At 67.0% G+C, this 186,645-nt stretch carries 162 protein-coding genes, 4 tRNA genes and 2 pseudogenes (1 of these 168 cut by a window edge); 80 read left to right on the forward strand and 88 right to left on the reverse strand.

Translation table 11 applies throughout. From position 1 onward, the window contains the following. From AC5P8Y_RS05345 to AC5P8Y_RS05360, 4 genes are all read left to right on the forward strand, one after another. A protein-coding gene (locus tag AC5P8Y_RS05345) for a 2-hydroxyacid dehydrogenase (RefSeq protein WP_033833399.1) crosses the window boundary here: on the forward strand, positions 1-587 show its 3' portion. Its footprint begins 418 nt before the window's first position; only the last 587 of its 1,005 coding nucleotides appear in the window; the start codon falls outside the window, past its left edge; it ends in the stop codon at positions 585-587. Positions 588-637: 50 nt separating this feature from the next. Next, positions 638-713 (forward strand) — tRNA-Thr (locus AC5P8Y_RS05350). A gap of 280 nt (positions 714-993) precedes the next feature. Next, entirely contained in the window at positions 994-1,944 is a 951-nt protein-coding gene (locus tag AC5P8Y_RS05355; protein WP_395760179.1) for an RHS repeat-associated core domain-containing protein, read from the forward strand. After that, positions 1,945-2,304, forward strand: coding sequence for a TonB family protein (locus AC5P8Y_RS05360; protein WP_033833369.1), 360 nt, complete (start codon positions 1,945-1,947; stop codon positions 2,302-2,304). 75 nt (positions 2,305-2,379) lie between these two features. On the opposite strand, the gene AC5P8Y_RS05365 is transcribed toward AC5P8Y_RS05360, so the two are convergent. From AC5P8Y_RS05365 to AC5P8Y_RS05375, 3 genes are all read right to left on the reverse strand, one after another. Beyond that, a complete protein-coding gene (locus AC5P8Y_RS05365; RefSeq protein ID WP_005408578.1) occupies positions 2,380-2,706 on the reverse strand; it encodes a hypothetical protein in 327 nt (108 codons plus the stop codon). A 73-nt stretch (positions 2,707-2,779) separates the two neighbouring features. Next, positions 2,780-3,073, reverse strand: a complete 294-nt coding sequence (locus tag AC5P8Y_RS05370) for a hypothetical protein (protein ID WP_049430964.1) — start codon at positions 3,071-3,073, stop codon at positions 2,780-2,782. Positions 3,074-3,112: 39 nt separating this feature from the next. Next, positions 3,113-3,724, reverse strand: coding sequence for a GyrI-like domain-containing protein (locus AC5P8Y_RS05375; RefSeq protein ID WP_033833370.1), 612 nt, complete (start codon positions 3,722-3,724; stop codon positions 3,113-3,115). Between the two features lie 353 nt (positions 3,725-4,077). Between AC5P8Y_RS05375 and cyoA the strand changes: the two genes are divergently transcribed. Genes cyoA through cyoD form a run of 4 tightly spaced genes read left to right on the forward strand, consistent with a single transcriptional unit; the run spans position 4,078 to position 8,094 of the window. Beyond that, positions 4,078-5,118 carry a ubiquinol oxidase subunit II gene (gene cyoA, locus AC5P8Y_RS05380; RefSeq protein ID WP_005408581.1) on the forward strand — a complete coding sequence of 347 codons (1,041 nt, stop codon included), beginning with the start codon at positions 4,078-4,080 and terminating at the stop codon, positions 5,116-5,118. A 2-nt stretch (positions 5,119-5,120) separates the two neighbouring features. Beyond that, positions 5,121-7,118, forward strand: a complete 1,998-nt coding sequence (cyoB, locus tag AC5P8Y_RS05385; RefSeq protein ID WP_005408582.1) for a cytochrome o ubiquinol oxidase subunit I — start codon at positions 5,121-5,123, stop codon at positions 7,116-7,118. Then, a complete protein-coding gene (cyoC, locus tag AC5P8Y_RS05390) occupies positions 7,115-7,753 on the forward strand; it encodes a cytochrome o ubiquinol oxidase subunit III (RefSeq protein ID WP_005408583.1) in 639 nt (212 codons plus the stop codon). The genes cyoB and cyoC overlap by 4 nt, the downstream gene beginning before the upstream one ends. Beyond that, positions 7,753-8,094 (forward strand): cytochrome o ubiquinol oxidase subunit IV, encoded by a 342-nt coding sequence (gene cyoD / locus AC5P8Y_RS05395; RefSeq protein WP_005408584.1) that lies wholly within the window; start codon positions 7,753-7,755, stop codon positions 8,092-8,094. Before cyoC ends, cyoD begins: the two co-directional genes overlap by 1 nt. 494 nt (positions 8,095-8,588) lie before the next feature. On the opposite strand, the gene AC5P8Y_RS05400 is transcribed toward cyoD, so the two are convergent. Then, positions 8,589-10,646, reverse strand: coding sequence for a putative bifunctional diguanylate cyclase/phosphodiesterase (locus tag AC5P8Y_RS05400; protein WP_049404734.1), 2,058 nt, complete (start codon positions 10,644-10,646; stop codon positions 8,589-8,591). 150 nt (positions 10,647-10,796) lie between these two features. On the opposite strand from AC5P8Y_RS05400, the gene radA reads away from it, so the two are divergent. The 4 genes from radA (at position 10,797) to AC5P8Y_RS05420 (ending at position 17,063) form a co-directional block, all read left to right on the forward strand. Continuing rightward, positions 10,797-12,173: a DNA repair protein RadA gene (gene radA, locus AC5P8Y_RS05405; RefSeq protein ID WP_049404736.1), complete on the forward strand. Its 1,377-nt coding sequence runs from the start codon at positions 10,797-10,799 to the stop codon at positions 12,171-12,173. 121 nt (positions 12,174-12,294) lie between these two features. After that, positions 12,295-14,151 carry an ATP-binding protein gene (locus AC5P8Y_RS05410; protein WP_033833372.1) on the forward strand — a complete coding sequence of 619 codons (1,857 nt, stop codon included), beginning with the start codon at positions 12,295-12,297 and terminating at the stop codon, positions 14,149-14,151. Positions 14,152-14,199: 48 nt separating this feature from the next. Further along, positions 14,200-16,506, forward strand: coding sequence for a tetratricopeptide repeat protein (locus tag AC5P8Y_RS05415; RefSeq protein ID WP_049404738.1), 2,307 nt, complete (start codon positions 14,200-14,202; stop codon positions 16,504-16,506). 92 nt (positions 16,507-16,598) lie between these two features. Beyond that, positions 16,599-17,063 (forward strand): YqhG/Tai3 family protein, encoded by a 465-nt coding sequence (locus AC5P8Y_RS05420; protein WP_049404740.1) that lies wholly within the window; start codon positions 16,599-16,601, stop codon positions 17,061-17,063. Between the two features lie 99 nt (positions 17,064-17,162). Here AC5P8Y_RS05420 and AC5P8Y_RS05425 read toward each other — a convergent pair whose 3' ends face one another. After that, on the reverse strand, positions 17,163-17,957 hold the full coding sequence (locus AC5P8Y_RS05425) for a cytochrome C assembly family protein (RefSeq protein WP_033833375.1): 795 nt from the start codon (positions 17,955-17,957) through the stop codon (positions 17,163-17,165). A gap of 122 nt (positions 17,958-18,079) precedes the next feature. Here AC5P8Y_RS05425 and ffh point away from each other — a divergent pair, with 122 nt between their 5' ends. From ffh to AC5P8Y_RS05475, 10 genes are all read left to right on the forward strand, one after another. Then, the gene (gene ffh / locus AC5P8Y_RS05430) at positions 18,080-19,456 is read left to right on the forward strand and encodes a signal recognition particle protein (RefSeq protein ID WP_005408591.1); all 1,377 of its coding nucleotides are present in this window, start codon (positions 18,080-18,082) and stop codon (positions 19,454-19,456) included. A 91-nt stretch (positions 19,457-19,547) separates the two neighbouring features. Next, on the forward strand, positions 19,548-20,624 hold the full coding sequence (locus AC5P8Y_RS05435; protein WP_033833376.1) for an NAD(P)H-dependent flavin oxidoreductase: 1,077 nt from the start codon (positions 19,548-19,550) through the stop codon (positions 20,622-20,624). Then, the gene (locus AC5P8Y_RS05440; RefSeq protein WP_049404745.1) at positions 20,621-21,433 is read left to right on the forward strand and encodes an aminotransferase class IV family protein; all 813 of its coding nucleotides are present in this window, start codon (positions 20,621-20,623) and stop codon (positions 21,431-21,433) included. Before AC5P8Y_RS05435 ends, AC5P8Y_RS05440 begins: the two co-directional genes overlap by 4 nt. A 97-nt stretch (positions 21,434-21,530) precedes the next feature. After that, positions 21,531-21,791: a 30S ribosomal protein S16 gene (rpsP, locus tag AC5P8Y_RS05445; protein ID WP_005408594.1), complete on the forward strand. Its 261-nt coding sequence runs from the start codon at positions 21,531-21,533 to the stop codon at positions 21,789-21,791. A gap of 44 nt (positions 21,792-21,835) precedes the next feature. Then, positions 21,836-22,348 carry a ribosome maturation factor RimM gene (gene rimM / locus AC5P8Y_RS05450; protein WP_005408595.1) on the forward strand — a complete coding sequence of 171 codons (513 nt, stop codon included), beginning with the start codon at positions 21,836-21,838 and terminating at the stop codon, positions 22,346-22,348. Positions 22,349-22,356: 8 nt separating this feature from the next. Then, positions 22,357-23,115: a tRNA (guanosine(37)-N1)-methyltransferase TrmD gene (gene trmD, locus AC5P8Y_RS05455; protein WP_049404746.1), complete on the forward strand. Its 759-nt coding sequence runs from the start codon at positions 22,357-22,359 to the stop codon at positions 23,113-23,115. Positions 23,116-23,269: 154 nt separating this feature from the next. Further along, on the forward strand, positions 23,270-23,671 hold the full coding sequence (gene rplS, locus AC5P8Y_RS05460; RefSeq protein ID WP_005408597.1) for a 50S ribosomal protein L19: 402 nt from the start codon (positions 23,270-23,272) through the stop codon (positions 23,669-23,671). Positions 23,672-23,753: 82 nt separating this feature from the next. Beyond that, positions 23,754-24,134 (forward strand): DUF6404 family protein, encoded by a 381-nt coding sequence (locus AC5P8Y_RS05465; protein ID WP_012479532.1) that lies wholly within the window; start codon positions 23,754-23,756, stop codon positions 24,132-24,134. A gap of 80 nt (positions 24,135-24,214) precedes the next feature. Then, the gene (locus AC5P8Y_RS05470) at positions 24,215-24,649 is read left to right on the forward strand and encodes a DUF1801 domain-containing protein (protein WP_049404748.1); all 435 of its coding nucleotides are present in this window, start codon (positions 24,215-24,217) and stop codon (positions 24,647-24,649) included. Between the two features lie 38 nt (positions 24,650-24,687). Then, positions 24,688-25,095 (forward strand): DUF1801 domain-containing protein, encoded by a 408-nt coding sequence (locus tag AC5P8Y_RS05475; RefSeq protein WP_033833379.1) that lies wholly within the window; start codon positions 24,688-24,690, stop codon positions 25,093-25,095. 69 nt (positions 25,096-25,164) lie between these two features. On the opposite strand, the gene AC5P8Y_RS05480 is transcribed toward AC5P8Y_RS05475, so the two are convergent. Then, a complete protein-coding gene (locus tag AC5P8Y_RS05480) occupies positions 25,165-26,625 on the reverse strand; it encodes an MATE family efflux transporter (protein WP_033833380.1) in 1,461 nt (486 codons plus the stop codon). Positions 26,626-26,687: 62 nt separating this feature from the next. Here AC5P8Y_RS05480 and AC5P8Y_RS05485 point away from each other — a divergent pair, with 62 nt between their 5' ends. After that, positions 26,688-26,927 (forward strand): hypothetical protein, encoded by a 240-nt coding sequence (locus tag AC5P8Y_RS05485; RefSeq protein ID WP_005408602.1) that lies wholly within the window; start codon positions 26,688-26,690, stop codon positions 26,925-26,927. A gap of 9 nt (positions 26,928-26,936) precedes the next feature. Further along, positions 26,937-27,344 (forward strand): RNA-binding S4 domain-containing protein, encoded by a 408-nt coding sequence (locus AC5P8Y_RS05490; protein WP_005408603.1) that lies wholly within the window; start codon positions 26,937-26,939, stop codon positions 27,342-27,344. A 38-nt stretch (positions 27,345-27,382) separates the two neighbouring features. On the opposite strand, the gene AC5P8Y_RS05495 is transcribed toward AC5P8Y_RS05490, so the two are convergent. The 4 genes from AC5P8Y_RS05495 to mutS all read right to left on the reverse strand — a co-directional run bounded on the left by AC5P8Y_RS05495 (position 27,383) and on the right by mutS (position 34,544). Next, positions 27,383-27,985, reverse strand: a complete 603-nt coding sequence (locus AC5P8Y_RS05495; RefSeq protein ID WP_005408604.1) for a DUF937 domain-containing protein — start codon at positions 27,983-27,985, stop codon at positions 27,383-27,385. A 108-nt stretch (positions 27,986-28,093) separates the two neighbouring features. Then, a complete protein-coding gene (locus tag AC5P8Y_RS05500; RefSeq protein ID WP_005408605.1) occupies positions 28,094-29,737 on the reverse strand; it encodes a catalase in 1,644 nt (547 codons plus the stop codon). Positions 29,738-29,917: 180 nt separating this feature from the next. Next, complete coding sequence (locus AC5P8Y_RS05505; protein WP_049404752.1) at positions 29,918-31,675, reverse strand: hypothetical protein; 1,758 nt, start codon at positions 31,673-31,675, stop codon at positions 29,918-29,920. Between the two features lie 199 nt (positions 31,676-31,874). Continuing rightward, positions 31,875-34,544, reverse strand: a complete 2,670-nt coding sequence (gene mutS, locus AC5P8Y_RS05510) for a DNA mismatch repair protein MutS (protein WP_395760186.1) — start codon at positions 34,542-34,544, stop codon at positions 31,875-31,877. Positions 34,545-34,770: 226 nt separating this feature from the next. Here mutS and AC5P8Y_RS05515 point away from each other — a divergent pair, with 226 nt between their 5' ends. After that, positions 34,771-36,048, forward strand: a complete 1,278-nt coding sequence (locus tag AC5P8Y_RS05515; protein WP_033834494.1) for an O-antigen ligase family protein — start codon at positions 34,771-34,773, stop codon at positions 36,046-36,048. Further along, the gene (locus tag AC5P8Y_RS05520) at positions 36,048-37,040 is read left to right on the forward strand and encodes a glycosyltransferase (RefSeq protein ID WP_049404756.1); all 993 of its coding nucleotides are present in this window, start codon (positions 36,048-36,050) and stop codon (positions 37,038-37,040) included. Before AC5P8Y_RS05515 ends, AC5P8Y_RS05520 begins: the two co-directional genes overlap by 1 nt. A 29-nt stretch (positions 37,041-37,069) precedes the next feature. Here AC5P8Y_RS05520 and AC5P8Y_RS05525 read toward each other — a convergent pair whose 3' ends face one another. Beyond that, complete coding sequence (locus AC5P8Y_RS05525; protein ID WP_033834496.1) at positions 37,070-37,429, reverse strand: barstar family protein; 360 nt, start codon at positions 37,427-37,429, stop codon at positions 37,070-37,072. Positions 37,430-37,709: 280 nt separating this feature from the next. Between AC5P8Y_RS05525 and AC5P8Y_RS05530 the strand changes: the two genes are divergently transcribed. Then, positions 37,710-39,932: a methyl-accepting chemotaxis protein gene (locus AC5P8Y_RS05530; protein WP_049404799.1), complete on the forward strand. Its 2,223-nt coding sequence runs from the start codon at positions 37,710-37,712 to the stop codon at positions 39,930-39,932. Between the two features lie 165 nt (positions 39,933-40,097). After that, positions 40,098-40,466, forward strand: coding sequence for a glycine zipper 2TM domain-containing protein (locus AC5P8Y_RS05535; RefSeq protein ID WP_032965667.1), 369 nt, complete (start codon positions 40,098-40,100; stop codon positions 40,464-40,466). Positions 40,467-40,594: 128 nt separating this feature from the next. Here the strand turns inward: AC5P8Y_RS05535 and AC5P8Y_RS05540 are convergent, their stop codons facing one another. From AC5P8Y_RS05540 to AC5P8Y_RS05560, 5 genes are all read right to left on the reverse strand, one after another. Beyond that, positions 40,595-41,722 carry an ABC transporter permease gene (locus tag AC5P8Y_RS05540; protein WP_049404758.1) on the reverse strand — a complete coding sequence of 376 codons (1,128 nt, stop codon included), beginning with the start codon at positions 41,720-41,722 and terminating at the stop codon, positions 40,595-40,597. Further along, entirely contained in the window at positions 41,719-42,906 is a 1,188-nt protein-coding gene (locus AC5P8Y_RS05545) for an ABC transporter permease (protein ID WP_033834498.1), read from the reverse strand. Before AC5P8Y_RS05545 ends, AC5P8Y_RS05540 begins: the two co-directional genes overlap by 4 nt. Then, complete coding sequence (locus AC5P8Y_RS05550; protein WP_049404760.1) at positions 42,891-43,904, reverse strand: HlyD family secretion protein; 1,014 nt, start codon at positions 43,902-43,904, stop codon at positions 42,891-42,893. Before AC5P8Y_RS05550 ends, AC5P8Y_RS05545 begins: the two co-directional genes overlap by 16 nt. Then, positions 43,897-45,297 carry a TolC family protein gene (locus tag AC5P8Y_RS05555; RefSeq protein ID WP_049404762.1) on the reverse strand — a complete coding sequence of 467 codons (1,401 nt, stop codon included), beginning with the start codon at positions 45,295-45,297 and terminating at the stop codon, positions 43,897-43,899. Before AC5P8Y_RS05555 ends, AC5P8Y_RS05550 begins: the two co-directional genes overlap by 8 nt. A gap of 78 nt (positions 45,298-45,375) precedes the next feature. Then, on the reverse strand, positions 45,376-46,272 hold the full coding sequence (locus AC5P8Y_RS05560) for a LysR family transcriptional regulator ArgP (protein ID WP_012479551.1): 897 nt from the start codon (positions 46,270-46,272) through the stop codon (positions 45,376-45,378). A gap of 106 nt (positions 46,273-46,378) precedes the next feature. Between AC5P8Y_RS05560 and AC5P8Y_RS05565 the strand changes: the two genes are divergently transcribed. Then, on the forward strand, positions 46,379-46,993 hold the full coding sequence (locus tag AC5P8Y_RS05565; RefSeq protein WP_049404764.1) for a LysE/ArgO family amino acid transporter: 615 nt from the start codon (positions 46,379-46,381) through the stop codon (positions 46,991-46,993). Here AC5P8Y_RS05565 and map (AC5P8Y_RS05570) read toward each other — a convergent pair. The 15 genes from map (AC5P8Y_RS05570) to AC5P8Y_RS05640 all read right to left on the reverse strand — a co-directional run bounded on the left by map (AC5P8Y_RS05570) (position 46,990) and on the right by AC5P8Y_RS05640 (position 59,662). Beyond that, a complete protein-coding gene (map, locus tag AC5P8Y_RS05570) occupies positions 46,990-47,772 on the reverse strand; it encodes a type I methionyl aminopeptidase (protein ID WP_174842178.1) in 783 nt (260 codons plus the stop codon). The two genes, AC5P8Y_RS05565 and map (AC5P8Y_RS05570), sit on opposite strands and share 4 nt — an antisense overlap. A 10-nt stretch (positions 47,773-47,782) precedes the next feature. Beyond that, positions 47,783-47,995: a ParD-like family protein gene (locus tag AC5P8Y_RS05575; RefSeq protein ID WP_005412680.1), complete on the reverse strand. Its 213-nt coding sequence runs from the start codon at positions 47,993-47,995 to the stop codon at positions 47,783-47,785. A gap of 67 nt (positions 47,996-48,062) precedes the next feature. Further along, positions 48,063-48,422: a bleomycin resistance protein gene (locus AC5P8Y_RS05580; protein WP_024958234.1), complete on the reverse strand. Its 360-nt coding sequence runs from the start codon at positions 48,420-48,422 to the stop codon at positions 48,063-48,065. A gap of 176 nt (positions 48,423-48,598) precedes the next feature. Then, entirely contained in the window at positions 48,599-49,483 is an 885-nt protein-coding gene (locus AC5P8Y_RS05585) for an arginase family protein (RefSeq protein WP_445950133.1), read from the reverse strand. Between the two features lie 3 nt (positions 49,484-49,486). Further along, a complete protein-coding gene (locus tag AC5P8Y_RS05590) occupies positions 49,487-50,551 on the reverse strand; it encodes a GNAT family N-acetyltransferase (RefSeq protein WP_164208163.1) in 1,065 nt (354 codons plus the stop codon). 29 nt (positions 50,552-50,580) lie between these two features. Then, positions 50,581-51,981 carry an aspartate aminotransferase family protein gene (locus tag AC5P8Y_RS05595; protein WP_005408663.1) on the reverse strand — a complete coding sequence of 467 codons (1,401 nt, stop codon included), beginning with the start codon at positions 51,979-51,981 and terminating at the stop codon, positions 50,581-50,583. A gap of 63 nt (positions 51,982-52,044) precedes the next feature. Beyond that, complete coding sequence (locus AC5P8Y_RS05600; protein ID WP_005408664.1) at positions 52,045-52,761, reverse strand: MtnX-like HAD-IB family phosphatase; 717 nt, start codon at positions 52,759-52,761, stop codon at positions 52,045-52,047. 174 nt (positions 52,762-52,935) lie between these two features. After that, a complete protein-coding gene (locus tag AC5P8Y_RS05605; protein ID WP_049404773.1) occupies positions 52,936-54,138 on the reverse strand; it encodes a DegT/DnrJ/EryC1/StrS family aminotransferase in 1,203 nt (400 codons plus the stop codon). Positions 54,139-54,148: 10 nt separating this feature from the next. Further along, positions 54,149-54,547 (reverse strand): DMT family transporter, encoded by a 399-nt coding sequence (locus AC5P8Y_RS05610; RefSeq protein ID WP_005408666.1) that lies wholly within the window; start codon positions 54,545-54,547, stop codon positions 54,149-54,151. Continuing rightward, complete coding sequence (locus AC5P8Y_RS05615) at positions 54,544-54,903, reverse strand: EamA family transporter (RefSeq protein ID WP_049404774.1); 360 nt, start codon at positions 54,901-54,903, stop codon at positions 54,544-54,546. Before AC5P8Y_RS05615 ends, AC5P8Y_RS05610 begins: the two co-directional genes overlap by 4 nt. Position 54,904: 1 nt before the next feature. Continuing rightward, complete coding sequence (locus AC5P8Y_RS05620) at positions 54,905-55,741, reverse strand: alpha/beta hydrolase (RefSeq protein ID WP_049404776.1); 837 nt, start codon at positions 55,739-55,741, stop codon at positions 54,905-54,907. 79 nt (positions 55,742-55,820) lie between these two features. Next, a complete protein-coding gene (locus AC5P8Y_RS05625) occupies positions 55,821-57,200 on the reverse strand; it encodes a sensor histidine kinase (RefSeq protein WP_049404778.1) in 1,380 nt (459 codons plus the stop codon). Further along, entirely contained in the window at positions 57,197-57,880 is a 684-nt protein-coding gene (locus AC5P8Y_RS05630; protein ID WP_049404780.1) for a response regulator, read from the reverse strand. The genes AC5P8Y_RS05625 and AC5P8Y_RS05630 overlap by 4 nt, the downstream gene beginning before the upstream one ends. A gap of 131 nt (positions 57,881-58,011) precedes the next feature. After that, positions 58,012-59,139: a metallophosphoesterase gene (locus AC5P8Y_RS05635; protein ID WP_049404782.1), complete on the reverse strand. Its 1,128-nt coding sequence runs from the start codon at positions 59,137-59,139 to the stop codon at positions 58,012-58,014. A 73-nt stretch (positions 59,140-59,212) separates the two neighbouring features. After that, entirely contained in the window at positions 59,213-59,662 is a 450-nt protein-coding gene (locus tag AC5P8Y_RS05640; RefSeq protein ID WP_049404785.1) for a winged helix-turn-helix transcriptional regulator, read from the reverse strand. Positions 59,663-59,737: 75 nt separating this feature from the next. On the opposite strand from AC5P8Y_RS05640, the gene AC5P8Y_RS05645 reads away from it, so the two are divergent. Continuing rightward, entirely contained in the window at positions 59,738-60,955 is a 1,218-nt protein-coding gene (locus AC5P8Y_RS05645; protein ID WP_414486767.1) for an MFS transporter, read from the forward strand. A gap of 82 nt (positions 60,956-61,037) precedes the next feature. Here AC5P8Y_RS05645 and AC5P8Y_RS05650 read toward each other — a convergent pair whose 3' ends face one another. Continuing rightward, complete coding sequence (locus AC5P8Y_RS05650; protein WP_495201856.1) at positions 61,038-62,483, reverse strand: GGDEF domain-containing protein; 1,446 nt, start codon at positions 62,481-62,483, stop codon at positions 61,038-61,040. A gap of 257 nt (positions 62,484-62,740) precedes the next feature. Here AC5P8Y_RS05650 and AC5P8Y_RS05655 point away from each other — a divergent pair, with 257 nt between their 5' ends. After that, positions 62,741-64,990: a TonB-dependent siderophore receptor gene (locus tag AC5P8Y_RS05655; RefSeq protein ID WP_033834520.1), complete on the forward strand. Its 2,250-nt coding sequence runs from the start codon at positions 62,741-62,743 to the stop codon at positions 64,988-64,990. Between the two features lie 45 nt (positions 64,991-65,035). Here AC5P8Y_RS05655 and AC5P8Y_RS05660 read toward each other — a convergent pair whose 3' ends face one another. Continuing rightward, positions 65,036-65,962: a hypothetical protein gene (locus tag AC5P8Y_RS05660; RefSeq protein WP_005408676.1), complete on the reverse strand. Its 927-nt coding sequence runs from the start codon at positions 65,960-65,962 to the stop codon at positions 65,036-65,038. Between the two features lie 221 nt (positions 65,963-66,183). On the opposite strand from AC5P8Y_RS05660, the gene AC5P8Y_RS05665 reads away from it, so the two are divergent. Continuing rightward, entirely contained in the window at positions 66,184-67,164 is a 981-nt protein-coding gene (locus AC5P8Y_RS05665; protein ID WP_049404787.1) for a cation diffusion facilitator family transporter, read from the forward strand. 38 nt (positions 67,165-67,202) lie between these two features. On the opposite strand, the gene nfi is transcribed toward AC5P8Y_RS05665, so the two are convergent. Further along, positions 67,203-67,877, reverse strand: coding sequence for a deoxyribonuclease V (gene nfi, locus AC5P8Y_RS05670; RefSeq protein ID WP_033834512.1), 675 nt, complete (start codon positions 67,875-67,877; stop codon positions 67,203-67,205). Positions 67,878-67,971: 94 nt separating this feature from the next. On the opposite strand from nfi, the gene gpmA reads away from it, so the two are divergent. Next, positions 67,972-68,721 carry a 2,3-diphosphoglycerate-dependent phosphoglycerate mutase gene (gene gpmA, locus AC5P8Y_RS05675; protein ID WP_033834513.1) on the forward strand — a complete coding sequence of 250 codons (750 nt, stop codon included), beginning with the start codon at positions 67,972-67,974 and terminating at the stop codon, positions 68,719-68,721. Between the two features lie 161 nt (positions 68,722-68,882). Continuing rightward, complete coding sequence (locus AC5P8Y_RS05680) at positions 68,883-70,976, forward strand: M13 family metallopeptidase (protein WP_033834514.1); 2,094 nt, start codon at positions 68,883-68,885, stop codon at positions 70,974-70,976. Positions 70,977-71,175: 199 nt separating this feature from the next. Here the strand turns inward: AC5P8Y_RS05680 and AC5P8Y_RS05685 are convergent, their stop codons facing one another. The 4 genes from AC5P8Y_RS05685 to AC5P8Y_RS05700 all read right to left on the reverse strand — a co-directional run bounded on the left by AC5P8Y_RS05685 (position 71,176) and on the right by AC5P8Y_RS05700 (position 76,950). Beyond that, positions 71,176-71,793: an HD-GYP domain-containing protein gene (locus AC5P8Y_RS05685; protein ID WP_033835529.1), complete on the reverse strand. Its 618-nt coding sequence runs from the start codon at positions 71,791-71,793 to the stop codon at positions 71,176-71,178. A 44-nt stretch (positions 71,794-71,837) separates the two neighbouring features. Then, positions 71,838-75,302, reverse strand: coding sequence for a transcription-repair coupling factor (gene mfd / locus AC5P8Y_RS05690; RefSeq protein ID WP_033835530.1), 3,465 nt, complete (start codon positions 75,300-75,302; stop codon positions 71,838-71,840). 149 nt (positions 75,303-75,451) lie between these two features. Next, positions 75,452-75,997: a GNAT family N-acetyltransferase gene (locus tag AC5P8Y_RS05695; protein ID WP_004150340.1), complete on the reverse strand. Its 546-nt coding sequence runs from the start codon at positions 75,995-75,997 to the stop codon at positions 75,452-75,454. 95 nt (positions 75,998-76,092) lie between these two features. After that, positions 76,093-76,950, reverse strand: a complete 858-nt coding sequence (locus AC5P8Y_RS05700; RefSeq protein ID WP_495201857.1) for a 23S rRNA (adenine(2030)-N(6))-methyltransferase RlmJ — start codon at positions 76,948-76,950, stop codon at positions 76,093-76,095. A 35-nt stretch (positions 76,951-76,985) separates the two neighbouring features. Between AC5P8Y_RS05700 and creB the strand changes: the two genes are divergently transcribed. The 7 genes from creB to AC5P8Y_RS05735 all read left to right on the forward strand — a co-directional run bounded on the left by creB (position 76,986) and on the right by AC5P8Y_RS05735 (position 84,827). Then, positions 76,986-77,711 (forward strand): two-component system response regulator CreB, encoded by a 726-nt coding sequence (gene creB, locus AC5P8Y_RS05705; RefSeq protein ID WP_080356484.1) that lies wholly within the window; start codon positions 76,986-76,988, stop codon positions 77,709-77,711. A 3-nt stretch (positions 77,712-77,714) separates the two neighbouring features. Further along, a complete protein-coding gene (creC, locus tag AC5P8Y_RS05710) occupies positions 77,715-79,175 on the forward strand; it encodes a two-component system sensor histidine kinase CreC (RefSeq protein WP_049404790.1) in 1,461 nt (486 codons plus the stop codon). Positions 79,176-79,256: 81 nt separating this feature from the next. After that, on the forward strand, positions 79,257-80,576 hold the full coding sequence (gene creD, locus AC5P8Y_RS05715) for a cell envelope integrity protein CreD (RefSeq protein WP_049404793.1): 1,320 nt from the start codon (positions 79,257-79,259) through the stop codon (positions 80,574-80,576). Between the two features lie 10 nt (positions 80,577-80,586). Then, a complete protein-coding gene (locus AC5P8Y_RS05720) occupies positions 80,587-80,997 on the forward strand; it encodes a hypothetical protein (RefSeq protein WP_012479575.1) in 411 nt (136 codons plus the stop codon). 169 nt (positions 80,998-81,166) lie between these two features. Then, entirely contained in the window at positions 81,167-82,744 is a 1,578-nt protein-coding gene (locus AC5P8Y_RS05725) for a M20/M25/M40 family metallo-hydrolase (RefSeq protein WP_049397508.1), read from the forward strand. Between the two features lie 153 nt (positions 82,745-82,897). Next, positions 82,898-84,301 carry a glutamate--tRNA ligase gene (gene gltX, locus AC5P8Y_RS05730; protein ID WP_049403562.1) on the forward strand — a complete coding sequence of 468 codons (1,404 nt, stop codon included), beginning with the start codon at positions 82,898-82,900 and terminating at the stop codon, positions 84,299-84,301. Between the two features lie 34 nt (positions 84,302-84,335). After that, positions 84,336-84,827, forward strand: coding sequence for a Fur family transcriptional regulator (locus AC5P8Y_RS05735; protein WP_049403563.1), 492 nt, complete (start codon positions 84,336-84,338; stop codon positions 84,825-84,827). 60 nt (positions 84,828-84,887) lie between these two features. On the opposite strand, the gene AC5P8Y_RS05740 is transcribed toward AC5P8Y_RS05735, so the two are convergent. From AC5P8Y_RS05740 to AC5P8Y_RS05755, 4 genes are all read right to left on the reverse strand, one after another. After that, the gene (locus AC5P8Y_RS05740; RefSeq protein ID WP_049403564.1) at positions 84,888-86,042 is read right to left on the reverse strand and encodes an HlyD family secretion protein; all 1,155 of its coding nucleotides are present in this window, start codon (positions 86,040-86,042) and stop codon (positions 84,888-84,890) included. Between the two features lie 10 nt (positions 86,043-86,052). After that, positions 86,053-87,726, reverse strand: a complete 1,674-nt coding sequence (locus tag AC5P8Y_RS05745; protein WP_495201858.1) for an MFS transporter — start codon at positions 87,724-87,726, stop codon at positions 86,053-86,055. Further along, positions 87,726-88,292, reverse strand: a complete 567-nt coding sequence (locus AC5P8Y_RS05750) for a TetR/AcrR family transcriptional regulator (RefSeq protein WP_019659167.1) — start codon at positions 88,290-88,292, stop codon at positions 87,726-87,728. Before AC5P8Y_RS05750 ends, AC5P8Y_RS05745 begins: the two co-directional genes overlap by 1 nt. 200 nt (positions 88,293-88,492) lie before the next feature. Continuing rightward, the gene (locus AC5P8Y_RS05755; RefSeq protein WP_049403566.1) at positions 88,493-90,700 is read right to left on the reverse strand and encodes a TonB-dependent receptor; all 2,208 of its coding nucleotides are present in this window, start codon (positions 90,698-90,700) and stop codon (positions 88,493-88,495) included. Between the two features lie 135 nt (positions 90,701-90,835). Between AC5P8Y_RS05755 and AC5P8Y_RS05760 the strand changes: the two genes are divergently transcribed. Continuing rightward, the gene (locus tag AC5P8Y_RS05760) at positions 90,836-91,249 is read left to right on the forward strand and encodes a MerC domain-containing protein (RefSeq protein WP_008264835.1); all 414 of its coding nucleotides are present in this window, start codon (positions 90,836-90,838) and stop codon (positions 91,247-91,249) included. A 110-nt stretch (positions 91,250-91,359) separates the two neighbouring features. Continuing rightward, positions 91,360-91,539, forward strand: coding sequence for a 30S ribosomal protein THX (locus tag AC5P8Y_RS05765; protein ID WP_004150462.1), 180 nt, complete (start codon positions 91,360-91,362; stop codon positions 91,537-91,539). Between the two features lie 100 nt (positions 91,540-91,639). On the opposite strand, the gene AC5P8Y_RS05770 is transcribed toward AC5P8Y_RS05765, so the two are convergent. The 3 genes from AC5P8Y_RS05770 to AC5P8Y_RS05780 all read right to left on the reverse strand — a co-directional run bounded on the left by AC5P8Y_RS05770 (position 91,640) and on the right by AC5P8Y_RS05780 (position 95,278). Next, positions 91,640-92,890, reverse strand: coding sequence for an alkaline phosphatase family protein (locus AC5P8Y_RS05770; RefSeq protein WP_033835538.1), 1,251 nt, complete (start codon positions 92,888-92,890; stop codon positions 91,640-91,642). Positions 92,891-93,311: 421 nt separating this feature from the next. Beyond that, positions 93,312-93,803, reverse strand: a complete 492-nt coding sequence (locus AC5P8Y_RS05775; protein WP_049402542.1) for a methylated-DNA--[protein]-cysteine S-methyltransferase — start codon at positions 93,801-93,803, stop codon at positions 93,312-93,314. Further along, on the reverse strand, positions 93,800-95,278 hold the full coding sequence (locus AC5P8Y_RS05780) for a DNA-3-methyladenine glycosylase 2 (protein ID WP_049402541.1): 1,479 nt from the start codon (positions 95,276-95,278) through the stop codon (positions 93,800-93,802). The genes AC5P8Y_RS05775 and AC5P8Y_RS05780 overlap by 4 nt, the downstream gene beginning before the upstream one ends. A 582-nt stretch (positions 95,279-95,860) precedes the next feature. On the opposite strand from AC5P8Y_RS05780, the gene AC5P8Y_RS05785 reads away from it, so the two are divergent. The 4 genes from AC5P8Y_RS05785 (at position 95,861) to ubiM (ending at position 99,287) form a co-directional block, all read left to right on the forward strand. Continuing rightward, positions 95,861-97,024, forward strand: coding sequence for a COG3904 family protein (locus AC5P8Y_RS05785; RefSeq protein WP_049402233.1), 1,164 nt, complete (start codon positions 95,861-95,863; stop codon positions 97,022-97,024). A gap of 58 nt (positions 97,025-97,082) precedes the next feature. After that, positions 97,083-97,628, forward strand: a complete 546-nt coding sequence (locus AC5P8Y_RS05790) for a DUF4019 domain-containing protein (protein ID WP_005408699.1) — start codon at positions 97,083-97,085, stop codon at positions 97,626-97,628. Between the two features lie 11 nt (positions 97,629-97,639). After that, positions 97,640-98,029 (forward strand): MAPEG family protein, encoded by a 390-nt coding sequence (locus AC5P8Y_RS05795; RefSeq protein WP_049402234.1) that lies wholly within the window; start codon positions 97,640-97,642, stop codon positions 98,027-98,029. Positions 98,030-98,108: 79 nt separating this feature from the next. Then, entirely contained in the window at positions 98,109-99,287 is a 1,179-nt protein-coding gene (gene ubiM / locus AC5P8Y_RS05800; RefSeq protein WP_033835110.1) for a 5-demethoxyubiquinol-8 5-hydroxylase UbiM, read from the forward strand. A gap of 11 nt (positions 99,288-99,298) precedes the next feature. Here the strand turns inward: ubiM and AC5P8Y_RS05805 are convergent, their stop codons facing one another. Beyond that, positions 99,299-99,520 carry an RNA-binding S4 domain-containing protein gene (locus AC5P8Y_RS05805; RefSeq protein ID WP_005408703.1) on the reverse strand — a complete coding sequence of 74 codons (222 nt, stop codon included), beginning with the start codon at positions 99,518-99,520 and terminating at the stop codon, positions 99,299-99,301. A 267-nt stretch (positions 99,521-99,787) separates the two neighbouring features. Here AC5P8Y_RS05805 and AC5P8Y_RS05810 point away from each other — a divergent pair, with 267 nt between their 5' ends. The 6 genes and pseudogenes from AC5P8Y_RS05810 (at position 99,788) to AC5P8Y_RS05835 (ending at position 109,448) form a co-directional block, all read left to right on the forward strand. Continuing rightward, on the forward strand, positions 99,788-101,734 hold the full coding sequence (locus AC5P8Y_RS05810) for a DEAD/DEAH box helicase (protein WP_033835111.1): 1,947 nt from the start codon (positions 99,788-99,790) through the stop codon (positions 101,732-101,734). A 218-nt stretch (positions 101,735-101,952) separates the two neighbouring features. Further along, a pseudogene (locus tag AC5P8Y_RS05815) lies at positions 101,953-104,378 on the forward strand (putative bifunctional diguanylate cyclase/phosphodiesterase). A gap of 109 nt (positions 104,379-104,487) precedes the next feature. Next, positions 104,488-106,152 carry a sensor domain-containing diguanylate cyclase gene (locus AC5P8Y_RS05820; protein ID WP_033835113.1) on the forward strand — a complete coding sequence of 555 codons (1,665 nt, stop codon included), beginning with the start codon at positions 104,488-104,490 and terminating at the stop codon, positions 106,150-106,152. Between the two features lie 34 nt (positions 106,153-106,186). Beyond that, a complete protein-coding gene (locus AC5P8Y_RS05825; protein ID WP_005408708.1) occupies positions 106,187-106,909 on the forward strand; it encodes a pseudouridine synthase in 723 nt (240 codons plus the stop codon). Positions 106,910-107,053: 144 nt separating this feature from the next. Further along, positions 107,054-108,124 (forward strand): sensor domain-containing diguanylate cyclase, encoded by a 1,071-nt coding sequence (locus AC5P8Y_RS05830; RefSeq protein ID WP_005412715.1) that lies wholly within the window; start codon positions 107,054-107,056, stop codon positions 108,122-108,124. 163 nt (positions 108,125-108,287) lie between these two features. After that, positions 108,288-109,448 (forward strand): AAA family ATPase, encoded by a 1,161-nt coding sequence (locus tag AC5P8Y_RS05835; RefSeq protein WP_049402231.1) that lies wholly within the window; start codon positions 108,288-108,290, stop codon positions 109,446-109,448. Positions 109,449-109,493: 45 nt separating this feature from the next. Here the strand turns inward: AC5P8Y_RS05835 and AC5P8Y_RS05840 are convergent, their stop codons facing one another. Genes AC5P8Y_RS05840 through AC5P8Y_RS05850 form a run of 3 tightly spaced genes read right to left on the reverse strand, consistent with a single transcriptional unit; the run spans position 109,494 to position 111,734 of the window. Then, entirely contained in the window at positions 109,494-110,441 is a 948-nt protein-coding gene (locus tag AC5P8Y_RS05840; RefSeq protein WP_005408711.1) for a DMT family transporter, read from the reverse strand. 34 nt (positions 110,442-110,475) lie between these two features. Then, a complete protein-coding gene (locus tag AC5P8Y_RS05845) occupies positions 110,476-111,294 on the reverse strand; it encodes a DUF72 domain-containing protein (RefSeq protein ID WP_049454693.1) in 819 nt (272 codons plus the stop codon). Continuing rightward, entirely contained in the window at positions 111,291-111,734 is a 444-nt protein-coding gene (locus AC5P8Y_RS05850) for a VOC family protein (protein WP_005408713.1), read from the reverse strand. Before AC5P8Y_RS05850 ends, AC5P8Y_RS05845 begins: the two co-directional genes overlap by 4 nt. 110 nt (positions 111,735-111,844) lie before the next feature. On the opposite strand from AC5P8Y_RS05850, the gene AC5P8Y_RS05855 reads away from it, so the two are divergent. The 3 genes from AC5P8Y_RS05855 to agp all read left to right on the forward strand — a co-directional run bounded on the left by AC5P8Y_RS05855 (position 111,845) and on the right by agp (position 116,727). Then, complete coding sequence (locus tag AC5P8Y_RS05855) at positions 111,845-113,404, forward strand: serine hydrolase (protein WP_049402229.1); 1,560 nt, start codon at positions 111,845-111,847, stop codon at positions 113,402-113,404. Between the two features lie 199 nt (positions 113,405-113,603). Then, positions 113,604-115,436: a multidrug efflux ABC transporter SmrA gene (gene smrA, locus AC5P8Y_RS05860; protein ID WP_049402228.1), complete on the forward strand. Its 1,833-nt coding sequence runs from the start codon at positions 113,604-113,606 to the stop codon at positions 115,434-115,436. Between the two features lie 67 nt (positions 115,437-115,503). Further along, positions 115,504-116,727, forward strand: a complete 1,224-nt coding sequence (gene agp, locus AC5P8Y_RS05865) for a bifunctional glucose-1-phosphatase/inositol phosphatase (RefSeq protein ID WP_049402227.1) — start codon at positions 115,504-115,506, stop codon at positions 116,725-116,727. Between the two features lie 9 nt (positions 116,728-116,736). Here agp and AC5P8Y_RS05870 read toward each other — a convergent pair whose 3' ends face one another. Continuing rightward, positions 116,737-117,732: a polysaccharide lyase gene (locus AC5P8Y_RS05870; protein WP_049402226.1), complete on the reverse strand. Its 996-nt coding sequence runs from the start codon at positions 117,730-117,732 to the stop codon at positions 116,737-116,739. Positions 117,733-117,877: 145 nt separating this feature from the next. Further along, a complete protein-coding gene (locus tag AC5P8Y_RS05875) occupies positions 117,878-119,686 on the reverse strand; it encodes a DUF885 domain-containing protein (protein ID WP_005408718.1) in 1,809 nt (602 codons plus the stop codon). A gap of 112 nt (positions 119,687-119,798) precedes the next feature. On the opposite strand from AC5P8Y_RS05875, the gene AC5P8Y_RS05880 reads away from it, so the two are divergent. Together AC5P8Y_RS05880 and AC5P8Y_RS05885 are read left to right on the forward strand one after the other, a co-directional pair. Next, the gene (locus tag AC5P8Y_RS05880) at positions 119,799-120,155 is read left to right on the forward strand and encodes a GFA family protein (protein ID WP_005412725.1); all 357 of its coding nucleotides are present in this window, start codon (positions 119,799-119,801) and stop codon (positions 120,153-120,155) included. A gap of 23 nt (positions 120,156-120,178) precedes the next feature. Continuing rightward, positions 120,179-120,967, forward strand: coding sequence for a DUF4349 domain-containing protein (locus AC5P8Y_RS05885; RefSeq protein WP_049402225.1), 789 nt, complete (start codon positions 120,179-120,181; stop codon positions 120,965-120,967). Positions 120,968-120,998: 31 nt separating this feature from the next. Here AC5P8Y_RS05885 and AC5P8Y_RS05890 read toward each other — a convergent pair whose 3' ends face one another. Together AC5P8Y_RS05890 and AC5P8Y_RS05895 are read right to left on the reverse strand one after the other, a co-directional pair. Next, a complete protein-coding gene (locus AC5P8Y_RS05890) occupies positions 120,999-121,292 on the reverse strand; it encodes a hypothetical protein (protein ID WP_005408721.1) in 294 nt (97 codons plus the stop codon). A 68-nt stretch (positions 121,293-121,360) separates the two neighbouring features. Next, positions 121,361-122,305: a LysR substrate-binding domain-containing protein gene (locus tag AC5P8Y_RS05895; protein ID WP_005408722.1), complete on the reverse strand. Its 945-nt coding sequence runs from the start codon at positions 122,303-122,305 to the stop codon at positions 121,361-121,363. Between the two features lie 115 nt (positions 122,306-122,420). Between AC5P8Y_RS05895 and AC5P8Y_RS05900 the strand changes: the two genes are divergently transcribed. Continuing rightward, positions 122,421-123,293: a DMT family transporter gene (locus AC5P8Y_RS05900; protein ID WP_049402224.1), complete on the forward strand. Its 873-nt coding sequence runs from the start codon at positions 122,421-122,423 to the stop codon at positions 123,291-123,293. Positions 123,294-123,880: 587 nt separating this feature from the next. On the opposite strand, the gene AC5P8Y_RS05905 is transcribed toward AC5P8Y_RS05900, so the two are convergent. After that, positions 123,881-124,783 carry a peptidylprolyl isomerase gene (locus tag AC5P8Y_RS05905; protein WP_111172906.1) on the reverse strand — a complete coding sequence of 301 codons (903 nt, stop codon included), beginning with the start codon at positions 124,781-124,783 and terminating at the stop codon, positions 123,881-123,883. 136 nt (positions 124,784-124,919) lie between these two features. Between AC5P8Y_RS05905 and AC5P8Y_RS05910 the strand changes: the two genes are divergently transcribed. After that, entirely contained in the window at positions 124,920-125,285 is a 366-nt protein-coding gene (locus AC5P8Y_RS05910) for a PadR family transcriptional regulator (RefSeq protein ID WP_111172905.1), read from the forward strand. After that, a complete protein-coding gene (locus tag AC5P8Y_RS05915) occupies positions 125,282-126,271 on the forward strand; it encodes a sensor domain-containing protein (protein WP_164133505.1) in 990 nt (329 codons plus the stop codon). The genes AC5P8Y_RS05910 and AC5P8Y_RS05915 overlap by 4 nt, the downstream gene beginning before the upstream one ends. 111 nt (positions 126,272-126,382) lie before the next feature. Here the strand turns inward: AC5P8Y_RS05915 and AC5P8Y_RS05920 are convergent, their stop codons facing one another. Both AC5P8Y_RS05920 and AC5P8Y_RS05925 read right to left on the reverse strand, forming a co-directional pair. Further along, positions 126,383-127,690 carry a polyhydroxyalkanoate depolymerase gene (locus AC5P8Y_RS05920; protein ID WP_111172903.1) on the reverse strand — a complete coding sequence of 436 codons (1,308 nt, stop codon included), beginning with the start codon at positions 127,688-127,690 and terminating at the stop codon, positions 126,383-126,385. 93 nt (positions 127,691-127,783) lie between these two features. Next, positions 127,784-128,374, reverse strand: a complete 591-nt coding sequence (locus AC5P8Y_RS05925) for a class I SAM-dependent DNA methyltransferase (RefSeq protein ID WP_111187936.1) — start codon at positions 128,372-128,374, stop codon at positions 127,784-127,786. Between the two features lie 149 nt (positions 128,375-128,523). Between AC5P8Y_RS05925 and AC5P8Y_RS05930 the strand changes: the two genes are divergently transcribed. Next, positions 128,524-128,979, forward strand: coding sequence for a CopD family protein (locus AC5P8Y_RS05930; RefSeq protein ID WP_005408730.1), 456 nt, complete (start codon positions 128,524-128,526; stop codon positions 128,977-128,979). 173 nt (positions 128,980-129,152) lie between these two features. Here the strand turns inward: AC5P8Y_RS05930 and AC5P8Y_RS05935 are convergent, their stop codons facing one another. The 24 genes from AC5P8Y_RS05935 to AC5P8Y_RS06050 all read right to left on the reverse strand — a co-directional run bounded on the left by AC5P8Y_RS05935 (position 129,153) and on the right by AC5P8Y_RS06050 (position 157,406). Continuing rightward, positions 129,153-130,112, reverse strand: a complete 960-nt coding sequence (locus tag AC5P8Y_RS05935; RefSeq protein WP_005408731.1) for an acetyl-CoA carboxylase carboxyltransferase subunit alpha — start codon at positions 130,110-130,112, stop codon at positions 129,153-129,155. A 113-nt stretch (positions 130,113-130,225) separates the two neighbouring features. Continuing rightward, positions 130,226-131,095 carry a hypothetical protein gene (locus tag AC5P8Y_RS05940; RefSeq protein WP_033834081.1) on the reverse strand — a complete coding sequence of 290 codons (870 nt, stop codon included), beginning with the start codon at positions 131,093-131,095 and terminating at the stop codon, positions 130,226-130,228. Positions 131,096-131,157: 62 nt separating this feature from the next. Then, positions 131,158-134,748, reverse strand: coding sequence for a DNA polymerase III subunit alpha (dnaE, locus tag AC5P8Y_RS05945; protein ID WP_043034852.1), 3,591 nt, complete (start codon positions 134,746-134,748; stop codon positions 131,158-131,160). Between the two features lie 228 nt (positions 134,749-134,976). Then, on the reverse strand, positions 134,977-135,648 hold the full coding sequence (rnhB, locus tag AC5P8Y_RS05950) for a ribonuclease HII (protein ID WP_087803316.1): 672 nt from the start codon (positions 135,646-135,648) through the stop codon (positions 134,977-134,979). Next, positions 135,645-136,847: a lipid-A-disaccharide synthase gene (gene lpxB / locus AC5P8Y_RS05955; protein ID WP_049402564.1), complete on the reverse strand. Its 1,203-nt coding sequence runs from the start codon at positions 136,845-136,847 to the stop codon at positions 135,645-135,647. The genes rnhB and lpxB overlap by 4 nt, the downstream gene beginning before the upstream one ends. Before the next feature lie 53 nt (positions 136,848-136,900). After that, a complete protein-coding gene (gene lpxA / locus AC5P8Y_RS05960; RefSeq protein WP_005412736.1) occupies positions 136,901-137,692 on the reverse strand; it encodes an acyl-ACP--UDP-N-acetylglucosamine O-acyltransferase in 792 nt (263 codons plus the stop codon). Positions 137,693-137,708: 16 nt separating this feature from the next. Further along, positions 137,709-138,167: a 3-hydroxyacyl-ACP dehydratase FabZ gene (gene fabZ, locus AC5P8Y_RS05965; RefSeq protein ID WP_005408737.1), complete on the reverse strand. Its 459-nt coding sequence runs from the start codon at positions 138,165-138,167 to the stop codon at positions 137,709-137,711. Continuing rightward, positions 138,164-139,186: a UDP-3-O-(3-hydroxymyristoyl)glucosamine N-acyltransferase gene (gene lpxD / locus AC5P8Y_RS05970; protein ID WP_049402557.1), complete on the reverse strand. Its 1,023-nt coding sequence runs from the start codon at positions 139,184-139,186 to the stop codon at positions 138,164-138,166. The genes fabZ and lpxD overlap by 4 nt, the downstream gene beginning before the upstream one ends. Before the next feature lie 464 nt (positions 139,187-139,650). Further along, complete coding sequence (bamA, locus tag AC5P8Y_RS05975; RefSeq protein WP_043034854.1) at positions 139,651-142,014, reverse strand: outer membrane protein assembly factor BamA; 2,364 nt, start codon at positions 142,012-142,014, stop codon at positions 139,651-139,653. 74 nt (positions 142,015-142,088) lie between these two features. After that, the gene (gene rseP, locus AC5P8Y_RS05980) at positions 142,089-143,447 is read right to left on the reverse strand and encodes an RIP metalloprotease RseP (RefSeq protein ID WP_005408740.1); all 1,359 of its coding nucleotides are present in this window, start codon (positions 143,445-143,447) and stop codon (positions 142,089-142,091) included. A 55-nt stretch (positions 143,448-143,502) separates the two neighbouring features. After that, entirely contained in the window at positions 143,503-144,693 is a 1,191-nt protein-coding gene (locus AC5P8Y_RS05985; protein WP_049402558.1) for a 1-deoxy-D-xylulose-5-phosphate reductoisomerase, read from the reverse strand. 2 nt (positions 144,694-144,695) lie between these two features. After that, the gene (locus AC5P8Y_RS05990; RefSeq protein WP_005408742.1) at positions 144,696-145,532 is read right to left on the reverse strand and encodes a phosphatidate cytidylyltransferase; all 837 of its coding nucleotides are present in this window, start codon (positions 145,530-145,532) and stop codon (positions 144,696-144,698) included. Then, positions 145,529-146,296 carry a polyprenyl diphosphate synthase gene (gene uppS / locus AC5P8Y_RS05995; RefSeq protein WP_005408743.1) on the reverse strand — a complete coding sequence of 256 codons (768 nt, stop codon included), beginning with the start codon at positions 146,294-146,296 and terminating at the stop codon, positions 145,529-145,531. The genes AC5P8Y_RS05990 and uppS overlap by 4 nt, the downstream gene beginning before the upstream one ends. 5 nt (positions 146,297-146,301) lie before the next feature. After that, complete coding sequence (frr, locus tag AC5P8Y_RS06000; protein WP_005408744.1) at positions 146,302-146,856, reverse strand: ribosome recycling factor; 555 nt, start codon at positions 146,854-146,856, stop codon at positions 146,302-146,304. A gap of 96 nt (positions 146,857-146,952) precedes the next feature. Further along, complete coding sequence (gene pyrH / locus AC5P8Y_RS06005; RefSeq protein WP_005408745.1) at positions 146,953-147,681, reverse strand: UMP kinase; 729 nt, start codon at positions 147,679-147,681, stop codon at positions 146,953-146,955. 121 nt (positions 147,682-147,802) lie between these two features. Then, positions 147,803-149,341: a GGDEF domain-containing protein gene (locus AC5P8Y_RS06010; RefSeq protein ID WP_005412741.1), complete on the reverse strand. Its 1,539-nt coding sequence runs from the start codon at positions 149,339-149,341 to the stop codon at positions 147,803-147,805. A 225-nt stretch (positions 149,342-149,566) separates the two neighbouring features. Next, positions 149,567-150,442, reverse strand: a complete 876-nt coding sequence (gene tsf / locus AC5P8Y_RS06015; RefSeq protein ID WP_005408747.1) for a translation elongation factor Ts — start codon at positions 150,440-150,442, stop codon at positions 149,567-149,569. 125 nt (positions 150,443-150,567) lie between these two features. After that, positions 150,568-151,374: a 30S ribosomal protein S2 gene (gene rpsB / locus AC5P8Y_RS06020; RefSeq protein WP_005408748.1), complete on the reverse strand. Its 807-nt coding sequence runs from the start codon at positions 151,372-151,374 to the stop codon at positions 150,568-150,570. 220 nt (positions 151,375-151,594) lie between these two features. Beyond that, positions 151,595-152,293 (reverse strand): fimbrial biogenesis chaperone, encoded by a 699-nt coding sequence (locus AC5P8Y_RS06025; protein ID WP_164133221.1) that lies wholly within the window; start codon positions 152,291-152,293, stop codon positions 151,595-151,597. Continuing rightward, positions 152,293-152,538 (reverse strand): hypothetical protein, encoded by a 246-nt coding sequence (locus tag AC5P8Y_RS06030; protein WP_164133220.1) that lies wholly within the window; start codon positions 152,536-152,538, stop codon positions 152,293-152,295. The genes AC5P8Y_RS06025 and AC5P8Y_RS06030 overlap by 1 nt, the downstream gene beginning before the upstream one ends. A gap of 171 nt (positions 152,539-152,709) precedes the next feature. Next, complete coding sequence (locus AC5P8Y_RS06035) at positions 152,710-153,744, reverse strand: Csu type fimbrial protein (RefSeq protein ID WP_164133219.1); 1,035 nt, start codon at positions 153,742-153,744, stop codon at positions 152,710-152,712. Continuing rightward, on the reverse strand, positions 153,741-156,119 hold the full coding sequence (locus AC5P8Y_RS06040; protein WP_164133218.1) for a fimbria/pilus outer membrane usher protein: 2,379 nt from the start codon (positions 156,117-156,119) through the stop codon (positions 153,741-153,743). Before AC5P8Y_RS06040 ends, AC5P8Y_RS06035 begins: the two co-directional genes overlap by 4 nt. Before the next feature lie 7 nt (positions 156,120-156,126). Next, the gene (locus AC5P8Y_RS06045; RefSeq protein ID WP_049402561.1) at positions 156,127-156,876 is read right to left on the reverse strand and encodes a fimbrial biogenesis chaperone; all 750 of its coding nucleotides are present in this window, start codon (positions 156,874-156,876) and stop codon (positions 156,127-156,129) included. Continuing rightward, a complete protein-coding gene (locus AC5P8Y_RS06050; RefSeq protein ID WP_005412747.1) occupies positions 156,876-157,406 on the reverse strand; it encodes a Csu type fimbrial protein in 531 nt (176 codons plus the stop codon). Before AC5P8Y_RS06050 ends, AC5P8Y_RS06045 begins: the two co-directional genes overlap by 1 nt. A 173-nt stretch (positions 157,407-157,579) precedes the next feature. Here AC5P8Y_RS06050 and map (AC5P8Y_RS06055) point away from each other — a divergent pair, with 173 nt between their 5' ends. The 8 genes from map (AC5P8Y_RS06055) (at position 157,580) to AC5P8Y_RS06090 (ending at position 167,759) form a co-directional block, all read left to right on the forward strand. Further along, a complete protein-coding gene (map, locus tag AC5P8Y_RS06055) occupies positions 157,580-158,422 on the forward strand; it encodes a type I methionyl aminopeptidase (protein ID WP_005408754.1) in 843 nt (280 codons plus the stop codon). A 20-nt stretch (positions 158,423-158,442) separates the two neighbouring features. Next, positions 158,443-161,052, forward strand: coding sequence for a [protein-PII] uridylyltransferase (locus tag AC5P8Y_RS06060; protein WP_447608955.1), 2,610 nt, complete (start codon positions 158,443-158,445; stop codon positions 161,050-161,052). Continuing rightward, complete coding sequence (gene dapD, locus AC5P8Y_RS06065) at positions 161,052-162,113, forward strand: 2,3,4,5-tetrahydropyridine-2,6-dicarboxylate N-succinyltransferase (RefSeq protein WP_005408756.1); 1,062 nt, start codon at positions 161,052-161,054, stop codon at positions 162,111-162,113. The genes AC5P8Y_RS06060 and dapD overlap by 1 nt, the downstream gene beginning before the upstream one ends. Then, positions 162,055-162,516 carry a hypothetical protein gene (locus AC5P8Y_RS06070; protein ID WP_239502935.1) on the forward strand — a complete coding sequence of 154 codons (462 nt, stop codon included), beginning with the start codon at positions 162,055-162,057 and terminating at the stop codon, positions 162,514-162,516. Before dapD ends, AC5P8Y_RS06070 begins: the two co-directional genes overlap by 59 nt. Before the next feature lie 31 nt (positions 162,517-162,547). After that, entirely contained in the window at positions 162,548-162,919 is a 372-nt protein-coding gene (locus tag AC5P8Y_RS06075) for an arsenate reductase (RefSeq protein ID WP_172958409.1), read from the forward strand. Next, positions 162,916-164,043 (forward strand): succinyl-diaminopimelate desuccinylase, encoded by a 1,128-nt coding sequence (dapE, locus tag AC5P8Y_RS06080; protein ID WP_049402563.1) that lies wholly within the window; start codon positions 162,916-162,918, stop codon positions 164,041-164,043. The genes AC5P8Y_RS06075 and dapE overlap by 4 nt, the downstream gene beginning before the upstream one ends. Positions 164,044-164,579: 536 nt before the next feature. Next, complete coding sequence (asnB, locus tag AC5P8Y_RS06085) at positions 164,580-166,271, forward strand: asparagine synthase B (protein ID WP_005408760.1); 1,692 nt, start codon at positions 164,580-164,582, stop codon at positions 166,269-166,271. A gap of 99 nt (positions 166,272-166,370) precedes the next feature. Continuing rightward, positions 166,371-167,759 (forward strand): cation:proton antiporter domain-containing protein, encoded by a 1,389-nt coding sequence (locus AC5P8Y_RS06090; RefSeq protein WP_164133216.1) that lies wholly within the window; start codon positions 166,371-166,373, stop codon positions 167,757-167,759. Positions 167,760-167,841: 82 nt separating this feature from the next. Here the strand turns inward: AC5P8Y_RS06090 and AC5P8Y_RS06095 are convergent, their stop codons facing one another. Further along, positions 167,842-170,169: a penicillin acylase family protein gene (locus tag AC5P8Y_RS06095; RefSeq protein WP_049431170.1), complete on the reverse strand. Its 2,328-nt coding sequence runs from the start codon at positions 170,167-170,169 to the stop codon at positions 167,842-167,844. Between the two features lie 123 nt (positions 170,170-170,292). Here AC5P8Y_RS06095 and bfr point away from each other — a divergent pair, with 123 nt between their 5' ends. Beyond that, positions 170,293-170,781, forward strand: coding sequence for a bacterioferritin (bfr, locus tag AC5P8Y_RS06100; protein WP_005408763.1), 489 nt, complete (start codon positions 170,293-170,295; stop codon positions 170,779-170,781). A gap of 357 nt (positions 170,782-171,138) precedes the next feature. Here the strand turns inward: bfr and parC are convergent, their stop codons facing one another. Continuing rightward, positions 171,139-173,382: a DNA topoisomerase IV subunit A gene (parC, locus tag AC5P8Y_RS06105; RefSeq protein WP_005408764.1), complete on the reverse strand. Its 2,244-nt coding sequence runs from the start codon at positions 173,380-173,382 to the stop codon at positions 171,139-171,141. Between the two features lie 59 nt (positions 173,383-173,441). Next, positions 173,442-174,323 carry a helix-turn-helix domain-containing protein gene (locus tag AC5P8Y_RS06110; protein ID WP_005408765.1) on the reverse strand — a complete coding sequence of 294 codons (882 nt, stop codon included), beginning with the start codon at positions 174,321-174,323 and terminating at the stop codon, positions 173,442-173,444. A 172-nt stretch (positions 174,324-174,495) separates the two neighbouring features. On the opposite strand from AC5P8Y_RS06110, the gene emrR reads away from it, so the two are divergent. From emrR to emrB, 4 genes are read left to right on the forward strand one after another with little or no spacing between them, the layout of a single operon-like run. After that, positions 174,496-174,939, forward strand: coding sequence for a multidrug efflux system transcriptional regulator EmrR (gene emrR, locus AC5P8Y_RS06115; RefSeq protein WP_164133215.1), 444 nt, complete (start codon positions 174,496-174,498; stop codon positions 174,937-174,939). Continuing rightward, the gene (gene emrC / locus AC5P8Y_RS06120) at positions 174,936-176,429 is read left to right on the forward strand and encodes a multidrug efflux transporter outer membrane subunit EmrC (protein ID WP_033834101.1); all 1,494 of its coding nucleotides are present in this window, start codon (positions 174,936-174,938) and stop codon (positions 176,427-176,429) included. Before emrR ends, emrC begins: the two co-directional genes overlap by 4 nt. 11 nt (positions 176,430-176,440) lie before the next feature. Beyond that, positions 176,441-177,622: a multidrug efflux MFS transporter periplasmic adaptor subunit EmrA gene (gene emrA / locus AC5P8Y_RS06125; protein ID WP_005408768.1), complete on the forward strand. Its 1,182-nt coding sequence runs from the start codon at positions 176,441-176,443 to the stop codon at positions 177,620-177,622. A gap of 7 nt (positions 177,623-177,629) precedes the next feature. Next, positions 177,630-179,216 carry a multidrug efflux MFS transporter permease subunit EmrB gene (gene emrB / locus AC5P8Y_RS06130; RefSeq protein WP_005408769.1) on the forward strand — a complete coding sequence of 529 codons (1,587 nt, stop codon included), beginning with the start codon at positions 177,630-177,632 and terminating at the stop codon, positions 179,214-179,216. 111 nt (positions 179,217-179,327) lie between these two features. Here the strand turns inward: emrB and AC5P8Y_RS06135 are convergent, their stop codons facing one another. The 3 genes from AC5P8Y_RS06135 to AC5P8Y_RS06145 form a co-directional block, all read right to left on the reverse strand. Further along, the gene (locus AC5P8Y_RS06135) at positions 179,328-179,606 is read right to left on the reverse strand and encodes a hypothetical protein (RefSeq protein WP_049453161.1); all 279 of its coding nucleotides are present in this window, start codon (positions 179,604-179,606) and stop codon (positions 179,328-179,330) included. A 324-nt stretch (positions 179,607-179,930) separates the two neighbouring features. After that, positions 179,931-180,015: transfer RNA gene (locus tag AC5P8Y_RS06140), tRNA-Leu, on the reverse strand. Positions 180,016-180,065: 50 nt separating this feature from the next. Next, a complete protein-coding gene (locus AC5P8Y_RS06145) occupies positions 180,066-180,965 on the reverse strand; it encodes a LysR family transcriptional regulator (RefSeq protein ID WP_049452650.1) in 900 nt (299 codons plus the stop codon). A gap of 99 nt (positions 180,966-181,064) precedes the next feature. Between AC5P8Y_RS06145 and AC5P8Y_RS06150 the strand changes: the two genes are divergently transcribed. Next, positions 181,065-181,811, forward strand: coding sequence for a sulfite exporter TauE/SafE family protein (locus AC5P8Y_RS06150; protein ID WP_111187939.1), 747 nt, complete (start codon positions 181,065-181,067; stop codon positions 181,809-181,811). Positions 181,812-181,867: 56 nt separating this feature from the next. On the opposite strand, the gene AC5P8Y_RS06155 is transcribed toward AC5P8Y_RS06150, so the two are convergent. Beyond that, a tRNA-Leu gene (locus AC5P8Y_RS06155) sits at positions 181,868-181,952 on the reverse strand. A 205-nt stretch (positions 181,953-182,157) separates the two neighbouring features. Then, positions 182,158-182,242, reverse strand: a tRNA-Leu gene (locus AC5P8Y_RS06160). Positions 182,243-182,601: 359 nt separating this feature from the next. On the opposite strand from AC5P8Y_RS06160, the pseudogene rnr reads away from it, so the two are divergent. From rnr to AC5P8Y_RS06180, 4 genes and pseudogenes are all read left to right on the forward strand, one after another. Beyond that, a pseudogene (gene rnr / locus AC5P8Y_RS06165) lies at positions 182,602-184,830 on the forward strand (ribonuclease R); the annotation flags it as partial. A gap of 94 nt (positions 184,831-184,924) precedes the next feature. After that, positions 184,925-185,407, forward strand: a complete 483-nt coding sequence (locus AC5P8Y_RS06170) for a GFA family protein (RefSeq protein WP_049402696.1) — start codon at positions 184,925-184,927, stop codon at positions 185,405-185,407. A 151-nt stretch (positions 185,408-185,558) separates the two neighbouring features. After that, positions 185,559-186,302 (forward strand): 23S rRNA (guanosine(2251)-2'-O)-methyltransferase RlmB, encoded by a 744-nt coding sequence (rlmB, locus tag AC5P8Y_RS06175; RefSeq protein ID WP_005408775.1) that lies wholly within the window; start codon positions 185,559-185,561, stop codon positions 186,300-186,302. Between the two features lie 30 nt (positions 186,303-186,332). Then, a partial coding sequence (locus AC5P8Y_RS06180) for a hypothetical protein (protein WP_495201859.1) occupies positions 186,333-186,645 on the forward strand: 313 nt, incomplete at its 3' end.

Consider the following 186,645-nt stretch of genomic DNA (forward strand, 5'->3'; position numbering starts at 1 on the left):
GACTGCTTGGACGGACCCTGCATGGCCGCACGGTCGGCATCGTCGGTACCGGCAAGATCGGCCTGGCCACCGCGCGCATCTTCAAGGGCATGGGCTGCACGGTGCTGGGGCACGACCCGTATCCGTCGGCGGCCTTCGCAGATATCGGCGAGATGGTGGCGCTGGATGAACTGCTGGCGCGCGCTGACATCGTCTCGCTGCACTGCCCGCTGACGCCCGATACCCAGCACCTGATCAATGACGCCTCGCTGGCGCGGATGAAACCGGGCGCGATGCTGGTCAATACCTCGCGCGGCGGATTGGTGGATACCCATGCAGTGATCCGCGGGCTGAAGTCGCGCCGGCTCGGCCACCTGGCCATCGACGTGTACGAGCAGGAAAGCGCGCTGTTCTTCCAGGACCTGTCCGGCGAGATCATCGACGACGAGGCCTTCCAGCGCCTGATGACCTTCCCCAACGTGCTGGTGACCGGCCACCAGGGCTTCTTCACCGTGGAGGCGCTGCAGGAGATCTCGGCGATCACGCTGGGGAACCTGCAGGATTTCGCGGCTGGGCGGGTGTGTGCCAACCGGGTAGAGGCGGACTGAGCCGGGTGGATTGACCGCCGGGGCGCCCAGCCCGTAAAATCGCGGGCTCCGCCGGAATAGCTCAGTTGGTAGAGCGGCGCATTCGTAATGCGTAGGTCGCAGGTTCGACTCCTGTTTCCGGCACCAGTTGTAGAAAAGCCCCGGCCTTGGTCGGGGCTTTTTTTATGCTCTGGTAGTGCCGGCCGCTGGCCGGCAACCCCAGAAGTGCCAGCCCATGGCTGGCAGGTCGCGATTTCTGAGTCTCGCGATCTACCCGCCCCTCCGGCTTCCCAGGCGCTTGGCTCCTTGCACAGTTCCTGACCTGGCAACTGCAGCCGGTCATTCCTGTGCTATGAATACCCAGCCTTGCTTCAAGGCTCTTTCAGAGATTGGAAGGATGCGCAGGTTCGGGGGAACTGCAGGCGGCGTGTTTACCCGCTTCAGGAGATGTGGAGATCGAATTCGCAAGCTGGGGGCATCAGGCGCCTGGCTGTGTTGTGTGCTGCTGATCGGCCTTGGCCTGTCGCCAACCGCAGTCGCCCAGACCACTGTGACGTACATCCACACTGACGCCCTGGGCTCGGTCGTGGCTGAGAGCGATGCCAACGGCAATGTGATCAAGCGCTATGACTACGAGCCCTACGGGGCCGTGGTCGGTGGTCAGGTCACGGACGGGCCGGGGTATACCGGGCACGTGAGCGACTCGGCAACGGGCCTGATCTACATGCAGCAGCGCTACATGGATCCGCAGTTGGGGGTGTTCCTGTCGGTTGATCCGGTCACGGCGTATGAGCAGCCGGTGGGGCAGTTCAACCGGTATAGGTATGCGAACGGGAATCCTTACAGGTTCACCGATCCAGATGGGCGAATCGTCAAGTACGCATTTGAAGGCGGAGCGACGCTGCGTGATGGTGCTGCCGTGCTCAACCATTGGATGAAGTCAGAAACCATCAGCTCTGAACTGAAGCAGATTCTCCTATCCGATGAGACCTACACCATACAGTTCAATCGCAATGGTGATTTTGGATATGACGAGAACAAGAGAATCATCAGCATTGATGTCACCTCTGGACTTCGCGTCAAATCCTCCGGGGAGATCCAGTCTCCTGCTCTGGGGGGCGGTCACGAGGTGAGCCATGCTGCCCAGCATGATCGGGTTGGATTGTCCGCTTTCCAGGCTTCGCTTGTTGCGCCACAGTCCAACTCGGAGAGCAACGGCGTGATGCAGATCCGAGTCGGCGTATCTTCGGAGGAGGCGCGGGCTACGGGGGTGGAGACCCGGGCCGCGCGTGAGCTGGGGGAGCCTGCCCGGAAGAGCTACAGCGACACGAACGGCACGGTTAATGTCTGCTCCCCCACCAGCAATCGGGAGTGTTGAATGAACCGCGTTCTGATGCTTGCGTTGGCCTTGTCCAGTGCCTCATGTCACGCCGGTGAGGAGCTCCCTGGGCCTTGCCAGGCGGCAAGCAGTCCGGTGGAGTCCATTGCGCCGGTCGTTCCCGCCGCGACCGAGATGCAGGTGCGTGGCTCTGTCGTGGCGACCGTCGTCGTTGAAGAGGATGGGCGGGTGACAAATCCCGTCATCACGCGGTCACAGTTTGAAGCGCTGGACCGGGGGAGGGTCGATAATGCTGCTTATGAGCGCGCAGCCTTGGTTGCCGTGGCGAAGTGGCGTTTCCCTCCGGTCCCCTCCCGCTGCACCAGGAAGGTCACATTCGATTTCCAACGTCTGGATTGAATGAGCCCGGTCAGGCCATGGAAGGCGTTGGCAATCCCCGCCATGGGGCAGCGCGAGTTGGGGAGAAGATCTGCCTCAATAAGCAAGATCGAAATAGTAGATCTTCTTTGCTCCGAACACGCCGCAACCTTCGCTGGTGAGTGCGTGGAAGCCGATCGGTGTCCGCGATGACGCCGCCGACAGGATGGCCGCGTACTTTTCCCGTCCGGATTTGTCGCTGGCCAGATCGATTGTCCAGCGCCCGTCGGAAGCACACTCGTTGTTGGTGGGCTGGCCTTCCAGCCACACGGAAACGAACGTGGATTCGACAACCAGTTTGGTGATTTTTCCGGTCTGGTGTGTATCGGCCCATGCGCTGCCGGACAGCAGCAGTGCACCGAGTGTGATAGCGAGCTGTTTCATGTCTTCCCTGCAGGCCCGGAGGATCAAGCCCTATATATAGCGCAGCAGGTGCCGGATCTGATGAGCACGAGCATCACCAGTTGCCGCAGATAGCGCCGATCACCCCGGCCAGCACCCCGGCCGCGATCCGCATGGCCAGCCGGAACCATCGCCCGGTGCGTTCCCGCAGCCAGGGCAGTACCACCGTTACCTGTGCGGCCAGCAGCAACACCACCACATCCATCCCCAGTGCATCGATCAGCGACAGCAGCGGCAGCAGGTCGGGATTGCAGGCCAGTACAAGCAACAACACGCTGCACAGCAGCGCGAAGGCGCGGCGCCCGGTGGGCAGGGTGGTCCAGCGCAGTAAACGATCAATCAGGGGCATGAATCTTCTGCTCCTTGTCAGAGCGGTGCTCGCAGGCGGTCATTCCGCACGGACGGGCTGCCGCAGCACGGTCTTCAACCGCGCCGCGTCGGTCCTGCGCGGGTCGCTCAGGTAAATCTCATGATGGGGGCCGGCAAAGGTGTAACCCAGTGCGGGCATCAGTTCGTCGTGCAGATGGGCCAGGGCCGGACCCTCTTCATCGTAGGCGCCTACGTGAAGCGTCTGCAGGCAGAGGCCTTCTTCGAGAATTTCGTGGCGAAGGCTGGCCGGAACGTCGCCCAGTTTCTTCGCCGCCTTGGCAATGGCAGCCTCCAACTGCGCTGGACGGATCCCATCCGGCGTGCGGATCATCGCCGTCCACCTCCACTCATCCTTGCGGCGTGCCACAAAGCTCGACGGATCCTCGGCGGTCCAAAGCGCTTCCAGCGGTGGCACCACGTAGTCCTGGCCCCCGGCCTTCAGGGCGAACTTCAGTGCATAGCTCACCGAGTACAGCCATTGCACCGCCTGCAGGTAGGCCGGGGCAGTGTTCGGGTCGCCGCGACCATCGACCATCAGGTAGGGCAGGGGCGGTACATCGACCGGTACGAACTGGCCGGCGGGCGGGTGATAGAGTGCCCGGTCGCGGTTCTTGAAGTCGATCTTGTCCATCGGGGTCTTCCTCCTGTGCCGAGCATCCCATGCCAGGCACCCGTCAGCACGCCTGAACCGATTCAGGTGACTTTGCCGAACGAGGGCGAACGGCCCGCGAACGTCCAGGGCCGGAATGCCGCCCTGGGTCATGCGCCCCGTCATGCCCGCGCGGTGCGACAACGTGTCGCAGCCAGAATCGGGCCTTTCCTGCGCTCGATCAATGTCAATGCCTTTCTTAAATGGTGGGTGACGGCCTAAAATTGAAAGGCTGACTCGACCCACCTCCCTACCTGTCTTCCGGACCGGTGGGACCGGCTTTGGCCGGAACAGGCAGGACGGGGAACGGCATTCCCTCGCAATTGGATCGACCGATGATTCCGTTGAAAACCCTTGGGCGCTGGTTGCGCCCGGGCCTGCTGCTGTCGTTGCTGGTGATGCTCACCGGCTGCGATGCCGTGGCCATCCTCAGTCCGAAGGGCCAGATCGGCCAGGATGAGAAGACCCTGCTGATCACGGCCACCGTGCTCATGCTGCTGGTCGTCATCCCGGTCATCATCATGACCCTGACCTTCGCGTGGAAGTATCGCGCCTCCAACACCAAGGCCCGTTACGAGCCGAAGTGGTCCCACTCGACGGCGATCGAGGTGGTGGTGTGGTCCATTCCCTGCATGATCGTGCTGGTGCTGGCGGTCCTGACCTGGCGTTCGTCGCACGCGCTGGACCCGTATCGTCCGCTGGAATCGGACGTCAAGCCGGTCACCATCGAGGCGATCTCGCTGGACTGGAAGTGGCTGTTCATCTATCCGGAAGAGAAGGTGGCGGTCGTCAACGAAATCAAGTTCCCGGTCAACACGCCGCTGAACTTCAAGATCACGTCCGATTCGGTGATGAATGCCTTCTTCATCCCGCACCTGGGCAGCATGATCTACTCGATGGCTGCGATGGAGACCAAGCTCCACCTGATCGCCAACGAGACCGGTGAATTCCCGGGCATGTCCTCGCACTACAGTGGCGCAGGCTTCGCCAAGATGCACTTCACCGCCTACTCGGTCACCGATGCCGAATACCGTCAGTGGCTGGACCAGGTCCGTGCCGGTGAGCAGACCCTGGACAAGGCCTCGTTCAAGGCCCTGGGTGAAGCACGCAACGCCGAGTGGTATCCGGTCACCTACTTCGGCAAGACCGAAGAAGGCCTGTTCGACTGGGTCATCGCCAAGCACATGGGCGACAACAAGCATTACGGCATGAAGCACTCGCACGCCGGTGCCGCCGCTGCCGATGCCGCCAGCCATGAAGCGCACGAGGGGCATGCCCCCAGTGACGCGCATGATTCCAAGGAATCGGGTGAAAACCTGGATGCCACCGAACACGAACACGCTGGCCATGCTGGCCACGCGGGTTCGGGAGAATGAACATGTTGGGAAAACTCTCTCTTGAGTCGATCCCCCACGATCCGATCGTGCTGACCACCCTGGTCGGCGCGGTGCTGGGTGGCCTGGGCGTCATGGCCCTGATCACCAAGTTCAAGCTGTGGGGCTATCTGTGGAAGGAGTGGTTCACCTCGGTGGATCACAAGAAGATCGGCGTGATGTACCTCATCGTCGCCTTCGTCATGCTGCTGCGCGGCTTCTCCGACGCCATCATGATGCGTACCCAGCAGGCGCTCGCCGTCGGCGGGTCCGAGGGTTACCTGCCACCGCACCACTACGACCAGATCTTCACCGCCCACGGCGTGATCATGATCTTCTTCGTGGCGATGCCGCTGATCACCGGCCTGATGAACCTGGCCGTGCCGCTGCAGATCGGTGCGCGCGACGTCGCGTTCCCGTTCGTCAACTCGCTCAGCTTCTGGCTGTTCGTGTCGGGCGCTGTGCTGATCATGCTGTCGCTGTGGATCGGTGAGTTCGCTGCCACCGGCTGGCTGGCGTTCCCGCCGTTGTCGGGCATCGAATACAGTCCAAGCGTCGGCATGGACTACTACATCTGGGGTCTACAGGTCGCAGGCCTGGGTACCACGCTGAGCGGTATCAACTTCTTCATCACCATCCTGAAGATGCGTACCCCCAGCATGAAGCTGATGCAGATGCCGGTGTTCACCTGGACCGCCCTGGTGACCAACGTGCTGATCGTCGCTGCCTTCCCGGTGCTGACCATCACCCTGGTGCTGCTGACCCTGGACCGTTACCTTGGTACGCACTTCTTCACCAATGACGGTGGCGGCAACGCCATGCTGTACATCAACCTGATCTGGATCTGGGGTCACCCGGAGGTGTACATCCTGGTCCTGCCGGCGTTCGGTGTGTTCTCCGAAGTCATCGCGACCTTCTCGCGCAAGGCGCTGTTCGGCTACAAGGGCATGGTCTACGCCACCGCCTGCATCGGCGTGCTGTCGTTCATCGTGTGGCTGCACCACTTCTTCACCATGGGTTCGGGTGCCAACGTCAATGCCTTCTTCGGCATCACGACGATGATCATCTCGATCCCGACCGGCGTGAAGATCTTCAACTGGCTGTTCACCATGTTCCGCGGCCGCGTGCACTTCACCACCCCGGTGCTGTGGACCATCGGCTTCATGGTCACCTTCGTCATCGGCGGCATGACCGGCGTGATGCTGGCGATCCCGGCCATCGACTTCGTGCTGCACAACAGCCTGTTCCTGATCGCCCACTTCCACAACGTCATCATCGGCGGCGTGGTGTTCGGCATGTTCGCCGGCATCACCTACTGGTGGCCGAAGATGTTCGGCTTCCGCCTCAACGAGTTCTGGGGCAAGTGCGCGTTCTGGTGCTGGTTCATCGGCTTCTACGTGACCTTCATGCCGATGTACGTGCTGGGCTTCATGGGCATGACCCGTCGCCTGCAGAGCACCGTCAACCCGGCCTACGAGCCGCTGCTGCTGATCGCCGCCGCAGGTGCCTTCATCGTTGGCGCCGGCATCCTGTGCCAGATCATCCAGGTGGCCGTGTCGATCCGCGACCGCAAGAAGACCGTCGACCTGACTGGCGACCCGTGGGATGCCCGTACGCTGGAGTGGGAAACCTCTTCGCCGCCGGCCTTCTACAACTTCGGCACCCTGCCGGAAGTCACCGAACTGGACGATTTCTGGGAGCGCAAGCAGCGTGGTGAAGCCTGGCCGAAGCCGGCCAAGTACACCGACATCCACATGCCGCGCAACACCGGCACGGGCGTTGTCATCGGTGCCTTCAGCCTGGTGTTCGGCTTCGCGATGATCTGGCACATCTGGTGGCTGGCCATCGTCGGCTTCGTCGGCATGATCGCCACGTTCATCTACCGCACCTTCGACCAGGACGTGGACTACTGGGTCCCGGCCGCCGAGGTGGAACGCATCGAGAACGAACACCGCAAGCACCTGGAAGCCCAGGGCCTGGTGAAGTCGGAGCTGAAGGCATGAGCACCAATACCTCGACCCTGAGCCACGGGCACGCCGCGCATGCGGCGGCCCATGGCCATGACGACCACGAGCACCACGACACCGGCGGCAACACCGTCTTCGGTTTCTGGGTGTACCTGATGAGCGACTGCCTCATCTTCGCCTCGCTGTTCGCCACCTACGTGGTGCTGGCAGGCGGCACCGATGGTGGCCCCACCGCGAAGGACCTGTTCGAACTGCCGTTCGTGGCATGGGAAACCGCGCTGCTGCTGACCTCGTCGCTGACCTTCGGCCTGGGCATGATCGCCATGCACCGCAAGCAGATGGGCCAGATGTACCTGTGGCTGGGCATCACCTGGCTGCTGGGCTTCGGCTTCATGTGCATGGAAGTGTGGGAGTTCCAGCACCTGATCCACCAGGGCTACGGTCCGGACCGCAGTGCCTTCCTGTCGGCGTTCTTCGCCCTGGTCGGTACCCACGGCCTGCACGTCAGCGCCGGCCTGCTGTGGCTGCTGGTGATGTTCGTGCAGCTGAAGAAGTACGGCCTGACCCCGACCAACAAGACCCGCATGGCGTGCCTGAGCCTGTTCTGGCACTTCCTGGACCTGATCTGGATCGGCGTGTTCTCCGTCGTCTACCTCAATGGAGCGCTGTAATGGCACATGACAACCATGCACACGACCACGGCACCGGCGGCGAAAGCCATGGCACCGTGAAGTCGTACCTGATCGGCTTCGTGCTGGCGGTGGTGCTGACCGTCATCCCGTTCTGGATGGTGATGTCGGGTGATTTCTCGCGCACCGTCAACGGTGTGGTGATCGCGATCACCGCGGTGCTGCAGATGCTGGTCCACCTGGTGTTCTTCCTGCACCTGGACCGCTCTTCGGAAAGCCGCTGGAACGTCAACGCTGCGGCCTTCACCGTGGTGGTGATCGGCATCATCGTGGTCGGTACCCTGTGGGTCATGCACAACATGAACGTGCACATGATGCACTGACGTCCGCGCGACGTCGCCACGCAGAAAGGCCGCCCTCGGGCGGCCTTTTTGTTTGTCGCGCCCACCGGGAATGGCACGCGCGGTGGTAGTGCCGGCCGCTGGCCGGCAATTACGGGAAGCCGGCCAGCGGCCGGCTCTACCAGGATCCACGCCATGCGTGGATGGGGTCAGAGCCCTTGCCTGCGGCAAGGGATCCGACCCCAAAGCCATTGGCCTCATCCCACCCGGCATGGCCGGCACAGGGGGTAGTGCCGGCCGCTGGCCGGCAGTTGCGGGAAGGCGGCCAGCGGCCGGCCCTACCAGGAGATCCACGCTGTACGGGGATGGGGTCAGAGCCCTTGCCTGCGGCAAGGGATCCGACCCCAAAGCCATCGGCCTCATCCCACCCGGCATGGCCGGCACAGGGTGGTAGTGCCGGCCGCTGGCCGGCAATTACGGGAAGTCGGCCAGCGGCCGGCGCTACCAGGAGATCCATGCCATGCGTGGATGGGGTCTCACCCCACCCGGCGCAGGAACTCCTCGGCGTCCATTGGTCGGCCCAGGTGGTAACCCTGCAATTGATCACACCCCAGTTCGCTCAGGTACTCGCGCTGTGCCTGCGTCTCCACACCCTCTGCCACCACCTGCAGCTGCAGGGTGCGCCCCAGCGCGATGATCGACGAGACGATGGCGGCATCCTCTTCATTGCATTCCAGATCGTGCACGAACGCGCGGTCGATCTTCAGTTCGGTGGCGGGCATGCGCTTCAGGTAGAGCAGGCTGGAATAGCCCGTGCCGAAGTCGTCGATGGCAATGTGCACGCCCATCGCGGTCAGGTCGTTGAGAATCGCCAGGCTGGCGTCCACGTCCTTCATCGCCGTGGTCTCGGTGATCTCCAGGGTCAGGCACGCCGGTTCGATGCGGTGCCGTTGCAGCACCTCGCGCACACTGTCCAGCAGCGCCGGCGAGGCGAACTGCAACGGTGACAGGTTCACCGCCATCGACCATTCGGAATGTCCGGCATCGTGCCACGCGCGCAGCTGTGCACAGGCACGGTCCAGTACCCAGTCACCGATCGGCAGGATCAGACCGCTGCGTTCGGCGATGGGAATGAACACATCCGGCGCCAGCAGGCCCAGCTCGGGATGCTGCCAGCGCAGCAGCGCTTCGGCGCCGGTGGCCGGTGCGCCGGCGGCAGGGAACTTGGGCTGGTAGTGCAGCACCAGCTCGTCGCGGGCGATGGCCTTGCGCAGGTCCTGCAGCAGGCGCAGCTGGCGGTTGGCACTGAGCTGCATCGAGGGGGTGAAGAACGTATAGCCGTTCCGGCCGGTCTCCTTGGTGTGGTACATCGCCGCATCGGCGTGTGCCATCAGCTCGCGCTCGTTGCCGGCGTCAGCCGGATACAGGGCGATGCCCAGGCTGGCGCTGACCTGCAGCTCGGCTGCATCCAGCAGGAACGGTTCGCCCGCCGCCGCGATGATCCGCTCGGCGACCACCACTGCATCGTCGGGAACATCGATGGCCAGCACGATCACGAACTCGTCGCCGCCGAGGCGGGCGAAGGTGTCCTGTGGCCGCAGCAGGCCGCCGATACGCTGCGCCACTGCCACCAGCAGGCGATCTCCCAGCTGGTGTCCGTACGCATCATTGACCGCCTTGAAGCCGTCCAGGTCGCAGAACAGCACCGCCACCGCCTGGTTGCGCCGCCGCGCCTTCTCGATGGCCTGCTCGATGCGGTCCTGCAGCAGCATGCGGTTGGGCAGCTGGGTCAGCGGGTCGTGCAGGGCGGCCTGGATCAGCCTGTCGTTGGCGTGTGCCAGTGAATCGGCCAGCAGCCCGGTGCGCACGCGCATCTGCCGGTCGAACAGCGAGGCCACCAGGGCGATGCCCAGAGTCGCCACCGTGGTGACGATCACCAGCACCGCCAGCCAACGCGTGTCGATGCCGCCGCTGCCGACCGCGCCGCAGATGCTGCCCTCCGGGAAGCGCGCCGCGGCCATGCCGGTGTAGTGCATGCCGACGATGGCCAGGCCCATCACCAGTGAGGCGAGCAGGCGCAGGCGCGTGGTGTTGCGCTGCTCGGCACGCAGGCGGAAGGCAATCCACAGCGCCGCACCGGCGGCGCCGATGGCAACCGCGATGGAGGCAGCGAACCAGCCCGGGTGATAGTCGATGCCCGGCTGCATGCGCATCGCGGCCATGCCCAGGTAGTGCATGGTGGCAATGCCCAGGCCCATCAGCACGGCGCCGGCCAGCAGACGTCGCCAGGGCAGGCTGGACCGCGACACCAGCCACAGCGCATAGGCCGAGGCGCCGATCGACACGGCCAGCGAGTACAGGGTGATGCCGAGGTCGTAGCCGACCGGAATCGGCAGGTCGAAGGCCAGCATGCCGATGAAATGCATCGACCAGATACCCAGGCCCATCGCCGCCGCGCCGCCGGCCAGCCACCAGCGGGCCACGCGGCCCTCGGCGGTGGCCAGGCGGCCGGCCATGTCCAGCGCCGTGTACGAAGCAAGAATGGCCACCAGCAGGGAGATGGCGACCAGGCTCTGACTGTAACTGCCAGTCATGTTGAATCCAGAGGGGGAGGGAGGGGGCGCCCGCAAGGCGCACGCCCGCGACAGCTATCGGCGCGGGCAGGCGGGACTTGAGCGGTCGCAGCACCTGCGACCCGGCTCGGCTATCCTGCCACGCCTGTTCCCGTTGCTGGAAATCATCCGATGGCCAAAGCCCGCACCGCCTACGTCTGCAATGAATGCGGCGCCGAATTCAGCAAGTGGCAGGGCCAGTGCACCGAGTGCAACGCCTGGAACTCGCTGTCGGAAATCGTGCTGGAGAGCGCGGCGGCGGCCAAGGCGCCGGCGTCGCGCCGGGCGGGTTGGGCGGGCAAGATCGATCCGCCGAAGATCACCGCGCTGAAGGACGTGGAGCAGACCGAGCACCGCCGGGTCAGCACCGGCATCGGCGAGTTCGACCGTGTGCTCGGCGGTGGCCTGGTCGAGGGCGCGGTGGTGCTGGTCGGCGGTGACCCGGGCATCGGCAAGTCGACCCTGCTGCTGCAGGCAGTGGCGAAGATGGCGGCCGAACTGCCGGTGCTGTACGTCACCGGCGAGGAGTCGCTGGCGCAGGTGGCCGGCCGTGCGCACCGGCTGGAACTGCCACTGGATGGGGTCAACGCGCTGGCCGAGACCGGCGTCGAGTCGATCCTGCAGCATGCCTCCAGGGCGGGCCCGCGGCTGATCGTGGCCGATTCGGTGCAGACCCTGTGGACCGAGAGCCTGACCGCCGCGCCGGGTTCGATCAGCCAGGTGCGCGAGAGCGCGGCGCGGCTGGTGCGTTTCGCCAAGGAGACCGGCACCGCCGTGTTCCTGGTCGGCCACGTGACCAAGGAGGGCGGCATCGCCGGCCCGCGCGTGCTCGAACACATGGTCGATGCGGTGCTGTACTTCGAAGGCGAGAGCGGCAGCCGCTTCCGTTTGCTGCGCGCGTTCAAGAACCGCTTCGGTGCGGTCAACGAACTCGGCGTGTTCGCGATGGGGGACAAGGGCCTGAAGGAAGTCTCCAATCCATCGGCCATCTTCCTGTCCGGCGGCAGCACCCATCAGCCGGGCAGCTGCGTGATGGTCACCCGCGAGGGCACGAGGCCCCTGCTGGTGGAGGTGCAGGCACTGGTCGATGCATCGCCGCTGTCGAACCCGCGCCGTGTCGCGGTCGGCCTGGAGCAGAACCGCCTGGCCATGTTGCTGGCCGTGCTGCACCGTCACGGCGGCGTGCTGGTCGGCGACCAGGACGTGTTCGTCAATGTGGTCGGGGGTATCCGCGTACAGGAGACCGCGGCCGACCTGCCGGTGCTGCTGGCGGTGCTGTCCTCGCTGCAGGACCGGCCGCTGGCGGAAAAGACGATTGCCTTTGGCGAGGTTGGCCTGTCCGGCGAGATCCGCCCGGTGCCCAACGGCGAGGACCGCCTGCGCGAGGCGGCCACCCATGGTTTCAAGCGCGCCATCGTGCCCAAGGCCAACGCGCCCAAGGGCGGTTCGGTGAAGGGCATGGAAGTGATCGCGGTGGAGCGCCTGTCCGAGGCTATCGACGCGGCGTGATGCGCGCGGCCCTGCCTCTACAAACGTCGTATACGGCAACGGTCAGCCTGCCTGTGCTAGTTTTTCCCGCTCGACGAAGGCGCCCTCTGGCGTCTTTCCGTGCCCAGGAGTAAACGATTACATGCAGGACACCACGCCCACCGCCCCCAACGCCGAAATCCGTCGCGCAGGGGTCGATCTCAATGGATTGATGACGGTGCTGGGCAAGCACCTGTATTCCACCCCGGTGGTGGCGCTGCGTGAGCTGGTGCAGAACGCGCATGACTCGATCATCCGTCGCCGCATCGAGCAGCCTGGCATCGAAGTGCCGTCGCGCATCTCGGTGCAGGTCGATGCCGCTGCCGGCGTGCTGCGCATCACCGATACCGGTGCCGGCCTGACCCGCCAGGAAATCCATGACTACCTGGCTACCGTGGGCGTCGGCTACACCCGGGGCCTGCGCCAGGGCGGGGAGGACGATGAAGGCCTGATCGGCATGTTCGGCCTCGGGTTCCTGTCGGCCTTCGTGCTGGCGCGCAGGGTCAGCGTGCGTACCACCTCGTACCAGACGCCGGAACTGGGTCATCTGTACGTGTCCAGCAATGCCGAGCAGTACACCGTCAGCGAAATGCCGGCGCGCGCGGTTGGCACCGAGGTGGAACTGGAGCTGCATCCGGATTTCCTGCCGCTGGCCAACGAGGCGCGCCTGCACGAGGTGCTGGGCCGCTATTGCGCGCTGCTGTCCGAGCCGATCTTCATCGGTGCTGCGGCCGAGGCGCTCAACCCCGAGCCGCCGCCGTGGCGCAGCCAGGGTGACGTCGTCGTGCATCCGGTACAGGCGCGTCGCCAGGCGCTGCAGTTCGCTGCGCGCTTCGAGCACGATTTCGAGCCGATCGTCACCGTGCCACTGCGCGCGGATGGCGACAGCGATGCCACCGGCCTGTTGTGGGTCCAGGACGGCGCTACCTACGGCACCAGTGACAACCGCAATCTTTCGGTGTTCGTGCGCGGCATGCTGCTGGATGACGATGCGCGCGACCTGCTGCCGCCGTGGGCCGGTTTCATCGGCGGGGTGATCGAATCCTCGCGGCTGACGCCCACCGCCAGCCGCGAAGACCTGCAGCGCGATGACCAGTACCGGGCCGTGCAGCACGCGCTGCTGGAGGCGCTGATTGATGGCCTGGCCGACGTCGCACGGCAGCAGCCGGAAGCCTGGCGACGCGTTCTCACGCGCCATAATGAGGCCTTGCTGGGCGCGGCGCTGTGCGATGACCGCCTGTTCGACCTGCTGTTGGAGCACGTGCGCGTGCCGACTTCGCAGGGCGACCTGCCGGCCAGTGCGCTGCCGGCGCGTGGTGCCGTGCATGTGATTCTCGACAATGGCGGTGGCTTCGAGGAGATGCTGTTCCGCGCGATGGGGGTACCGGTCGCGCATGGCCACCGCTATGCAGTCGTGCCGTTCCTGCGTCGCTGGGCCCAGGCCAAGGGCCTGCGCCTGGTTGAACTGGGGACCGAGCAGGGTAACCGTGCACTGTTCCGAAGCGATGACAGCCTCGACGAGGCGCAGCTGGCATGGCTGCGCGAGCAGCTGGGCGACGGCGAACAGTTGCTGCCGGCACGCTTCAGCCCCGAGTCGCTGCCGGTGGTGGTGGTGCCCGACCGCGAAGCCGAGCTGAAGCAGCGCCTGGAAGACGACGAGAACGACAAGCGCGTGTCGATGGCCGCGCTGCGCCTGGCCCGGCAGTTCACCGCACGCATCGAGTCGCGCGCGCCGTCGCGGCTGTACCTCAATCTCGACAACCCGGCAGTGCAGGCGCTGCTGCGCGCCCAGCGCGAGGGGCATCCACAGGCCGAAGCCGCAGCCCGTCTGCTGCGCTCACTGAAGATCATCGTCGCCGCGCAGGGCCGCCCGCTGGCACGCGCGAACGCTACGCCCGGCCCGGATCTCAACGGCGCCTTTACCGATATCGCCGGTGCCCTGCAGCAGATGCTGCGCTGAGCACCGTACCTTCTCATCCAGCCTTCGCTAGACAGGAGCACTTACCCCATGGACATCTGGAACTGGGTCGAAAAACTGCAGGGTGACCTGCGCCAGGCCGGCCAGGCGCAGAACGCGCACCTGCTGAACCGTCTCGCCGACGAGGTGAGTGAACTGCAGATCGACCGCGTCGATGCATTGCTGCCCGAAGCGCGTGCGCTGGGCAAGGCGCTGGACAACCCGTGGGTCGACGTCTATGTCGGCCACTGGGCGCTGCGCAACCGCGTCGGCAACCGCGTCGAAGGCGAGAGCGCGCTGGGCGAAGCGGTGGCGCTGTTCGAACGTGCGCACCGTGATGACACGCTGGAATGCCCGCAGTCGATCTGCGTGACCCAGGATCTGGCTGCCTGCTATGGCAACATCGATGGCCCGGGCTGGGTGCCCGAGCGCATCGAGGTCTGCGATGAAACACTGGGTCGCATCGATCCGAGCTGGGCCTGTTTCCAGTGCCTGAGCTGCGAGAAGGCCGATGCGCTGCTCGATGATGGTCGTGGCCAGGCGGCGCTGGATTACCTGCAGGCGCAGGCCGATGCCGTGGAGGCCTGTGGCAAGGAAGTGTTCGACAGCTTCCCGGAGATGCAGATCAAGATCCTGCTGGGAATGGGCCGTGCCGATGAGGCACTGGCGCTGATCGAAAAGCGGGAGGCCGAAGTTGCTGCGTCCGGAGAATACGAGCCGGCCAACTGCACGGTGCCGCGCCGCCTGTCCAAGGCCTGGGCGCTGGCCCAGCTGGGTCGCGACGAAGAGGCGCTGCAGCAGCTGGTGCCGTGGAGCGAGCTGACTCCGAACTACTGGCGCCTGTGGGCCAACACCGCCGCCGCGCTCTGCCAGCGGGATCCTGCGCGCAATACCTGGGATCTGGGCACGCGCTTCAACACGATCATCGAGCACTTTGCCCGGGTCGGATCGCATCGCCTGATGATCGAAGTGGCAGCGCTGAGCCTGGAGCTGGCGCTGCAGCGTGGCGCGCGCTGGGTGGCACTGCGGCAGCTGGAACTGGCCCGCACCCATCTGGCGCAGCTGCGCCAGGATCGTGGTGCTGCGGCGCTGGTGGCCGGCCTGGCCGCGCGCATCGACGCGTTGCCGGATGTCGCACCGCTACCGGTGCCGGCGGGCGAGCTGCTGGCATGGCTGGACGCGCAGGGCGAACAGAACCAGTCGCGCGATCCCGAGCGCGAAGCGCAGTGGTTGCTGCAGGCGCATGCCGAGTTGCCCGATGACGAGGCGCTGGCCGAGATGGCGGCCAGCGCACTCAATGCCTGCGGCGCGCAGCCCGAGGCGCGCGCGCTGCTGTGGCGGTTCGTACGCGGCCATGCGCAGCACGATGGTCCCGCGGCCTACACGCTGATGCGCTGGCTGGCCGAGCAGGGCGACGACGATGGCCTGCGCCAGCTGGCCGATCTCTACCGTGGCAGCGTGCCGGTGTTCGCGCGCTGGTGCGAGGTGCAGCGTGCACGCCGCGTGTCCGACTGGCCGGCGCTGGAGCAGGCGGCCCGATGCCTGCTGGAGCTGTCGCCGGGCTCGCACGGCGCGCGCGGCACGCTGGCGCGGATGTACATGGAAACCGGCCGCTTCAGCGAAGCACAGGCCTGCTATGCGCAGCTGGTTGAATTGCTGGAAGAGCCGAATGCCGCGCATTGGGACCACATGAGTGCCGCCAGCGCGGCACGGGATTGGGACGCCGTGCGTCGCTCGGCCAAGGCGATCGGCATGGAGCTGTCCAGCCAGGAAGGCGTGGTCGAAGAGCCGTGGGGCTGGGTGATCATCCGCAGCGAAGAGAACGGTGAGCCGATGGAGTACTACGCCCGTCGCAGCGGACCGGTGACCGCGCGCATCGTCGAGAACGCGCCGTCCAACCGCGCCCAGCAGGTGGGCGACTGGGTGGTGTTCGATGCCGCGCTGGTGCATCCGGCACCCGAGGAGGAGGAAGCACGCGAGCATTTCATCCCGACCTATGCGCAGGTGCATGTGCTGGAACGCGGAGGCTTCGCCCGCAGCTGGATGATCGATGGCGCGCACCCGGGCGAAGAGGCCTGGAACGTCTTCGTCGAGGCGGCCGAAGCACAGGGTTGGAAGGTGTGGTCGCACAGCCGCCCGGACTACACCGTCACCGACCCCGATGTGGAAGACGGCACGCTGCCCGGCCTGCTGTTCACCGTGGCCCAGCCGCAGGACCATGCACCGCTGGCGCTGCACCGCTTCCTCCAGCAGCAGACCGCGACGTGGCCGCATCCGCATTGCTGGCTGCGCCTGGCCGAAGCCTGCAACCAGGATCGCCAGCCGCACCTGGACGTGATCGAGCGTTACGGGTTGTAAGCCGGGTATCGGGTAGTGCCGGCCGCTGGCCGGCAGCACCGGGATATCCTGTAGTGCCGGCCAGCGGCCGGCACTCCCTCAAGGAGAAATACATGCGAAAGACAGGGATGCTCGTGATCACCGGGCTGCTGCTGGCCCCCGCCGTGCAGGCTGCTCCCGCCTGCCGGGAGCCTGCGGCTGTGGCCCGCGCCTTCTACGAGGCGACGACTGGCAACGGTGATCTGCTGGATCCGCCGGCCGCGCTGGTCAGCGCGGCCTTCGGCAAGGCGCTGCGTGATGAGCGTGCCTGCCAGCAGCGCGAGGAGGGCATCTGCACGATCGATTCCGATCCGTGGCTGGATGCGCAGGATGGCGACATCGACAGCCCCGTGCGTTACAGCTGGAAAGAGGCCTCGGCGACCACCGGCCAGGTAGAAATGCGCTATTTGGTCTGGAAGAAGGCCTACGTGACCCGGTTGCCGATGGTGCGCCAGGGCCAGGGCTGCTGGCAGGTCGATGACATCCTCACCAACAGCGGCCGTTCGGTGCGGAAGATCCTGGCGCAGCCGGTGCCCTGACCGGCGGCAGCATCCACGCAGGGTGCGGTCCAGTTGCCGGCCAGCGGCCGGCACTACCAGGTGATGTTGGGTGGGTGCCGACCGTTGGGCGGCACGCTTCTATCGCGTATGCCCGAACACCAGTTCGATCACGAACTGGCTGCCGAAGAAGGCCAGCAGCAGCAACAGCATTGCCGCCAGCGTCCAGTGCACCGCCTTCATGCCGCGCCAGCCGTAGCGGCGGCGGCCGACCAGCAGCACGCCGAACACGACCCACGACAGCACGCTCAGCACAGTCTTGTGCACCAGCTTCTGTGCCAGCAGGTCATCGACGAACAGCACACCGGTGACCAGGGTCAGGGTCAGCAGCGCGAAGCCGACGGTGATCACCCGGAACAGCAGTGATTCCAGGTCGGCCAGCGGCGGCAGCGCCCGCAGCCACGGGCGGAACTCGCGGCGGCGCAGCGCACGTTCCTGCAGCCACAGCATGATCGCCAGCAGCGCGGCGATGCTCAGCGTGGCGTAGGCCAACAGGGCCAGCCAGGCGTGGCTGGCCAGGCGCCAGCCCAGCACCTTGCTCGGTTCGTGGCCGTAGCTGTGGTAGGCCAGCAGCGCTGCCGCGGCCAGCGGGAACACCACCACGCCCAGTGCCGACATGCGTCCGCGCGCGCCGACCAGCGAGGTCAGCCAGGCCATGCCCAGGCCGACCAGCGACAGCGCGGCGAAGAAGTGCATGTCCGGCCCGCCGTTGGTGCGCATCGCCACCATCACGTGGTAGCTGCCATGCAGCAGCATCGCCGGCAGGGCCGGCCACAGCCAGGTGGGCGAGCCGGTGGTTTCATCGCGGCCGAGCGCGCGCACCAGCAGGGCACTGGCAGCCAGGTAGAGCAGGACGGCGATGAGAACGATTGTCATCGTTGCAGTTTCGCACACCCCTGCGGTGGTGGCGACGGCCCCGTGGCCGCAGTCCGGGGAGACAGCCGGACCCGTTATACTGTCTGCCTTATTGTCCCCCGCTTTCAGACAGGTTGCGCCGCATGTTCGAGTCCCTGACCCAGCGCCTTTCCGGCACCATCGAGCGCCTGCGTGGCCGTGGCCGCCTGACCGAGGAGAACATCCGCGAGGCGACCCGCGAAGTGCGCATCGCGCTGCTCGAAGCCGACGTTGCGCTGCCGGTGGTGCAGGCCCTGATCGAGCGCATCAAGGTACGAGCGGTCGGCCAGGAAGTGCTGAAGTCGCTGACCCCGGGCCAGGCGCTGATCAAGGTCGTGCGCGACGAGCTGACCGCGGTGATGGGCGCCGAAGCCAGCGACCTGAACCTCAATGTGCCCGCGCCTGCCATCATCCTGATGGCGGGCCTGCAGGGCGCCGGCAAGACCACCACGGTGGGCAAGCTGGCCAAGCACCTGAAGGAAAAGCGCAAGAAGAAGGTGATGGTGGTCTCGGCCGACGTCTACCGTCCGGCCGCGATCGAGCAGCTGAAGACCCTGGCCGAGCAGGTCGGCGTGCTGTTCTTCCCGTCCAGTGCCGACCAGAAGCCGGAAGCCATCGTCCGTGCCGCCATCGACGACGCGCGCAAGTCGTTCGTCGACGTGCTGCTGGTCGATACCGCCGGCCGCCTGGCCATCGACGAAGCGATGATGGCCGAGATCAAGGCCCTGCACGCTGCGGTGAACCCGGCCGAAACCCTGTTCGTGGTCGACGCCATGACCGGCCAGGACGCGGCCAACACCGCCAAGGCCTTCGGCGATGCCCTGCCGCTGACCGGCGTGGTGCTGACCAAGACCGACGGTGACGCCCGTGGCGGTGCCGCACTGAGCGTGCGCTACATCACCGGCAAGCCGATCAAGTTCGTCGGCGTCAGCGAAAAGCCGGAAGGCCTGGACGTGTTCCACCCGGACCGTATCGCCAGCCGCATCCTCGACATGGGCGACGTGCTGTCGCTGGTCGAGCAGGTCGAGCAGCAGGTCGACAAGGACAAGGCGGCCAAGCTGGCCGAGAAGGTCGCCAAGGGCAAGAAGTTCGACCTGAACGACATGCGTGACCAGCTCGAGCAGATGCAGAACATGGGCGGCATCGGCGGCCTGATGGACAAGCTGCCGGGCCTGGGCAACATCCCCGACCATCTGAAGCAGCAGGTCAGCCAGGGCAAGGAAGTGCCGCGCATGATCGCCATCATCAGCTCGATGACCAAGAAGGAACGGCGCAACCCGAACCTGCTGAACGGCTCGCGCCGCGCGCGCATCGCCAAGGGCTCGGGCGTGACGCCGGCTGACGTCAACAAGCTGATGAAGCAGTACATGCAGATGGAAAAGATGATGAGCAAGATGGCCGGCGGCGGCATGAAGGGCATGCTGCGCAGCATGAAGGGCATGATGGGCGCCATGGGCGGCCGCGGCATGCCGTTCCGTTGATGCAGCGACGGGGCCGGCGCGCATTGCGACGCGGCCCCGGTCACAATGACTGGCGTATGCTGGATGGCGACTTCTCCAACAGGTATGTCGCGTGAATGCATCGCCGATTCTTGAACGCGCCGACACCTTCTGTCGGCGTTTTTCATTGCAGCTTCCGATCCTGCTGGCACCGATGGCCGGTGCCTGCCCGGTGCCGCTGTCGGCTGCGCTGGCCAATGCCGGCAGCATGGGCGCGATGGGCGCGGTGTTGTCCTCTTCGGCCGATATCGGTCGCTGGATGGACGATTTCCGCGCCGCTTCGACCGGCCCGGCGCAGGTGAACCTGTGGGTGCCGGATCCGGTGCCGACCCGTGACGTTGCCGCCGAGGCTGCCAGCCGCGCCTTCCTGGCGCAGTGGGGCCCGGACGTGCCGGCCAGCGCCGCCGATGCCACGCCCGCCGACTTCGAAGAACAGTTCGCCGCACTGCTGGCCGCACGCCCGGCGGTGGCCTCGACCATCATGGGTGTGTTGCTGCCGCGCCACGTGCAGCAGTTGAAGGATGCCGGCATTGCCTGGATCGCCTGCGCGACCACCTTGTCCGAAGCGCGTGCAGCACAGGACGCCGGTGCCGATGCGGTGGTGGCGCAGGGCATGGAAGCGGGCGGCCATCGCGGTGCGTTCGATCCGGCGATGGCCGAGCGCCAGCTGGTCGGCCTGTTCGCGCTGCTGCCGCGCCTGGCCGATCACCTGCAGATCCCGGTGATTGCCGCCGGCGGTATCGCCGATGGCCGCGGTATCGCCGCCGCGCTCACGTTGGGGGCCAGCGCGGTGCAGATCGGCACCGCGTTCCTGCGCACGCCCGAAGCAGCGATCGCCTCGGCATGGGCCGATGGGCTGGCCGCCAGCGAACCGGAAGACACCTGGCCGACCCGCGCCTTCAGCGGCCGCCTGGGCCGCGGCCTGGCGACCGCCTATGTGCGCGCCGCTGCCGCAGAAGGCGCCCCGCCGCCACGCCCGTACCCGGTGCAGCGCGGGCTGACCGCGCCGATGCGCAAGCAGGCCGCGCAGGAAAACCGCCTGGCGGCGATGCAGGCCTGGGCCGGGCAGTCGGCGTGGATGGCGCCGGCACAGCCGGCCGCCGACGTGCTGCGCGGCATGTGGGGCCAGGCGCAGGCGCTGCTGCGATGACGGTGACCTGCAACGGCCTGCCGGCACAGGTCGAGGATCTGCTGCCGGCGCTGGTCAACTACGGCCATTTCACCTCGCTGCAGGTGCGCGACCACGCGGTGCAGGGACTGGACCTGCATCTGGCGCGGCTGTCACAGGCCACGCGTGCACTGTTCGGCAGCGAGCTGGATACGGTGCAGGTACAGACCTGGATGGCACAGGCCCTGCAGCAGGCCGGCCTGGCCGATGCCTCGCTGCGGGTGACGGTGTACTCGCGCCGGTTCGATTTCCGCAACCCGCTGGCGGCGGTGCCGGTGGACGTGCTGGTGGCAGTATCAGCGCCGGTGGCCCTGATCGCGCCCAAGCGCGTGCGCAGCGTGGTCTGGCAGCGCGAAATGCCGCGGATCAAGCACGTGGGCACGTTTGGCCTGTTCGCCGAGCGCCGCGCGGCGATGGCCGAAGGATTCGACGATGTGCTGTTCGTGACCGCTGATGGCGACGTGAGTGAAGGCAGCACCTGGAACCTGGCCGTGCACGATGGTGAACGGCTGCTCTGGCCGCAGGCGCCGGCCCTGCGCGGTACGGCCGAAGCGCTGCTGAAGCGGCATTGGCCCGATACGCAGTTGGCGCGGCCGTTGGCGCTGGCTGAACTGGGCAGTGTGAAGGCCGCTTTTGCCTGCAACGCCAGCGGCCTGTGGGCGCTGGAGGCCATCGACGGGCATCTCCTGCCAAGCTCGCAGGCGCTGGCTGAACAGGGCAGGGCGGTGCTGGCGGCGGTGGCTTGGCAGGGGCTGGGGTCAGATCCCTTTTGCGGCGCAAAAGGGATCTGACCCCAAGCGAACGCCCGGGGTTGGCTCGGCCGGACTCTACCGCTATAATCGCCCGCTTACCTCGCCATCCTGGCGACTGGGCAATAGGAAAAACACCATGGTCAAGATTCGACTGACCCGCGGCGGCGCCAAGAAGCGTCCGTTCTACCACATCATCGTCACCGACGTGCGCAGTGCGCGCGACGGCCGCAACATCGAGCGCGTTGGTTTCTACAACCCGGTCGCCCAGGGCGGCGAGAAGCGCATCGAGCTGGACCTGGCCCGCGTTGACCATTGGGTCAAGAACGGCGCCCAGCCGACCGACAAGGTCCGCAACCTGATCAAGGAAGCGACCAAGTCCCAGGCCGCTGCGGCCTGATCCTGACGGGCCACGCTTCGGCGTGGCCCTCTTGGTTGAAGCAGATGAAAGATATCGAGCGCCGCATCCTGCTGGGCAGGGTTGTCGGCGCTTTTGGTGTGCGCGGCGAGATCAAGCTCGAGTCCTGGACCGAGCCACGTTCCGCCATTTTCCGTTACCAGCCGTGGATCGTGCGCAGCCCGTCCGGCGTGGAAACCACGATTGAAGGTGTGCGTGGCCGCGACAGTGGCAAGCACCTGGTCGCCCGGTTCCCCGGCGTCGAGGACCGCGATACCGTTGAAGCGATGCGCGGCACCGAGATCTATGTGGCCCGCAGTGCCCTGCCACCGCCGAAGCCCGATGAGTATTACTGGGTGGACCTGGAAGGCCTGGACGTGAAGACCACCGAGGGCGTTGCCCTGGGCCAGGTCTCGCACCTGTTCAGTACAGGCGCCAATGACGTGGTGGTGGTCCGGGGTGACCGCGAGCGGATGATCCCGTTCGTGCAGCCGGACTTCGTCAAGTCGGTCGATTTCGAGGCCAACCTGGTCGTGGTCGACTGGGATCCCGAGTTCTGAGTGTGAGCATGCGTTTCGACGTCATCACCCTGTTCCCCGAGTTCCTCGCCCAGTCCGCTGGACTGGGCGTGGTCGGGCGCGCGCAGGAGAAGGGATTGTTCAGCCTGCATGGCTGGAATCCCCGTGATTACGCCGAAGGCAACTACCGCCGGGTGGACGACCGTCCGTTCGGTGGCGGCCCGGGCATGGTGATGCTGATCGAACCGTTGCAGGCCTGCCTGCAGGCGATCCGCGATGCTGATCCGACCCCGGCGCGGGTGATCTACCTCAGCCCGCAGGGGGCGCCGTTGACCCAGGCCAAGGTACGGGAACTGGCGGCACTGCCGCGCATGGTCCTGCTCTGTGGCCGCTACGAGGGCATCGACGAGCGTTTCCTGGAAGCCAATGTCGACGAGGAAATCTCCCTCGGCGACTATGTGCTGTCGGGTGGCGAGCTGGGTGCGGCGGTCATCATCGACGCCGTGGCCCGCCTGCAGGACGGGGCCCTGAATGACGCTGAATCAGCGGCCCAGGACAGTTTCGAAGGTGATCTGGGCCTGCTCGACTGTCCGCACTACAGCCAGCCGGCCCAGCACCCTCTGGGCGACGTGCCGGACGTGCTGCGCTCAGGCAACCATGCGGCCATCGCCGCGTGGCGCCGCCAGCAGTCGCTGGTCCGTACCGCCCAGCGGCGCCCGGACCTGCTGGATGAACGGACGCTGGGCAAGGCCGACCGCACGCTGCTGGAACAGGGCCGTCAAGCCCAGAAACAGAAGGCCGCCCCCTAGCGCAGGGCCGGCTTTATCGGCTATCATGGCCAATTACCGCCAGCCTAGGCCGGCGCGCGCAGTACCCACAACAAACGTGCAGCACAGTCCGGTGACTGCATGAGCCCACGTTGTCTACATGACACGCCCACCCGAACAAGAATCGGTGTAACCCATGAGCAAGCTGAACAAGTCCATCGTCGCGGAATTCGAATCCGCCCAGATCACCCGTGAACTGCCGAAGTTCAGCCAGGGCGACACCGTTGTCGTCAACGTGAAGGTGAAGGAAGGCAGCCGCGAGCGCGTGCAGGCCTACGAAGGCGTCGTCATCGCCACCAAGAACGCCGGCCTGAACTCCTCGTTCACCGTGCGCAAGATCTCGCACGGCTACGGCGTCGAGCGCGTGTTCCAGACCCACAGCGCCATCATCGACTCGGTCGAAGTGAAGCGTCGTGGTAAGGTCCGCGCCGGCAAGCTGTACTACCTGCGTGGCCTGGAAGGCAAGGCTGCCCGCATCAAGGAAGACCTGGCTGCCGCTGCTGCCGCCAAGGCTGCCCGTCTGGCCGAAAAGGCCTGATAAACAACTTCGGTTGTTGCCGCGACGGCCACCTTCGGGTGGCCGTTTGCGTTTCCGGCATCGCATCGGCCATGCTCAGGTGATGAACGACATCAACCCGCGCTATCCCGCCGTGATCCAGTCGGCGTTGCGCTTCCTCGACGGCAAGGGACTGGCGCGTGTGCAGTCGGCGCCGTTGCTGCATCGCCTGCTGTGGCGCATGGGCATCGCACTGCCACCGCCGATCCTGGCCGGCTTCGGTACCAATGCGCTGGTGCAGGGCCTGTTGTTCGGGCTGTTCTGGACCGCGCTGATGTGGCTGATGCTGTGGCAGGGCAGCGAGCGTCCGCTGGCCTTGCTGCTGGCGGCCGGGCTGTTGGCTGGTGCGCTGTTCGGCGTGGTGATGGCCGGCTTGATGCGCTCGCTGCGCCGTCACCGCAAATTGCCGGAGTGGCGCCAGTTCCGCGCGGGGCAGGCGGACTGAGCCGATGGCGCACTGCGCCGTGACCGCCCGGCACAGGCCGCGGTAGGCTGCCGGCATCATCCCGATGGACGTGCCGTGCGATGCCTGCCAAGCGAACCGCACCTTCCGCTGCGCCCAAGCTGTTGTCAGGCGGTAATCCGCAGATCGCCAAGGGCGAGGGCGATGCCACGGTACAGGCCTATATCGCGGCGATGCCGGACTGGAAGCGGCCGATCGGCGCACGGCTGGATGCGCTGGTCGAACAGGCCGTACCCGGGGTGCACACGGCGGTGAAGTGGAACTCGCCGATGTATGCGGTGGCCGCGGGCGAAGGCTGGTTTCTCAGCTTCCATTGCTTCACCCGCTATATCAAGGTGGCGTTCTTCCGCGGCGCTGCGCTGAAACCGGTGCCGCCGGAGCCGTCCAGGAGTGCCGATACGCGCTACCTGCACATTGCACAGGATGGCGTACTGGATGAAGTCCGGTTTCTTGACTGGGTGCGCCAGGCCGCGGCATTGCCCGGCGAACACATGTAAGCCCACCGTTCTGATCTCCTTGCCGACGAGAGCCGCTGATGGCCACGCATGCACCCAACCCGGCCGATGCCGGAACCCCGGCCGCCGAACTGATCGATGCGCGCATCGCCGAACTGGGCGACTGGCGTGGCGAAGCGCTGGCACGCGTGCGTGCGTTGATCCATGAGGCGCTGCCCGACGTGCAGGAAACCTGGAAATGGCGGGGTACACCGGTGTGGGAGCACAACGGCATCCTGTGCACCGGCGAGACCTACAAGCAGGCGGTGAAGCTGACGTTTGCCAATGGCGCGGCGCTGGCCGACCCCAAAGGCCTGTTCAACGCCAGCCTGGAGGGCAACACGCGGCGCGCGATCAATATCCATGAAGGCGCGATGCCGGATGCCGCCGCGTTCAAGGCGCTGATGCGCGCGGCGGCCATGTTCAACGCGGCGAAGAAGAAGCGGTAGAGCCGGCTGCTGGCCGGCTGTGCCGCGATGCTGCTGGAGAGGCTTGAGGTTGCCGGCCAGCGGCCGGCACTACCGCATCGGTGCGGCATCCGGGTCGGCCACCGGCGACGGCGGGCAGGCCGGAATTTCCGACGGCGTGGCCAGTTCCTCGGCGTGCGAGGGCTTGCCCATCATCTTCGCCTTGCGCCAGCCGCCCCAGCGGTAGTACGCCAACGACAGCAGCATCGACGCCAGCGAGCTGACCGGGAAACTCCACCAGATCGCATCGGCGCCCCAATACGGCTGCAGCAGCTCGGCGAACGGCACGCGCACGCCCCACAGCGAACCGGCCAGGATCAGCAGCGGCGGGATCACCGCGCCGGTGGAGCGCACCACGCCGGAGATCACGAAGCTGACGCCGAAGAACAGGAACGAGCCGATCACCACGTGGTTGAGGTGACGGGCAATGTCCAGCGCCTGGCTGGCCGGCGGCAGGAACAGGGCCAGCAGCTGGCGATCGAACAGGACCAGCGGCAGGATCAGCGCGCCGGTCAGCAGGAAATTGAACAGCACGCCCTGGCGTGCGGTGCCGCGTACGCGGTCCCAGCGCTGTGCACCGACGTTCTGCGCCGCCATCGAAGAGCACGCCGCGCCGATCGCCATCGCCGGCATCTGCAGGTAGTTCCACAGCTGCAGGGAAGCGCCGTAACCGGCGGCGGTGTCGGTGCCGTACTGGTTGACCATGGTCATCAGCAGGATCACCGACAGCGAGATCAGCACCATCTGCAGGCCCATCGGCACGCCCTTGAGCACCAGCGCTTTCAGGATGGTCAGGTCGAGCTTGAACAGGCGCATGTCGGCGCGGCCCAGCCACAACGTGTGGCGCTTGTGCCGCATGTACAGCAGCAGGCCGGCCAGCGACAGCGTCTGCGCGACGAGCGTGGCCCAGGCCGAGCCGGCGATGCCCAGCGCGGGGAACGGCCCCATGCCGAAGATCAGAACCGGGTTCAGCACGATGTCCAGTGCCACCGACACCATCAGGAAACGGAACGGCGTGCGCGAGTCACCGGCACCGCGCAGCGCGGCGGTGAGGAAGGCGAACGCATACAGCGTCGGCATCGCCAGGAAGATGATCTGCAGGTAGGCCTCGGCCAATGGCAGCGAGGCGGCCGGCGTGCCCATCGCCGCCAGCAGCGGATGGGCCATGAACCAGCCGGCGATGGCGATGATCACCGACAGGCCGATGAAGAAGGTAGCGCTGGTGCCGACCACGCGCCGCGCCTGCGCGATGTCGCGCGCGCCGATCGCCTGGCCGATCAGGATGGTCGAGGCCATGCCGAAGCCGAACACCGAGCCGATCAGGAAGAACATGATGTTGTTGGCGTTCGCGGTGGCGGTCAGTGCCGCCTCGCCGAGGAAGCGCCCGACCCAGACCGCATTCACCGAACCGTTCAGCGACTGCGCGATGTTGCCGGCCAGGATCGGCAGGGAAAACAACAGGAGATTGCGGCCGATCGGGCCGGAGGTCAGGTCAAGCGGCGCTTTGGCCATGGAGTGGTGATCGAATCCCGGGAGGCGCACACTAGCACCAAGCCGGTTTGCGGGATGTGGCAATGCGTCAACGACTGCAGGTGAAGCGAAGGCTGGCGCTGGCCTTGATCGGCGCCGCGCTGGCCGCATGTTCGACAGGTGACCGGCTGGGCGATACCCAGGTGCGGCCAACCGACCGCCCCGAGTGCCTGGTCGGCAGCCAGCGCCAGGATCTTTCCGCCGGCGTTCCCACCTTGATCGGGGGCAGTGGCTGCCGCACCGACCCCGACAACCCGCGTCCCCTGAACAAGCGAACGGAGTAGTCCCTGCCGATGACCGAGCTTTCCCCGCTGTCGCCCAGTGTCCGCCTGGACATCTGGCTGTGGGCGGCCCGTTTCTTCAAGACCCGCAGCCTGGCCAAGCAGGCCATCGAGACCGGCAAGGTCAGCGTCGCCGGGCAGCGCCCGAAATCCTCACGCGCAGTGCGCGTCGGTGAGCAGCTGCAGGTCGACCGCGGCGAAGAGCATTTCGAGATCCAGGTGCTGGGCCTGAGCGACCAGCGCGGGCCGGCGCCGACGGCGCAGCAGTTGTATGCCGAGAGTGAGGCCTCGAAGGCGCGCCGTGCCGAACAGCGCGCGTTGCGCATCGCGGCGCGCGATGGTTTCCAGCCGCCGGAGCACAAGCCGGACAAGCGCGCACGGCGGTTGATCCGCGCGCTCGGCGATATCGACGCGTTGTAAGCAGCAGGGCGCCAGACCGGATCCGGCGCCCCCTTGGCTCAGCGCTTGCCGCCCAGCAGGCTGCCGCCGATCTTCAGCAGATCGCCCACGCCGAGCTGGCCGTCACCATCCTGGTCCAGCAGGCTGCCGAGCAGGCCGCCGGCAAGACCGCCCTGCTGCTGCACCTGCTGCTTTTCCTGACCGAGGGCCTGGCTGAGCGAGCCGGCGTCGGCCTGGCCGCCACCGAGGCGCTGGGCGAGGAAAGCCATCACGATCGGTGCGAGGATCTGCAGCAGCTGGCTGGTGCGGCCACTGTCGAGCTGGGTGGCCTGGGCCAGGCCGGTTTCCACCTTCTGCTGGTTGCCGCCGAAGATGTGGCCGAGGATGCCGGCGCCGTCGCTGGCGGCACCACCGCCACCGCCGCCCAGTACCGAACCGAGCACGCTGCCCAGGTCCAGCCCACTGTGGTTGTTCTGCAGCGCGCCGAGCAGCGCCTGCGCGCCCTGCGGCTGCGAGGCGTTGTTGCCCAGCGCGCCCATCAGCACCGGCAGCGCGGCACTGATCGCACCGGAAGCCTGGGTGTCGCTGATGCCGAGCTGCTGCGACACCTGCTGCAGCGGTGCGCCCTGCAGTTTGGCGAGAAGTTCGTCGGTGAGGCTCATCTGCGGAATCCTTGATTGGGGTGGGGCCTGCAGAAGGTACGACGCGGACCGTTAAAACGGCGACGCCGCCTCAAGGGGAGGCGGCGTGCTGTTCACGGGGCAGGGCGATCAGAGCTCGATGTCTTCGGCGCCCGGGGTCGCGGTGGGGAAGTCCGCTTCCGGCTGCGCCGGCTTGAACGGATCCGACGGCTGGCTGGCCAGCGCCTTCAGCGCTGCGGCAACGCCAGCGCCATAGGCCGGGTCGGCCTTGCTGCAGTTGTCGATGTGGCGCTGCTTGATGAAGTCCGGCGCATCGCCCAGGGCGCGGGCGGTGTTGGCGAACAGGCGGTCCTTCTGTGCCTGGTTGTAGCTGCGGAACAGCGCACCGGGCTGGCTGAAGTAGTCGGCGTCGTCCTCACGGAAATTCCAGAAGTCGGCGTCACCGCGGATCTTCATCGGCGGCTCGCGGTACTGCGGCTGTTCCTGCCACTGGCCGTAGCTGTTCGGCTCGTAGTGCGGCAGGCCGCCGTAGTTGCCGTCCACGCGCATCGCACCGTCGCGGTGGTTGCTGTGCACCGGGCAGCGTGCGGCGTTCACCGGAATCTGGTGGTGGTTCACGCCCAAGCGGTAGCGCTGCGCATCGGAATAGGCGAACAGGCGTGCCTGCAGCATCTTGTCCGGCGACGGGCCGATGCCGGGCACCAGGTTGCTCGGTGCGAACGCGGACTGCTCGACGTCCTGGTACCAGTTGACCGGGTTGCGGTTGAGTTCGAACTGGCCCACTTCGATCAGCGGGTAGTCGCTCTTCGGCCACACCTTGGTCAGGTCGAACGGATGGATGCGGTAGGTTTCCGCCTCCAGCTCGGGCATGACCTGGATGAACAGCTTCCACTTCGGGAAGTCGCCCTTCTCGATTGCGGCGAACAGGTCGCGGCCGTGGCTTTCGCGGTCATGGCCGACCAGGATCTGCGCCTGCGCGTCGGTCAGCGATTCGATGCCCTGCTGGCTGACGAAGTGGAATTTCACCCAGAAGCGCTCGCTGTCGGCGTTGGTGAAGCTGTAGGTGTGCGAGCCGAAGCCGTGCATGTGGCGGAAGCTGCGCGGGATGCCGCGGTCGCTCATCACCACGGTCACCTGCAGCAGGGCTTCGGGCAGCAACGTCCAGAAGTCCCAGTTGTTGCGCGCGCTGCGCAGGTTGGTATGCGGGTCGCGTTTCACGGCCTTGTTGAGGTCGGCGAACTTGCGCGGGTCGCGCAGGAAGAACACCGGCGTGTTGTTGCCGACCAGGTCCCAGTTGCCTTCTTCGGTGTAGAACTTCAGCGCGAAGCCGCGGATGTCACGCTCGGCGTCGGCGGCGCCACGCTCGCCGGCCACCGTGGTGAAGCGCGCGAACATCTCGGTCTGCTTGCCGACCTTCTCGAACAGCTTGGCGCGGGTGTACTTGCTGATGTCGTGGGTGACGGTGAAAGTACCGAACGCGCCCGAGCCCTTGGCGTGCATGCGGCGCTCGGGAATGATCTCGCGGTTGAGGTTGGCCAGCTTCTCCAGCAGCCAGACGTCTTCCATCAGCAGCGGGCCACGTGGGCCGGCGGTCTTGCTGTTCTGGTTGTCCACCACCGGTGCGCCGAAGGCCGTTGTCATCGGCGTGACCGGATCATCGCCGTGCTTCTGCTTGGGCGTGGTGCTCAGTTCACGCTGCTGCTGGGCGCCTTCCGCCGGCGACGGCGCGGTGTGATACGGGCACTTGGGGCTGTTGTTATCGGACTGGCTCATGGCTGGCTCCTGCAGGTGAAGACGGGGTGGAACATCTTCACTCGACTTTAGCTATGGCCAGATGAAATGAATAATCGAATGAATCATTCACTTCTATAGCTTCTGTCTATCGATTGTTGGGAATTCATTGCCGGGGCCTTGTTCCGGTCGCCCGGCGGCTCGCGTCCCGACACGCTCCGATCATGGGCCAGCAGTGCTCGATTCGACGATGCGCACCGGGCGTGCTAGGCCGTCGAATGCATCCACATAACGACGATGAAGCATCCCGTCCCGGCGCAGCTGGGTGTCCTGCATCGGCCGGATCTGGGTGGTCAGCGGATTCCCGCGTGGCGCCAGTTGCGTTCCATAGCGTGCGGGGTAGGGCCCCGATGCGCCTGCCTTCACATACCGGGTTTCCTGTACCACCAGGCCGGCACGGCGAAGGCGCTCGATCTGCAGGTCGCCGATGTTGGCGGTGTAGTCGTTGCCGAAGACATACTCGGCCTGCACGCCGTCGGGCCGGTTTTCCCAGGTTGTTGAAACGCAGTTGGAGGTGCAGCCACCGGTGAATGACCAGTGTGGTGAGTATGTGTACGTCCAGGAGGCGGGCTGGATGCCGGGCCCGGACAGGGTCTTGGATACCAGCGACTTGGCCATGTAGGCATTGGGAATGCCGAATGAGCCAAACCCGAAGTTGGAGGAACTAGTGCCGATGATGCCGCAGCTGCCAGGCGTATTGTCCGATCCGTGGATCAACTGGCGAAGCGAGAACACCCCTTGTGCACCGCTGGGATGGCGCATGGTGATCACATCGTTGAAGGCCGGGTCGCCGGCATCTTCCGAGCGGAATCCCGTTGCATTCTGCGCGCAGGAATTCATGTAGAAGCCTGGATTCAGGACGGGGGGCACCATCGTCCACGGCATGGCGCCCACATGGCGGTCGGTGGAGAAGGTCCAGCGCGACTGGTCGGGAAGTACGACTTCGTTGAGCGTGCGCCCCCAGTAGCTGTCGACGTAGTTGTAACGCCAGGTGCGATCCCCGGCCCGGACGGCGCCGATCTTGCCCTGCGCGTCATAGTCGATATCGATCCGGGCTCCGTCATTGGAAATGATCGCCAGCAGGCGGGTCGGGTTGGCACCGTCGTAGCTGTAACTGACCCAGTTGCCGTGGCGGTCCTCGACACGTGTCGCGTAGAGGAAGACATCGACGACCGGAACCAGCAGGTAGGGCTGCGATGTGCCATTGCCATTGCCATCACGATAGTACTCGTTGGCCAGCACGTCGTGCTGGTCGCGGACCGCCATCCAATCGAAGAAGTAACGGGTGCCATCGGTGGTCCGCACCACAAAACCTTCGCCGGTTCCATTCCTGATGGCTGGCAGGCAGCTGACGCGCCACTGGCTGGCCGAGGTACCAATGTAGGTTGCCCCATCCTGGGGCAGGCTTGCCCCTGCTTCCTTCAGCAACAGGGATTCATAACCGACCGCAGGGAGGTTGATGAAGATGCCGCTCCAATAGGTGTGCTTCGGGATGACCCGGGTGTTGAAGTCCGGTGACGGGCCCACCCACTCGGTCGGGGACAGGTTGCTGCCGCTGCAGCGGCCGCCGCCCGCCGCGTTCCAGCCCCGGCGTTGATCGTAGGAGCCCATCATGTAGGGGGCATCGATCTCCCAGGACGCCCCCAGCGGGGCGGCAGCGCGATCCAGTCCCTGTTTCTGCTTCGGCGTTGTGCGGGTGAATGCGACCCGCATTCCACTGCTGGTCGGCACCACGACATCGGTCTGCGAGAACTGCAGCGTGCCATCCTTCCTGTTTAGGGAATCACCAAACAGATCATCGCCAAGCGCCGAGACCCGCGCACCCCGCAGGCGTTCGTCGTAGGTACGCTCGCTGCTTACGAATTCCTGTGCATCGGCCACGCCACACACCAGCAACAACGCTAGAACCGTACGCCGCATGTTCGTTCCCTCGTGATCGAATCCCTTCGCTTCGATGCCGCGGCATGTTGCCCGGCCCCATTGCATGCCGCTGGGATCGCAGTTTCAGTGACTGTGCGGAACGGCGCCCCAGCTCCCCTGTGGCGGTCTGCGTGGCCGAGTATGCAGGATTCTCCGCGGTGGCTTCCAGGGGGGCATGGTGCCCCCTGGCCAGGCGCACTTACAGCAGTGCCTTCAGCCGATACAGCGCTTCCAGCGCCTGCTTCGGCGTCAGTTCGTCCGGATCGATCGCCGCCAGCGCTTCCTGCGCCTTGCTGGATGGCGCCGCGAACAGCCCGAACTGCTGCGGGGCATCCAGCGCCTGCGGCGCCAGCTCGGCGGCGTGGCTTTCAGCGCCGCGCTGTTCCAGCTCGGCCAGTCGACGCCGTGCCTGCGCCACGGTGGCGCGCGGCAGGCCGGCCAGTGCGGCCACCTGCAGGCCAAAGCTGCGGTTGGCCGGGCCGTCCTTCACTGCGTGCATGAACACCAGCGCTTCGCCGTGCTCGACCGCGTCCAGGTGCACGTTGGCGATGCCGCTGCGGCCGCCCTCGTGCTGTTCGTCGGCCAGCGCGGTCAGCTCGAAGTAGTGGGTGGCGAACAGCGTGTAGCAGCGGTTCTGGTAGGCCAGGTGGCGGGCCACCGCGTCGGCCAGCGCCAGGCCATCGTAGGTGGAGGTGCCACGGCCGATCTCGTCCATCAGCACCAGCGAATGGGCGGTGGCGTGGTGCAGGATGTAGCTGGTCTCGGCCATCTCGACCATGAAGGTCGACTGCCCGCGGGCGAGGTCGTCGCCGGCGCCGATGCGGGTCAGGATGCGGTCGATCGGGCCGATCACCGCCCGGCTGGCCGGCACGAAGCTGCCGATGTGGGCCAGCAGCACGATCAGCGCGTTCTGCCGCATGTAGGTCGATTTACCGCCCATGTTCGGGCCGGTGATGACCAGCATGCGACGGTCCGGATACAGGTCCAGGTCATTGGGTTCGAACGGCTGTTCGCGTACCGCTTCGACTACTGGATGGCGGCCGCGTTCGATCTTCAGGCACGGCTCGGCCTGCAGCTCCGGGCGCGCCCAGTCCAGCGCCTGCGCGCGTTCGGCGAAGGCGGCCAGCACGTCCAGTTCGCTCAGCGCAGCGGCACACTGCTTCAGCGGTTCCAACTGCCCGCCAAGGGTGTCCAGCAGCTGCTCGTACAGGTACTTCTCGCGCGACAGCGAACGGTCGCGCGCGGACAGCACCTTGTCCTCGAATGCCTTCAGTTCTTCGGTGATGTAGCGCTCGGCATTGGTCAGCGTCTGCCGGCGGGTGTAGTGCACCGGCGCACGATCGGACTGGCCCTTGCTGATTTCGATGTAGTAGCCGTGGACGCGGTTGTAGCCCACCTTCAGGGTGGGAATACCGCTGCTCTCGCGCTCGCGCAGTTCCAGGTCGACCAGGAACTGGTCGGCATGGGTGGACAGCCGGCGCAGCTCGTCCAGCTCTTCATCGAAGCCATCGGCCAGCACGCCGCCGTCGCTCAGCTTCAGCGGCGGCATCTCGGCGATGGCGCTGGCCAGCAGCTGCGCGCACGCGTCGTGTTCGCCCAGCGCCGCGTGCAGGGCCTGCAGGCGCGGCGAGTCCAGCGGGGCCAGCACTTCGCGCACCGCCGGCAGCAGGCCCAGGCCGTCACGCAGGGTTGAGAAATCGCGCGGGCGCGCCGAGCGCAGCGCGACGCGGGTGAGGATGCGTTCCAGATCGCCGAGGCGGCGGAACTGCTCGCGGATGTCGGCGTCCGCACCGCGATCGATCAGGGTTTCCACCGCGTGGTGGCGCTGCACCAGCACCTCGCGCAGGCGCAGCGGGCGGTGCAGCCAGCGGCGCAGCAGGCGCCCACCCATGGGTGTCACCGTGCTGTCGAGCACGCCCAGCAGGGTATTGCGGGTATCACCGTCGACACGCGTGTCCAATTCCAGGTGGCGGCGGGTGGCGGCGTTCATCGCGATCGCCTCGCCGGCGGTTTCCATCGCGATCGAAGTCAGGTGCGGCAGGCGCTGCTTCTGGGTTTCCTCGACATAGCCGAGCAGGGCGGCGGCGGCGGCGGTGGCACGGGGCTTGTCATCGATACCGAAGCCGCTCAGATCGTGCAGCTTGAAGAAGTTCAGCAGCTGGCGGCGGCCGCTGTCCGCGTCGAACAGCCAAGGCGCACGGCGGCGCACGCCGGTGCGCTGGCGCAGGAACTCCGGCCAGTTCTCCTCGTCGGGCACCAGCAGCTCGGCCGGCTCCAGCCGTGCCAGCTCGGCTTCCAGGGCGTCGTCGGTTTCCACCTCGTTGACCAGGAAGCGACCACCGGCCAGGTCGGCCCAGGCCAGGCCGTAGCCCTGCTTGCTGCGCGACAGCGCCATCAGCAGGGTGTCGCGGCGCTCGTCCAGCAGCGCTTCGTCGGTGACCGTGCCGGGGGTGACGATGCGCACCACCTTGCGTTCGACCAGGCCCTTGGCGAGTGCCGGGTCGCCGATCTGCTCGCAGATCGCCACCGACTCGCCCAGCGCCACCAGCCGTGCCAGGTAGCCTTCGTAGGCATGCACCGGCACGCCGGCCATCGGGATCGGCGCGCCGCCGGAGCTGCCACGCTGGGTCAGGGTGATGTCGAGCAGCCGCGCGGCCTTGCGCGCGTCGTCGTAGAACAGCTCGTAGAAGTCGCCCATGCGGAAGAACAGCAGCAGGTCCGGGTAGTCGGACTTGGCTGCGAAGAACTGCTTCATCAGCGGGGTGTGATCCTTGGACGCCTTGGCGTTGCTGGTGTTGTCTTTTGTATCAGTCACTTGGGGCGTTTCGCGTCTTGGGCAGGGCGTCGGGGCGTGACCACGCGCAGGCATGGCCGGAGAGGTCATTAGTGTAGCGACCTGGGGCGGTCGATGATCCGCGGCACCCGCGCTGGGCCTGGAGGCTGTCCGTGTGCCAACGCCTGCGCCCCTGCCCCGGCACTTTGGTTGATTTCCCCAGGGTCCCACGGTAGTGTCAGCCCCGGCGATCTCCGCCAAGCGGCCTCCATGGAAAACGGGGCGACTTGTCCCCGGGCGGGCGTTGATGGAAAGAACAAGCATGACTGCAGCCTGCATGGCCGCCGAACCTCGTTACACTTGGCGTACCGTCCTGCTGAGCATCCTGGTCGCCATCGTTCCGCTTGCCGGCTCCGCACCCTACACCTTGCTGAAGGCGGTGCTGCTGCTGGCCCTGCTGGTCACCGGCGTGGTTCTGATTCGCCGCCAGCCCGATGTCCGCCTGCGCTACCGCATCGCCCGGTTCATCGTGATCGTCTGCTTCCTGCGCCTGGCCTATGCCTTCTACAGCATCCTCTGGCACGGGCTGCGCTGGAACGAGCTGGATCTGCCGGCGCAGACACTGCTCTACCTGGGTACCGCTGCTGTGTTCGCCACTGCGCTGGACTGGCGCCTGATCTGGAAGATCTTCGCCGTTTCCACCCTGGTCTTCGGCGGGTCGTGCATCGTGCAGCACCACGTGATGGGTCTTGAACGCGCGCACGGTTTCAGTGGCGGCGAATGGACGGCCATCGAGTTCACCATGGTGACGCTGTGCATGGCGTTGTTCTCGGTCATCCGGTTGATCCAGCCCAATGTGCATCCGGCCGAACGCTGGCTGCACGGCGTGGCCATCGCCGTCGGCGTCTACGGTTCGATCCTGGCGCAGAGTCGCGGGCCGATCCTGGCGTTCATTCCCGCCATGCTGATGGTGATTGTGGTGCACGTCCGGCGAACCCGGCGCTGGCGGGGGGCACTGGTCTTCGTCGGTGCCTTGGCCATCGGCGTGGTCGGCGCCACCTCGGTGCTGAACCACGAGGTGATCCAGCGCTTCGGTGAGGTCAGTGGCGAGATCTCCGGCTTCAACCAGGAAAAGGAGGTCGGCTCGGTCCGCGAGCGCATCGCCATGTGGGGCGTGGCGGTCGACGCCTTCGCCGAGCATCCCGTGGCGGGGGTGGGCCTGAACCAGTTCGGTACCTATGCACGTGAGGGCATCGCCCGCGGCGAGGTGTCCGAGTCGATCTTCCGCTACAACCACCCGCATAACGAGTACCTGGAAGCGGCGGTGACCGGTGGCGTGCCGTTGCTGCTGATCATGCTGCTGGTCTTCATCCTGCCCGGCATTCATTTCGTGCGGCGCCTCGGCCACGCCGACGACATCACCGCGACGATCGCCATCGCCGGACTTGCCGTGGTCATCGTCTATGCGCTTTCGGCGTTCACGGACAACGTGTTCTACCGGGCGATGCCGCATTCGTTCTATTTCTACCTGGTGCTGGGCTTCATGATGGCGACCGCCTTGCCGGCGCGTAATCTGCATCGGCCAGGGAGTCCGTCCTGATGGCGCATATCCATCTACTGGCCGCCGACAACCAGCGTGGCCTGTCCCATGACATCCAGGTGATCGAGCGCTCATTGCAGCAGCTCGGGCACACGGTGACGGTCAGCCGTCTGGACGCGGTGCGCAATGGTGGTGCCTGGAAACTGCGCGGGATGCGCCTGCGCAGGCTGCTGGCCTCGTGGCTCAGCTTGGGGCGCACGCCGGCCCGGTTCGACATCAACATCTCGCTGGAGCATGTCCGGCCGGCAAGCTTTGGACTGGCCGAGGTCAATCTGTTGATTCCGAATCCGGAATGGGTGTCCGCACGCAGCCTGCGGATCCTGCCGCGGTTCGATGCGTTGTTGACCAAGACCGAAGAAGCCACGCGCATCTTCAACGCACTGGGCATGCGCGCGCTGGAAGTCGGTTTCTGCAGCCGTGACCGCTACGACCCAGCGGTGCCGCGCAGACCGCGCAGCTTCCTGCATGCGGCCGGTACCAGTCGCATGAAGGGGACGGCTGCACTCGTCAATGTCTGGAAGCGGCACCCTGAGTGGCCCTTGCTGACCATCCTGCGCGGCGGCCCTTCGGACGAAGATGAGGGCGGGGCCGCGAACCTGCGGATCGTCCGCGAGCGGCTGCCCGACCAGGAGGTGCAGCGCCTGCAGAACGAACATGCGTTTCACCTGTGCCTGTCGCAGACCGAAGGCTGGGGCCATTACCTGGTGGAAGCGATGAGCTGCGGCGCGGTGGTGATCACCTGCGACGGCGCGCCGATGAACCAGATGATCGACGACAGCCGCGGTATCCTGGTCGCCGCGCACGAGGGCGAGCCCTGCCATCTGTCCAGAACCTGGCATGTGGATGAGAAGGCGCTGGAACAGGCCGTCGAGCGTGCGCTGGCGATGGATGAGGCCGAGTGGACCCGGCTGGGCGCCAATGCACGCGCATGGCACTTGGCCAGCGAAGTGGCGTTCCCACGCCGTCTGGGCGAGGCCCTGGCCAAGCTTTGAGCTGATGGGGGCTGGTTGCTGCAGAGTGCTCAGCCTGGCACCAGGGTGATCTGCGGATGGCTGCCGAAGATCTCCATGACGATCTCGAAGTAGGCCTGTCCCTGGCCAATCGACAGTGCCGTCAACTGAGGCTGGATGACCGGACCGTTGAACCTGCCGTCCTGATCGAGTTTGGACCGCAGCCAGGCGCGCGTGGTCTCGCGGCCCAGTGCCTCGCGGCCGTGGGCGATGTCACGCCACACCATCGTGGTGGCGGCATGACCGGCGAGCGCGCCGTAGCTGCCGTGCAGCGGGTCATCAAGCGCGTCCAGGCTTGCGCCCAGCTGCCAGTCTTCGTTGGCCATGATGTCGTTGATGGACGCGCCTTCGATGTGTGGGATCCGTGTCATCTGCAGACTGTAGCCCGCCCGGGCGACGGTTGTGTCCGGCGCAGATAATCCGGGCCGCCTTGGATGGGGTAGGCGTGATTATGGTGTCAATTTGTGTAATTTTCATCGGGCGCTGGCGTGTCAGTGGCATTCGGTAATGATGTGGCGCCATTATTGGTCGCTGCATTTTCTGACTGCCTGCACAGTTCCATATATTTGGATCGGTCCATATATAAAGTCCCGTAAAGTTTCCCTCCGCTGCGCCGTCACCCTTCATACGGCCATGATCAAGGGAATTGAGATGCTCGCCTTACGCAACCTCCGAGTGGGATCCCGGCTGGGTGCCGGGTTCGGTTTGCTGCTGCTGTTCATCGTGGCCATCGTTGGCCTCGTGCTGTACGGAAACCACCTGAAGTCCGCCCAGTTCGAGAAAGTGGTGGACGTCAACATGGTGAAGATGCGGCTGTTGAACGACATGCTGGATACCAACAACGCGGTGCTGATGCATCGCCGGCTGATGGTGATCAAGCGCGGTGAGGATTTCGACAAGGATTATCAGAAGGCGCAGGAGCTGTCGCAGACCTACGACGGTATCTGGGCCAAGTACATCAAGATTCCACGCGACGCCACTGGTGATGCCCTGGTGGCGAAAATCGACGCGGCACGCAAGGCCACCGACGCCTCCACCCTGCATCTGCACGAGCGCATGAAGGCCGGGGATTTCGACGGTGCAGCCAAGGAGCTGCTCGCCGAGCACGGCTTGGCCACCGCATGGAATGGGGCGATCTCGACCCTGCTGCGGCATCAGGAGACACTGACCGAGCGCAGTCGCGAGGAATACCGTTCAACCGAATCCTGGACCGGCACGTTGTCGATCGTGTTCGGCGTGTTGAGCCTGGTACTGGGCTCGCTGGCCGCGTGGGCCATCACCCGCAGCCTGACCCGTCCGCTGGAAGGTGCGGTGAAGCTGGCCGACGGCATCGCCAACGGGCGGCTGGACAGCAGCATCGACGCGTCCGGCAACGATGAGGTGACGCAGCTGCTCAGGTCGATGCAGCGCATGCAGGCGCAGTTGCAGTCGGTGATGGCGGCGCAGGGTGAACTGGCCCGCCAGCACGACGCGGGCAGCCTCAGCTATCGCATGGACGAGAGTGCTTTTCCTGGCGACTACGGGCGCATGGTGCACGAGACCAATGCGCTGGTCGGTTCGCATGTGCAGGTGCAGAACCGGCTGATCGAAGTAATGAAGCATTACGCCCGCGGTGATCTGTCAGTGGACATGGATCCGTTGCCGGGCGAGAAGGCCGCAATCACCCAGGCCATGGACGAAACCAAGACCAGCCTGTCGGCGATCAACGGTGAGATCCGCCGGCTGGCGACGGCCGCAGCCGCCGGCGACTTCAGCCTGCGCGGCGATGAAGATCGCTTCGCCTATGATTTCCGCGACATGGTGGCCGGGCTCAATCGCCTGATGCAGACCACCGACGAGAACCTGGTGCAGGTGTCGACCCTGCTGCAGGCGATCTCGCGCGGTGACCTCACTGTACGCATTCAGGGCGACTTCCACGGCGTGTTCGCCCGCATGCGTGATGACTGCAACGCCACCGTCGATCAGCTCAAGCAGATTGTCGGCCGTATCCAGTCCAGCGCGTCCAGCATCAACCTGGCGGCAGGCGAGATCGCTTCGGGCAACACCGATCTGTCGCGGCGCACCGAGCAGCAGGCGGCGAACCTGGAAGAGACGGCTGCGTCGATGGAGGAACTGACCTCCACCGTGAAACAGAACGCCGAGCACGCACGCCAGGCTAACCAGCTTGCCATCGGTGCGCATGGCGTCGCCTCACAGGGCGGCGAGGTGGTCGGCCAGGTGGTCACCACCATGTCGGCCATCGAAGCCTCGTCGAAGAAGATCGCCGAGATCATCAGTGTCATCGACGGCATCGCGTTCCAGACCAACATCCTGGCCTTGAACGCGGCGGTGGAAGCTGCGCGTGCCGGCGAGCAGGGGAGGGGCTTTGCGGTGGTGGCCAGTGAGGTGCGCACGCTGGCGCAGCGCTCGGCCGGTGCGGCCAAGGAGATCAAGGGCCTGATCGAGGATTCGGTCGGTAAGGTCGCCGATGGATCGGCGCTGGTTCGTCAGGCCGGCACCACGATGGGCGAGATCGTGGCCTCGGTGCAGCGCGTGACCGACATCATGGCAGATATCTCTGCCGCCTCGCAGGAGCAGAGCTCTGGTATCGAACAGGTGAACCAGGCGGTGGTGCAGATGGACGAGACCACGCAGCAGAATGCGGCGCTGGTGGAAGAAGCCAGCGCGGCGGCACGCTCCATGGAGGAGCAGGCCAACCTGCTGGCCGAAGCAGTTTCGGTGTTCCGCACGGGGGCGGTGACCGCCGCCGCAGCGGTCCGCCCGGCGCTGGCAGCCGTGGCGGCATCGGTTGCACCGGTACGCCGGCCGGCGGTGCTGCCGCCGCGGATGGAACCGACGCTGGCCGCCAATGCGGGCGGTTGGGAAGAGTTCTAGCAGAGGGCAATGCCGGTAGGAAGACAGCGCCTATCACGCTGGCTGATCGTGATGAGCTCGGATTTCTTCCTGAACGCGCGATGGCCGATGAGGCGGCGGACACGCGCATTTCACTTCCGGTTGCCAACCGCAGGAGGACACTTGCGCCATACCGGAACTCAGGAGATGGCCATGAAGACCTCGACCCGATTGCTTGTGCTGGGCACGCTGCTGGCGGCTTCGTCGGTGGCCGGTGCGCAGACGTATGGGCCGCGCGATGAGGGACGCAAGTTCAACGACGGCAGTCGCGTGGTCTGCAAGAACGTGGAAGTGCAGCGCAACTCGCGCGATCCGAACCGCATCACGGGTACCGCTACCGGCGCAGTGATCGGCGGCCTGCTGGGCAACCAGGTGGGCGGCGGTAACGGCAAGAAGCTTGCGACGGTGGCCGGCGCTGTGGCCGGTGGTGCGGCCGGCCGCCAGATCCAAGGCAACCAGCAGCAGAAGAACGGTGACCGCGTGGTTGAACGTCGCTGCGAACGCGTCTACCGCTGATCGATCGCCGAAGGCCCCCGTTTCCCCTTCCACACCGCAGTACCCGAACGCCGGCCCCACGCCGGCGTTCTTCGTTGCAGAAAAAAGGGGACGGAGGGAATTAAGTCGCAATCCCCCAACCTTGCCGTTTACGACTTAATCCCCTCCGTCCCCTTTTTTGCGAGGAGGCGCCAGGTGGCGAGGCTGCCGTAGAGCAGCAGCAGGACGGTGAGGGTGATCAGTTCGTGGCTGACGTCGGCCAGGCTGGCGTCCATCTGGTTCAGCCGCACCATCAGGTTGATGCCGGAGGTGGTAGGCAGCAGCTGCGCCAGCCAGACCAGCGGTTGCGGCGTCATCACTGCCGGCCACGACAGGTTGGCCAGGAAGAACAGAGGGATCGAGGTGGCGATGATGTACTGGAAGGCGCGTTCGCGGGTGCGGAAGAAGCTGCCGACGAACAGACCGAAAACCACGGTAGCGGCGATGAACAGGGTGCCGCCCAGCAGCTGGCCCAGTGGGTTCCCGCCGCGCGGATAGTCCTGCACCCAGGCGGTGAACCCGGCGTACCAGAACAGGCCGAACAGGCCGATCAGGCCGAAGCCCATCGCCATGCCGGCCAGGGTCGGGAGGTCGAAGCGCAGGCGCCGGCCGAGTGCAAGACGACGACCACCGAGCAGCACGCCGATGCCCATCAGCAGGGTCTGGTGTACGATCAGCTCAGCCACACCGGGCACGATGGCGCTGCCATAGCCTTCCTGGGTGTTGTACAGCGGGCGCTGCACCAGGGTGACCGGCGGCGCCTGTGGCGCGCCCATGAAGGCGGCCTGGCCGACCACGGCGTCACGCCCGAACGCGCCCAGTGCATCGGCCACGCTGCCCAGCACCCAGCTGGCACGGCCCAGGTAGGCGCCGTTGCCGAGCAGCACCAGCTTGGCCGGGTGGCCGCGCAGGATGTCGCGCTCCAGGTTGGCCGGGATCAGCACGATGCCTTCGGCATGGCCGGCTTCCAGCTGCTGACGCGCACTGTCGATGTCCGCCGGTTGCCCGACCACGTGTGCGACGCGGAGCGCATCGAGCTTGCGCAGCAGTTCGCGGCTGGTCGCGCTATGGTCTTCGTCCACCACCAGCACCGGCAGGTTGCCGGCCACCTGGTGCCGGTAGGCGGCTGGATAGAAGAACGAATACAGGATCACCGCACCGACCATCACCACGATCGCGTAGCGGTCGCACAGCACCGCCGTCAGGGTCTGCCGCAGGCTGCGCCAGAGCACGCTCATGCGTCAGCTCCCGCAGGCTGCGCGGCTTTCGGCGTGCGCGCAAAGGCGATCAGGCGCAGGCCGCCAATGCCTCCTGCCACCACCGCCATCAGCAGCAATGTGGCCAACGGCCACACCGAAACCTGCAGCGGCGAACCGATGAACTGCTGCTGGGTCTGCAGCTTGATGTAGGCGCTGAGTGGCAGCAGCTGATGCCAGATGCGGGTGAACAGGGGGCCATCCAGCACTGGGAAGGTAGCGCTGGAGAACGCCAGTGCGGTGCCGATGCTGAGGCCGACCGCGGACAGCGCGGTACCCATGTCGCGGGTGACGCCGACGAAGAACAACGCGTAGGCGGCCGTGGCCAGGTAGAACAGTGGCTGTGCGAGCAGCAGCAGGAGCACGCTGCCGGCCACACCATCGCCGCGCAGCCAGGCGAGGTAACCGATGCCGAGCGCGCCATACAGCGAAAACAGCAGGATGTACGGCGCGACCTTGCCGGCAATCGCCGACCACGGCGTTCGACCCAGCCAGGCGGGCAGGGTGCCGTCGCGGATCTCGCGGCCGAGGCTGCCGGCCACCGCAAGTGCCAGTACCAGCGACAGCACGGCTGGGAAGATCAGCGGTAGCAGGAACAACTCGTAGCTGCGCGCAGGGTTGTACAGGATGTCCGACTGCACCGCGATCGGTGCCGCACGCAGCTTGCCGGGGCCGACCTGCAGGCCGATGCGTTCGCGCAGCAGGCGTGCGTTCCAGGCCGAGACTGCGTCGCCGATATCGCGCGACGCAGATTGGCCGGTGGTCATGTAGGTGGCGTTGTAATAGGCGAACACCGTGCCCTGGCGTCCACGCAGCGCCTGCCGGGTGACATCGCGCGGCACCAGTACGATGGCAAACACGTCCAGCCTGCGCAGCTGCGAACGCGCGTCCTCCAGGTCCGCCGGCTGGCTGGCGATGCGTACGCCGGGGCTGGCATCGAGCATGCGCAGCAGCAGGCGGCTGTCACTGCTGTGGTCGAGGTCGACCACGGCAATGGGGATGTCGCGCATCACCGACGGCGAGAACATCCACGCCATCACCGCCAGCATCAGCAGGGGCAGCACGGTGACCAGCAGCAGGTCGGCACGGTTGCCGCGCAGCGACTGCAGCTCGCGCCGCCACGAAGCAGCGAAGCCGTTGCGGTCCGGGCTCAGTGCTGGGGCCATGCAAACAGCACGCTCATGCCGGGGCGGAAGCCCTCGATGCGGCGTACCGGGCGCACCCGCACCTCGAAACTGCGGACGTCGTAGCCGGACGACTGGCGGGTGGTACGCCAGGTCGCATAGTCGCCGGCAGGGTTGATGAAGTAGACCTCGAACTCGCCGTCCAGGCCGAGTGCCGGCACGTTGCCCTGCAGCTTGCTGCCGATCTTCAGGCCCTGCATCTGTGATTCGCGCAGGTTCATCGCCACCCACATGCGACCGATGTCGACCAGGGTGAATACCGGGTAGCCGGCCGGCACCAGTTCGCCCGGGTCGGCCATGCGCTTGTTGATCTCGCCCGCCACAGGCGCGCGTCCTTCGACTTCGGCACGGGCGGCGTTGACTTCGGCCACCGCGCCCTGCGCCTGCTGCACCTGGCCCTGAGCGGCACGCTTGTCCTGCTCGCGTGCGCCGGCCAACGCCATGTCGTACTGCGCGCGCGCGGCACGGGCCAGTTCGCGCGAACTGGTGGCCTGGGCATGCGCTTCATCGCGCTTCTGCCGGGTCATCACCCCTTCGTTGAACAGGTTCTGCACGCGCTGGTAGGTGGCTTCGGCCAGCGTTGCACCGGCTTCGGCGCGCTTCCAGTTCGCTTCGGCGGCGCGGATGTCTTCGCTGCGCGCGCCTTCGTCGGCCTTGTCGGCCACCGCCTGTGCGGCGGCCAACGCGCCGTGGGCCTGCTGTTCCTTGGCGGCCACTTCGGGGCTGTCGAGCAGGAACAGCACCTGCCCGGGCTGCACGCGGTCGCCCTCGCGCACCTTCAACTCCGCCACGCGCGCGGTGATCTTGGCGGCCACGTTGATGGTGTCCGCGTCGGCCATGCCCTGGATCTGGTCGGCCGGGCTGCGCCAGGCCAGCCACAGGCCGAGCACCACCGCGACCAGCAGCACCACTACCAGGATCGGGCCCAGGCGGCGCTTGGCCGGGGGTGTTGTCGCATCGTCGTGCAGCACATCACTCATGGTCGATCACCTCGTCCGCACGGCGCCGGAATTCTTCAAAACGGTCCATCTGTCCACTGACCTCCAGCAACTGCGCCAGCGCAATATCGTATTGGTAGGCGGCCTGTGCGCGCTCTACACGGGCACCGCCCAGGCCGAGCCGCGCGTCGATCACATCCAGCGAGGTGGCCTGGCCCTCGCGGAACGCCAGCTCCTGCAGGCGCAGGTTTTCCTGTGCCTGGGTGATGCTGCTGTCGAGCAGCACGTACTGCTGGCGCGCGGTCTCCAGTTCGTTCCAGGCCTTGCGCACGCCCAGCGCGACCTGGTTCTCGGCCTCGCGCAGGCCCGCTTCGGCCTGGTCCAGCTGCGCGCGCGCGGCGCTGATCTGTGCCGGCCGCGAGTTCGGCGACAGGAAGGTGTACTTCAGGCCGATACCAAACGCCCAGTCCGGATCGGTCAGCATTTCGTCGCGGCGGCGGAAGTCGTACTGGCCGAAGGCAAAGATCTGCGGTTTCAGCTTGGCCTGCTGCACGCGCACGCCCTGTTCGGCCTGCGCCACCATGGCCCGCAGGCGTGCGATCTGCGGCTGGCGCGCCTGCGCAGTACGCTCGAAGCTGGCTACCGGTTCCAGCGGCACGCGCTGCACGAACAGCGGCGAAACCGGCTGCACCTCGCCCCCACTGCGCAGCAGCGTGGCCAGCGCGGCCTTCAGCGTGGCCAGGTCGTTCACTGTCTTCTGGTATTCGCGCTCGGCCTTGTCGCGGGCCACGGTGGCCTGAAGGCGCTGCGCGCGGGTGGCGAAACCCTCGCGTTCCAGCTTCTCTGCATCGGACAGGTGGCGGTTGAGGCCATCGCGCACGTCACGGCGCACGTCCACCGCCTGCTCGGCCAGGCGCTGCCCGAAGTAGGCCTGGGCCAGCTGCACGATCAGCGATTGACGTTGTGCTTCGCGCTCGGCGCTGGCCTGTTCGTGGGCGGCACTGGCCGCACGCTGCGCGGCCGGAATCACGCCGCCGGTGTACAGCGGCAGCACCGCGGTGACCACTGGACGGGTGCGCCAGTCGCGCTCGGTGAACGACAGCGGCGAATCGATGCCGAAGGCTTCAGCCACCGGCGCCAGTGAGCCCAGCGGCAGAGTGAGCGTCTTCTGGAACTGCAGGCGGCGCACTTCGCCGGTGATCTCCGGCAGGCGAAGCAGCCGGGTGGCGTCCTGCAGGTCCTGCTTGTTGCGAACGGCTGCATCGGCAGCGGCCAGCGCATCGGAGACCTGCTCCAGGCGTTGCCGCGCCTGTTCCCAGTCCAGTGCGGGTGCATCGGCACTGCTCTGCGCTGCCGCCGCAAGCGGCAGGCAGGCTGCCAGGGTCAACGCGACTTTCGCGCTGTGCATCCTTGTACGTCGGCCGATCACGCCCATGCCGTCCCAGTGGTAAAGAAGTGCGCAAACGGTAGTGCGCATGGTGTGAAGCCCGGGTCTGCGGTCATCGGTCTTTCCTCAACGAAGGGTGCCGCTGGCCGCAGTACGCAGCGCCTGGGTGATGTGCTGCAGCGTGCTTGAGCGCACGGCGGCATGCTGCCAGTACAACGGCACATCGAGCCAGCGGCGGGGTTCCAGTACCACCACGCGGCCGGCGCGCACAGCGGGCGCGGCCAGGGTTTCCGGGGCCAGGCCCCAGCCGAGTCCGCACGCGGCGGCTTCGACGAAACCGGTGGAGGAGGGCAGGTAGTGTAGCGGCGGCTGCAGCCGCGCGCGGGTCAGGCGACGCACGAAGCGCCACTGCAGTTCATCTTTGCGGTTGAACACCAGCATCGGCGCGCGTGCCAGTGCCGTGGCGTCCATGCCATCGCTGAAGTACTGGCGGGCGAAGCCGGGCGAAGCAATCGCTTGGTAGCGCATGGCGCCGAGCGGGTGCACGTTGCAGCCCTTCACCGGCTGGCTTTCGGCGGTGACCGCACCCAGCACGCTGCCGTCGCGCAGCAACCGCAGGGTGTGGTCCTGGTCGTCCATGCGCAGGTCGAACAGGTAACCATGGCGCTGGTGCAGGTCGGCGATGGCCGGCACGAACCACGTATCGAGCGAATCATCATTGACCGCCAGCGGGATCGGGGTGCGCGCAGCGTCGCTGCTGCCACGCTCGGGTAGCAGCTCGGCCAATGCCTCGGCCTCCAGCGCCTGCATCGGTCGCACCCGGCGCAGCAGCGCCTCACCGGCGGCGGTGGGGCGGCATGGCGCCTGGCGCACCACCAGCACCTGCCCGAGCCGGTCTTCCAGAGCCTTGATCCGCTGCGACAGTGCTGATGGGCTGATCGACAGGCGGCGTGCCGCAGCCTCGAAGCTGCCTTCCTCCAGCACCGCGGCAAACGCGGCCAGTTGCGGGTGTACCAGGTCCATGCCGGTGCCTCTTCAGTTTTCCTGCACAGGATAAAGAAAAATCAGTTTGTCTAAACAAGGCTGTTGGCCGCACCCTGCGCGTCCCCTCGCTGCCTGGCCTGTCCCGATGTGGATTGCCGCTACCGTCGCCGGCCTCTTCGCGGGCGCCGGCCTGATCATCGCCATCGGCGCACAGAATGCCTTCGTGCTGCGCCAGGGCCTGCAACAACGTCATGTGGGCAGGGTGGTGCTGGCCTGCGCCGGCGCGGATATCGCGTTGATCCTGGCCGGCGTGGGCGGCATGGGCGCGCTGGTGCTGCAGTGGCCGTTGCTGCTGCAGGTGCTGCGCATCGGTGGTGCGGTCTTCCTGCTCTGGTATGGCCTGCAGGCCGGGATGCGTGCGTGGCGCGGTGGCAGTGCACTGGCGGCGGGTGACGTGGACGGTGGCGATCGACGGCAGGTGCTGCTGACCTGTCTGGCCTTCACTCTGCTCAATCCGCACGTTTACCTGGATGCGGTGGTGCTGCTGGGCAGCCTGTCCACGCGCTACCCGGGCGATCTGCGCTGGGCGTTTGCAGCCGGCGCCTGCGCAGCCAGCGTGATCTGGTTCTGTGCACTGGGCTATGGCGCGCGGCTGCTGCAGCCGGTATTCCGCAGGCCGTCTGCGTGGCGGGTGCTGGATGCAGGCGTGGCGATGTTCATGCTCTGCCTTGCCATGCTGTTGCTGTTGCGCCCGCTCTAGGCGGCATCCACCGCGCACAACGGTGTTTCGCCCGGGCGCAGGGTCAGCACGCGCACGCCGCTGCCGGTGACCGCCACGGTGTGTTCGAACTGCGCCGACAGCTTGCCGTCGCGGGTGTAGACCGGCCATTCGTCCGGCTGCTGGCGGATGGCCGGCTTGCCCTGGTTGAGCATCGGCTCGATGGTGAACACCATGCCTTCTTCCAGCACCATGCCGGTGTTGGGGTGGCCGTAGTGCAGGATCTGCGGTTCCTCGTGCATTTCCTGGCCGATGCCGTGGCCGCAGTATTCCTTCACCACGCTGTAGCCGTGGCTGCGCGCGTGGCGGGCGATGGCGTGGCCGATGTCACCCAGGCGTGCGCCCGGGCGCACCGCGGCGATGCCTTTCCACATCGCCTGGTAGGCGGCCTGCACCAGCCTGCGCGCGGCGTAGTCGACCTCACCGACCAGGTAGGTGGTGCTGGAGTCGGCGATGTAGCCGTTCTTCTCCAGGGTGATGTCGAGGTTGACGATCTGGCCGTTGCGCAGCACGTCGGTGGTGCTGGGAACGCCGTGGCAGATCACGTTGTCGATCGAGGTATTGAGCACGTAGGGAAAGCCGTACTGGCCCTTGCTGGCCGGCCGCGCCCGCAGTTCATCGACGATCATGCGTTCGACGAAATCGTTGACCTCCATCGTGCTGCGGCCCTGCAGCGGCAGCTGGTCGAGTGCGGCGAACACCTGCGCCAGCAGGCGACCCGATTCGGCCATCAGCGCGATCTCGTCGGGGCGCTTGATGATGCCCATCGGCTCAGACCTGGCCCGGGGGCAGCAGCGGTGGCTGCACACCGGCCGCGCGCAGCTCGCTGGCGACGATGTCCTGGAAGCTCAGCGTGGGGTTCAGCTCGCAGAGCATGCCGACCCGGATCCAGAAGTTGGCCTGGGCATTGATCGAGCGGCTGGAGACGGTGCAGGCACGGCGCAGCTGGTCGTGCAGGGTGTCATCGATGTTGACGATGCCCATGGATGGCCTCGAAGTATGAATATACGAATCGTATATGTTTCGTATATCCATCTCAAGCCAACGTCATTCAGTCGGTGTGGGTGGCGAAGCGCAGCCGGTTGCCATCCGGGTCGCGCAGCAGCATTTCCCGGCTGCCCCATTCGGTGTCATGCGGGGGCTGCTCGATTGGGACGTTGGCGGCACCGAAGGCGCGGTGCAGGCTGTCGACGTCGTCAACGATGAAGTACACCGCGCCGCCGACCTCGCAGTCGCCGCTGTGTTCGGTAAGGAAGATCGTCTGGCCGTCGCGGGTGAGCTGGGCGAACAGCGGGAAGCCGGGTTCGAAGCGGTGTTCCCAGTCGACCACGAAGCCCAGCCCCTGCACGTAGAACGGCAGGGTGGTGTCGGCGTGGCGCATGCGCAGCTGCGGAATGACGGTCTGGGGCATGACGAGGGCTCCGGGACGGGAGTCCAGTGTAGTGCCGGCCGCTGGCCGGCATTGGTCCGGTAGATGCCAACCTTGGTTGGCATTGCCGGCCAGCGGCCGGCACTACCGAAGCCATGCCGGCCAACGGCTGGCACTACCGAAGCCATGCCGGCCAGCGGCTGGCACGACCGGCGCGATCAGCAGGCCGTTGGTACGGCGGCGATTGCCGCCAGCAGTTCGCGGTTCACCTGCTGGTGACGCGCCTGCCAGGCAGGAAGATCTTCGGCGCTGATGTCCGGTTGGCCATCCAGCGACGACAACCAGCGCTTGAAGCGACTCTGGTAGTGGGCCAGCGACACTTCCCCGGTGATGTCACTGCCGACCAGGCCGCCGGCACGCAGCGCCTCGATCACCACCAGTGCGTCTTCCAGCTGGAATCGGCCCTGGTCCCAGTTGCTGCGCGCGACGTCCTCGGCGAACACGTCCTTGTCGATCGACAGGTAGGCCGGCTGCGGCGACTTGGCCTGTTCGGCAGCGAACGCGGCCACCAGCGCTTCGGGGTGCTCGAAGCGGCGGAACGCGTGGCCCATGCCGAGGCGATGGCCCCAGCTGACATCCACGTCCATGCACCAGTACGTCAAGCGACCGCCCAGCAGCGGGCGCCAGTGGTTCTCCCAGGCATGGCCGAGGCCGATGTCGCTGGAGGTGATGCCGAGCACATGGGTGTGCGAGATCTGCGGCAGCTTGCTGGCGGCATTCACCCATGAGCCGCAATGCATGCCGAACGGAAAACGCATGTTGTCCGGATGGTTGTCCAGCACCACCAATTGGAACGGCGCCTGTGTGCGCATGCGGCGCAACAGCGGCAGGCTGAGATGATGGAAGTCGCCACTGCCCAGCATCACGGTGCCGAGCTGCGCGGGCAGCGGCGCCAGCACTTCGGCGGCGAAACGGTGCAGGGTGGCATTGCTGCAGGCGAAGCGCAGAGGGTCGTGCCACTGCGGCAGGGCCAGGGTCTGCGCCTGGGGCAGCGGCAGCACGCCACCGTCCAGGTCGAGGATCAACGGAGAACGCAACGGCATCGCTCAGCCGCCTCCATCAGGTTCGCCCTGCAGATGCGGCGCCAGCTTGCGCAGGGCAGCGCGCAGCAGCGGGGAACGGGCGTGGATCGCGTGCCGGGTGGAGGTGAAGCGGGCGCCCAGCTCGGCTTTGATCCGCGAGTCGGTCCAGCCGGCCACATAGTGGCTCAGGCCGTGCTGCAGCGCGTACTCAAGGTTGTGCATCCAGCTGACCGCGTACAGGTTGTGCTCGCGCGACTGCGGATAGGCCAGCCCGATGTACTTGTCCACCAGCTTTCCGGTGTGGATGTAGCACAGGTTCCAGCCGATCAGCTGCCCTTGGTGGCGATACAGGAACATCCGTCCCTGGCCCTGGTTGTCGGCCAGCAGATGCTGGAAGTAGGGCAGGTCGAGCTGGTCGAAATGCACCGCGCTCTGCGCATACACGCCCAGGTACAGCGCATACAGTTCGGCCTGCAGCTGCGGGTCGGCGAGGGCCGGATCACCGGTGGCGATGCAGTCGATCTGCAGGTCATCACGCGAACGGAGCTTGCGCCGGATGTTCTTGCGGCGCGAGGGCGACAGGCGGCCGAGGTAGCCATCGAGCGAATCGAAATCGATCGCCACCCAGGCAAGCGGCATGCCTTCCAGTTCAACGAAGCCGCGCGCCAGCAAGGCCTGCAGGAACGCCGCGCTGTGCGCATTGGCCGCGTCGTCCAGCAGCGGTGAATCGATGGCCAGGTCCTTGACCACCAGCAGCCGGGTATCGCCGATCGCGTGACGCGTCACGTCCTCGGCCAGCGCCTCCGGCGCCACGTGCGCCGGCAGCGGGGTGTACTCGGTGCTGGTGGCACCGACGAAGCGGGTCTTCCAGGTGATCCAAGGCCGCCACAGGCGCGACAGAGGCAGGCCGAGCAGCTTGCTGCGCAGCGCGTCGTCCATCGTGGTGGTCAGGTCCAGCGGCGCACGGAACGTCGGCAGGCCGCTGGGAAGGCGGCCTGCCTCGAATCCGAGCGGCGGGTGGGCCAGGAAGCCCTCCAGCAGCGCGGCCGGTTCCAGCGCGGTGCTGGATGCGCGTGACGTCATCTCCATCGGCACGGGAACCGGCAGCCCATCCAGTCTCAGCCCTTGGCCTTGGTCAGCGCCTGGTCGAGCAGGGTGATCGCCAGGTCGATCTCTTCGTAGCTGATGTCCAGCGACGGCGCGAAGGTGATCACGTTCTTGTACCAGCCACCTACGTCGAGCACGAGGCCCATGCGCTTGCCGTCGTGCAGGAGGTCACCGGCCAGGCCGATGTCGACCATGCGGTCCAGCAGTTCCTTGTTCGGGGTGTAGCCGTCGGCCTGGCAGATTTCGGCGCGCAGGGCCAGGCCCAAGCCGTCGACGTCGCCGATTTCCGGGTGACGCTTCTGCAGGCCACGCAGGCCGTCGAGGAAGTATGCGCCCTTTTCCGGCACGGTGCGCTCGTAGTCCATTTCCTTGCCCAGCTTCAACACTTCCAGGCCCAGGCGGGTGCCCAGCGGGTTGGAGTTGAAGGTGGAGTGGGTGGAACCCGGCGGGAACACGGTCGGGTTGATCAGCTCTTCGCGTGCCCACAGGCCGGACAGCGGGTTCAGGCCGTTGGTCAGCGCCTTGCCGAACACCAGCACGTCCGGGGTCACGCCGAAGTGCTCGATCGACCACAGCTTGCCGGTACGCCAGAAGCCCATCTGGATCTCATCGACCACCATCAGGATGCCGTACTTGTCCAGCACGCGCTTGAGGCCGGTGAAGAAGTTGCGCGGCGGGATGACATAGCCGCCGGTGCCCTGGATCGGCTCGACGTAGAACGCAGCGTACTCGGCCTGGCCGACCTTGGGATCCCACACGCCGTTGTATTCGCTTTCGAACAGGCGTTCGAACTGCCACACGCAGTGGTCGGAATACTCGTCCGGGGTCATGCCCTTCGGGCGACGGAAGGGGTACGGGAACGGGATGAACATCGCGCGCTCGCCGAAGTGGCCGTAGCGGCGGCGGTAGCGGTAGCTGGAGGTGATCGACGAGGCACCCAGGGTGCGGCCGTGGTAGCCGCCTTCGAAGGCGAACATCAGGCTCTTGCCGCCGCGCGCGTTGCGCACGATCTTCAGCGAGTCTTCAATGGCCTGCGCGCCGCCGACATTGAAATGCACGCGACCGTCGAGGCCGAACTTTTCGTGCATGTCCACGGCAATGGTCTTGGCCAGCTGCACGCGGGTCGGATGCAGGTACTGGCTGGCGACCTGCGGCAGGGTGTCGATCTGGTCCTTCAGCGCGTCATTCAGGCGCTTGTTGCTGTAGCCGAAGTTGCAGGCCGAGTACCACATCTGCAGATCGAGGTAGGGCACGCCCGCACCGTCGAACATGTAGCTGCCTTCGCCGCGCTGGAAGATCTTCGGCGGGTCGACGTAGTGGACGGTATCGCCGAAGGAGCTGTAGCGGGCTTCGTCGGCCAGCAGCTGCGCGTCGGAGGCAGCGGCGTCGGCGTTCTTGTCAAAAATGTTCATGCAGTTCGGTTCCGTGAAGGACGTTCGAAAGGGGCGACGGGGGAGCGTGCTTGGAGGGAGTGCTCAGGCGGTGGCCAGCAGTGGGGGCAGTGCGGCGGGCTGCGGGCGGGCGTCGATGCGACGTGGCTGCAGCAGGCTGCCATCGAGCAGGCGCGGCAACAGTGCGACTGCATCGTGGAAGGTGTCGATGGCGGCATGCTCGATGCCGGCATTCGTGCAATGGGTAATCAGGCGGCGCTTGGCGAACACGAAGTCGGCGTCTTCGGACACGCAGAAATCCGAGCTGCCGTCACCGATCATCAGCACGCGCGGTGCTTCGTTGGCGCGCGCCTGCGCGGCGCAGGTGCACTTGCAGGTGCCACTGCGGCAGCCTTCGGCCTGGTAGGGCGACTCCAGTTCCCAATGGTCTTCGCACCAGCGCAGGTGGTTGGCCACCACCGGCAGCTGCGACAGGCCGTGGTTGGCCAGGATGCGGTGGATCGCATAGTCCAGGCCGTCACTGACGATCCGCAGCGGCAGGCCCAGCTGTTCGGCACGGCTGACAAAGGCGGCGAAGCCCGGATCGATCTGTACCTGGTCCAGATGGGCGTCGAGCGTGGCCGGGTCCAGTTTCAGCAGCCGCACCTGGCCCTGCATGCATTCACGCGAGCCGATCTTTCCCGCTTTCCACTGGTCTTCCAGTTCCTGCCAGCCCGGCTGGCCGTACTTTTCCAGCAGCGAGTCGATGACATCTTCGAGGCTGATGGTGCCGTCGAAGTCACACAGGATGCTCCAGTGCATGGGCAGGTCCGTCGATGAAAGAAACGCCCGGCCCGATGCCGGGGCAGGCTCAATGTAGGCAGGCCGCCTTTCTCGTTCCTTTCCTGTTGAAAGGCTCTTCTGACAGGCTGGGAAAACGTTCAGGAAGGTGCACGGATGAATGCGCGGAGGGCAGGCCACGCGTGCACGTTCGGGTCAGGCGCGGGCCAGGACCTGCAGTATTTCGGCAGTCTCTTCGCGGGTCTGCCAGGCGCTGTTGCCAAGGGTCAGCATGCGTGCGGCGAAGTCGCGTGCATTGGGCATGTCGTCCTGCGGCACGATGCCGCGCAGGTACGCGTAGCCGGGCAGGGCATGGATGAACATGCGGCTGGCGCCGAGACCACGTGGCCACAGGTCCTTCAGCACGGCATCGCGGGCGCGCTGGCTGGGCAGCAGCAGCATCAGCAGTGGCCAGGTGCCACCGCTGCCGGCGAGGCCGTCGACCACCTCAACGGCTGGCAGCTGTGCCAGCTGCACGCGCAGCTGCAACGCACGCAGGCGACCGGCCTGCAGGAACGCCGGCAAGCGCCACGCGGCACGCGCGCCGATGTTCTGCCGCCAGTGGCTGACCCGGTGCTGCGGTATATCAAGCGGGAAAATGTCACCGACCGCTTCTTCCAGATCGTCGCGTTGAAGCGCACTGCGCAATGGATTGCCATACACCAGCGACAGCAGCGAAGGGCGATAGCAGGCAGCAAGGCCGATCAACTGCACGCTGCGCAGCAGCTCCCAGCGCAGGCTGGGGCGAACGTGCTGGACGGCATGTTCGGCCAGCCCGGCACGCAGTTCGTCGTCACGGCTGACCAGCAGGCCGCCTTCATGCAGGCTCAGGCCCTTGCCAGCAGCCAGGCTGAAGAATCCGATATCGCCACGCAGGCCGACACTGCTGTTGCCGACCCGTGCGCCGAGTGCCTGTGCGGCGTCCTCGATCACCCAGGCGCCGGCGTTGCGGGCGACTTCGCAGGCCAGTTCGACATCGGCGATGCGCCCGCCCAGGTGGGTCGGCAGGATCGCCAGCGTGCGCGCATCGGCCAGACGCCTGAGCTGGCCGGGATCAAAGTCGAAGTGACCACGACGGGTATCGCACAGTTGCACGCGCAGGCCCAGGCTGTGCACCGCGATCGGCACCAGCGGGCAGGTATAGGCCGGCATGATCACGGTGTCGCGCCTTGGCGCGCGCTTGCGCAGCGTACGCAGCGCGATCAGCAGCGCGTGCGTGCCGGAACAGGTCAGCTGCAGTGGCGGTGTGGCGAGCTGGCTGGCCAGGACTTCGCGCAGGTCGCCACCACCGGGCAGGAAATCGCTGGCCTGAATCGGCAGGCCAGCGGTAGGTGGCAGTTCGCGCGCGAACAGGCTCATCGCAGCCCGCTCACGACGCGCTTTCGGCGGGACTGTGCGGGTCGTCCGCTTCAGCGCGGCCGAGGCAGACGATGCCGGCCACGATCAGTACCGCACCTAACAGATGGTGCAGGGTCAGCGGCTCGTTCAACAGCCACGCCGACAGCAGCAGCACGCTGATCACTTCCAGGTGCGAGGCGGCAAACGCGGGGCCGATCGGCGCATGGCGCAGCAGGCTCATCCAGGTGAAGAACGCGCCCACGTAGCCGAGGATGGCGCCGTACACCCACGGCTGCGACAGCACGCGCAGCAGCCAGGCGGTGTTGGCCTCGACCGGCAGCGCGGCGTCACCGGCGTACTTGAAGCACAGCTGGGCCAGCGTGTCGAAGGCCATCAGCAGCGGGAAACCGATCACATACAGGCGCCTCATGAGCCGGCCCCCACCACCGCCACGCCCGCGGTGACCAGCAGCATGCCGGCCACCCGCAGCGGCGTGAGCTTCTCGCGGAACAGGAAACGACCGGCGATCATCAACGCAACGATGTTGATCGAGCCCAGCAGCACGCCCTCGGACAGCGGCACCAGCGACAGGAACGCAATCCAGGCCACGAACTCGAGCACGTAGCAGGCGATGCCGATCCACAGCCAAGGGCGGCTGAGCATGTATTTCCAGCGTTGCAGACCTTCACCTTCCTGCGGATCGCTGGCGGCGGCCTTGAAGGCGAGCTGGCCACCGGTATCGAGTACCACATTGGCCAGCCACAGCAGGGTGGCGAGTGCCCCCATCTCAGGCCACCGCCTTGAGCACGCCCGTGCGTTCACCGATCTCGGTGAAAAAGCGCGCGCTGCGACGGATCACATCGCGGCGTTCGCGATCGATGGTGATCATGTGGTAGCTGTCTTCCAGCACCACCAGTTCCTTCGGGCCGCTGACCCGCGACATCACCAGCTCAGCGTTGCCCATGCTGGCCACATCGTCTTCGCGGGCGTGCATCACCAGGCACGGTGCGATGACCTGGTGCAGGTGGCGGCGGGTCCAGTTGCTCAGCGCACGCATCTCGGCCAGCGCATGCCAGGGGTTGCCCGGCAGGCCGGCAGCCGCGCTGTCGCCGGACAGCATTGCGGCGCTGACCTGCGCGCGCAGGCGCTCGTCGCGCAGGCCGTACGGCGGTTCTTCCATGAACATGCGGTCGCGGCCGATGTTGAAGCGCTTGAACCACGGCAGTAGGAACGAGAAGCGGGCCACGGCGGGAATGTTCCAGCCGTCGTAACGGAAAGTGGCGCCGTACACGCCCACGCCGGACACCCACTCCGGGCGACGTGCCGCCAACGCCAGCGAGAGTACCGCGCCCATCGACAGGCCACCCACGAACAGCTGGTCGACCTTGCCGCGCAGGGCGGCCGCCGCATCTTCCACGCCCTGGTACCACTGTTCCCAGGTGGTCGCCAGCAGGTCATCCACGGTGCCGCAATGGCCGGGCAGTTGCACGCCGTGGACGGTGAAGCCGGCATTGTTCAGCCCCTTGCCCAGCATGCGCATTTCCGCCGGGGTGCCGGTCAGGCCATGGACCAGCAGCACGCCCTGGGGGCCACCGGGGAGGAAGAAGTCGTGCGATTCGGTCACCTGGCGGCTCCGGGACGGCAGTGGGGATGGCAGGATCGCAAGCGCGATTTTCACCAGCCTTTCAGCGCGCCGGGCCGGGTCAGGGGGCCTTCAGCAGCGGCAGCGTGATGGCGACCTTGAGCCCCCCGCCCGGGCGGTTGAGGAAGCTCAGGCGGCCGCCGAAGTGCTCTACCGCCTCGTGCGCGATGGCCAGGCCGAGGCCGGTGCCGCTGGCAGCGGTGCCCGGCGCCCGGAAGAAGCGCTCGCCCAGCCGTGGCATCACGTCGTCGGGCACGCCGGGGCCGTTGTCTTCCACATAGAGTTCGACATCATTGTCGTCCAGCGCATGCACGCCCACCGTGACGGTGGCATTGCGGCCGGCATAACGCAGGGCGTTGTCGATCAGGTTGTCCAGCGCCTCCTGCAGCATGGCGCCGTTGCCGAGCACACGCAGCGGATGGGGGCTGCCGCGGTAGCCGAGGTCGATGCCATCGCGGATCGCTTCCGGCACGCGCATGCCAACCCACTGCGGCACCAGCTCGCCCAGGTCCAGTGCTTCCACGGTATCGGGCACGGTCTGCGCCCGGCTCAGCGCCAGCAGCTGGGTGCTGACCCGGGCAGTGCGCTGGTTGAGCCGGCGGATGTGCTGCAGCGCCTCGCGCACCGTATCGGGATCACCGTGTGCCAGAGCTTGGTCCACGTGCAGGGCCATGCCCGCCAGCGGCGAACGCAGCTGGTGCGCGGCATCGGCAATGAAGCGGTTCTGCAGGGTGATCATTTCCGCCTGGCGGGCAAACAGATCGTCGATGGTGCTGATCAGTGGCTGGATCTCTTCCGGTACGTCGGCATCGGAAATCGGTGCCAGTTCGCCACGGCGCTGCGCCAGGCGGGTCCTCAGTGGCGTGAGGATGCGCAGGCCGTAGGTCACGCCGAACCAGACCAGCGCTGCGGTGCCCAGCGCCAGCATGGTCATCAGCGGGATGATGATCATCAGGATCTCGCGCGCGCGCTGTCGGCGGTCGGCCATGCTCTCGGCCACGGTCACCGCCAGCTGGTCCTGCGGATCGTTCATCGCCTGCGTGCAGACCGTGGCCATGCGCACCTGCTGGCCATTGAGGTTGCCGTCGTACAGGGCCGGATGCACGCCGGTGCAGTCCTGCGAAGGGGCATACGGGCTGAAGTCGGCATTGCCGCTGAGCGTCCCCATGCGGCTGCTGTCGACGTTGAAGTAGCGATGGCCGTCGGGGTCGTACTCGATCAGGAAGCGCGCCTGCGGCGACAGGTCGCTGGTCACCGGCATGGTGCTCAGCATCTGCGCGAACGAATGCGTGTCGTCGATCAGGTTGCGGTCGTGGATGCGGTTGGAATAGTCCAGCGCAACGTAATAGGCCAGGATCGTGTTGAAGGTGAGCAGACCCAGCATCGGCAGCGCCAGGAAGGCGAGCAGGCGCCGGCGCAGGCTGGGCGGTCCACTGATCACGGGGTGCTGTTGTCCTGCGCGTCTTCCAGCATGTAGCCCAGCCCGCGCACGGTGCGGATGCCCATGCCGCCGGGCTGCAGCTTGCGGCGCAGGCGGTGCAGGGCGATGTCCAGGCCGTTGTCGGTCAGGTCCTGGCCCCAGTCGCACAGCGCTTCCACCAACTGCGCGCGTGACACGATGCGCTCGGCGCGCACTGCCAGTGCCGACAGCAGGCCGAACTCGCGTGCGGTCAGTTCCAGCGACTGGTCGTCGATCCACACCCGATGCCCGGCCAGGTCGATGCGAAGGCGGCCGATGCGCAGGTCCGGGTTGCCATTGCTGGTGACCCGGCGCAGCTGGGCGCGCACGCGCGCTTCGAACTCGTCCAGCGCGAACGGCTTGACCAGGTAGTCATCGGCACCCAGGTCGAGCACACGCACGCGCTCGGCCAGGCCGTCACGGGCGGTCACCACCAGCACTGCGAGGCCATCACCGCGCTGGCGCAGGCGCTGCAGCACGTCGCGGCCATCCAGCTGCGGCAGCCCCAGGTCCAGCACCAGCAGCGCGTACTGCGTCGAGCCCAATGCAGCATCGGCGTGCGCACCGTTGTCGACGTGGTCGACCACGTGCCCCTGCCGGCGCAGCGAGGCGCACAGGCCGGAGGCGATATCCGGGTCGTCTTCAGCAATCAGAACGCGCATGCGCGGGGCTCCTGTAACGGTCAGGCCCACCGGATGGACGGGGTGGGCCTCTCGGCTGCCGAGGGTAGCCGCAAACCGGCTGCAGGTGGAGCGCGTCGGCACCTCCCGGCACCGTCGCGCTGTCCCTCCATTCAGTCCTGCAGGCCCGGCTCACCGAGCGCCAGCGGCACCCGCGAACCATCCAGCAGGCCACGGCTGAGCTTGCCACCCTCGATGAACAGCAGTTCGCCGTTCTCGCCGTTCTTGATGCTGCTGTCGATGGCGATCACGCGGTCGCCGTGGAAGCTGCTGACGTGCGGCATCGAGGTATGGCCAACCACGATGCGCTTGAGCTGCAGGCGGTCGAGCACAGCCTGCACACCCGCGGTGTCGAGGCGGCCATCGAAATAGCCGCGGTACCAGATCGGGCTGGTCTTGCCGTCGTACAGCGGTGCGGTGGCCGGGTCGGCCTTCACTTCGGCCTTGGGCAGGCCCAGCGAGGCCTGATAGGCCGCGTTGGTGCGTGCCGGGTCCAGCGCCAGCTGCACCGCCTCGGGCGAGATGCCGCCGTGCAGGAACAGGCTATCGCCGATCTTCAGCAGCACCGGGCGGGTGCGCAGCCACTGGCCGATTACCGAGTCGGCGCCATACAGCTGCGGGTAGCTGCGACCGAGCAGCTGGGCGCTGCGCAGGTATTTCGGGTTGACGTAGCGCAGGTCGTCGTACAGCACCATGGTCTCGTGGTTGCCGAGCACGAAGTGCACCGCGCCGCCGGCGGCGGCCGCCTGCTGCTGCAGGCCATACAGCAGCCAGAAGGCTTCGGTTACCTGCGGGCCGCGGTCGAACACATCGCCGGCGATGACCAGGGTGTCCTTGCCCAGCGCCCAGCGGTCCTGTGCGTCGATGACCTGGTGGGCACGCAGCAGGCGCACCAGCAGCTCGTACTGGCCGTGGATGTCGGACAGCGCCACGATGCGCGGCACGGCCGGCAGCACGGAGACCGAAGGCGCATTCGGGGCGGCCACGTGCACGCTGTGTTCGTAGCCACAACGCGGGGCGATGTCGGCGCCTGCGGCCTGCGTGGCAAGTGTGTGCGACTCGACCTTGTCGTCGCAGATCCAACTGGCCTGCAGCTGGTTGCCCTGGCGGAACACATAGGGGCCATCGGCCTGCACGTGGTCGGCGGGCGCGGCAACCTCACGGGCCTGCGTGGTTGCTGTGGCGCAGGCCAGCAGCGGCAACAGCAGGGCGGTCAGCAGGGAAGGGCGACAGCGCGACATCGGCGGCATCCAGCGGCGGAAAGATCCGATGCTAACCGGCGCGGGCGTCCGTCGGTGTGCGCGAATGGGCGGATCAGGTGTCGCGCCCGTCGTCCTTGAGCTTGCGCACGCGGGTGGCAGTGGGCTGAAGCGGCTGGCCATCGCGCCCGCGCGGCTGCATGTAGGGCAGCGGCCGCCGCGTCGCCAATTCGATCAGCTGCGAATGGGCTTCGCCTGCACCGAAGCGATGGCGCTCCCCCCACTGGCCCAGTGCGACCAGCAGCGGGAACAGTTCCAGGCCTGCGGCGGTGAGCACGTACTCTTGGTAGGCCGATCCATCGGAGGCTGGCTGCAGCTGCAGGATGCCGGCCTCGACCAGCCGGCGCAGGCGGTCGCTGAGGATGTTGCGCGCCGCGCCGAGGCTGCGCTGGAAATCACCGAAGCGGGTGATGCCGTCGAAGGCGTCGCGGATCACCAGCAATGCCCAGCGGTCACCGAGCAGGTCGGCACTGCGGGCTACAGGGCAGGGGCTGTCGGCGTGCATGCTGGGTATCTCCGAATGTGGTTGCAGTTTAAAACCAATGGCGATAGCCTGCATCTGGTTTCAAATTGCAACCATATGATGAGTGCCACATCGCTTCCCCGCCCGCTGCTGGTCCTGCTTGCGGCTGCCGCCGGCGCCAGCGTCGCCAACGTCTACTACGCGCAGCCGCTGCTGGATCAGCTTGCACGCGCCTTTGCGATGGACCGGGCCGTGGCCGGCGCAGTGCTGGCTGCCACCCAGGCCGGCAGCGTGCTGGCGTTGCTTGGCCTGCTGCCGCTGGCGGACCGCGGCGACCGGCGACGCCTGCTGCGGCTGCAGTTGATCGCGCTGGTGCTGGCCCTGTTGTGGCTGGCGGCGTCACGCACGGCGAGCTGGCTGTTGTCGGGCATGCTGCTGGCAGGCCTGCTGGGCACCGCGCTGACCCAGGGCCTGATTGCCTATACCGCCATGCTGGCACCGCCCGAGCAGCGCGGTCGCGTGGTCGGTGTGGTGCAGGGCGGCGTGTTCATCGGCCTGCTGCTGGCGCGCGTGGTGTCCGGTACGGTGGCGGCGGCCTTTGGCTGGCAGAGGGTCTACCTGCTGTCAGCGGTGGTGATGGCAGCGTTGGCGGCGCTGCTGTGGCGGCGCCTGCCCGCAGTACCGGTGCCGTCGGTCCCTCCACGCTGGCGCGAGCTGCTGGGCTCGATGCTGGGCATGCTGCGCCGCGATCGAATGCTGCGCGAGCGCGGGCCGCTGGCATTGCTGCTGTTTGCCGGCCTCAATGTGTTCTGGGCGGCGGCACCCTTGCCGCTGTCGGCACCGCCGCTGCACTGGTCGACCGCAACCATCGGCGCGCTCGGCCTGGCCGGCGTGGTCGGTGCGCTGATGGCGGCGCGGGTCGGACACTGGATGGACCGTGGTTTCGCGCATCGGGTCAGCCTCGGCGCGCTGTTGTTGATGCTGGTCGCGTGGTGGCCGCTGCTGGGCCTGCCGCATTCGCTGTCCTTGCTGTTGCTGGGTGTGGTCGTGCTCGACCTGGGCGGCCAGGCACTGCATGTCTCGAACCAGGCATCGTTGCTGCGTGCACCGGCAGAACAGCATGGGCGCCTGGTGGCGTTGTACATGCTGTTCTATGCGGTGGGCAGCGGTGCGGGAGCGGCGGCGGGGCCCTGGATGCAGGTGCGGCATGGCTGGCCCGCTGTGTGCCTGCTGGGGGCAGGCATCGCGTTGCTGGCGCTGCTGTGGTGGGCAGCATGGCGGGTGGGGGCGGTGAAAGCAGCGGCTGGCGCGCGAACCGGTAGAGTCGACTTTTAGGCGACTGCTCTTCGTTCCGACGGCGAAGAATCCCGCGCTGCGCGCGATAGTCGACCAGCGGTCGACTCTACCTGTCCTGCCGTCATCGCTGCAGTGCACGCCGCCCCGGGGCTTCCTGCAGGTCCGCTCTGGCGACCACCACGCGGTTGCGGCCGCTGCGCTTGGCCTCGTACATCGCCGCGTCGGCACGTGCCATCAGCCGTTCGTAGTCCGGGTGGCCGTCATGGCCGGCCACGCCGATGCTGGCGGTCAGCTCCAGCACCTGGCCGTTGGCCAATGCCACCGGCGACTGCGCGATCTGCCGGCGCAGGCTCTCGGCGATCACGGTCGCCTGTGATTCGCTGGCCGCCACCAGCACCACCACGAATTCTTCGCCGCCATAGCGGAACAGGTAGTCGCTGCCACGCGTGAGCTGGCCGAGCAGGCCGGCCACGTGCTGCAACGCACGGTCGCCGGCATCGTGGCCATGGCCGTCGTTGATTGCCTTGAAATGATCCAGGTCGAGCAGCAGCAGCGAGAACGGTGTGCGGTTGCGCGTGGCCAGCTCGATTTCCCGGCGCAGCACGGTGGGCAGGAAGCGACGGTTGAGCAGGTTGGTCAGCGCGTCGCTGCCGGCATCCAGTTCGCCGATGCGCTCGAACAGCAGCGTCATCAGGGTGCGGATGGCGGCCAGGTCCTCGCGGATGGCCGGCAGCACCGCCAGTCGCTGCGCCGGAGCATCGCCACTGGCGCGCTGCAGGTGGCCGTCAATGCGGGCCATCAACTGGCCCACCTGCTGCGTTTCGCTGCTTTCGCCGAAGCTGGGGATGCCCTTGTGGGTGAACCACAGGCCGAACTCCGAGGTGGCCAGGCTGGCGTTGTCGCTGGCCTGCACGTGGCCGGCGAGGGCGTAGAGCAGGGCGTTCTCCCAGTCCAGCAGCAATGCGCGCTGGCGCTCGCGTTCGGTACCGACGTTCTGTACCAGCGAGAACAGCCGGTAGGCGGCGTCGGCACGGGTGGAGCGCTCGCGCGCATGGGTGTAGGCCAGGGTCATGCCTTCCATGGCGATGTCCATGATCGCGCTGAGGCAGGCGATGGCGGCGAACGCGGTCGCGCTGTCGGGCGCGTCGTCGCGCAGGCGCACGAACAGCTCGTGCTTGAGCACGCGCGCACCGCGGGTGACCAGGTCGACCGGGATGCCGACCCGTGCGTGTACGTCGCCGATCACCCGCTGCGAGGCGACCGTGGTGGCGATGCCAGCGGCGTCGGTGGTCAGCAGCTGTACCAGCCAGCGCTGCATGGCCGGCTGCAGGCGCTGCTTGACCTGGTCGTGGGACAGGAAGCGGCGTGCGCGCCCGTCCTGCAGCAGCACTTCGTAAAAGTGCTGGGCCAGCGCGGGTGGGGCATCGGAGGCAGCGGCCTTGAGCAGCGCGGTGGCGGCAGGGCCGGCCTGTAGCAGGCATTGCTGCCAGGCCTCGGCCAGCGGCTGGCTGGCATCGTCCAGTTGGGGTGGTTCTACGTCGATCTCTGACTGCGTACGGCAAACCACGGGTATCGGCCGCGGCGGCATACGGTTGATGGCGGGGTAGCCGGCCAGTTTACGCGCGGTGCAGGCTTGCACGGTGCGCAAAGCACATCGACGCCGCTGCGGCAATGAGTGAACGCATTTGAGAATCACTCGCATTGATGGGAGAATGCGCGCACGGAGCGGGCTGCAGGTGCCTGCAGGACGGCTCCGCCTCCCCCCTCGTCGTTGCCTCAAGCCCTTTGCCAGAGGCCCCGCAGCCCTGCCAGAAGGTCCTGATCATGTCTCCTGCCGTTGTCCATTCGCCGCGCCCGCTGGCGCTTGCCGTTGCCGCTCTGCTGGCCGGCAGCGCCCTGACCGCCCAGGCCGAAACCGACGCCACCGATATCGACACGGTGCACGTCACCGCCTCGCAGATCGCGCGCCAGGCACTGGGTACCTCGACCATCACCGCCGAGGATATCGCCCGGCGCCCGCCAGCCAACGACATCGCCGAGCTGTTGCGGACCATGCCGGGCGTCAACCTGACCGGCAACAGCGCCTCGGGCCAGTACGGCAACAACCGCCAGATCGACCTGCGTGGCATGGGCCCGGAAAACACCCTGATCCTGGTCGATGGCAAGCGCATCGGCGCACGCGATGCCGTGCGCATGGGGCGCAGCGGCGAGCGCAATACCCGCGGTGACACCAACTGGGTGCCGGCGGAAATGATCGAGCGCATCGAAGTGCTGCGCGGCCCGGCGGCGGCACGCTATGGCTCCGGTGCCTCCGGCGGCGTGGTCAACATCATCACCAAGCGCCCGACCGGCGACCTGACCGGTGCGGTGGACCTGTATGGGCTGGTGCCCGAACACAGCGCCGAAGGTGGCAGCGAACGCGTCGGCCTGCAGCTGAGTGGGCCGATGACCGACACCCTGTCGTTCCGCCTGTACGGCAATCTCAACAAGACCGACGCGGACTCGCTGGAGCTCAACCGCCAGTACGCTACCAACCCCAACGCGGTGCCGCCGGCCGGCCGCGAGGGTGTCAAGAACCGCGATGTCAACGCGCTGCTGCGCTGGGACGTGACCGCCAACCAGGTGGTGGAGTTCGAAGCCGGCACCAGCCGCCAGGGCAACATCTACGCTGGTGATCGCGCGGTCAGCACCACCGGTACCTCGACCGGCGTTGACCTGGCGGCACTGGCCGAGGGCGAAGCGGAGACCAACCGCATGTACCGCAACACCGGCGCGATCACCCATCGTGGCCGCTGGGGCGACGTGACCTCGCGGGTGACAGCTGCGGTGGAGGCGGTGAACAACTCACGCATCAACGAAGGCCTGGCCGGTGGCCCGGAAGGCAGCTTCAACGGCACCGGCTGGTCGACCTCGCGACTGCGCAACTACCAGCTGGACGGCGAAGTGAGCTTCCCGACCACGCTGGGTGGTGCCGAGAACATCTGGACGCTTGGCTTTGAATACCTGGACAGCCGCCTGACCGACCCGTACTCGATGAGCCAGTCCAGCAGCAGCGGCGGCGGCATCCCGGGGCTGTCGGCCGATCGTGCGCGGGGCAAGGCCGATGCGCAGACCACCGCCGTGTTCGTCGAAGACAACATCTACCTGGGTGAGCGCTGGATCGTTACCCCGGGCCTGCGCTTCGACCACCACAGCCAGTTCGGCAACAACACCAGCCCCAGCCTCAACGCGCAGTTCCGCATCAACGGCGACTGGGTGGTGAAGGGCGGCATCGCCCGGGCGTTCAAGGCGCCGAACCTGTACCAGTCGAATCCGGACTATCTGTATTACACCCGTGGCAATGGCTGCCCGAATGCACTGCCGAGCCTGGGCGCCGGCTGCTACATGCGCGGCAATGCGGACCTGAAGGCGGAAACCAGCCTGAACAAGGAACTCGGCATCGAGTGGGCACCGCAGAGCGGCTGGCAGGCCTCGTTGACGTACTTCCATAACGACTACAAGGACAAGATCCAGGCCGGCTACACCCAGATCGGCCTGACTGCCGACACCAGGGGCCGCATCTTCCGCTGGGAGAACGCGCCGAAGGCGATCGTGCAGGGGCTGGAAGGCAACCTGGTGATCCCGCTGCTGGGCGAGCAGGGCAACCGCCTGAACTGGAGCAACAACTTCACCTACATGGTGGAGAACGAGAACAAGCGCACCGGCCAGCCGCTGTCGGTGATTCCGAAGTACACCGTCAACACGATGCTGGACTGGAAGGCCACCGACAAGCTGTCGCTGCTGCTGACCGGCACGTTCTACGGCAAGCAGAAGCCGGCCACCACCAACATCAACAATGATCCGCGCTGCACCGGCACCTGCGACCCATCGATCGCACTGCAGGATCGCGGTGCGTACAACATCTGGGGCGTGAGCGCGCGCTACAAGGTGACCGAGACGGTCAGCTTCGGCTTCGGCGTGAACAACCTGGCCGACAAGCGCCTGTTCCGCGAGGCCAACAGCAGCGATGCCGGCGCGGCGACCTACAACGAGCCGGGCCGCGCGTACTGGGCCAGCCTGCGCTTCGGGTTCTGACCCGATGAGGCCTGCGCCGGGGCGTTCCCCGGCGCAGCCTGAAGGCTACTTCACCTGCCGGCAATCGCGCAGGTGGACGCCACCGGTGTCCATCTTGTCGACCACGCCTTCCAGTTTCACCCAGTCGTTCTCGCGCAGGGTGGCGCCCAGCGCCATCTGATCCGGCGCAAGCGCACAGTGCACGGTGAAGTTGGCATTGTTGTCGTCGTTCGACTGGCGTCCGCCGATGCCACCGATGCCCTTCATCTTGGTGACCAGATAGCCCACCTCGAAGGTCTTGGCAAAGCGGTTGGGCTGGGCGGTGTACACCTGGCCATCGATGATGAAACGACGGCCGAAATACTTGACGAGCAACGGCTGGTACATCGCATCGGTATCCGGCGGGGTGCTGGTGCCGGAGAACAGCGCCCTGAGCGGTGCGGTGTTGATTTCCCGCTGCAGCCGCTTGGCGTCCTTGCCCATTTCGGTGGACATGCCGACCGCAGTGGCCTGGATCGGCTTGTCGAAACCGCTGGAGACACGCACGGCTTCCGCGATCGCCTCGCCTTCGGGGCCGGTCTTGAGCTTGTCCAGCCAGCCACACAGCGCGCTGCGTGCGTCCTCTTCCTTGGCGGTCTGCCCGCGTGACAGCTTGGTACCGACCACCACGTTGCCGCCATTGGAGGCGGTGATGATGCTGACCAGCGGCATCTTGGTGTCGGTCTGCAGCACGTACATCTGGCCTTCGGTCTCGGTGATGACATCTCCGCTGACGAAGTTGTTGCCCTCATCAAGCGCTGCCTTGCGCAGCTGGCCCAGGGCGCTGCGGGGCTTCAGGCCGGGGAGGGTGACTTCGGAGGTGAAGAACTGGCCATTGCGGGGATCGCCTACCGCCTGGAAGTTCTGCTGGCAGGTCTTGGCCGAGGCGCTTGCGGCCGTGCCCAGCGCGCAGGCCACGGCGACGGCGACCCAGGGGGTCTTGGTAGTCCACATGTTCCGGATTCCTTGTGCTTGGGTGTCCATCGCGGGCCGCAACGCCGAAGCGATCCGGCTGCCCGTTCCCCATCCAGAGGGGATGCGGTCATCATAGTGTGGCCCGGCACGGGCGCAAGCTGCGGCGAGCCGCGACGTGCAGTCTGCAATGTTATAAACACCGTGATAGTTTCCCCACGGCCGCCGGCGTAGCCTGCCTCCATCGCAAAGGAGCTGTTGCCATGGGCCACGACCACGATCACCTGCCATCCGAGATCCGCCACGAGAAACCCTTATGGTGGGCGCTCGGCCTGACCTCCACCTTCCTCGTCGTCGAAGTGGTGGGCGCGTTCTGGACCAACAGCCTGGCGCTGTTGTCCGACGCGGCACACATGGCCACCGACGCGCTGGCCCTGATGATCGCGCTGGTCGCGGTGCGGCTGAGCCGGCGCCCGCCGGATGCGCGTCGCACCTACGGCTATGCGCGCCTGGAAGCGCTGGGCGCAATGATCAACGGCGCGATGCTGTTCGTGGTTGCCGGCTACATCCTGTGGGAAGCCGTCGGGCGCTTCAGCAAGCCGCAGGAGATCGCCTCCACCGGCATGCTGGTGATCGCCTCGGCCGGCCTGGTCATCAACCTGATCTCGATGCGCCTGCTGCAGGCCGGCAGCGGCGAGAGTCTCAACGTGAAGGGCGCCTACCTGGAAGTGTGGGCGGACATGCTCGGCTCGGTGGCGGTGATTGCGGGTGCGGTGCTGATCCAGTTCACCGGCTGGAAGCCGATCGATCCGATCCTGGCGGTGCTGATCGGCCTGTGGGTGTTGCCGCGCACCTGGGTGCTGATGCGCGAGGCGATCAACGTGCTGCTGGAAGGCGTGCCCAAGGGCATGGACGTGGCCAAGGTGCGCGACAGCCTGTCCAGCCACGCCGCGGTAATGGACGTGCATGACCTGCACGTGTGGGCGCTGGCCTCCAGCACGCCGGCGCTGACCGCGCATGTCGTGATGCGCGACGGCACCGAAGCCGATGCGCTGCGCCGTGAGCTGAGCGGGCGCCTGCACGATGACTTCGGCATCGAGCACGTGACGCTGCAGCTTGAAGCGGACCACTGCGGTGAGGCCTGTGGTGAACCGGCGCCGGTGAAGGGCGGCGAGCACGAGGGCCATGAAGGTCATGACCACGGCGAGGACGCGCAGGGCCATCGCGGTCACGTGCATCGCTGATCGAAGATGACGCGCGTGCCGGGAGATGCCCGGCGCAGCTATTCGTCCCGACGTGAAGCCAGCCGATCCGCCAACCGGGTCGGCTCCGGCAGCCGGTAACCGCGCAGGGTGCGCTGCACCCAGTCCAGCGCGGTATCGGCACTGACCCGATGGCCGCCGGCCACGAACAGCGGCTTGCTGCGCACCTTGCTGCGCAGCACCCAGCCGAGCTGCTCGTCACCGTCCATCAATGGCGTATGCGCGCCTGCTTCGGCGCCCGGTTCGACGAAGCGGCCGACCAGTTTCGACTTGGCCACACCGATGCTCGGCAGGTCGGTGACCACGCCCAAGTGCGCGGCCACGCCCAGCCGGCGCGGATGGCTGATGCCGTGGCCATCGACGAACACCAGATCCGGCGCCCGCGGCAGCAGTGCCAGCGCGGCCAACAACGCTGGCAGCTCGCGGAAGCTGAGCAGGCCGGGAACGTACGGCATCACCGTGGGAATGCGCGCTATTTCCTGCGCCACGGGCTGCAATGTCTTCGCATCCAGCAGGACCGCTGCGGCGCGGGTGGTGGCACCGTTGTCCTCAAAGCCCACATCCAGCCCGGCCAGCCAGCGCACGTCGTTGGGCAGGCGGTCCTGGCGCTCCACGCGGCCGGCCAGCTGGAGCTGCTGCGCGCGGGCCGCGGCGACGCTGCCTTCCCAGCGTCCGGGGTCGATCACCGTATTCATTGGCCACAGCATCGCATGGGTGGCGCCACGGCCCGGTGAGTGGCGGCCGGGGCTACAATGGCGGCCTGCCTTTCCTCGCGTTGGAGACCCTGCAGTGACCCGTAAACTCGTACTGTTGCGCCATGGCCAGAGCCAGTGGAACCTGGACAACCGCTTCACCGGCTGGGTCGATGTCGACCTGACCGAGCAGGGACGCCGGGAAGCGGCCGCCGCCGGTCGCCTGATGCGCGAGGAAGGCCTGCAGTTCGACGTCGCCCACACCTCGGTGCTCAAGCGTGCCATCCACACCCTGCAGGGTGCGCTGGCCGAGCTTCAGCAGGACTGGCTGCCGGTGAACAAGTCCTGGCGCCTCAACGAGCGGCACTATGGCGGCCTGCAGGGGCTGGACAAGGCCGAGACCGCGGCCAAGCACGGCGAAGAGCAGGTCAAGGTCTGGCGTCGTTCGTACGACATCCCGCCACCGCCGATGGAACTGGAAGATCCGGGCCACCCGATCCATGACCGCCGTTACGCCGGTCTGGACCGCAACGCGCTGCCGGGCACCGAATCGCTGGCCACCACCCTGGACCGCGTGCTGCCGTACTGGCACGACGCGATCGCGCCGCAGCTGAAGGACGGCAAGACCGTGCTGGTCACCGCCCACGGCAACTCGCTGCGTGCGTTGTACAAGTACCTCAACAACGTCTCGCGCGAGGAAATCCTCGAGCTGAACATCCCGACCGGCATCCCGCTGCTGTTCGAACTGAACGATGACCTGACCGTGCAGTCGTTCCGCTACCTGGGCGACCCGGAAGCGGCACGCAAGGCTGCTGAGGCCGTGGCCAACCAGGGCAAGGCGAAATAAGTAGATACCCACCGTTGGTGGGTATTCTTCTGCTGGGTGTGTGCGGACCAACGGTCCGCACACACCCGCTTGCGACCACGGGCGTTCCCCCTGTGACCTTTGGCCGGTCCCTGTGGAGGGCCTCCCCGGCTACCCTGTGAAATTACCCGCAGGAGAGCCTCATGAACGTCCGCAACCTGGTCCCGCTGGGCCTGACCATCGCCATCGCTGCCTCGCTGGCGGCCTGTGGCAAGAACGAAACCGCACCGGCGGCCGGTGCCGACGCCAAGCAGGCCTTCGACCTGTCGCAGATCAAGACGCCGCTGATCTCACTCAACAGCGCCGACCTCGATCCGGCCATCTCGGCCTGTACCGACCTCAATGGCTTCGTCAACAGCAAGTGGCTGAAGGCCAACCCGGTGCCGGGTGACCAGACCACCTGGGGCAGCTTCGAGATCCTGCGCGAGCGCTCGCTGGAAGTGCAGCACGCGCTGGTGCAGCAGGCCGCCGCCAGCCAGGCCAAGGCCGGCTCGGTGGAAGCCAAGATCGGTGACATCTGGAAGACCGGCAATGACGAAGCCAAGATCGAAGCCGCCGGCCTCGCGCCGCTGCAGCCGCAGCTGGACAAGATCACCGCGCTGAACGATACCGCCGCCATCACCCAGTACCTGCGCGACAGCCAGGCCGAGGGCAAGGGCGTGCTGTTCTCGCTGTTTGCCAATGCTGATTACAAGGATTCGGCCAACGTCATCGCCTACGTCGGCCAGGGCGGCCTGGGCCTGCCTGAGAAGGGCTACTACTTCGACGATGCGCAGGCCAAGATCCGCGATGCCTACGTGGCGTACATCGCGCAGGTGCTGACCCTGTCCGGCGTGGAAGCCGCGCAGGCGGCCGAGCAGGCCAAGGCAGTGATGGCCTTTGAAACCCGCCTGGCCAAGGCCTCGATGTCGCGCATCGAAATGCGTGACCCGGCCAAGCGCTACAACCCGCTCAGCGCCGCAGACGCCGACAAGCTGACCCCGAACTTCAGCTGGACCGCGCTGTTCGACACCCTGAAAGTGCCGGCCGCGCAGAAGTTCTCGCTGGCCCAGCCGGGCTTCTTCGGTGAAATGGACAAGATGCTGGCCGATGTGCCGGCCAGCACCTGGCAGGCCTACCTGCGCTTCCACACCATCGACGACGCCTCGCCGTACCTGAGCAGCCAGTTCGAGAAGGCCAACTTCGATTTCTACGGCACCACCCTGCGCGGCCAGAAGGAAATGCAGCCGCGCTGGAAGCGCGTGCTGGAGTCCGTCAACGGTGGCATGGGTGAAGCGCTGGGCCAGCTGTACGTCGACGCCGTGTTCCCGGCCGAGTCGAAGGTGGCCATGCAGCACCTGGTGGAGAACCTGTCGCAGGCATTGAAGGCGCGTCTGGAGCAGCTGCCGTGGATGGGCGAGGAAACGAAGAAGAAGGCACTGGAAAAGTGGGCCAGCTTCACCCCGAAGATCGGCTACCCGGACAAGTGGCGTGACTGGGCGGGCCTGCAGACCAACGGCGACAGCTACCTCGGCAACATGCAGGCGGCGCGTGCGTTCAACTACCGCTACATGCTCGACAAGATCGGCAAGCCGGTGGACAAGACCGAGTGGGGCATGACCCCGCAGACGGTCAACGCCTACTACAACGCCACCAAGAACGAGATCGTGTTCCCGGCGGCGATCCTGCAGGCGCCGTTCTTCGACGCCAAGGCCGATCCGGCGCTGAACTACGGCGGAATCGGTGCGGTCATCGGCCACGAAATGATGCACGGCTACGACGACTCGGGCAGCCAGTTCGCCGCCAACGGCAATTTCGACAACTGGTGGACCGACGCCGACCGCAAGGCCTTCACCGAGCGTACCGACCAGCTGGTTGCACAGTTCGATGGCTACGAGTCGGTGCCGGGCGTGTTCGTGAAGGGCAAGCTGACCCTGGGCGAGAACATCGGCGATCTGGGTGGCCTGACCGTGGCCTACGACGCACTGCAGATGGCGCTGAAGGAAGACCCGAAGGCGAATGTGGAAGTGGATGGCCACAGCCAGGACCAGCGCTTCTTCATGAACTGGGCCACCGTGTGGCGCCGCAACTTCACCGACGGTGAGCTGCGCGTACGCCTGAACACCGACCCGCATGCGCCGGCCAACTTCCGAGCCAACGGTGCACCGTCGAACATGCCGTCCTTCGCTGCGGCGTTCCAGTGCAAGGCCGGCGACGCGATGGTGCGTGCCGACGACAAGCGCGTGGTGATCTGGTAACCGATCACCCGTGATGCGTGATGCGAAAGGCCCGGCGAACGCCGGGCCTTTTGTCTTCCAGGCCGGCAGCACAGCGCCGACTGGTAGAGTCGACTGTTAGTCGACTGCTCTTCGTACAGATGGCGAAAATCCCGCGCTGCGCGCGATAGTCGACTAACAGTCGACTCTACCGGCGGGTCGTTTCACGTGCGGGAAGATCTCAGGCCAGCTCAGGTTCCTGCGCCAGCAGGCGATGGAAGCGTTGCAGAACGTAAGGATCGATCAGGCCACCGGATTGCTCGTCGATGATGCGCAGAGCCGTCTCGTGCTCCATCGCGGCACGGTAGGGACGCACGCTGGTCATCGCGTCATAGGCATCCGCAACGGTGACGATGCGTGAGCCCAACGGAATGCTCTCGCCGCGCAGCCCATCGGGATAGCCACTGCCATCGAACGCCTCGTGATGGGCGCGGATCAGCCGCGCAACCGGTGCCGCATCGCTGCGGCCGGTGGCCAGGAAGATATGCTCACCGCGCACCGGATGCTCGCGCATGATCGCGCGCTCCTCGTCGGTATGCCGGCGCGGGGCCAGCAGCACCTCATCGGGAATGCCGATCTTGCCGATGTCATGGAAGCGCGCTGCCAGGCCGATCTGCGCACTGGCATCGTCATCCAGATCGCAGTGCGTGGCCAGGCGCTGCGCGAGCAGGCCAACGCGGTCGCAATGGTGGCGGGTGTAAGCGTCGCGCATCTGCAGCGACATCGAGAGGGCATCGATCAGGCAGGCCTGTGCATGCAGCAGGTCGGGGGCGGGTACGGCGTCAGGAAACATGGTCATCCGCCCGCACCGGGTGGGGACCGGTGCGGGGTATTCGGGGGCGATCAACCCGGGGCGAGGGTGGTCAGAAGGGCGCGGGCCGCGTTGAAGCGGTCCTCCGGCAACGGCAGCGGATGCTTGATGCGAAGCTTGTCGGGCCCTTCCATGGCATAGAGGTTTGGCTGTTTCTGGATCAGCTGGATCACCGCCATCGGATCGATGTTCGGCTTGGACTCGAACACGATGCGGCCACCGTTTTCGCCCAGGTCCAGCTTGCGGATGCCCAGCGTATTGGCCTTCAGCTTCAGCTCGGCGATGGCGAACAGGTGCTTGGCCGCATCCGGCAGCAGGCCGAAGCGATCGATCATCTCCACCTGCAGTTCGCGCAGCGCATCGCTGTCGCGCGCGCTGGAAATACGCTTGTACAGGGTCAGGCGGGTATGCACGTCCGGCAGGTAGTCTTCCGGGATCAGTGCCGGCACATGCAGCTCGACCTCGGCACCACGCACTTCCTCGCCGGCATCCAGGTCGGGCAGCTTGCCCTGCTTGATGCTGCGTACCGCGCGCTCCAGCAGCTCGGTGTACAGGCTGAAGCCGACCTCGGCCATCTGCCCGCTCTGGTCCTCGCCGAGCAGTTCGCCGGCACCGCGGATCTCCAGATCGTGCGTGGCCAGGGTGAAGCCGGCGCCCAACTCGTCCATCGAGGCGATCGCTTCCAGGCGCTTCTCAGCGTCGGGGGTGATCGCGCGGCGGTCGGGGGTGATCAGGTAGGCGTAGGCACGGTGGTGCGAACGGCCCACGCGGCCACGCAGCTGGTGCAGCTGGGCCAGGCCGAAGCGGTCGGCGCGGTTGATGATGATGGTGTTGGCGTTGGGGATGTCGATGCCCGATTCGATGATCGTGGTCGACAGCAGCACGTTGAAGCGCTGCTTCTGGAAGTCCAGCATCACCTTTTCCAGCTCGCGCTCGGGCATCTGCCCGTGGGCGATGCCGATGCGCGCTTCCGGCACCAGCTCGGACAGCTCGCGCTGCATGCGGCCGATGCTTTCCACGTCGTTGTGCAGGAAGTACAGCTGGCCGCCACGTGCCAGCTCGCGCTGGAAGGCTTCGCGCAGCAGCGCGTTGTCCCACTGGGTGATGAAGGTCTGCACCGCCAGCCGGTTCGGCGGCGGCGTGGCGATGATCGACAGGTCGCGCAGGCCGGCCATGGCCATGTTCAAGGTGCGCGGGATCGGCGTGGCGGTCAGGGTCAGCAGGTGCACGTTGGCGCGCAGCGCCTTCAGGGCTTCCTTCTGACGCACGCCGAAACGCTGCTCTTCGTCGACGATGACCATGCCCAGGTCCTTGAACTTCACGTCGGGCTGCAGCAGGCGATGGGTGCCGACGATGACGTCGATGGTGCCGGCAGCGACCTTTTCCAGCTCGGCCTTGATCTCCTTGGTGCTCTTGAAGCGCGACAGCACCTCGACCTTCAGCGGGTAATCGGCGAAGCGGTCGCGGAAGTTGCGGTAATGCTGTTCGGCCAGCAGCGTAGTCGGCACCAGCACGGCCACCTGCTTGCCGGCACTGGCGGCGGCGAATGCCGCACGCACCGCCACCTCGGTCTTGCCGAAGCCGACGTCGCCGCAGACCACACGGTCCATCGGCTGGCTGCTGGCGAGGTCGCGCAGGGTGGCGTCGATGGCGGCCAGCTGATCGGGGGTTTCCTCGAACGGGAATCCGGCTGCGAACGGCTCGTACATCGCACGGTCCACCTGCAGTGCCAGGCCGGCACGCGCCTGGCGACGGGCCTGGATCTCCAGCAGTTCGGCAGCGACGTCGCGCACCTTTTCGGCGGCCTTGCGCTTGGCCTTGCTCCACTGCTCGCCACCGAGCGAATGCAGCGGCGCGGTTTCCGCTGAAGCGCCGGAGTAGCGGCTGATGAGGTGCAGCTGGGCGACCGGCACATACAGGCGGTCGCCCTTGGCGTATTCGATTTCAAGGAACTCGCCGGGCATGCCGCCGACGTCCATCGCGATCAGGCCACGGTAGCGGCCGACACCATGGTCCTCGTGCACGATCGGTGCACCCTCGGTCAGTTCGCCGAGGTCGCGGATGATCGCTTCCGGCTCGCGGCCGGCACGGCGCGTGCGGCGGGTGCTGCCGGCGCGCTCGGGGAACAGCTGGCGCTCGGTCAGCACCGCGATGCGCGGATCGTCCAGTGCGAAGCCATCTTCCAGCGGTGCCACCGCGATCGCGAAGCGCGCATCGTCGGCGAGGAAGCTGGGCAGGTCGGCCACCACCGGCGGCTTCAGCTCGGCGGCCTGCAGCACTTCCAGCAGGGCCTCGCGACGTCCGGGCGAATCGGCGGCGATCAGTACCCGGCCCGGATAGTGGCCGAGGAAGGATTTCAGCGCGTCGCCAGCGGGGGCCTCGCGCGCGGCCACCGGCAGCGGCGGCAGCGGCTGGTCACCCAGCGCATGGGCATCGGCGATGCGCGCGTGGTCAGCCGACCACACCTCGATGCGCGGGGCATCGTTCAGGCGCTCGCGCAGCAGCTCCGGCGACAGGTACAACGCCGAAGGCGGCAGCAGCGGGCGCTCCACATCATGGCGGCGCTGCTCATAGCGGTCCGCGGTCTGCGCCCAGAACGCGACGGACGCTTCATACGCACCGGCACAGACCACCGGCAGGCTGCCGTCGGGCAGGTAGTCGAACAGGGTCGCGGTGCGTTCGAAGAACAGCGGCAGGTAGTACTCGACGCCGGCCGGGGCCAGCCCGGACTTCAGATCCTGGTACAGCGAACTGCGCCGGGTGTCCACGTCGAAGCGCTCGCGCAGCGTGGCCAGCACGCGGGCGATGCTGGCCTCGTCCATCGGCACTTCGCGGCCGGGCAGCATGTGCACGGCGTCGACCTTGTCCAGCGAGCGCTGGGTTTCCGGGTCGAAGGCGCGGATCGAGTCGATGTCCTCGTCCAGCAGCTCGATCCGCAGGGGCTCGTCGGCCCCCATCGGGAACACGTCGAGCAGGCCACCGCGCACGGCGAAGTCACCCGGGTCCATCACCTGCGGCACGTTGCGGTAGCCGGCGCTTTCCAGGCGCCGCCTCTCGGCGTCCAGGTCCAAGCGCTGGCCGACCTTCAGGTCGAAGCTGCCACCGATCACGTAGCTGCGCGGGGCCAGCTGCTGCAGCAGGGTCTGCACCGGCACGATCACCAGGCCGCGCTTCAGCGCCGGCAGGCGGTGCAGGGCGGACAAGCGCTGCGAGATGATGTCCGGATGCGGGCTGAAGCGGTCGTAGGGCAGGGTTTCCCAGTCCGGGAAGGCGACCACCGGCAGGGCCGGGTCACCGCCAAGCAGGGTCTGCAGGTCGGCTTCGAGCTGGTTGGCACCGTGGTTGTCACGGGCGATCACCAGCAGCGGGGCGTCATGCGCACGCGCGGCCTGGGCCAGGTACCAGGCCAGGGCGGTCGGCGAGGCGGGGGCGCGCCACCAGGCGCGGAGCTGGCCGGCGCGCGGCAGCGGCGGGGCGGGGTATGAGGTACGCGACATGGACCCCGGATTTTAGCAGAAGCCCGATCGAAGCCCGGTGGGTCGTGCCGGCCGTTTGCCGGCAGCCTCACGAGCCGTTGGGGGAACACAATGCCGGCCAGCGGCCGGCACTACCGGGAGGCATGGCCGGGCAGGGCCCGGCGCATCCGTCAGTTGTCCAGCTCCAGCACCATCCGCACCAGGCCTTCGGCACCGGTCGGGTGCGGCACCGGCTTGAAGCCCAGCGAGGCGGCCAGCTGCTTCATCGGCTCGTTCTCGGCGGCAACGTCGCCGTACAGGCGGTCGAGGTACTTGCCGCGGCCCCACTTCACCAGCTTGCGCATCAGCTGCCGGCCCAGGCCCTGGCCAATGAGGAAGCGGCTGATCAGGATCGCGTACTCGGCTTCACGGGTACCGGGGATGATCGAGGCCCGGGCGACCGCGCCGACCACCGCTTCGCCAGCGGGCAGGGATTCGGCTGCGACCAGGGTGATCTCGGTCTTGGGATTGGGGTGGGTCAGGCGCTGGGTGGTTTCCGGTGACAGCTCGGTCACCGCCTGCAGGAAACGATCACGGATTTCTTCCGGCCCGAACAGGCTGAACGCCGCTTGCAGCGGTGCGCCATCTTCCGGGCGGATGGGGCGGATCAGCAGCTCGTGGCCGCTGGGAGCCTTGAAGATCTCATGCCAGGGCGGCATGCGGTTGCGAGTGGCCATACCGGGTGATTCCTTGGTGGTCCATCGATTGTGGCATCACCGGGGCTGCATTCCGTGAACGAAAGGCTCACGGCGGTACAGCCTCGTGAAGGCCGTTATTCGGGGGCTTTGAGCCAATCCAGGCGGGTGCTGGCCCCCGGTTCGCCCAGGTGCTGGCGCAGCGCCGGCAGGGCCGGGCCGACCACCCGGTCGAACTGCCACGGCGGGTTGAGCAGCAGCATGCCGCTGCCGTTGAGGCGCAGCGGCGAGTCGTCCGGGCGCACCAGGAACTCGATCGTCATCGCCGACTTGACCGGCAGGGCAGTGGCCTTGCGCAGGAAATGCAGGATGGTGCGGCGCTGCTTGATCGGGAACCAGACCGCACAGGTGGCCTGCGGCCAGCGTGCCAGGGTCTCGGCCAGGGCAGCCAGGATGTTCTGGTATTCGGCGTCCTGCGCCTCGTACGGCGGATCGATCAGCACCAGGCCACGACCGATCTTGCTGCCGTTGAACTTCGGCGGCAGCAGCGAGCGCAGCAGGGCATAGCCATCGCCAGCGCGCACATCGACGCGGCTGTCATGGGCAAACAGGGCCTTCAGCGTGGCCGTTTCGGCTTCCTGCAGCTCGCAGACCGCCATGCGGTCCTGGGCACGCATCGCCTGTGCGCTCAGCAGCGGCGAGCCCGGGTAGTTGGTCAGCGCTCCCACCGGGTTGTCGGCCTGGACCGCCTTCAGGTAGCGCTCGACCACCTCCGGCAGCTTGGGCTGGGCCATCAGCCGCATGATCCCGGATTCGGCCTCCAGGGTCTTGTGGCTCTCTTCGCTGGCCAGCAGGTAGCGGCCAGCGCCGCCGTGGGTGTCGAGTACGAAGAACGGACTGTCCTTGCGCTTGAAGCTGTCGATCAGGGCCAGCTGCACGATGTGCTTGAGCACATCGGCGTGGTTGCCGGCATGGAAGGCGTGGCGATAGTTCATGGCCGGCAGTGTACGGGGCGGCGGCCGCAGCGGCTATGCTGCGCGCCATGACAGCTCCCGTTGCCCATGTCCTGGTAGTCGAGGACGAAGCCGCCATCGCCGAAACCGTGCTCTATGCGCTGCGCAGCGAGGGCTATGCCGCCAGCCACTGCCTGCTGGGCGGGGAGGCGCTGCAGCGGCTGCAGGCCGGGGATATCGACGTGGTGGTGCTGGACGTGGGCCTGCCCGACCTGGGCGGATTCGAGGTCTGCCGGCGGCTGCGCGCGCAGCCCGGGCCGACGGCGCAGCTGCCGGTGATCTTCCTGACCGCCCGCAACGATGAAGTGGACCGGGTGCTCGGCCTGGAACTGGGCGCCGACGACTACATGACCAAGCCGTTCTCGCCGCGCGAGCTGGTGGCGCGGGTGCGTGCGCGCCTGCGCCGTGCGGCGCCGGTCATCGCAGCGCCCAGCGCCGATGCAGGCTGGCAGGAACATGGCGCGTTCGCCATCGACCGCGAAGGCCGGCGCATCCGCTTCCGTGGCCAGGCACTGGACCTGACCCGCTACGAGTACGCGCTGCTGGAGGCGCTGCTGCAGCGACCCGGTGCCATCCTCAGCCGTGCCCAGCTGATGGACCGTGGCTGGGACAGCAGCGCCGACAGTGCCGACCGCACCGTCGATACCCATGTAAAGACGCTGCGTGCCAAGCTGCGCGCGGCCGGTGCCAGCGACGACCCGATCCGCACCCACCGTGGCCTTGGCTACGCGCTGGAGGTCTAGCCGATGCGCCTGGTGCTGAAGCTGTTCCTGGGCTTCTTCCTGATCACCGGCATCGCGGCCTTCTTCGTGATGCGCGTGTTCGTCAACGAAGTGAAGCCGGGTGTGCGCCAGGCGATGGAATCGACCCTGGTCGATGCGGCCAACGTGCTGGCCGAGATGGCCGCCGCCGACGTCAAGGACGGCACCATCCGCAGCGGCAGTTTCACCCGCAACCTGGCCAAGGCACGGCAGCGCGACCTGAAGGCAATGGTCTGGCGGTTCCCGAAGCGCTCGCTGGATTACCGGGTGACCATCACCGATGCCAAGGGCATCGTCATCTACGACTCGCTGGGCCGTGACCTTGGCCGCGACAATTCGCGCTGGAATGATGTCTACCGCACCCTGCGTGGCGAATACGGTGCCCGTTCCAGCCCCGAGATTCCGGGCGAGGAAGGCGATACGGTGATGCATGTGGCGGCGCCGGTATACGACCCGGCCGATGGCCGCACCCTGATCGGCGTGCTCAGCCTGGCCCAGCCCAACCGCAGCATCGATCCGTTCATCGCCGCCAGCCAGCGCGCCATCATCGAGCGCGGTGCCTGGCTCATCGGATTGTCGGCGCTGGTCGGCGTGCTGGTGACGATGTGGCTGACCACTGGCCTCGGCCAGCTCAGCCGCTATGCACGCGCGGTCAGCGCGGGCGAACCGGTGCCACCACCACGGCGCCGTCGCGACGAGATCGGCGATCTCGGCCAGGCGCTGGAAACGATGCGCCGCAAGCTCGAAGGCAAGGCCTACGTCGAGCAGTACGTGCAGTCGCTGACGCACGAGATGAAGAGCCCGCTGGCGGCGATCCGCGGTGCCGCCGAACTGCTGCAGGAGCCGCTGCCCGAAGCGGACCGCGTGCATTTCGCGCGCAGCATTGTCGATCAGCAGGAACGGCTGACCGAGACCATCGACAAGCTGCTGGCGCTGGCCGAAGTGGAACAGCACGGCTGGCTGCAGACCCGCGATCCGATCGCGCTGCAGGCATTGCTGGCCGATGCGGCCGCGGCCGCGCAGGTGCGCGCGCAGGCGGCCGGTGTGCGGGTCCACATCGGCAGCGTGCCCGACCTGCGGGTGCAGGGCGACGGCTACCTGCTGCGGCAGGCGCTGCACAACCTGATCGACAACGCGATTGCCTTCTCGCCGTCCGGCGCGGAGATCGCGCTGCAGGCCGAGGTGGACGGGCAGGGCGTGCGCCTGCAGGTGGCCGACCGCGGCGCCGGCATCCCGGACTATGCGCGCGAACGGGTGTTCGAGCGCTTCTATTCGCTGGCGCGGCCCGGCAGCGGGCGGCGCAGTTCCGGCCTGGGCCTGCCATTCGTGCAGGAAGTCGCGCGCCTGCATGACGGCCGTGCCAGCCTCGACGCCCGCGACGGTGGTGGCACCGTGGCGAGCCTGTGGCTGCCGTTGGGTGTAGCGGGCCAGCGTCTACGCCGCTGACTTCACACTCGCTTCAAATTCGCCACAAACCCTGCTCACCCCAGCGGTCCATCCTGCAGCCCTCTCCAACGAGGATGGACCATGAAATCCCTGAAGATGCTGCTGAGGTTCGCCATTGTCGGCGGGCTGATCCTGCTGCTGCTGGTGCCGCTGACCATGATTCGCGGGGTCATCAACGAACGCAGCGCATACCGCGACGAGGCGTTCTCGCGGGTGGCCGACAGCCGCGCCGGTGCACAGCAGCTGGTGGGCCCGGTGCGGGTGGTGCCATGGGTGGAACGCAAGCAGGTTGAACTGGTCGACCCGCTGGGCGTCAAGAAGACCGAGATGCAGGTCACCGAGGGGCACTGGCTGCAGATGCCGGCGTCGCTGGAGGTGGGCGGCGAGATGCTGCCGAGCCAGCGCGAAGTGGGCCTGTTCAAGGTACCGGTGTACAGCTGGAACGGCCAGATGAAGGCGACCTTCGCCGCAGACGACTATCCGGTGAAGGCCGGCCGCAGTTACGGCCAGCCGTATGTCGCGGTTGGTGTATCCGATGTGCGTGGCCTGGTCGGTACGCCGAACCTGCGCGTGGATGGCAAGCAGCTGCGGTTGCTGCCGGGCGTTGGCGCTGCCAGCGAGGTGGGGCGCGGCCTGCATGCACCGGTGGCCGGCTTCGCTGCGGATCAGGGCGGCACGCTGGCTGCCAGCACGGTTGAACTGGAGCTGCGCCTGGATGGCAGCCGCATGCTGTCGGTGGTGCCGTTGGGCGATGACACCCACATCGCGCTGCGTTCGAGCTGGCCGCATCCGTCGTTCAGCGGCGCGTTCCTGCCCAACGAACGCCGCGTTGATGCGCAGGGCTTCGATGCACGCTGGGCGGTGTCCTCGCTGGCCTCCGATGCCCAGCGCCAGCTGCGCAATGATGGTGCGGTCGAATCGCAGGCGGTGACGGTGTCGCTGGTCGATCCGGTCGATACCTACACCCAGGCCGACCGTGCCTCGAAATACGGCGTGCTGTTCGTGCTGCTCACCTTCGTCGGCTTCATCCTGTTCGAGCTGATCAAGTCGCTGCGCATCCACCCGTTGCAGTACCTGATGGTGGGCCTGGCGCTGGCGATCTTCTTCCTGCTGCTGATCAGCCTGTCCGAGCACATCGCGTTCTGGAAGGCCTACCTGGTATCGGCCGTGGCCTGTATCGGCCTGCAGGCGGTGTACCTGGCCAATGTGCTGGGCCACTGGAAGCGCGGCCTCGGCTTTGCTGCGCTGCTGACCGTGCTGTACGGCGCGCTGTATGGCCTGCTGGTGTCGGAGAACAACGCGCTGCTGATGGGTTCGCTGCTGCTGTTCGTGATCCTGGCGCTGGCGATGTGGGTGACCCGCCGGGTCGACTGGTACGCGCTCGGCGCGGAACTGAAGTAAGGAGCAGGCCATGGGCTGGCGCCAGGGATTGCGGCAACGGGCACGGCAGGGCATTCCGGCCCTGCTGGAAGTGGATGCACTGCTGCAGGCACATGGCGTGCTGGCGGCCCTGCCGGGGGCGCGGATCGCCCCCGGCCTGGTCCGCTTCCAGCTGGCGGCGGTGACCTGCGAAGGATTGCAGGGGCAGGGATTGCGCTGGCTGCAGGGCGCGCGGCAGGGACGCGGCGCGGTGGCTGGCCGGGTGCCGCGCTACCGGCCATGGAAGGCCGGGGCGGAGGCGCTGGCCGAGATCGGTATCGGTGGCCTTCCGGATGACTGGCCGGCACACGCGGCGGTGTACGGCTGCAGCAGCATCGACCGGCGGCACTGGTTGCTGCTGCTGCCGGAACGGGCACAGTTGTGGTTGGGATGGAGCGGGTGATTGGGCTGTTCATCCACGCATGGCGTGGATCTACTGTTGTGGGTGCGAACCTTGGTTCGCACGCTCCCGCCCATGACCGATGGGACGGTATCCCCGCGCCCCCGCTGGCTAGACTCGACGAGTTGATGATCGAGCCGAAGGGCAGGGGTGCGATGTGTTGAAGTGGGGCATGCTGGCCGCAGCGCTGGCGATGGGTGGCAACGCAGGAGCGCAGCAGCGCGAGACGGTGGACCTGGACATGGTCAGCCGCATCCGCCAGGAGGCCTTCCACCGTTCGCAGGTGATGGACACCTTCAGCTATCTCACCGAGCGCATCGGCCCGCGCCTGACCAACTCGCCGGCGATGGGTCGCGCCAACGCCTGGACCCGCGGCAAGTTCAACGAATGGAAGCTGGACAACGTCCACGACGAGGCCTTCGACGACTTCGGGCGCGGCTGGGAGTTCACTTCGGCGAGCGTGGAGATGCTGGGCGACCGCGTGCAGCCGCTGCATGCACTGCCCAAGGCCTGGACGCCGGGCACCAAGGGGCCGGTTGAAGGCGAGCTGGTCCAGGTCGAGATCAAGAAGCCCGAAGACATCGAGAAGTACCGCGGCAAGCTGCGCGGCAAGATCCTGCTGCTGGGCGAGGCGCGCGAGTACAAGCGCGGCACCGAGGCGGATTCGCATCGCCACGACGCCACCTCGCTGGAAGGCCTGCAGGAGTTCACCCTGCCCAAGGACAAGGACGCCACCGCCGAGCGTGCCAAGCGGGTCAAGGAGTACCAGGAACGCCAGCAGCTGGCGACCAAGGTCAATGCGTTCTTCGTGGAAGAGGGCGCGCTGGCCTCGATCAGCATCAGCAGCTGGGACAACGGCATCATCCGGGTTGCCGGTGGTGGTTCGCGCAAGGCCGGCGAGTCGGTGGGCATCCCCGAGCTGGCGATGATCAGCGAGCACTTCAATCCGCTGGTGCGCGCGCTGGAGGCCAAGCAGACGGTGCGCCTGCGCGTGGATGTGGCAGCACGCTTCACCGATGAGGCCGACCAGCCCGGTTACAACACGCTGGCCGAGATCCGTGGCAGCAGCAAGCCCGATGAAGTGGTGATGATCGGCGCGCACCTGGATTCCTGGCACAGCGGTACCGGTGCGGCCGACAACGCGGCTGGCGTGGCGGTGATGATGGAGGCGATGCGCATCCTCAAGGCGACCGGCGCCAAGCCCAGGCGCACCATCCGCGTGGCGCTGTGGAGCGGCGAGGAACAGGGCCTGATCGGCTCGCAGGCCTATGTGGCCAAGCACTTCGGTCGTTTCCCGGAACCCACCGACCCGGCGCAGAAGGCGCTGCCGGCCTCGCTGCGCGAGCCCACCGGCGCGCTGCAGAAGACCCGTGATTACGGCAAGTTCCAGGTCTACTTCAACATGGACAACGGCTCGGGCCGCTTCCGCGGCATCTATGCGCAGGAAAACCTGGCGGCGATGCCGATCTTCGAAGCCTGGCTGGCGCCGTTCCATGACGTGGGTGCCACCACCGTGGCCACCCGCAACACCGGCAGCACCGACCACATCAGCTTCGACCGCATCGGCCTGCCGGGCTTCCAGTTCATCCAGGACCGGCTGGACTACTTCACCAATGTCCACCACAGCCACCTGGACACCTGGGACCACGCCGAACCGGAGGACCTGAAGCAGGCCGCAGCCATCGTCGCCTCGTTCGCCTACAACGCCGCGATGCGCGAGCAGCCGTTCCCGCGCAAGGTGGAACCGTAAAAGGGGACGGAGGGGATTAAGTCGTTTCTCCCCTCCGTTTCCCGGTTGCAGCGCCCCAGGCTGGGCAATCGCGACCTAATCCCCTCCGTCCGCTTTTTCCGTCAGGGGCGGAGGGCTGGTAAAATCGGGGGATTCCCGTTCCTCGAGCCGTCCATGACCTGCCGCACCCGCTTCGCCCCCAGTCCCACCGGCTACCTGCACATCGGTGGTGCCCGCACTGCGCTGTACTGCTGGCTGGAGGCCCGCCACCGTGGCGGCGAGTTCGTGCTGCGCATCGAGGACACCGACCGTGAACGCAGCACCCAAGGCGCGATCGACGCGATCCTGGAGGCAATGGAGTGGCTGGGCCTGGATTATGACGAGGGCCCGATCTACCAGACCGACCGCGTCGCCCGTTACCTGGAAGTGGCCGAACAGCTGGTGGCCGACGGCAAGGCGTATTACGCATACGAGACCCGCGAAGAGCTTGACGCGATGCGCGAGGCCGCCATGGCCAGGCAGGAGAAGCCGCGCTACAACGGCGCTGCGCGCGAGCTGGGCCTGCCGCGCAGGGATGATCCGAACCGCGTCATCCGCTTCAAGAACCCGCTGGAAGGTACGGTGGTGTTCGACGACCTGATCAAGGGCCGTATCGAGATCGCCAACAGCGAGCTGGATGACATGGTCATCTTCCGCCCGGACGGCTACCCCACCTACAACTTCGCGGTGGTGGTGGACGACTGGGACATGGGCATCACCGAGGTCATCCGCGGCGACGACCACATCAACAACACCCCGCGCCAGATCAACCTGTATGAAGGCATCGGCGCGCCGGTGCCCAGGTTCGGCCACATGCCGATGATCCTGGACGAGCAGGGCGCCAAGCTGTCCAAGCGCACCGGTGCGGCTGACGTGATGCAGTACAAGGACGCCGGCTACCTGCCCGATGCGCTGCTGAGCTACCTGGCCCGCCTGGGCTGGTCGCACGGTGACCAGGAGCTGTTCAGCCGCCAGGAACTGATCGACCTGTTCGACGTGAAGGACTGCAATTCCAAGGCCTCGCGCCTGGACATGGCCAAGCTGGGCTGGGTCAACCAGCACTTCCTGAAGACCGAGGACGTAGCCGCGATCGTGCCGCACCTGGTCTACCAGCTGCAGAAGCTGGGGCTGGACGTGGCCGCCGGCCCGGCTCCGGAGGATGTGGTGATCGCCCTGCGTGAACGCGTGCAGACCCTGAAGGAAATGGCCGAGAAGGCCGTGGTCTGGTACCAGCCGCTGACCGAGTACGACGAAGCAGCGGTGGCCAAGCACTTCAAGGCCGGTGCCGAGGTGGCGCTGGGCAAGGCCCGCGAGCTGCTGGCCGCGCTGCCGGAATGGACCGCCGAGTCGGTGGGGGTGGCCCTGCATGACGCGGCCGCAGCGCTGGAGATCGGCATGGGCAAGGTCGCCCAGCCGCTGCGCGTGGCCATCACCGGCACCCAGGTCAGCCCTGACATTTCCCATACCGTGTACCTGGCCGGCCGCGAGCAGGCCTTGAAACGCATTGATGTGGCCATCACCAAGGTAGCAACGGCCTGAGGCATCCTTGCCAGGCCCGAACCGGAGAACACGCATGCCCGCCAAGACCGCCATTGCCTGTACCGCCCCGCACCACCACGTCCACGACGCATCGGATTTCGTGGCGGTGGTCGAGCGCGTCTCGCGCGAACGCGGGCTGCGCCTGACCCCGATCCGCGCCAATGTGCTGAAGCTGATCGCCGAGGCCGGCAAGCCGGTCAAGGCCTACGAGCTGCTGGAATGGGTGCGCAACGGCAAGGGCGTGGGCGCGGATGCCCCGCCCACCGTGTACCGCGCGCTGGACTTCCTGATGGCCAACGGGTTCGTGCACAAGCTGGAATCGGTCAATGCCTTCGTGGCCTGCCATCACCCCAGCAGTGCCGCGCATTCGGTGCCGTTCCTGATCTGCAACAGCTGCCACAGCGCAGTGGAGCTGGAGGACCGCGAGATCGTCACCCAGCTGGAGAAGCGCGCCAAGGAGCTGGGTTTCCAGCCGCAGGCGCAGACCCTGGAAGTGCATGGCCTCTGCGCGCGCTGCGCCGGCTAACGCAACGGTAGTGCCGGCCGCTGGCCGGCATTTTGGAAACGGTGCGACAGGGCCTGCGTCCTAGTCCATCGCCTTGGAACGGGTATCCACCCGCACGATCACCGACATGCCGGGCCGCAGCTGCTTTGCCAGCTTCTGATCCCTGTTGATCGATATCCGCACCGGCAGCCGCTGCACCACCTTGGTGAAATTGCCGCTGGCGTTGTCCGGGCGCAGCACGCTGAATTCCGACCCGGTGGCGGGCGCGATCTCCTGCACGCGGCCCCGCAGCACCTGGCCCTGGAACGCGTCCACCGAGAACGTGGCCGGCTGGCCGATCGCCATCCCCCAGGTCTGGCCTTCCTTGTAGTTGGCCACCACCCACAGCGTGTCAGGTACCAGGAACAGCAGCTGCGAACCGGCGGCGACGTACTGGCCCACGCGTACGCTGGCTTCGCTGATCTGGCCGTCGCGCGGCGCGTGGATCACCGTGTTGGCCAGATCGATGCGCGCCAGTTCCAGCTGCGCCTGCGCGCTCTCCACCTGGGCCTCCAGGCTCTTGCGCGCTACCTGGGTCGATACCAGGGTCTCCTCGGCGATGCGGATCTGCGCCTGCGACTGCTGGACGCTGGCCTGCGCCGAGGCCTGCGCGGTGCGGAACTTGTCGCGATCGTTGATCGACACCAGCTGCTGCGCGGCCAGTTCCTCGTAGCGCTTGGTCTCGTTGCGTGAGCGTTGCAGCTCCGCCTGCCCGGCCGACAACGTGGCGCGGGCGGAGGCAATCTGCGCACGGTTCTGCGCCTGGGACTGGTCCGAGTTGGCCAGGGCCGCGCGTGCGCTGTCCAGCGTCGCCTGCGCCTGGGCGACCCGCTGCGCATAGATGCGGTCATCGATGCGCAGCAGCGGCTCGCCTTCCTTCACGTGCTGGAAGTCCTTCACCAGCACTTCGGTCACGTAGCCGTTCACCTGCGGCGCCATCACCGTGATCTGGCCGCGCACGTAGGCGTTGTCGGTCACCATCACGCTGCTGGTGAACGGCCACAGGTGCCAGGCGCGCAGGATCAGCGCAATGCCCAGCAAGGCCACCACCACCATCACCACCACGCTGCGCGCGCTGGGCTTGAGGTACTTCGGCGCGACCGCGGGTTCTACCGGCGTAGGGGCAGGCGCCGCGTCGGTCGGCGGCGGTGGGGTCACGTTGTCGGCGTCGTCGGGTCGGGGCGGGACGGGAGGCATGGTCGAGAACTCAGCGGGGCGCGGCCGGCGTGGCCACAGCGGGGGAAGTGGGGTGGCGCTTGCGCCATTGCTTGAGCACGGCGGTGCGCAGCGACAGCAGCAGCAACCAGCACAGGAAGCCGATGGCCAACCAACCGCTCAGCGTGAACACATCATTGAAGCCGCGTACGTTGGCTTCGCGGCGCGTCGTCTGCGCCAACTGCGCGCTGCCCTGCGCGCTGCGCAGCACCGGATCGGTGGTCTGGGCGACGTACAGCTGCTGTTGGATGCGCAGGCGCTGTGCCACCACCGGGTCGGCTGGGTCGAGCTGGCTGGTCAGCGCGCTGGAATACAGCTGCTCGCGATGCAGCTGGAAGGTCCCCAGCACCGCCGAGCCGGCCAGGCCGCCCAGCGTCTGCGTGATCGACAGCGTGACCAGGAAGGTGATCATGTGGTCCACGCCCTGTTTCAGCGCGGCGGAAATGCCGAGCATGATCAACGGGCCCATGAACATGCCGGCACCGACCGAGGCCAGGAACTGGCTGGCGTAGAAGTCGTGCGGCCGATCCATGCTGGTGCGGTGCTGGTCGAAGAACGCGGCGGCGCCCAGCAGCAGGATCGCCATCAGCAGCTGCGGGATCAGCCGTTTGGGCCCGAAAGTCAGTGCAGTGCCGGCGATACCGGTGACCACGCCGGCAAGAATCACCACGAACAGCGGCCGCAACTGATCAGGGCCCATGCCGAGCGTGCGCATCAGGTTGACCACGCCGTAGGACTGCTCGGTGGTCAGGAAGCGGATCAGGAAGGCGCCGACGATGAAATGCAGTACGGGCAGGCTGGCCAGCCAGCGTGTCTGCAGCAGCGGATTGCGCCGGTAGTGCTCGATGATGAAGGCGGTGGTGGACAGCACGATCGAGGCGACCAGGGCCCAGCCCAGCCACGGCGTGTTGAGCCACCAGCGGGTGTAGCCCTGCGCCAGCACGATCACCAGCAGCGCGACGGCCGGTGCAAGCAGGGCAAAGGTGAGGAAGTCCAGCGGTTCGAAGGCCTTCACCTGGATGCCGGGCGGCAGCTTCAGCACCACCACTGCCGCGAACGCGCACAGTGCCAGCCCGGCTTCGAATGAGTAGAGCTGGTGCCACTGGCCGGTATCGACCAGGCCTGGCGACACGATCCAGGCAATCGGCACCGCCAGCTGCGAAAGGCCGACGCCGACCACCAGCAGATTGCCGGTAAAGCGGCGCGGCAGCGCCTGCAGCATGTACAGCGTGCCCAGTGTCGAACAGGCCGCACCCGCGAAGCCGCTGGCGGCGCGGGTCAGCATCGTGGTCTCGAAGCTGCCGACGAACAGGTGCAGCACCGCCAGGGCCGCGTACAGGCCCAGCCCGATCTCGGCGAACAGGCGGATGCCGTACTGCTGGCGGAACTTGAAGGCCAACAGGTTGGCGGTGACATTCACCATGGCATAGGCCGCCACCAGCCAGCTGCCCTGGGTCGGGGTCAGTGCCAGCTGGCCCTGCAGGAACGGCAGGTTGGCGGTGACCAGCGCATTGCCGAGGCCGCCGGTGATCGCCACCAGCAGTGATACCAGCGCATAGGCCGCGCGCCGATACGGCGGGTGCCAGGGCATCGATGCCGAACCGGGCATGGTCGGCTTTTCGTGCTCCTCCCAATCCGGAACCGGCTTCAGATACGGCTGGACCATCAACGGGCCTCGCTGGCAGCTCCCTGGAGACCCCCACGCAGCAGCTGCAGGGCGCGCCCGGCCAACTGAGCGCGCTCGTCGCGGGTCTTGCCGCGCAGGGCCGCACCCAGCATGCCCGAGATCAGTGAAATATCCGTCTTTTCCAGGTCGGCACGGCACAGCCCGGCGGCCTTGGCGCGCGCGATCGGTTCCTCCAGCAGGTCGCGCACGGTCTCGCGCGCGGCGCGCATGGACGGCACGTCCGAATCGACCGCACGCCAGTAATCGGCCAATGCCGGCGAATCAATGATGCGCTGGGCCATGCCCTCGAACACCTCGAACAGGGCGTCGTCGCGGTCGCCGAGCTGCTCGACCTGGCGCCGGATGCGGTCGACCGTGCGCTGCAGCAGCGCCTGGATCAGCGCGGTGCGGTCCGGGAAGTTGCGGTACAGGGTGGCGCGGCCCACCTGGGCGCGTTCGACCACCAGGTCCAGCGGGGCGGTGACACCGTGTTGGCCGAACACATGATCGGCGGCGTCGAGGATGAGGGCACGGCGGGCGGCGGCATCGGCACGTTGGGCAGTCATGGAATCATTTTCGGACAAAAGTGTCCGATTGGCGAGACATTGGGTGACGGGATTGTCCGCTTGTTGTGGTACGCACATCTTTGTGACGGATGTGTGATGGCGTGGGTCGAAATGAAAACGGGGGCCCGAAGGCCCCCGTGGAATGGCGTGGGGGTCAGAGCCCCTTCCTTCGAAAAGGGCTCTGACCCCGCCGTGCGCGATCAGAAGAACGCGCGGATGCCGAATGCGACACCACGGCCTGGCAGCGGCGAGTAGTCGCGCAGCAGCGAGGTATGCGGGCGCACTTCGCGGTCGGTCAGGTTGCTGCCATCCAAGAACACCTCGTAGCTGTTGGTGGCGTTGCGATCCCAGCGGTAGGCCAGGTGCGCGTCGACCAGGGTGTAGCCGTCGCTCGGGGCTTCGTTCTGGGCGACGTCCTTCTGGCGGCTGTAGCGCACCGCACCGACCGAAGCGCGCCAGCCGTCCTTCGACCAGCGCAGGTCGGCGCCGACGCGGGCCGGTGCGATACGCGGCAGATAGCCAGTGTTGGCCAGTTCCACCGTGTAGTTGTGGTTGTGGTCGCCATGCGGCACGGCGATGTCCAGGTTGCGGCTGCCGCTGCCATCCAGCTTGGCCTTCACGTAGTCGCCGAACAGGCGCAGATCCCAGTCACCGGCGCCGCCCTCGAACAGGTGCACCAGCGCTTCGGCCTCGGCACCGCGGAACACCGCGTCCTGCTGCGTCCAGATGCGCACCGGCAGGCCCTCGGTGATGCCGGTGTCGGCCAGGTAGATGAAGTCCTTGAACCTGGTCTGGTAGACCGACGCGGAGAAGTCCAGGCGCTCGCTGTGGGTGTGGATACCCAGTTCCACGCGCTGGCCGCGCTCGGTCTTCAGGTTGGCGTCGCCGATTTCCAGCGAACGGGTGGCGATGTGCGCGCCGGCGGCATACAGCTCTTCGTTGGTCGGTGCTCGCTCGGAGCTGTCCACGCCGATGCGCAGGTCAACGGCATCGTTGAGCTTCCAGATGCCTGCGGCAGACAGGTTGGTGGCACCGAAGGTGCGGCGGCGGTAGTCACCGCTCGGGTCCAGCTTGACCTGATCGTGGCGGCCGCCCAGTTCCAGCTTGAACGGGCCGAACTGCTTTTCCTGCAGCACGAACAGGCCGATGTTCTTCGTGCCGGTATCCGGAACGAACGCCTCTTCGCCCTTGGCACCGAAATCACTGTTGCCGAACTGCAGGCCGAAGGCGCCGTCCCAGCCGCCGATCTGCTGCTGCACCGCTTCCAGGCGCGCTTCGATGCCGCGGTTGGTGAAGCGGGTCGACGGCGTACCGGCTTCCAGCTCCACGTGTTCGTAGTCGGTGTAGGCCACGCGTGCGTTGATGTTCTTCAGGAACGAGACCGGGTTGTAGATGCCGGCCTTGGTCTCGAAGCGGTTCTGCACCATGTCGATGCGCACGTCGTGCTCGTCGCCGCCTTCCTCTTCGTCGCCATGGTCGTGACCGTGGTCATGGCCATGATCGTCACCATCGGCGTGCACGTGCGCGCCATTGGGAATGCCATAGTTGGTGCGGTAGGTGCTGGCCGACACGCCGAAGTAGCCACCGTCGCCCAGCCACGTTGCGCCGACGCCACCTGCGCGTGTGCGGATCGAACTGTTGTCGAGGCGGCCGCGGCGCGGTTCTTCGCCTTCCTCGCCCGCGTGGTCATGGTCGTGGTCGTCGTGGTGGTCTTCAAGGCTGTCGATCACCGCGTAACCGGGAATGCGGTAGTCGTCGCCATTGCGCACCAGGCCATCCACATGGAGCACGACGTTTCCGCTGACGCCATCGAGGCGGAACATGCCGCTGCGCTCGTTGTTCACCGAATTGCCGCGCAGTTCGGCACGACCGCTGAGCGGCCGCTCAGGCAGCTCGCGCGCGATGCGCCCGTCGACCACATTGACCGCACCACCAATGGCGCCGCTACCGAACAGCAGCGTGGCCGGGCCCTTCAGTACTTCGATCTGGTCGGCCAGGAACGGTTCGATGCTGGTGGCGTGGTCGGCGCTGACCGTGGACGCATCCATGTTGCCCATGCCGTTGGACAGCACGGCCACGCGCGGGCCTTCCTGGCCACGGATGATCGGGCGGCCGACGCCGGGGCCGAAGAAGGTGCTCTGCACGCCGGGCAGCTTGGCCACGGTATCGCCGAGGGTGCCGGCCTTCTGCTCGTCCAGGCGTTCACCGGCCAGAACCTCCACCGGGCGTGCCAGGGATTCGGCGTCACCCTGCAGCGGCGACGCGGTGACCTGCACCGACGACAGCTCGGTCAGGTGGCGGTCACGATGGGCGGTGTCCTGGCCGGCTGCAAAGGCGACGGATGGCAGCAGGGCGGCGAGGGCCAGGGCCAGGGAATGCGGCTTGAGCCGTGGGGTATGGGCGGGCATGGACGGGTCCTTTGTTACAATGTATCAATCGCGGGGCGCACGAATCCCGTCGATGGGACAGGGGGAGGGAAACCGTGCGGGTCGGAGAGGGATGTTATATTATTCCATAACGATTCGCCGAACCTGCTGGAAGTCATGTCCCTGTCCTCACGCCTGCGCCACCTGCTCGACCGTTTCGGCGCCACTGGTTCGATGCTGTGCGCGGTGCACTGCGCGGTGATCCCGGTGCTGCTGGCCGCAGCGCCTTCATTGGGGCTGTCGTTCTGGCTGAGCGACGGCGTGGAACAGGCGCTGGTGGTGTTCGTGACCCTGCTGGGGTTGTTCAGCCTGGTCTGGGGCTACCGCCGGCACGGTGCGCTGCGTGCGCTGGGCTTCCTGATTCCCGGCCTGGTCGCATTGTGGGCCGGCGTGCTGTATGACCCGCTGCACCACAATGCGGTGCCGCACGCGGTGGTGATGACCATCGGTGGCCTGCTGGTGGGTGTGGCCCATCTGGTCAACCTGCGCCTCAACCACGGTCACGTGCACGACGCCAGCTGCGCGCACTAGGCGCTCCGTGATAGGATTTTCGATCGTGCGCGGGGGCGCCCAGCAAGGCGGCCCCGCCGAACCCGTGTCAGTACGGGGTAACCAGATTTCACATTTGAGGAGTTGAAGACATGGGTAAGGGTGACCGCAAGACCGCCAAGGGCAAGCGCTACAACGCCAGCTATGGCAACGCCCGTTCGCACACCGCCAGCAAGGTCGCCGTAGGCGCCGCCGCTCCGGTTGCCAAGAAGACCGTGGCCAAGGCTCCGGCGAAGAAGGCTGTGGCGAAGAAGGCCGTCGCCAAGGCCTGATCCGGTCGAGCGACCGGTTCAATGAAAAACGCGGCGCCTGGCGCCGCGTTTTTTTATGCCTGTCCGGTGAGCCGAGCGTGGGTTCGGCTCTACAACCGCATCAGCGCAGTGTCTTCTTCAGCGTTTCCGGATTGCCATCGTTCGGCGCGGCCGGCACCTGCAGCAGGTGGGCCAGCAGCGGATAGACATCGACGTTGTCGAAGCCATCGATCACCAGGCCCTGGCGGAACGACGGGCCGCCGGCCACGAACACTGCGCGCATGGAAGGCAGTGCGTTGTCGTAGCCATGCGAACCTCGATCCTGCTTAGCACGCTTGGCGATCTTCTCCTGGTGCAGGGCATCCCAGCCTTCATCCATGACACAGACGATGGCCGGAACCCGCGGATGCGTGCCGTAGTGCCAGCGTGCCGGCAGGTTCTCCTTCTTCCAGCATTCGTAGTGCGCGTGGCGTCCGAGCAGGGCGCGTTCGGCTTCCGCTTCGCGGCCGGCGACCGGCGCAAAGCCCACCGACTGGCCCTGGCTGATATTGCGTGCAATGGCCGGGTCGGCCATCGACTCGGTGGCGATCACGTTGCCGTCGGCGACGCTGGCCATGCCGTGGTCGGAGACGACGATCACGTTGGTGGTCTTGGCCAGATCGCGCTGCTGCAGCCCGTCGAGCACCTGGCCGACGATCTGGTCGGCGCGCACGATGGCGTCGGCGTACTGCTTCGACCCGGGGCCGTAGTTGTGCCCAGCCTTGTCCACGTGTTCCATGTACAGCGTGGTGAGGCGCGGTGCATCGGCATCGGTCTGCGCCAGCCAGTCGAGCACGATGCCGGCCCGCTGCTCCAGCGGTTCCTTGCCGTCGTACACGCGCCACTTGCTGGGGCGCACGCCGCGGATTTCAGACTCACTGCCCGGCCACGCCGTGGCGGCCGAACGTACGCCAGCGTTCTCGGCACTGACCCAGATCGGTTCGCCACCCCACCAACCGCTGGTGGTGACCGCGTCGCGGTTGCTCAGTTCGAAACGGCCCAGGGTTGCATCGTCCATGCTGTTGTTGACGATGCCGTGGTGGTCCGGACGCAGGCCGGTGACGATGGTGTAGTGGTTGGGGAAGGTCAGTGACGGATAGGACGGCGTCATCCAGCGTGCACGCACGCCGCCGTCGATCAGTCGCTGCAGGTTCGGAGTGAGCCCACGGTCCAGCGCATCGGCGCGCAGGCCGTCGATGGAGATCAGCAGCAGCTTCGGAGGCGAAGCCGCAGCGGCGGAACCGGGAACGGAGGCGGAAGGGGCGGGCGCGGTGGTGCAGGCGGCCAATGGCAGCAGCAGCGCCAGCGCGCAGGTCAGGCGTACGGAAGTCATCCACGCATGATAAGCCCGCGCAATGACGCGCCCAAGACACGGCGCGCTATCGCGCGCCGTGTCCGCGCATTTTTCCTTATCCCCGCGCCTGTCGGCGCGCCCCCTTCAACAGGAAGGGGGCTTTTCTCCAGGCACAATTCCTGATGCTTCCATCCACGCATGGCGTGGATCTACCGTGTCGACCAAGGTCGACACCTACCAACAGTTGCGCAGAACGACGTTCGGACAGATCGCCGGAACCTGTCGAAGGCTGGGTGGGTCCGGTTGCAGGGGCGTGAGCGCCATGGATGGCGCGACCGAGCTTACAGGGACGTACTTGCAGCGTCCCCTGCAACTGGACCCACCCTGCCTCCCCGCAGGAAGCCCGCTGTTGCTGTTGCTCTAGCCTCTGCGGGTGCCGGGCGCAGCCCGGCCAGCCCTCTCAGGCGAACAGCGGGGCCTGGCGTTGTTCCAGCCGCAGCAGCGCGGCCTTGGTTTCCAGCCCGCCGCCGAAACCGGTCAATGCGCCGTTGCTGCCGATCACGCGATGGCAGGGCAGGATGATCGGCAGCGGATTGCGCCCGTTGGCCGCGCCGACCGCGCGGGTCGCACTGGGCTGGCCGAGGTGCTGCGCCAGCTGCAGGTAACTCCAGGTCTGGCCGAACGGAATCAGTGCCAGCGCCTGCCATACGCGCAGCTGGAACGGCGTGCCACGTGGCGCCAGCACAAGGTCGAAGCTGTTGCGCTCGCCGTGCAGGAACTGCAGCAGCTGTTCGCGCGCTTCCGGCAGCGCATCCGGTGCGTAGTCCCAGTCATCGCGTCCGCGTGCTGGATGGCGGTTTTCGGGGAAAAGCACGTGTGACAGGCCACGTTCGTCACCGGCGATGGTCAGTACGCCGATCGGGCTGTCGAAACGATCAAACAACAGGGTCATGTCGGTTCTCCAACGAACGTGCCGGACAGGTGCCACAGGTGCAGCACGGCGTAGGCGCGCCACGGGCGCCACGGTTGCGAGCGCGCTTCAGTTGCACGTTCGCTCAGGCGCTGGCCCTGTGCGTGGCCGAGCATCTGCTGCAGGACCAGATCGCCGGCGGGGAAGGCATCGGGCTGGCCGAGCCCGCGCAGGGCGATGTACTGCGCGGTCCACGGGCCGATGCCGGGCAATGCCACGCAGCGCGCAACAAAGTCTTCCAGGGCCTGCCCGGGTCCGAAGTCGAGCTGGCCGCTGGCACATGCAGCGGCCAGCGCACGCACCGTGGCGGCGCGGCTGCGCGGCAGGCCGATCGATTCCAGCGGCGCCTCGGCCAGCACCTCGGGCGCTGGGAACTGGCGATTGAACTCGGACGGCATGCCCGGCAGATGCGCCCCATACGCATCCACCAGACGCCGCGCAAAGGTAGTGGCGGCGGCGACGCTGACCTGCTGGCCGAGCACGGCGCGTACGCCGACCTCGAAGCCATCCCAGCCGCCCGGAACGCGCAGCCCCGGGCGTTCGGCGATGCCGCGTGCCAGCAGCGGTTCCTCGCCCAGGGCGGCATGGACCTGCTGCAGGTCGGCGTCCAGATCGAACACACGACGCACACGGCGCACGATGTCGGGGATCAGGCGCGGGTCGACCGCACCCAGCTGCAGACGCAGTTCCGGGCGCTTCGGGTCGGCGGTGACGCGCAGCAGGGTGGGGCGCTCGGGTGTGCCGAGCACGCGCTGGTAGCTGTCTTCGCCGATCAGTTCGATGCCAGGCAGGCTGCGCTTGCGCAGGAAGGCCAGCATGCGCGGGAAGTCCAACGGTGGGCGGTACACGAGCCGCAGTACCAGGCCGCCGTCATCGGCGGCCAGCGGCTGGTGCTGGCGACGCAGCGCCGTCGGTGCCATGCCGCAGCCCTGCAGGAAGGCGGTATTGAAGCGGCGCAGACTGTTGTAGCCGGCGGCCAGCGCAACATCGGTCACCGGCAGCGTGGTTTCGGTCAGCAGTTGCTTGGCCAGCAGCAGGCGGTGGGTGGCATGGATCTGCCCGGGTGTTGCGCCGAGATGTTCGACGAACAGGCGCTGCAGCTGGCGCGCGCTGAGGCCGATCTTCTGCGCGAGGTCTGCAACGCGCTGCTCCTGCAGGAAGCCGCCGTGGATGATGGCGAGGGCGCGCTGCACGGTCTGCCCGGCCAGTGCCTGCTGGGCCTGCGGTGCCAGTTCGGGGCGGCAGCGCAGGCACGGCCTGTAGCCGGCAGCAGCGGCCGCGGCAGCGGTCGGATAGTAGGTGATGTTGCGTGGCTTCGGCGGCGGCGCCGGGCAGACGGGGCGGCAATAGATGCCGGTGCTGCGCACGGCGGTGAAGAAAACGCCGTCGAAGCGTGCGTCACGGGCCAGGCGGGCGCGGTCGCAGGCGGCGGTGTCGAGGGCGAGGGCGGTGTCCATGGCGCCAGTCTAGGCGTGTGCGGGTAGGGATACTCGCCACATTCGGACATGGATGCTGAAGGGGGTCAGGCCGGGCCGCGCCCTGCACCCGTGGTAGTGCCGGCCGCTGGCCGGCAACTGCAACAGCAGAAGCTGGTTTCCTGCGGCAGGGCGGGGTGGGTCCGGTTGCAGGGGACGCTGCAAGTACCCCTCCGGGGCCCGGCCCAGCCGCTGGCGGCTGTGCGTTCGGGCGCTTGCGAAGCAGTGCTTCGCAAGCAAAGCGCCCTCACACATGTAAGCTCGGTCGCCGCTTGCTCGTGTGCGCTGTCCTGCGCACACGGCAAGACCGGGGTTGGGCGTCCTGCCCAACCCGCCCGAGGCATGCCTCGGGCCCATGGCGCTCACGCCCCTGAAACCGGACCCACCCCGCCTTCGACAGGTTCCTGCGACCTGTCTTGCGGGCGTTCTGCGCTGCTGTTGGTGGGTGTCGACCTTGGTCGACACGCTTTTCCCAAGGGTCAGAAGGGGTTCAGTGCCACGCGCTGAATGCGTGCCCCGGACGGGTAGACTGTGGCTCTTGCTCACGTGAAGACTGGTTGCCCGATGTCCGCCAAACTCCGCTGGTTGCCCCTGTTGTGCCTGGCCCTGGCGGGCTGCAGCCAGCTGGAGAATCCGGGCAATGTCACCGCCGCCGACAAGGCCGCGCGGGCGCCGGCCAGCGATGGTGAGAACATGGTGTCGATCAATGCCGCCGATGCACCACCACCGCCGGCGCCGCCGCGCAGCCGGGCGGATCGGCCGTGGCCGCAGGCGCAGTTGGAGAATGGCCGCGCCTGGGTCAGCTGCAGTACCGAGTACGCCGGTGAGGCGGGCGATGGCGTCGAGCTGGAGGGCCTGCAGCGCGAACAGGTCACCCAGGCACTGGCGCCGTGCGCCGAACGTGGCCTGATGCGCGTGCGTTACGCCGGCAAGATCAATCCGGGCTTTGCCGAGATGATGTGGCGGTTGGCCGTGGTCGCTGACGAGCAGAAGATCCACAAGCGCATCCTCGACCTGGATTCCAGCGGCGGCCAGGTGGAATCGGCGATCATCGCCGGCGACAGCATCGGTGAATCGGGCTGGACCATCTGGGTGCGCGAGGGCTCGATCTGCCACAGTGCCTGCGTGTTCGTGCTGGCTGCCGGTGACAACCGCCTGCTGTCGGGCAAGGTCGGCATCCACCGCATGATGCGGATCAGCTCGAAGGCCACCTCGCGCGCGGAACTCAACCGCGAGCTGCACGAGGTCTACGACAACGTGAAGGACTACCTGCAGCGCAACGGCGTGGCGGTGGGTGTGGCCGACCTGATGATGACCGTGCCCAACCGCAGCCTGCGCCTGCTGACGCAGGATGAGCTGCGCCAGTACGGCCTGGACGGCACCAACGCGGTGCAGGACGATCTGGAACGGATCAAGCAGATGCGGGCCTGTGGTGATGACTTCGTGCAACGCAAGGACGCGTTCCTGATTGCCTTCGACCAGCAGTGCAAGCGGGAAGGCGCCGACATGGAATCGATCAACAGCTGCGGCCAGGCGCTGAAGCAGCGCTTCGGTTTCCCGGATGCGGTGTGCCCGGAAGAAAGCCCACTGTCGGAGATCGATGTGGCAACGCTGCCACCGGCACCGCCGGAGCCGCCGCCGGTGGCCGAACAGGCGCCAGTGAACACCGCCGCGCCCGCCGCGCAGGCTGATGCGGCAGCGGTGGAGGGCAACGCCCCGGCACGCTGACGGCATAGTCACCGCGCTGGCGTAGACTGCGGTTCTCTCCAGAAAACCGGCGGTGTCCATGAAGCGCGTGCTCCTGCTGCTGTCCCTGCTGCCCCTGACCGCATTGGCGCAGGCACCTGCGCCGGCCACGCCGGCACCGGCTCCGGCACGCCCGGCCCCGGCCTCGCCAGCGGCTGCGAAGCCAGCCACCGCCGGCGCCCCGGCGTTGACCGCTGCACAGCAGGCCCAGGTGCAGAAACAGGATGCCGAGATGGGCGCTGCTGCATTGAAAGCCGCACAGCTGGTCGATGCCAACCGCGCCGGTGAACTGTGGGATGGCGCCTCCGCCGTCGCGCGTCGTGCGGTGCCGAAGGCCGCATTCGTCAGCCAGCTGACCACCGAGCGCACGCGCCTGGGTGCGCTGGCCGGGCGTGGCCAGCCCACCATCACCCGGGTCAAGTACAGCGCAGGTGCCGCGGTGCCGGAAGGGCTGTACATCAACGTCAGTTTCCCGACCCGTTTCGCCAACAGCGCGCAGCCGGTGCGCGAGCTGGTCTCGTTCCGTTTCGACGAGGACCAGGTGTGGCGTCTGGCCGGTTACAGCCTGCGTGCGTCGGCACCCTGAGGAGATGAATGATGGCAACTGAATTGACGATGCTGGCCTGGTCGGTCCTGCTCGGCTTCGTTTACATCTTCGCCACCTCCACCGTGGTCACCCGCGAGCGCGGGATGAAGTGGAATGCCTCGGCACGCGATGGCGACGCAAAGCCGGTCAGCCCTCTGGCCGGGCGCCTGCAGCGTGCGCAGGCCAATTTCCTGGAGACGTTCCCGTTCTTCGCCGCCGCCGCCATCGCGGTGGTCGTGGCCGGTCGCGGCAATGACACCACTGCACTGGCGGCGCAGGCCTACTTCTGGGCGCGTGTGGTCTATCTTCCCCTGTACGCCGCCGGCGTGCCCTACGTGCGCAGCCTGGTGTGGCTGGTGTCGCTGATGTCGATCCTGGCGCTGGTGTTCGCACTTCTGTAGGTCGGCCTGATCCAGATCAAGGTCGCTCAGGTGCGCGGCGCTATGCTGGCGCGGACTGAATCATCGGCAGGAGGCGCGCATGCGCAGGATGGACGTGGTGGTGGTTGGCGCCGGACCGGCAGGTCTGTGCTTCGCGCGCGCGCTGGCCGGCAGCGGGCTGCAGGTCGGGCTGGTCGAAGTGCAGCCGCGCCAGGCCCTGGCCGAGGCCGCCTTCGATGGCAGGGAGATCGCGTTGACCCATGCCTCGCGGCAGAGCATGGAGCAACTGGGTCTGTGGCAGCGCCTGCCGCAAGCCGAAGTCGCTGAGCTGCGCGACGCCAGGGTGATGAATGGCGGCTCGCCGTTCGCGCTGACCTTCGCCAGCAGCCAGGTCGACGGCCAGCCGCTGGGCTGGCTGGTACCCAACCATCTGATCCGCCGTGCCGCATGGGATGCGGTGCAGGGCCAGGACGGCGTGGAACTGTTCGACGGGCGCAAGGTGCAGGGCGTGCAAGCCGATGCACAGGGCCATGTGGTCAAACTCGATGACGGCAGCCAACTGCATGCGCGGCTGCTGGTGGCCGCTGACAGCCGCTTCTCCGCCACCCGCCGCATGCTCGGCATCGGTGCGCAGATGCGCGACTTCGGCAAGTCGATGCTGGTGTGCCGCATGCAGGTCGAGCGCGACCATCGCCACACTGCCTGGGAATGGTTCGGCTACGGCCGCACGATGGCGCTGCTGCCGCTCAACGAGGGCCAGGCCTCGGCGGTGATCACGCTGCCGCCGAGGCAGATCGAGGCGCTGCTGGCGATGGACGAGGTGGCCTTCGGCGAGGCCATCAGTGCTTGCTTCGAACATCGGCTGGGCCGGATGCAGCCGGTGGCCACGCCGCAGGCGTATCCGCTGGTAGGTGTGTACGCGCACCGTTTTGCTGGCGAGCGTTCGGCGCTGATCGGCGATGCCGCGGTCGGCATGCACCCGGTCACCGCGCATGGCTTCAACCTGGGCCTGGCCAGCGCACAGCGGCTGGCGCAGGGCATCGTCGCGCAGCAGCGTCGCGGTGCCGACATTGCCGCCGCCGGCATGCTGGCCAGCTACCAACGGGGTCACCGGCTGGCGTCGCGGCCGCTGTACGAGGCCACCAATGCGATCGCCAGCCTGTACACCGACGATCGCCGCCCGGCGCGGCTGCTGCGGGCGGCCGGCCTGCGCCTGGCGCAGGGCGTGGCACCGTTCAGGCAGCTGATTGCCTTGCACCTGACCCAGCGCGTAGCCTGAACAGCCTCACATCAGCCGGCGGCCAGCACCCGGATCTGGCTGTCGGCGAACTCGACCACCTGGCCTGCGCGGATCTTGCAGGCCTTGCGCAGTTCGACTTCGCCGTCGACCCGCACCAGGCCTTCGCTGATGACCATCTTGGCTTCGCCGCCGCTGGTGACCAGGTCGGCCAGCTTGAGCAGCTGCTTGAGTTCGACGTAGTCGCCGTCGAGGTCGAATTCGAGAATCTGCATGGAGCGGGGTTCCTGGGAAGAGGGGCGCAGGCCAGCGGCCGGGCCGGGAAGAGGGCGCGTATTGTGCGCCAGCACGGGGCATGACGGCACGCGCACGGAAAGCTGTACGCCTCGTTCAGGATCAATGCGGTATCATCCCGCTCTGAGCGAGTGAAATCTCCTCCGACCGAGCAGCGCCAGGGCACGCGATAAGAAGGGCGCCCAAAGCGCGGACCATCCCTTTTTTATCGCACTGCCAGGAAGACGGCAGTGCCTTCGGAGTTCCCCATGTCCCAAGATTCCCAAGCGCCGCTGCAGTTCGCGCAGCTCGGCCTGTCCGAGCCCGTGATGCAGGCGGTCACCGCCATCGGCTACGAAACCCCGTCGCCGATCCAGGCCGCCACCATCCCGGCGATGCTGGAAGGCCGCGACGTGCTGGGCCAGGCCCAGACCGGTACCGGCAAGACCGCCGCGTTCGCGCTGCCGGTACTGTCCAACATCGACCTGCAGCAGATCAAGCCGCAGGCCCTGATCCTGGCGCCGACCCGCGAACTGGCCATCCAGGTCGCCGAAGCGTTCCAGTCCTACTCGTCGAAGATCCCGGGCTTCCGCGTGCTGCCGGTGTACGGCGGCCAGCCTTACGGGCAGCAGCTGTCGGCGCTGCGCCGTGGCGTGCATATCGTGGTCGGTACCCCCGGTCGCGTGATCGACCACCTCGACCGCAGCACCCTGGACCTGTCCGAGCTGAAGACCCTGGTGCTGGACGAAGCCGATGAAATGCTGCGCATGGGCTTCATCGACGACGTCGAAGCGGTGCTGAAGAAGCTGCCGGAGCAGCGCCAGGTGGCCCTGTTCTCGGCCACCATGCCGCCGCAGATCCGCCGCATCGCGCAGACCTACCTGCAGGACCCGGTGGAAGTGACCATCGCGGCCAAGACCACCACCTCGGCCAACATCCGCCAGCGTTACTGGTGGGTGAGCGGCATGCACAAGCTGGATGCGCTGACCCGCATCCTGGAAGTCGAGCCGTTCGACGCGATGATCATCTTCGCGCGCACCAAGGCCGGCACCGAAGAACTGGCCAGCAAGCTGCAGGCCCGTGGCCTGGCCGCTGCCGCCATCAACGGCGACATGCAGCAGGCCCAGCGTGAGCGCACCATCGCCATGCTGAAGGAAGGCAAGCTGGACATCCTGGTCGCCACCGACGTGGCTGCGCGCGGCCTGGACGTGGAGCGCATCAGCCACGTGCTGAACTACGACATTCCGTACGACACCGAAAGCTACGTGCACCGTATCGGCCGTACCGGTCGTGCCGGCCGCAGCGGCGAGGCGATCCTGTTCGCCACCCCGCGCGAGAAGGGCATGCTGCGCCAGATCGAGCGCGCCACCCGCCAGCCGATCGAAGAGATGCAGCTGCCGAGCGTGGAAGCGGTCAACGACACCCGCATCAACAAATTCACCACGCGCATCACCGAAACCCTCGGTGCCGGCGGCCTGGACTTCTACCGCCAGCTGCTGGAGCGCTTCGAGAACGAGCAGAACGTGCCGGCCATCGAGATCGCCGCCGCGCTGGCCAAGATGCTGCAGGGTGACACCCCGTTCCTGCTGCAGCCGCCGGTGCGTGCCCCGCGTGAAGAGCGCGCCCCGCGCGAGCGTTTCGACCGTGGCGACCGTCCGGAGCGTGGCGATCGCTTCGACCGCAACGAGCGTGGTCCACGCTTCGAGCGTGGCCCGCGTCGCGACGACGCCGAAGGTGGTTTCGAGCAGCGTCCGCGCCGTGAGGTTCCGCCGCGTGGTGCACCGGAGCAGGGCATGGAGACCTACCGCATTTCGGTGGGCCACCAACATGGCGTGAAGCCGGCCAACATCGTCGGCGCCATCGCCAACGAAGCGGGCCTGGAAAGCCGATTCATCGGCCGCATCGACATCCACGACGACTTCTCGCTGCTGGACCTGCCGGCACAGATGCCGCCGGACGTGCTGTCGCACCTGCAGAAGGTGTGGGTGTCCGGCCAGCAGCTGCAGATGCGTGCGCTGGCTCCGGGTGAAGACACCAACCCGGCCCCGCGTCCGTTCAAGCCGCGCTTCGACAAGCGTGGCCCGGGCGGCCCGGGTGGTCCGCGTCGTGGTGGCCCGGGTGGTCCGGGTGGCCATGGTGGCGACCGCGGCGGTGACCGCGACAGCCGCCCGCCGCGTCGTGACGGCTTCAAGCCGCGCGGCCCGCGCAGCTTCTAAGCCGCACCCGCATCCGTCCATGACAACGCCCGCCCCCGGGCTGGCGTACAGGAAAAGGGGACGGAGGGGATTAAGTCGTAAATGGCAGGCCATGCGCTTATGCCGAAAACGACTTAATCCCCTCCGTCCCCTTTTTCGCATGGCCCACACATTGCCGGTCATAGGCTGGGCCGGTTCCAAGGCAGGTTGTCACCGCAGCACATTCGGGGGGATCCGGGATGGGTAGAAGTGGCACGGACCAGCAGAGCCGGCGGGTGCCGATGACCCGTGGGCTGGGATTGCGCTTTGCGTTGTTGACGGGCATGGCGATCGGGTTGGTCGCGTTGTCCGCGTTGATCCAGGAACTGCAGGCAGCCTCGACGGCCTGGATTGCCGGCCAGGGGTACTGGTCACGAGGACAGCAGGATGCAACCGCTGCGCTGAGCCGCTACCTGGCGCGTGGCCATGCCCAGGACCTGGATGACGCGCGCCAGGCGCTGCGGATTCCATTGGGCGATCTGCAGGCCCGGCTGGCGCTGGAACAGGCGGTACCGGACGAGGAAAAGGCCAGGCAGGGCTTCCTGCAGGGTGGCAACGCGCGCGCCGATATCCCACGCCTGGTGTTCTCGTTCCGCTATGCACGCGACATCGGTGCATTCCGGGAAGCAACCACGCTGTGGCGACAGACCGACGATGATCTGTTGGCCATGCAGCGGCTGGTTGCCGAGCTGCAGTCGGGGCACGCCCAGGGCGTGCTGCCAGCGGCGGACCGCGATCGGTACCTGCAACAACTGCGTGATCTGGACCGGCGGCTGCAGGTGCAGGCGCAGGCATTTTCGCAAGCCTTGCTGCGCATGGCCACGATGGTACGGATCGCCACGCTTGTGGTCGGCGGGTTGTCGGTGCTGGCGATCAGCCTGATGGCGGTGGCCCTCGCGCGCCGCGTCGGCAAGGACCTGACCGAGCATGAAAGCCGCTTCCGTGCGGCCTTCTACCAGGCCAATGTCGGCATGCTCAAGCTCGACACCGACGGCAAGGTGATCGAAGCCAACCAGGCGATGGCCGACATCCTCGACTACCGACGCGACGTGCTGCTGCAGATGTCGCTCGGCGATCTGTTGATGGAAGGCGAACTGGTCATCGATGGCGTCGGCCGCATCGACTGGGACCGGCAGCTGCGGCCGAGTGAACTGCGCTTCTGCCGCCGCGATGGCAGCCTGGTGTGGGGGCGCTGGAGTGGCACCGGCGTGCGCAGCGCGGGAGGCGGCCTGTCGGTGTTTGCGATCATCGAGGATGTCAGCCAGAACCATGCATTGGCACGTGAGATCGAGCATCACGCCAGCCACGATCCGCTGACCGGCCTGATCAACCGCCGCGAGATCGAGCGGCTGCTGGAGCGTGCGCTGCTGCAGGTACGCAGTGATGGCGGTACGCATGCGCTGTGCTACATCAACCTGGACCACTTCAAGCTGGTCAACGACAGCTTCGGCCATGCCGCCGGTGACCAGATGCTGCGCAGTTTCGCCGACTATCTGGTGGCGGCCGTGCGTGACGGTGACTGGGTCGGCCGCCTGGGCGCCGACGAGTTCGCCGTGTTCCTCGCCCATGCCGGGCAGGACGAAGCCAAGCGGGTGCTGCAGCGGGTGATCCGCAACCTGGGCCAGGCCACGTTCCCGATCAGCGAGGGCAGCCCGCAGCTGAGCTGCAGCATCGGCGTGGTCGAGGTCAGTGCAGATGCGCCGGACGTGAACTGGTTGATGAGTGCTGCCGACAGCGCCTGCTATGCCGCCAAGCAGGCCGGGCGCAACCGCGTGCACTGCTTCAATGAGAACCGCATGGCGCGCTGGAGGAGCGGCGGCAGGAGGCCGAGCGCCTGCAGGGCGTCAGCCTGGCGATGGCCGAGAATCGCATGCTGCTGTATGCACAGCGCATCGCCCGCGTTGGCGATCCGTCCTACCTGCACTACGAGGTGCTGGTGCGCATGCGTGGCACCGATGGCAGCCTGCATCTGCCCGGCCAGTTCATGCCGGCGGTGGAGCGCTATGGCATGGCGGTGGCGCTGGACCGGCACGTGCTCGGGCTGCTGTTCCGCCACCTGCAGGTGTGCCCGGCGCACGTGCGCCAGCTGGGCCTGTGCAACGTCAACGTGTCCGCGCAGTCGATCGCCGAGCCGGGATTCCTCGCCTTCGTCTGCGACCTGCTCGAGCGCAACCGCGCGCTGGCCTCCAAATTGTGCTTCGAGATCACCGAGACCGCGGCGATCAGCAACCTCAGCCAGGCCCGCGCCTTCATCGATGCGGTGAAGGCACGGGGGTGCCGGATGGCGCTGGATGACTTCGGCTCCGGCCTGTCTTCCTTCGGCTACCTGCGCCAGTTGCCGGCGGACATCCTGAAGATCGACGGCGCCTTCGTGCGCGACATGGATACCGACCCGGTCAGCCACGCCACGGTGCGCGCGATCAGCGAGCTCGGGCGCGAGTTGCAGATGGAAGTGGTGGCCGAGTGGGTGGAGACCGCCGAGGTTGCCGGTGCGCTGACCCGGCTTGGCGTGCAAGGGCTGCAGGGCTATGCCATCGAACGGCCGCAGCCGCTGGAGCGGCTGACCCTGGTCGATCTGCGCCCGGTACGGCTGGTCGCGGTGAAGGGGCCGCCGGCGGCTGGCTGAACCGCGGGCGCCGACTTTGGTCTACACATGCGTGGCGTGCCCGGCTGCGATAATGCGCGCCAGGGGCGGCGCGCAGTGGGCGCGGACGTAAGCAGGAACAGGACGTGGCGTGGGCGGCAGGCAGTGGCGGTATGGAACAGGAGCGGTGCTGGCCGTCCTGATGGTGTGGTTGGCGTTGCCGTGGCCGCTTCAGGCTGCAGAGGCCGTGCCGGGCCATGATTATCTCCTGGTCGGCGGCGCTACCGACGAGCCGACGCCGCACCGCGCATGCACGCCGGAGATGCTGTCCGGCGCCCGCCAGCAGGTGCTGGTACCGGCTCCGCCGCAGGGCTGGTCAGGCCAACCGCAGGCGCTGGACGTGTTCAACGTCTTTGCCGGTGAAGTGCGCGTCCAGCATGGCGACCGCGAGATCTGCGGCAACATGCACGACGCGCGCACCCGCGATTCACGTTTCCGGGCTGGCATCGGCCTGGTGGCGGTACCGCCGGCCGGCAGCCATGAGCCGTTCCTGGTCTCCTGGCAGACACCGCTGAAGGCACGTTGGGTACCGACCCTGCGGCTGGGCGCGCCCAGCCCGGTGCAGCAGAACGACACCGCCCGCCTGCTGGTGCGTGCGGCCTGCATCGCGGTGGCGATTGCGCTGGCGCTGTCGGCGTTGATGGCCTTCCTGACCACCCGGGACCGCAGTTTCCTGGTCTACATCGCCGGCACCACCGTGATGGTGCTGTGGCAGGCCATCCTCGGCGGGCTGAGCGGCTATCCGGAACCCTGGCTGCCGGTGGGCGAGCACGGCGCCTGGTGGCTGCTGGCGCTGACCGCTGCGACCCAGGCACTGGTGCTGCCGGCGCTGTGGCGGCTGAACGGAGGCGACCGCGTGCTGCCTCGATCGCGCCCGGCCCAACTGGCGGTGTTGTGGACCCTGATGGCGCTGGCCGTGCTGGTGCCGTGGCTGCGCTGGGAGCATCTGGCCTGGGTCGCGAAGGGCTTGCAGGTGTCCTATCTGTCCGGATGTGGCCTGGCACTGATGGTCGGCGTCTGGGCACGCTGGCGCGGCGACCGTTGGGCACAGGCGGGTCTGGCCGCGCTGGCACCGATGCTGGTACTGATCATCGCCGATGCCTGTGGTGCGGCGTGGCTGCTGGAATACCGGGTGGAGGCGCTGCAGCTGGCGGTGACCTGGCTGTTGATGATGGCCGCGTATGCGTTGAACCAGCGGCTGGGCCGGCTGCGCCAGCAGCGTGATGAACTTCGCCAGCTGGCCGAGACCGATGGCCTGACCGGGCTTCCCAACCGTCGCGCCGGACTGCAGCAGCTGGCCCGCCATCTGGAACGGGTGGACCGTGAGCGCGGCCCGTTGGTGATCGGCTTCCTCGACATCGACCTGTTCAAGGACATCAACGACCGCCACGGCCACGCAGTGGGCGACCAGGTGCTGGTGGCGGTGGCGCGTGCCCTGCGCGCGGCGGTACGCAGCCAGGACGAAGTGGTGCGGATGGGCGGCGAAGAGTTCCTGCTGCTGATGCCCGGCATGCCGCGCGAGGCGGCGTCGGCGCGGCTGGACCGCCTGCGCCAGCGCATCACCGAGGCTGGCCAGGCCCTGCAGGTGCCGGGGCTGGAGGTGACCGCCAGCATCGGCCTGGCGCAGTGGCGACCGGGCGAGGACGATCTGGCCGGGCTGCTGCGGCGCGCCGACCATGCCATGTACGTGGCAAAGCGGGCGGGCCGCAACCGGGTCTTCGACGGTGAGGAGCTCGATCCGCCCGCCCTGGCGTGAAGCGCAGCGGGCGGCGATGCCGGATAATGGGCCGATGACCACCCGACTCAACAAACATATCGCCGACACCGGCTTCTGCTCCCGCCGCGAGGCCGATCGCCTGATCGCCGCGCGCCGCGTTACCGTCAACGGCCATCCGGCCGGTACCGGCGCGGTGGTGGGCGAGGAAGACCAGGTGCTGGTCGACGGCCAGCCGCTGCGCGCCCGCGTGGCACGCAAGCCCGGCGCCCGCCGCCACGTCTACATCGCACTGAACAAGCCGGTAGGCGTCACCTGCACGACCGAAACTTCGGTCAAGGGCAACATCGTCGACTTCGTCGGCCACGAACAGCGCATCTTCCCGATCGGCCGCCTGGACAAGGAATCCGAGGGGTTGATCCTGATGACCAGCAACGGCGACATCGTCAACCAGATCCTGCGCGCCGAAAATGGCCACCAGAAGGAATACCTGGTGGCGGTGAACAAGCCGGTCACCGATGAGTTCCTGCGCGGCATGGCGCGCGGCGTGCGCATCCACGACCAGATGACGCTGCCGTGCAAGACCTCGCGCATCGCCAAGTTCGGCTTCCGTATCACCCTGCAGCAGGGCCTGAACCGGCAGATCCGCCTGATGGCCGCCGAATTCGGCTATCGCGTGACCCAGCTGCGCCGCGTGCGCATCGACAACATCAAGATCGGCGCGCTGAAGCCGGGCCAGTGGCGCAACCTGACCGAGCAGGAACTGCAGGGCCTCCTGCCGAAGCAGCTGGACTGGTAACGCGCGGTAGTGCCGGCCGCTGGCCGGCTGCTCCAAGCATCGAATGCGCGCGGGATGCCGGCCAGCGGCCGGCACTACCCGTTGTGCGGATTACGCGCCGGCATCAGCTAGACTTTGCAGTGACCTGCCGGAACGTGACGCTGCATGATCAAGCCCGACAAGCCTGCCAACGAAGCCCTTCGGCTCGAGGCGCTGTACCGCTACCGGATCCTTGATTCGCAGCGCGAGAAGTCATTCGACGACCTGGTGGCGATCGCCAAGGCGGTCTGCGGTACCTCGATGGCGGCGGTGACCCTGATTGACGTCGAACGGCAATGGTTCAAGTCGATCCAGGGCATCGACGCGGCGGAAAACCTGCGCAGCGAATCGATGTGTGGCCACGCCATCCTGCAGCCGCACCAAATCATGGTGGTTGAGGATGCGTTGCAGGACATCCGCTTCCACGACAACCCGGTGGTGACCGGCGACCCGCACATCCGCTTCTACGCCGGTGCGCCGCTGATCAGTTCCGATGGCCTGCCGCTGGGTACGCTGTGCGTGTTCGATGCACAGCCGCAGCACCTGCCCAGCGACAAGGCCGAGGCGCTGGCCGCGCTGTCACGGCAGGTGATGCTGGTGATGGAGCTGCGTCGTTTCGCGCTCGACATCCAGAAGCACATGCTGGAACGCGATGACTACGAGCGCCTGCTGTCGGAGTACCAGGACGTGCTGCTGGCGCAGAATGCCGACCTGGCCGAACAGAGCCGCACCGATGCGCTGACCGGCCTGCCCAACCGCCGCGCGATGGCAGCGGCACTGGAAGAGGCGGTTGCGGAGATCGATGGGCAACCGGGAGTAGCCTGCGTGGCCCTGCTGGACATCGATCATTTCAAGCACATCAATGACTTCCAGGGCCACGCCACCGGCGACCGGGTACTGGCCGAGCTGGGCGTGCTGCTGCGTTCGCATTTTGCCGGCCGTGGCATGGCCGCGCGCTATGGTGGCGAGGAGTTCGTGGCGGTGATGCCGGGCGCTGATCTGCGCACGGCCGAACTGCAATGCGAGTTCCTGCGCCTGGCCGTGGCGGATCTGCCGCTGGGATTCCCGGTCACGATCAGCATTGGTGTGGCCCAGCACCAGCCCGGTGAAAGCGTGGATGAGATGCTGGCGCGCGCCGACAAGGCGCTGTATCGGGCCAAGGGCAACGGTCGCAACCGGGTGGAGCTGGCGGGCTGAAACACGGCGGTTCGCGCGCTGAACGCATGCGACGCGTGGATGATTCGATGCCGCTCCAGTAGATCCACGCCATGCGTGGATGCTCTTCCCGTTTTACTTGGCGTCGCAGCTCCTGCGATCAGAACCGGCCAGCATGACGTCCCTGTTTCCACGGACACCAGCCATGCTGCAGACCCTGGCCATCGCCCACTATCGCTCGCTGCACGGGCTGGTACTGCCGCTGCAGCCGTTGAACGTGGTCACCGGTGACAACGGCAGTGGCAAATCCAGCCTGTACCGCGCGCTGCGCCTGCTGGCGGAAACCGCCCAGGGCGGCGTCGCGGCGGTGCTGGCCCGCGAAGGGGGACTTGGTTCGGCGCTGTGGGCCGGCCCCGGATCCATCGATCGCCGGGTCGCGGCCGGCGAGATCCCGCTGCAGGGCGGGCCCCGGCAGGCGTCAGTGGGGCTGAAGCTGGGATTCACCACCGACGAGTTCGGCTATGCCATCGACCTGGGCTACCCGCCACCCAGCCGTTCCGCGTTTGCGCTGGATCCGCAGATCAAGGCGGAGGCGATCTGGGCCGGGCCGTTCCTGCGCAGCGCCAACCTGCTGGTCGATCGCCGTGGGGCAATGGTGCGGCAACGCCATGCGCACGGCTGGGATCTCGTGGATGACCGGTTGTCACTGTTCGACAGCCTGTTCACCCAGGTCGGCGATCCGCAGCGCATGCCGGAAACCATCGCCCTGCGTGAGTACATCCGTCGCTGGCGCTTCTACGATCATTTCCGCAGCGACGCCGATGCCCCGGCGCGACAACCGGCGATGGCAACGCGCACGCCGGTGCTGCATCACGACGGCCGGGATCTGGCGGCGGCCTGGGTGACCATTCTCGAGATCGGAGATCCGGTTGCGTTGGCACGCAGTGTCGATGATGCCTTCCCCGGCGCCACGGTCGGCTTCGAAGAGCTGGACGGTCGACTGGCCCTGCGATTCCATCAGCCCGGGCTGCTGCGGCCGTTGTCGATGGCCGAATTGTCTGACGGTACCCTGCGATTCCTGCTGCTGGCCGCGGCACTGCACACGCCGCGGCCACCGCCGCTGCTGGTGCTGAACGAGCCGGAGACCAGCCTGCATCCGGACCTGCTGCCGGCGCTGGCGCGGCTGATCATCGCCGCCAGTGCGCGCAGCCAGGTGTGGGTGGTGTCACACGCCAGCCGGCTGATCGCGGCGTTGGAGCAGGCGCCGGGCTGCCACTCGCTGCATCTGCACAAGGAACAGGGCCGCACGCTGCTGAGCGGGCAGGGCCTGCTGGATGCGCCGGCCTGGCATTGGCCGCAGCGTTGAGACATCGATCCGGATCCGGCAGATCCACGCCATGCGCGGATGCACTCAATCGGCGATGTTGCGTGCCTCGGCCGTGCCAAGGATTTCCGGGTGCTGCACCGGCTTGCGGCGGTTCAGCAGCGGATGCAGGAACACCGCGCCGACAATGATGGCCACGCCCAGGTAGAACCACGGCGTGACCTCGTGCTGCTCGCGCAGCAGCACCACCGCCAGCACCACCGCATAGACCGGCTCCAGGTTGGTCACCAACTGCACCGTATAGGCGCTCAGGTGGCGCAGTGCGACCAGGGCCAGGGCGAACGGCAGCAGCGTGCAGAACCCGGCCAGCACCAGCAGCAGGATGCTGTCGTGCAGATTCGGGACCACCCACAGCGGGCTGGCCAGTGCTGGCAGCAGGTAGGGCATCAGCGGTGCCAGCAGGGTCAGGGTGAGGGTGCCGGCACCCAGCTCCAGGGCGGTGACCGTGAGCGGATCGGCGTGGCTGACCATGCGCTTGTTGAGCGAGCCGAACACCGCCACCAGCAGCGCCGATATCGCGCCGATCAAGACACCCAGGCGCATGCCATCGGGCACGCCACCGACCACCAGCGCAACACCCGGCAGCACCGCCAGGCCGAACGCCAGTTCACGTAGCTGGAACGGCCGCTTGGCGACCCAGGGTTCGATGATCGAGGTGAACACCGGGGCCAGTGCAATGCAGGTGGCGGCCACCGAGGCATTGGCCAGTTTCACCGCGCCGTAGAAGGTCAGCCAGTGCAGGGCGACCAGCGCACCGATACCGGCGTAACCGGCCACCAGCCGCAGGGGCAGGGTGCGCAGCCCGCGCCAGACCCGCGGCAGCAGGGCCAGCATCGCCGTCACCAGCAGCATGCGCCACCACACCAGCGGCAATGCGGGCAGGGTGATCAGCTTGCCGAGGATGGCGGTGACGCCCCACAGCAGGACACAGAAGTGGATCTGCCACAGCGCTTTGCGGGTGTCGGGTGTGCTCATCCGCCTATTGTGAGGCAAGGCGAACGTCGCAGCGCTACCCGCGTGCGGGATCGCTGCCCTGGCCAACCCGCCGCTGCAGGGCCATCGCCGCCGCCGGGTTGCGTGCCTTGCCCGCGCCGATGCACAGCAGGTAGACCTCGCGCGGGGTTTCCGGAGCTGGCGCGGCCAGGCAGGGCAGGTCATCCACTGGTTCACCGCATGACCAGCGGCGTGCGCGTTCGGCCCAGCGCTGCTGCACGGGCGCCGGCAGGCCCTCGTTCAAGCGGGCCTGGCTGCGCTTGATCCGCGCATAGACGAAGCCGGCACTGACATCGCCGTGCAATGGCGCCTCGTCGCTATCCTCGATCACCAGCGCCACGCCGTGGCGGCGGGCGGCGTCGACCAGTGCCGGGCCATGTGCCTCGGCGTTGCGGACCTCCAGCGCATGCTGCAGCGGCACCCCGTCCAGATGCTTCGGCAGCTGTGCCATCAGCCGTTCCAGTGCTTCGGCGTCGGCCGGATGCCGTGGATCGAACTGCCACAGCAGCGGGCCCAGCCGGTCACCGAGCGCGGTCGCCGCCTGCAGGAAGGGCGCGGCCGCCTCGACCGTGCTGGACAGGTCGCGGCGCTGCACCAGGTAGCGTGGCGCCTTCATCGAAAACCGGAAGCCTTCCGGCGTTTGTGCGGCCCACTGCGCGCACTGCGCGGCGGTGGGCGTGCGGTAGAAGGTGCCGTTGATTTCGATGCAACGCAGGGCACGGCTGGCGTGGGCCAGTTCTTCACGCTGTGGCAGGCCTACGGGGTAGAAAACGCCGCCGCGCCATTCGGGAAACACCCAGCCACCGATGCCGCAGCGGATCGCTCCGGCGGTCACTGGCCGTGGTCCGCGCGCCACGGGTCGTAGCTGCCGAACCACCACAGGTAGCCTTCCGGGTCGGCGCAGGCATAGCCACGGCCGCCGTAGTCCTGGTCGGCGATGTCGATGACGATTCGGGCACCGGCGGCCTTGGCCCGGGCGTAGTGCGCGTCGGCATCGGTGACGATCACGCAGGCACTCTGCGTCTGGCGGCCGCCGACCTCATCAGGCATCGCCGCATGCTCGCTCCACGCGCTCTGGTTGCTGGCCGAGCCCAGCATGATCATGCCGGTGCCGAAGGTCAGCTGCGCATGGAACACCGTATCGCCATCGGCGTAGACGGCCTGGGCATGGAAGCCGAAGGCGCGCTGGAGCCAGTCGATGGCAGCCTGCGCATCGCGGTAGCGCAGGCACGGAATGATGGTGGAGCCGCTGCTCGGTTGGCCGTTCTCGCCCATGACACCCCTCCTATGGCACAGGGCAGGGTGCAACGCAGAACGTTACCATCCCGCGAAACCCCGGTGACGGCCTGCACATGGCCGCCACCCCTGTTCGGAGATCGTGCTGGATGAAACCCTGGATTGGAGGAGCCGTGCTGCTGGCGTGCACGACCATGGCGAGCGCTGCCACCCCGGCGCAGCTGCAGGAGCTGGATGCAACCGTCGAGCGCGTGCGCGCGCAGTTCGACGTGCCCGGCATTGCGGTGGCGGTGGTCAAGGATGGCGAGGTGGTGCTGGAGCGCGGCTGGGGCGTGCGCGAGCAGGGCAAGCCGGAACCGGTGCAGGCCGATACGCTGTTTGCCATTGCGTCCAACACCAAGGCGTTCACCGCCACCTCGCTGAACCTGCTGGCCGAGGACGGCAAGCTGAAGATGGACGACAAGGTGATCGACCACCTGCCGTCGTTCCGCATGTCCGATCCGTTCGTGACCGGCCAGATGACGATCCGCGACCTGCTGTCGCATCGCAGCGGACTGAGCCTGGGCGCCGGTGACCTGTTGTTCTGGCCGACCACCTCCTACAGCAATGCCGAAGTGGTGGAACGGCTGGGCAAGGTGCCGCTGAAGGGTGGATTCCGCGAGGGCTATGCGTACGACAACATCCTGTACGCGGTCGCCCAGCAGGTGATCGAGCATGTTTCCGGCATGAGTTACCAGCAGTTCCTGCAGACCCGCATCTTCGACAAGGTGGGCATGGCCGGCACGCGCTACAACGCCGATCACCTGAAGCCGGGCGACAAGGCCGCGGTCGGCCACGCCAAGTACGATTTCAAGGACCTGCGTACCGTCGCGCCGCTGACCTGGTCGAACAATGCCGGCGCCGGCGGCATCTATTCCAGCGCGCACGACATGGCGCGCTGGATGCAGGTGCAGCTGGCCGAAGGCAAGCTGGCCGACGGCACGCCGTTGTTCTCCGAGAAGAGCCAGCAGCAGATGTGGCGGATGATCACGCCGCAGTCGATCCCGGCGCCGAGCGTGCCGGAGCTGGCACCGGCGCGGGCCAACTTCGCCGGCTATGGCGAAGGCTGGAGCCTGAGCGACTACCGCGGGCAGAAGCTGGTCTGGCACACCGGTGGCTGGCCGGGCATGGTCTCGCGGCTGACCCTGGTACCGGGCGAGAAACTGGGCGTGGTGGTGCTGACCAATCAAGAAGTGGGCGCGGCGTTCAATGCGATCACCCTGAGTGTGCTCGATGCCTACCTGGGCGGTGAAAAGCATGACTGGGTGGACGCCTATGCCAAGGCCGTGGCCAAGGGACAGGACAAGGCCGACGAGGCGTGGGCCAAGCACCAGAGCGCGCGCGACAAGGGCAGCAGGCCGTCGCTGGCGCTGGCCGGCTACACAGGCACGTTCCGCGACCGCTGGTATGGCGACATGCAGGTCAGTGCCGAGGGCAAGGGACTGCGCCTGCGCTTTGCCAGGACCGCGCAGCTGAGCGGTCGCCTGGAGCACTGGCAGCACGACACCTTCATCGTGCGCTGGGACGACCGTTCGCTCAACGCCGACGCGTTCGTGAACTTCAGCCTGGACCCGGACGGCAAGGTGCGCGAGGTGCACATGCAGCCGATTTCCGACCTGACCGATTTCAGTTTCGATTTCCAGGACCTGCTGTTCACCCCAGTGAAATGACGCCGCCGGGCGTGGCCCGGCGCTGACGTTTGACGAATCCGATGGGTAGTGCCGGCCTGCGGCCGGCAACCTCATGATCCCCGGATGCGTCACAAGGTTGCCGGCCAGCGGCCGGCACGACCGCAGCCGCAGCGATCGTCGGCCGGCGTACACATGCGGCATGGGATACTCCGCCAGCTAAAGATGGCGAGGGAATGCGATGTTCCGTTGGTTTGAATCCCTGATTCCGGTGTTCCCGCCCGTGGACGGGCGGATGCCTCCGCGCAAAGTGCTGCCGTTCTACCTGCACTACCTGCGCCCGGTGTGGCCGGTGCTGCTGGCCACGCTCATCGCCGGCCTGCTGCTGGCGCTGGTGGAAGTGGCGATGTTCGATTACCTGGGCCGCATCGTCGACATGGTCGCCGAGCAGCCCGGTGCCGACTTCTTCAAGCGCCATGCCAACGACCTGGGCTGGATGCTGTTCATCACGGTCATCGCGCGTCCGATCCTGGTCGGCCTGCACAACCTGCTGGTCAACCAGGCCATCGTGCCCGGCCTGAGCAACCGCTCGCGCTGGTTGATGCACAACTATGTGGTGCGGCAGAGCCTGAGCTTCTTCCAGAACGACTTCGCCGGCAGCGTCGCCCACCGGGTGATGCAGACCGGTACCTCGCTGCGCGAGTCGGCGGTGCAGATGGTCGATTCGCTCTGGTACATCGTGGTCTATACCGGCACCGCGCTGTACCTGTTCGCGCAGGCCGACTGGCGGCTGATGGTGCCGCTGATCCTGTGGCTGCTGGCCTATGCGGTGATCATGGTCTACTTCGTGCCGCGCGCGAAGGAACGGGCCTGGATTGCGTCCGAAGCGCGTTCCAAGGCGATGGGCCGCATCGTCGATGGCTACACCAACATTCCCACGCTGAAGCTGTTCGCCCATGGCGGGCGCGAGCAGGCCTACGTGGCCGAGTCGATCCAGGAACTGGCGGTCAAGCACCGCGCGCAGACCCGGGTGACCACCGGCATGGACCTGACCATCGCCATCGTCAACGGTTTCCTGATCGCCGGTACCTGTGGGCTGGCGCTGTGGCTGTGGAATGGCGGCCACATCACCGTCGGTGCGATCACGCTGGCGACCGGCCTGGTGATCCGCATTCACAACATGTCCGGCTGGATCATGTGGACCATCAACGGCATCTTCGAGGACATCGGCACGGTACAGGATGGCATCACCACCATCGCCCAGCCGCTGACCGTGCAGGACCGCGAGGATGCAGTGCCGTTGCAGGTGACCCGTGGCGGCGTGCATTTCCAGGACATCCACTTCCACTACGGCAAGAAGGGTGGCGTGATCGCAGGCCTGGACCTGGTGGTGAAGCCGGGCGAGAAGATCGGCGTGGTCGGTCCTTCGGGGGCCGGCAAGTCGACCCTGGTCAATGTGCTGCTGCGCCTGTACGACCTGGAAAGCGGCCGCATCCTGATCGACGGCCAGGACATTGCGTACGTCACCCAGGAAAGCCTGCGCCAGCAGATCGGTGTGGTCACCCAGGACACCTCGCTGCTGCATCGCTCGATCCGCGACAACCTGCTGTACGGCCGTCCAGACGCGACCGATGAGCAGCTACGCGCTGCGGTGGCCAAGGCACGTGCCGAAGCCTTCATCGATACGCTGGTGGACGGGCAGGGGCGTCGTGGCTACGACGCACATGTCGGCGAGCGCGGCGTGAAGCTGTCCGGCGGCCAGCGCCAACGCATCGCCATTGCCCGCGTGCTGCTGAAGGACGCCCCGATCCTGGTGCTGGACGAAGCAACCTCGGCACTGGACTCGGAAGTGGAAGCGGCGATCCAGGACAGCCTGGATGAGCTGATGGGCGGCAAGACGGTGATCGCGATCGCGCACCGGCTGTCGACCATCGCGCGCATGGACCGGTTGGTGGTGATGGACCAGGGACGCATCGTGGAGACCGGCACCCATGCCGAGCTGATTGCGACCGGTGGCCTGTACGCACGGTTGTGGGCGCGACAGACCGGTGGATTTGTTGCTGCCGATCAATGATCGCTTCGGGGGCGGATCCCTTTCCGCAGGAAAGGGCTCTGACCCCAGCGTGTTTCCGGAGACCTGCATGATCCGCCCCCTGCGCTCCCTGTTGCTGGCACTCAGCCTGGTTGCCACGGTTGCCACGGCTGCGCCGGCACCCATGGACGGCGACCAGCTCGAGCAGGTCGTCCTGCTCAGCCGTCACAACCTGCGCGCGCCGGTGGTAGCCTCCGGCGCGCTCGCCAACGCGACGCCCGAGACCTGGCCGCGCTGGGAGGTGGCACCGGGCGAGCTGACTACCAAGGGAGGCGTGCTGGAGGTCTACATGGGCCGCTACATCGCCCAGTGGCTGCGCCAGGCGCAGCTGTTGCCGGTGTCGGGTTGCCCGCAGGAGGATGACTTCCACGCGTACGCCAACAGCCTGCAGCGCACCCAGGCCACCGCGCAGTTCTTCGTTGCCGGTGCTTTCCCGGGCTGCCATGTTGCGGTCGAACAGCGCATGCCGCTGGGCTCGATGGATCCGTTGTTCGATCCGGTGATCCGCCGCGACGACGCGGCATTCCGCACGCGCGCGCTGGAGTCAATGCAGCGAGCGCTGGCCGCAGTGGACCTGGCACCGGCTTTGTCCGTGGTGGAGGAGATCACCCGCTATCCGCAGTCGGCGGCATGCAAGGGGCACAGCGACTGCCATCTGGCGCTGGCCGATACCACCTTCAGTACGGAACCGGGCAAGGAGCCTCGCGCGTCCGGATCACTGGCGCTGGCCAGCGGGCTGGTCGATGCCTTGTTGATGGAGCACTACCGGGGCAGTGGCATCCCCCGCGAAGGCTGGGGCCGGTTGACCACCGAGGCGCAATGGCAGGCGCTGGCGAAGATCCGCAACCGCTACCAGGACATCCTGTTCGGAACGCCCGAGGTGGCGCGTGATGTGGCCGCTCCGCTGCTGACAAGAGTGAATGCGTTGTTCGACGACCCGGCGTCGCCGAAGGCGACCCTGCTGGTCGGTCACGATTCCAACATCGGCTCGGTGCTGGCGGCGTTGGGAATCAGCGACTACAGCCTGCCGGGGCAGTACGAGAAGACACCGGTCGGTGGCCTGCTGCAGTTCGAACGCTGGCGTGATCGCCACAGCGGGGTGGAACGGATCCGCCTGGCCTACGTCTACCCGACCACCGCGCAGCTGCGCGATGCGCTGCCGCTGGCCAACGCGCAGCCGCCGGGCCGCGTCGTGCTGCGTGTGCCGGGGTGCGCGGCTCAGGAGTGCACCGTCGCCGAGTTCCAGCGCCTGCTGCATCCGAAAGCCCGCTGAGGCGCGCTGCTAACGCAGCGGCGTGCGCACGATGCCATGCGTGGCCATCAGCGTAAGGTCGCCGCCCAGCCGTGGCGAGTGGAACGGTCCGCGCGCATGCGCGGCGTCGAACACGCCGCCGTCAGGTGAGCGCAGGCGGTAGAACTCGACCCAGCCGCTGGCCTGCAGGGGCAGCTGTGCAACGCCGGTGTGCTGGTTGAACCATGCAGGGTCCCTGCTGCCTTCGATGACCCGCCGCGCCAGGCGGTCGATCGCGTGGTTCCTGCTGGCATACCAGTCCTGGCCGCGCAGACGCGCCAGCTCGGCCATCATCACCAGTGGCGCCAATGCGTAGTCGTGGTAGTGCAGGGCCCGTTGCCCGCGGGCCATCTCCAGCGGCAGGCTGCCATCGTCCTGGATGTCATCGATGCCCTTCTGGAACGCGGCGTGGCCGGCCTGCCACAGGGCGTCGTCGTCGGTGGCCAGTCCGGTGGCCAGCACGCCCAGCCCGCCCCAGTAGTAGTGGTTGTTGCGGCGCCGTTTCGGATTGTCCCAGTACGCCAGATTGGCCCGTGCCAGCTTCTGCAGCCACGGATCGATACGCGCACGCTGCTGCGGGTTGGCCTGGTCATGCACTTTCAGGTAGGCCATCGCTACCGCATCGAGCATCCACTGCCGCATGTAGAACGACTGATCGTTGTTGACCCGGATCATCTGCCCGAGCATGGCGCCGTCGTCGGCCCACGCACCCAACCAGCCCAGCGTGCACTGTGCCGCTGCCGGGTCACTGGTGCGCAGGTAGTCATCGCTCATGCGCGCCACGTCGGCGGCATAGCGGTCCAGCGGTGCAGTGGCGTCCTTGTTCTGCTGCTGCAGTGCCGGGTCGATCACCGAGCCGACCTTGTCGGTGTAGTAGCCAATCGCGCGGATGTCCGGCTGGCCGGGCGGCGGCGCGGGGCAGGCGGCGAAGGCACTCGCACTGGCCAGCAGCGTGGGCAGCAGGGCGAGGCGCAAGGGGAGAGACATTGGAAACCGGCGGAAGGGGGAATCCGGCGAACGATGCGCCTGGCCATGTTGCCGGCATGTGATGCGGAGATGGCTTGGCGATCCCCCACATACAGATGGGCCCGGGTTTCCCCGGGCCGCTCCGCTTCAACTCACACCACCCCGATCACTCGATCGGCTGGTCCAGCATCAGCTGGCGTGCGAAACGCACCGGGGGTGCGCCGTAGGACAGTACCTGGTCGTGGTACGCCTTCAGGTTGAACTTGTCGCCCAGCTTCTCCTGCACCGCCTTGCGGGTGTCGAAGTGTTCCTGCGCACCGACGAAGTAGGTCGGTAGCTGTGCCGAGGTCAGCTGTGCACGCACCCACTTGCCCGCCGCTTCGCTTTCCTGCTGGAACGCGTCGTGGGTCATCAGGTGCATTGCCTTCTCGCGATCCCAGTTGTCCACGTGCACGCCCTGGTCGAGGATCGCGTTGGAGATCGTGCGCAGGTAGAACTTCAGCTGCACCAGGTGGAACAGCGGGTCGTTGTTGAGGTAACCCTGCTCCTGCATCATGCGCTCGGTGTAGACCGCCCAGCCTTCGGCGAACAGGCCTGAACGCAGCACCGCACGCAGGGTGGAGGGGAACTTGGCCGAATGCCAGCCTTCCAGGTAGTGGCCCGGGGTGCCTTCGTGGATGCTCAGCAGGTGGATCATGCGCGAGTTGTACTCACGCAGGAACGAGTCGACCTGCTTGTCGTTCCAGTCGTCCGGAATCGGCGACACGGCGTAGAAGGTCTTCAGGTTCTTGTCCAGCGGACCCGGTGAATCACAGTAGGCCACGGCCACGCCACGCTGGAATTCCGGCATCAGGATGATGTCCACCGGCGCGTCGGGCAGCGTCATCAGATCGTGCTCGCGCACGAACGCGGTGGACTGCTCCAGTGCGGCCTTGGCATCGTCGACGACCTTGTCGCGTGCCGGCTTGTCGGCGTAGGCCAGCTCCAGCGCAGCTTCAATGGCCTTCTGCTGCTGCTCGTCGGTCGGCTGGGCCGGCATCTCCGGCGCACCCGGCTTGTCCTTCAGCACGGTCTGCGCGATGCCGTACATGTCTTCGCGCACGCGCTTGAGTTCGGCGCGTGCACGCTCACCGATCTCCTGGCGCGACAGCGAGGAGCTCAGCGCGAACTTCAGCTTCTGGTCGTACTTTTCCGCACCGATGCGGAAGTCGCCCTTGGCATTCGGCACCAGGGTCTTGTCCAGCCAGGTCTGCTGCTCGTCCACCGCCTTCTTCAGGCCGTCGATGGCGGCCTGCAGGCGCTGCTGGTCGGCCTGCGGCAGTTCACCGATGTGCGGGGTGATGAAGGTATCGACGATGCTGAGGATGCCCTTGTTCTGCTTGGCCACCGTTTCGGCGTGGATCTTCGGCACCCGTGCCGGATCCAGGTTCTCGCGGGCCTGTGCGAAGATCGCCGGCAGCTTTTCCATGCGCGCGGTGGCCGACTTCAGGCGCTCCGGCAGCGGCGCGAACTCGCGCGCCATCAGGCCGTAGATCGCGCTGCCGGCAATGCCGTTGTACAGCTGCGGGTCCCACTTGCCGGACTGCAGCACTTCGGCGTTCCATATTTCCGACTGCAGCTGGTTGCGCAGGATCGCCGCGTCTACCTGGTTCTCGCGGCCCAGCTTGGCCACCTCGATCTTGTCCAGCTCGCCCAGCAGCGCCTTGTAGGCTGCCAGGGTCTTCTGCTGGCCGGCGGCACTGAGGTCGTCCAGCTCGCTGTCGTAGCGGTGGTCACCGATCTGGGTAGCGCTGACCGGCGACAGCTGCATCCAGGTGTCCAGGGCGCGCTTGGACAGGTCGGCGAAGGCGGCATCGACCGCCGCGTCACCGGCCTGCTGGCTGGTGGCCGGGGTGGAAGCGTTGGTCGGGGCGTCGGCCGGCTGGCAACCGGCCAGGGCGGCGACCAGGGCGAGGGCAAGAAGATGCGGGCGCATCGGCGTTCCTGTACGGGGTCAAACCCTGAGCATAGGGCCGCGTGGCTGCTTTGTCCCCGTGCCATAGGATTACCATGGGCGCAGACAAGGACCCTCCAAAGGAGCGCAGAACATGGAATACCAGGGAAGCTGCCATTGCGGCAGGATCGCATTCACCGTACAGGCCGGGGCGCCGATCAGCGACGTCATCGACTGCAACTGCTCGATGTGCCGCCGCCGTGGCAGCCTGCTGTGGTTCGCCCCGCGCGAAGCGTTCCAGCTGAGCACCGATCCGGCGGACGTGGCCACCTACCACTTCAACAAGGCCCACATCGACCATCACCATTGCCGCGAATGCGGCATTGCCCCCTACAGCGAGGCGGTGGATCCGCGCAGCGGTGTGCCGATGGTGGCGGTGAACGTGCGCTGCGTGCCTGCAGTGGATCTGGCCACGCTGGCGGTGACCTCCTACGACGGGGCCGCACTGTGAGGCCGGTGCGCGCGTGGACGTGCATGGCGGCAATGCCGGTGCTGCTGCTGGCGCTGGGCGCCTGCGCCAAGCAGGGCGACATGGCGGCGGATGCGGGCGCCACGGCGGCCGAGGCTGCCATCGCTTCACCGGAAGGCGCATTCCTCGCCTACGAACACGACGTGCAGGTGCAACTGGAAGCGGCGCAGATCGCACCGCGCATCCAGCAGGTGGCACAGGCCTGCCAGAGCGCGAAGTTCGGTGACTGCGCGGTGCTGCAGGTAGACCAGCGCAGCGGCGAGCAGCCCAGCGGCGAGGTCAAGGTGCGGATTGCACCGAAGGGCACCGAGCCGTTGATCGCGTTGGCCGGTGAGGGCGGCACGCTGGAGTCGCGCAACACGCGTGCCGAGGACCTCGCGCAGGCCGTGGCCGACACCGCGCTGACCAAGGCGCGGCTGGAGAAGGAACACGCGCGGCTGCTGGCCTACCAGGACCGCAAGGACCTGAAGATCGAGGACCTGATGGCGATCACCACGCGGCTGTCCGAGATCGAGGCGGGTGTCGAGCAGGCCAGCAAGGATGCCGCGCAGCAGCGCCGGCGCATCGATACCCAGCTGGTGACGATCCATTTCGATACCACGTCCGGCCAGCGCAGCCGCAGCGAGATCGGCGAGGCGCTGAGCGAGTCGGGCAGCATCCTCAGCACCAGCGTTGCGTTCCTGATCCGCGCCGTCGCCGCGCTGCTGCCGGTGGCGGTGCTGGCCTTGATCGCGGCCTGGGGTGTGCGGGCATGGTGGCGCCGCCGCCGTCGCAAGCTGCCGCCCAACCTCTGAGGTGGAGGCTGATGCCGGCAGCCCGCCGGCATCAGCCCTCGTCGGTCTCGTACTCGACGAACACATCCAGCTCCAGCGCCAGTTCCTGCACTGCGTCGCGCACCTTCTGCGCGGTGCTTTCATTGCCGACTTCCACTTCCAGCTCATGGATGCCCGGGCCGATGTCGTCGGACAGCCCGGCCGAGCTGGAATCGTCGTCGTCCATGTGCGGCATCAGATCGTCGGTTTCCTCGACATGCTCGATGCCCTCCAGGCCGAGCAGCAGGTCGCTGATGGCACGGGCGTCGTCTTCAGTTCCGGTGATGCGCAGTCGCAGCATGGCCATGGCGTAGGTACGTTGTGGAGTTGCCAGCAGCCTAGCCAGCGCCGGGCAAAGAACGGGTGAGGGTGCAGTCAGGCGCGTGTGGCCGGGCGCCCGAGCAGGCTGTCCGGCAATGCCGGAATCGGTGTGCGTTCGTCCTGCGCCTGCTCCAGCAGCCAGTCGATGAACAGGCGTGCGGCCGGGCTGGGCGGTTGCCCTTCGGCATGCACTACGTGATACGCATAGCGCGCCTTCAGTGCCGGGCCGGGCAGGCGCACCACCTCGTAGCGCTGCAGATAGGGCTGGGCGATGTGGGTGCGCGCCAGCACCGCGCCCATGCCATACACCGCAGCACGCATCGCATCGGTGCTGTCGGCGAAGGTGTGCATGGGTGGCAGCGGCGACGGCGTGCGCACGCCGGCGTGGCGGAACCAGTCGCGCCAGCCCTGCGGCGACAGGTCGGTGAGCAGCGGCAGGTCGGCGATGCGCGCCGGATCGACCAGCGTTTCGACGCCGGCCAGTGCCGGTGAGGCGACCGGGAACAGGTAGTCATCCATCAGGTGCTGCGCACGCAGGCCGGGCCATTGGCCCAGGCCGTAGCGGATGCCCACTTCCGGGCCGTTGTCGTCATAGCGATCCAGCCCGCTGCCGGTATGCAGTTCGATGCGGATGTGCGGGTAGGCCTGGGTGAAGCGCGGCAGCCGTGGCAGCAGCCAGCAGTAGGACAGCGAGCGCAGCGTGGTGATCCGCAGCGGCACGCTGTCGGCATCCGGCTGCAGGTGATGGGCGACGGCCGCGACATCGGTGAAGGCGGCGCTGGCGGCGTCGGCCAGTTGCCGGCCCTCGGCAGTCAGGCGCACGCCACGCGCGTGGCGCAGGAACAGGCGCACCTCGAGCACCTCTTCCAGGCGGCGCACGTGGTGGCTGACCGCGCTGGCGGTCAGGTGCAGCTCCTGCGCGGCCTGGGCGAAGTTCTGGTGGCGCGCGGCGACCGCGAACACGGCCAGTGCGGGTAGCAGGGAAGGGCGTAGCAGCATGTCGAGCCTCAAACCATATTTGTGGCTGGCAGCGATACTACGCGCTTGTGCGGCGGGCGTCTGCGCCTGATCCTGTCCGCCTTGGCGAGGAATTGACGATGTACGGAGGCAAGGCATGAATGCGGTCCCACAGGCGGCCGAGCGCGATTGGCGCACGCCGCTGGAATTGACCCTGCTGGGCGCCATCTGGGGCTGCTCGTTCCTGTTCATGCGGGTGGCGGTGCCGTCGTTCGGCCCGTTCGCGCTGGTCGAGGTGCGGCTGGTGCTGGGTGCGCTGGTGCTGCTGCCGTTCCTGTGGCGCGCCCGCGCGCAGTTCCCGCCGCGGCGCTGGCTGTGGCTGGCGCCGATCGGCCTGATCAACTCGGCGTTGCCGTTCGTGTTGTTCGCCTATGCAGCGGAACAGGCGCCGGCGGCGATCGGCGCGATCTGCAATGCGATGACCGTGCTGTTCGCCGCGCTGATCGCCTTCCTGTTCTTCGGCGAGAAGATCGGCTTGCGCCGCGCCGGTGCCTTGCTGGTTGGCTTCGCTGGCGTGGTGGTGCTGGCCACCGCCAAGGTTTCCGGCCTGAGTATCGGCAGCGCGGTGCTGGCCGGTGCGGCGGCTTCGCTGCTGTACGGCCTGGGCGTGAACCTGGTGAAGCGGCACATGACCGGCCTGCCGTCGGCGGCAGCGGCGGCGGCAACGCTGTCGTGTGCCTCGCTGTGGATGCTGCCGATGGCGGTGAGCCACTGGCCGCAGGCGGCGATTCCGCTGAAGGCCTGGGGCGCGGCGATCGCCTTGGGCGTAGCCTGCACCGGGCTGGCGTTCCTGATGTTCTACCGCCTGATCGGCCGTATCGGCCCGTCACGGGCGTCGACGGTGACCTACCTGATTCCGCTGTTCGGCGCGGCGTTTGCGTGGTTGTTCCTGGGGGAGGCGGTGACGGTGCAGATGCTGATTGCTGGTGCGTTGATCCTGGGGAGCGTGGCGGTGAGTCAGAAGGGCTGAGCGCGCGCACGCAGCGGTAGCACCGAGCCATGCCCGGCGGGCCCATTTCCGCGCCTGCGGGGAGGTGTCACTTTCTTTGCTCGTGCAAAGAAAGTAACCAAAGAAACACGCCGCCAGGTCGCGAGCCGGTGCTGCGCACCGGTGCCCTGCGCTCCTCGGCCCGTCGAGGGACGGCGCGGGAACTCGCTGCGCTCAGACACCCGCGCCTCTTCGCCCTCGCCGGACCTGCGGTGCTCGGCTCGCTCAAGGCGGATCCAAGATCAAAGGCAGAAGCGGTCGCTTCGCTCGCCGGGCCCGGCCCGGCACTACCATGCATCGTCGTGCAGCTGTGGCTCTTGACCTTGGGTCCGCCTTGAGTGAGCCGAGCATCGCAGGGGAATCAGGGGCGAAGAGGTGCCGATGTCTGAGCGTAGCGAGTTCGGCACCGTCCCCTGTTTCACCGAGAAGCGCAGGGTACCGACGTGCGAAGCACGGCGGCTCGCGACCTGGCGGCGCGTTTCTTTTGGTTACTTTTCTTTTCGCGCGAAAAGAAAAGTGACGCCCATGAACAGTGAAGTACCTTCAGCACGCGTAACGTGTGGAAACCATCACCGCACCGGCACCGGAATATTGCAAAGATCGATATGCCCCGCCGGGCGCTTGTAGAAATCATCCACGCGATTGCGTCGCGCCTCCACCGTATCGGCGAACGTCTTCGAATCGGTGCGCAGCACCTGGATCGGCGTGCGTTCGGCCGCCGGCACGTCGCTGGCACGGCGGATCGACACGATCGGTGTGCGCAGCTTCGGGTCGGTGTAGAAGCCCATCGGCGCCGGCCCGCGCGGGGTCGCGCTGAGCAGTTCCATGCCCTTCAGCACGCGACCGACCAGGGTGATGTTGCGGTCCAGCTGGCGCGGTGACTGCCCGGTCACAACATACAGTTCGGCACCGATGCTGCTGTCTTCCTCGTTGCTGCGGCCGGCACCGAGCATGCCGTAGCAGTGCGCTAGCCAGGCCTTGCCGGCCTGCGGGTCCTGGCCCACCGGGAAGCCATCGACGAAACCGGTCTGCGCGGCCCAGCCATCGCGGTCCGGCAGCACGCTCACCTTCAGGCCGGCGCTGGCGCGCTCGAATTCGGCCGGCAGCTTGCGCTCGGCACTGCCGAACGGCTTGGCCTTGGCGGCGTCATCGGCGTCGGCATCGCCGAACTGCACCACGAAGTTGTCCTGTGAGCGGTAGATGCTGGTGCCGTCCCAGAAGTGCTCGTGGGCGAAGGTCTGGATGTTGGCGACATGGCGCGGGGCGAACTGCGGCGCGAGCTCGATGATCACGCGACCGGCCGGCAGGTCCATGTACAGCAGGTTGGCCGGGTCCGGCGTGCGCCAGTCGCGGGCCGCCGAAGCGTCCAGGATCTGCTGCGGGCTGCGGTAGGGCGTGGCCGAACTGGCCATGGCGGGCAGCAGGCAGGACAGGGCGATGGCGGTCAGGGCAAGGCGACGAAGGTGCGGCATGGGATCCCCGGAACATGAACGAGGCTTCGATTCTGCGCGAGCGGCCCGGCCACGCCAACCGGCACGATGACTAACGACACATTCGCTATACTGAACTTCGCACTACTGTGGACTTCAACGTAGTGGAGGGCCGGTCATGTCCGAGGACGATGTCCAGCTGAAGAAGTTCCAGAAGGAGCTCAGCGCCGGAACGGTGTCGCTGGCCCTGCTGGCGGTGCTGGCCCGGGCCGGGGAGCCGCTGTACGGCTATCTCATTGCCAAGGAGCTGGAGCGGGTGGGCGAGGGCGTGCTGAGCGGCAAGCAGAGCGCGCTGTACCCGGTGCTGCGCAACCTGGAGGCTGCCGGTCTGCTGGAAAGCCACGTGGAGCCGTCCAGCAGCGGGCCGCCGCGGCGCTACTACCGCATCAACGAACGTGGCCGCGACGTGCTGGCGCAGTGGCGCCAGGCCTGGCAGGCCACCCGAGATTCCGTCGATTCCGTGTTGGAGGGGGTACCGCAATGAACGACCCGAGCCTGGCAGGCCGAGCCCTGCCCACGACCATCCCGCAGTATTTGGCGCAGCTGCGCGCGGCGCTGGAAGGCGCCGACCCGGCGATGGTGCAGGACGCGCTGTACGACGCCGAGGAGTACCTGCGCTCGGAGCTGGCGGCGCAGCCCGGTCGCAGCGAGGCCGAGGTGATCGCCAACGTGGCCGGCAGCTACGGCGCGCCGGACGAAGTGGCCGAGATCTACCGCGAGACCGAAGTGACGGTGAACCGCGCGCTGCGCACGCCGCGCGCGGATACTGCGCCGGTGCTGCGCGCAGCGGCCGAAGCCAGTGGCGTCGAGCCGGCTGCACCGCCGCCGGCGCCGGTGCAGCGTTCGCTGCTGGCGCGCTTCTTTGGCGTGGTGACCGATCCGCATACCTACGGCGCGCTGTTCTACATGCTGCTGTCGCTGGCCACCGGCATCTTCTTCTTCACCTGGGTGGTGACCGGCCTGTCTTTGTCGCTGGGCCTGCTGATCCTGATCATCGGCATTCCGCTGACCGTGCTGTTCTTCGGCTCGGTGCGCGGGCTGGCGTTGCTGGAAGGGCGGCTGGTGGAAGCACTGCTGGGCGAACGCATGCCGCGCCGCCCGCGTTACACCGACCGCAGTCGCACGTGGCTGCAGCGCATCGGCGACATGTTCACCGATGGCCGCACCTGGCTGACCCTGCTGTACTTCGTGCTGATGCTGCCGCTGGGCGTCATCTACTTCACCATCGCGGTGACGCTGCTGTCGCTGTCGCTGAGCCTGATCTGGGCGCCGGTCGCGGCGATCTTCAGTGGCGACATCCCCGGTGTGTACATCAACGACGTGAATGTACTGCCGATGGCGGCCTCGCCGCTGGTGGCGATCGCGGTTGCTGCGGCGGGCGCGCTGCTGCTGGTGCTGACGATGCACCTGGCACGCGGCATCGGCAAGCTGCACGGGCTGATTGCCAAGAACCTGCTGGTGCGGTTGTAACAGGCCAGGGGTCGGATCCCTGTTCGCAGAACAGGGCTCTGACCCCGGATCCCATCATGCTGGGGTCAGAGCCCTTTCCGTTGGAAAGGGATCCGACCCCGAGGCGAGGCATTACCCCGCCTTTCGCCGCAACGGGGTGACGTTGCTCTTCTTCTTCGTGACCTTCGCCGCCGGTGCTTCGGCATGCGCGGCGAAGAAGTCGCGCACCTTCGGGTACACCACTTCGCGCCAGCGACGGCCGCTGAAGATGCCGTAGTGGCCGGCACCTTCGACGATGAAATGCTCGCGTCGGTCAGCAGTGATGCCGGTGCACAGCGCCTGTGCGGCTTCGGTCTGGCCGAGGCCGGCGATATCGTCCAGCTCGCCTTCGATGCTGAGCAGCGCGGTATCGCGGATCGCCGACGGATCGACCTTCTCGCCGTTGACCACCCACTCGCCACGCGGCAGCAGGAAGTCCTGGAACACCACGGAAATGGTATCCAGGTAGTACTTGGCCGGCATGTCCAGCACCGCGTTGTACTCGTCGTAGAAACGACGGTGCGCGTCGGCGTCTTCCAGATCGCCCTTGACCAGGTCGGTGTAGAAATCCCAGTGCGAGCTGAAGTGGCGGCTGGGGTTCATCGACAGGAAGCCGGCGTGCTGCAGGAAGCCCGGATACACGCGACGGCCGGCACCGGGATAGCTGGCCGGCACGGTGTGGATGACGTTGTTCTCGAACCACGACAGCGGGTTCTGCGTGGCCAGGTTGTTCACTGCGGTCGGGCTGCAGCGCGCATCGATCGGGCCACCCATCATCACCAGCGTGCGCGGCGTCGGTTCGCCACGGCTGGCCATCAGCGAAACCGCGGCCAGCACCGGTACGGTCGGCTGGCACACGCTCACCACGTGCAGGCGCTCGACGCCGAGGTGGCGGATGAATTCCTGGATGTAGGCGATGTAGTCGTCCAGGCCGAATTCGCCTTCGCTGGACGGCACCATGCGCGCGTCGACCCAGTCGGTGACGTACACGCGGTGGTCGCGCAGCAGCGTGCGCACGGTATCGCGCAGCAGCGTGGCATGGTGGCCTGACAGCGGCGCTACCACCAGCACGAACGGCTGGTTGAGCATGGTGTGCAGCTGGTCGGCTTCATTGCTGTGGCGCTTGAAGCGCAGCAGCTTGCAGAACGGCTTGCTTACTTCCTCGTGCACGACGATCGGCACGCGTTCGCCATCGACGTCGATTTCGTTGATGCCCCACTCGGGCTTCTCGTAATCCTTGCCGATGCGGTGGAAGAGTTCATTGACCGCCGCCAGGCGATCAGCGCCGGGCATCTGCGACCACCAGTGCCCCTGGTTGGCGAAGAACCTGGCGTTGGCCTGGGCCTGGTGCACCCAGGGGGCGAGCAGGTTGCGGGTCAGTTCGTGCAGTTGATAGAGCATGACGACCGAATATGTATGGTCATATGTTGCCGCGCAGCATATCCCATCCGGGTGTCCCGCAGGTTAAGTCGGCTGAAAATAATGAATCTGGATTCACATCCGTTCCAGCGCGGCCGCATCGCCTGCCAGGGCGGGGCCGAGCCAGCAGTGCGACCCCACCGGCTGCAGGCCATGCCGGGCCAGCGTGCGGCGGTACCAACGCGCCGGGCGCGGCTGGAAGCCGTCGTGGTCGCCTTCGAACGCGTCCTCGGCGGCGAAGGTCTCCAGGAAGGCCACGCCACCGGTCAGCTCGGCCACGCCGGCCAGACCGGCGCGCAGCTCGCGGTCGGGCACGTAATGCATCACGTCCGAGCAGATCAGCAGGTCGACCGGGGCACAGGGCCGCAGCCAGGCGAAATCGCCGAAGCGGGCCATGTGCAGGTTGCGGGTCCTGCCGTAGCGGCGCACAGCGTACTCGCTGCTGTCGAAGCCGAGGTATTCGACCTTCGGACGCAGCTTCAGCAGCGGTGCACGCCAGGCGCCTTCACCGCAGCCGATGTCCAGCACGCTGCGGATCGGCCGCTCCAGGTAGTACTCGGCGCTGGCCACGGCCAACGCGACCTTGCGCGCCAGGCGGGCGCTGCCGCCGATGTCGGCACGGCGGTACCAGCGTTGGAAGTAGGCGGCGTCGTAGGTCTTGTCCATGGGGCGGTGCGCGGTCGGGGAAAACGGCGCCTATCGTACGGTGTTGCGACGCGCCATGCGTCGATGTGTCGCGGCGTGCGTGCCTGCAGCGGCTTCGCCACGGCATGCGAGAATGGCCGTCAACCTACGCCAGCCGCCGGAGCGAGCGCATGCAGAGCTACTACTGGGTCAAGACCTTCCACATCGTGTTCGTGGTGGCGTGGATGGCCACGGTGTTCTACCTGCCGCGCATCCTGGTGAACCTGGCCGAGACTGCGGGCCAGCCGGCGGTGACCGAGCGCCTGCAGCTGATGGGCCTGCGCCTGTACCGCTTCGGCCACTCGATGTTCGGCCTGGCATTCCTGCTGGGCCTGGTGCTGTGGCTGGGCTACAAGGTCATCCCCGATTTCCCGACCATGGTCGCGCCTGGTGGCGCCGGCTGGCTGCATGCCAAGCTGGGACTGGTGGTGCTGCTGCTGGTGTACTTCGGCTGGATCGGCCGCCTGCTCAAGGGCGTGGCCAAGGGCAGGGCGCTGCCGTCGTCGCGCGCGCTGCGCTGGATCAACGAGATCCCGCTGCTGGCCTTCATTCCGATCGTATGGCTGGTGCTGGCCAAGCCGTTCTGAGGCGGGGTCATCTGCACCCGGTAGATCCACGCCATGCGTGGATGCCGTCAGGGCGCAAACGAAAGCGCCGGGCAAATGCCCGGCGCTTTCGTTTCTGCAATCACCTGCGTGTTGCCGGCCAGCGGCCGGCACTACCAGGCCTACCTGCATGCTGGCCAGCGGCCGGCACTACTTCAGGCTGCTTCGTACGTGCCGTAGCTGCGCAGGCGCGCGTAGCGCTGTTCCAGCAGCTGTTCGGTGGACAGCTTGTCCAGCGCATCCAGCTCGTTCAGCAGCACCGCCTTCAGGCGCTTGGCCATCTGCGTCGGGTTGCGGTGGGCGCCGCCGGTGGGCTCGCGCACGACCTTGTCGACCAGGCCCAGGCTCTTCAGGCGCGGGGCGGTCAGGCCCAGCTGTTCGGCCGCGTCCTTGGCCTTGCCGGCGTCCTTCCACAGGATCGAGGCGCAGCCTTCCGGGGTGATGGTCGAGTACACCGCGTATTCCAGCATCACGGTGCGGTCGCCCACGCCCAGCGCCAGCGCGCCGCCGGAGCCGCCTTCGCCGATCACGGTGCAGATGATCGGCACCTTCAGTTCGGCCATCTCGATCAGGTTGCGCGCGATCGCTTCGGACTGGCCGCGCGATTCGGCGTCGATGCCCGGCCAGGCGCCAGCGGTGTCGATCAGGGTCAGCACCGGCAGGCCGAAGCGCTCGGCCATCTTCATCAGGCGCAGGGCCTTGCGGTAGCCCTCCGGCTTGGGCATGCCGAAGTTGCGCTTGATCTTCTCCTTGGTGTCACGGCCCTTCTGGTGGCCGATCACCATCACTGCACGGCCGTTGATGCGGGCCAGGCCACCCATGATCGCCTTGTCGTCGGCGAAGGCACGGTCGCCGGCCAGCTCCTGGAACTCATCGAACATGACGCGGAGGTAGTCGGCGGTGTACGGGCGCGACGGATGACGCGCCAGCTGCAGCACCTGCCACGAGGTCAGGTTGCGGAAGATCTGCGCGGTGCGCATGCGCAGCTTGTCCTGCAGCGCGTGCACTTCCGCCTCGACATTGACCGCCGGCCCGGCACTGGCGTTGCGCAGTTCCTGGATCTTGGCTTCCAGGTCGGCGATGGGTTGCTCGAAGTCGAGGTAGTTCGGATTCATCGGAAGCCGTCGTGTAAAGAAGAGGGGAATTCTAGCCGAATGCGCGCAAACCACCCGTACGCCTTCGTCTGGAAGGCGACGGTAGCGCAGCCGGGCGGGGCGCGCCAGTCAGCTCAGGGCACCACCAGGGCGCTGCGGCCCATCAGCTGGCTGCGCTGGGAAACGAAGTCGTTGTAGGCCTCGTTGGCGTCACGGCCCAGCCCGCTGCCCAGCGTGGCGGTGGCCGAGGTGAAGGCCATCTGCGCAGCGAAGTCCTGCTTGCGCAGCGCCTTCTGTTCATCGGCGGTGGTCGCCTTCAGCCAGCGCGCATAGACCTCGCGCAGCGGCGCGGCGTGGGCCTCGAAGGCCGGCACCAGCGCCGGCAGGCTGGCCGGGGCCGGTTCCAGGCTGAACGCCGGGGTCACGTAGCCGGCCGGCTGCTCGCGCTTGAACGCGCCGGGCTCGCCCATGCCTTCTTCCACGTAAGCGATGAAGTCCGTGGCGGTGAACACCTTGGCCACGATCTGGCCACCGCTGGCGTCGACGTGGGCCACCACCTTTTCCTTCGGGAAGGGTTCGCGCACGCCGTAGGTCCAGGTCTTGTCGATGAACAGGTCGTGGCTCTTCTCGAACGGGCCCTCGAAGTCGACGCCGCCCAGCTCGATGCCGGCCTTGCCGGTGCCGAAGTTCTTCAGCTTGCTCTCGTCGGTGACATAGACCTCGCGGGCGATCACGTACTCGCTCAGGGTCGGGTTGATCAGGCCGCCACGGCCATCGACGTAGACGATGAAGCGCACGTCCCCCAGTTTGTCGGTGTGCAGGCGGTGCTCACCGACAGCGAGCGAGATCGGGCGCGAGCCCTGTGCGGCCACCGGCAGGTCCTTGCCATCGATGCTCAGGGCCAGCGGCGCGTCGGTCGGGTTGTCGATCTGGAACTCGACCTTCGAGGGCGAACAGGCGGCCAGGGCCAGAGCGGCAACGAGCGGGAACAGCAGGGTCTTCATCGGCAATCGTCCTTGATACTTGGAACGGGAAAGCAGGAGGGTCAGGAAAACCAGAGCCAGCCTCAGCTGGCCCACGGTGGGCTGTAGCGCACTTTCAGCGTGCGTACGGCGGGGTCGGCGCGCAGCGCCTCCATCAACTTGGAATCGATGCGCACCGCGCTCTGCCCGGACACATCGAGCATGCCGGCGACGCCGCCGTGCGGGCCCTTCAGAAGCAGGTCCAGGCGCAGCGGCGTGCGCCCCGGGCGATGGCGGTCGAGCAGGGCATCGATGCGCTCCCAGACCGGGCGCTGCTGGCGCAGGTCCAGGCGCAGCGACAGCCGCGTGGCGTAGTTGGCGCAGACTTCGTCGAAGTCCCAGCACTGGCGGATGCGCAGTGCGTAGCCGCCGTTGAACTCGTCCTCGCGCAGGCCGCCCTTGACCACCAGGATGCGGTCCTTGGTCATCAGGTGCCCGAACTCGGCCATCGCGTCGGAGAACGCGCTGCACTCGACGCGGCCGCGGCCATCTTCCAGCTGGATGAAGATCTGGCTCTCGCCCTTGCGACGCACACCGACCACCTGGCCGGCCAGCACGGTCTGTACTTCCGGGCGCCAGCGCTTTTCGCCGCCGCCGCCACCACCGCTGTTGGCGCTCCAGATCTTCTCCACCGAACCCAGGTCGTTGCCGACCAGATCGCGCACATCGTCGCGCCAGGGATCGAACGGGTGGCCACTGAGATAGAAGCCCAGCGTGTCGCGCTCGCCGTTGAGGCGCTGCAGCAGCGGCCATTCTTCGGCTTCGGGCAGATCCAGCTGGATCGTGGTCGCGCTCGGGTCCGGGCCACCGAACAGCGAGTTCTGTCCCGAAGCGCGCTCGCGGGCCATCTGGTCGGTAGCCTTGATCACCTCCGGCAGCTGCAGCATCAGCGAGGCACGGTTGCGGCCAAGCTCGTCCAACGCACCACAGTTGATCATCGCTTCCAGCGTGCGCCGGTTGAGCTTGGCCGAGCCGACGCGGGTGCAGAAGTCGAGCAGGTCCTTGAACGGGCCGCCCTTCAGTCGCTCCTCGACCACCGCCTCGCAGGCACCCTGGCCGACGCCCTTGATCGCACCGAGGCCGTACTGGATGGTGTCCGGGGTCACCGCTTCGAACATGAAGGCCGACTGGTTCACCTTGGGCGGCAGCACGGTCAGGCCGAGGTTGCGCACCTCGTCGAGGAAGCCGACCACCTTGTCGGTGTTGTCCAGATCGGACGACAGCGTGGCCGCCATGAACTCGGCCGGGTAATGGCGTTTCAGCCATGCGGTCTGGTAACTGACCAGCGCGTAGGCGGCGGCGTGCGACTTGTTGAAGCCGTAGCCGGCGAACTTCTCCATCAGGTCGAAGATCGCGTCGGCCTTGGCTTCGTCCACGCCGTCCTTGGCCGCGCCTTCGCGGAAGATCTCGCGGTGCTTGGCCATTTCGGCCGGCACCTTCTTGCCCATCGCACGGCGCAGCAGGTCGGCGCCGCCCAGCGAGTAGCCGCCGACGATCTGCGCCATCTGCATCACCTGCTCCTGGTACACCATGATGCCGTAGGTATCCTTCAGGATGGCTTCGGTGCGCGGATCGGGATAGATGATTTCTTCCTGGCCGTGCTTACGCGCATTGAAGGAGGGAATCAGGTCCATCGGGCCGGGGCGGTACAGCGACACCAGCGCGATCAGGTCTTCGAAACGGTCGGGGCGCGCGTCCTTCAGCAGGCGGCGCATGCCCGAGGATTCGAACTGGAACACTGCGCCCGTATTGCCGTTGGCGAAGATGTCCTTGTAGGTGGGCGTGTCGTCCAGCGGAATCGCGGCGATGTCCACCGGCGGAATGCCGGCGCGCTCATGGCGCTTGTTGATCGCCTTCACCGCCCAGTCGATGATGGTCAGCGTGCGCAGGCCGAGGAAGTCGAACTTCACCAGGCCCACTTCTTCCACGTCGTTCTTGTCGAACTGGGTGACCGGGTTCTTGCCGAGGCCGTTCTCGTCGTGTTCGGCGTACAGCGGGCAGAACTCGCTCAGCGGCTCGGGCCCGATCACCACGCCACCGGCGTGCTTGCCGGCGTTGCGGGTCAGGTCTTCCAGCTGCAGCGCCAGGTCGATCAGGTCGCGGACATCGTCCTCGGTCTCGTAGCGCTGGATCAGTTCCGGCGACGCCATTTCCGAGCTGGGGCCTTCCTTGCCCTTGCCCAGTGCATCCTTCAGGTGGATGCCGAGGATGTTCGGGATCAGCTTGGAAACACCGTCGACCAGGCCGTACGGGAAGCCGAGCACGCGGCCGGAGTCGCGCACCACTGCCTTGGCGGCCATGGTGCCGTAGGTGATGATCTGGCTGACGCGCTCGCGCCCGTACTTGCGCGCGACGTAGTCGATCACCTCGTCGCGGCGGTCCATGCAGAAGTCGATGTCGAAGTCGGGCATCGACACGCGTTCCGGGTTCAGGAAGCGCTCGAACAGCAGGTTGTACGGCAGTGGGTCCAGATCGGTGATCTTCAGCGCCCACGCCACCAGCGAACCGGCACCCGAACCACGGCCCGGGCCGATCGGGATGCCCTGGTTCTTGCCCCACTGGATGAAGTCGGCCACGATCAGGAAGTAGCCGGGGAAACCCATCTTGATGATGGTGTTGAGCTCGAACTCCAGGCGCTCGAAATAATCTTCGCGGGTCTTGCCCGGCGCCAGCGGATTCTTCTCCAGGCGCTCTTCCAGGCCGTCGCGCGACATCTTCTGGATCCAGGTATCCAGGGTCTCGTCGTCGGGCACCGGGTAATTGGGCAGGAAGTAGGTGCCCAGCCGCATCTCGATGTTGCAGCGCTCGGCCAGCGCCAGCGTGTTGTCGATGGCATCGGGAATGTCGGCGAACAGCGCACACATCTCTTCGGCCGATTTCAGGTACTGCTGGTCGCTGTACTCGCGCGGGCGCTTGGGGTCGTCCAGCACGCGGCCGGTGGAAATGCACACGCGCGCTTCGTGCGCGCTGAAATCGGTGGGCGCCAGGAAGCGCACATCATTGCTGGCCACCACCGGCAGGCCACGCTGGCCGGCGGCCATCAGCGCGAACTGGTTGAAGGTTTCCTCGCCCTCGCGGCCGGTGCGGGTCAGCTCCAGGTGCAGGCCATCGCCGAACACGCGCTGCCAATCGGCCAGCTGCTGCTCGGCCAGTTCATGCTTGCCGTCCAGCGCCAGGCGCCCGGCCAGGCTCTGCCGGCCGGCCAGCGCGAACAGGTTGGCGTTGCCGGCCTTCAGCCAGTCCGGATGGATGGCCACGCCGCCTTCGGGGCGATGGCCTTCCATCCAGGCGCGGGTCAGCAGCCGCGACAGGCTCAGGTAGCCCTCGCGGTCGCGGCACAGCAGGGTCATCCGCCACGGATCCTGCCCTTCCTCGGCGATCAGCACGTCGGCGCCGGCGATAGGCTTGATGCCCACGCCTTCGGCCGCCTTGTAGAACTTGACCAGGGCGAACAGGTTGTTGAGGTCGGTCACCGCCAGCGCGGGCAGGCCGAGTTCGACCGAGCGTGACAGCAGGTTGGCCTGCTTGGCCTTCTTCGGGTCCGCCTGGTCCGGCTTGGCCGGCACACGGATGGTGGAGTCCGCCAGCGAGAACTCGGTGTGGACGTGGAGATGTACGAAGCGGGAGTTGGACATGCCGGACCAGGTTGGAGCGCGCGGGCCCCGGGTGCTGACGGGGGAATCGTCGCCGGGGTCGGGAAGCGCTGGAGTGCCCGGTCAGGGTAGCGAGGGCTGGAGGGCGCGACAAGCTCTTGACGGCATGCGATATCGCATCCGCGCTATCGCTCCCCACGGTTCGCAGGCGAACCGCGGGCCCCGCCTGACCCTGCTTTCGCAGCCGGGTGCAGCGACCGTTCAGGCGACTCAGGCGATTGCGGTGTCTGCGGTCACAGCTGCCGGGTTTTCCAGGCACTCGCGCACCGGGGCGAAGCTGCGCCGGTGCTCCATGCAGGGGCCGTGCTCGCGCAGGGCGGCCAGATGGGCCGGGGTGCCGTAGCCCTTGTGCTGCTCGAAGCCGTACTGCGGGTGGCGGGCATGCACGTCCTGCATGTAGCGGTCGCGCGAGACCTTGGCCAGGATCGAGGCGGCCATGATCGCGCGGTCGATGCCATCACCGCCGACCAGCGCCTGCGCCGGCAGTACCAGGCCCTTGGGCACCACGTTGCCGTCGATGCGGGCGAAGCCGGCCACGTGGGCGACCGCTGCAACGACGTCACGCATGCCCTGCAGGGTGGCCTGGTAGATGTTCAGGCGGTCGATGGTGTCCACGTCCACCAGCACCACGTGCCAGGCCAGGGCACGTTCGATGATGCGGTCATGCAGTTGCTCGCGGCGGGCTGCGGTGAGTTGTTTGGAATCGTCCAGGCCGTTGATGCGTGGCCGTGCCGGGTCGAACACCACCGCCGCCACCGCGACCGGTCCGGCCAGCGGACCGCGGCCGGCTTCGTCGACGCCGGCGACCAGACGCTCCGGCTCGACCACGGCAGCACCGTCGAACAGGGCCAGGCTGGCCGCTGCGGCGTGGCGGCGGCTCATGCCTGGGCCTGGTCGCGCATCAACAGCTCGCCCACAGCGTCGGCCGCGCGGGCCGAGGCATTGCGGCGCAGTCGTTGATGCAGGCGGGCATAGGTATCCTGCAGGTCGGTCACCCGCTGCGGGTGGTCGAACCATTGCTGGATGGCCGCCGCCAGCTTGTCCGGCGTGCAGTCGTGCTGCATCAGTTCCGGTGCCAGGTCCTGGCCCGCCAGGATGTTGGGCAGGGCAAAGCGGTCGACCTTGATCAGGCCCAGCGCCTTGACCAGGCGGTAGGTCAGCTCGTTGACGCGGTAACCGACCACCATCGGCCGCTTGACCAGCATCGCCTCCAGCGTCGCGGTGCCCGAGGCCAGCACCACCACATCGGCGGCGATCATCGCGTTTCGCGCCTCACCGTCGAGTACATGCGAGAAGGCTACCGGCAGCGCCGAGCGTGACAGCTGTTCTTCGATCAGGCGCTTGCAGGCCGGGTTGGCGGCAGGCACTACCACGTGCAGGCCGGGGATGCGCTCGGAGACCTGCCAGGCGGCCTCGAAGAACGGTTCACCGAGGCGCGAGATTTCGCCCAGGCGGCTGCCTGGCAGCACCGCCAGCACCTTGGCCGAGGTCGGCAGGCCAAGCGCGGCGCGCGCTTCCTCGCGGTTGCCCTGCAGGGGGATGTCATCGGCCATCGGATGGCCAACGAAGCGCGCGTCGATGCCGTGCCTGGCATAGATCGGGGGTTCCATCGGGAACAGGCACAGCACCAGGTCGGCGCTGCTGCCGATCTTCTCGGCGCGCTTCTCGCGCCAGGCCCAGACGGAGGGGCTGACGTAGTGCACGGTGCGCACGCCGCGCTGCTTCAGCCAGTGTTCGATGCCCAGGTTGAAGTCGGGCGCGTCGATGCCGATGAACACGTCCGGTTGCCATTCCAGTGCACGCTGGCGGAACGCGGAACGCAGTTTCAGCAGGCGTGGCAGGTGGCGCAGCACTTCGGTCAGGCCCATCACCGCCAGCTCGCTGGCATCGTGCCAGGTCAGGCAGCCGGCGCTGCGCATGGCATCGCCACCGATGCCGGCGAATTCGGCATTCGGAAAGCGTGCCTTCAGCTCGCGCACCAGGCCCGCACCCAGCAGGTCACCGGAGGCCTCACCGGCCACCAGAGCGATCCGCAGCGGGCGCTCGCTGAGCACCCGCTGCGCGGGGACGCTGCCGGCCATCGAGGCCAGCGGAATCACGGCGGCGCCGGCCGGCGCCTGGCCGGTCGTGCTGCTCATCGCAGCAAGGGCCTCTCAGCGTGCTCGATGAAGTCCAGCATGGCCTTCACGTCATCGCTGTCGCGTGCCTGTTCGGTCAGCTGCACCTTGGCTTCGGCCAGCGGCAGGCCCGCCACGTACAGGGTGCGGTAGGCGCGCTTGATGGCGGAGATCCGCTCGGCGTCGAAGCCACGACGCTTCAGGCCTTCGCTGTTGATGCCGCGCGGGCGGCCCAGCGAATCGGTGCCGACCATGGTGAACGGCGGAACGTCGCCGTTGGTCAGCGCGCCCATGCCGAGGAAGGCGTGGGCACCGATGCGGCAGAACTGGTGGGCACCAGCGAAGCCGCTGATGATCACGTAGTCGCCCACGGTCACGTGGCCGGCCAGGGTGGTGTTGTTGGAGAACACGCAGAAGTTGCCGACATGGCAGTCGTGCGCCACGTGCGTGTAGGCCAGCATCCAGTTGTCGTTGCCGATCGTGGTGATGCCGCCGCCGCCGCCGGTGCCACGGTTCAGGGTGACGAACTCGCGGAACACGTTGCGGTCGCCGATCACCAGTTCGGTGCGTTCGCCAGCGAACTTCTTGTCCTGCGGCTCGCCACCGATCGCGGCGTGGCCGATGAAGCGGTTGTCACGGCCGATCCTGGTCGGGCCGTGGATGCTGCAATGGGGGCCGACCACTGTGCCGGCGCCGATTTCCACATCGGCACCGATCAGGGTGAACGCGCCGACCTGGACGTCGTCGGCCAGGCGCGCGGCCGGATCGATGACGGCAGTCGGGTGGATCCGTGGTGCGTTGTCAGTCATTGCTGCCTCCCGTGGATCAGCCCTTGGCACCGGCGCACATGACCTCGGCCGAGGCAACGACTTCACCGTTGACCTTGGCCTCGCCGTAGTACCAGCCCATGTTGCGGATCAGGCGCTTCATCTGCACATCCAGCATCAGCACGTCGCCGGGCACGACCTGCTTGTTGAAGCGGGCGTTTTCCACCTTGACCATGTAGAACAGCTTGGACTGCGCATCGCGGCCAAGCGTCAGCTGGGTCATCACTCCACCGGCCTGGGCCAGCGCTTCGATGATCAGCACGCCGGGCATGATCGGGCGGCCCGGGAAGTGACCCTGGAAGAACGGCTCGTTGATGCTGACGTTTTTCTGCGCCAGGATGCGCTTGGCGTCGATGTCGAGCTCAAGCACCCGGTCCACCAGCAGGAACGGGTAGCGGTGCGGGAGCAGTTCCTGGATCTGGCAGACGTCGATCGGAAGCTGCAGCGTGTCGTTCATTCTTTCTCCTTGCCAGCAGCCAGGACGCGGCGAGCCAATGCGTCCAGCTGCTTGAAGCGCGCGGCGTTCTTGCGCCACGTGCGGTTGTCGGTCAACGGGGTGCCGGACGAGTACTCGCCCGGCTCATGGATGGAATTGCGGACCACCGACTTGCCGGTGATCACGACCTTGTCGCAGATCTCGAGGTGGCCGACCACGCCGACGTGGCCGCCGAGCAGGCAGTAACGGCCGATCCTGGCGCTGCCGGCGATGCCGGTGCAGCCGGCGATGGCCGAGTGCGCACCGATCTGCACGTTGTGCGCGATCTGTACCAGGTTGTCCAGGCGCACGTCTTCGTCCAGCACGGTGTCTTCCAGTGCACCACGGTCGACGCAGGTGTTGGCGCCGATTTCGCAATCGTCGCCGATGCGCACGCCGCCGAGCTGCGGCACCTTGATCCACTTGCCGGCGTCCATCGCCAGGCCGAAGCCATCGGCACCGAGCACGGCACCGGGGTGCACGCGCACGCGCTTGCCGAGCTTGACCCGGGTGACCAGGGTGACCCGGGCGATCAGTTCGCAGCCGCTGTCCAGGCTGCAGTCTTCGCCGATCACGCTGCCGGTGCCGATGATGCAGTTCTCACCGACCACGCTGCGCGCGCCGATGGAGACGAAGGGACCGATATGGGCGCTGGCGGCGACCTGGGCGCTGGGATCGATGACGGCGCTGGGGTGGATGCCCGGCGGGCGCGTCGGTGCGATGTCGAACAGCGCGGCGATCTTGGCGAAGGTGGTGTACGGGTCCTTGGCCACGAGCGCGGCGCCGGGGGCGGCCTCGGCATCGTCGGCGCGCAGCACGACCAGCGAGGCCTGGCTGTCTGCCAGCTGGGTGCGGTAGCGCGGGTTGGCGAGGAAGGTCAGCTGGCCAGGACCGGCATGGGCGAGGGTGGCCACGCCATGGATGGCGGTGGCGGGGTCGCCATGGACCTGCAGGCCGAACTGCTCGGCGAGTTGCTGGGCGGTGTAGGTGGGAGTATTCACGGCGGGAGTTTAACGTGTGACGCCATTGCGGTCATGCGGGGGGCAGGGCTTGGCGCCTGCCTGGTACGGGCGGGAGGCGGCGGGTGGCCCTGGCCAGGACACGCAAAAGCCCCTCCATGGTGCTCGATGGCGCCATCCATGGCGCCAACGGTCCTGTCCAGGGCCACCCGCCGCCTCTGGACAATTTCCCGCGAGCGCGGCCAAAAGCCCGTGCCGTGCAGTGTCATCTGAAAAACGAAAACGCCGGGCAGAGCCCGGCGATTCGCACCCCGTCTGGTGGAGAGCCCCCCTTCTGTTAAGGGGGGCGCGCCCCTGGGAATCGCAGGAGCGATTCCCAACGTTGCTATGCAACGGCCCGAAGGGCGCATGCCATGGATGGCATGCGTAATGGCGCGGGGGATAGGAGGTAGGTCGGGACCCGCTGCTTGCGCAGCAAGCCGCGGCGCACCTTCGGTGGTCAGTTCTTAGAACTGACCGCCGAAGGTAAATTGCAGGCGTTCGATCTTGTCGCCGTCTTCCTTCTTCAGCGGGAACGCGTAGCTGATCGAGATCGGTCCGACCGGGGCGCGCCACAGCAGGGCTACACCGGTAGACACTCGCAGTTCGTTGGCCTTGAAGTTATCGGCGCCGTTGTAGACGTTGCCGAAGTCGACGAAGGCCGACACGCGGGCCGACGGGCTGTCGAACAAACGCGGGAAGTAGGCTTCGACCGAACCGACGGTCTTCAGCGAACCGCCCAGCGGCTGGCCTTCCGGATAACCGCGGGTTACTTCGCGTGGGCCGAGCGTGTTGTCCTCGAAGCCGCGTACGGAGTTGGTGCCGCCGGCGTAGAAGTTCTCGTAGAACGGTAGGCCCTTGGCGGTGACCGGGCGCAGGTTGCCGTTCTCGTCCGGCACCATGGCGGTCTTGTCCTTGCCGTAGCTATCGCCATAACCAACTTCCGCACGGGTGTTGATCACCAGCGACGGCATGATCGGCCAGTACTTGCTGATCTGGTAGTTCAGCTTGTAGTACTCGATGGTCGAGCCCGGCAGCGTGGTTTCCAGGCCAACACGCTGATAGGTGCCGCGGGTCGGCATGAAGTAGTCGTTGCGCGAGTCACGCGCCCAACCCAGTTCCGTGCGCCAGGCATGGAACGTCCTGCTGCCCAGCACGTTGATGTAATCGATGATCGACTGCGGGGTCGAGCCCTGGTACGTGGTGATCTGGTTGCTGTCGATGCCGAACATCAGCGAGACGGTGTCGGTTTCGGTCAGCGGCACGCCGAACACCACCTGCGCAGAACCATTGGTGCTGTTGTACTGCGCGGTGTTGAAGTCGGAGTAGTCCAGTTCACGCCAGGACAGGTTGTAGCCCAGCGAAACGCCGTCGTCGGTGAAGTACGGGTTGGTGTAGCTGAAGCCGTAGCGCTGCAGGTAGCTACTGCGCGAGGCTTCGACCGACACGCGGTTGCCGCCGCCGAGGAAGTTGTTCTGCGACAGCTGCACCGAGGTGGTCATGCCGTAGGACTGCGAATAGCCCAGGCCGAACACGAAGCTGCCGGAGGTGGTTTCCTTGACGTTGTAGACGACGTCGACCTGGTCGTTGCTGCCGCTGACGGCCGGGGTCTCGACGTCCACCGACTCGAAGTAGCCCAGGCGCTGCAGGCGGATCTTGGAGCGGTCGATCGCGGCCTGCGAGTACCAGCTGTTCTCGAACTGGCGCATTTCGCGACGCATCACTTCGTCGGAGGTGCGGGTGTTGCCACGGAACAGGATACGGCGCACCGACACGCGCGGGCCGGGCACGACCTGCATGTTGATCCCTACCGTCTGTTCGGCACGGTTGGTGGTCGGGATCGGGTTCACCTTGGCGAACGCGTAGCCGATGTTGGACAGCGAGTTGGTGATGGTGTCCGAGCTGAATTCCAGCAGGGCACGCGAGAACGTGTCGCCCGGCTTCTGGATCACCATGCGCTCGACGTCCTCCTGCGGAAGGATGGTGTCGCCGCTGACCTTGATCTCGGAGATCTTGTACTGCGCACCCTCGGTCACACCCGCGGTGAGGAACATGTCGCGCTTGTCGGGGCTGATCGAGACCTGGGTGGAATCGATGCTGAAGTCGACGTAGCCGCGGTCCAGGTACCACGAGTTGAGCTTTTCCAGGTCGCCGGACAGCTTTTCCTTGGAGTACTGGTCGTCACGGCGGTACCACGACGCCCAGTTGTGCTCCTTGGACTCCCAGGTCTCCAGGATGTCCTTGCTCTCGAACTTCTCGGTGCCGACCAGGTTGACGTGGCGGATCTTGGCCGCCTTGCCTTCCTTGATGGCGATCGCGATGTCCACGCGGTTGCGGTCCAGCGGGCTCACGGTCGGGGTGATCTCGACGGTGTACTTGCCGCGGTCGTTGTACTGGCGGCGCAGTTCCTGGGTCACGCGGTCCAGGCTCAGGCGGTCGAAGGTGCCACCCTCGGTCAGGCCGATGTCGGACAGGCCCTTGAGCAGCTGCTCGGACTTGATGTCCTTGTTGCCGGTCACGGTCAGCTTGTTGATCGCCGGGCGTTCCTTGACGGTCACCACCAGGATGCTGCCCTGGCGGTCCAGCTGCACGTCTTCGAAGAAGCCGGTCTTGTACAGCGCGCGGATGGTCTCGCCGACCTTGTTGTCGGTGATGGTCTCGCCCCGTTCCACCGGCAGGTAGGTGAACACCGTGCCCGAGCTGATGCGCTGCAGGCCATCGACGCGGATGTCGCTGACAGTGAAGGGCTCGGCTGCCTGGGCCAGGGCGGGAGCGCCGGTGACGGCGGCGAGGGCGAGGGCCAGCAGGCGGCGATTGGGGAGTCGCGTCATGTCACGTCCGGTAGGAAGGTCGATTTCATTGGTGCGGGATGCCGACGCTGTAGACGGCAACAACGTGGAAAAGTTCATCGCGGGACCAGGCCGAGGATGTCGTTGTAGAACGCCAACCCCATCAGCCCGGCCAGCAACGCCAGGCCGATGTATTGGCCGGCGGCGATGGCACGCTCGCTCAGCGGGCTGCCCTTGACCAACTCGATAAGGTAATACAGCAGGTGCCCGCCGTCCAAGATCGGGATCGGCAACAGGTTGATGATGCACAGGCTGAGTGACAGCAGGGCAAGGAACTGCAGGAACCAGTCGAGGCCGCGTTTGGCCGAGACATTGGCCACGCGGGCGATGGTGACCGGCCCGGAAACGTTCTGCAGCGAGGCTTTGCCGGTGACGATGCGGGCCATCATGCCCAGCGAATCGGCGGCAAGCCGGCCGGTTTCACGTACGGCGACGGTCACTGCATCCAGCGGCCCATAGCGCAGCAGGGTGTCGTAGGAGGGGCTGTAGGTGGTGGGGAAGCCGACGCCGATCTGCCAGACCGGGTTGCCCTTGCCATCCTTGCCCTGGCGGGGCGTGACTTCCAGTGCAAGGCGTTCACCGCCTCGCAGGACCTCGATCATGCCGGGGCCTCCGGCACGGCCGAGGGCCTGGATCTCGCCGATCACCTGGTCGACGCTGTCGATGCGCTGGCCGTCGATCGCCACGATCAGGTCGCCCGGCTGCAGCAGCCCGGTGACCACCGAATCGGCGGTGAGCGAGTCGACCAGTGCCGGCTGCAGCCACGACTGCCAGTACAGGCCGGCCAGGATCGGTACCCGTCGTTCATCGAAGCCGGCGGGCAGCTGCGACAGCGGCAGGGTGCGCACGCGCACCTGGTCCGCAGGATCGAGTACCTCAAGCGTGACGTCGCGGCGATCCATCGCGGCGGCGGTCAGCGCCATGCTGGCCTCGCCCAGGGTGGCGACCTGGCGCTCATCCACCCGCAGAACGCGGTCACCGCTGAGCAGACCGGCGCTGGCGGCGATGCCGTCAACCCGGCCGATCGTCGGCGAGTAGTCCTGCTTGCCGATCACGAACATCGCCCACAGCAGCAGGATGCACAGCAGCAGATTGGCGATCGGCCCTGCAGCAACAATGGCGATGCGCTGCCACACGGTCTTGTGGTTGAAGGCCTGGCCGCGCTCGTGGGGATGGACCTCGACCTCACGTTCGTCGAGGAACTTCACGTAGCCACCCAGCGGGATGGCGGCAATGGCGAACTCGGTGCCGTGCCTGTCGCGGCGCGACCACAGCGGACGGCCGAAGCCGACCGAGAAGCGCAGGATCTTGACCCCACAGAGGCGGCCGACCCAGTAATGCCCGAACTCGTGGAACGTGACCAGCAGCCCGAGGCTGACAATCATCCACCAGACCGATCCGAGGAAGTCAGTCATGCAGGCTCACAGTGGCGGGCAGGGGCGGCGGCGTCATGCTGGGCGAGGCGGTCGTTCAGGCGGCGTCGATGGCGTTCAGGGTGAGCTCGCGTGCCCGCTGGTCGGCGGACAACAGGACCTCCAGTGTATCGGCTGGCTGGGTCGGCAGTGTTGAAAGAGCGTTAGCAACCAGCTCCGGGATGGTCAGGAAACCGATCCGGCCCTGAAGAAATGCTGAAACCGCCTCTTCATTGGCGGCGTTCAGCACCGCCGGGGCAGTACCGCCGGCCTGCATGGCCTGCCAGGCCAGCGCCAGGCAGGGGAAGGCGTCGGTGTCAGGCGCCTCGAAATCCAGCCGGCCCTGCGCCAGCAGGTCCAGCCCGGCCACGCCCGATTCGATGCGCTGCGGCCAGCCCAGGCCGACCGCCAGGGTGGTGCGCATGTCCGGCAGGCCCATCTGGGCCAGGGTCGAGCCGTCGACGAATTCGACCAGCGAATGGACCAGGCTCTGCGGGTGCACCAGCACCTCGATGCGCTCGCCCGGCACCGAGAACAGATGGTGCGCCTCGATGACTTCCAGGCCCTTGTTCATCAACGTCGCCGAATCGACCGAGATCTTCGGGCCCATCGACCACTTCGGGTGAGCCACGGCCTGGGCCGGGGTGACCTCGGCCAGCTCGGCGCGGCTGCGGCCGCGGAACGGGCCGCCCGACGCGGTCAGCAGGATCCGGCGCACGCCGGCGCCGTCGATGCTGGCGTCGCGCGAACGCAGGCACTGGAAGATCGCGCTGTGCTCGCTGTCGATCGGAATGATCTCGGCGCCGGCGCGCTCGGCGGTGCGGGTCAGCAGCTCGCCGGCCAGTACCAGCGATTCCTTGTTGGCCAGCAGGATGCGCTTGCCGGCCGCAGCGGCGGCGAGGGTCGAGGACAGCCCTGCAGCACCGACAATGGCCGCGACGACCGTGTCGCAGGCATCGCTTGCTGCCAGCTGATCCAGTGCGGCATGACCGGCGTGGGCCTCGGTCGACAGCCCGGCATCGCGCAGGCCGTCGCGCAGTTCGGTGAACAGCGCTTGGTCGGCGATGACCGCGTGCGCTGGCTTGTGCTGGCGGCACAGGGCCAGCAGTGCCTGCACCTGGCGGCCGGCGGCCAGCACCGTGGCCTGGTAGCGCTGCGGGTGGCGGGCGATCACGTCCAGCGTGGAGGCACCGATCGAGCCGGTGGCGCCGTATACGGCGACCCGGCGCAGGTCTGCGACAGCATTCATGGTCAGAACCCGAAGATTTCCTTGCCCAGCGCGAACACCGGCACGGCGGCGAGGACGCCGTCGACGCGGTCGAGCACGCCACCATGGCCCGGAATCAGGTTGCCCGAGTCCTTGGCACCGGCGTGGCGCTTGATCAGGCTTTCGAACAGGTCACCCAGCACCGACGCGAATACGGCCACCACCGAGGTGATCAGCAGGCCCGGCAGGTGCGCGATGTCGATGCCGGCCAGCCAGCCCAGTCCGAGGGCCACGGCGACACCGGCCAGCAGGCCGCCGAACAGGCCTTCCCAGGTCTTGTTGGGGCTGATCCGCGGCGCCAGCTTGTGCTTGCCGAAGTGACGGCCGGCGAAATAGGCGCCCGAATCGGCTGCCCAGACCAGTGCCAGTGCCGCCAGCAGCCACAGGTGGCCCTGCTTGCCTGGCGGGTCACCGCCAGCGTGGATCAGCACCAGCGCTGCCCAGGCAGGAACGATGGCCAGGGTGCCGGCCAGCATCTTCACGATCCGGGAGGGGGCCGTCGGCTGGGCGCCAAAGTTGAAGAAGCGCAGCCAGGCCAGCGCCGCCAGCCACCAGGCAACACCCGCCAGTGTGGTGATCTGGAACAGCACCAGCGTGCTGCCATCGGCCCACACCAGCAGCACCATCAGCAGCAGGTTCAGCACCAGCAGCACGGTGCGCGCGAGGGTGTCTTCGATGCCGGCCAGCTTCAGCCATTCCCACAGGCCGATCAGCAGCACGGCGGCGGCGGCGGCGGCCAGCCATTGCGTCGGCAGCAGCAGGATCGCGGCAATGGCGAGCGGCGCCATGATCAGCGCGGCGAGGACTCGGGTCTTGGTCATGGGCTGGAGGTCTCGGTGGCCAGTGCGGCGATCTGGGCGCTGGTCAGGCCGAAACGACGCTCGCGGCTGCCATAGGCATCCAGCGCCTGCTGCAGCAGGGCGGCATCAAAGTCCGGCCACAGCGCCTCGGTGAACCACAGCTCGGTGTAGGCCAGTTGCCACAGCAGGAAGTTGCTGATGCGGGTGTCGCCACCGGTGCGGATGAACAGATCCGGCGGCGGCAGGTCGGCCAGGGCGACCTGGCTGCCCAGCAGCGATTCGTCGATCTGTTCGGGCAGCAGGCGTCCTGCGGCGACTTCAGCGGCCAGTGCGCGCGCGGCACGGGCGATGTCCTGGCGACCGCCGTAACTGGCGGCGATCGACAGGGTCAGGGTGGTGTTGTCGGCGGTGCGCTGCTCGGCCAGCTGCATGCGGCTGACCAGTCCGGCACCAAAGCGCTCGCGTTCGCCGATGAAGCGTACGCGCACGCCGCGTCGGTGCAGTTCGTCCACTTCGCGGTCGAGCGCGCCGAGGAACAGCTTCATCAGGGCGTCGACTTCTTCCTGCGGCCGGCCCCAGTTCTCGCTGGAAAACGCGAACAGGGTCAGCGCCGGAATGCCCAGTTCAAGGCAGCGCTCGATGGTGCGGTTGACCGCGCGCGCGCCGGCACGATGGCCGATCACGCGCGGGCGGCGGCGCTGCTGTGCCCAGCGCCCGTTGCCATCCATGATGATGGCGACGTGGCGGGGCAGGGTGGCCGGCAACGGAGGCGGGACTGAAGGCATCGACTTCAGACCGACAGCAGTTCTTTTTCCTTGTCGGCAACGACCTTGTCGACGTCCTTGATGTTGGTGTCGGTCAACTTCTGGATGTCGTCCTCACCGCGCTTCTTCTCGTCCTCGCTGATCGCCTTGTCCTTGACCAGCTTGGCGATTTCCTTGTTCGCGTCCTGACGGATGTTGCGGATCGCGATCTTGGCGCCTTCGCCTTCCTTCTGCACCTGCTTGACCAGCTCCTTGCGGCGCTCTTCGGTCGGCGGCGGCATGTTGATGCGGATCGCGGTGCCCAGCGTGTTCGGGGTGAACTCGGCGTTGTAGAGACCCTTCTCGATCTCCTTGATCATGCCCTTGTCGAACGGGGTGACCAGTAGCGAGTGCGCATCGGCGTTGGAGATCGAGGCAACCTGGTTCAGCGGGGTGCTGGCGTTGCCGTAGGCATTGACCGTCACGCGGTCCAGCAGGGCCGGCGTGGCACGCCCGGTCCGGATGGAGGTGAGGGTGTGCTTCAGAGCGTCGATGCTCTTGGCCATGCGCGTCTGCGCGTTGTTCTTGATGTCGTTGAGCATCGCCCGGTCCTGGATGTATCTGGAATCGGGCGATTATAGGCGAATACGGGACGCTGCCGGGCCTGAATCGGCCCGGTTGTCGCCGCGCGCTCAGGCTCAGGCCGGATCGCGGCCCTGGACCAGGGTGCCGATGTTCTCGCCGTTGAGGATCTTCAGCAGCTCGCCCGGCTGGCCCATGTCGAACACGCGCATCGGCAGGTCGCTGTCGCGGGCCAGTGCGAAGGCGGCGGTATCCATCACTTCCAGGCCGCGGCGGATCACTTCGTCATAGCTCAGGCTGTCGAAGCGGACCGCATCGCTGTGCTTGTTCGGGTCCTTGTCGTACACGCCATCGACCTTGGTGGCCTTCAGCAGCAGGTCGGCACCGATCTCGATCGCGCGCAGGGCGGCGCCGGAGTCGGTGGTGAAGAACGGGCTGCCGACGCCGGCGGCGAAGATCACCAGGCGGCCCTTTTCCAGGTGGCGGATGGCGCGGCGGCGGATGTAGTCCTCGCACACGTCGTTGATCTTGATCGCGCTCATCACGCGCGCCTTGGCGCCCAGCTTCTCCAGGGCGTCCTGCATGGCCAGGGCGTTGATGACCGTGGCCAGCATGCCCATCTGGTCGCCGGTGACCCGGTCCATGCCGCCTGCGGCCAGGCCAGCGCCGCGGAAGATGTTGCCGCCGCCGATCACCAGGGCTACTTCGGCACCGGCCTGCTGGGCTTCGATGACCTCACGGGCCAGGCGGTTGATGATCTTCGGGTCGATGCCGTAGTCCTCATCTCCCATCAGCGCCTCCCCGGACAGTTTCAGAAGGATGCGGCGATAGGCGAGCTTGGACATGGGGACCTCGGGTGCGTGGAAATCGCGGGCGATTCTACGCGCATGCGGCGTCGGGCCATAGTGTTTTGTGCACTGCGGCGTAAAATCCTGGCGTTCGCCCCGGTCATCCGGGGCTTCCGGTTCAGCCCAGCTCGGCGCCCGCGGTCGCTGACAGCTCGTCGTGGCCGAGGGCGCCGGGGGAGCGCGCGATCACCCGGTTGCGGCCGAGGTTCTTGGAGCGGTACAGCACGTCGTCGGCGGCGCGCAGCAGGTCCTGCACGTCGGCGAAGCGTTCGTAGCCGCCCTGGGTGGCCACGCCGGCGGAGAAGGTGACGAACAGCGGGCCGCCTTCCAGTTCGGCCATCGGCGTGGCAACGATGTTGGCGAGCACCCGGCGGATCACGTCCAGTGCTACCGTTTCGCTGGTGTTGGGCAGCAGCGCGACGAACTCCTCGCCGCCGAAGCGGGCCACGGTGTCGCTGTGGCGCAGCTGGCCCTGCAGTTTGCCGGCAAAGGCGCGCAGCACCTCGTCGCCGGTCAGGTGGCCATGGGCGTCGTTGATCTTCTTGAAGTCGTCCAGGTCGATGAAGGCCACCGACAGCGGCCAGCCCTGGCGACCGGCGCGCAGGAATTCCTGCTCCAGCACGGCTTCCAGCTGGCGCCGGTTGAGTACGCCGGTGAGGGCATCTCGATGGGCCTGGTCGGCCAGGCGCTTGGCCCGGGCTTCGAATTCGTCGGCGCGGCGACGGGCCTGGTCGGCATCCTGCAGTTCGCGCAGGTTGCGCAGGGTGGCCAGCTCCTGCGCGTGGTCGATCAGCTCGCGCACCCGCGAGGGGGAATTCAGGCCGGCCTCGAACAGGCTGGCGATGTCCGGCAGGGCCTCGCTGATGCGGGTCAGGACCTGGTCGAAACGGGCGCTGTCCAGTTCAAGGCGGTCATGCACCTGCTGCAGGGCGCGCTCGCGGGCGGCATCGGCGTCATCGTCCAGCCAGATGTCGGCCACGGCACCGGACAGCTGCACGCAGGCCTGGAACGGCGATTCCGCGGCGTCCAGGTCTTCGCTGTGGCTGATGCTCTCCACCAGGTAGCGCGGCAGGCCCCACTGCTCGGCCACCCAGGCGCCGACCTCGGCGTGGCTGCAGCCCAGTTCGTCGCGCTCGCGCGCGACCAGGTCGATGTTGTCGCGTGCTTCGCGCAGCAGCGGCAGGTAGCGCTCCGATTCGGCCTGGGCCAGGCACAGTACGCCCAGGTCCTGCAGCAGGCCGGCCAACATCAGTTCTTCCAGCCGGCGCAGGCCGCGGGCCTGGCCCAGCTGGCTGGCAGCCAGCGCGCTGAGGATGCTGCGCTTCCAGGCGCGTTGGCGCAGGTCGTGGTCGGCGCCGGTGCCGCCGGTCAGCCCCTGGGTGACGGTGAAGCCGAGGGCCAGGCTGATCGTGGCATTCAGGCCGAGCATGGTCAGTGCCTGGCCGAGGTTCTCGATCCGACGGCGGCTGGCGTACAGCGGCGAATTGGCGATGCGCAGCATGCGAGCGCTCAGCGCCATGTCGATGGCGATGATGTCGGCGGCGGTGGCGATATCCGCTTCCGGGTCCTGTGCCAGTTCGATGATGCGCAGGGCAATACCGGGTGGCGAGGGCAGGTTGCGGCAGAGCGCCAGGGCAGCTGTCAGCTCGGGAGGCATGTCGGGTCGTTCAATTCCATTGGGACAAGAATACCTAGGAATGCATCACAGTCCGCGATTTTCGTTCCTGCTAAATGACTGTTGATTCCCTGTGCCGAGTATCGGCTTGATTCGCGCGCAACGCAAAGGTGCCGCTGTGCGCACCCCACAGGGCCGCCGGCATAAAAAAAGGAGCCGCGGTTTCCCGCGGCTCCTTCTGGTTGCTTCACGGCCTGAAGGCTGGAATCAGACCTGCATCGCCTTGGCAACTTCGGCGGCGTAGTCTTCCACCACCTTCTCGATGCCTTCGCCGACGATCAGCAGCTTGAAGCCAGCAACATCGGCGCCAGCGGCCTTGACCACCTGCTCGACGGTGGTGTCGCCCAGCACGTAGGTCTGGCCGTACAGGGTCACGTCGCTGACGATCTTGTTGATCTTGCCGCTGATGATCTTTTCCAGGATGTCGGCCGGCTTGGCCTTGTCCTTTTCGGACATCTTGGCCAGCTCGATTTCCTTTTCCTTCTCGACGAAGTCGGCCGGAACGTCCGCAGCCTTGTTGTGCGGCGGCTTCAGCGCAGCCACGTGCATGGCCAGGCCACGGGCCAGCTCGACGTCGCCGCCGATCAGATCGACCAACACGCCGACCTTGCCGTTGGTGTGGACATACGCACCGATGTTGCCGGTGGTGTCGACATTCACCATGCGACGGATCTGGATGTTCTCACCCAGGGTCTGCACGGCGGTGGCGCGGGCTTCTTCAACGGTGCGGCCATCGGCCAGCTTGGCAGCCTTCACGGCTTCAACGTCGGTGGCGCCCGATGCCAGGGCGGCAGCGGCAACGGCATTGACGAAGGACTTGAAGTTGTCATCGTTGGCGACGAAGTCGGTTTCCGAGTTGACTTCGACCAGCACGGCCTTGCCGCCATCCTGGGCCAGGCCCAGACGGCCTTCGGCGGCCACGCGGTCAGCCTTCTTGTCGGCCTTGGCAGCGCCGGACTTGCGCATGGCTTCAGCAGCAGCGTCGATGTCGCCGTTGGCTTCGGTGAGCGCCTTCTTGCATTCCATCATGCCGGCGCCGGTGCGCTCGCGCAGTTCCTTGACCAGGGAAGCAGTGATTTCCACGGGATTACCTCACGAAAGAAAGGGGTTGGGCCGGCATGGTGGCCGGCCCGTGTGACACGGTCCTGTCACGCGCCAAAGGCTGCGCGCAGGGAGGGTGGACGCCGGGCGTCCACCCCGGGCCTGGATCAGGCCTGGGCGTCGTCGCCCTTCTTGGCAGCCTTCTTGGCCGGAGCGCGGCGGGCCGGCTTCTCTTCGCCTTCAGCAGCGGCTTCAGCGAACTCTTCCTCACGCACCGAAGCAGCGTGCGGAGCAGCAGCCTTGCCTTCCAGCACGGCGTCGGCAGCGGCGCGGGCGTACAGCTGCACAGCGCGGATGGCGTCGTCGTTGCCCGGGATGGCGTAGTCCACCAGTTCCGGGTTGTAGTTGGTGTCGACCACGGCGATGACCGGGATGCCCAGCTTCTTGGCTTCCTTGATCGCGATGTCTTCGTGGCCGATGTCGATCACGAAGATGGCGTCCGGCAGGCGGTTCATGTCCTTGATGCCGCCCAGCGAGGCTTCCAGCTTGTCGCGCTCGCGACGCAGGCCCAGCACTTCGTGCTTGACCAGCTTCTCGAAGGTGCCGTCGGTTTCACCGGCTTCCAGTTCCTTCAGGCGGGCAACCGACTGCTTGACGGTACGGAAGTTGGTCAGGGTGCCGCCCAGCCAGCGCTGGTTCATGAACGGCATGCCGCAACGCTCGGCTTCTTCCTTGATGGTTTCGCGGGCGCTGCGCTTGGTGCCCAGGAACAGGACGGTGCCGCGCTTCTGGGCAACCGACGAGATGAAGTTCATCGCGTCGTTGAACAGCGGGACGGTCTTTTCCAGGTTGATGATGTGGATCTTGCCGCGGGCGCCGAAGATGTACGGAGCCATCTTGGGGTTCCAGTAGCGGGTCTGGTGGCCGAAGTGGACGCCGGCTTCCAGCATCTGACGCATGGTGACCTGGGGCATTGCAATACTCCTGATATGGAACCAGCGATTCCGCCCGCGGGGATAGGTATGCGGGACGCGTGGAAGCGCGATCGGTTCCGGGGTTGGGCTTCCCTGTTGCCTCCGTGGCCGAACTCCTTGCGGAGCACCCCGGCACGGATGGGGGCAGCAGGTGTGGATTCACCGGTGACGTCCGGTGTGGACGGGTTCCCGCGCACGCAGGCGGCAGGAATCCGGTCGATTATAGCCCGCTTGGTGCGCCGGCTGCAATTGCCGGGCCTGGAGCGACCAGATCGACCACCCGGCCATCCTGCAGCCGGGCCTGGAAATGACCGCCGGCGTAGCCATCAGCGCGGGCGGGCAGGGCCCAGCGGCGCTCATGGCCGGCCAGCAGATACCCGGCCAGACCGGGCAGCAGCAGGGTGCGCTGACCGCCGCTGGTGATGTAGGCGAGATCGTTCAGGCGTGCGTGCAGGGTACCGGTGTTGCTCAGTCGCAGGAAGGTATGTGACTGGCCGGGTTCGATCCCTGCATGCAGCCGCGATTGGGCCATTGGCGTGGCGTGCCCGCGGAACAACGGCAGCGAATAGCGCTGCAGCCCTGGCGTAGTGGGGGCCAGGACGACCCGATAGGCCTGTTCGCCGACAGCGGATGCCGGCTGGCGTGGCAGCAGCCAGATGCGCTGTCGGACGCCGGGCGGGATGTCGAGCAGGGTGGGGCTGGCGAGCACCTGGTCGGTGGGACGCAGCATGTCCGCGTCGGTCTGCTGGTCCCACGCAAGGATCTGTACCCGGCCCTGCCAGCGGCCGGGACCGGGGTTGAAGAGCCAAAGTTCGCCCTGGCCCCCTTCGGCGGGCAGCTGCAGTGTGGTCGGCAACAGGTCCAATGCCGCGGCAGGCAACGCCAGCAGCATCGCCAGCAGGGTCAGAAGTACCCGCATCAGTAGATGACGGTCACGGCGGACGTCGTGTCTTCGTCGTCGGCGGGAGGCGCGAGCTCGCGGACCTGGGGCGGAAGTTGCGGTGTGTCGCTGCGCTGGTGGGGTGCGGGGCAGTGGGTGCTGCCGGGGTCATCGCGGCAGGCTTCGACCACGGTCAGGCGGATCTGCAGGTTGCTGGTGCCGGGTTCGGCCCACGCCGATGTGCTGGCGAACAGTATCGCCCCGATCAGAAATGCGCGAGCCACCTGGCAACCACCGTGCTGAAAGATCTCGCTGCGCGGTATCGGCTGGATCGGCCGAATCTGTAGCGTCGACTGTCAGTCGACTGCTCCTGGCACAGGAATGATGCGCGCATCCACGCATGACGTGGATCTGCCGAAACCCCGGTGGGTGTCGACCGTTGGTCGGCATGCAGGTCAATAGGTGATGGTCACCTGCACCACATCGTTGTAGATGCCGGCCGGGGGCTGGCCGGTGACCGGCGGCACCCGGCCATGGATCGTGAGCTGCTGCGCGCTGCCACTTCCGGTGCCGCCAACGGTATCGACGTTGAGGGTATTGCCCCAGCGCAGGCTGCGCGCGGCATCGCGGTACAGCTCGTAGGTGAGGTAGTAGGTGCTGCCGCCGATGGTAGTGGCCATGCGCCGCGTGCTGGTGGCGGCGGGGTTGTTCTGGCCGTTGTTGAGGCTGACCTGGTAGGCCGTGTTCTTCAGGCAGGTCAGGGTCAGGGTGGCGGTCCGGTCGATGTTGGCGGGAATGCCGCCGGTGACGTTGCCGAAGTCCATGTTGGTGGTGACGTAGCTGCCGCACTGCGGCAGCACGTTGGCGGTGGCGGTGAAGCTGAAGGCGTTGCTGATGCTGTTGGTGCCGGTGGCGCCGCCGTTGCAGTTGGCGGGCACCGTGGCATTGCCGAGCAGGACCTCGTTCCAGGCCCAGGTCAGCACCACGTTGGCGCCGTTGAAGGTGCTGCTGTAGGCGCCTGACGCCAGGATCTGATTGGCGGGGATCTGTGCGGACAGCTGCGTGGTCTGCGTGCCGCTGCCGCCGGTCAGGGGCACGTTGTAGGTCAAGGTCAGCTCCTGCGCCGGCGGCGAGCCGCGCGGGGTCAACCCGGTCGCCTGGCTGAAGTTGGAGGTGTTGTAGAGCTGGAAGTTCATGCTGTCGCTGGTGCTGGTCTTCATCGTCCGCCAGCTGGAGCTGCTGCCGCCGCCGCTGCCGGCGCCGATGCCCACGCAGACCCGCACGCCGGTAGTGGCCAGCACGCTCAGCGCGGCAGTGGTGCAGGTCACGGTGATGTTGAGCGTGCCGGTGGTTGCACCGGGGGCATTGCTGTTGACGTTGCCAAACGGCAGCGTCGGGTCGGCGACGGCGGCGCACACCGCGACGGCGCGGGCCGGTGCCGCCGCCAGCAGGCCGGCGACCAGCAGCAGGCCGAGCAGCAACGTCCTCATGGCGCTACCTCCGGGATGCACGCCAGCGGTGCCGGCTTCGGCCGCGCGCCGGAAGCCACCACCTTGGGCACGTCCGGTACCTTCACCCTGCATTGCCCGCGGCTGGTGGTGATGTACAGCACGCTGCCGGCGGAAACGTCTTCCAGGTACAGCAGCCCGTCATAGCCCACCAGCGCCTGTCGCCCGTCCGGCAGCTGCACCTCGCTGCCGACCTCCAGCGGTTGCCCGTCCATGCCGTGCAGGGTCAGGTTCAACGACGGCCGCGAACGCAGCGCGAAGGTCACGCGGGTGCCCGCGCGTTGGCGGGGTGTCACCCAGTCTTCGATGCGATCGGCGCGCATGTCCTCGGGCAGGTCCAGGGTGTCGATGGAGACGCGGTTGCGCTGCCAGGACAGCAGTGGGCTGACCAGCAGCAGGCCGCGACCATCGGTCACGCCGATCAGCCGGTTTTCCAGCCGCACCGGCACGCCGCCCACGCCGTTGGTGCTGATGACTGCGAACGCGTCGGAGACTTCGCGGGTGGCGAAGGCATGCCCGCCCATCCACACCAGGCTGCCACTGGCGCTGGCGTAGGCATAGTTCAGGCCGCCCTGGCGCGAGGCGCCGAATGAGTAGCGACCGACGTCATTGAGGATGCCGACTTCGGCCAGGCCGCCATTGCCGTCCTCGCCATGGCGCACCTGCGCGCGCCAACCGACGCCACCGGCGCTGCCGTCGCCGGGCACCGGCTGGGTCACGTCCGCTACCCAGCTCTGGCTGTCGCCGTTGCGCTGGCTGGAGAGGCTGGCCTGGCGGTTGTTGCCCAGGCTGGCGGTGACCGACAGGTAGATGCTGCGGTCATCGCTCTTGTCCAGGTTCTGGTTCACCGACAGGTAGGCCGACCACCGCTGGCTCCAGGTGCGTGACCAGAACAGGCTGGCGTAGCGGTTGTCGTCTCCGTCGGGATAGCGCAGGCGCAGGTAGCTGGCGCTGAGCGTGCCCAGCCGCAGCAGATCGGCGCCGACCGTGGCCTGTTCACTGATGCTCGGCGGCAGGTTGCCCTGCAGTGCGCCCAGGTCGCGGTAATCGCCATGGCTGCGCACGCTGCGCAGATGGAAATTGAGTCGGCGGTTGTTCCAGCTGTAGCCCAGTGCCCATTGCCCGCCCCGCAGTTCGTGATAGTCACTGTGCGCATAGGCGGCGTTGAACACGCCCGCGCCGCCGAGCAGCCACCAGCCGCCGATGCCGGCCTGGGCCAGGCCGCCGCCGCCTTCGGCATGTGCTTCGCCGGTAAATGTGTCGCTGATACCGCCTCGCCAGCTGGCACTGGCCACGGTGCGATCGTCGTAGGCGAAGGAACGCTGGCCGAAATCCTCACGCAGGCGGCCGACGCCGGCCGACCAGTCCGACAGGCCCTTGGCCAGCAGCTGCTGGGCGCCATAGAAACTGAAATCCAGCGTCTGCATGCGCCCGAATGCATCGGTCACCACCACCTGTGCGCTGCCGGTGCCGCTGATGCCGGGTTGCGCGGCCAGCTGGAACGGACCGACCGGCACCTGCCCGCTGTACTGGCGCAGGCCATCGACGTACAGCTCGACCGTGGACGGCACCACCGCCTGGCCGAGGAAGCTGGGCGTGGGGGTGAGTACGCGATACGGCTGCAGGCCGTAGTTGCGGCCTATCTGCAGGCCGCCCAAGCGCACCGGACGGGTCCAGTCGACGAAGCCGCTGTAGAAATCGCCGACCTCCAGCGTCATCGCCTTGTCGGGGAAATCCAGGCTCCAGCGCGTATCCAGGCGCACGCTCTCACCGCGCCAGCGACGGTCGCCGGGCTGCTGGTAGCGCCGGCTGATCGCTGTGTTCTCGACGGTGCCGTTGCCGATCCCGAACAGGCGCAGCTCCGAGCTGAGGCTGAGGTTGCCGAGCATGTCGACCCGGCTGCCATACACGTCGTAGTTCAGCAGCAGGCCGGGCGAGGCGGTGCTGGCCGGTGCCCGGGTCTGCGGCTGGCTGAGCACGGTGGTCGGCAGGGTCAGCTGGTCCAGCGGCACGTCCAGGGCCAGGGTCTGCATATGCGCGTCGTAGCGCACAACCGCCCCGCTGATCTGGTCCAGATAGACCGGCGCATCGCCGCGGGCGCTGAAGCCGAGCTGGCGCAGCACTTCCGGACTGGCCTGCAGCCGGCCACGGGTTTCAGTGAATGGCAGCAGGCCGCGGGGCGTGCTGTTGAGCGAGACGTCCAGGTACAGGGTCTGGCTGGCGGTCAGGGGCGTGGGGGCGGGCAGGATCGCGTCGGCCGACACCCCGGAGACGTCCGCAGCCCCGGCGGCAGCCACGCCGGACACATCGGCGGCTTCGGTCGCCGCAGGAGCCAGGGCAGCAAACAGCGCGCCCATCAACGCCTCAGCGAGCCGGTGGTGGCGACAGCGGCGTCTGTTCCGACTCGCCATTGAGCTTGGCCGTGATCTGGTCGTTGTCGCGGTCGATGGCCGTGCGCTCGATCGGCCAGCGCATCACCTGCCCGGGCAGTACATAGCCCAGCAGGCCGGGGTGCACGATGCGCGGGCGCTGGACGCTGCCCAGCGCCAGGTCGGCGATCTGTGCATAGCTGTTGCCGGTGTTGGCCACCTCCACGCCGTTGCGTCCGTCGTCCAGCCGGACCAGGCTGGCCTGCAGGCGCGGCGCCAGCTTTCCGCCCGAGGGTTGCACGAACACTGGAATCGAATAGCGCAGCACGAACTGCATGCCGTTGGCACGGGTCGCCAGATCAGGCACCTCGTCGACGATCAGCCGGTAGTACTGCTGTGCCGCAGGCGGTTCGTGGTTCGGGCGCATGACCCGTACCAGCTGCTGCTGGCCCGCGCCCAGTTCCTGCATCGGAGGGGTGGCCAGCAGTTCCTCGGTGGGCAGCAGTTGTTCCTGGCCATCCTGCTGTACCCAGCGGAAGACCCGCACCTGCAGCCTGACCGGCGAGGTGCCACTGTTGGTCAGCCACAGTTCGCCGGCGCGCTGGCGGGCCTCAAGCTGCAGGCTGGTGGGGGCGACCTGGAGGCTGGTGGCACCGGCAGGGGCTGCGGCCAGCAGGGAGAGGGCGAGCAGCGCCACGCCGGTGGCGCGCCACGGGCGGGGTCCGGCCATGCGGGCGTGCTCCATCAATAGGTGATCGTGGCGGTGACCGTATCCAGGTAGTTGCCGGTGGCCGGGTTGTTGGTGCTCAGGTTCAGGATCTGGCCGTAGACGATGTAGGGCACGGCCAGGCCAGTGCCGATGCCGGCCTGGGTGTTGGTGCCCGAGGTCGCACCCCAGACCAGGGTATGTGCGGCGTCCTGGTAGAGCTGGTAGCCAACGAAGTTGTTGGCGGTCACCGCGGCGTTGGTGTTCTTCATCCGGCGGGTGGTGACGTCGTTGGCGGTGCTGGCATTGGCGCCCGCGTTCAGCGAAATCGTGTACGGGGTCAGGGCCGAGCATTGGGCGGTCACCGTGCCCTGGCCCAGGGTGGGGGTCGCCGTGGTCGAGGCCGCCGTGCCGAAGTCAACGTTGGTGGCCGCCGCCGCCGTGATGGTGCAGGCCTTGGTGACCACCAGGGTCACGTTGAAGGTCGTGGTGTCGGCGGCCAGTGCGGGGCCGGCCAGCAACAGTCCGGTCAGGACCCAGGCGAGCGGTGAGCGGAACGTGGATCGCATGGACAACCTCCCTGACCCGAAGGTCTGTTGAACAAGGCGAAGGCGGCAGGTTCGGGGCCGCTTTGACAACGGTCGTGGCCAGCTTCTGCGGGTAAGTGTCTGTAATCCGTGATAAACAGGCGTGCGAAAGGGTGGAGATCGTCACGCTTTCACTTTCCTTGCCGGAACCGTGCATGCCCCGGATCGCCAGTTGGGTGGCGTTCGTTCAGATTGCAGCGGGATCGGCGATAATGGGCGCCATGAGCGTGAATCTGAAAACCCCGCAGGAAATCGAGATGATGCGCATCGCCGGCCGCCTGGCCAGCGAAGTGCTCGACATCGTCACCCCCCACGTCAAGCCCGGTGTCACCACCGAGGAGCTGGACCGCATCTGCCACGACCACATCGTGAACGTGCAGGGCGCGATTCCGGCCAACGTCGGCTACCGCGGCTTCCCGAAGACCGTGTGCACCTCGGTCAACAACGTCATCTGCCACGGTATTCCAAGCGAAGGGAAGGTGCTGAAGGATGGCGACATCATCAATATCGACGTCACCGTCATCAAGGACGGCTGGCACGGCGACACCAGCCGCATGTACTTCGTCGGCACGCCGTCGGTGATGGCCCGCCGCCTGGTGGAAACCACCTACGAAGCGATGTGGCGCGGCATCCGTGCGGTGCGTCCGGGCGCAACCCTGGGCGACATCGGCCATGCCATCCAGAGCTATGCCGAAGGCGAGCGTTTCAGCGTGGTGCGCGAGTACTGCGGCCACGGCATCGGCAAGGTCTACCACGACGAGCCGCAGGTGGTGCATTACGGCCGCCCGGGCCAGGGCCTGGTGCTGCAGCCGGGCATGACCTTCACCATCGAACCGATGATCAACGAGGGCACCCGTTACAACAAGGTGCTGCCGGATGGCTGGACCGTGGTGACCAAGGACCGCAAGCTGTCGGCGCAGTGGGAGCACATGATCGCGGTCACCGAGACTGGCGTCGACGTGCTGACGCTGTCGCCGGGCGAGTCGCAGGTCTCCTGAGGATGCTGCCGGCGAGTTCGCTGCTGGACACGCCGGCCGCGTCGCTCAACGACCCGGACTGGGCTGCTGCCGCGCGCCAGGCGCTGCAGCAGGCCGACGCGCGCCTGTACCGCCGCTTCGACCAGGGCGACAACATCGAGCGCCTGCTGGCGCTGCGCGCGCGTGCCGCCGACCATCTGATCCGCCTGGCGTGGCAGCGCTGCCTGCCAGTCGATAGTGGCCTGTCGCTGTTCGCGGTGGGCGGCTATGGGCGCGGTGAGCTGTTCCCGCACTCGGACATCGACCTGCTGGTGTTCGGCGGCCAGCCGGCACAGCTGGCGTACGAAGCGGCACTGGCGCGCCTGTTTGCGCTGCTGTGGGATTGCGGTCTGGCGGTCAGCCATGCGGTGCGTTCTGCATCCCAGTGCCGCGAGGCGGCGACGGACCAGACCGTGCTGACCGCGCTGATCGAGGCGCGCCCGATCCTGGCTGATGATGCGGCGCGCCGCGCGCTGCGCGAGGCCATCGACGACCGCGAACTGTGGCCGGCACGCGCGTTCTTCCTGGCCAAGCTGGAAGAACTGCGCAACCGGCACCAGCGTTTCGGCGATACCGCCGACAACCTGGAGCCGGACCTGAAGGATGGTCCCGGTGGCCTGCGCGATCTCAACACGCTGGGCTGGATGGCTCTGCGTGCCTTTGGCGTGCGCGACCTGGAAGCCCTGGTCGGGCTCGGCCATCTGGGTGCCGACGAAGCCGCGGCGCTTAAGCGCGAACGTGCGGTGCTGGCGCGGTTGCGCTTCGGCCTGCACCTGGTAGCACGTCGCCCGGAAGAGCGCCTGCGTTTCGATTACCAGAAGACCCTGGCCGCGCGCTTGGGCTTCGAAGACGACGCCGAGAACCTCGGTGTCGAGAAGATGATGCAGGGCTTCTACCGCGCCGCGCTGGTGGTGCGCCGGATCAGCGACCGCCTGCTGCAGCGCTTCGAGGAACAGTTCGATGGCGAAGCGCAGCCGGAGCCGCTGACCGTGGGCTTCTCCCTGCGCCGCGGCTACCTGGCCGCCAACGAGGCCGACTGGCCGCGTGGCGATATCGGCCAGGTGTTTGCGCTGTTCTCCAGCTGGGCCAACAATCCGCAGGTACGCGGCCTGCATTCGCTGACGGCGCGCGCGCTGGCCGAAGCGCTGCCGCTGCTGCCGGCCTACGACCAGGCCGACACCGACGCGCGCGAGCAGTTCATGACCCTGCTGCGTGGCCAACGCCCGGTCGATACGCTTTCGCGCATGGCGCGGCTGGGCGTGCTCGGCCAGTGGATTCCCGCGTTCGCCCAGGTCAGCGGGCGCATGCAGTTCGACCTGTTCCATGTCTATACCGTCGACCAGCACACGCTGATGGTCCTGCGCAACATCGGCCTGTTCGCCAGCAGCCGTGCCGACGAACGCTTCTCGATCGCCCATGAAGTCTGGCCGCGCCTGCGCAAGCCGGAGCTGCTGCTGCTGGCCGGCCTGTTCCATGACATTGCCAAGGGCCGCGGCGGCGACCATTCCGAACTGGGCGCGGTCGATGCGCGCGCGTTCTGCCAGGCGCATGCGCTGAGCACGTCCGATACCGAACTGGTAGCGTGGCTGGTCGAACAGCACCTGCGCATGTCGGTGACCGCGCAGAAGCAGGACATCGCCGACCCGGTGGTGATCCATCGCTTCGCCACCCTGGTGGGCAGCCGCGACCGCCTCGACTATCTGTACCTGCTGACCTGCGCTGATATCGCCGGCACCAGTCCGAAGCTGTGGAACGCGTGGAAGGACCGCCTGCTGGCCGATCTGTATTTCGCCACCCGGCGCGCGCTGCGCGAAGGGCTCGAGCATCCGGTACCGGCGGCCGAGCGCGTGGCCGAGGCGCGTGACAGCGTGCGCGCACTGGTGCGCGAGCAGGGTTACGACGACGCCACCATCGACCGCCAGTTCGCCGTGATGCCGGATGAGGGCTTCATTCGCCTGCGCCCTGAGCAGCTGGCCTGGCAGGCCGCCGCGCTGGTACCGGTGAAACAGGGCCAGACGCTGGTGAAGGTGCGCCGCATCAGTGTCGACGACCCGGCACTGGAAGTGTTCGTGCATTCGCCGGACCGCGACGGCCTGTTCGCCGCCATCGTGATGACCCTGGACCGCAAGGGCTACGGGATCCATCGCGCGCGCGTGCTGGATGGCCCGGCCGACACCATTTTCGATACCTTCGAAGTGAACCCGGCCGACAGCTTCGCCGATGGCAGCAGCGCCAACCTGGAGGCCGCGCTGCGCGAGGCACTCAGTGGTGACCTGTCGCGCCTGCGCCCGTCGCGTCGGGTGGTGCCACGCCAGCTGCGCCATTTCCGCTTCGCGCCGCGCATCGAGTTCCGCGATGAACCGGGCGCAACCCGTTTTGCCCTGGTCGCACCCGACCGCCCCGGCCTGCTGGCCGACGTGGCGTTCGTGCTGCGCAACCAGGGCCTGCGCGTGCATGATGCACGCATTGCCACGTTCGGCGAACGCGCCGAAGACACCTTCGTGATCAGTGACGAACACGACCTCCCCCTGACTGAACCTGCCCGGCAGCAGCTGCATGACGCGATGCTGGCCTGCCTGGACCCTGATCGAAACGCCGGAGACCCCGCCTGATGGCCACCAAGCCTGTTAAGAAGACTGCTGCCACCGCCAAGAGCGCAGCGGCCAAGAAAACTGCCGCCGTGCCGGCCGCGAAGAAGGCTGCCGCGCCGAAGAAAGCCGCGGTGGTGAAGGCGCCGGCGAAGAAGGTGGCAGCACCGAAGAAGGCCCCGGCCAAGAGCGCAGAAGCCGCACGCGCCGAAACCATCGCCCGCAAGTCGCTGCGCAAGCCGGCCGCGCCGGGCGTGGAAGAACTGAAGTTCGGCATCGAAAGTGCCTTCGAACGCCGCGCCACGCTGACCCTTCACGAACTGGAAGGCTCGACCAGGCCGCTGGTCAACCGTGTGATCGACGGCCTGGAAAGCGGCGAATTCCGCGTTGCCGAACCGGACGGCCACGGTGGCTGGAAGGTCAACGAGTGGCTGAAGAAGGCCGTGCTGTTGTACTTCCGCGTCAACGACATGGCCGTGGTCGACGCACGTCCGGCGCCGTTCTGGGACAAGGTCGAATCGCGTTTTGCCGGTTATGACGAAGCGAAGTTCCGCCGTGGTGGCGTGCGCGTGGTGCCGGGCGCCATTGCCCGCCGCGGTACGTACTTCGGCAAGGACGTGGTGCTGATGCCGAGCTTCACCAACATCGGTGCCTATGTCGGTGAAGGCACCATGGTCGATACCTGGGCCACCGTGGGTTCGTGCGCGCAGATCGGCCAGCACTGCCACCTGTCCGGCGGTGCCGGCATTGGCGGCGTGCTGGAACCCCTGCAGGCCAGCCCGACCATCATTGAAGACCACTGCTTCATCGGTGCGCGTTCAGAAGTGGTGGAAGGCGTGGTGGTCGGTCACCACAGCGTGATCGGCATGGGCGTGTTCCTCAGCCAGAGCACCCGCATCTACAACCGTGCCACCGGCGAGATCACCTACGGCTACATCCCGCCGTACAGCGTGGTGGTGTCCGGCTCGCTGCCGAGCAAGGACGGTACGCATTCGCTGTACTGCGCGGTGATCGTCAAGCAGGTTGATGCCAGGACCCGCAGCAAGACCAGCGTCAACGACCTGCTGCGCGGCCTGGCCGACTGAAGGTGGCTGCGCCGGAGGATCTGGCGCAGTCCGCGATCTACCGGCATCCGTCCGACACCCTGTTGGGGCGGATGCTGCCGCGCCTGCTGCACGCCATGCGCTGGACCCGGCTGCGCCGCGCACTGTCGCGGCGCTGGCCGATGCCGGCGCCGCCTTCGGTGGCCATCAGGCCCTCCTGCGTTTCCTCACCTGCCAGGACGAGGCCATCGCCCGCACCTGCGACTGTCGCTGGGCCAGCACCCGCATCGCGCTGCCGGTAGGCCTCGACAGCCTGCAGCCGCTGCGCCTGGAACGCGAGCTGCAGTGCCCGCGCCTGCAGGCGATGGGCGTGGCGCTTGCATCGGGCCTGGCCTTCCGCTTGCCGAGAGTGCCGTTCCGGGTCGTGTCCGAGCGCCTGTTGTGAGATTCTGGCCCTCTGTTTTCCAGCATCACAGATGGCCATGAGCACCACTGTCTACGGTTTGAAGAACTGCGATACCTGCAAGAAGGCGACCAAGTGGCTGGACCGCTTCGGCGTGCCGTACACCTTCGTCGACTACCGCGAGAACAAACCCAGCCCGGAAATGCTGCTGGCGTGGGCAGCGCAGCTGGGTGGCCTGGCCGCGATGGTGAACAAGTCTTCCACTACCTGGCGGCAGCTGCCGGACAACCGCAAGGCCGCGGACTCCGAGGCCGAGTGGAAGCTGCTGCTGCGCGAGTATCCGCAGCTGATCAAGCGCCCGCTGGTGGTCACCGCCGACGGCACGGTCAGCCAGGGTTTCAGTGACAACGGCTTCAAGGCCCGCTTCGGCGTGGGTGCCGCGTGAGCGCGGTCCTCGACCTGACCTGCGAGCTGATTGCGCGACCTTCGGTAACGCCGGACGATGCTGGTTGCCAGGCGCTGTTGGCGGCGCGGCTGAAGCAGGCCGGATTCCAGTGCGATCATCTGCGTCTGGGCGACGTTGACAATCTGTGGGCGACCCATGGCCAGGGCGCGCCGGTGCTGGTTCTGCTGGGCCACACTGACGTGGTGCCCACCGGCCCGCGCGAGACCTGGACCAGCGACCCGTTCACCCCACAGATCCGCGATGGCGTGCTGTATGGGCGCGGTGCCGCCGACATGAAAGGCAGCGTGGCGGCGTTCGTGGTGGCCGCCGAGCAGTTCGTCGCCGACCATCCCGACCATCCCGGCACGCTGGCGGTACTGCTGACCAGCGACGAGGAGGGCGATGCCATCGATGGCGTGCGCCACGTCGCACGCCTGTTCGCCGCACGCGGGCAGCGCATCGACTGGTGCATCACCGGTGAGCCGTCGTCGACCGCGACGCTGGGCGATCTGCTGCGCGTGGGACGTCGCGGCAGCCTGTCGGCCAAACTGCGCATCCAAGGCGTGCAGGGCCACGTGGCGTATCCGGAAAAGGCACGCAACCCGATTCACCAGGCGGCGCCGGCCCTGGCCGAACTATGCGCGCGGCGCTGGGACGACGGCTACGAGAGTTTCCCGCCGACCAGCCTGCAGATCTCCAACATCCACGCCGGCACCGGTGCCAACAACGTGATTCCCGGTGAGCTCGAAGTGGATTTCAACATCCGCTACAACCCGCACTGGGATGCGCCGAAGCTGGAGGCGGAGATCACCGCACTGCTGGAACGGCATGGCCTGCAGTACACGCTGAAGTGGCATCGCAGCGGCGAGCCGTTCTACACCCCGGAAGGCACGCTGCGCGCCGCCGCGCGTGCGGTGCTGGCCGAGCACATCGGCCGCGCGCCGGAAGAAAGCACCGGCGGCGGCACCTCCGATGCACGCTTCATCGCGCCATTGGGCGCCCAGTGCATCGAAGTAGGCCCGGTCAATGCCAGCATCCACCAGGTGGACGAGAACGTGCGCGTGGACGATCTGGAAGCGCTGCCGGGGCTGTACCAGCGGCTGGTGGAACGGCTGCTGGTGTGACGATGGTGGATGCCGACCGTTGGTCGGCACACCTTCCGCGCAGGACTGTAGCCGGGCCCTGGTCCGAAAAGATGAATAACGGCGGCATGATCGCCTTTTCCCAGTAGCTTGGCGCGGCCATGTAGAAACGCTGCGCCTGGGGCCGGGCGAACAAGCCGGCCGCCGCTGGCAGGGCCGAAGGCGGGTGAGGGTCTGGCAGGCGCCAGGCCCAGGCAGGGCAGGGCAACCAGTGCCCCGGTGCCTCGTTGCCGACGCAACTGTTGCGCCGCGCTGGAAACCGGGGTAGGGTCAATGCCATGTCGATCCGCCTGGCCACCGCCGTCAACAACAACAACCGCAATAATCTGCGCGCGAATAATCGTGCGCGGCCGATGCGGGACTGCGCCCTGGGAAGATAGACAGCAACACACGCCCGGACACCAGAAAACCCGCATCAGCCGATGCGGGTTTTTTTGTGCCCGGGCGCAGCCTGCCCGGGCCTGGATGGCCGGTCGAACACCTTCCCACCCGTGAAATTCCCCAACAGGAGCTCCCCCATGTGTTCGATCTTCGGAATCTTCGGCCTGCAGGCCGGTGACGATCTTCCCACCCTGCGCCGCCACGCGCTGGAACTGTCGCAACGCCAGCGCCACCGTGGCCCGGACTGGAGCGGCGTGTACCTCGACGAAGGTGCGCTGCTGGTCCATGAACGGCTGGCCATCGTCGATCCGGCCGGTGGTTCGCAGCCGCTGCTGTCGGCCGATGGCCAGCTGGCGCTGGCGGTGAACGGCGAGATCTACAACCACCAGGCGTTGAAGGCAGCGCTGACCACCACCTACGACTTCCAGACCGGCTCGGACTGCGAGGTGATCAACGCGCTGTACCGCCAGGGCGGCGCGCCGGCGCAGTGGCTGGAACAGCTCAACGGCATCTTCGCCTTCGCGCTGTGGGACCGTGACAGTGGACGCGTGCTGGTGGCGCGCGACCCGGTCGGTGTGGTGCCGCTGTACTGGGGCCACGACGCCCAGGGGCGCTTGCGCGTGGCCTCGGAAATGAAGGCGCTGGTCGATACCTGTGCCGATGTCGCGCAGTTCCCGCCGGGCCACTATTTCGACAGTGCCAGCGGTGAACTGGTGCGCTACTACCAGCAACCGTGGCGTGACTATGCCGACGTGCAGGGTCGCCAGGCCGATCTGGCCGAACTGCGCCAGGCCTTCGAGCATGCAGTGGAACGCCAGTTGATGAGCGACGTGCCGTACGGCGTGCTGCTGTCCGGTGGCCTGGACTCGTCGCTGGTGGCGGCGGTAGCCGCGCGCTATGCACGTCGCCGCATCGAGGATGGCGGGCAGACCGAAGCCTGGTGGCCGCGCCTGCATTCGTTCGCGATCGGCTTGAAGGGCTCGCCCGATCTGGCTGCCGCTGCCATTGCTGCCGAAGCGCTGGGTACCGTGCATCACGGCTTCGAGTACACCTTCGAGGAAGGTCTCGATGCGCTGCCGGAAGTGATTCGCCACATCGAAACCTACGACGTCACCACCATTCGCGCCTCGACGCCGATGTTCCTGCTGGCGCGGCGGATCAAGGCGATGGGGGTGAAGATGGTGCTCTCCGGCGAGGGCAGCGACGAGATCTTTGGTGGCTACCTGTATTTCCACAAGGCGCCGGATGCGCGTGAATTCCACGAGGAGCTGGTGCGCAAGCTCGACGCGCTGCACAACTACGACTGCCTGCGTGCCAACAAGTCGATGATGGCCTGGGGCGTGGAGCCGCGCGTGCCGTTCCTGGATCGTGAATTCCTCGACGTGGCGATGCGCTTCGATGCCGCGCACAAGATGGTCGGTGCCGGCTTTGGCGGTCGCCGCATCGAAAAGGCGGTGCTGCGCGAGGCGTTCGACGGCTACCTGCCGGACAGCATCCTGTGGCGTCAGAAGGAGCAGTTCAGCGATGGCGTCGGCTATGGATGGATCGACGGCCTGAAGGCGCATGCCGAGGCGCAGGTGAGTGACCGCGTGCTGGCGGCGGCCGACAAGCGCTTCCCGCACAACCCGCCGCAGACCAAGGAGGCGTATTACTACCGCCACCTGTTCGAGCAGTTCTTCCCCAGCCGTGCGGCCGCGGAGACCGTGCCCGGCGGCAAGTCGATCGCCTGCTCGTCGCCGGCGGCCATTGCCTGGGACGCCAGCTTCGCCGCAGCTGCCGACCCTTCGGGACGCGCGATCGCCGGCGTGCACGAGCAGGCACTGGCCTAAGCCCCAAAAAGGGGACGGAGGGGATTAAGTCGTTAGTGGCACAAACGACTTAATCCCCTCCGTCCCCTTTTTGTATGATCGCCCCCTGCGCATTGGGGAATGTTCATGGACGTACAGGCAGGCGGCAACGCGCCGCCCACGAAATGGGGATGGCGTTATCTGGCGTGGGCCGGGGTGCCGTTGCTGGCCGGCGTGCTGCTGGCGCGGTATGCCGGGCCGGCGGCCCCCGAGATGGTCGCCCGTGCCACGGTTGCTGCCGAAGGCAGCTGGGCGCAGCATCTGGCGTCACCGCTGGGCCTCTTCCTGCTGCAGCTGCTGGTGCTGTTGCTGGTAGCCAAGGGCGCCGGTGCATTGCTGAAGCGGCTGGGCCAGCCGGCGGTGATTGGCGAGATGGCGGCCGGCCTGATGATGGGCCCGCTGGTGCTCGGCAGCCTGCTGCCGCAGTTGCATGGTGCGCTGTTCCCGGTCAGTTCGCTGGGCCCGCTGGGCATGCTCAGCCAGCTGGGCGTGCTGATGTTCCTGCTGGTGGCCGGTGCCGAGCTGGACCTGGCGGCACTGCGCGGCCGCCGGCGTTTCGCCTTCACGGTCAGCCATGCCGGCATCGCGGTGCCGTTCGTGCTCGGCGTCGCGTTGGCGATCTGGCTGTATCCGCAGCACGGCCCGCAGGGCGTGGGCTTCACTGCCTTCGCACTTTTCGTCGGCATCTCGATGAGCATCACCGCGTTCCCGGTGCTGCTGCGCATCCTTGCCGACCGCGGCATCGCGCAGACGTCGCTGGGGCAGACCGCCATCGCCTGCGCGGCATTGGGCGATGCCACCGCATGGTGCCTGCTGGCACTGATCGTGGCGGCTGCACAGGCCAGTGGATGGCTGCCGGCCAGCCTCAACCTGCTGTGCGTGGTCGCCTTCGTGGCGCTGATGCTGGGGCTGGTGAAGCCGTGGTTTGCCCGCCAGCAGATCGCGCCGGGCCGTGAAGGACGCTGGCTGCTCGGCATCCTGCTGCTGTCGCTGGGCAGTGCCCTGATCACCGAAATGCTAGGCATCCACGCGCTGTTCGGTGCCTTCGCGGCGGGCGTCGCGGTATCGTCCAACGCGCAGCTGCGCGACCTGTTGATGGCCCGCGTCGAACCGTTTGCGGTGACCCTGCTGCTGCCGTTGTTCTTCGCCGTGACCGGCCTTCGCATGCGCGCCGATGCACTGCAGGCCAGCGACATCGTGTTGTGCGGGGTGGTGATCGCGGTGGCCACGGTGGGCAAGCTGCTGGGCACCTTCAGTGCTGCACGCAGTGCCGGCATGCCCACGCGCGAGGCGTGGCGGTTGGGCGCGCTGATGAACACCCGTGGCCTGATGGAGCTGATCGTGCTCAACCTGGGTTACGAGCTGGGCCTGCTCGGCGACCGCCTGTTCGCCGTGCTGGTGGTCATGGCGCTGGTGACCACGGCGATGACCGGGCCGCTGCTGAACCTGATCGAGCGTCGCAGGGCTTGAGCGTTGAACGGTGGTGCCGGCCGCTGGCCGGCATCCACGCAGGTGTGCCCAGCAACAAGAGGTTGCCGGCCAGCGGCCGGCACTACCGCGCCGGCACCAGTGTCATCACGTGCTGTGCCTTGCCGGGCAGGAAGGGCGTCGGCCGTCCATGCACCCAGTCCTCGTGGCCGGCGCCCCAGTAGGGTGACAGTGGATGGCCGCTCTGGCCGCCCGGCATGTGCACGATGCCGTCGGCCTCGTGGCCGGGCGAGACCACCATGCGCTCGGAAGCACCGAAGTTCGGCGTCTGCACGCGTGGCATGTCACGGTCGCCGGGCAGCTGGTCGGCGGGCATGCACAGCCAGCGCTTGGCGATGCCCGGCAGCGCCCGTGCGATGGGGTGGCAGATCGCCGCAGTGTTGCGTTCGCCCCAGGTGCGCTTGGACAGCGGTCCCTGCTTGGCCAGCTGGCTCTCGGTACGGCGTGCCGCGTCGATCAGCAGCGTATCCCAGCTGTCGAAGGCCGGTGGCAGCAGATGGGCCGGACGCTGTTGCAGCATCGGCCAGGCCACGCCTTCCAGCTGCGCCAGTCGCGGGTCGAGGTAGTCATCACCCAGCTGCGCATTGGCCGGTGCCAGCAGTGCATCGGACAACGTCTCCATCACCTGGGTGCGGAATTCACGTACTACCCGGTAGCTGACCGAACTGGCCGCGGCACGACCGCCCCATTGATGGCTGACTTCCTTCAAACGCTTCAGTGCAGGGTCGTCACTGCGCTCGATGACGTCGTGCAGCAGTGCCCACCAGCGCTGCAGGAACACCGCGCGATCGTCGAGCTGGATCGCCAGCAGATCGTGCTCGTCGAAACGGTCCTGGATGGCGAGCAGATCGCGGATCTGCCGCGCGCGGGCGCCAAGGTCATAACCACCGTTGCCGACATTGGCCAGTGCCTCGCCGTCGAGGACGCGGCCGTTGGCGGTCCACAGGCGATGGTTCGGTGGGTCGATCAATGCCGGCGATGCGTCGCTGCGGATCGGCCAAGGGGCGCAGTCCTGGTTGTTGGCGGCGGTGAAGCCGGCCGGTGCACAGCCCGGACCGCGGTCGGGGCGGGCGCCGATCAGGCGCCAGGCGATGCGTCCGCTGCGGTCGCCGACCACCAGGTTCTGTGCGGGGATGCCGGCGTGGTCGGCGAACTGCAGGGCACTGTCCAGGTCACCGGCGCGGGCCAGGTCACCGAAGTCCAGGCGCACCGCGCCGGGCAGGTGGGCGACCCAGCGCAGCGCGTCGCCGCTGCCATCGGCATGCGTGTGCAGGATCGGCCCCCAGTCGGTTTCGTGCACCGGGAACAGCACGTCGGCCTGGCCGGCCACCGCAATCCGCTCTTCATGCACGGTCACTGCGGCGTTGGCTGGTTCAGTGCGGTAATCGGCGGTGTCTATGTAACTGTTGGTGAAGCCCCAGGCGACGTGGCCGTTGCTGCCGACGATCACCGCTGGCAGGCCGGGCAGTGAGAAGCCGGTGACGTCAACCTGTCCGCTCGCGGCCTGCGGGTCGGGGTAGCGCAGGCGCACGCGGAACCACAGACCCGGCGCGCGCAGGCCGAGATGCATGTCGTCGGCGACGATCGCGCGACCGTCGGCGGTGAGCGCGCCGGCCACGGCGAAGTTGTTGCTGCCGATGACATCGGCCTCTTCCTGCTCGGTGCCCGGTTTCGCGTGCAATGTGCGCAGATCCAGCTGGCTGGCATCGGGCAGGGCAGCGTTGCCGGTGGGTTCGCCGAACAGCGGCGCATCCCATTCGGTGCCGTCGTGGGCGATCAATGCGTACAGCGCCGGCGGCACCACTGCGCGGATGCGGCTCAGTGCAAGCTCGGTCTGGTTGCCGGGGTCCTGCAGGTCGGCGTACATGGCCAGCCCGGTCAGCACGCTGTCGCTGGCCTGCCACGGTTGCGGCGACTGCTGCAGCAGCAGGTAGGCCCATGGCCGCACGGAGAGGCCGGCCAGGCCCTCATTGACCCCACCGACATAGGCGCTCACGGCGTCGACGTTGTCGCCCAGCGCAGCCTGCATGTTCGCCTCGGTGCGCGCGCGCAGCCGATGCACGCGCATGCGCTTGTCGGCATCGATCGCCTTCGGGCCAAACAGTGCGGACAGTTCGCCGGCCGCGCTGCGGCGCATCAGGTCCATCTCGAAATAGCGTTCCTGCGCATGCACGCGGCCCAATGCGCGCATCGCGTCGGCCTGGCTGGTGGCGGTGATGGTGACCACGCCCAGCGCATCGCGCTCGATGGTGACCGGCCTGGCCAGGCCGGGCAGCGCATGCTCGCCGTCCAGGTCGGCCAGGCTGCCGCGCAGCAGCAGCCACAGGACCAGTGCGGTGACCAGCACGATGGCGACCAACACGCCCAGCACCCAACGCCATGTACGTCGCATCGCACGTCCTTTCCGAACTCGTGGGCCGATTGTAGCCGCAGGCGCAACTGCGACTGATTCCGATTAGATCACCGTATTTTGAAATGCGGCACCCTATGCCGCATCGATTCACAGGAGCCCCCCATGAAAGGCAACCCGGACGTCATCGCCTGCCTGAAGGAACTGCTGCGCGGCGAGCTTGCTGCCCGCGACCAGTACTTCATCCATTCCCGCCGCTACGAGGACCAGGGCCTGTTCGCGCTGTACGAACGCCTGAACCACGAGATGGAAGAGGAAACCCAGCACGCCGATGCGCTGCTGCGCCGGATCCTGTTCCTGGGCGGCGACCCGGACATGCGCCCGCATGCCACCGAGCCGGGCAAGACCGTGGAAGAGATGCTGCAGAAGGATCTCGACACTGAATACGCGGTTCGGAACAATCTCGCCGCCGGCATGAAGCTGTGCGAGGAGAAGGGTGACTACGTGAGCCGCGACATCCTGCTGGCGCAGCTGAAGGACACCGAGGAAGACCACGCCTGGTGGCTGGAGCAGCAGCTGGGCCTGATCAAGCGCATCGGCCTGGAGCTGTACCAGCTGAGCAAGATCGACGGCAACGGCGCCCCGGCGCACTGAGCCGGCACCGCGCTTCGCTAGAGCCGACCGCTGGTCGGCTGCTTTTTGCAGAGCAGCCGACCAGCGGTCGGCTCTACCAGGCGCACAAAGCAATGTCGCCCGCCAGCACCGGAGCACCGCCAGCCAGCCTTCGCCAGCCAGCTGCTCCATCGCCCGCCAGCCGACAACGAAAAAGCCGGGGAATGCCCCGGCTTTTTCGTGTCCGGGGTCGGATCCGTTTTCAACGAAAACGGCTCTGACCCCATTGGGATCGAAAACGCCAACCGAGGTTGGCGTTTGCCGGGGGTAATGCGTGTCAACCAAGGTTGACACCCACCTCAACCAAGGTTGACACCCACCAGGGGCAGGGCCCAGCCCTTATTCCACCGACAACCCTTCCACCTTCTGCCAGCCGCGCGGCAGCAGGTGGCCGCGGGTGGCGCGGGCGCCGAGGTAGGCGTCGAGCTCGTTGAACTTCAGCCCCATCGTGCGCTGACCGCTGCGCACCTGCAGGGTCTGCCCCGGGCTGATCGCCACGATGGCGACCACGCGTTCAGTGGCGAGCTTGGCCTTCGGGATCTCGATGATCTTGTTGCCCTTGCCCTTGTCCAGTTCCGGCAGGTCGTTGGCGGCGATCGCCAGCAGGTTGCCGGAACTGGTCACCGCCACGATGCGGTCGGTGGCCACGTTGGCGACCATCGACGGGGTGAGCACCGACGAGCCGGACGACAGGTTCAGCATCGCCTTGCCGGCCTTGTTGCGACCGATCAGGTTCTCGAAGCGGGTGACGAAGCCGTAGCCATGGCTGGAGGCCAGCACGAAGCGGGCATCCGGCTCGGCACTGGCCAGGGTCACGAAGCTGGTACCCGCTGCCGGCGAGAAGCGGCCGGTCAGCGGCTCGCCGTTGCCACGCGCGGAGGGCAGGGTGTGCACCGGCGTCGAGTAGGCGCGGCCCTCGCTGTCGAGGAACGCGACCTGCTGGGTGCTGCGCGCACGCACCGCGCCCTGCAGTGCATCACCGTCGCGGTAGGACAGGGCGGACGCATCGACGTCATGGCCCTTGGCGGCACGGATCCAGCCCTTTTCCGACAGCACCACGGTCATCGGCTCGCTCGGCACCAGCTCGGTCTCGTCGATGGCCTGCGCGGCCTGGCGCTGCACCAGCGGCGAACGGCGCGCGTCGCCGAACTTCTTGGCGTCGGCCGTCAGTTCGTCGCGGATCAGCTTCTTCAGCTTGGCCTTGCTGTCGAGGATGCCGAGGATCTTCTCGCGTTCCTTGGCCAGCTCGTCCTGCTCGCCGCGGATCTTCATCTCCTCCAGGCGGGCCAGCTGCTTCAGCTTGGTTTCCAGGATGTACTCGGCCTGTTCCTCGGACAGGCCGAAGCGCGCGATCAGCGCCGCCTTCGGTTCGTCCTCGGTACGGATGATGTGGATCACCTCGTCCAGGTTGAGGAAGGCGACCAGCAGGCCTTCCAGCAGGTGCAGGCGGCGCTCGACCTTCTGCAGGCGGTGCTGCAGGCGGCGGGTGACGGTGTTGCTGCGGAAGGTCAGCCATTCGCTGAGCAGCATCTTCAGGTTCTTCACCTGCGGACGGCCGTCCAGCCCGATCACGTTGAGGTTGACGCGGTAGCTGCGCTCCAGGTCCGTGGTCGCGAACAGGTGGCCCATCAGCTGGTCGGCGTCGACGCGGTTGGAACGTGGCACCAGCACCACGCGCACCGGGTTGGCGTGGTCGGATTCGTCGCGGATGTCTTCCAGCCACGGCAGCTTCTTGGCGCGCATCTGCGCGGCGATCTGCTCGATCACCTTCGACGGCGACACCTGGAACGGCAGCGCCGTCACCACGATGTTGTTGGCTTCCTTGTTGAAGGTCGCACGCGCACGCACGCTGCCGTTGCCGGTCTCGTAGATGTTCCGCAGATCGTTGGCGGCGGTGATGATCTCGGCGCTGGACGGGTAGTCCGGGCCCTGCACGTGCTCGCACAGGTCGCGCACGGTCGCATCGGGGTTGTCCAGCAGGTGCAGCAGTGCGCTGACGATCTCGTTGAGATTGTGCGGCGGCACGTCGGTGGCCATGCCCACGGCGATGCCGGTGGTGCCGTTCAGCAGCAGGTGCGGCAGCCGCGCTGGCATCCAGGTCGGTTCCTGCAGGGTGCCGTCGAAGTTCGGTGCCCAGTCGGTGGTGCCCTGGCCCAGTTCGCCCAGCAGCACTTCGGCGATCGGGGTCAGCTTGGATTCGGTGTAACGCATCGCCGCGAACGACTTCGGGTCATCGCTGGAGCCGAAGTTGCCCTGGCCCTCGATCAGCGGGTAGCGGTACGAGAACGGCTGCGCCATCAGCACCAGCGCCTCGTAGCACGCGCTGTCGCCGTGCGGGTGGTACTTACCGATGACGTCACCGACGGTGCGCGCGGACTTCTTCGGCTTGGACGCAGCATTCAGGCCCAGCTCGCTCATCGAATAGATGATGCGGCGCTGCACCGGCTTCAGGCCGTCGCCGATGAACGGCAGGGCGCGGTCCAGGACCACGTACATCGAGTAGTCGAGGTAGGCGCGTTCGGCGTACTCGCGCAGCGGCAGTTGTTCGAATCCGTGGAACACGGGGCGGGCAAGTTCGGTCATGCGGCGTTGTTACCTATGTCGGGAGGCGGCGACGGCGGTCGCCGCTCGCAATCCTGTGATTATCCGGATGCGGCGGGGGATGCCAAGCCACGTGCAGGGTCCAGCCCGGTTTCGAGGCCATGCCCGGCCCGCGCCAGATAGCGCCCCGGTGGCAGCCCGAAGTGGCGGCGGAACACGGTGACGAAGGCACTGGCACTGCTGAAGCCCAGTGCATGGGCGATGTCGGCCACGCTGCGGCCATCGGTCAGCTGGCGCAGGGCTTCGGACAGGCGGGCCTGTTGCCGCCACTGGGCGAAGCTGAGCGTGGTCTCGTCGCGGAAGTGACGGGTCAGGCTGCGCGGCGACAGGCCGGCCCAATGCGCCCATTCGGCCAGGCTGCGCTCGTCGGACGGGTCGGCCAGCAGCTGCGAGGCGATCTTCAGCAGGCGCCGGTCGTGCGGCATCGGCAGGTGCATGCGCTGGCGCGGCGCGGTGCGGATCTCGTCCAGCAGCACCTCGATGATGTGCTGGCGCTCGGGCGTGGTGTCATAGCCCAGTGGCCATTCGCAGATGCGGTCGGCCAGCGCCTGCGCCAGCTTGGACAGGCCCAGTACGCAGGGATCGGCGGGCAGGGTGGCGCAGGCCGGCGCGGCCAGTGCCATGCCCCAACCGCGCAGCGGACCATCCAGGGTCACCGTATGCGGCTCCAGCGGCGGCATCCAGCCGGCCGAGCCCGGCGCCAGCGACCACGTCCCGTGCGAGGTGCGGGTGGTCAGCAGGCCACGCTCGACACAGATCAGCTGGGCGCGCTGGTGGTGGTGCCAGTCCACTTCCCGGACCAGCCCCTGCGGGCTGTCGAAGCGGAAAGCGACCACCGGTGGGCCATCGTTGCGCTCGAACCAATCCAGTGCGTCGTCCCTGAGCAGGCGCTTGGGAGCGGGAATTTCTGCCTTGTTCATCATGTCCGCTGGCTGAAATGTGTCATCCATTGGCTGAATTGTACTACCGGGCCACCTGACCAGATCATTAAGGTAGGCGCCTTCATTGATCCAGCCCACTGCTGCAACACAGCATTCGATGCCAGATCGAATATTTCCATTGAGAAATATTTTTTTTGGAAGAGAATGCTCCCCCATGATCTGTCCTGCAACCACTCCCCCCAGCTTCGGGCTGCTGCTGCGCCAGGTGCGCGACGGCCTGGTCCGGCAACTCGACGCGTCCATGGCTGAAGAAGACCTGGGGATCGGCTTCACCCACTACATCGGGTTGAAGGTGCTCTCGCACATGGCCCCGTGCACGGCCAACGAACTGGCCCAGGCCATCGACCAGGTACCCAGCGCAGTCACCCGCCTGCTGGACAAGCTCGAGGCACTGGGCTGCGTCCTCCGCGAACCGCATGCGCAGGACCGGCGTGCGCTGCAGATCGTGCTGACCGATGAAGGCCGCGCATTGTGGGCGCGGTTGAAGCTGCGTGGCGACGCGGTGATGGATTACGCCCTGCGTGATCTTTCCGCCGACGAGCGCACGCTGCTGCTGTCCCTCCTTACCCGAATCCGCGATTCCCTGACGACCCCATGAACCCGATCCCGCATTCCACTCTCCGCCGGTCCGGGCGCGCGCTGCTGGTGTCAGCGCTGGCCCTGGCCCTGGCCGCCTGCGCCAGCAGTCGTGGTCTCAACCCGCAGGGCCACGTGCTTGACGTGGACAGCCTGCACAGCGAACGCACCCTGGCCGACACCGACCTGAGCGCCACCGGCTTCCCGGCGCAGGACTGGTGGAAGGCGCTGGGCGATGCGCAGCTGGACGCGCTGGTCGCCGAGGGCCTGGCCGGCCACCCGAGCCTGGACGCCGCAGACGCGCGCCTGCGCCAGGCCCAGGCCCAGGTCGGCACCGCACGTGCCGATGAGCTGCCCAGCCTGTCGGTGTCCGGTGGCTATACCGGGCTGCGCCTGCCTGAGTCGATGGCAGGCAGCGAGATCGGTGGCCATTACGCCGGCAGCAGCCAGGTCGCCTTCGACTTCAGCTATGGCGTGGACCTGTGGGGCGGCAAGCGCGCCGCCTGGGAAGCCGCCGTGGATGGCGCGCATGCCGCCACTGTCGAGGCGCAGGCGGCCCGCCTGAACCTGTCCACCGGCATCACCCAGGCCTATGCCGACCTCGCCTATGCGTGGCAGCTCAACGATGTGGCCGAGGAAGAGCTGGCCCGTTCGCAGAAGTCGCTGGAACTGACCCGCCAGCGCCGCCGCGCCGGCATCGACAGTGACCTGCAGGTGCGCCAGGCCGAGGCCCGCGTGCCGGCCGCCCAGCAGCAGGTGCAGGCTGCGCAGCAGCGGATCGACGCGGCCCGCACCGCACTGGCCGCGCTGGTCGGCAAGGGCCCGGACCGTGGCCTGTCGATCCAGCGCCCGCAGCCGCTGAACCCGGTGGCGCTGCAGCTGCCGGGCGTGCTGCCCAGCGAACTGCTGGGCCGTCGCCCCGACATCGTTGCCGCACGCTGGCGCGTTGAAGCGGCCGACAAGCAGATCAAGGTTGCCAAGACCAGGTTCTACCCGAGCTTCAACCTGACCGCGCTGGCCGGCGTGGTCGCTCCGAACGTGGGCGACCTGCTGAAGAGCAGCTCCACCTTCGCCTACATCGGCCCGGCGCTGAGCCTGCCGATCTTCGAAGGCGGCAAGCTGCGCGCCAACCTGGCCAACACTGATGCGCAGTACGACCTGGCGGTGGCCAACTACAACCAGGCCGTGCTCGACGCACTGCGCGACGTCGCCGACCAGGTCAACGCGGTGCGCTCGCTGGCGCAGCAGGCGCACTCGCAGCAGCAGGCGGTCGATACCGCACGCTCGGCCTTCGACCTGGCCCAGCAGCGTTACCGCGCCGGCATCGGCAGCTACCTGGACGTGCTGACCGCGCAGTCCACCCTGCTGCAGTCGCAGCAGCAGCTGGCCGGCCTGCAGTCGCAGCAGGTGCAGTCCTCGGTGCGCCTGAGCAAGGCGCTGGGCGGTGGTTTCCAGCCCGCTGACGCCGACCGCGCACCGATCGCCTCCCATTCCGATTCCTCGCATTCCTGAAGACGCCCGCCATGAGCCAGACCCAAGACACCGCGGCCCCGGCCGCCCCCAACCGCCGCGGCAACCTGCTGCGCGGCCTGTTCGTGATCGTCGTGCTGCTGCTTGCCGCACTGGCGCTGTGGTACTTCATGTTCGGCCGTTGGTTCGAAGAGACCGACGATGCCTACGTGCAGGGCAACCAGGTGCAGATCACCCCGCTGGTGGCCGGTACCGTGGTCGCCATCAACGCCGATGACGGCATGCGCGTGGAGCGCGGCCAGCTGCTGGTGCAGCTGGACCCGTCCGACACCGCGGTGGCACTGCAGCAGGCCGAAGCCAACCTGGCCAAGACGGTGCGCCAGACCCGTGGTCTGTACCGCAGCGTGGAAGGCGCCCAGGCGGACTTGAACGCCCGCCAGGTGACCCTGAAGCGCGTGCGCGAAGACTTCGCCCGCCGCAAGGACCTGGCCGCCACCGGCGCCATCTCCAACGAAGAACTGGCCCACGCCCGTGACGAGCTGGCTGCCGCCGAAGCGGCCGTGGCCGGCTCGCGCGAGACCGTCGAGCGCAACCGCGCGCTGGTCGACGACACCGTGATCGCCACCCAGCCGGACGTGCAGGCGGCTGCCGCGCAGCTGCGCCAGGCCTTCCTCAACAACGCCCGCGCCGGCATCGTCGCGCCGGTCACCGGCTACGTCGCCCGGCGTTCGGTGCAGGTCGGCCAGCGCGTGCAGCCGGGCAATGCCCTGATGGCCGTGGTGCCGACCGAGCAGATGTGGGTCGAGGCCAACTTCAAGGAAACCCAGCTGCGCCACATGCGCCTGGGCCAGGAAGTGGAACTGAAGTCGGACCTGTACGCCGGTGACGTGAAGTACAAGGGCCGCATCCAGAGCCTTGGCCTGGGCACCGGCTCCGCGTTCTCGCTGCTGCCGGCGCAGAACGCCAGCGGCAACTGGATCAAGATCGTGCAGCGCGTGCCGGTGCGCATCGCCATCGATGCCAAGCAGCTGGCCGAACACCCGCTGCGCATCGGCCTGTCGATGAAGGCTGAAGTGAGCCTGCGCGACCAGAAGGGCGAAGTGCTGCCGAGCACTCCGGCCAAGGGCACGGTGTTCGACACCGACGTGTATGCCAAGCAGTTGCATGATGCCGACGAGGTGATCCACACGATCATCCAGGGCAACCTGCCGCAGCAGCAGGCGAAGGTGGGCTGAGGTCGCCATGTCCGCACAAGCTCCAGCCGCGCCCGGCGCTCCGGGCGCACCGGCGGCGCCGGGTGCGGCCTCCGGGTTCCTGCCGCCCAGCGTCGCACTGTGCACCGTGGGCCTGGCGATGGCCTCGTTCATGCAGGTGCTCGACACCACCATCGCCAACGTCTCGCTGCCGACCATCGCCGGCAATCTCGGCGCCAGTTCGCAGCAGGCGACCTGGGTCATCACCTCGTTCGCGGTCAGCACGGCCATCGCGCTGCCGCTGACCGGCTGGCTCAGCCGCCGTTTCGGCGAACGCAAGCTGTTCGTCTGGGCCACGCTGGCCTTCGTCATCACCTCGCTGCTGTGCGGCCTGGCGCAGAGCATGGGAATGCTGGTGCTGTCGCGTGCGCTGCAGGGGTTCGTGGCCGGCCCGATGTACCCGATCACGCAGTCGCTGCTGGTCTCGATCTATCCGCGCGAGAAACGCGGGCAGGCATTGGCACTGCTGGCGATGATCACGGTGGTTGCGCCGATCTGTGGCCCGATCCTCGGTGGCTGGATCACCGACAACTACAGCTGGGAGTGGATCTTCCTGATCAACGTGCCGCTGGGCATCTTCGCTGCGCTGGTGGTGGGCAACCAGCTGAAGGGGCGCCCGGAGCAGATCGAGAAGCCGAAGATGGACTACGTCGGCCTGGTCACCCTGGTGATCGGCGTCGGTGCGCTTCAGCTGGTCCTCGACCTGGGCAACGACGAGGACTGGTTCTCGTCGATGAAGATCGTGGTGCTGGCCTGCGTGGCGGTGGTGACGCTGACGGTGTTCCTGATCTGGGAGCTGACCGACAAGGATCCGATCGTTGACCTGAAGCTGTTCCGGCACCGCAACTTCCGCGCCGGTACGCTGGCGATGGTGGTGGCCTACGCGGCGTTCTTCAGCGTGGCGCTGCTGATCCCGCAGTGGCTGCAGCGTGACATGGGCTACACCGCGATCTGGGCGGGCCTGGCGACGGCGCCGATCGGCATCCTGCCGGTGATCATGACCCCGTTCGTGGGCAAGTATGCGTCGCGCTTCGATATGCGCATGCTGGCCACGGTCGCGTTCATCGTGTTGTCGATGACCAGCTTCCTGCGATCGAACTTCAACCTGCAGGTGGACTACATGCACGTGGCCGGCGTACAGCTGATCATGGGCATCGGCGTCGCGCTGTTCTTCATGCCGGTGCTGCAGATCCTGCTGTCGGACCTGGATGGACGCGAGATCGCGGCGGGCTCCGGCCTGGCCACGTTCCTGCGTACGCTGGGTGGCAGTTTCGCGGCGTCGCTGACGACGTGGCTGTGGGCGCGGCGCACCCAGGTGCACCATGCCGACCTGACCGAGCATATCTCGGCCTATCAGCCGGGCATGCAGGACCAGGTCACGGCGATGGGGCAGGGCGACCTGCAGCACGGCGCAGCGGTACTGAACAACATGATCAACCACCAGGCATCGCAGATGGGCTTCAACGACATCTTCTTCCTGCTGGGCTGGATCTTCCTGGCGATCATTACGTTCCTGTGGCTGGCCAAGCCGCCATTCGGCGCAGGTGCGGGTGCAGCCGCCGGTGGTGGACACTGAAACTCCCTGGAAACACCGTGCTGTATTTTGACCCCGCCGCGAGGCGGGGTTTTTGTTGGGGCGACGCTGGTCGCGCGGGCATTGCCCTCGGGGTGGTGCAACGGCGCAGGTTCAGCGCGTGCGATAGACGCGTTTGAACACCACCCGGTCGGAAGACCATCGGGAAATGGCCCAGATCCCCGCCACAAGTATGGCGCCGCATGCGAGCCAGCCGGCAGTGGCCTGAAATCGGCTGCCGACAAGTGCGCCGCAGATGATGGCGGCGACAAAGACAAGCATTACGGCCTCCTTTGATGCGCCGTAGTGGACCTCGGCCTGGCATCCCACGCATACGCTTACGCCGTGGTTCGAGCCGGTATGGCAGTGTGGGCAGATGATGCTGCGCTGCATTGGTGCGTCCTTTGGGGGAGAGGAGGGGCGCTGGTCAGGTCGTGGCGATACACCTGCAACCGGCTCCCGCAAATCTGCCTCCCACCGAAAAGGAATCGGGTGGATCTCGACTAGGAAAAGTACGAATTGAACGGGGAACGTGAAATGCGCCCCAAAAGGGGGCCGTTCAAGGTCTGGTGACGACGCGCCAGGAGGAGGTATGCACCCGCAGACGACGCCCGGACGGTGCGAGATACGACAGTCCGAGTGGCGGTTGCGATGCCAGGATCGCCAAACCCCGGAAACGAAAAAACCCGCTTTCGCGGGTTTGATCATCTTGAGTCGTGGTGCCCAGGAGAGGACTCGAACCTCCACGGTTTTACCCGCTAGTACCTGAAACTAGTGCGTCTACCAATTCCGCCACCTGGGCGACTCAGGAGATGAATTGTGCGGGACGGCAGAGAGTGTGTCAACAACATTTCACACATTTTTCTGCGGCTGCACGCCCAGGTGAAGCAGCAGGCTGCGCATCGCCGGTGACAGCTGCGCCCATCCGGCGAAACAGGCGCACAGGCGGCGCTGTGCCCACGCATCTGCAAGCGGAACCGCAACAGTACGGGTATTGCGTCGATGATGGCGGGCGATGGTGCGCGGCACGATGCCGACACCAATGCCGTGGCCGACCATGATGCAAACGCCTTCGAAGGTCTTCATGCGGATGCGCACGTCCAGGCGTCGCCCGATGCCGCGTGCCTGGTCTTCGATGTAGGCCTGCAGTGCATTGCCGTCGGCCAGCGCGACGAAGGTCTCGCCGGCAACATCGGCGAAGGCCACGCTGCGCCGCGATGCGAACCGGTGTTCCGCGGGCAGCAGCATCACCAGTGGATCTTCGGCGACCACGTGCTGCTGCAGGCCGGCAGCGTCGACCGCATCACTGATGATGCCGGCTTCGGCCTGGCCAGCGTTGATCGCACGCACGACTTCGGGGCTGGTGCGCTCCAGCAGTTCCACGTGCAGGCGCGGGCGTTCGGCCAGCCACGGTGCCAGCCGCGAAGGCAGGTAGTTGGTCAGTGCTGCGGTGTTGGCATACAGATGCAGTGTGCCGCGCGCGCCGTGCGCGAACGCCTGCAGTTCACCGCGCAGCTGCGCCTGCTGCTGCAGGATCAATCGTGCATGGTGGGCGAGGGCGGCGCCGGCTTCGGTCAGGCTGACGCCGCGGGGGTGCCGGTTCAACAACGCGGTGCCGGCATCGGCTTCGATCGTGCGCAGGCGTTCGCTGGCCGACGCCAGTGCCAGGTTTGCCTGCGCTGCGCCGGCCGTGATGCTGCCCGCCTCGGCAATCGCCAGGAACAGGCGCAGGTCGGCGATATCCATCCGCATGTGATGCCCTCATCGCAACGGCTGCGCCTTCGGATCAGCCGAAGGCAAGGCCGGAAACACCGCATTGTGCGCCGAGCGGCCGGCCGATCCAATGAAGGCATGAATGAATCGATGTACTTCTACGTGCTGCTGGTGGTGGTGTTCGTGCTGGCCGGTGTGGTCAAGGGTGTGACTGGGATGGGGTTGCCGACGGTGGCGATGGGGCTGCTGGGCAGCACGCTGTCGCCGGTGTCGGCCGCGTCGATGCTGTTCATTCCCACTTTCGTCACCAATGCGTGGCAGCTGTTGTCCGGGCCGTCACTGGACCGCATCGTGCGGCGCCTGTGGCCGATGATGCTGGCCGTGGTGGTGGTGACGCTGGGCTCGGCGGCGCTGCTGGTGCGGGTCGATCGCACTTGGTCGCGCGTTGCGCTGGGCGTGGCATTGGTGGTCTATGCCGCCTATGCGTTGCTTGCGCCGGTGTTCCGCGTGCAGCAGCGGCGCGAGCGTTGGCTGGGGCCGCTGGTGGGTGCGTTGTCGGGCGTGGTGACCGGCGCCACCGGCGTGTTCGTGATGCCGGCGGTGCCGTACCTGCAGTCGCTGGGGTTGCAGCGCGAGGAGCTGGTGCAGGCGCTGGGGCTGGCGTTCACGGTGTCAACGGTTTCGCTGACCGCCGGCCTGGTGCTGCACGGCGCATTCGGCATCCAGCAGCTGGGGCTGAGTGCGCTGACGGTGCTGCCGGCATTGCTGGGCATGTGGCTGGGGCAGGTGATCCGGCAGCGCATCAGTGCGCGGGTGTTCCGGGGCTGCTTCCTGGGTTTCCTGCTGCTGCTCGGGCTGGAACTGGTGCTGCGGCCGCTGCTCTGATGCCGGATTCCGGGCATGAAAAAACCCGCTTTCGCGGGTTTTTCTCATTCTCGACGTGGTGCCCAGGAGAGGACTCGAACCTCCACGGTTTTACCCGCTAGTACCTGAAACTAGTGCGTCTACCAATTCCGCCACCTGGGCGTCGAGGAGCGAGATTATGGGGTGTTGTTACGGGGGTGTCAACACTTTTTCTGGATCCGGTGTCGGACCTCGTTTCGCGTGCGGAGCGGGCTCTGACCCCATCTCACTCGCTTGGGGGCAGTGCCCTTTCCTTCGAAAAGAGATCCGACCCCGCTGCTGGATTGCAGGCAAAAAAAATCCCCGCCGAAGCGAGGAGTTTTTTCGTTGGTGCCCAGGAGAGGACTCGAACCTCCACGGTTTTACCCGCTAGTACCTGAAACTAGTGCGTCTACCAATTCCGCCACCTGGGCGTTCCAGAGGCGCAATTGTGAAGATGAATCCGCAGGCTGTCAACGACTTCCTGAATATTTTTCACGCAAGGCCTTCACGACGGCCACTGACCCGTTCTGCACGCCGTCAACGGCTACCATGTAGGGCGATGACTACCAAAAAACCAAGCAAGGGCGGGAGCACCTCCCGCGGCCAGGCCCCGAAGAAGGGCGCCAAGGCGGGCACGGCCCGCACCACCAAGCCGGGCAAGCCGTTGCCGGGCTGGTTCCCCGAATTGAATGAAGGCGGCGCACCGCCGCGTGGCCGCAAGGTCCGCAGCAGCGACGCACCGGGCCCGGCCCCGGGCCGCAAGTTGCCGCCGACCGGCAAGGTGATCGACGATCCCTATGCCGCCCGCGAAGCAGAGAAGTACGAACAGCCCATCGCCAGCCGCGAAGCCATCCTGGCCCTGCTGGAGCGTTGCGAAGGGCCGCAGACGGCAGAGGAACTGGGCGCACGCCTGGGCCTGACCGCCCCGGACCGTGCCGAAGCACTGTCGCGCCGGCTCGGCGCCATGGTCCGCGACGGCCAGCTGGTGCAGAACCGCCGCGGCGGCTTCGCCCCGATCCAGACCCTGAACCTGGTCACCGGCGTGGTGATCGCCAACCCGGAGGGGTTCGGCTTCCTGCGCCCGGTCGAGGGCGGCGACGACCTGTTCCTGCCGCCGTATGAAATGCGCAAGGTCATGCACGGCGACAAGGTGCTGGCCCGCGTGACCGGCATCGACCACCGTGGCCGCCGCGAAGGCAGCATCGCCCGCGTGCTGGAGCGCGGCATGACCCGCCTGATCGGTCGCTTCAGCATCGAGATGGGCATCAACTATGTGGTGCCCGACGACAAGCGCGTGCAGCGCAACGTGCAGGTGCCGCCGGACCAGACCGGTGGTGCGCGCGACGGCCAGCTGGTGGTCTGCGAACTGACCCAGGCGCCGGACAGCCGTCGCCCGCCGATCGGCCGCATCATCGCCGTGCTCGGCGACAAGCTGACCGCCTCGCTGGTGGTGGAGACCGCCATCCACGGCCATGAACTGCCATTCGAGTTCCCGCAGGAAGTGCTGGACGAAGCCGCCTCGGTGCCGCTGGTGGTCGAGCCGGCGATGATCGGCGACCGCGTGGACCTGCGCAGCATGCCGCTGGTCACCATCGATGGCGAGGATGCCAAGGACTTCGACGACGCGGTGTACTGCGAGCCGAATGCCGATGGCTTCCGGCTGGTGGTGGCGATTGCCGATGTCTCCAACTACGTCCGGCCCGGCACGCCACTGGACGAAGAGGCGCAGAAGCGTGCCACCTCGGTGTACTTCCCGGGCTTCGTGGTGCCTATGCTGCCGGAGACGCTGTCCAACGGCATCTGTTCGCTGATGCCGAAGGTCGACCGCATGTGCTTCGTCTGCGACATGCAGATCGACCGCGACGGCCTGGTCACGCATTCGCGCTTCTACGAAGCGGTGATGAACTCGCATGCGCGCCTGACCTACACCCAGGTGTGGAAGGCGGTGGGCGAGGACGATGCCGATACCAAGGCCTGGATGGGTGACCTGCTGCCGCAGGTGCAGCGCCTGCACCAGCTGTACAAGGTCCTGTCCAAGGCGCGTGCCAAGCGTGGCGCCATCGAGTTCGAAAGCAGCGAAGTGCGCTTCGTGCTGGACAACCGCGGTGAAGTGACCCAGGCCGGCATGCTGGTGCGCAACGACGCGCACAAGCTGATCGAGGAATGCATGATCGCGGCCAATGTGGAGGCGGCGAAGTACCTGCTGTCGCGCCATGTGCCGGCCCCGTACCGCATCCACGAGAAGCCGCCGGAAACCAAGTACGCCGACCTGCTGGAATTCCTCAAGGAGTTCAAGCTGAGCCTGCCGCCGTGGTCGAAGGTGCGCCCGGGCGATTACACCAAGCTGCTGAAGAAGATCCGCGACCGCCCCGATGCCACGCTGCTGGAATCGGTGCTGCTGCGCAGCCAGAGCCTGGCGATCTACAGCCCGGAAAACCACGGTCATTTCGGCCTGGCACTGGAGGCGTACGCGCACTTCACCTCGCCAATCCGTCGTTACCCCGACCTGCTGGTACACCGCGCGATCAAGCACGCGTTGTCCGGCAAGCCGCTGGACAAGGTCACCTACAACGCGCGCCAAATGGCTGCGCTGGCGCTGCAGTGCTCCGAGCGCGAGCGCCGTGCCGATGAAGCCGAACGCGAGGTCGACGAGCGTTACCGCGCGGCGTGGATGGAAAAGCACGTGGGTGGCCAGTTCGATGGCGTGATCAGCGGCGTGACCAGCTTCGGCCTGTTCGTGGAACTGGACGAGTCGAAGGTGCAGGGCCTGGTGCACGTGACCCAGCTGCCGCAGGACTATTACAAGTTCGACGCGACCCGCAAGACGCTGACCGGCGAGCGCCGCGGCAGCAGCTACCGGCTGGGTGACCGCGTGCGGATCCTGGTGCTGAAGGCCAGCATGGAAGAGCGCAAGATCGACTTCCGCCTGGTCGAACACAAGGGCGAGGACGAGGGCGACGGCCTGCCGCCGCTGCCGGAGCGTGGCAAGCCGGCCAAGCGGAAGAAAGAGAAATACTGATGACCGTGGTAGTGCCGGCCGCTGGCCGGCATCCATGGCACCCTCGGCACCGACGGGGTGCCGGCCAGCGGCCGGCACCACCAGGAGACATCGCATGCAAGGCCAACCCGAATACAGCGGCGGCTGCCAGTGCGGCGCGATCCGCTTCCAGGTGCGTGGCGCGCTGACCGACAGTTCGATCTGTCATTGCCGGATGTGCCAGAAGGCCTTCGGTGCCTACTACGCACCGCTGGTGTCGGTGCGCGGCGTGCAGTTCAGCTGGACCCGCGGCCAGCCGCGCTATTTCCAGTCCTCCAACGTGGTGCGGCGTGGCTTCTGCGCCGACTGTGGTACGCCATTGACCTACGAGGCGCCCGATGGCGTGGCGGTGGCGGCCGGCGCCTTTGACGAACCCGAGCGCCTGCCGCCGACGATCCAGTACGGGGTCGAGCGCAAGCTGCCGTTCGTCGATACGCTGGCCAACCTGCCGGCCCGTCGTACCGAGGAAGACATCGCGGCGCTGGAGTTCCTGGCCACCATCGTGTCCCATCAGCACCCGGACCACGACACGCCGCACTGGCCGCCGCGCAGCCGGTAACGCCCCTGTAGCGCCGAGCCCAGGCTCGGCTGGCAGGTCGCCGCGGCCTCAGCCCGGCAGCGAGCGCAGGCTCGGCTCAACAGGGGCCCCGCCGCAGCGCCCGGCCCGCCGATGCTCTACCATAGCCACCCCCTTTCCGGTCCCCGCCCGCATGAGCAAGAACAGCCAGTGGATCGTCGGCGTCAACGCCGTCGCCTCCTCCATCGAGAACGACGCCGAGAACGTCCGCGAAGTGCTGGTCGAGGCCGGTGCGAAGAACCCGCGCCTGACCGAGATCGAGGAAAACGCCCGCCGCAAGGGCATCGACGTGCGCAAGGTGAACAGCCAGGCGCTGGACGGTGTCGGCGGTTCGGTACGCCACCAGGGCGTGGCCGCTCGCTATGCCGCCGCCCGCACTTACAGCGAGAACGAGCTGGAGGGCCTGGTCACCGCAGCCGAGGGCAAGGCCCTGCTGCTGGTGCTGGACGAAGTGCAGGACCCGCACAACCTTGGCGCTTGCCTGCGCTCGGCGGCTGCCGCAGGCGCCACTGCCGTGATCATCCCCAAGGACAAGTCGGCCACGGTGAACGCGACCGTGCGCAAGACCTCGGCCGGTGCCGCCGATCTGATCCCGGTGGTGGCGGTGACCAACCTGTCGCGCTGCCTGAAGGACCTGCAGAAGCAGGGCGTGTGGATCTACGGCCTGGCCGGCGAAGCCACCGCTTCGCTCTACCAGCTGGACCTGAAGGGCAACATTGCCCTGGTGCTGGGTGGCGAGGCCGATGGCCTGCGCCGCCTGACCCGCGAGAACTGCGATGGCCTGGTCAAGATCCCGATGCCGGGCGAGATCGAGAGCCTGAACGTTTCCGTCGCCGCCGGCGTCAGCCTGTTCGAGGCCGTGCGCCAGCGCGGTTGATTTCGGGGTCGGTTCCCTTTTCCATGTGCCGTGTCGACCAAGGTCGACATCTACCGGGCCGTTGCCGTGTCGACCAAGGTCGACACCTACCGGGTCGTTGCCGTGTCGACCAAGGTCGACACCTACCGGGTCGTTGCCGTGTCGACCAAGGTCGACACCTACCGGGCCGTTGCCGTGTCGACCAAGGTCGACACCTACCGGATCGTTGCCGTGTCGACCAAGGTCGACACCTACCGGGCCGTTGCCGTGTCGACCAAGGTCGACACCTACCGGGCCGTTGCCGTGTCGACCAAGGTCGACACCTACCGGGCCGTTGCCGTGTCGACCAAGGTCGACACCTACC

It is taken from the genome of Stenotrophomonas sp. YJH_SMC_12-1 (genome assembly GCF_059370935.1).

Coding starts and splice junctions, on each gene's coding strand:
- AC5P8Y_RS05360 (WP_033833369.1), top strand. CDS start 1,945: ATGAACCGCGTTCTGATGCTTGCGTTGGCCTTGTCCAGTGCCTCATGT.
- AC5P8Y_RS05365 (WP_005408578.1), bottom strand. CDS start 2,706: ATGAAACAGCTCGCTATCACACTCGGTGCACTGCTGCTGTCCGGCAGC.
- AC5P8Y_RS05370 (WP_049430964.1), bottom strand. CDS start 3,073: ATGCCCCTGATTGATCGTTTACTGCGCTGGACCACCCTGCCCACCGGG.
- AC5P8Y_RS05375 (WP_033833370.1), bottom strand. CDS start 3,724: ATGGACAAGATCGACTTCAAGAACCGCGACCGGGCACTCTATCACCCG.
- cyoA (WP_005408581.1), top strand. CDS start 4,078: ATGATTCCGTTGAAAACCCTTGGGCGCTGGTTGCGCCCGGGCCTGCTG.
- cyoB (WP_005408582.1), top strand. CDS start 5,121: ATGTTGGGAAAACTCTCTCTTGAGTCGATCCCCCACGATCCGATCGTG.
- cyoC (WP_005408583.1), top strand. CDS start 7,115: ATGAGCACCAATACCTCGACCCTGAGCCACGGGCACGCCGCGCATGCG.
- cyoD (WP_005408584.1), top strand. CDS start 7,753: ATGGCACATGACAACCATGCACACGACCACGGCACCGGCGGCGAAAGC.
- AC5P8Y_RS05400 (WP_049404734.1), bottom strand. CDS start 10,646: ATGACTGGCAGTTACAGTCAGAGCCTGGTCGCCATCTCCCTGCTGGTG.
- radA (WP_049404736.1), top strand. CDS start 10,797: ATGGCCAAAGCCCGCACCGCCTACGTCTGCAATGAATGCGGCGCCGAA.
- AC5P8Y_RS05410 (WP_033833372.1), top strand. CDS start 12,295: ATGCAGGACACCACGCCCACCGCCCCCAACGCCGAAATCCGTCGCGCA.
- AC5P8Y_RS05415 (WP_049404738.1), top strand. CDS start 14,200: ATGGACATCTGGAACTGGGTCGAAAAACTGCAGGGTGACCTGCGCCAG.
- AC5P8Y_RS05420 (WP_049404740.1), top strand. CDS start 16,599: ATGCGAAAGACAGGGATGCTCGTGATCACCGGGCTGCTGCTGGCCCCC.
- AC5P8Y_RS05425 (WP_033833375.1), bottom strand. CDS start 17,957: ATGACAATCGTTCTCATCGCCGTCCTGCTCTACCTGGCTGCCAGTGCC.
- ffh (WP_005408591.1), top strand. CDS start 18,080: ATGTTCGAGTCCCTGACCCAGCGCCTTTCCGGCACCATCGAGCGCCTG.
- AC5P8Y_RS05440 (WP_049404745.1), top strand. CDS start 20,621: ATGACGGTGACCTGCAACGGCCTGCCGGCACAGGTCGAGGATCTGCTG.
- rpsP (WP_005408594.1), top strand. CDS start 21,531: ATGGTCAAGATTCGACTGACCCGCGGCGGCGCCAAGAAGCGTCCGTTC.
- rimM (WP_005408595.1), top strand. CDS start 21,836: ATGAAAGATATCGAGCGCCGCATCCTGCTGGGCAGGGTTGTCGGCGCT.
- trmD (WP_049404746.1), top strand. CDS start 22,357: ATGCGTTTCGACGTCATCACCCTGTTCCCCGAGTTCCTCGCCCAGTCC.
- rplS (WP_005408597.1), top strand. CDS start 23,270: ATGAGCAAGCTGAACAAGTCCATCGTCGCGGAATTCGAATCCGCCCAG.
- AC5P8Y_RS05465 (WP_012479532.1), top strand. CDS start 23,754: ATGAACGACATCAACCCGCGCTATCCCGCCGTGATCCAGTCGGCGTTG.
- AC5P8Y_RS05470 (WP_049404748.1), top strand. CDS start 24,215: ATGCCTGCCAAGCGAACCGCACCTTCCGCTGCGCCCAAGCTGTTGTCA.
- AC5P8Y_RS05475 (WP_033833379.1), top strand. CDS start 24,688: ATGGCCACGCATGCACCCAACCCGGCCGATGCCGGAACCCCGGCCGCC.
- AC5P8Y_RS05480 (WP_033833380.1), bottom strand. CDS start 26,625: ATGGCCAAAGCGCCGCTTGACCTGACCTCCGGCCCGATCGGCCGCAAT.
- AC5P8Y_RS05485 (WP_005408602.1), top strand. CDS start 26,688: ATGCGTCAACGACTGCAGGTGAAGCGAAGGCTGGCGCTGGCCTTGATC.
- AC5P8Y_RS05490 (WP_005408603.1), top strand. CDS start 26,937: ATGACCGAGCTTTCCCCGCTGTCGCCCAGTGTCCGCCTGGACATCTGG.
- AC5P8Y_RS05495 (WP_005408604.1), bottom strand. CDS start 27,985: ATGAGCCTCACCGACGAACTTCTCGCCAAACTGCAGGGCGCACCGCTG.
- AC5P8Y_RS05500 (WP_005408605.1), bottom strand. CDS start 29,737: ATGAGCCAGTCCGATAACAACAGCCCCAAGTGCCCGTATCACACCGCG.
- AC5P8Y_RS05505 (WP_049404752.1), bottom strand. CDS start 31,675: ATGCGGCGTACGGTTCTAGCGTTGTTGCTGGTGTGTGGCGTGGCCGAT.
- mutS (WP_395760186.1), bottom strand. CDS start 34,544: ATGCCTGCGCGTGGTCACGCCCCGACGCCCTGCCCAAGACGCGAAACG.
- AC5P8Y_RS05515 (WP_033834494.1), top strand. CDS start 34,771: ATGACTGCAGCCTGCATGGCCGCCGAACCTCGTTACACTTGGCGTACC.
- AC5P8Y_RS05520 (WP_049404756.1), top strand. CDS start 36,048: ATGGCGCATATCCATCTACTGGCCGCCGACAACCAGCGTGGCCTGTCC.
- AC5P8Y_RS05525 (WP_033834496.1), bottom strand. CDS start 37,429: ATGACACGGATCCCACACATCGAAGGCGCGTCCATCAACGACATCATG.
- AC5P8Y_RS05530 (WP_049404799.1), top strand. CDS start 37,710: ATGCTCGCCTTACGCAACCTCCGAGTGGGATCCCGGCTGGGTGCCGGG.
- AC5P8Y_RS05535 (WP_032965667.1), top strand. CDS start 40,098: ATGGCCATGAAGACCTCGACCCGATTGCTTGTGCTGGGCACGCTGCTG.
- AC5P8Y_RS05540 (WP_049404758.1), bottom strand. CDS start 41,722: ATGAGCGTGCTCTGGCGCAGCCTGCGGCAGACCCTGACGGCGGTGCTG.
- AC5P8Y_RS05545 (WP_033834498.1), bottom strand. CDS start 42,906: ATGGCCCCAGCACTGAGCCCGGACCGCAACGGCTTCGCTGCTTCGTGG.
- AC5P8Y_RS05550 (WP_049404760.1), bottom strand. CDS start 43,904: ATGAGTGATGTGCTGCACGACGATGCGACAACACCCCCGGCCAAGCGC.
- AC5P8Y_RS05555 (WP_049404762.1), bottom strand. CDS start 45,297: ATGGGCGTGATCGGCCGACGTACAAGGATGCACAGCGCGAAAGTCGCG.
- AC5P8Y_RS05560 (WP_012479551.1), bottom strand. CDS start 46,272: ATGGACCTGGTACACCCGCAACTGGCCGCGTTTGCCGCGGTGCTGGAG.
- AC5P8Y_RS05565 (WP_049404764.1), top strand. CDS start 46,379: ATGTGGATTGCCGCTACCGTCGCCGGCCTCTTCGCGGGCGCCGGCCTG.
- AC5P8Y_RS05575 (WP_005412680.1), bottom strand. CDS start 47,995: ATGGGCATCGTCAACATCGATGACACCCTGCACGACCAGCTGCGCCGT.
- AC5P8Y_RS05580 (WP_024958234.1), bottom strand. CDS start 48,422: ATGCCCCAGACCGTCATTCCGCAGCTGCGCATGCGCCACGCCGACACC.
- AC5P8Y_RS05585 (WP_445950133.1), bottom strand. CDS start 49,483: ATGCCGTTGCGTTCTCCGTTGATCCTCGACCTGGACGGTGGCGTGCTG.
- AC5P8Y_RS05590 (WP_164208163.1), bottom strand. CDS start 50,551: ATGGAGATGACGTCACGCGCATCCAGCACCGCGCTGGAACCGGCCGCG.
- AC5P8Y_RS05595 (WP_005408663.1), bottom strand. CDS start 51,981: ATGAACATTTTTGACAAGAACGCCGACGCCGCTGCCTCCGACGCGCAG.
- AC5P8Y_RS05600 (WP_005408664.1), bottom strand. CDS start 52,761: ATGCACTGGAGCATCCTGTGTGACTTCGACGGCACCATCAGCCTCGAA.
- AC5P8Y_RS05605 (WP_049404773.1), bottom strand. CDS start 54,138: ATGAGCCTGTTCGCGCGCGAACTGCCACCTACCGCTGGCCTGCCGATT.
- AC5P8Y_RS05610 (WP_005408666.1), bottom strand. CDS start 54,547: ATGAGGCGCCTGTATGTGATCGGTTTCCCGCTGCTGATGGCCTTCGAC.
- AC5P8Y_RS05615 (WP_049404774.1), bottom strand. CDS start 54,903: ATGGGGGCACTCGCCACCCTGCTGTGGCTGGCCAATGTGGTACTCGAT.
- AC5P8Y_RS05630 (WP_049404780.1), bottom strand. CDS start 57,880: ATGCGCGTTCTGATTGCTGAAGACGACCCGGATATCGCCTCCGGCCTG.
- AC5P8Y_RS05635 (WP_049404782.1), bottom strand. CDS start 59,139: ATGTCGCGCTGTCGCCCTTCCCTGCTGACCGCCCTGCTGTTGCCGCTG.
- AC5P8Y_RS05640 (WP_049404785.1), bottom strand. CDS start 59,662: ATGCACGCCGACAGCCCCTGCCCTGTAGCCCGCAGTGCCGACCTGCTC.
- AC5P8Y_RS05645 (WP_414486767.1), top strand. CDS start 59,738: ATGATGAGTGCCACATCGCTTCCCCGCCCGCTGCTGGTCCTGCTTGCG.
- AC5P8Y_RS05655 (WP_033834520.1), top strand. CDS start 62,741: ATGTCTCCTGCCGTTGTCCATTCGCCGCGCCCGCTGGCGCTTGCCGTT.
- AC5P8Y_RS05660 (WP_005408676.1), bottom strand. CDS start 65,962: ATGTGGACTACCAAGACCCCCTGGGTCGCCGTCGCCGTGGCCTGCGCG.
- AC5P8Y_RS05665 (WP_049404787.1), top strand. CDS start 66,184: ATGGGCCACGACCACGATCACCTGCCATCCGAGATCCGCCACGAGAAA.
- nfi (WP_033834512.1), bottom strand. CDS start 67,877: ATGAATACGGTGATCGACCCCGGACGCTGGGAAGGCAGCGTCGCCGCG.
- AC5P8Y_RS05680 (WP_033834514.1), top strand. CDS start 68,883: ATGAACGTCCGCAACCTGGTCCCGCTGGGCCTGACCATCGCCATCGCT.
- AC5P8Y_RS05685 (WP_033835529.1), bottom strand. CDS start 71,793: ATGACCATGTTTCCTGACGCCGTACCCGCCCCCGACCTGCTGCATGCA.
- mfd (WP_033835530.1), bottom strand. CDS start 75,302: ATGTCGCGTACCTCATACCCCGCCCCGCCGCTGCCGCGCGCCGGCCAG.
- AC5P8Y_RS05695 (WP_004150340.1), bottom strand. CDS start 75,997: ATGGCCACTCGCAACCGCATGCCGCCCTGGCATGAGATCTTCAAGGCT.
- AC5P8Y_RS05700 (WP_495201857.1), bottom strand. CDS start 76,950: ATGAACTATCGCCACGCCTTCCATGCCGGCAACCACGCCGATGTGCTC.
- creB (WP_080356484.1), top strand. CDS start 76,986: ATGCTGCGCGCCATGACAGCTCCCGTTGCCCATGTCCTGGTAGTCGAG.
- creC (WP_049404790.1), top strand. CDS start 77,715: ATGCGCCTGGTGCTGAAGCTGTTCCTGGGCTTCTTCCTGATCACCGGC.
- creD (WP_049404793.1), top strand. CDS start 79,257: ATGAAATCCCTGAAGATGCTGCTGAGGTTCGCCATTGTCGGCGGGCTG.
- AC5P8Y_RS05720 (WP_012479575.1), top strand. CDS start 80,587: ATGGGCTGGCGCCAGGGATTGCGGCAACGGGCACGGCAGGGCATTCCG.
- AC5P8Y_RS05725 (WP_049397508.1), top strand. CDS start 81,167: ATGCTGGCCGCAGCGCTGGCGATGGGTGGCAACGCAGGAGCGCAGCAG.
- gltX (WP_049403562.1), top strand. CDS start 82,898: ATGACCTGCCGCACCCGCTTCGCCCCCAGTCCCACCGGCTACCTGCAC.
- AC5P8Y_RS05735 (WP_049403563.1), top strand. CDS start 84,336: ATGCCCGCCAAGACCGCCATTGCCTGTACCGCCCCGCACCACCACGTC.
- AC5P8Y_RS05740 (WP_049403564.1), bottom strand. CDS start 86,042: ATGCCTCCCGTCCCGCCCCGACCCGACGACGCCGACAACGTGACCCCA.
- AC5P8Y_RS05745 (WP_495201858.1), bottom strand. CDS start 87,726: ATGGTCCAGCCGTATCTGAAGCCGGTTCCGGATTGGGAGGAGCACGAA.
- AC5P8Y_RS05750 (WP_019659167.1), bottom strand. CDS start 88,292: ATGACTGCCCAACGTGCCGATGCCGCCGCCCGCCGTGCCCTCATCCTC.
- AC5P8Y_RS05755 (WP_049403566.1), bottom strand. CDS start 90,700: ATGCCCGCCCATACCCCACGGCTCAAGCCGCATTCCCTGGCCCTGGCC.
- AC5P8Y_RS05760 (WP_008264835.1), top strand. CDS start 90,836: ATGTCCCTGTCCTCACGCCTGCGCCACCTGCTCGACCGTTTCGGCGCC.
- AC5P8Y_RS05765 (WP_004150462.1), top strand. CDS start 91,360: ATGGGTAAGGGTGACCGCAAGACCGCCAAGGGCAAGCGCTACAACGCC.
- AC5P8Y_RS05770 (WP_033835538.1), bottom strand. CDS start 92,890: ATGACTTCCGTACGCCTGACCTGCGCGCTGGCGCTGCTGCTGCCATTG.
- AC5P8Y_RS05775 (WP_049402542.1), bottom strand. CDS start 93,803: ATGACCCTGTTGTTTGATCGTTTCGACAGCCCGATCGGCGTACTGACC.
- AC5P8Y_RS05780 (WP_049402541.1), bottom strand. CDS start 95,278: ATGGACACCGCCCTCGCCCTCGACACCGCCGCCTGCGACCGCGCCCGC.
- AC5P8Y_RS05785 (WP_049402233.1), top strand. CDS start 95,861: ATGTCCGCCAAACTCCGCTGGTTGCCCCTGTTGTGCCTGGCCCTGGCG.
- AC5P8Y_RS05790 (WP_005408699.1), top strand. CDS start 97,083: ATGAAGCGCGTGCTCCTGCTGCTGTCCCTGCTGCCCCTGACCGCATTG.
- AC5P8Y_RS05795 (WP_049402234.1), top strand. CDS start 97,640: ATGGCAACTGAATTGACGATGCTGGCCTGGTCGGTCCTGCTCGGCTTC.
- ubiM (WP_033835110.1), top strand. CDS start 98,109: ATGCGCAGGATGGACGTGGTGGTGGTTGGCGCCGGACCGGCAGGTCTG.
- AC5P8Y_RS05805 (WP_005408703.1), bottom strand. CDS start 99,520: ATGCAGATTCTCGAATTCGACCTCGACGGCGACTACGTCGAACTCAAG.
- AC5P8Y_RS05810 (WP_033835111.1), top strand. CDS start 99,788: ATGTCCCAAGATTCCCAAGCGCCGCTGCAGTTCGCGCAGCTCGGCCTG.
- AC5P8Y_RS05825 (WP_005408708.1), top strand. CDS start 106,187: ATGACCACCCGACTCAACAAACATATCGCCGACACCGGCTTCTGCTCC.
- AC5P8Y_RS05830 (WP_005412715.1), top strand. CDS start 107,054: ATGATCAAGCCCGACAAGCCTGCCAACGAAGCCCTTCGGCTCGAGGCG.
- AC5P8Y_RS05835 (WP_049402231.1), top strand. CDS start 108,288: ATGCTGCAGACCCTGGCCATCGCCCACTATCGCTCGCTGCACGGGCTG.
- AC5P8Y_RS05840 (WP_005408711.1), bottom strand. CDS start 110,441: ATGAGCACACCCGACACCCGCAAAGCGCTGTGGCAGATCCACTTCTGT.
- AC5P8Y_RS05850 (WP_005408713.1), bottom strand. CDS start 111,734: ATGGGCGAGAACGGCCAACCGAGCAGCGGCTCCACCATCATTCCGTGC.
- AC5P8Y_RS05855 (WP_049402229.1), top strand. CDS start 111,845: ATGAAACCCTGGATTGGAGGAGCCGTGCTGCTGGCGTGCACGACCATG.
- smrA (WP_049402228.1), top strand. CDS start 113,604: ATGTTCCGTTGGTTTGAATCCCTGATTCCGGTGTTCCCGCCCGTGGAC.
- agp (WP_049402227.1), top strand. CDS start 115,504: ATGATCCGCCCCCTGCGCTCCCTGTTGCTGGCACTCAGCCTGGTTGCC.
- AC5P8Y_RS05870 (WP_049402226.1), bottom strand. CDS start 117,732: ATGTCTCTCCCCTTGCGCCTCGCCCTGCTGCCCACGCTGCTGGCCAGT.
- AC5P8Y_RS05875 (WP_005408718.1), bottom strand. CDS start 119,686: ATGCGCCCGCATCTTCTTGCCCTCGCCCTGGTCGCCGCCCTGGCCGGT.
- AC5P8Y_RS05880 (WP_005412725.1), top strand. CDS start 119,799: ATGGAATACCAGGGAAGCTGCCATTGCGGCAGGATCGCATTCACCGTA.
- AC5P8Y_RS05885 (WP_049402225.1), top strand. CDS start 120,179: ATGGCGGCAATGCCGGTGCTGCTGCTGGCGCTGGGCGCCTGCGCCAAG.
- AC5P8Y_RS05890 (WP_005408721.1), bottom strand. CDS start 121,292: ATGGCCATGCTGCGACTGCGCATCACCGGAACTGAAGACGACGCCCGT.
- AC5P8Y_RS05895 (WP_005408722.1), bottom strand. CDS start 122,305: ATGCTGCTACGCCCTTCCCTGCTACCCGCACTGGCCGTGTTCGCGGTC.
- AC5P8Y_RS05900 (WP_049402224.1), top strand. CDS start 122,421: ATGAATGCGGTCCCACAGGCGGCCGAGCGCGATTGGCGCACGCCGCTG.
- AC5P8Y_RS05905 (WP_111172906.1), bottom strand. CDS start 124,783: ATGCCGCACCTTCGTCGCCTTGCCCTGACCGCCATCGCCCTGTCCTGC.
- AC5P8Y_RS05910 (WP_111172905.1), top strand. CDS start 124,920: ATGTCCGAGGACGATGTCCAGCTGAAGAAGTTCCAGAAGGAGCTCAGC.
- AC5P8Y_RS05915 (WP_164133505.1), top strand. CDS start 125,282: ATGAACGACCCGAGCCTGGCAGGCCGAGCCCTGCCCACGACCATCCCG.
- AC5P8Y_RS05920 (WP_111172903.1), bottom strand. CDS start 127,690: ATGCTCTATCAACTGCACGAACTGACCCGCAACCTGCTCGCCCCCTGG.
- AC5P8Y_RS05925 (WP_111187936.1), bottom strand. CDS start 128,374: ATGGACAAGACCTACGACGCCGCCTACTTCCAACGCTGGTACCGCCGT.
- AC5P8Y_RS05930 (WP_005408730.1), top strand. CDS start 128,524: ATGCAGAGCTACTACTGGGTCAAGACCTTCCACATCGTGTTCGTGGTG.
- AC5P8Y_RS05935 (WP_005408731.1), bottom strand. CDS start 130,112: ATGAATCCGAACTACCTCGACTTCGAGCAACCCATCGCCGACCTGGAA.
- AC5P8Y_RS05940 (WP_033834081.1), bottom strand. CDS start 131,095: ATGAAGACCCTGCTGTTCCCGCTCGTTGCCGCTCTGGCCCTGGCCGCC.
- dnaE (WP_043034852.1), bottom strand. CDS start 134,748: ATGTCCAACTCCCGCTTCGTACATCTCCACGTCCACACCGAGTTCTCG.
- rnhB (WP_087803316.1), bottom strand. CDS start 135,648: ATGAGCCGCCGCCACGCCGCAGCGGCCAGCCTGGCCCTGTTCGACGGT.
- lpxB (WP_049402564.1), bottom strand. CDS start 136,847: ATGGCCGGCAGCGTCCCCGCGCAGCGGGTGCTCAGCGAGCGCCCGCTG.
- lpxA (WP_005412736.1), bottom strand. CDS start 137,692: ATGACTGACAACGCACCACGGATCCACCCGACTGCCGTCATCGATCCG.
- fabZ (WP_005408737.1), bottom strand. CDS start 138,167: ATGAACGACACGCTGCAGCTTCCGATCGACGTCTGCCAGATCCAGGAA.
- bamA (WP_043034854.1), bottom strand. CDS start 142,014: ATGACGCGACTCCCCAATCGCCGCCTGCTGGCCCTCGCCCTCGCCGCC.
- rseP (WP_005408740.1), bottom strand. CDS start 143,447: ATGACTGACTTCCTCGGATCGGTCTGGTGGATGATTGTCAGCCTCGGG.
- AC5P8Y_RS05985 (WP_049402558.1), bottom strand. CDS start 144,693: ATGAATGCTGTCGCAGACCTGCGCCGGGTCGCCGTATACGGCGCCACC.
- AC5P8Y_RS05990 (WP_005408742.1), bottom strand. CDS start 145,532: ATGACCAAGACCCGAGTCCTCGCCGCGCTGATCATGGCGCCGCTCGCC.
- uppS (WP_005408743.1), bottom strand. CDS start 146,296: ATGCCTTCAGTCCCGCCTCCGTTGCCGGCCACCCTGCCCCGCCACGTC.
- frr (WP_005408744.1), bottom strand. CDS start 146,856: ATGCTCAACGACATCAAGAACAACGCGCAGACGCGCATGGCCAAGAGC.
- pyrH (WP_005408745.1), bottom strand. CDS start 147,681: ATGTCCAAGCTCGCCTATCGCCGCATCCTTCTGAAACTGTCCGGGGAG.
- AC5P8Y_RS06010 (WP_005412741.1), bottom strand. CDS start 149,341: ATGCCTCCCGAGCTGACAGCTGCCCTGGCGCTCTGCCGCAACCTGCCC.
- rpsB (WP_005408748.1), bottom strand. CDS start 151,374: ATGCCCCAGGTCACCATGCGTCAGATGCTGGAAGCCGGCGTCCACTTC.
- AC5P8Y_RS06025 (WP_164133221.1), bottom strand. CDS start 152,293: ATGCGGGTACTTCTGACCCTGCTGGCGATGCTGCTGGCGTTGCCTGCC.
- AC5P8Y_RS06035 (WP_164133219.1), bottom strand. CDS start 153,744: ATGAGGACGTTGCTGCTCGGCCTGCTGCTGGTCGCCGGCCTGCTGGCG.
- AC5P8Y_RS06040 (WP_164133218.1), bottom strand. CDS start 156,119: ATGGGCGCGCTGTTTGCTGCCCTGGCTCCTGCGGCGACCGAAGCCGCC.
- AC5P8Y_RS06045 (WP_049402561.1), bottom strand. CDS start 156,876: ATGGAGCACGCCCGCATGGCCGGACCCCGCCCGTGGCGCGCCACCGGC.
- AC5P8Y_RS06050 (WP_005412747.1), bottom strand. CDS start 157,406: ATGCGATCCACGTTCCGCTCACCGCTCGCCTGGGTCCTGACCGGACTG.
- map (WP_005408754.1), top strand. CDS start 157,580: ATGCCCCGGATCGCCAGTTGGGTGGCGTTCGTTCAGATTGCAGCGGGA.
- dapD (WP_005408756.1), top strand. CDS start 161,052: ATGGCCACCAAGCCTGTTAAGAAGACTGCTGCCACCGCCAAGAGCGCA.
- AC5P8Y_RS06070 (WP_239502935.1), top strand. CDS start 162,055: ATGCCAGGACCCGCAGCAAGACCAGCGTCAACGACCTGCTGCGCGGCC.
- AC5P8Y_RS06075 (WP_172958409.1), top strand. CDS start 162,548: ATGGCCATGAGCACCACTGTCTACGGTTTGAAGAACTGCGATACCTGC.
- asnB (WP_005408760.1), top strand. CDS start 164,580: ATGTGTTCGATCTTCGGAATCTTCGGCCTGCAGGCCGGTGACGATCTT.
- AC5P8Y_RS06090 (WP_164133216.1), top strand. CDS start 166,371: ATGTTCATGGACGTACAGGCAGGCGGCAACGCGCCGCCCACGAAATGG.
- AC5P8Y_RS06095 (WP_049431170.1), bottom strand. CDS start 170,169: ATGCGACGTACATGGCGTTGGGTGCTGGGCGTGTTGGTCGCCATCGTG.
- bfr (WP_005408763.1), top strand. CDS start 170,293: ATGAAAGGCAACCCGGACGTCATCGCCTGCCTGAAGGAACTGCTGCGC.
- parC (WP_005408764.1), bottom strand. CDS start 173,382: ATGACCGAACTTGCCCGCCCCGTGTTCCACGGATTCGAACAACTGCCG.
- AC5P8Y_RS06110 (WP_005408765.1), bottom strand. CDS start 174,323: ATGATGAACAAGGCAGAAATTCCCGCTCCCAAGCGCCTGCTCAGGGAC.
- emrR (WP_164133215.1), top strand. CDS start 174,496: ATGATCTGTCCTGCAACCACTCCCCCCAGCTTCGGGCTGCTGCTGCGC.
- emrC (WP_033834101.1), top strand. CDS start 174,936: ATGAACCCGATCCCGCATTCCACTCTCCGCCGGTCCGGGCGCGCGCTG.
- emrA (WP_005408768.1), top strand. CDS start 176,441: ATGAGCCAGACCCAAGACACCGCGGCCCCGGCCGCCCCCAACCGCCGC.
- emrB (WP_005408769.1), top strand. CDS start 177,630: ATGTCCGCACAAGCTCCAGCCGCGCCCGGCGCTCCGGGCGCACCGGCG.
- AC5P8Y_RS06135 (WP_049453161.1), bottom strand. CDS start 179,606: ATGCAGCGCAGCATCATCTGCCCACACTGCCATACCGGCTCGAACCAC.
- AC5P8Y_RS06145 (WP_049452650.1), bottom strand. CDS start 180,965: ATGCGGATGGATATCGCCGACCTGCGCCTGTTCCTGGCGATTGCCGAG.
- AC5P8Y_RS06150 (WP_111187939.1), top strand. CDS start 181,065: ATGAATGAATCGATGTACTTCTACGTGCTGCTGGTGGTGGTGTTCGTG.
- AC5P8Y_RS06170 (WP_049402696.1), top strand. CDS start 184,925: ATGCAAGGCCAACCCGAATACAGCGGCGGCTGCCAGTGCGGCGCGATC.
- rlmB (WP_005408775.1), top strand. CDS start 185,559: ATGAGCAAGAACAGCCAGTGGATCGTCGGCGTCAACGCCGTCGCCTCC.